Source organism: Fusobacterium necrogenes, from assembly GCF_900450765.1.
In the GTDB taxonomy this organism is placed as follows: domain Bacteria; phylum Fusobacteriota; class Fusobacteriia; order Fusobacteriales; family Fusobacteriaceae; genus Fusobacterium_A; species Fusobacterium_A necrogenes.
The window spans coordinates 980,415-1,211,100 of the sequence record NZ_UGGU01000003.1 but is presented as its reverse complement, the minus strand read 5'-3'; the positions used below and the strand labels follow the sequence as shown (position 1 = coordinate 1,211,100).

187 protein-coding genes, 3 tRNA genes, 1 other RNA gene, 3 pseudogenes and 1 riboswitch (2 of these 195 only partly in view) are annotated in these 230,686 nt (G+C 29.5%); of the genes and pseudogenes, 113 read left to right on the top strand and 81 right to left on the bottom strand.

What is annotated here, in order from left to right:
• The 3 genes in view from DYA59_RS05850 to DYA59_RS05840 are tightly spaced (at most 15 nt apart) and all read left to right on the top strand, a layout consistent with a single transcriptional unit that may run on beyond the window.
• Positions 1 to 62, top strand: the 3' end of a protein-coding gene (locus DYA59_RS05850; RefSeq protein WP_115270295.1) for an efflux RND transporter periplasmic adaptor subunit. The gene continues 1,000 nt to the left of window position 1, outside the view; 62 of the gene's 1,062 nt are visible here — the last part of the coding sequence; its start codon lies beyond the left edge, outside the window; it ends in the stop codon at positions 60 to 62.
• A gap of 1 nt (position 63) precedes the next feature.
• Positions 64 to 3,099: an efflux RND transporter permease subunit gene (locus DYA59_RS05845; protein WP_115270293.1), complete on the top strand. Its 3,036-nt coding sequence runs from the start codon at positions 64 to 66 to the stop codon at positions 3,097 to 3,099.
• Between the two features lie 15 nt (positions 3,100 to 3,114).
• On the top strand, positions 3,115 to 3,936 hold the full coding sequence (locus tag DYA59_RS05840) for a MerR family transcriptional regulator (protein WP_115270291.1): 822 nt from the start codon (positions 3,115 to 3,117) through the stop codon (positions 3,934 to 3,936).
• A gap of 3 nt (positions 3,937 to 3,939) precedes the next feature.
• On the opposite strand, the gene rpoN is transcribed toward DYA59_RS05840, so the two are convergent.
• The gene (gene rpoN, locus DYA59_RS05835) at positions 3,940 to 5,190 is read right to left on the bottom strand and encodes an RNA polymerase factor sigma-54 (RefSeq protein ID WP_115270289.1); all 1,251 of its coding nucleotides are present in this window, start codon (positions 5,188 to 5,190) and stop codon (positions 3,940 to 3,942) included.
• Between the two features lie 80 nt (positions 5,191 to 5,270).
• Entirely contained in the window at positions 5,271 to 6,047 is a 777-nt protein-coding gene (gene pssA / locus DYA59_RS05830) for a CDP-diacylglycerol--serine O-phosphatidyltransferase (RefSeq protein ID WP_115270287.1), read from the bottom strand.
• Positions 6,048 to 6,203: 156 nt separating this feature from the next.
• Here pssA and DYA59_RS05825 point away from each other — a divergent pair, with 156 nt between their 5' ends.
• From DYA59_RS05825 to DYA59_RS05765, 13 genes are all read left to right on the top strand, one after another.
• Positions 6,204 to 6,977 carry a YlmH family RNA-binding protein gene (locus DYA59_RS05825; RefSeq protein ID WP_115270285.1) on the top strand — a complete coding sequence of 258 codons (774 nt, stop codon included), beginning with the start codon at positions 6,204 to 6,206 and terminating at the stop codon, positions 6,975 to 6,977.
• A 19-nt stretch (positions 6,978 to 6,996) separates the two neighbouring features.
• Positions 6,997 to 8,691: a hypothetical protein gene (locus DYA59_RS05820; protein ID WP_115270283.1), complete on the top strand. Its 1,695-nt coding sequence runs from the start codon at positions 6,997 to 6,999 to the stop codon at positions 8,689 to 8,691.
• 55 nt (positions 8,692 to 8,746) lie between these two features.
• An RNA gene (ffs, locus tag DYA59_RS05815) (signal recognition particle sRNA small type) lies at positions 8,747 to 8,845 on the top strand.
• 35 nt (positions 8,846 to 8,880) lie between these two features.
• Entirely contained in the window at positions 8,881 to 10,107 is a 1,227-nt protein-coding gene (locus tag DYA59_RS05810) for a GNAT family N-acetyltransferase (protein WP_115270281.1), read from the top strand.
• 93 nt (positions 10,108 to 10,200) lie between these two features.
• Positions 10,201 to 12,381, top strand: a complete 2,181-nt coding sequence (locus DYA59_RS05805) for an ATP-dependent helicase (protein WP_115270279.1) — start codon at positions 10,201 to 10,203, stop codon at positions 12,379 to 12,381.
• A gap of 269 nt (positions 12,382 to 12,650) precedes the next feature.
• Positions 12,651 to 13,475 (top strand): UDP-3-O-acyl-N-acetylglucosamine deacetylase, encoded by an 825-nt coding sequence (lpxC, locus tag DYA59_RS05800; protein WP_115270277.1) that lies wholly within the window; start codon positions 12,651 to 12,653, stop codon positions 13,473 to 13,475.
• 34 nt (positions 13,476 to 13,509) lie between these two features.
• Positions 13,510 to 13,935: a 3-hydroxyacyl-ACP dehydratase FabZ gene (fabZ, locus tag DYA59_RS05795; RefSeq protein WP_115270275.1), complete on the top strand. Its 426-nt coding sequence runs from the start codon at positions 13,510 to 13,512 to the stop codon at positions 13,933 to 13,935.
• 16 nt (positions 13,936 to 13,951) lie between these two features.
• A complete protein-coding gene (gene lpxA / locus DYA59_RS05790; protein ID WP_115270273.1) occupies positions 13,952 to 14,725 on the top strand; it encodes an acyl-ACP--UDP-N-acetylglucosamine O-acyltransferase in 774 nt (257 codons plus the stop codon).
• Complete coding sequence (locus tag DYA59_RS05785; protein WP_115270271.1) at positions 14,725 to 15,528, top strand: LpxI family protein; 804 nt, start codon at positions 14,725 to 14,727, stop codon at positions 15,526 to 15,528. The genes lpxA and DYA59_RS05785 overlap by 1 nt, the downstream gene beginning before the upstream one ends.
• Positions 15,529 to 15,540: 12 nt before the next feature.
• Positions 15,541 to 16,614: a lipid-A-disaccharide synthase gene (gene lpxB, locus DYA59_RS05780; RefSeq protein WP_115270269.1), complete on the top strand. Its 1,074-nt coding sequence runs from the start codon at positions 15,541 to 15,543 to the stop codon at positions 16,612 to 16,614.
• Complete coding sequence (locus DYA59_RS05775) at positions 16,611 to 18,386, top strand: ABC transporter ATP-binding protein (RefSeq protein ID WP_115270267.1); 1,776 nt, start codon at positions 16,611 to 16,613, stop codon at positions 18,384 to 18,386. The genes lpxB and DYA59_RS05775 overlap by 4 nt, the downstream gene beginning before the upstream one ends.
• A gap of 8 nt (positions 18,387 to 18,394) precedes the next feature.
• The gene (rph, locus tag DYA59_RS05770) at positions 18,395 to 19,162 is read left to right on the top strand and encodes a ribonuclease PH (protein ID WP_115270265.1); all 768 of its coding nucleotides are present in this window, start codon (positions 18,395 to 18,397) and stop codon (positions 19,160 to 19,162) included.
• Between the two features lie 9 nt (positions 19,163 to 19,171).
• Entirely contained in the window at positions 19,172 to 19,762 is a 591-nt protein-coding gene (locus DYA59_RS05765; protein ID WP_115270263.1) for an XTP/dITP diphosphatase, read from the top strand.
• 82 nt (positions 19,763 to 19,844) lie between these two features.
• On the opposite strand, the gene DYA59_RS05760 is transcribed toward DYA59_RS05765, so the two are convergent.
• A complete protein-coding gene (locus tag DYA59_RS05760; protein WP_115270261.1) occupies positions 19,845 to 21,827 on the bottom strand; it encodes a glycogen debranching protein in 1,983 nt (660 codons plus the stop codon).
• Positions 21,828 to 21,973: 146 nt separating this feature from the next.
• On the opposite strand from DYA59_RS05760, the gene DYA59_RS05755 reads away from it, so the two are divergent.
• The 23 genes and pseudogenes from DYA59_RS05755 (at position 21,974) to DYA59_RS05650 (ending at position 48,013) form a co-directional block, all read left to right on the top strand.
• On the top strand, positions 21,974 to 22,423 hold the full coding sequence (locus tag DYA59_RS05755; protein WP_115270259.1) for a CAP domain-containing protein: 450 nt from the start codon (positions 21,974 to 21,976) through the stop codon (positions 22,421 to 22,423).
• Positions 22,424 to 22,509: 86 nt separating this feature from the next.
• Positions 22,510 to 22,830: an HU family DNA-binding protein gene (locus DYA59_RS05750; RefSeq protein ID WP_115270257.1), complete on the top strand. Its 321-nt coding sequence runs from the start codon at positions 22,510 to 22,512 to the stop codon at positions 22,828 to 22,830.
• Between the two features lie 143 nt (positions 22,831 to 22,973).
• Positions 22,974 to 24,521, top strand: a complete 1,548-nt coding sequence (locus tag DYA59_RS05745) for a putative glycoside hydrolase (protein WP_115270255.1) — start codon at positions 22,974 to 22,976, stop codon at positions 24,519 to 24,521.
• A 123-nt stretch (positions 24,522 to 24,644) separates the two neighbouring features.
• Complete coding sequence (gene truB, locus DYA59_RS05740; protein WP_115270253.1) at positions 24,645 to 25,502, top strand: tRNA pseudouridine(55) synthase TruB; 858 nt, start codon at positions 24,645 to 24,647, stop codon at positions 25,500 to 25,502.
• Positions 25,503 to 25,522: 20 nt separating this feature from the next.
• Positions 25,523 to 27,340: a translational GTPase TypA gene (typA, locus tag DYA59_RS05735; protein ID WP_115270251.1), complete on the top strand. Its 1,818-nt coding sequence runs from the start codon at positions 25,523 to 25,525 to the stop codon at positions 27,338 to 27,340.
• Positions 27,318 to 28,190, top strand: a complete 873-nt coding sequence (locus DYA59_RS05730; RefSeq protein WP_115270249.1) for an ankyrin repeat domain-containing protein — start codon at positions 27,318 to 27,320, stop codon at positions 28,188 to 28,190. The genes typA and DYA59_RS05730 overlap by 23 nt, the downstream gene beginning before the upstream one ends.
• A 62-nt stretch (positions 28,191 to 28,252) precedes the next feature.
• Positions 28,253 to 28,606, top strand: a complete 354-nt coding sequence (locus DYA59_RS05725; protein ID WP_115270247.1) for a hypothetical protein — start codon at positions 28,253 to 28,255, stop codon at positions 28,604 to 28,606.
• Positions 28,607 to 28,652: 46 nt separating this feature from the next.
• Positions 28,653 to 28,856: a hypothetical protein gene (locus DYA59_RS05720; protein ID WP_115270245.1), complete on the top strand. Its 204-nt coding sequence runs from the start codon at positions 28,653 to 28,655 to the stop codon at positions 28,854 to 28,856.
• A 179-nt stretch (positions 28,857 to 29,035) separates the two neighbouring features.
• The gene (locus DYA59_RS05715; RefSeq protein ID WP_115270243.1) at positions 29,036 to 29,839 is read left to right on the top strand and encodes a TrmB family transcriptional regulator; all 804 of its coding nucleotides are present in this window, start codon (positions 29,036 to 29,038) and stop codon (positions 29,837 to 29,839) included.
• Positions 29,832 to 31,346, top strand: a complete 1,515-nt coding sequence (gene malQ / locus DYA59_RS05710; RefSeq protein ID WP_115270241.1) for a 4-alpha-glucanotransferase — start codon at positions 29,832 to 29,834, stop codon at positions 31,344 to 31,346. The genes DYA59_RS05715 and malQ overlap by 8 nt, the downstream gene beginning before the upstream one ends.
• Before the next feature lie 22 nt (positions 31,347 to 31,368).
• Positions 31,369 to 33,750, top strand: a complete 2,382-nt coding sequence (locus DYA59_RS05705; RefSeq protein ID WP_115270239.1) for a glycogen/starch/alpha-glucan phosphorylase — start codon at positions 31,369 to 31,371, stop codon at positions 33,748 to 33,750.
• Positions 33,751 to 33,772: 22 nt separating this feature from the next.
• Positions 33,773 to 35,665 carry a 1,4-alpha-glucan branching protein GlgB gene (gene glgB / locus DYA59_RS05700; RefSeq protein WP_115270237.1) on the top strand — a complete coding sequence of 631 codons (1,893 nt, stop codon included), beginning with the start codon at positions 33,773 to 33,775 and terminating at the stop codon, positions 35,663 to 35,665.
• Between the two features lie 47 nt (positions 35,666 to 35,712).
• Positions 35,713 to 36,870 (top strand): glucose-1-phosphate adenylyltransferase, encoded by a 1,158-nt coding sequence (locus DYA59_RS05695; protein WP_115270235.1) that lies wholly within the window; start codon positions 35,713 to 35,715, stop codon positions 36,868 to 36,870.
• Positions 36,871 to 36,889: 19 nt separating this feature from the next.
• Positions 36,890 to 38,053 (top strand): glucose-1-phosphate adenylyltransferase subunit GlgD, encoded by a 1,164-nt coding sequence (gene glgD / locus DYA59_RS05690; protein WP_115270233.1) that lies wholly within the window; start codon positions 36,890 to 36,892, stop codon positions 38,051 to 38,053.
• Positions 38,054 to 38,067: 14 nt separating this feature from the next.
• Positions 38,068 to 39,447: a glycogen synthase gene (locus DYA59_RS05685; protein ID WP_115270231.1), complete on the top strand. Its 1,380-nt coding sequence runs from the start codon at positions 38,068 to 38,070 to the stop codon at positions 39,445 to 39,447.
• Between the two features lie 102 nt (positions 39,448 to 39,549).
• Entirely contained in the window at positions 39,550 to 40,425 is an 876-nt protein-coding gene (locus DYA59_RS05680) for a mechanosensitive ion channel family protein (RefSeq protein ID WP_115270229.1), read from the top strand.
• 9 nt (positions 40,426 to 40,434) lie between these two features.
• Positions 40,435 to 40,902, top strand: a complete 468-nt coding sequence (locus tag DYA59_RS05675; protein ID WP_115270227.1) for a thermonuclease family protein — start codon at positions 40,435 to 40,437, stop codon at positions 40,900 to 40,902.
• Positions 40,903 to 40,919: 17 nt separating this feature from the next.
• Positions 40,920 to 42,410, top strand: a complete 1,491-nt coding sequence (locus tag DYA59_RS05670; protein ID WP_115270225.1) for a carboxypeptidase M32 — start codon at positions 40,920 to 40,922, stop codon at positions 42,408 to 42,410.
• An 11-nt stretch (positions 42,411 to 42,421) separates the two neighbouring features.
• Complete coding sequence (locus tag DYA59_RS05665; protein WP_115270223.1) at positions 42,422 to 44,236, top strand: DUF2207 domain-containing protein; 1,815 nt, start codon at positions 42,422 to 42,424, stop codon at positions 44,234 to 44,236.
• Between the two features lie 23 nt (positions 44,237 to 44,259).
• The gene (locus tag DYA59_RS05660; RefSeq protein ID WP_115270221.1) at positions 44,260 to 44,811 is read left to right on the top strand and encodes a LemA family protein; all 552 of its coding nucleotides are present in this window, start codon (positions 44,260 to 44,262) and stop codon (positions 44,809 to 44,811) included.
• A gap of 195 nt (positions 44,812 to 45,006) precedes the next feature.
• Positions 45,007 to 46,470, top strand: a pseudogene (locus DYA59_RS09545) ([FeFe] hydrogenase, group A); the annotation flags it as partial.
• Positions 46,453 to 47,043 (top strand): rubrerythrin, encoded by a 591-nt coding sequence (gene rbr, locus DYA59_RS09540; RefSeq protein ID WP_342767467.1) that lies wholly within the window; start codon positions 46,453 to 46,455, stop codon positions 47,041 to 47,043. The pseudogene DYA59_RS09545 and the gene rbr, both read left to right, overlap by 18 nt.
• Positions 47,044 to 47,191: 148 nt before the next feature.
• Positions 47,192 to 48,013, top strand: coding sequence for a PDDEXK-like family protein (locus DYA59_RS05650; RefSeq protein ID WP_115270217.1), 822 nt, complete (start codon positions 47,192 to 47,194; stop codon positions 48,011 to 48,013).
• Between the two features lie 65 nt (positions 48,014 to 48,078).
• Here DYA59_RS05650 and DYA59_RS05645 read toward each other — a convergent pair whose 3' ends face one another.
• The 6 genes from DYA59_RS05645 to rpsT form a co-directional block, all read right to left on the bottom strand.
• The gene (locus DYA59_RS05645; protein ID WP_115270215.1) at positions 48,079 to 48,837 is read right to left on the bottom strand and encodes a YdcF family protein; all 759 of its coding nucleotides are present in this window, start codon (positions 48,835 to 48,837) and stop codon (positions 48,079 to 48,081) included.
• Positions 48,838 to 48,971: 134 nt separating this feature from the next.
• Entirely contained in the window at positions 48,972 to 50,006 is a 1,035-nt protein-coding gene (locus DYA59_RS05640; RefSeq protein WP_005884628.1) for a ribonucleotide-diphosphate reductase subunit beta, read from the bottom strand.
• Positions 49,999 to 52,245 (bottom strand): ribonucleoside-diphosphate reductase subunit alpha, encoded by a 2,247-nt coding sequence (locus DYA59_RS05635; RefSeq protein WP_115270213.1) that lies wholly within the window; start codon positions 52,243 to 52,245, stop codon positions 49,999 to 50,001. Before DYA59_RS05635 ends, DYA59_RS05640 begins: the two co-directional genes overlap by 8 nt.
• Positions 52,245 to 52,448: a glutaredoxin domain-containing protein gene (locus DYA59_RS05630; RefSeq protein WP_115270211.1), complete on the bottom strand. Its 204-nt coding sequence runs from the start codon at positions 52,446 to 52,448 to the stop codon at positions 52,245 to 52,247. Before DYA59_RS05630 ends, DYA59_RS05635 begins: the two co-directional genes overlap by 1 nt.
• A gap of 132 nt (positions 52,449 to 52,580) precedes the next feature.
• Positions 52,581 to 53,084, bottom strand: a complete 504-nt coding sequence (locus DYA59_RS05625) for a KdsC family phosphatase (RefSeq protein WP_115270209.1) — start codon at positions 53,082 to 53,084, stop codon at positions 52,581 to 52,583.
• Between the two features lie 64 nt (positions 53,085 to 53,148).
• Positions 53,149 to 53,409: a 30S ribosomal protein S20 gene (rpsT, locus tag DYA59_RS05620; protein ID WP_005884634.1), complete on the bottom strand. Its 261-nt coding sequence runs from the start codon at positions 53,407 to 53,409 to the stop codon at positions 53,149 to 53,151.
• 292 nt (positions 53,410 to 53,701) lie between these two features.
• Between rpsT and DYA59_RS05615 the strand changes: the two genes are divergently transcribed.
• From DYA59_RS05615 to DYA59_RS05595, 5 genes are read left to right on the top strand one after another with little or no spacing between them, the layout of a single operon-like run.
• The gene (locus DYA59_RS05615; protein ID WP_115270207.1) at positions 53,702 to 56,173 is read left to right on the top strand and encodes an ATP-dependent DNA helicase; all 2,472 of its coding nucleotides are present in this window, start codon (positions 53,702 to 53,704) and stop codon (positions 56,171 to 56,173) included.
• On the top strand, positions 56,173 to 58,245 hold the full coding sequence (locus DYA59_RS05610) for an HD family phosphohydrolase (protein WP_115270200.1): 2,073 nt from the start codon (positions 56,173 to 56,175) through the stop codon (positions 58,243 to 58,245). The genes DYA59_RS05615 and DYA59_RS05610 overlap by 1 nt, the downstream gene beginning before the upstream one ends.
• Positions 58,246 to 58,266: 21 nt before the next feature.
• Complete coding sequence (gene ybeY / locus DYA59_RS05605; protein ID WP_115270198.1) at positions 58,267 to 58,734, top strand: rRNA maturation RNase YbeY; 468 nt, start codon at positions 58,267 to 58,269, stop codon at positions 58,732 to 58,734.
• The gene (locus DYA59_RS05600) at positions 58,734 to 59,459 is read left to right on the top strand and encodes a diacylglycerol kinase (protein WP_115270196.1); all 726 of its coding nucleotides are present in this window, start codon (positions 58,734 to 58,736) and stop codon (positions 59,457 to 59,459) included. The genes ybeY and DYA59_RS05600 overlap by 1 nt, the downstream gene beginning before the upstream one ends.
• 13 nt (positions 59,460 to 59,472) lie before the next feature.
• A complete protein-coding gene (locus DYA59_RS05595; protein WP_115270194.1) occupies positions 59,473 to 60,993 on the top strand; it encodes a lipase family protein in 1,521 nt (506 codons plus the stop codon).
• A gap of 116 nt (positions 60,994 to 61,109) precedes the next feature.
• Here DYA59_RS05595 and DYA59_RS05590 read toward each other — a convergent pair whose 3' ends face one another.
• The 9 genes from DYA59_RS05590 to DYA59_RS05550 all read right to left on the bottom strand — a co-directional run bounded on the left by DYA59_RS05590 (position 61,110) and on the right by DYA59_RS05550 (position 68,056).
• Positions 61,110 to 62,444 carry an alanine/glycine:cation symporter family protein gene (locus DYA59_RS05590; RefSeq protein WP_115270192.1) on the bottom strand — a complete coding sequence of 445 codons (1,335 nt, stop codon included), beginning with the start codon at positions 62,442 to 62,444 and terminating at the stop codon, positions 61,110 to 61,112.
• A gap of 138 nt (positions 62,445 to 62,582) precedes the next feature.
• Positions 62,583 to 63,584, bottom strand: a complete 1,002-nt coding sequence (locus DYA59_RS05585; RefSeq protein ID WP_115270190.1) for a 7-cyano-7-deazaguanine synthase — start codon at positions 63,582 to 63,584, stop codon at positions 62,583 to 62,585.
• 2 nt (positions 63,585 to 63,586) lie between these two features.
• Positions 63,587 to 64,105: a cell division protein SepF gene (gene sepF, locus DYA59_RS05580; protein ID WP_115270188.1), complete on the bottom strand. Its 519-nt coding sequence runs from the start codon at positions 64,103 to 64,105 to the stop codon at positions 63,587 to 63,589.
• A gap of 15 nt (positions 64,106 to 64,120) precedes the next feature.
• Positions 64,121 to 64,798: a YggS family pyridoxal phosphate-dependent enzyme gene (locus DYA59_RS05575; RefSeq protein ID WP_115270186.1), complete on the bottom strand. Its 678-nt coding sequence runs from the start codon at positions 64,796 to 64,798 to the stop codon at positions 64,121 to 64,123.
• A 15-nt stretch (positions 64,799 to 64,813) separates the two neighbouring features.
• Positions 64,814 to 65,890 (bottom strand): radical SAM family heme chaperone HemW, encoded by a 1,077-nt coding sequence (gene hemW / locus DYA59_RS05570; protein WP_115270183.1) that lies wholly within the window; start codon positions 65,888 to 65,890, stop codon positions 64,814 to 64,816.
• A gap of 20 nt (positions 65,891 to 65,910) precedes the next feature.
• Positions 65,911 to 67,641: a phospho-sugar mutase gene (locus DYA59_RS05565; protein ID WP_115270181.1), complete on the bottom strand. Its 1,731-nt coding sequence runs from the start codon at positions 67,639 to 67,641 to the stop codon at positions 65,911 to 65,913.
• Positions 67,642 to 67,818: 177 nt separating this feature from the next.
• Positions 67,819 to 67,895 (bottom strand) — tRNA-Met (locus tag DYA59_RS05560).
• 1 nt (position 67,896) lies between these two features.
• Positions 67,897 to 67,973: transfer RNA gene (locus DYA59_RS05555), tRNA-Ala, on the bottom strand.
• A 7-nt stretch (positions 67,974 to 67,980) separates the two neighbouring features.
• Positions 67,981 to 68,056 (bottom strand) — tRNA-Gly (locus DYA59_RS05550).
• A gap of 162 nt (positions 68,057 to 68,218) precedes the next feature.
• Between DYA59_RS05550 and mltG the strand changes: the two genes are divergently transcribed.
• The 5 genes from mltG (at position 68,219) to rpsO (ending at position 74,791) form a co-directional block, all read left to right on the top strand.
• Positions 68,219 to 69,181 (top strand): endolytic transglycosylase MltG, encoded by a 963-nt coding sequence (gene mltG, locus DYA59_RS05545; protein WP_115270179.1) that lies wholly within the window; start codon positions 68,219 to 68,221, stop codon positions 69,179 to 69,181.
• A gap of 3 nt (positions 69,182 to 69,184) precedes the next feature.
• Entirely contained in the window at positions 69,185 to 70,843 is a 1,659-nt protein-coding gene (locus DYA59_RS05540; protein WP_115270177.1) for a B12-binding domain-containing radical SAM protein, read from the top strand.
• 128 nt (positions 70,844 to 70,971) lie between these two features.
• Complete coding sequence (gene tilS, locus DYA59_RS05535; protein ID WP_115270175.1) at positions 70,972 to 72,297, top strand: tRNA lysidine(34) synthetase TilS; 1,326 nt, start codon at positions 70,972 to 70,974, stop codon at positions 72,295 to 72,297.
• 1 nt (position 72,298) lies between these two features.
• Positions 72,299 to 74,416, top strand: a complete 2,118-nt coding sequence (ftsH, locus tag DYA59_RS05530) for an ATP-dependent zinc metalloprotease FtsH (RefSeq protein ID WP_115270173.1) — start codon at positions 72,299 to 72,301, stop codon at positions 74,414 to 74,416.
• A 117-nt stretch (positions 74,417 to 74,533) separates the two neighbouring features.
• Positions 74,534 to 74,791, top strand: a complete 258-nt coding sequence (gene rpsO, locus DYA59_RS05525; RefSeq protein WP_115271500.1) for a 30S ribosomal protein S15 — start codon at positions 74,534 to 74,536, stop codon at positions 74,789 to 74,791.
• A gap of 45 nt (positions 74,792 to 74,836) precedes the next feature.
• On the opposite strand, the gene DYA59_RS05520 is transcribed toward rpsO, so the two are convergent.
• Positions 74,837 to 76,273 carry a helix-turn-helix domain-containing protein gene (locus tag DYA59_RS05520; RefSeq protein ID WP_115270171.1) on the bottom strand — a complete coding sequence of 479 codons (1,437 nt, stop codon included), beginning with the start codon at positions 76,271 to 76,273 and terminating at the stop codon, positions 74,837 to 74,839.
• Between the two features lie 208 nt (positions 76,274 to 76,481).
• On the bottom strand, positions 76,482 to 76,895 hold the full coding sequence (locus tag DYA59_RS05515) for a single-stranded DNA-binding protein (RefSeq protein WP_115270169.1): 414 nt from the start codon (positions 76,893 to 76,895) through the stop codon (positions 76,482 to 76,484).
• A gap of 157 nt (positions 76,896 to 77,052) precedes the next feature.
• On the opposite strand from DYA59_RS05515, the gene polA reads away from it, so the two are divergent.
• The 8 genes from polA (at position 77,053) to DYA59_RS05475 (ending at position 87,665) form a co-directional block, all read left to right on the top strand.
• On the top strand, positions 77,053 to 79,770 hold the full coding sequence (gene polA / locus DYA59_RS05510; RefSeq protein WP_115270167.1) for a DNA polymerase I: 2,718 nt from the start codon (positions 77,053 to 77,055) through the stop codon (positions 79,768 to 79,770).
• An 8-nt stretch (positions 79,771 to 79,778) separates the two neighbouring features.
• Positions 79,779 to 80,681, top strand: a complete 903-nt coding sequence (gene whiA / locus DYA59_RS05505; RefSeq protein ID WP_115270165.1) for a DNA-binding protein WhiA — start codon at positions 79,779 to 79,781, stop codon at positions 80,679 to 80,681.
• 2 nt (positions 80,682 to 80,683) lie between these two features.
• Entirely contained in the window at positions 80,684 to 81,640 is a 957-nt protein-coding gene (locus DYA59_RS05500) for a bifunctional riboflavin kinase/FAD synthetase (protein ID WP_115270163.1), read from the top strand.
• Positions 81,615 to 82,286, top strand: a complete 672-nt coding sequence (locus DYA59_RS05495; protein ID WP_115270162.1) for a segregation and condensation protein A — start codon at positions 81,615 to 81,617, stop codon at positions 82,284 to 82,286. The genes DYA59_RS05500 and DYA59_RS05495 overlap by 26 nt, the downstream gene beginning before the upstream one ends.
• Before the next feature lie 15 nt (positions 82,287 to 82,301).
• Positions 82,302 to 83,762 carry a murein biosynthesis integral membrane protein MurJ gene (gene murJ, locus DYA59_RS05490; protein ID WP_115270161.1) on the top strand — a complete coding sequence of 487 codons (1,461 nt, stop codon included), beginning with the start codon at positions 82,302 to 82,304 and terminating at the stop codon, positions 83,760 to 83,762.
• Positions 83,762 to 85,285, top strand: coding sequence for an Eco57I restriction-modification methylase domain-containing protein (locus DYA59_RS05485; RefSeq protein WP_115270159.1), 1,524 nt, complete (start codon positions 83,762 to 83,764; stop codon positions 85,283 to 85,285). The genes murJ and DYA59_RS05485 overlap by 1 nt, the downstream gene beginning before the upstream one ends.
• A gap of 10 nt (positions 85,286 to 85,295) precedes the next feature.
• Positions 85,296 to 86,363 (top strand): magnesium/cobalt transporter CorA, encoded by a 1,068-nt coding sequence (gene corA / locus DYA59_RS05480; RefSeq protein WP_115270157.1) that lies wholly within the window; start codon positions 85,296 to 85,298, stop codon positions 86,361 to 86,363.
• A 615-nt stretch (positions 86,364 to 86,978) separates the two neighbouring features.
• The gene (locus tag DYA59_RS05475) at positions 86,979 to 87,665 is read left to right on the top strand and encodes an outer membrane beta-barrel protein (RefSeq protein WP_115270155.1); all 687 of its coding nucleotides are present in this window, start codon (positions 86,979 to 86,981) and stop codon (positions 87,663 to 87,665) included.
• Between the two features lie 127 nt (positions 87,666 to 87,792).
• On the opposite strand, the gene fabG is transcribed toward DYA59_RS05475, so the two are convergent.
• The 7 genes from fabG to DYA59_RS05440 form a co-directional block, all read right to left on the bottom strand.
• Positions 87,793 to 88,518 (bottom strand): 3-oxoacyl-[acyl-carrier-protein] reductase, encoded by a 726-nt coding sequence (fabG, locus tag DYA59_RS05470; RefSeq protein ID WP_115270153.1) that lies wholly within the window; start codon positions 88,516 to 88,518, stop codon positions 87,793 to 87,795.
• A gap of 110 nt (positions 88,519 to 88,628) precedes the next feature.
• Positions 88,629 to 89,042 (bottom strand): EamA family transporter, encoded by a 414-nt coding sequence (locus tag DYA59_RS05465; RefSeq protein WP_115270151.1) that lies wholly within the window; start codon positions 89,040 to 89,042, stop codon positions 88,629 to 88,631.
• Positions 89,043 to 89,174: 132 nt separating this feature from the next.
• Entirely contained in the window at positions 89,175 to 90,101 is a 927-nt protein-coding gene (locus DYA59_RS05460) for a siderophore ABC transporter substrate-binding protein (protein ID WP_115270149.1), read from the bottom strand.
• A 9-nt stretch (positions 90,102 to 90,110) separates the two neighbouring features.
• Positions 90,111 to 90,866 carry an iron ABC transporter ATP-binding protein gene (locus DYA59_RS05455; RefSeq protein WP_115270147.1) on the bottom strand — a complete coding sequence of 252 codons (756 nt, stop codon included), beginning with the start codon at positions 90,864 to 90,866 and terminating at the stop codon, positions 90,111 to 90,113.
• Positions 90,863 to 91,750, bottom strand: a complete 888-nt coding sequence (locus DYA59_RS05450; protein ID WP_172606956.1) for an iron chelate uptake ABC transporter family permease subunit — start codon at positions 91,748 to 91,750, stop codon at positions 90,863 to 90,865. Before DYA59_RS05450 ends, DYA59_RS05455 begins: the two co-directional genes overlap by 4 nt.
• 70 nt (positions 91,751 to 91,820) lie before the next feature.
• Positions 91,821 to 92,774 carry an ABC transporter permease gene (locus tag DYA59_RS05445; RefSeq protein ID WP_115270143.1) on the bottom strand — a complete coding sequence of 318 codons (954 nt, stop codon included), beginning with the start codon at positions 92,772 to 92,774 and terminating at the stop codon, positions 91,821 to 91,823.
• Between the two features lie 28 nt (positions 92,775 to 92,802).
• A complete protein-coding gene (locus tag DYA59_RS05440) occupies positions 92,803 to 94,821 on the bottom strand; it encodes a TonB-dependent receptor (RefSeq protein ID WP_115270141.1) in 2,019 nt (672 codons plus the stop codon).
• Positions 94,822 to 95,020: 199 nt separating this feature from the next.
• Between DYA59_RS05440 and DYA59_RS05435 the strand changes: the two genes are divergently transcribed.
• The 3 genes from DYA59_RS05435 to DYA59_RS05425 all read left to right on the top strand — a co-directional run bounded on the left by DYA59_RS05435 (position 95,021) and on the right by DYA59_RS05425 (position 98,224).
• On the top strand, positions 95,021 to 96,934 hold the full coding sequence (locus tag DYA59_RS05435; protein ID WP_115270139.1) for an alpha/beta hydrolase-fold protein: 1,914 nt from the start codon (positions 95,021 to 95,023) through the stop codon (positions 96,932 to 96,934).
• Between the two features lie 70 nt (positions 96,935 to 97,004).
• Positions 97,005 to 97,655, top strand: a complete 651-nt coding sequence (locus tag DYA59_RS05430) for a toxin-antitoxin system YwqK family antitoxin (RefSeq protein ID WP_115270137.1) — start codon at positions 97,005 to 97,007, stop codon at positions 97,653 to 97,655.
• 80 nt (positions 97,656 to 97,735) lie between these two features.
• Positions 97,736 to 98,224, top strand: a complete 489-nt coding sequence (locus tag DYA59_RS05425; RefSeq protein ID WP_115270135.1) for a GlcG/HbpS family heme-binding protein — start codon at positions 97,736 to 97,738, stop codon at positions 98,222 to 98,224.
• Positions 98,225 to 98,282: 58 nt separating this feature from the next.
• Here DYA59_RS05425 and DYA59_RS05420 read toward each other — a convergent pair whose 3' ends face one another.
• From DYA59_RS05420 to DYA59_RS05365, 12 genes are all read right to left on the bottom strand, one after another.
• Positions 98,283 to 99,263: a Gfo/Idh/MocA family protein gene (locus tag DYA59_RS05420; RefSeq protein ID WP_115270132.1), complete on the bottom strand. Its 981-nt coding sequence runs from the start codon at positions 99,261 to 99,263 to the stop codon at positions 98,283 to 98,285.
• A 481-nt stretch (positions 99,264 to 99,744) separates the two neighbouring features.
• Positions 99,745 to 100,632 (bottom strand): lysophospholipid acyltransferase family protein, encoded by an 888-nt coding sequence (locus DYA59_RS05415; protein WP_115270130.1) that lies wholly within the window; start codon positions 100,630 to 100,632, stop codon positions 99,745 to 99,747.
• A 108-nt stretch (positions 100,633 to 100,740) separates the two neighbouring features.
• A protein-coding gene (gene prfB, locus DYA59_RS05410) for a peptide chain release factor 2 (protein ID WP_177865526.1) occupies positions 100,741 to 101,842 on the bottom strand; the annotation gives its coding sequence in 2 pieces (ribosomal slippage) (positions 100,741 to 101,769 and positions 101,771 to 101,842; 1,101 coding nt in all).
• 9 nt (positions 101,843 to 101,851) lie between these two features.
• The gene (locus DYA59_RS05405; protein WP_115270128.1) at positions 101,852 to 102,307 is read right to left on the bottom strand and encodes an NADH-quinone oxidoreductase subunit NuoE family protein; all 456 of its coding nucleotides are present in this window, start codon (positions 102,305 to 102,307) and stop codon (positions 101,852 to 101,854) included.
• Positions 102,297 to 102,677, bottom strand: a complete 381-nt coding sequence (gene acpS / locus DYA59_RS05400; RefSeq protein ID WP_115270126.1) for a holo-ACP synthase — start codon at positions 102,675 to 102,677, stop codon at positions 102,297 to 102,299. The genes DYA59_RS05405 and acpS overlap by 11 nt, the downstream gene beginning before the upstream one ends.
• A 2-nt stretch (positions 102,678 to 102,679) precedes the next feature.
• Complete coding sequence (locus tag DYA59_RS05395; protein ID WP_115270124.1) at positions 102,680 to 103,504, bottom strand: putative RNA methyltransferase; 825 nt, start codon at positions 103,502 to 103,504, stop codon at positions 102,680 to 102,682.
• A gap of 9 nt (positions 103,505 to 103,513) precedes the next feature.
• Positions 103,514 to 104,272: a TatD family hydrolase gene (locus DYA59_RS05390; protein WP_115270122.1), complete on the bottom strand. Its 759-nt coding sequence runs from the start codon at positions 104,270 to 104,272 to the stop codon at positions 103,514 to 103,516.
• A 1-nt stretch (position 104,273) separates the two neighbouring features.
• Positions 104,274 to 104,897 carry a type A chloramphenicol O-acetyltransferase gene (gene catA, locus DYA59_RS05385; protein WP_115270120.1) on the bottom strand — a complete coding sequence of 208 codons (624 nt, stop codon included), beginning with the start codon at positions 104,895 to 104,897 and terminating at the stop codon, positions 104,274 to 104,276.
• Positions 104,898 to 104,929: 32 nt separating this feature from the next.
• Entirely contained in the window at positions 104,930 to 105,814 is an 885-nt protein-coding gene (hslO, locus tag DYA59_RS05380; protein ID WP_115270118.1) for an Hsp33 family molecular chaperone HslO, read from the bottom strand.
• A gap of 18 nt (positions 105,815 to 105,832) precedes the next feature.
• Positions 105,833 to 106,354, bottom strand: coding sequence for a ComEA family DNA-binding protein (locus tag DYA59_RS05375; RefSeq protein WP_115270116.1), 522 nt, complete (start codon positions 106,352 to 106,354; stop codon positions 105,833 to 105,835).
• A 10-nt stretch (positions 106,355 to 106,364) separates the two neighbouring features.
• On the bottom strand, positions 106,365 to 107,768 hold the full coding sequence (locus DYA59_RS05370) for a coproporphyrinogen III oxidase (RefSeq protein WP_115270114.1): 1,404 nt from the start codon (positions 107,766 to 107,768) through the stop codon (positions 106,365 to 106,367).
• Between the two features lie 11 nt (positions 107,769 to 107,779).
• Positions 107,780 to 108,799 carry a type IV pilus twitching motility protein PilT gene (locus tag DYA59_RS05365; RefSeq protein ID WP_115270112.1) on the bottom strand — a complete coding sequence of 340 codons (1,020 nt, stop codon included), beginning with the start codon at positions 108,797 to 108,799 and terminating at the stop codon, positions 107,780 to 107,782.
• A 129-nt stretch (positions 108,800 to 108,928) separates the two neighbouring features.
• Here DYA59_RS05365 and DYA59_RS05360 point away from each other — a divergent pair, with 129 nt between their 5' ends.
• Entirely contained in the window at positions 108,929 to 109,738 is an 810-nt protein-coding gene (locus DYA59_RS05360) for a Cof-type HAD-IIB family hydrolase (protein WP_115270110.1), read from the top strand.
• A gap of 368 nt (positions 109,739 to 110,106) precedes the next feature.
• Here the strand turns inward: DYA59_RS05360 and DYA59_RS05355 are convergent, their stop codons facing one another.
• The 8 genes from DYA59_RS05355 to DYA59_RS05320 form a co-directional block, all read right to left on the bottom strand.
• Entirely contained in the window at positions 110,107 to 110,946 is an 840-nt protein-coding gene (locus tag DYA59_RS05355) for a sulfite exporter TauE/SafE family protein (RefSeq protein ID WP_115270108.1), read from the bottom strand.
• A gap of 85 nt (positions 110,947 to 111,031) precedes the next feature.
• A complete protein-coding gene (locus DYA59_RS05350; protein ID WP_115270106.1) occupies positions 111,032 to 111,337 on the bottom strand; it encodes a cell division protein SepF in 306 nt (101 codons plus the stop codon).
• Between the two features lie 23 nt (positions 111,338 to 111,360).
• Positions 111,361 to 112,269 (bottom strand): CsgG/HfaB family protein, encoded by a 909-nt coding sequence (locus DYA59_RS05345; RefSeq protein WP_115270104.1) that lies wholly within the window; start codon positions 112,267 to 112,269, stop codon positions 111,361 to 111,363.
• A gap of 8 nt (positions 112,270 to 112,277) precedes the next feature.
• Positions 112,278 to 113,222: a DHH family phosphoesterase gene (locus tag DYA59_RS05340; protein ID WP_115270102.1), complete on the bottom strand. Its 945-nt coding sequence runs from the start codon at positions 113,220 to 113,222 to the stop codon at positions 112,278 to 112,280.
• Positions 113,219 to 115,177 carry an HPr(Ser) kinase/phosphatase gene (hprK, locus tag DYA59_RS05335; protein ID WP_115270100.1) on the bottom strand — a complete coding sequence of 653 codons (1,959 nt, stop codon included), beginning with the start codon at positions 115,175 to 115,177 and terminating at the stop codon, positions 113,219 to 113,221. Before hprK ends, DYA59_RS05340 begins: the two co-directional genes overlap by 4 nt.
• Positions 115,174 to 115,449 carry a hypothetical protein gene (locus tag DYA59_RS05330; protein WP_115270098.1) on the bottom strand — a complete coding sequence of 92 codons (276 nt, stop codon included), beginning with the start codon at positions 115,447 to 115,449 and terminating at the stop codon, positions 115,174 to 115,176. The genes hprK and DYA59_RS05330 overlap by 4 nt, the downstream gene beginning before the upstream one ends.
• Entirely contained in the window at positions 115,442 to 116,677 is a 1,236-nt protein-coding gene (locus DYA59_RS05325) for a bifunctional folylpolyglutamate synthase/dihydrofolate synthase (RefSeq protein WP_115270096.1), read from the bottom strand. Before DYA59_RS05325 ends, DYA59_RS05330 begins: the two co-directional genes overlap by 8 nt.
• A gap of 9 nt (positions 116,678 to 116,686) precedes the next feature.
• Positions 116,687 to 117,382: a 5'-methylthioadenosine/adenosylhomocysteine nucleosidase gene (locus DYA59_RS05320; protein WP_115270094.1), complete on the bottom strand. Its 696-nt coding sequence runs from the start codon at positions 117,380 to 117,382 to the stop codon at positions 116,687 to 116,689.
• A gap of 353 nt (positions 117,383 to 117,735) precedes the next feature.
• Between DYA59_RS05320 and gltX the strand changes: the two genes are divergently transcribed.
• Complete coding sequence (gene gltX / locus DYA59_RS05315; protein ID WP_115270092.1) at positions 117,736 to 119,250, top strand: glutamate--tRNA ligase; 1,515 nt, start codon at positions 117,736 to 117,738, stop codon at positions 119,248 to 119,250.
• Between the two features lie 372 nt (positions 119,251 to 119,622).
• On the opposite strand, the gene DYA59_RS05310 is transcribed toward gltX, so the two are convergent.
• Positions 119,623 to 120,759 (bottom strand): cyclically-permuted mutarotase family protein, encoded by a 1,137-nt coding sequence (locus DYA59_RS05310; RefSeq protein WP_115270090.1) that lies wholly within the window; start codon positions 120,757 to 120,759, stop codon positions 119,623 to 119,625.
• A gap of 259 nt (positions 120,760 to 121,018) precedes the next feature.
• On the opposite strand from DYA59_RS05310, the gene DYA59_RS05305 reads away from it, so the two are divergent.
• From DYA59_RS05305 to DYA59_RS05295, 3 genes are all read left to right on the top strand, one after another.
• Positions 121,019 to 121,861 (top strand): hypothetical protein, encoded by an 843-nt coding sequence (locus DYA59_RS05305; protein ID WP_115270088.1) that lies wholly within the window; start codon positions 121,019 to 121,021, stop codon positions 121,859 to 121,861.
• Positions 121,862 to 122,184: 323 nt separating this feature from the next.
• On the top strand, positions 122,185 to 123,255 hold the full coding sequence (fomA, locus tag DYA59_RS05300; RefSeq protein ID WP_115271498.1) for a major outer membrane protein FomA: 1,071 nt from the start codon (positions 122,185 to 122,187) through the stop codon (positions 123,253 to 123,255).
• A 523-nt stretch (positions 123,256 to 123,778) separates the two neighbouring features.
• Positions 123,779 to 145,279, top strand: a complete 21,501-nt coding sequence (locus DYA59_RS05295; RefSeq protein ID WP_115270086.1) for a hemagglutinin repeat-containing protein — start codon at positions 123,779 to 123,781, stop codon at positions 145,277 to 145,279.
• Positions 145,280 to 145,377: 98 nt separating this feature from the next.
• Here the strand turns inward: DYA59_RS05295 and dtd are convergent, their stop codons facing one another.
• Positions 145,378 to 145,830 carry a D-aminoacyl-tRNA deacylase gene (gene dtd, locus DYA59_RS05290; protein WP_115270084.1) on the bottom strand — a complete coding sequence of 151 codons (453 nt, stop codon included), beginning with the start codon at positions 145,828 to 145,830 and terminating at the stop codon, positions 145,378 to 145,380.
• A gap of 138 nt (positions 145,831 to 145,968) precedes the next feature.
• On the opposite strand from dtd, the gene DYA59_RS05285 reads away from it, so the two are divergent.
• A complete protein-coding gene (locus tag DYA59_RS05285) occupies positions 145,969 to 147,483 on the top strand; it encodes a nicotinate phosphoribosyltransferase (protein WP_115270081.1) in 1,515 nt (504 codons plus the stop codon).
• 175 nt (positions 147,484 to 147,658) lie between these two features.
• Here DYA59_RS05285 and mgsA read toward each other — a convergent pair whose 3' ends face one another.
• Positions 147,659 to 148,030, bottom strand: a complete 372-nt coding sequence (gene mgsA / locus DYA59_RS05280; RefSeq protein ID WP_115270079.1) for a methylglyoxal synthase — start codon at positions 148,028 to 148,030, stop codon at positions 147,659 to 147,661.
• Between the two features lie 84 nt (positions 148,031 to 148,114).
• Here mgsA and DYA59_RS05275 point away from each other — a divergent pair, with 84 nt between their 5' ends.
• From DYA59_RS05275 to DYA59_RS05155, 24 genes are all read left to right on the top strand, one after another.
• Positions 148,115 to 149,017, top strand: a complete 903-nt coding sequence (locus DYA59_RS05275; RefSeq protein ID WP_115270077.1) for a phosphatidylserine decarboxylase — start codon at positions 148,115 to 148,117, stop codon at positions 149,015 to 149,017.
• Positions 149,018 to 149,020: 3 nt separating this feature from the next.
• Entirely contained in the window at positions 149,021 to 149,413 is a 393-nt protein-coding gene (locus tag DYA59_RS05270; RefSeq protein ID WP_115270075.1) for a NusG domain II-containing protein, read from the top strand.
• Between the two features lie 11 nt (positions 149,414 to 149,424).
• Positions 149,425 to 150,513 (top strand): AI-2E family transporter, encoded by a 1,089-nt coding sequence (locus DYA59_RS05265; protein ID WP_115270073.1) that lies wholly within the window; start codon positions 149,425 to 149,427, stop codon positions 150,511 to 150,513.
• A complete protein-coding gene (locus tag DYA59_RS05260; protein WP_115270071.1) occupies positions 150,513 to 151,667 on the top strand; it encodes a THUMP domain-containing class I SAM-dependent RNA methyltransferase in 1,155 nt (384 codons plus the stop codon). The genes DYA59_RS05265 and DYA59_RS05260 overlap by 1 nt, the downstream gene beginning before the upstream one ends.
• Positions 151,648 to 152,310 (top strand): hypothetical protein, encoded by a 663-nt coding sequence (locus tag DYA59_RS05255; protein WP_115270070.1) that lies wholly within the window; start codon positions 151,648 to 151,650, stop codon positions 152,308 to 152,310. The genes DYA59_RS05260 and DYA59_RS05255 overlap by 20 nt, the downstream gene beginning before the upstream one ends.
• 144 nt (positions 152,311 to 152,454) lie before the next feature.
• Positions 152,455 to 152,979, top strand: coding sequence for a peptidylprolyl isomerase (locus tag DYA59_RS05250; RefSeq protein ID WP_115271496.1), 525 nt, complete (start codon positions 152,455 to 152,457; stop codon positions 152,977 to 152,979).
• Between the two features lie 202 nt (positions 152,980 to 153,181).
• Positions 153,182 to 154,138 carry a tRNA dihydrouridine synthase DusB gene (gene dusB / locus DYA59_RS05240; protein WP_115270066.1) on the top strand — a complete coding sequence of 319 codons (957 nt, stop codon included), beginning with the start codon at positions 153,182 to 153,184 and terminating at the stop codon, positions 154,136 to 154,138.
• A complete protein-coding gene (mutS, locus tag DYA59_RS05235; RefSeq protein ID WP_115270064.1) occupies positions 154,138 to 156,759 on the top strand; it encodes a DNA mismatch repair protein MutS in 2,622 nt (873 codons plus the stop codon). Before dusB ends, mutS begins: the two co-directional genes overlap by 1 nt.
• A 3-nt stretch (positions 156,760 to 156,762) precedes the next feature.
• A complete protein-coding gene (locus DYA59_RS05230; protein ID WP_115270062.1) occupies positions 156,763 to 159,447 on the top strand; it encodes an LPS export ABC transporter periplasmic protein LptC in 2,685 nt (894 codons plus the stop codon).
• A 9-nt stretch (positions 159,448 to 159,456) separates the two neighbouring features.
• Complete coding sequence (gene lptB, locus DYA59_RS05225) at positions 159,457 to 160,182, top strand: LPS export ABC transporter ATP-binding protein (protein WP_115270060.1); 726 nt, start codon at positions 159,457 to 159,459, stop codon at positions 160,180 to 160,182.
• Between the two features lie 227 nt (positions 160,183 to 160,409).
• Positions 160,410 to 163,010 carry an alanine--tRNA ligase gene (gene alaS / locus DYA59_RS05220; RefSeq protein WP_115270058.1) on the top strand — a complete coding sequence of 867 codons (2,601 nt, stop codon included), beginning with the start codon at positions 160,410 to 160,412 and terminating at the stop codon, positions 163,008 to 163,010.
• A 9-nt stretch (positions 163,011 to 163,019) separates the two neighbouring features.
• The gene (gene ruvX, locus DYA59_RS05215) at positions 163,020 to 163,439 is read left to right on the top strand and encodes a Holliday junction resolvase RuvX (RefSeq protein WP_115270056.1); all 420 of its coding nucleotides are present in this window, start codon (positions 163,020 to 163,022) and stop codon (positions 163,437 to 163,439) included.
• 14 nt (positions 163,440 to 163,453) lie between these two features.
• Positions 163,454 to 164,686 (top strand): protein translocase subunit SecD, encoded by a 1,233-nt coding sequence (gene secD / locus DYA59_RS05210; protein WP_115270054.1) that lies wholly within the window; start codon positions 163,454 to 163,456, stop codon positions 164,684 to 164,686.
• Positions 164,677 to 165,627: a protein translocase subunit SecF gene (secF, locus tag DYA59_RS05205; protein ID WP_115270052.1), complete on the top strand. Its 951-nt coding sequence runs from the start codon at positions 164,677 to 164,679 to the stop codon at positions 165,625 to 165,627. Before secD ends, secF begins: the two co-directional genes overlap by 10 nt.
• Before the next feature lie 278 nt (positions 165,628 to 165,905).
• Positions 165,906 to 167,003 (top strand): alanine racemase, encoded by a 1,098-nt coding sequence (gene alr / locus DYA59_RS05200; RefSeq protein WP_115270050.1) that lies wholly within the window; start codon positions 165,906 to 165,908, stop codon positions 167,001 to 167,003.
• Between the two features lie 9 nt (positions 167,004 to 167,012).
• Entirely contained in the window at positions 167,013 to 168,194 is a 1,182-nt protein-coding gene (locus DYA59_RS05195) for a class I SAM-dependent rRNA methyltransferase (protein ID WP_115270048.1), read from the top strand.
• Between the two features lie 12 nt (positions 168,195 to 168,206).
• Positions 168,207 to 168,740 (top strand): CvpA family protein, encoded by a 534-nt coding sequence (locus DYA59_RS05190; protein WP_115270046.1) that lies wholly within the window; start codon positions 168,207 to 168,209, stop codon positions 168,738 to 168,740.
• Positions 168,741 to 168,749: 9 nt separating this feature from the next.
• Positions 168,750 to 169,826, top strand: coding sequence for an LptF/LptG family permease (locus DYA59_RS05185; protein ID WP_115270044.1), 1,077 nt, complete (start codon positions 168,750 to 168,752; stop codon positions 169,824 to 169,826).
• Complete coding sequence (locus DYA59_RS05180) at positions 169,826 to 170,908, top strand: LptF/LptG family permease (protein WP_115270042.1); 1,083 nt, start codon at positions 169,826 to 169,828, stop codon at positions 170,906 to 170,908. Before DYA59_RS05185 ends, DYA59_RS05180 begins: the two co-directional genes overlap by 1 nt.
• Before the next feature lie 22 nt (positions 170,909 to 170,930).
• The gene (locus tag DYA59_RS05175; RefSeq protein ID WP_115270040.1) at positions 170,931 to 172,154 is read left to right on the top strand and encodes a M16 family metallopeptidase; all 1,224 of its coding nucleotides are present in this window, start codon (positions 170,931 to 170,933) and stop codon (positions 172,152 to 172,154) included.
• Positions 172,155 to 172,166: 12 nt separating this feature from the next.
• The gene (gene dut, locus DYA59_RS05170) at positions 172,167 to 172,607 is read left to right on the top strand and encodes a dUTP diphosphatase (RefSeq protein WP_115270038.1); all 441 of its coding nucleotides are present in this window, start codon (positions 172,167 to 172,169) and stop codon (positions 172,605 to 172,607) included.
• Between the two features lie 10 nt (positions 172,608 to 172,617).
• The gene (gene rodA, locus DYA59_RS05165) at positions 172,618 to 173,724 is read left to right on the top strand and encodes a rod shape-determining protein RodA (protein WP_115270037.1); all 1,107 of its coding nucleotides are present in this window, start codon (positions 172,618 to 172,620) and stop codon (positions 173,722 to 173,724) included.
• A gap of 7 nt (positions 173,725 to 173,731) precedes the next feature.
• Positions 173,732 to 174,601 carry an RluA family pseudouridine synthase gene (locus DYA59_RS05160; RefSeq protein ID WP_115270035.1) on the top strand — a complete coding sequence of 290 codons (870 nt, stop codon included), beginning with the start codon at positions 173,732 to 173,734 and terminating at the stop codon, positions 174,599 to 174,601.
• Positions 174,602 to 174,619: 18 nt separating this feature from the next.
• A complete protein-coding gene (locus DYA59_RS05155; RefSeq protein ID WP_115270033.1) occupies positions 174,620 to 175,921 on the top strand; it encodes an NCS2 family permease in 1,302 nt (433 codons plus the stop codon).
• A 471-nt stretch (positions 175,922 to 176,392) separates the two neighbouring features.
• Here DYA59_RS05155 and DYA59_RS05150 read toward each other — a convergent pair.
• The 7 genes and pseudogenes from DYA59_RS05150 to DYA59_RS05120 form a co-directional block, all read right to left on the bottom strand.
• A pseudogene (locus DYA59_RS05150) lies at positions 176,393 to 177,418 on the bottom strand (asparaginase); the annotation flags it as partial.
• Between the two features lie 139 nt (positions 177,419 to 177,557).
• Entirely contained in the window at positions 177,558 to 178,397 is an 840-nt protein-coding gene (locus DYA59_RS05145; RefSeq protein ID WP_115270029.1) for a 3-hydroxybutyryl-CoA dehydrogenase, read from the bottom strand.
• A 47-nt stretch (positions 178,398 to 178,444) separates the two neighbouring features.
• Positions 178,445 to 179,221, bottom strand: coding sequence for an enoyl-CoA hydratase-related protein (locus DYA59_RS05140; RefSeq protein ID WP_115270027.1), 777 nt, complete (start codon positions 179,219 to 179,221; stop codon positions 178,445 to 178,447).
• Between the two features lie 97 nt (positions 179,222 to 179,318).
• The gene (locus DYA59_RS05135) at positions 179,319 to 180,503 is read right to left on the bottom strand and encodes an acetyl-CoA C-acetyltransferase (protein WP_115271494.1); all 1,185 of its coding nucleotides are present in this window, start codon (positions 180,501 to 180,503) and stop codon (positions 179,319 to 179,321) included.
• A 386-nt stretch (positions 180,504 to 180,889) separates the two neighbouring features.
• The gene (locus DYA59_RS05130; protein WP_115270025.1) at positions 180,890 to 182,848 is read right to left on the bottom strand and encodes a beta-galactosidase; all 1,959 of its coding nucleotides are present in this window, start codon (positions 182,846 to 182,848) and stop codon (positions 180,890 to 180,892) included.
• Positions 182,849 to 182,866: 18 nt separating this feature from the next.
• On the bottom strand, positions 182,867 to 184,219 hold the full coding sequence (gene melB, locus DYA59_RS05125; protein ID WP_115270023.1) for a melibiose:sodium transporter MelB: 1,353 nt from the start codon (positions 184,217 to 184,219) through the stop codon (positions 182,867 to 182,869).
• A gap of 19 nt (positions 184,220 to 184,238) precedes the next feature.
• Positions 184,239 to 186,434: an alpha-galactosidase gene (locus DYA59_RS05120; RefSeq protein WP_115270021.1), complete on the bottom strand. Its 2,196-nt coding sequence runs from the start codon at positions 186,432 to 186,434 to the stop codon at positions 184,239 to 184,241.
• A 296-nt stretch (positions 186,435 to 186,730) separates the two neighbouring features.
• Here DYA59_RS05120 and htpG point away from each other — a divergent pair, with 296 nt between their 5' ends.
• The 3 genes from htpG to DYA59_RS05105 are packed head-to-tail and all read left to right on the top strand — an operon-like array spanning position 186,731 to position 190,607.
• Positions 186,731 to 188,554, top strand: a complete 1,824-nt coding sequence (gene htpG, locus DYA59_RS05115) for a molecular chaperone HtpG (RefSeq protein ID WP_115270019.1) — start codon at positions 186,731 to 186,733, stop codon at positions 188,552 to 188,554.
• Positions 188,555 to 188,613: 59 nt separating this feature from the next.
• Positions 188,614 to 190,014 carry a thiol-activated cytolysin family protein gene (locus tag DYA59_RS05110; protein ID WP_115270017.1) on the top strand — a complete coding sequence of 467 codons (1,401 nt, stop codon included), beginning with the start codon at positions 188,614 to 188,616 and terminating at the stop codon, positions 190,012 to 190,014.
• A gap of 8 nt (positions 190,015 to 190,022) precedes the next feature.
• Entirely contained in the window at positions 190,023 to 190,607 is a 585-nt protein-coding gene (locus tag DYA59_RS05105) for a hypothetical protein (protein ID WP_115270015.1), read from the top strand.
• Positions 190,608 to 190,704: 97 nt separating this feature from the next.
• Here DYA59_RS05105 and DYA59_RS05100 read toward each other — a convergent pair whose 3' ends face one another.
• The 13 genes from DYA59_RS05100 to pnp form a co-directional block, all read right to left on the bottom strand.
• On the bottom strand, positions 190,705 to 191,793 hold the full coding sequence (locus tag DYA59_RS05100) for a linear amide C-N hydrolase (RefSeq protein ID WP_115270014.1): 1,089 nt from the start codon (positions 191,791 to 191,793) through the stop codon (positions 190,705 to 190,707).
• A gap of 44 nt (positions 191,794 to 191,837) precedes the next feature.
• Positions 191,838 to 192,353 carry a response regulator gene (locus DYA59_RS05095; protein WP_115270012.1) on the bottom strand — a complete coding sequence of 172 codons (516 nt, stop codon included), beginning with the start codon at positions 192,351 to 192,353 and terminating at the stop codon, positions 191,838 to 191,840.
• A 75-nt stretch (positions 192,354 to 192,428) separates the two neighbouring features.
• The gene (gene dnaN / locus DYA59_RS05090; protein WP_115270010.1) at positions 192,429 to 193,559 is read right to left on the bottom strand and encodes a DNA polymerase III subunit beta; all 1,131 of its coding nucleotides are present in this window, start codon (positions 193,557 to 193,559) and stop codon (positions 192,429 to 192,431) included.
• A 26-nt stretch (positions 193,560 to 193,585) separates the two neighbouring features.
• The gene (locus DYA59_RS05085) at positions 193,586 to 194,407 is read right to left on the bottom strand and encodes a sigma-70 family RNA polymerase sigma factor (protein ID WP_115270008.1); all 822 of its coding nucleotides are present in this window, start codon (positions 194,405 to 194,407) and stop codon (positions 193,586 to 193,588) included.
• Positions 194,408 to 194,438: 31 nt separating this feature from the next.
• The gene (locus DYA59_RS05080) at positions 194,439 to 195,440 is read right to left on the bottom strand and encodes an NAD(P)H-dependent glycerol-3-phosphate dehydrogenase (protein ID WP_115270006.1); all 1,002 of its coding nucleotides are present in this window, start codon (positions 195,438 to 195,440) and stop codon (positions 194,439 to 194,441) included.
• Between the two features lie 10 nt (positions 195,441 to 195,450).
• Positions 195,451 to 196,053, bottom strand: coding sequence for a glycerol-3-phosphate 1-O-acyltransferase PlsY (gene plsY / locus DYA59_RS05075; protein WP_115270004.1), 603 nt, complete (start codon positions 196,051 to 196,053; stop codon positions 195,451 to 195,453).
• A gap of 9 nt (positions 196,054 to 196,062) precedes the next feature.
• Positions 196,063 to 197,415 carry a 23S rRNA (uracil(1939)-C(5))-methyltransferase RlmD gene (gene rlmD / locus DYA59_RS05070; protein ID WP_115270002.1) on the bottom strand — a complete coding sequence of 451 codons (1,353 nt, stop codon included), beginning with the start codon at positions 197,413 to 197,415 and terminating at the stop codon, positions 196,063 to 196,065.
• Positions 197,415 to 197,675 (bottom strand): hypothetical protein, encoded by a 261-nt coding sequence (locus DYA59_RS05065; protein WP_115270000.1) that lies wholly within the window; start codon positions 197,673 to 197,675, stop codon positions 197,415 to 197,417. The genes rlmD and DYA59_RS05065 overlap by 1 nt, the downstream gene beginning before the upstream one ends.
• Before the next feature lie 2 nt (positions 197,676 to 197,677).
• A complete protein-coding gene (gene rsmH, locus DYA59_RS05060) occupies positions 197,678 to 198,619 on the bottom strand; it encodes a 16S rRNA (cytosine(1402)-N(4))-methyltransferase RsmH (protein WP_115269998.1) in 942 nt (313 codons plus the stop codon).
• A 52-nt stretch (positions 198,620 to 198,671) separates the two neighbouring features.
• Complete coding sequence (locus DYA59_RS05055; RefSeq protein WP_115269996.1) at positions 198,672 to 198,929, bottom strand: YggT family protein; 258 nt, start codon at positions 198,927 to 198,929, stop codon at positions 198,672 to 198,674.
• A gap of 15 nt (positions 198,930 to 198,944) precedes the next feature.
• The gene (gene pgsA / locus DYA59_RS05050; RefSeq protein WP_115269994.1) at positions 198,945 to 199,478 is read right to left on the bottom strand and encodes a CDP-diacylglycerol--glycerol-3-phosphate 3-phosphatidyltransferase; all 534 of its coding nucleotides are present in this window, start codon (positions 199,476 to 199,478) and stop codon (positions 198,945 to 198,947) included.
• 24 nt (positions 199,479 to 199,502) lie between these two features.
• Entirely contained in the window at positions 199,503 to 200,840 is a 1,338-nt protein-coding gene (gene rimO / locus DYA59_RS05045; RefSeq protein ID WP_115269992.1) for a 30S ribosomal protein S12 methylthiotransferase RimO, read from the bottom strand.
• 212 nt (positions 200,841 to 201,052) lie between these two features.
• The gene (gene pnp, locus DYA59_RS05040) at positions 201,053 to 203,152 is read right to left on the bottom strand and encodes a polyribonucleotide nucleotidyltransferase (protein WP_115269990.1); all 2,100 of its coding nucleotides are present in this window, start codon (positions 203,150 to 203,152) and stop codon (positions 201,053 to 201,055) included.
• 224 nt (positions 203,153 to 203,376) lie between these two features.
• Between pnp and DYA59_RS05035 the strand changes: the two genes are divergently transcribed.
• Positions 203,377 to 205,677, top strand: a complete 2,301-nt coding sequence (locus tag DYA59_RS05035; RefSeq protein WP_115269988.1) for a patatin-like phospholipase family protein — start codon at positions 203,377 to 203,379, stop codon at positions 205,675 to 205,677.
• 81 nt (positions 205,678 to 205,758) lie between these two features.
• Here the strand turns inward: DYA59_RS05035 and DYA59_RS09680 are convergent.
• The 3 genes and pseudogenes from DYA59_RS09680 to DYA59_RS05030 form a co-directional block, all read right to left on the bottom strand.
• Positions 205,759 to 205,830: pseudogene (locus DYA59_RS09680) on the bottom strand (IS3 family transposase); the annotation flags it as partial.
• 89 nt (positions 205,831 to 205,919) lie between these two features.
• Positions 205,920 to 206,102, bottom strand: coding sequence for a hypothetical protein (locus DYA59_RS09675; RefSeq protein WP_407918895.1), 183 nt, complete (start codon positions 206,100 to 206,102; stop codon positions 205,920 to 205,922).
• Between the two features lie 232 nt (positions 206,103 to 206,334).
• Entirely contained in the window at positions 206,335 to 207,957 is a 1,623-nt protein-coding gene (locus DYA59_RS05030; protein ID WP_115269986.1) for an ABC-F family ATP-binding cassette domain-containing protein, read from the bottom strand.
• Between the two features lie 154 nt (positions 207,958 to 208,111).
• On the opposite strand from DYA59_RS05030, the gene DYA59_RS05025 reads away from it, so the two are divergent.
• From DYA59_RS05025 to rnmV, 12 genes are all read left to right on the top strand, one after another.
• A complete protein-coding gene (locus DYA59_RS05025) occupies positions 208,112 to 209,071 on the top strand; it encodes an NADH:flavin oxidoreductase (protein ID WP_115269984.1) in 960 nt (319 codons plus the stop codon).
• Complete coding sequence (gene earP, locus DYA59_RS05020; RefSeq protein ID WP_115269982.1) at positions 209,052 to 210,215, top strand: elongation factor P maturation arginine rhamnosyltransferase EarP; 1,164 nt, start codon at positions 209,052 to 209,054, stop codon at positions 210,213 to 210,215. Before DYA59_RS05025 ends, earP begins: the two co-directional genes overlap by 20 nt.
• A gap of 12 nt (positions 210,216 to 210,227) precedes the next feature.
• Positions 210,228 to 210,791: an elongation factor P gene (gene efp / locus DYA59_RS05015; RefSeq protein WP_115269980.1), complete on the top strand. Its 564-nt coding sequence runs from the start codon at positions 210,228 to 210,230 to the stop codon at positions 210,789 to 210,791.
• Positions 210,792 to 210,999: 208 nt separating this feature from the next.
• The gene (locus tag DYA59_RS05010) at positions 211,000 to 212,358 is read left to right on the top strand and encodes an MATE family efflux transporter (RefSeq protein WP_115269978.1); all 1,359 of its coding nucleotides are present in this window, start codon (positions 211,000 to 211,002) and stop codon (positions 212,356 to 212,358) included.
• 93 nt (positions 212,359 to 212,451) lie between these two features.
• On the top strand, positions 212,452 to 213,498 hold the full coding sequence (gene dinB, locus DYA59_RS05005; protein ID WP_115269976.1) for a DNA polymerase IV: 1,047 nt from the start codon (positions 212,452 to 212,454) through the stop codon (positions 213,496 to 213,498).
• A gap of 35 nt (positions 213,499 to 213,533) precedes the next feature.
• Positions 213,534 to 213,812: a hypothetical protein gene (locus tag DYA59_RS05000; RefSeq protein WP_115269974.1), complete on the top strand. Its 279-nt coding sequence runs from the start codon at positions 213,534 to 213,536 to the stop codon at positions 213,810 to 213,812.
• A 24-nt stretch (positions 213,813 to 213,836) separates the two neighbouring features.
• A complete protein-coding gene (locus tag DYA59_RS04995) occupies positions 213,837 to 214,712 on the top strand; it encodes a DUF2156 domain-containing protein (RefSeq protein WP_115269972.1) in 876 nt (291 codons plus the stop codon).
• 15 nt (positions 214,713 to 214,727) lie between these two features.
• Entirely contained in the window at positions 214,728 to 215,408 is a 681-nt protein-coding gene (locus DYA59_RS04990) for a PdaC/SigV domain-containing protein (protein WP_115269970.1), read from the top strand.
• A 78-nt stretch (positions 215,409 to 215,486) separates the two neighbouring features.
• On the top strand, positions 215,487 to 215,693 hold the full coding sequence (locus DYA59_RS04985) for a DUF896 domain-containing protein (RefSeq protein WP_147368825.1): 207 nt from the start codon (positions 215,487 to 215,489) through the stop codon (positions 215,691 to 215,693).
• An 18-nt stretch (positions 215,694 to 215,711) separates the two neighbouring features.
• Positions 215,712 to 217,103, top strand: a complete 1,392-nt coding sequence (gene asnS, locus DYA59_RS04980; protein WP_115269968.1) for an asparagine--tRNA ligase — start codon at positions 215,712 to 215,714, stop codon at positions 217,101 to 217,103.
• Between the two features lie 13 nt (positions 217,104 to 217,116).
• A complete protein-coding gene (locus DYA59_RS04975; protein WP_115269966.1) occupies positions 217,117 to 218,145 on the top strand; it encodes an alpha/beta hydrolase in 1,029 nt (342 codons plus the stop codon).
• Positions 218,142 to 218,690, top strand: coding sequence for a ribonuclease M5 (gene rnmV / locus DYA59_RS04970; protein WP_115269964.1), 549 nt, complete (start codon positions 218,142 to 218,144; stop codon positions 218,688 to 218,690). The genes DYA59_RS04975 and rnmV overlap by 4 nt, the downstream gene beginning before the upstream one ends.
• A 6-nt stretch (positions 218,691 to 218,696) precedes the next feature.
• Here rnmV and DYA59_RS04965 read toward each other — a convergent pair whose 3' ends face one another.
• Genes DYA59_RS04965 through DYA59_RS09490 form a run of 3 tightly spaced genes read right to left on the bottom strand, consistent with a single transcriptional unit; the run spans position 218,697 to position 220,124 of the window.
• On the bottom strand, positions 218,697 to 219,656 hold the full coding sequence (locus tag DYA59_RS04965; RefSeq protein ID WP_115269962.1) for a dipeptidase: 960 nt from the start codon (positions 219,654 to 219,656) through the stop codon (positions 218,697 to 218,699).
• Between the two features lie 28 nt (positions 219,657 to 219,684).
• Positions 219,685 to 219,969 carry a hypothetical protein gene (locus tag DYA59_RS04960; RefSeq protein WP_115269960.1) on the bottom strand — a complete coding sequence of 95 codons (285 nt, stop codon included), beginning with the start codon at positions 219,967 to 219,969 and terminating at the stop codon, positions 219,685 to 219,687.
• Positions 219,970 to 219,977: 8 nt separating this feature from the next.
• The gene (locus tag DYA59_RS09490; RefSeq protein WP_172606954.1) at positions 219,978 to 220,124 is read right to left on the bottom strand and encodes a hypothetical protein; all 147 of its coding nucleotides are present in this window, start codon (positions 220,122 to 220,124) and stop codon (positions 219,978 to 219,980) included.
• 171 nt (positions 220,125 to 220,295) lie between these two features.
• Here DYA59_RS09490 and DYA59_RS04955 point away from each other — a divergent pair, with 171 nt between their 5' ends.
• Genes DYA59_RS04955 through DYA59_RS04940 form a run of 4 tightly spaced genes read left to right on the top strand, consistent with a single transcriptional unit; the run spans position 220,296 to position 222,770 of the window.
• On the top strand, positions 220,296 to 220,655 hold the full coding sequence (locus DYA59_RS04955) for a zinc-ribbon domain-containing protein (RefSeq protein WP_115269958.1): 360 nt from the start codon (positions 220,296 to 220,298) through the stop codon (positions 220,653 to 220,655).
• A gap of 19 nt (positions 220,656 to 220,674) precedes the next feature.
• A complete protein-coding gene (locus DYA59_RS04950) occupies positions 220,675 to 221,295 on the top strand; it encodes a LysE family translocator (protein WP_115269956.1) in 621 nt (206 codons plus the stop codon).
• 19 nt (positions 221,296 to 221,314) lie between these two features.
• Positions 221,315 to 222,388: a tRNA 2-thiouridine(34) synthase MnmA gene (gene mnmA, locus DYA59_RS04945; RefSeq protein WP_115269954.1), complete on the top strand. Its 1,074-nt coding sequence runs from the start codon at positions 221,315 to 221,317 to the stop codon at positions 222,386 to 222,388.
• A 34-nt stretch (positions 222,389 to 222,422) separates the two neighbouring features.
• Positions 222,423 to 222,770, top strand: coding sequence for a hypothetical protein (locus tag DYA59_RS04940; protein WP_115269952.1), 348 nt, complete (start codon positions 222,423 to 222,425; stop codon positions 222,768 to 222,770).
• 219 nt (positions 222,771 to 222,989) lie between these two features.
• Here DYA59_RS04940 and DYA59_RS09485 read toward each other — a convergent pair whose 3' ends face one another.
• Positions 222,990 to 223,136 (bottom strand): hypothetical protein, encoded by a 147-nt coding sequence (locus DYA59_RS09485; RefSeq protein WP_172606953.1) that lies wholly within the window; start codon positions 223,134 to 223,136, stop codon positions 222,990 to 222,992.
• Between the two features lie 159 nt (positions 223,137 to 223,295).
• Positions 223,296 to 224,468, bottom strand: coding sequence for a cation:proton antiporter (locus DYA59_RS04935; protein WP_115269950.1), 1,173 nt, complete (start codon positions 224,466 to 224,468; stop codon positions 223,296 to 223,298).
• A gap of 47 nt (positions 224,469 to 224,515) precedes the next feature.
• Positions 224,516 to 224,588: riboswitch (Fluoride riboswitch) on the bottom strand.
• A gap of 586 nt (positions 224,589 to 225,174) precedes the next feature.
• Between DYA59_RS04935 and DYA59_RS04930 the strand changes: the two genes are divergently transcribed.
• The 3 genes from DYA59_RS04930 (at position 225,175) to DYA59_RS04920 (ending at position 228,823) form a co-directional block, all read left to right on the top strand.
• Complete coding sequence (locus DYA59_RS04930) at positions 225,175 to 226,236, top strand: branched-chain amino acid aminotransferase (RefSeq protein ID WP_115269948.1); 1,062 nt, start codon at positions 225,175 to 225,177, stop codon at positions 226,234 to 226,236.
• A gap of 18 nt (positions 226,237 to 226,254) precedes the next feature.
• On the top strand, positions 226,255 to 226,776 hold the full coding sequence (locus DYA59_RS04925; protein ID WP_115269946.1) for a hypothetical protein: 522 nt from the start codon (positions 226,255 to 226,257) through the stop codon (positions 226,774 to 226,776).
• Between the two features lie 328 nt (positions 226,777 to 227,104).
• The gene (locus DYA59_RS04920; protein WP_115269944.1) at positions 227,105 to 228,823 is read left to right on the top strand and encodes a carbon starvation CstA family protein; all 1,719 of its coding nucleotides are present in this window, start codon (positions 227,105 to 227,107) and stop codon (positions 228,821 to 228,823) included.
• Positions 228,824 to 228,906: 83 nt separating this feature from the next.
• Here DYA59_RS04920 and DYA59_RS04915 read toward each other — a convergent pair whose 3' ends face one another.
• The 3 genes in view from DYA59_RS04915 to DYA59_RS04905 are tightly spaced (at most 32 nt apart) and all read right to left on the bottom strand, a layout consistent with a single transcriptional unit that may run on beyond the window.
• Positions 228,907 to 229,788 carry an SPFH domain-containing protein gene (locus DYA59_RS04915; RefSeq protein WP_115269942.1) on the bottom strand — a complete coding sequence of 294 codons (882 nt, stop codon included), beginning with the start codon at positions 229,786 to 229,788 and terminating at the stop codon, positions 228,907 to 228,909.
• Between the two features lie 32 nt (positions 229,789 to 229,820).
• Positions 229,821 to 230,246 (bottom strand): NfeD family protein, encoded by a 426-nt coding sequence (locus tag DYA59_RS04910; RefSeq protein ID WP_115269940.1) that lies wholly within the window; start codon positions 230,244 to 230,246, stop codon positions 229,821 to 229,823.
• A 22-nt stretch (positions 230,247 to 230,268) separates the two neighbouring features.
• Positions 230,269 to 230,686, bottom strand: partial view of an MATE family efflux transporter gene (locus DYA59_RS04905; RefSeq protein ID WP_115269938.1) — the end only. Its footprint extends 920 nt past the window's final position; the window shows 418 of its 1,338 coding nt (coding positions 921-1,338); its start codon lies beyond the right edge, outside the window; it ends in the stop codon at positions 230,269 to 230,271.

Genomic DNA, 230,686 nt, shown 5'->3' with positions numbered 1-230,686 from the left:
ATAGAGTGGTAGTAGAGGGACAATATCTATTAAATAATAATGATAAGGTAAAGGAGAATTAGTATGAAATCGATACCAGAATTTTCAATAAGAAAGCCAGCTACTACAATAATGTTCCTAATCTCTATGATATTTTTTGGTTATCTAGGACTAAAAAAGATGCCAGTGGAGATGATGCCAAATATAAATAGACCTACTGTAAGAATAAGAGTAAAGTGGGATGGGGCAACTCCATCTGATATGGATAAGATGATAACTAGAAAAATAGAAGAGGTACTACCTAATGTTGAGGGAATAACAGAGTACAGCTCTGAATCAACAGCTGAAACCTCAATGATATATGTAAAATTTAAATATGGTACTGATGTAGAAACAAAAATAACTTTGATACAAAATGAGATAAATCAAATAAGAAAAAAATTCCCAGAGGATATGGACGAACCAACAATAAGAAAAAGTTCATCCTCTGATGTTCCAGCTATTACTTTTTCTATGGCCGGTGGTGATTTAGTAGAGATGAGAAGTTATGTGGAAAGCACTCTTAAACCTATGCTAGAGAGAATAGAGGGAGTATCAGAGATAGAGGTATTTGGAGGAAGAGAGCAAGAGGTAGCAGTAGTAGTAGATCCAGATAAATTAGAAAACTACAATCTAGGTATTATGGATGTATATAACAAGATGGCTAGTGCCAGTGTAAATATTCCAGGAGGGATACTTAGAGAGGGAGAGAAAGAGTACTTAATCAAAGTAGAAGCTGAGATAGAGAGAGCTGATGAGATTAAAGAGATAGTACTTTTGAATAGAGATGGTCATATTTTAAAATTAAAGGATATAGCAGATATAAAAATCTCCCCTAAAGATAGAAGTTCTGTAAGTAGAAAAAATGGAAAAGAAAATATAGTTGTAATAGTTTCTAAAACAGATGAAGGAAATGCAGTTGGAATAGTAAAAAATGTAAAAAAAGTAATGGAGCAAGCTAAGGGCTCATTTCCTATCAATACAGTTATGAACTATGAGTTTGATTCATCTATAACTATAATGAACTCTATAAAAAATGTTCAGTCTAGTGGAATAATGGGACTTTTACTAGCTTCTGGAATACTTTTTGTATTTTTAAAAAGTATATCAGCTACACTTATTATAGCTACTGCAATTCCAATATCTGTAATATTTACATTTTTCCTATTAAATGCTCAAGGGATAACTTTAAATCTGATGTCTTTAATGGGATTATCTCTAGGAATAGGAATGCTAGTAGATAACTCGGTTGTTGTTGTAGATAATATATTTAGACATATATCAGAGTTAGGGAAAAATAGAGTAGCAGCAGCTAGAGATGGAGCAGAGGAGATGGCTTTACCTGTACTTGCTTCTACACTGACTACTGTTGCAGCTTTTCTACCTTTAGTATTCCAAGAGGGGCTTGCTAAAGAGCAGTTCAATAATCTGTGTTATGCTATCTCATACTCATTGTTAGCTTCTTTAGTGATATCACTTACCTTTGTACCTATGATATCTAGTAAGATAATGAATGAGAATAAAAATCTTAATTCAGAGGGAAAATTTTTAAAATCTTTAAGAAAATGGTATGTGGTACTACTTAAGTGGGCAGTGAGAAGAAGAGGAATAGTTGTGGTAATAATGACAGTACTTTTCTTAGGTTCGTTATATGTAGGAAGTAAATTAGGAGGAAGATTTATTCCTACTGTGGACGAGGGAAGATTTGCTGTAGTGGCAAAGCTACCATCTGGAGCTGATGTAAATAAAGGAGATAGAATAGCTAAGATTTTAGAGGAGAGAGTTAAGAGTTTTGACTTTGTAAAAGATTTTACTGTTTCTGGAAGTGGAGCTAGAGCTATTTTAAATATTAATGGAGGATTGAAAACTACTAGGGATAAATCTATGAGTGATATCTTAAGAGAGCTGAGAAAAGTCTATGTAGATATACCAGATGTGGAGATAACTGTAACTCCAGGATATAAATTTGGAGTGAGGGGAATATATGACTTAGAGTTCGAGCTATATTCAGATAATGAAATACAACTTCAATCTATAATTTCAGAATTAAAAGATAGAGTATCTAAAATAGATGGAATAAAAGATGTAACTACCTCTTTTGAAGGTGGAAAACCAGAGGGAAAATTCTATATAGATAGAGAGAAAGCAGAGTACTATGGGTTGAAAATAAGTGATATAGCTCGTATGATACAGGTACAGATACAAGGTGGAGTTCCAATAAAAATAAATAGTGATAATGATGAGATAGATGTAACATTAAAACTTCAACAAATATACAGAGAGTCTACTCAATATATTTTAGATTCTAGAATAACTTTACCTAACGGAAAAAATATAAAGATTTCAGATGTAGCTACTTTTAAAATAGAAGAAGGACCATCTAAATTGGAGAAAAAAGATAAGAGAAAGAAAATAGTATTATATGCTAATCTTGATGATAACCTAGATTTAAAAACAGCACAAAATATGATAGTGGAAACTTTAGAAGAGATGGGAAAACCAGACAGTGTAACCTATGGATATGGTGGTAAGAGTGCTGATATGGCAGAGATGAGTGAACAATTAATCTATACTTTCGGAATAGCAATATTCCTGATCTATTTTATTTTAGTATGGCAATTTGAGTCATTTATTATGCCATTTATAATAATACTTTCTATTCCACTTTCTACTACAGGAGCTTTCTATGCTCTCTATGGAGCTGGGCTAAGTATAGATGCTATGGTATCAGTAGGATTTGTAATGCTAGCTGGTATAGTTGTAAATAATGCTATTGTGTTGATAGATTTTATCAATCTTAGAAGAGAGGCAGGAGATAGTAAAAATAAAGCTATAATAACTTCTGGAAGAACAAGACTTCGTCCAATACTTATGACAACACTTACTACTGTACTTGGAATGCTACCACTTATGTTTAGTAATGGAGAGGGTTCAGAGATGTATAAGGGAATGTCATTTGTAGTGGTATTTGGACTTTCTACTGCAACATTACTAACATTAGTAGTAATACCTGTATTTTATTATTTAATAGATGATTTTACAAGTTTTATAAAAAAATTAAAAATTCAAAACAAAAGCTGATAAGAAAGGGGTAGTATGGAAGATTATTTGACAATAGGGGAGGTTTCTAAGATAACTAAATTGGCAATTTCAACTTTGAGATACTACGATAATGAAGGGATAATATCTCCAAGCTATAAAGACGAAAAAACCAATTATAGATATTATAGATTTTTTCAGATTCCTATTATTAAGATGATAGTTCATCTAAAAAAGTTAGGATTTAGTAATGCTAAAATAAAAAGTTATTTAGAAAATGTTAGCTATTCTCATACTTTAAATTTGATAGATAAAATGATAGAACAAACTCAATTGGAAATAGTAAGACTTCAAAATTTAGAAAAAGAGCTGAAGGAAAATGCTATTCAAATGAAATATCTCATAGATTTAGAAAATAATATAGATAAATTTTTTATTAAGGAAGAAGAAATACGAGGGATATATTCAGATATTGATAAAAATATGAAAGGTGAAGGTATATCTAAAGCTTTTAAAGAAATAAATAAATATTTAATCTCTATAGAAGAGATGTTTATTCCTGCTGGAATGTTTGCTTTTACAGTAAAAAAAGTAGAATTAAAGAAAAAAAGTTATTTCTATGATAGATTAATATTTTTGAAAGATTATGAAGGATATGATAAAAGATGTCATTATTTAAAGCAGAAGTATGTCTGCATAGTATGTCAAACTAAATTTGTGGATATAGGAAAAAATATTGAAAAAACTATAAAGTGGATAGAAAATAATAATCTTAAGATAGTAGGGGATACAATTATTCATATATTGTCTGGACCAGCATTTGAAAAAAATCCATTGGATGTTATGTATATCATAAAGGTTCCAATAGTTAAAAAATAGGTGTTATTTAACACCTATTTTTCTTTCTCTAGTAGATTTGAATCCTAATTCAACTCTATATTTTGTTACTGTTCTTCTTGCTGTAGAATACCCTTTTTCTCTTAATAGAGAAGTTATTTTTTCATCAGATAGAGGAGATTTTTTATCTTCAGAATTAATAAAATCTTCTAAAAGTTTTTTTATTTTTATAGAATTACTATCTACTATAAAAAGGGATTTTATAGAGATAATTCCTTGAGGAGTATCTAAATATTTATCTTTTATGGCTCTTGAAATAGTTGATTCATGTAAATTAAGACTATTGGCAATATCTTTTAAAACAAGAGAATGAAGGAAATTTTTCCCTTTAAAGAAAAAATCCTTTTGTTTAACGATAAGTAGTTCTAGTATATTACTGAGAGTTTGATATCTTTTCTCTAAACATTTCATTATAGTAATAGCAGTGGTAATAGAATTTTTATTAGCAAAAGAGCTATTAAAATAGGAATTATTTATATTTATTTTAGGAATAAGATCTTCATTTATCTTGAAAGTTAGTTTGCCATTTTTAATCTCTATTTTAGCTTCTGGAACTATGTAGTTATTATTGGTATTAACAGTATATCCTCTAGTAGGGATAGGAGAAAGGGTTTTTATTAAATCCAAATAGTTTAAAATATCTTCCTTAGTGATATTTAATTTAGCCTCTATTAGGGAAAAGTTTTGATTAGCTATATCTTCGAGATAATTATCAATAAGCAAGAATAAAATTTTATCAGTGATATTTTTACTTGTGAGTTGTATTTTTAAGCAATCTTTTAAATTTTCAGCTCCAATTCCTATAGGATCTAGAGTATAGATAATTTCAAAGGCTTCTTTAAGTTGTTGACTATTTATATTTAAAAGATTTTTTATTTCTGATTTTGATGTGGCAAGATAACCTCTAGAATCAAGGTTGTTGATAATAAATAGACAGATATTTTTAATTTTAGATGGAATTTTTAAATAACAAAGTTGTTCTTCTAAGTAATCTAAAAGTGTTTCTTCATAACTCACAAAATCTAAAGGAGAAAACTGATCTTTAGATAACGAAACATTAAAGTTTTTATATTTATAATTATTATATGTTATTTCAATAGCTGGATTAGTTACAGCTTCTTTTTCTAGATATTCTTTTAATTGAGACGAAGGCATTTGTAAAATGTTCATAGAAATTTTCATCTCTTTAGTTAATATTAGTTTTGTTTCCTGTTTAATCTTTAAAGAAAAATCCAAATAAACTCCCCCTCATATTTTAGTTAAAAATAGGCTATTACAAATTTTGTAATAGCCTAAGTACTTATTTCTATATATTATTATTTCTTCTCTTTTTCTTCCTCTTCACTTTCCTCTTCAATAACATCAACTAACTCTTTATCGTTGTCATCATTAGAGTTATCAAAGATTTTTGTAGCGAAGTTCATAAGATTTATAATTACATAGAAGAATGAAACTACAAATAAACTATATTTTAATGTTACAATAATTACTAAAATAAATAAACCAGCAAACTTCTTAGGAATAAATGAGAAAGCTTTATCAGGAGTTTTAAATTTTATTGTACTAACCATTAATATAGCAGCTATAATTGTTATAGCCATAAAGATATCTAAATGAAAGAAATTTATATCAAAATTTCTTTGTAAGTAATAACATATTAAGTAATAAGAACATACCATAGCAGCAGCATTAGGAATAGGCATGCCACTGAAGTCTCCTTTTTCATTAGAAGCTATCGTAATAATATTAAATTTAACAAGTCTCATTACACCACAAAGAGCATATATAAATGAAACTGGAACTATAAAAGCACTAGCAGAAGCGTATTGTATAAGGATAGAATATACTAAAATACTTGGAGCTAATCCAAAAGATATAGCGTCACAAAATGAATCGAATTCCTTACCAAATTCACTAAAAGCATCTAATTTTCTTGCTGTTTTTCCATCTAGTCCATCACAAACCATAGCCAGTATTATAAACCAAATAGCTTGAATAAAGTTTCCTTTAATTGATGCTGTAATACTAAGATATCCTAAAAACATATTAGCAGCTGTAATTGCATTGGGCGCAATATACTTTCTTTTTACCATTTTAATTTCATCTCCTTAATAACTATTGTTGTTAAATTTTAACATAAAAATCTAAATTTTTCAATATATCAAAAGGAATAAGTAAAAAATAGTTTGCTATTTTGAAAAAAATTGTATAAAATCAATTTATGTTATAAATGAGAGGAGAGAAATAATTTGGATAGAAAAAAATTTCAAAATATGTTTCCAGGTATTGATGAATTTTTATTAGGAGCTATTTGTGATGATATAGAGTTATGTGAAGAAATAGAGTATCCCGTATATAGTAAATATTTTTATCCACCTCTGGTATGTAAAAAGCTTTCTCAGTTGAATATAGGAAGTATAGAATTTTCTTTGTGTGGGATCAATGAAGATTGTGAAAAAAATATGATAGCTATAAAACCAAAAAGCTTTCCTCATGATGAACTATATTTTCCGGTGAAATATTTTAAGATAATTAACAAATCAAAATTTAAAGAGTTAGAGCATAAACACTACCTTGGTACAATAATGTCTCTCGGAATAAAAAGGGAATTGATGGGAGATTTGATAGTGGAAGATGGTTTTTGTTATGGAATAGTTAGTGATGAAATTTTTGATTTTTTAGTTGAGAATTTAAAAGAGATAGGTAAAAATCCTGTAATAGTAGAAGAAATTAATAAAAGTGAAGTTCCTGGTTTGAAGTTTAAAGAGCTAATAGAGAGTATAAGTTCTGTAAGATTAGATAATATTGTTTCTGTAATGACCAATAGTTCACGGACTAAAGGACAAGAATTGATAGAAGCAGGAGATGTATGTATAAATTATGTAGTAGATAAGGAGAAAAATAATAATTTAAAAGAGGGAGATATAGTCACTATAAGAAAAAAAGGAAAATTTGTATTTAAAAAGATATTAGGTGAGAATAAAAAAGGGAAAATTAGGATACTAATAAAAAAGTTTATCTAGAATAAGACGAGGTGATATTATGAAAAGAAAGATAGGGATAGTAATTGGAGTAATTGTAATTTTATTAGGAGGACTATATTTTTCAAAAAATTATATAATAAAAAAATTTTTAGAAAGTAAATTAACAGAAGTAAATAAAGGAAAGGTAGATATAAAGAGAGTAAGATTTTTTCCACTTAGTAAAAAGATAGTTATAGAAAATATAGATATTACAAGTAGAAAAGATGGAAAGAAAAATTTTGCTTCTATAGGAAAATTTGAAGCAGATTACGATATTTATTTTAAAGAAAAAAAATTTTTAGTAAGTAGAGCTAACTTTAGTGGGATAGAGTTTATGACGCAGAGGTCTAGTGATGGAAGCTTAGGATATCAGTTGGAAGAGAAAAATAATGTAGTAGTTGATAAATCTGGAATAGAAGAAAAAAAAGATAGTCAAGTACAAGATTTAGAAGAGCTTATAAGGGCTAGAGCCAAGGTAAATAAAACTACTCTTCAAAATACGTTAAAACTTCAATATGAGGATATAGAGGAAAAAGTGAGGGAGAAAAGAGAATATTGGAATAATAAAATAGAGAAATTAGAAACAACTCCAGAATACATGATACTCAAGCAAAATTATGAAAAAATATCTCAAGAAAAAAATCCACTAAAGATAATTAGAATGGAAAATGAAATAAAAAATATGGTAACAGCTTTTAAAACTCTAAGTAAAGAATTTTTAAAAAATAGAAATGCTATGGAAGAGGATTTTAAAACGATTATAAATGTTAATGAGATGAATAAAAAGCTTGAAACTACTGTAAATGAATTAGTAGGAAGAGGCGAGTTTGTGATAAATGATTTAGATTCCATTATTAATTATTACTTAAATGAAATTTATGGAGATGAGATAAAGGATATAGTAGTAAAATATAGAAATGTCATGAGGGAGATAGAGTTAAGAAAGGATGAAGATGTAAAACTTCAAGATATATGGGAAGTATTTATTGAAGAGGTTACAGTGAGCTCTAAAGTCTACGGAATAGAGTTGAAAGGTGAAGTAAAGAATATCTCAAGTAGGCTTTCAAAAAATAAGACAAATATTGAAATTTACTTAACAGCTGATTCAGATACAAGTCATGGAGAAATTTATGGATATGTTGATTTAAATAAAATCCAAGGAAAGATAAATACAAAAATATCTAATTTCAATTTTAAGGATTTAAAAGAGATGGAGATCTTACATAGATATGTAGAAGCTGGAGAAGCATCTTTAGAAAAAGAGATAGTTCTTAGTAGAGATAATATAGATATTATTGGAAATGTAGAGATACAGGATATGTCCTTAAATAGTGATGAGATAACAGGAAAATTAAATATTGCTAGTCCACTGTTAAAAGCTATGATAAAGCCGTTATTAAAGGATTTAAAAAGTGGAAATATAGGCTATAGCTATAACTCTTTAGATGGGAAATTAGTGATAAAAAGTGATTTATCTCAGGAGATAATGAATATATTAAATGATAAGGATGGAAGCGTAAAGAAAAAAATAATAAAAGATATGATAAAAGAGGGAAAAGAAGAGATTGAAGATTATAACAATACTTTAAATAATGGAAATCAAAATAGTTTAAAAGAATTAGAAGGAAAATTAAATGAAAAATTAAAATATTTAGATAAAGTACAAGAAGCTTTAGATAAATTTAATATAGGTGGAGTATTAAGAAATATTTAGAAAAAATCATTGACGTAATTTAAAATTGTTGATATAATGAGTTGTCATGGAAATCAAAGAGGAATCTTGTGGCATAATAGTATCGAACCGTGTCAGATCCGGAAGGAAGCAGCACTAAGGTATTTATTGTGGGTATAGGAATTGCTTCTCTGATTTTCATGGCTTTTTTTATAAGTAAGGGGGATTTTTGTGTATAAGATATATGATCTAAAAGAGTTGAAAAAGAATGTGAATGATATTAAAGAAATAGATAGTGAATTTATTGAAAAACTGGATGGAAGCTACTTTGTAATCCAGTTGCATGAAAAATTTATTGGATATATTTTAGTTGAAGAAGATGGAAAAAACTATAATATAAAGAGAATTTTTGTAAGAGCTGGAATGAGATATAAATCTTATGGAATGAAGCTTATAAAGTTTTTGATTAATCATGGGATCAGTGAGAAAAAAGAAAAAATAATATGCAGTGATTTAACAAAAAAAGATTTTTTTAAAAAGAGTGGATTTAAAGAAAATGGAGATATTTTGGAACTTGATAATATTCAGAGAGAAATCTTAAGAATGAAAGAGGGAAAAAAAGTAGTAATTTCTTCAATATTTCAAAATATTTTTCTTGCAGTTATAAAAATTCTAGGGGGAATATATGGAAATTCTAGAGCCTTAGTATCAGATGGAATAAACTCTCTTTCAGATGTTGGAAGTTCAATTGCGATCCTTTTAGGGATATATTTTAGTAATAAACCTGCAGATGAAGAGCACCCTTATGGTCATGAAAAAATAGAAAGTATAATAGGAAATATGTTAGGAGTATTTTTACTTCTCACTGCTTTTGAATTGGGCAAAGGAAGTATAGAATTTTTAATAAAGGGAGAAGATTTATTTATTCCAAGTTACGTAACAATTATTTGGGCATTTATTTCTATGATAGTAAAGTTTTTTATGTATAGGTATAAGCTAAAGGTTGGAAAAGCAACAGATAACAGTGCTTTAATAGCTGATGCTAAAGACAGTAAAAGTGATGTTTATTCATCTGCTGGAGTTATTTTTGGAATCTGTATGTCTATATGGATATCTCCAATATTTGATGTTATTGTAAGTTTAATAGTAGCTATCTTAATTTTTAAGGAAGGAATATCTATTATATTTGAAACATCTAATTTAATTCTTGATAAACAAGATAAAGAGTTTATAAAGGAAATAGAGAGATATTTAAATGAAAATGAAAGTATAGAAAATGTACATGATATATTTATGAGAAAATCAGGAGATAAAATATTTTTATCTATGCATATAAGAGTTCCAAAGGAGATGTCAGTATATGAAGCTCATAATATAATAGATAGTATAAGAGATGGGATAGTTTTAGACTTTGAAAATGTAAAGGATGTAATGATACATGTTGATTATTTACATTAGAATAATTACTTTAAAATTTTTTCAAATTTATTAAAATAGACATGATAACGGTTGTTATGGTATAATTGATAATTGAAAAGGAGTGGAAAATTAATGAGCGTATTAGATAAATTAAATGATAAGCAGAGGGAGGCTGCTGCTAAGATAGAGGGAGCTCTTCTTATATTAGCAGGTGCAGGTTCTGGAAAGACTAGAACTATTACCTATAGGATAGCTCATATGATAGATGAGATAGGGATATCTCCTTATAAAATCCTAGCTGTAACATTTACTAATAAGGCAGCTAAGGAGATGAAGGAGAGAGTGGAATCTCTAGTAGGAGAGGACGCTAAAAGAGTTATGATATCTACATTCCACTCATTTGGACTTAGACTGCTAAGAGTGTATGGAGATAGATTAGGATACAATGCTAACTTTACTATCTATGATACAGATGACCAAAAGAGAGTAGCTAAAAATATAATGAAAGATTTAGTAGTAAAGGATAAAAGTTTAAAAGAGGGATTGGTAGCCTCTATTATCTCAAAATTAAAAGAGAATGGAATATCCCCTAATGAGTATGAGACAACTGAAAAGTATAATGACAATGGAAAGATAGTAGCAGAGGTATATAGAAGATATAACTCTGTACTTAAAAATAATAATGCAATGGACTTTTCAGATATCTTAGTAAATACAGATAGGTTATTAGATATTCCAGATGTACTAGATAAGGTACAGGAGAAATTTAGATATGTAATGGTAGATGAGTACCAAGATACAAATAATATTCAGTATAAGATAGTGAATAAGATAGCTAAAAAATATGGGAATATCTGTGTAGTAGGTGATGAAAACCAAAGTATTTATGGATTTAGAGGAGCAAATATCCAAAATATCCTAGATTTTGAAAAGGATTATCCAAATACAACAGTGGTAAAGTTAGAAGAGAACTATCGTTCTACCTCTGTAATACTAGATGCTGCGAACTCTGTAATCAGAAACAACTTAAGTGCTAGAGATAAAAAGCTATGGACTAAGAAGACAGTGGGAGAAAAAATCACTGTGGAAGGTTGTTATGATGGAAGAGAGGAAGCTGGATTTGTAGTTGGAGAGATAATCAAAGGAAAAGCTAAGGGAGCTAAGTACAAAGATTTTACAATCCTGTATAGAACCAATGCTCAATCGAGAATGTTTGAGGAAAAACTACTTCGTGAAAATATCCCTTATAAGATTTTTGGTGGAATGCAATTCTATCAAAGAGCAGAGATAAAAGATATTGTAGCTTATCTAGCAGTAATTAATAATACTACTGATAACTTAAACCTAGTAAGAATCTTAAATGTACCAAAAAGAAAGATAGGAGATAAGACAGTAGAGAAGATAGAAGATTTTGCTAAAGAACAAAACCTTTCACTATTCAGTGCATTGGGAAGAGCTAACGAGATAGCTGGACTAAGTGCTAACCTAAAGATAACTCTTTTAGATTTTTACAATATGATGAGAGAGTTTATTGAGTTAAGTGAAGGGATAAATGTTTCTGAGCTATTTGATACAATAGTGAGAGAAATAAAATATAATGATTATCTAATAGCTAACTATGAGGACTATGAAGCTAGAAAAGAGAATATAGAGGAGTTGAAAAATTCAATAGTAGAATTGGAGAAGGTAGTAGAAAATCTTACTTTGAGAGAGTACCTTGAAAATATTTCACTAGTCAGTGCAACAGATAACCTTGAAGATGAAAAAGATTATGTAAAACTTATGACTATACACAACTCTAAAGGACTTGAGTTTCCTACTGTATTTGTAGTTGGAGTAGAGGAAGGACTGTTCCCTGGAAGTAGAGCAGACTTTGATAGCAATGAGCTAGAGGAAGAAAGAAGACTTTGCTATGTGGCTATCACTAGAGCAGAGGATAAACTCTATATGACATATGCTAAGAGTAGAATGATGTATGGAAATGAGGACTGGAGTAGAGAGCCATCAAGATTTTTAGATGAGATACCTAAGGAGCTAATAGAGAGAGCAACTCCAGTAGTTACTGAGTATGTACCTAAAACTGAGAAAGGAAACTTTATTACAGAGAGAGCTTTCAAAAAGATGATAACTATTGAGGATTTAAACAAAACAGCTAAAAACTTCCCATATTCTATAGGAGAGAAGGTTATGCATAAAAAATTTGGTCTAGGAGTAGTTAAATCTGTAAATGACAAAAAGGTTGAGATAAACTTTGTAGATGGAAAAAGAGAGATTGCTATGGCAGTAGCTGAAAAATTCTTAACTAAGTGTTAAAACACTTCGTTAGAAAGAAAACCAATTATTATATTAAATTGATTAGAAATTATGAATAACTCTCGTTCAAAGAATAAAGAGTAGCTAGAGCTGTACTCACTAAAAACGCAAAACTCACTTCGTTCAAACAGTTGCGTTTTTTAGTGTTCGTTCTCGCTAAGCTACTCTAATTATTCTTTTCAATCTCCGTTATTCTATAATTTCAATTAGAATATTTAGATTTTTTATTGGTTTTCTTTCATGAATTTCAATACAAAAGGGAGGGAGCAATGAAAAGAAAAACAATAGCTAAAGAGATAGAGTATATCGGTATTGGACTCCACAAAGGAGAGAATATAAAGATGAGATTACTTCCAAGTGAAAATGGAATAATCTTTAAAAGAGTGGATTTAGAAGAGGGAAAAAATGAGATAACTTTAGATATAGCTAATACCTTTGATTTAACTCGTGGAACAAATCTACAAAATGAATATGGAGCAAAGGTACATACAATAGAGCATTTTCTATCAGCTCTTTATGCATTGGATATTACAGACTTAGTGGTGGAATTAGATGGAAATGAGCTACCTATCTGTGATGGAAGTGCAAAAGTATTTATAGAGATATTTGAAGAGGTTGGACTAAAGGAGTTAGACTCAGAAGTAGAGCCATTAGTAGTAAAAGAGCCTATCTATTTAACAGTTGAAGATAAAAATGTAATAGCTTTGCCATATGATGGATATAAGCTAACTTATGCTATTAGATTTGAGCACACATTTTTAAAATCTCAATTGGCAGAGTTTGAAGTAAATTTAGAAAACTACAAAAAAGAGATAGCACCAGCTAGAACTTTTGGTTTTGATTATGAGATAGAGTATCTAAAGAAAAATAATCTAGCACTAGGTGGAACACTAGATAATGCTATTGTTATAAAAAAAGATGGGGTATTAAATCCAAGTGGACTTAGATTTGAAGATGAGTTTGTAAGACATAAGATGTTGGATATTATTGGAGATTTAAAAATACTGAATAGACCAATAAGAGCACATATCATAGCTATAAAAGCTGGACACGCTTTAGATATAGAGTTTGCAAAATTACTAAAAAACATGTAAAATATAAATAAGATAACTAGAGGAGGAAAAAAATATGTTAAATACTTTAGAAATAATGGAAAGAATACCACATAGATATCCATTCCTATTAGTGGATAGAATCATTGATGTAAACAAAGAGGAGCAAAAAATAAAAGGACTTAAAAATGTAACTATCAATGAGGAGTTCTTCAATGGACACTTTCCAGGACACCCTATTATGCCAGGAGTACTAATAGTAGAGGGAATGGCTCAATGTTTAGGAGTACTTGTAATGGAAGGAATAGAGGGAAAAGTTCCTTACTTCGTAGGTGTGGAGAGTGCAAAATTTAAATCTCCAATTAGACCTGGAGATCAAATTATTTATGAAGTAGAAGTAGAAAAAATCAAAAGAAACTTCGTAAAAGCTCACGGAAAAGCTTTAGTAGATGGAAATATTGCTTGTGAAGCAAGCTTTACTTTTTGTATAGCAGATAAATAATAGACGGGAGGCAATTATGATAGATATTCATAATACTGCTATAATTGAAGAGGGTGCCATAATAGAAGATGGAGTACAGATAGGACCATATTGTATAATCGGTAAAGATGTAAAAATTGGTAAAAATACTACAATTCAATCTCATGTTGTAATAGAAGGAATAACAGAGATAGGAGAAAATAATACTATCTATTCTTTTGTTTCTATAGGAAAAGCATCTCAAGACTTAAAATATAAAGGAGAACCTACTAAAACTATAATTGGAAACAACAATACTATCAGAGAGTTTGTAACTATTCATAGAGGAACAGATGATAGATGGGAAACTAGAATAGGAAATGGAAATCTTATTATGGCATATGTCCATGTGGCACATGATGTTATTATAGGAGATGGTTGTATATTCTCTAACAATGCTACACTAGCAGGGCATGTGGTAGTAGATAGCTACGCAATAGTAGGAGGACTTACACCAATACACCAATTTTGTAGAATAGGTTCTTACTCTATGACAGGGGGAGCTAGTGCTGTAAACCAAGATATATGTCCATTTATATTAGCAGAAGGTAACAAAGCTATACCTAGAGGGTTAAATAGTGTAGGACTTAGAAGAAGAGGATTTACAGATGAGGAAATAAGTAGACTTAAAAAAGCTTATAAGATAGTGTTCAGAAGTGGACTTCCTCTAAAAGATGCTCTTGCTCAAATAGAGGCAGAGATAGAACAAGATAGAAATATAACATACTTTGTAAATTTTATAAAAAATAGTAATAGAGGTATAGCTAAATAATGAAAAAAATTGGAATAATAGTTGGCAATGGGAAATTACCTATCTATTTTCTTAAAGAGGCTGAAAAACAGAATATTGATGTTTTTCCCCTAGGGCTATTTGATACCATAGATGATAGAATAAAGGCTCATAAAAATTTTGTGTCTTTTAATATTGGAGAAGTGGGAAGTATTGTAAAGTACTTCCTACTAAATGATATTGATGAGATAGTTATGTTGGGGAAAGTTGAAAAAGATATAATATTTAAAGATATAAAATTAGATAGATTTGGAGAGGAACTTCTGAAGAGATTGCCAGATAGAAAAGATGAAACTCTCCTTTTTGCAGTTATAGGATTTTTTAGATTAAATGGAATAAAGGTGTTACCTCAAAATCATCTTTTGGAAAACTTTATGTTTAGAGATGAGTGTTATACTAAGATAGTACCTAGTGATGAGGATAGAAAAACCATAAAGATAGGAATAGAGGCAGCTAAGGCTCTAAGTGAAGTGGATGCTGGACAGACTGTGGTGTGTAAAGATTCATCAGTAGTGGCATTAGAGGGGATAGAGGGAACAGATAAGACAATAAAAAGAGCTGGAGAGCTAGCTGGTAGTGGGTGTATTATTGTGAAGATGTCAAGACCTCAACAGGATATGAGGGTAGATATACCAGCTGTAGGAATAGAGACAATAAAAAGGGCTATAGAGATAGGAGCTAGAGGAATTGTTGGAGAAGCAGGGAGAATGCTTTTTTTAAATAGAGATGAGGCTATAAGATTAGCAGAGGAAAACTCTCTATTTATCCTCGGAATAAAAGTTTGATAGGAGATAGTTATGAAATTTTTTGTATCAACTGGGGAAGTTTCTGGGGACTTACATCTTTCATATTTAGTGAAAGCTATCAAGAAAAAATATAGAGATGTAGAGTTTTATGGAGTTGCAGGTAGACATAGTAGAAATGTTGGAGTAGAGGTTATCCAAGATATAGATGAGCTTGCAATAATGGGATTTACTGAGGTGTTGAAAAAATATAGCTTTTTGAAGAGAAAAGCTAATGAGTATATAGATTTTATAAAAAAAGAGAATATAAAAAAGGTTATCCTAGTAGATTATGGAGGATTTAACCTAAAATTTTTGGAGCTATTAAAGCAGGAGATAGAGGATATAGAGGTGTACTACTATATTCCACCAAAGCTTTGGATATGGGGAGAAAAGAGAATAAAAAAACTTATAAAAGCTGACCATATTATGGTAATCTTTCCTTGGGAGGTAGATTTCTATAAAAAGCACGGGGTAGATGCTATATATTATGGAAATCCTTTTGTAGATAAATACATAGTGGAAAAAAGAAGTGAGGAGTATATCCTTCTTTTACCAGGAAGTAGAAAGCAGGAGATAAAGACTCTTTTACCTACTATGTTGGAGATAGTAAAAAGAGACGAGAGTAGAAAATTTTTACTAAAGCTTTCAAGTAGAGAGCATCTAAAATGGATAGATGAGGATTTGACAAAATATCCAAATCTTACCCTTGAATTTGAGAAAAAACTTTCAGAGTGTGTAAAAAAATCTAAGATGGCTATAGCTGCCTCTGGAACTGTAACTTTGGAGCTTGCTCTTATGGGACTACCTACAATAGTGGTGTATAAGACAGGATTTATTAACGCATTTATAGCTAGACATATTTTAAAAATTGCCTTTGTTTCTCTACCAAATCTTGCTTTAGGTAGAGAGGTATTTCCAGAGCTTTTACAAGAGAGATGTACTGTAGAAGAGATAGAAAAGTATTTAAAAAAAATAGAAGATAATAAAGAAAAAATACAAGAAGACATAAAAGAGGTAAGAGAAAAACTTTCAGGAAGAAGTGTAATAGAAAATTATACAAATTTTCTGGTGAAGGGAGAAAGATGAGACTAAATTTATTTCAAAATAAATCGTTAAATACATTCTTAAGATACAGTTTTAAATATAAATGGGCAATGGTAGCTGTAATACTCATGTCTATATTGACTTCATCAATGGGAGCTGTACCAGCATGGCTTAGTAAATATCTAATAGATGATGTATTAGTAAAAAAAGATCCTAAGATGATGGTAATTGTAATATCTGCAATTTTTGTATCGACAGTTATAAAAGTAGTATCAGCTTATTATGCTAGTATTTCATCAAATTATGTAACTGAAACTATTAAAAGAGATATAAAAATAGATGTTTTTAATCATTTACAGAAGCTTCCTATTTCTTACTTTAGAAAAAATAAATTAGGAGATATAATGGCAAGATTAACTGGAGATTCTTCTACATTAGGAAGAATAGGATTTATACTTTTTGATATGCTAAAGGAGTTTATAACAGTTGTAGCTTTAGTATTTAGAATGTTCCAAGTAGATTGGATATTAGCTTTAGTATCACTTACAGTTATGCCGTTTATAATTAGTACTGTAAAAAAATATACTAAGAAAATTAGAAAATCTGGAAGAATTAGACAAGATACATCGGGAGCTGTTGCAGCTTTCATTCAAGAAAGCTTATCTGGAATATTTGTAATCAAAGCTTTCAATAACAGTGATATGATTATTGATAGATTTAAAGAGATAAGTATGGATGAGTTTCAAAAATCATATAAGAGTACTAAGATAAAGGCAAAAGTATCTCCAATCAACGAAGTTATAACAACTTTTATGGTTGTTTTGGTAGCTGCTTATGGGGGATATCAAATAGTTATTACTAAAACTATGTCTCCAGGAGATTTAATATCTTTTGTTACAGCTATGGGACTTATGAGTCAGCCATTAAAAAGGTTAATATCTAAAAATAATGATGTACAAGAAGCTATACCGTCAGCTGATAGAGTAATAGAAATATTGGATATACCTATTGAAACAGACTACTATGGAGAAGAGATAGAGTTAAAAGGAAAAATACAAGATATAAAGTTTGAAAATGTATTTTTTGCTTATGATGATGCCAAAAGTAATGCACTAAAAAATATAAATTTAGAGATAAAAGCTGGAGATGTTATAGCTTTTGTAGGTAAGAGTGGAAGCGGAAAAACTACTATGGTAAATTTACTCCCTAGATTTTTTGAAACTACTGCAGGAAGATTACTTATTAATGGACAGGATATAAAAAATATCTCTTTGAAAAAATATAGAGATTTAATAGGGATAGTTCCTCAAGAGAGTTTTCTATTCTCTGGGACAATATCTGAAAATATTTCCTTTGGTAAGGAAAATGTGTCTCAAGAAGAGATAATAAAAGCAGCTAAGATGGCAAATGCCTATGAATTTATAATGGATTTACCTGAAGGATTTGAAACCGAAGTAGGAGAGAGAGGAGTGATGCTATCTGGAGGACAAAAGCAAAGAATAGCAATAGCTAGAGCCCTAATTCAAAATCCTGAGATACTTATACTAGATGAGGCAACATCTGCTCTAGACACTGAATCAGAAAGACTTGTACAGGATGCCTTAGATAGACTTATGGTAAATAGAACGACATTTGTAATAGCTCATAGACTTTCTACTATTATCAATGCTGATAAGATAGTGGTAATGGAAAATGGTAGAATAAAAGAGGTGGGAAGACACCAAGATTTATTAGATAAAAATGGAATTTATAAACATTTTTATGATATACAATTTGGAAAAGAAGTAAAACAAAGAGATGAAATGAAAATATAGGAGATAGTATGAATAAAATAAAAGAGATGATGATTGAAGTCGATATGAAAAACAAAAAACTTAGAGAAGATGGAAGAGATTTAGATGAATTAAGAGTATTAAAGGCTACTAAGGATTTTAATCTATATGCTGAAGGCTCTGTACTTATGGAATGTGGGAATACAAAGGTAATATGTACAGCTACTGTAAGTGATAAAGTACCACCATTTTTAAAAAATCAAGGTAAAGGTTGGCTTACAGCTGAGTACTCTATGATACCTAGAGCTACTGGAGAGAGAAATCAAAGAGAGTCAGCTAAGGGAAAGTTAACAGGTAGAACTATGGAAATACAAAGACTTATAGGGAGAGCTCTTAGAACTGCTATAAATTTAGAAAAATTAGGAGAAAGAACCGTAACTATCGACTGTGATGTAATACAAGCTGATGGAGGGACAAGAACTACTTCTATTACCGGAGGATATATAGCTCTAGCTCTTGCTATGAAAAAACTTGTAACAGAGGGAGTGTTAACAGAAAATCCTATCATCTCTAATGTGGCAGCTATTAGTGTGGGTATTGTAAATGGAACACCTATGTTAGATCTTAAGTATACAGAAGATTCGATAGCAGAGGTAGATATGAATATTGTTATGAATGGAGAAGGAAAATTTGTAGAGTTACAAGGTACTGGAGAAGAGGCTACCTATACTAGAAAAGATTTAAATGAGATGTTAGATTTAGCTGAAAAAGGATTAAAGAAGATAATGGAGTTACAAAACAGAATAATAGAAAAATAGGAGAGAAATATGAAAATATTTTTAGCTACTGGAAATAAACATAAAATAGATGAGATAAAAGCAATATTTGCCAACGTAAAAGATGTGGAGATACTATCTATAAAAGATGGTATAGATATACCTGAGGTAGTAGAAGATGGGGATACTTTTGAGGCAAATTCTGCAAAAAAAGCTTTGGAGATAGCAAAGTTTACAGGGATGATAACTATTGCTGATGATTCTGGACTTTGTGTAGATGCACTAGGGGGAGCACCTGGAGTGTACTCAGCTAGATATTCTGGCGAGAATGCTACTGATGAATCAAATAATGCTAAGCTTATGGAAGTAATGAAAGATGAAAAAAATAGAAAGTGTCACTTTGTAAGTGTAATAACTCTTGGGAAACCTGACGGAAGAGCTTACTCTTTTAGAGGGGAGATAGAGGGAGAGTTACTATATGAACCAAAGGGAAAAGATGGTTTTGGATATGACCCTTACTTCTATGTAACTGAGTATGGAAAATCTTTAGCTGAGATACCAAAGATAAAAAATAAGATTAGTCATAGAGCTAATGCTTTGAAAAAATTAGCAAAAGAGTTAAGTAAAATACTTGTAGATTAAAAAAAGAAAAAGAAAGTTTTTATTTAGTAAAAATTATAAACTTTCTTTTTTCTTTTTTACTTAAGTCATAATTTAAAATTTTCTAAAAATCATCTAATTTTAATTTGCTTATTAAAATTACAGAACTTCTTGACTTAACAGAATAAAATCTATCTTTTATAGATATAGTAGAGTTTGAAAAATTTTCTATATCTTTCTTTGATGTATCGACTAACACATGCCAACTTTTGTTTTTATCAAGGGGAGGAAGTTCAAATACTAAATCTCCATAATAAGAGTTCAAAGCTATATAAAATTTTGTATTTGTATCTATATCTTGAAGTTCAAAAGCTATACTTAGTGAATGATAAGAAAAATCTGGAGAGTTTAATTTTATTCCATGTAATACAACATCGCTAGTTTTGCAATCATCACATTCCCAATAAGTATTTTTGTTAAAAATAGAGTAACTTTTACGAAGTTTAATCATATTTTTAACAAAATTATATATATCTTTAAATTTCTCTAGTCTTTCCCAATCAAACCAAGTAGTTTTGTTATCCTGACAGTAGGCATTATTATTTCCATATTGTGTTCTACCACATTCATCTCCCATTAAAAACATGGGAGTTCCTTGAGAGATCATAAGAATAAGAAAAAAGTTTTTAATTTGTCTTTTTCTTAAATTTAAAATTTCTATATTTTTAGTTTCTCCTTCTTCTCCCCAATTATATGAATTATTATAATTTTCACCATCTTTATTATTTTCACCATTGTTTAGATTGTGCTTTGTATTATAGCTAACTAAATCATATAAGGTAAAACCATCATGACAACTAATAAAATTAATACTATTATGTGGAGAACGATTACTTCTTTTAAAAATATCAGGACTTCCTAAAATTCTTTTAACAAGTTCAGATATTTGTCCAAAATCTCCTTTGATAAATTTTCTGACAACATCTCTGTATTTTCCATTCCATTCACTCCAAGTAGAAGGCATATCTCCTACATAATATCCACCTAGATCCCAGCTTTCAGAAATGAGCTTAGAGTGAGAAAGAATAGGATCTTGAGCTATTTCATGAAGTATAGAATGTCCACCCCATTGTCCATTTACATCTCTTCCAAGTATAGGTGCTAAATCGAATCTAAAACCATCTACACCTATTTCAAGATACCAGTATTTTAAAGAGTTAAGGATTATATCTTTACTCATAACGCTATTACAATTGAAGGTATTACCACAACCGGAGTAATTAGTATAATTCTCTTTGTTTTTTTCCATGATATAAAACTCATTTTTATTCATGGCTTTAAAATTATATAAAAAACCACCAATTCCTCCCTCAGCAGTATGATTATAAACTACATCTAATATAACTTCTATTTTATTTTTATGTAGCTCTTTTATAAGTTCTTTTAATTCGATAATTTCATCAGAATTATATAGCTCTTTATTGCTTGAGAATTTTTTTGTAGGAGCAAAAAAACTGATAGGATTATATCCCCAGATATTTTCTAAAATTTCATTATGTGAATTATATCTACCAGTATATTCATCCCATTCATACACAGGTAAAAATTCTACAGTTGTCACTCCTAGGTCTTTCAAATAAGGAATTTTTTCTATAAAACCTTTGTACATTCCAGGAAATTTAACAAGAGAATTAGGGTTTTGAGTAAAAAATTTTATATGAACTTCATATATTATGGTTTCATTCATTGGAATATGAAGATGTCTTTCGTTAAATGGAGCTCTTTTTACGACAATAGATTTTTTCATTTTACATTCTTTGTGGTTTGTATAAGAGAGTGCATATGGGTCCAAAAGTTCAGGAGAATCATCTATTTTCCATGAATAGATTAGGCCTTCCTTAGCCTCTTTTAGAAAAATATGCCAAATATCTCCAGTTTTATTAAACTTTTCATCTAATTTTAGGGAAAATATTGGTTCTATACTATGCATAAAATTATATACATTTAAAGTAACATTTTTCTTATTTTTACAGTATATACCAAAATTAACACCTGTTTCAAGTACTGTAGCTCCTAATATGGGCAATCCAAAATCAACACTATACATAAGTTCTCCTTTATTTAAGTACTATTTATATCTACATTACATAATAGATTATATAATGTAGAAAACTAAAAGTCAAACGAAGAAAAAACATATAAAATTTGGCAAAAAAGTGGTATAATATTAATAAAAATTGAGAGGTGTATATAATGAAAAAAATTTTAATAGCAGGGATATTATTTTTTGTGACTATTTTATCTATAAATGCAGTGAGTTATCAGGAGATAATTTTAAAAAAAGTTAATATTGCAAGAAGAGAAAAAGGATTAAAGCCACTTAAAATAAATGAAGAGTTAAATAAAATAGCAATAGTAAAAGCTAAAGATATGGCTAAAGACGAGAAGCTTTCTCATAATAGTAAAAAATTTGGAATGACATTTAATTTGATAAAAAAAGAGGGAATAAGATATAGTGCTGCTGCTGAAAATATAGCTAGATGGCACGATACTCCAGAGTTCGTAGCAAAAAGATGGCTAAATTCAAAGGGACATAGAAAAAATATATTAAATCCAGATTATGATGAGACAGGAATAGGACTCGCTAAAGACAAGAATGGAAAAAATTATTGGGTACAGCTTTTTATTAAAAAGAAAAAATAAAAATATTGAGAAAACTATTGTTTTTCTTAGAAAAAAATGCTATTTTAATAGTAAGGTAATAAATAAAGGATTGGGAGTGATTTCAAATGACAAAAAAGGAATTTGTAGAGTTATTCGCCTCTAAAGCAAATTTAAAAACAAAAGTAGAGGCTCAAAAACTAACAAAAATATTTTTAGAAACACTTGAAGAAGTCTTTATAAAAGAAGAAAATGTAACTTTTATAGGATTTGGAAAATTTGAAACTATAGAGAGAGCAGAGAGAACTTATATCAATCCACAAACTAAAAAACCTATGAAAGTAGGTGTTAGAAAAGTTGCTAAGTTTAAGCCAGCAAAAAATTTATTGGAAAAAATGAATCCAATTGTTGAAGCGAGATCAAGTAAAAGAAAGAAAAAAACAAAATAAAAAAAGCAAATAGAATATAAATATAAAAAGGTGTTAAAAGCTTAAACTTTTAACACCTTTTTATATTAAGAAAAAATTCAAGCTAGATATTTTAGAAAAAATATTATAAAATATCTAAGTATATTATAGATAATGGAGGGATTATGAAAGAGAATAAGATTATAGTAGGTATTATAGGAGTAATATCGCTATATATAGTTACAATTACAACTACTGCTGGAGTGACAAAGGAAATTGGGAAAAAAGTAGTAGTTATAGAAAAAAAAGAGGAGAAGAATATTTTAAAAGAGAATGAACAAAAGGAGCAGATTTTACCATTAAAAGAAGTAAAAATACCGGAAAAAAAAGTTGAAAAAATATATGCTTATACAATAAATTATAAAACCCCTATATATTTAGAGCCAGATGGTAAAGATCAAAAAGATAGTTTGAAAAAAGCTATTAGGGTAGAGATTCTAGAAGATAAGGTAGTAGAGATTCCAAAGGAGGTAAAAGTAAAAAAAGATGACGGAAGTTATGAGGTAAAAACTACTATTGAAAAAAGCTTTTGGAAAAAAGTAAGATATGGAAAAAATAATGAAATAAGAGAAGGATGGCTTAGAACGGGAAGTTTAACTGAAGATATCCATAAAGTTATCCCAGAAAATTTGAAGAATATAGATTTTACTCCGATTCCTAAAAAAGAATATGCCAATAATCCTAGAGTTGATGTCAAGGGAATATATTTAACTGTAAATACAGCTGCATCAATGAAAAGAATGGATGAATTAATAGCACTTGCTAAAAGAACAGGAATAAATGCTTTTGTAATAGATGTAAAAGAAGATTTTGGAAAAATGCTATTTAAAACAGAGGCAGAGTTAAAGTATATAGGAAAAAATGATAAAAAATATCCTATAAATGATATACAATCTTTTATGAAAAAATTAAAAGATAATAACATATATACAATAGCTAGAATAGTATCGTTTAAAGATCCTACTTATGCAGCAAAACATCCAGATAAAGCTATTATAAAAAAAGCTACTGGGAAACCTTTTACAAATAGTGATGGAGTAATATGGGTGTCTCCTCATGATAGATATTTGTGGGAATATAACATAGCTGTAGCAAAGGAAGCTGCTCAAGCTGGATTTAATGAAATACAATTTGATTATGTGAGATTTCCAGCTTCAAATGGTGGAAAGCTTGATAAAGAATTAGATTATAGAGATACTACAGGGGAATCAAAACCAGAAACTATACAAAAATATTTAAGATATGCTAAAAAAGAATTAGAACCACTTGAGGTTTATGTATCAGCAGATATTTATGGACAAGTACCAAGTTCAAATGATGATATGGGACTTGGACAACATTGGGAAGTGATAAGTAATGAAGTAGATATAATTTCACCTATGGCATATCCTAGTCATTATGGAAGAGGGGTATATGGGATATCTGTTCCTGATGCTGAGCCATATAAAACTATTTATTATACAATTTTAGATGGAATAAATAGAAATTATAATATAGAATATCCATCACAGATTAGACCTTGGTTACAAGCTTTTACAGCTAAATGGGTAAAAGGACATATCCTTTATGGAAAAGAAGAAATAGAAGCACAGATAAAAGCTCTTAATGATTTAGGAATAAAGCAATATATGTTGTGGAATCCAAGTAATAGATATGGTATAGTTGAGAAATAAAGAGTAGTTTCAAAAATTAATTTTTTTCAATAAAATAGCTCTTAGTTTTCTATAAAAAACTATTTCCAAAATTAGTTTTATATGGTACAATACAAAATAGTTCTGAATATAGGAGTTGAGATTTTGGAAGGAATAATCAATATAAATAAGCCTAGTGGAATTACATCTTTTGATGTGATAAGAGCATTGAGAAAAATATTAAAAGAAAAAAGGATAGGGCATACAGGAACTCTAGATCCGTTAGCTGAAGGAGTCTTAGTAATTTGTTTAGGAAGAGCTACTAAACTTGTTCAAGATATAGAGGGATATTCTAAGATATATACCGCAGGATTTCAGTTAGGATATAGAACTGATACTTATGATATAGAGGGAAAAATCATAGAGGAGTCAGAGAAGAAAAATGCTACTAGAGATGAATTGGATGGAGTTTTAAAAAAGTTTACAGGGAATATAAAACAAATACCTCCTATGTATTCAGCACTTAAAATAGATGGACAAAAGCTCTATAATTTAGCAAGAAAAGGTATAGAAATAGAAAGAAAGGCTAGGGATATATATATTGATTTCATTGAAGTTTTAGAGTTTGATGGAATAAGGGGAAGAATTAGATGTAATGTTTCTAAAGGAACATATATTCGATCTCTAATAGATGATATAGGGAAAGAGTTAGGAAGTTTAGCTATAATGAGTTCATTAATTAGAGAAAAAGTTGGGAATTCTAGTATAAGTGAAGCTTTTACTCTTGAAGAGATAGAAAGATTATATAGTAAAGGAAATGTTAGTTTCCTTCAAAGTGTAGAAAATTTTTTTGATTATCCTAAATTAGAAATTGAAGAAGAAAGAAATCTAACTCTATTTTTAAATGGAAATACCATCAGATATAAAAGTTCAGATGGTAGATATAGAGCTTATTATAAAAATAAATTTTTAGGTTTAGCAAACGTAAATAATAATTTATTAAAAGGGTATAAATATTTTTAGCCCTGAAGAAAGGAAGAGTAATGAAAATAAAAAACATAGCAATTATTGCCCATGTTGACCACGGTAAAACAACATTAGTGGATTGTCTTTTAAGACAAGGAGGAGCTTTTGCTTCTCATGAATTAGAAAAAGTCGAAGAAAGAGTAATGGACTCTAATGACATTGAAAGAGAGAGAGGAATAACTATATTCTCTAAAAATGCATCTGTTAGATACAAAGATTATAAAATTAATATTGTAGATACTCCAGGACATGCTGACTTTGGAGGTGAAGTACAAAGAATTATGAAAATGGTTGACTCTGTTGTACTTTTAGTAGATGCTTTTGAAGGACCAATGCCCCAAACTAAATACGTTTTGAAGAAAGCTTTAGAACAAGGTCATAGACCAATAGTAGTTGTAAATAAAGTAGATAAATCAAATGCAAGGCCAGAAGATGTATTATATATGGTTTATGAGTTATTTATTGAGTTAAATGCAAATGATCTACAACTTGAATTCCCAGTTGTATATGCTTCAGGAAAAGGTGGATTTGCTAAGAGAAGTCTAGAAGAGGAAAGCAATGATATGACTCCACTATTTGAAGCTATTCTTGAGCATGTTGAGGATCCAGAAGGAGACGCCAACAAACCTATGCAATTCTTAATAACAAGTATTGCATATGATAACTATGTTGGTAAATTAGCTGTTGGGAGAATTCATAACGGTATAGTTAAAAGAAACCAAGAAGTTATGCTTATAAAGAGAGATGGAAAAATGATAAAAGGAAAGATCTCTGTACTTTATGGATATGAAGGATTAAAAAGAGTAGAGATTCAAGAGGCATATGCTGGAGATATAGTATGTATAGCAGGAATAGAAGATATAGATATTGGAGAAACATTAGCAGATGTAAATGAACCAATAGCTCTTCCACTGATAGATATTGATGAACCAACACTAGCTATGACGTTTATGGTAAATGATTCTCCATTTGCAGGAAAAGAGGGAAAATTTGTAACATCTAGACATATCTGGGAAAGACTTCAAAAAGAGTTACAAACAAACGTAAGTATGAAGGTAGAAGCAACAGATACTCCAGATGCCTTTGTTGTAAAAGGAAGAGGAGAACTTCAACTTTCTATATTACTTGAAAATATGAGAAGAGAAGGATTTGAAATTCAAGTTTCAAAACCAAGAGTTCTTATGAAAGAGGAAGATGGAAAGAAATTTGAACCAATTGAAATGGCTTTAATAGATGTTGACGATAGTTATACAGGTGTAGTTATTGAAAAAATGGGTATTAGAAAGGGAGAAATGGTATCTATGATACCAGGTACTGATGGATATACTCGCTTAGAGTTTAAGGTTCCAGCAAGAGGACTTATAGGATTTAGAAATGAATTCTTAACAGATACTAAAGGAACGGGAATATTAAACCACTCATTCTATGATTATGAACCTCATAAAGGTGAAATTCCAACAAGAAGTAGAGGGGTTTTAATTGCAACAGAGCCAGGAGTAACTGTAGCTTATGCACTAAATAATATCCAAGATAGAGGAACATTGTTTTTAGATCCAGGAATACCTGTGTATGAAGGAATGATAGTTGGAGAACACAGTAGAGAAAATGACCTAGTAGTAAATGTGTGTAAGACTAAAAAACTTACAAATATGAGAGCTGCAGGAAGTGATGATGCTGTAAAATTAGCTCCACCTAGAAGATTTACTCTAGAGCAAGCACTCGATTATATAGCAGATGATGAGCTTGTTGAAGTAACTCCTGAGAATATCAGATTAAGAAAGAAATATCTGAAAGAGGGAGAGAGAAGAAAATATGAAAAGAAAAATGAGGAATAGAATTTTAACAAGCATATGTTATTTAATTTTTATTATACTATTAGGAGGATGTAGTTTTTTTCAAAAAAAAGATAGTATTCCTAGCGTTGAAGAGGTATATAATAGTATTTTATTAGATGATAAATATAGGCTAAATAGGTATTTGATGGGAGGGTTTCCACTTGATTATCAAGATTCAAATGGTAAGAGTTTGCTTATAACTGCTTTAGAGAATAATAGTTTGAATTCGATAACTTTACTTTTAAATAGAAATATTGATTTAGATAAGGTTGATAATTCAATGACAGCTCCAATTTTTTATGTAAGAAGTTTAGAAGCGTTGAAGTTATTGTGTGAGAACAATGTTGATTTAAATGTAGTTGATAATCAAAAAGATCCTCTCTTTATAAATTTTGTAAAGAATAAACCACTTTTATATTCTGAGTATCTTACTACTCAAAAAATAAATTTTCAAATGCAGGATAAAAATGGCTGGAATAGTTTATTTTGGAGTGGAGTAAGTGGAAATTCAAATTTAATAAGAAAGATGATTCAGGAAAAAGTAAATTTTTTAGAAATTGATAATAAAGGAAATTATCCTATATATTATGTTTATGATCAAGATATACTATTAGAAATGTTATCAATAAAAGGTTATGATTTTAAAAAGAAAAATTTAAATAATGAATTGATAATGGGAGAAGTTTATTTAAGAGCTGTGGCAAATGGATATATAGATGTTGTAAAAAAACTATTAGAAATGGGAGTTAATCCTTATTATACTTCTTATGGTGAAAATGCAATTAAGATAGCAAAAGATAATGAAAATGTAAAAATGATAAAATTTTTAAATGATAATGATATAAAATAGTTATTTTTCTAAAACTCAAAAAAAGTGTACAATTTATAATAATAAAGTATAGGAGGTGGGAAATGAGAACAAAAAAGTTTTTATTGTTACTGGTTTTTATATTATCACTAGTTTTAAATAATTTTTTTAATTTCTATAGTAAACCACCTTTATTTGAGTATAAGAATAGTCAAAATATAATTATTTTAGCAGATATTAATTCTAACTCTCAAGAAATACTACCAATTCAATTTACAATAGATGATAGTAATAAATGTGTACTAGATTATTCAAAGAATTTTATTTTTGCACTTATTATAGCTATTGTAGCGGGTGCAAGTTTGTACTTAAAAAAGAAAAAATTTTTTCGATACAGGAAGGAAAGAGGTTTAACAGGAATAATATTTTGGGATAGAAAAAGGGTTTTACGGAATTAAAAAATCCATTAATTATAAAATAAATATAATTAATGGAGGAAATATTATGTTAACATTGAAAGAGAGATTAGAATTAGATGAGTTAGAGAAAATAAATAAGAAATTTAATGTGAAGGAAAATAGAGAGTTAGAAGATAAGTATGAATATGATAATAGAGCAGGAATGATTTTATTATTAGTTTCTTATTGTGGAATAGGAATTTTTATTCTCTATAAAGTAGCAGAATTATTACTAAAAAAATTAGGTTAAGATTATTAATACACTTTAGTTTTATAAAAAATTAAAGTGTATTTTTATTTTTTGAATAATATTAATAAAAAATGTATGTAATTTATATATTTTTACTTGAAAATAAACGAAGAAAATAGTATAATTGAACTAGAGGAATAGTAGTTCGAAATAAAACTACTAAGGTGGGGGCAATAAAATTGAGAAATATAGTGAATAGACTAATAGAAGTAGGTTTTTCAAAAACAGAGGCTATGATATATATGACTCTTTTAAAGCTTGGGAAAGCAAATGGATATAAATTAGCAAAGGAGTTAGATTTATCAAAATCGACAATTTATCAAACTTTAGATAGTATGTATAAAGTAGGATACATTTTATTGATACCAAACGGAAGTAAGGAATATGAAGCCAAAAATCCAGAGTTACTTTTTGAAGAAATAGAGAAACGATTTATTAATAATTCTTTAAGTTTAAAAAGAGATTTAAAAAAGATGACAAATTATTTAAAAGAAGAATATTTTTATAAAATTGAAGGAGAAGATAGTATTAAAGCCACGCTTATTAATGTAATAGATAGTGCTAAGAAAGAGATATATATAAATACTGATTTCAATTTGATAGAGTTGAGAGAAAATTTGAAAAAAGCTATAGATAGAGGCGTTAGAGTAATTGCTTTTTGTTTTAATAAATTGGATAATATGGGCCTTCGAATGGAAATATATCATAAAAGTAATAAAGTAGAAAATTTTAAAAAACCAAGTAGAATAATGTTGGTAGTTGATTTAAATAAAAGTTTCGTTGTTACTAAAGTGGGAGATAAAACTAGCGGTATATACACGGATAACCAAGTATTTATAAATATAATTTCTGAGCATATTCATAGTGATATATATATGGCAAAATTAGCAAAAATATATGAGGAGATTTTTAATGAAAATATCAAGATAGATACTCTTCATGAAAAAAGAAACTTCATAGGAGATGGAGGAAAAGATGTTTAAAAGAAGTAGTGGAATATTAATGCCTATATTTTCATTGCCTAGTGAGTATGGAATAGGAGATTTTGGTAGAAAAGCATATGAGTTTATAGATTTTCTAAACGAAACAGGACAAAAGTTATGGCAAATACTTCCTTTGGGACCAACAGGCTATGGAGATTCACCTTATCAATCTTATTCAGCTTTTGCTGGTAATTATATCTTTATTGATATGGAGCAATTCGTAAAGATAGGTTATATAGAACAGACAAAATTATTACAATTAAAAAATATGAATCAACTAGATACCCTCAATTATGAACAGATAAAAGAAGAAAAAGAAAAAATTTTAGAAGAAATATTTGAAGTTTTTTCTAATGATTTAGAGAATAATATTGTATTAAAAACTGAATATGAAAAATTTAAGGAAGAAAATAATTTTTGGTTAGAAGATTATTCATTGTATATGGTTTTAAAAAAAAAATTTGCTGATTTAGAATGGCAAAAGTGGGGGAAAATTTATAAAAATAAGATAAAGCATAAATTTGAAAAAGACATTGTAGATAAAAAAAGGGTTGAATATCACAAATTTGTACAATATATATTCTACAGGCAATGGAAAGATTTAAAAAAATATGCTAATGATAAAGGAATAAAAATTTTAGGAGATATTCCTATATTTGTAGCTACTGATAGTTCTGATACTTGGAGTCATCCAGAGATATTTCAATTTACAAAATCAAAAGTTCCTAAAAATGTAGCTGGATGTCCACCAGATTATTTTAGTAAAACTGGGCAATTATGGGGGAATATACTTTATAATTGGAAAAAATTAAAAAAGCAAAAATATAAATGGTGGATAGATAGAATTGAGTTTTCACTAAAAATTTATGATATATTGAGAATAGATCATTTTAGAGGTTTTGAATCATATTGGAGTATAAGATATGGGGATAAAACTGCTATTAAAGGACATTGGGAGAAAGGACCTGGAATGGATTTTTTTAGAACGATTGAAAAAAAACTTGGGAAATTGCCTATAATAGCTGAGGATTTAGGACTTTTGACCCCACAAGTTAAGAAACTTTTAAAAAGAACAGATTATCCTGGTATGAAAATATTGGAATTTGCTTTTGATGGAAATGAAAAAAATGAGTATTTACCACATAATTATGAAGAAAACTCTGTATCTTATATAGGAACACATGATAATGATACAGTTGTAGGTTGGTATGAGAGTTTAGATTTTATTGCTAAAAGTAGATGTGATGAATATTTAAAGGATTGGTTACTAAAATTAGAAAGAAATTATTGGAGTCCGATAGAATGGAGATGTATAGAGACTCTTTGGAGTTCAGCATCTCAAATAGTAATAATACAGATGCAAGACTTATTGGGGCTTGGAAGTTTTGCAAGAATGAACATCCCATCTACAGTAGGTGTTAACTGGAAGTGGAGAATGAAAGAAAAAGATTTAACATTTGAAGTCAAAAAGAAATTAAAGGAAGTAACTATAATATTCAATAGATAAAAAATATAATGAGGTAAGAAAAATGAAAGTAGAAAAAGAGGTATTAAGAAAACAGATTGAAAAAAATTTAAAAGTAAGTTTTGGGAAAGAACTTAAAGAGGCTAAAGAGTTTGAAATATATAGAGCTTTAGGACAAGCTGTAATGGAAAATATTGCAGATAACTGGTATAATACGGGAAAGCTTTATGAAAAGCAAAAGCAAGCTTTTTATCTATCTGCAGAGTTTTTAATGGGAAGAGCATTAGGAAACAATTTAATCAATTTAGGAATGTTAAGTGAAGTAAAAGAATTGTTTGATGAATTAGGAATAGATTATAATAAGGTAGAGGATGCAGAAGAAGATTCAGCATTAGGAAATGGTGGTTTAGGAAGACTTGCAGCATGTTTTCTAGATTCGTTAGCAACACTTAATCTACCAGGAAAAGGATATGGTATAAGGTATAGAAATGGAATATTTAATCAGGAGTTTAGAGATGGATATCAAATAGAAAAGCCAGAAACTTGGTTGAAATATGGAGATGTGTGGTCTGTAATGAGACCTGATGATGAAGTAATAGTTACATTTGGAGATGGAAATGTAAGAGCTGTTCCTTATGATATGCCCATTATAGGTTATGGAACTAATAATATAAATACTTTAAGATTATGGGAAGCACATTCTATACTGGATTTAGATTTAGAAAAATTTAATCAACAAGATTATTTGCATGCTACACAGCAAAAAACTTTATCTGAGGATATCTCAAGAGTGCTATATCCAAATGATTCAACTGATGAAGGTAAAAAACTGAGATTAAAACAACAATATTTCTTCGTATCAGCATCATTACAAGATATAGTGAAAAGATATAAAAAAGTTCATGGAAATGATTTTGATAAATTTGCAGAGTTTACAGCTATTCAATTAAATGATACACACCCAGTTATAGCTATTCCAGAATTGATGAGAATATTTATAGATATTGAAGGAATATCTTGGGAAAAAGCTTGGAGTATAGTAGAAAAAACTTTTGCTTATACTAACCATACAATATTAGCAGAAGCTCTTGAAAAATGGTGGGTAGGACTATATGAGCAAGTTGTACCTAGAGTTTATCAAATAACTCAAGGAATAGATAACCAATTAAGAGAGTTATTAGAGCAAAAATTCCCTGGAGATAAAGTTAGACAAGATAGGATGAGAATAATAAATGGGAATATGATTCATATGGCTTGGCTTGCTATCTATGGAAGTCATAAAGTGAATGGAGTTGCAGCTTTACATACAGAGATACTAAAAAATAAAGAATTAAAAGATTGGTATGAACTATATCCAGAAAGATTTTTAAATAAAACAAATGGAATAACTCAAAGAAGGTGGTTACTACAATCAAATCCACAATTAGCTAATTTGATTACTGAATTAATTGGAGATACTTGGATAACTGATTTAAGTGAATTGAAGAAATTAGAGGCTTATTTAGACGATGAAAAGGTTTTAAAAAAAATTTTAGATGTAAAACATGAAAAGAAAGTAGAACTTGCAGAATTTTTAAAGAGAACACAAGGAGTAGAGATAAATCCAGATTCTATATTTGATATACAAATAAAAAGATTACATGAATATAAAAGACAATTATTAAATATTTTCCAGATAATAGGATTATATCATAAATTAAAAATGAACCCTAATATGAATTTTACACCAGTTACTTATATATTTGGAGCTAAGGCTGCCCCAGGATATTTTGTAGCTAAGGGGATAATCAGACTTATAAATGAAGTAGCTCAGATGATAAATAAAGATTCAGATATAAATTCAAAATTAAAGGTAGTATTTGTAGAGAATTATAGAGTTTCTGTAGCAGAAAAATTATTTCCGGCAGCAGATATTTCTGAACAAATTTCAACTGCTGGAAAAGAGGCTTCGGGAACAGGAAATATGAAGTTTATGCTAAATGGGGCATTAACTATAGGGACTATGGATGGAGCAAATGTTGAAATTGTAGAGGAAGCTGGAAAAGAAAATAATTATATTTTTGGATTAACAGTAAAAGAGGTAGAGGAGATGAGAATAAGTGGATATGATCCACATGTACCATATAATACAGTAGAAGGTCTTAAGAAAGTTGTAGATTCTTTAGTAGATGGAACTTTTAGTGATCTAGGGAATGGAGTTTATGGAACTATTCATAGATTGCTAATGGAAAATGCTCCTTGGCAACAAGCGGATCAATATTTTGTGTTAGAAGATTATAATGATTATAAAAAAACTCAGCAAAAGATAAATAAAGAGTATACTTTTAGAATAGATTGGGCTAGAAAGCAATTAAAAAATATAGCTAATGCAGGAAAATTTTCATCTGATAGAACTATAAAAGAGTATGCTGAGGAGATTTGGAATATTACTCCAATAAAATTATAATAAAACATAGGAGGGGGTAAGATTGGAAAAAGAATTAGACAGATACCTTTTTCATAAAGGAGAACATAGAGAAGCATATAGATATATGGGAGCACATTTTGAAGATGACGGTGTCATCTTCAGAGTATGGGCTCCTAATGCTAGAGCCATTTCAGTAGTTGGAGATTTTAATGGCTGGAATGGAGATAATCATTTTATGAATAAGATAAACCCAGAGGGAATTTGGGAATTAAAAATACCTGGATTAAAAAAGATGGATTTATATAAATTTAGAGTGGAACAAGCAGATGGCAATGTAGTTTTTAAAGCTGATCCTTATGCTTTTTATTCTGAATTAAGACCAAATACAGCATCAGTACTTTACGATATACCAAAGTTTAAATGGACTGATACTAAATGGATGAATAAAAGAATAACAGGGCTTAATAAGCCTATGAATATCTATGAAGTGCATTTAGGTTCATGGAAGAAGAAAGAAAACGGAGCTTTTTTAAATTATAGAGAGATAGCAGAAGAGTTATGTGAATATGTAAAGGATATGAACTATACTCATATAGAAGTAATGCCAATAAATGAGTACCCATTAGATGCTTCTTGGGGGTATCAAGGTACAGGATATTATTCTGTAACTAGTAGATATGGTTTACCAGAAGATTTTATGTACTTTGTTAACTATATGCATAGACATAATATAGGGGTAATCTTAGATTGGGTGCCAGGACATTTTTGTAAAGATGCTCATGGATTGTATAGATTTGATGGAACAGCTACTTATGAGTATGCCGATGAGAGAATTGGTGAAAATAGAGAATGGGGAACTTGTAATTTTGATTTAACTAGATATGAAGTTCAAAGCTTTTTAATATCTAACGTAAATTTTTGGTTTAAAGAGTTTCATATAGATGGCGTAAGAATAGATGCTGTAGCAAATATGTTATATCTTCCTAATGTAGATGGACTTACAAATCGTTATGGTGGAAAAGAAAATTTAGGAGCTGTAGATTTTTTCAAAAAATTTAACAGTGCTATACATGATGATTTTCCTAATTGTATAGTTATGGCTGAAGATTCAACAGCTTGGCCAAATGTAACAAAACATGCAGTTGATGGAGGACTTGGATTTGATAATAAATGGAATATGGGTTGGATGAATGATACTTTAAAATATTTTGAAGAGGACCCGTTATATAGGAAAGATCATCATGGAAAACTTACATTTTCATTTATGTATGCTTTTTCAGAAAACTATGTTTTACCATTATCACATGATGAAGTAGTACATGGAAAAAAATCTATTGTAAATAAGATGCCAGGTTTTTTTGGAGCACAGTTAGCTAATGTAAGAGTTCTATATTCTTATCAAATGCTACACCCAGGGAAAAAACTTAATTTTATGGGGAATGACTTTGCACATGGACTTGAATGGAGATTTTATGAACAGTTGGAATGGCAACTTTTAGAAAGAGAAGAAAATAAAAAACTACAAAATTATTGTAGGATATTAAATAAATTATATCTAAAAGAGGAAGCTCTTTGGGAAGATAGTTGGGATACATTTGAATGGATAGAACATGAAAACCATAATGGAAATATGATATCATTTTTACGAAAAACTAGAGATGGAAAAGAGAAGATAATTGGTGTATTCAATTTTTCTGGTGAAAATAAAGTAGCGTATAAAGTAGGAGTTCCAGAAAGTAAAACATATAGAGTTATACTCAACAGTGATGATGAGAAATATGGAGGAAGTAGTTTTAGTAAAAGAAAGAGGTATAAAACGATGGCTGAGAATTGGAATGGAAGACCACAGCACCTTGAGCTTGATATAGCTAGTAATTCTGTTATTTTTTTGAAAGCTGAGGAGAGAAAAGTGAAGGAGGGGAATAAAGAAGAAAAGAAGAGTAAAAAAGAATAGTTGATAACAAAAAGAAAAGGTATAAGGAAAAATATTGGGAGGATAGTATGAAGAAAAAATATATAATAGCTATGTTACTAGCTGGAGGGCAAGGGAGTCGTCTAAAAAAACTTACAGAAAAAATAGCGAAACCAGCTGTATCTTTTGGAGGAAAATATAGAATAATTGATTTTACATTGAGCAATTGTTTAAATTCTGGAATAGATACAGTAGGAGTACTTACTCAATATGAACCACATGTATTAAATGAACATATTGGAAATGGTTCACCTTGGGATTTGGATAGAATGAATGGTGGGGTTACAGTATTGCAACCTCATACTAAAAAAAATGATGAAGGTGGATGGTACAAAGGGACTGCAAATGCTATCTATCAAAATATATCATTTGTCGATAAATATAATCCTGAGCATGTGTTAATACTATCTGGAGACCATATCTATAAAATGGACTATGACAAGATGTTAAAATTCCATGTAGAAAAAAATGCAGATGCTACTATAGGAGTGTTTAACGTTCCTTTAAAAGATGCACCAAGTTTTGGGATAATGAATACTAACGAGGATTTTTCAATCTATGAATTTGAAGAAAAACCAAAAGAACCAAAAAGTACTTTAGCTTCTATGGGGATATATATCTTTAAATGGAGTGTGTTAAAAAAATATCTAATAGAAGATGAAAAAGACCCTAATTCAAGTAATGACTTTGGTAAAAATATTATTCCAAATCTATTAAAAGATAATATGAAGTTATTTGCTTATCCATTTGAAGGATATTGGAAAGATGTTGGAACAATTGAAAGTTTCTGGGAAGCTCATATGGATTTGTTAAAGGTAGATAATGAGTTAAATTTATTTGATAAAAATTGGAAAATAAATACACGTCAAGGAGTATATCCTCCTCTTTATATAAGTGATGATGGAAAGGTTATTAATTCTTTAATTGAAAAAGGATGTGAAATAGAGGGAGAAGTTAAAAATTCAGTTATTTTTCCAGGTGTAAAAATAGGAAAAAATAGTAAAATTTTTAATTCTGTAATAATGCCTGATGCAATAATAGAAGAGAATGTGATAATTAATAAATCTATTTTAGCTGAAAATGTATTAGTAGAAAAAAATACAGTAATAGGTGATAATGAAGAAATTGTAGTAATAGGAAAAGGTGAAATAGTAAGGAGTACAGCTATAAAAAATACTGAAAAATAAGCTCATAAGGGGAGGAAATATGCTTAATAATTATATGGCTATAATATTTTTAGATGAAACATTAGATAATATAAGAGCACTTACTAAAATGAGACCACTTGCTTCGGTACCGGTAGGTGGAACTTATAGAATAATTGATTTTTCTCTTTCAAATTTAGTAAATGCAGGGATAAGAAATGTAGGAATTTTTGCTGGAAATGAAGATTTAAATTCACTTACTGACCACATAGGAAGGGGAGCAGAGTGGGACTTAGCTAGAAAAAAAGATGGAATTTTTATATTTAAGCAGATGGCAGATTCAGCCTATAGTACTAAAATAAAGAGAGTTAAAAAAAATATGGAGTATTTTTTCCGTAGTAAGCAAGAAAATGTAGTAGTATTAAGCTCTCATATGGTGTGTAATTTAGATGTAAAAGATGTAGTAAGACAGCATGAAGCTAGTGGAAAAGATATAACTCTAGTATATAAAAATGTTCACAATGCAAATGAAAGATTTGATAATTGTGATAGTGTAAGAGTAGGAAAAAATAAGGAAATTTTAGGAATTGGACAAAATCTTTTCTTTAAAAAAGATGAAAATATTTCATTAGAAGCTTTCGTAATGAGTAAAGAGCTTTTAATTAAAATGATTTGTGATGGAATCCAAGAGGGAGTTTATTATACAGTTAGAGACTTAGTAACTAGAAATATGGGAAGAGTTAGTATAAATGGATATGAGTTTAAAGGATATTTAGCTTGTATAAACTCTACTAAAGAATATTTTGATTTTAATATGGATTTATTGAAAAAAGAGGTTCGAGAAGACCTTTTTAATCCTGAAAGAAGTATTTATACAAAGACTAAAGATACACCGCCATCATTATTTAAAGAGGGTGCAGAAGTTAATAATAGTCTTGTGGCAAATGGTTGTATCTTAGGCGGAATAGTTAAAAACTCCATACTAGCGAGAGGTGCGATAGTAGAAGTTGGAGCAGTTGTTGAGGATTGTATTTTATTACAAGACTCTGTTGTAAAATCTGGAGCTGTGTTAAAAAATATAATTGTAGATAAGAATAATGTGATAAAATCAAATGAAAAATTAAGTGCTTCGAGAAATTATCCATTAGTACTGGAAAAAAGTATAAAATGGGATGATAAGCACTATAAGAATTTACTAGCTTACTTGGAGGGCGCTAATAAATAATAAGGAGGAAAGATATGAAGGTACTTTTTGCTACTGGAGAAGCTTGGCCATTTATAAAAACAGGTGGACTAGGAGATGTAGCATACTCACTACCAAAGGCTCTAAAAGAAAAAGGGATAGATGCTAGAGTTATACTACCAAAGTATGGACAAATTCCTGAAAAGTATAGATATAATATGAAGCATTTAGGACATAAAAAAATTTGGGCATCACACTATGATGCTTATGTAGGAATAGAGAGTTATGAACTTGAAGGAATTACTTACTATTTTGTAGATAATATGCAATACTTTACAAGAACCAAAGTATATGGAGAGCTAGATGATTGTGAAAGATTTACTTTTTTCGCTAAGGCAGTAGTAGAGACTTTTGATATTACAGGATTTACTCCAGATATTATCCATTGTAATGATTGGCATACAGCTCTTACTCCAATATATCTATTAGAAAGAGGACTCACTAATATAAAAACAGTCTTCACTATCCATAACTTAAGATTCCAAGGATTTTTCCCTAATCAAGAGATTGAGGAAACACTAGAGATAGATAGAAATAAATATTACCAAGAAGATGGACTTAAATATTATGATATGATATCTTTCTTAAAAGGTGGAGTAGTTTACTCTGACTATATAACAACAGTTAGTGAAACTTATGCTCAAGAGATAAAAACTCCAGAGTATGGAGAGGGAATAGATGGACTATTTAGAAAATTTGATTACAAACTAGCTGGAATAGTAAATGGAATAGATGGAAATGTATTTAAGTTAAGTAACAAATCTAAAAAAGAGATGAAAGCTAAACTACAAAAAGAGTTAGGATTAGAAGTGGACCCAGATGTGCCATTAGTAGCAATAGTATCAAGACTTGATAGACAAAAAGGTATTGATATGTTAACTCAAACTTTTGATAGAATGATGAATTTAGGAATTCAATTTGTTTTACTTGGAAGTGGAGAAGCTCATTATGAAAACTTCTTTAGATGGAAAGAGAGTCAATATTCTAAAAAAGTTTGTGCTTATATAGGATTTAACCAATCACTATCAATAGATGTATATGAAGGTGCTGATATATTTCTAATGCCATCACTATTTGAGCCTTGTGGACTTTCTCAAATGATAGCTATGAGATATGGGACAATACCTCTAGTTAGAGAAACAGGAGGATTAAAAGATACTGTTACTCCATACAATGAAGTTACTGGTGAAGGAGATGGATTTGGTTTTCAAGAGCCTAATGGAGAGGTATTATTAAAGATGCTTTCTTATGCTATATCTATCTATAAAGATAAAAAGCAATGGGATAATATTATAAAACATGCTAAGGCTAGAGATAATAGTTGGGATATCTCAGCTGATAAGTATATAGAGGTTTATAAAAAGATTACTAAATAAAATTAAAAAAAATGTTGGTAAGAGAGTAAAATCTTTTATCGGCATTTTTTATTTTCTTTCTTTAAATGTGCTATAATATAAAGAAAAAGCGAGAGGAGAGCTATGAATAAATTTATAAATGAGGTATTTTCAAAATTAGCAGATAAAAAAATCTTAGTTAATTTTACTGTAGAATTAATATTTTTTATTTTAAAATTGGCATTTTGTATCTTTATATATTATGTAGCTATAAAGGTATTAAAAAAAATGACACCACTATTTAATCTAAAAAAGAAAGAGGATTTAGTAGTAGATAAATCTTTAAAGAGTTTTATCAAATCAATACTAAATGTAGGTATACATGCTATTTTAATAACCATATGTTTACTTATAATGGGGGTAAAGGAGAGTAGTTTACTTGCTTTCTTTGGAACTTTAGGAATAGGTGTAGGTTTAGCACTAAAGGATAACCTTTCTAACTTTGCAGGAGGGATAATCATTCTATTATTTAAAACTTATAAAGTAGGAGATGAGGTAAATATAAGTGATGAGATGGGATATATAGATGATATAGATATATTTTCGACAACAATAAAGACTCATAACAACGATTTGGTAATGATACCTAATGGAATGATAATCTCTAATAAAGTAATAAACTATACTAAGACACCAATTAGAAGATTAAAATTTATAATAGGTATAGCTTATGATGCTGATATAGATGTAGCTAGAAAAGCATTAGAGGATTTATTGAGAGAAAATCCTTTGGTACTAAAGGAGCCAGCAGTATATTCCCATGTAGATTCATATGGAGATAGTTCAATAAATATAGCTTTAAAAGGTTGGACATCAAATGAGAATTATTGGACAGTATATAAAGAGACAATGAATGGAATAAAGAAAGCTTTAGATAATGTAAATGTAGAGATTCCATTTCCACAAATGGATATTAGTATAAAAAATCCTAAGATGGATATTAATTTGAATAAGGATTAGGAGAGAAAAATGAAGAAAATTTTTACAATAATATTGAGCTTAATTCTTTCAATATTTTCCTATGCTTTAGATGTCTTTGTAGAAAAGGTATCTGATGGAGATAGCTTTGTAGCAAAATATAATGGAAAAAAAATAAGAGTTAGAATGTATGGTGTAGATGCTCCAGAACTTAAGCAAAAGCATGGTAAAGAGTCGAAGGAGTATCTTGAAAATCTGATTCTTGGGAAAAAAGTAGAATTAAAAGTATTATATGAAGATAAGTATAAAAGAAAGATAGCGAGGGTTTACTATAAGAATAAAGAGATAAACTTAGAGATGCTAAGAAGTGGAAATGTATGGTTTTATGAGTATCATGCTAAAAAGGAAAAAGAGTATAGAAGAGCTTATGAGGAAGCTAGAAAAGAGAAAAAAGGAATTTGGAAAGATATAAATCCAGAAAATCCAAGGGATTTTAGATTGAGGAATAAAAGAAGATAGATTGAAGGAGCAGAGATATGGAGAAAAAGTTACAGGAATTTAGAGAAAAGATAAAAGAGAAGAAAATGATAGAGGGAGCATTAGAGGTATTACAATGGGATTTAGAGACTACTACTCCCAAAAAAGGAAAGGATTATATAGCTGAGATAGTAGGATATTTGAGTATGAAAGAGTATAATCTAACAACTTCACAGGAGTTTGAAGATTGTGTAGAGTACTTAGGAAATAATATTGAAAAATTAAATGAGGTGGAGAGAAAAGAGATAGAGGAGTTAAAAGAGGATATTGAGAAGATGAAAAAGATACCTCCTCAAGAGTACCAAGAATATTCAGAATTAGTAGCTAGAACTCAAGGTGTTTGGGAAGAGGCAAAGGCAGAAAATAATTACAATAAATATAAAGGAAATTTAGCTAAGATTTTTGAATATACTATAAAATTTGCTAATTATCATAGAAAAGATGAAAAAAATCTCTATGACGTAATTTTACAAGATTATGAGAAAGGAATGACAAGTGAAAAATTAGATGAATTTTTCTCATTATTAAAAGGGGAGATAGTACCACTTCTTAAAAAAATAAAAGAAGTAGGAAATCCAGAGAAAAAACTTCTTCAAAAAATAGAAATAGAGAAACAGAAAAAATTTAATAGATTTATAGGAGAGTATTTGGGATTTGATTTTGATAGAGGAGTAGGAGCAGAGAGTGAACATCCATTTACTATGAATATTACCAAAAATGATGTAAGGCTTACTACTAAATATATAGAGGATAATCCTATGTCAGCGGTATTTAGTACAATACATGAGACAGGACATGGAATATATGAACAACAGATAGGAGATAACTTGCAGGGAACTATCTTAGGAAGTGGTGGTTCTATGGGAATACATGAATCTCAATCAAGATTTTATGAGAATATTATAGGTAGAGATTTACATTTTTGGAAGGGACTTTGTGAAAAAGCAAAAGAGGAGTTTACTTTCTTAAAAGATATATCCCTTGAAGATTTTTATAGAGAGATAAATTTAGTTGAACCATCACTTATTAGAGTTGATGCAGATGAGTTAACTTATTCACTACACATTATGGTAAGATATGAGATAGAAAAAGGTATAATAGATGGAAGTATAGATGTAGAGGATTTACCAAAAGTTTGGAAGGAGAAGATGGAGGAGTACTTAGGAGTAGTACCATCTACAGATAGTGAAGGAGTTATGCAAGATGTACATTGGTCAGCTGGACTTGTAGGATATTTTCCATCTTATGCTTTGGGTAGTGCTTACTCAGCTCAAATATATAATACTATGAAAAAAGAGCTAAATGTAGATGAGATTTTAGAGAGTGGAGAGATGTATAAGATAAGAGAATGGTTAGGAGAAAAAATTCATAAATATGGAAAATTAAAAGAGACTCCAGAGATAATAAAAGAGGTAACAGGAGAGGATTTAAATCCTAAATACTATATAGAGTATTTAAGAGATAAATACAGCAAAATATATAATATTTAGTGAGGTGGGATATGGTTAAGAAAATTTTAGTGTTATCATTACTACTCTTTACTACTATATTTGGTCGTACAGCTTATGAGATAGAAAGCTTGGATATAGTGGCTAATATTGAAAGAGATGGAAGTCTTGAAGTAGAGGAAAGAGTTATCTATGATATAGGGGAAATAAATGGAATTTTATACAATATAGATGCTTTGGGATATGGAAAATTCACTGATTTACAAATATTTTATGAAGATGATGGGGAGTTTAAGCAAGCTAGAAATAATACAGCTCCAAGTGAAGGAAATTTTACTGTAAGTGTAGATGATGGGTTGTATAAGATAAAGCTTTGTGCACCTAGTCAAAATGAGAGAAAAGAGTTTATCTTTAGATATAACTTGACAAGAGGAGTTACTGTATATAGAGATATTGCTCAACTCAATAGAAAAATGGTAGGAAAAGAGTGGCAAAACTCAATAGGAAATATAAGTGTAACTGTAAATCTTCCTGAAAATGTAAAAAAAGATGATATATATGCCTTTGGACATGGACCTCTCACTGGAAATATAGAGATATTAGATGGAAAAAGTGTAAGATATACATTAAATGATTATCGTCCAGGGGAGTTTTTAGAGGTAAATCTACTTTTTCCTAAAAATATTTTAACAAGTTTTAATCCACTTCTTATGAAAAATAAAAGTGCTTTAAAAGAGATATTGGATATGGAAGGAAAATTGGCTAAAGAGGCTAATGATGCTAGAAAAAGAGCTATTATAGGTTTTTATCTAGGGAGAGTAGTTTTAGTTCTAGCTGTGGCTTGGTGGCTATTCTTAGTAGTATTTATCTATCTAAAAAATAGCAAGAGATATAAAGTAGAAAATGAGTATGGAGAGTATTTTAGAGAGTTACCAGATGATTATTCTCCATCAATAGCAGGAACTTTGGTATCTAGAAATCTATATCCAAGTGGTAGAGAGCTTTTTGCTATGTTATTGGACTTGGTAAGAAAGGGACATTTAAAACTAGAAGAGGGAGAAAAAACAACTACATTGATATTACAAGAGAGTGGTAAACCCCTAAGTGAAGAGGAAAAGTTTATATTGAATTGGTATATTAGAGAACTAGGAGATGGAGAGAAAATAGTTTTAGAAAGTGTAGAAGCCTTAATAAAAGGAAGAGGTGGAGCAAAGGAGTTCAATAGAAACTATGAGAGATGGAGAACTATTGTCTACTCAGATATGCTAGAGAAAAATCTAAAGATGGATAAGAGAGATAAATTTTCTACATCTTTAGGAATATTTACAGGGATAGCTTATTTTATAGGTGGAGGAATGTTAGTAGTATATTTTCAAAGTGAACTTTTTATATTAATGATTTTATTAGGATTTATATTACTGCCATATACTTTTTCTAGAAAAAGAGCTAGTTTAGAAAAAGAGAAAGCTATTTCAAGATGGGAAGCTTTTAAAAAGTTTTTAGTAGATTACAGTAACTTAGAAGAGGCAAAGTTAGCTTCTATTGAGTTATGGGAGCACTATTTTGTCTATGCTGTTGCCCTTGGAGTAGCTGAAAAAGTAGCAAAAGGATATAGTAAGATTATGTCTAAAAAAGGAGAAGAATCTACTATTATAGGTGGAAGAGGTTATAGAAATAATTCTCTTATGAATATGTATCTATATAGTCATGCCTTTAGAAGTATGGAAAGAAATACAAGTTTTGTAGCTCAAAGAGCTATGGAAAGTGTAGCTAAGTCTTCTCGTTCTTCAGCAAGAGGAAGTGGGGGAGGATTTAGTGGAGGCTCATCTGGTGGCGGTGGAGGCCGTAGTGGTGGAGGAGCTTTCTAAAAATTGTAGTTAGGAGGAAAAAAATGATAGTATTATTAGTAATTTTGGGATTAGTTATTTTATTAGTTTTAATAGGAATAGGATATCAAAATAAATTTGTAAAATTACAAGAGAGAGTAAAAAATTCTTGGAGTCAAATAGATGTACAACTTCAAAAAAGATTTGATTTGATACCTAATCTTGTAGAGGTTGTAAAGGGATATGCAACTCATGAAAAGGAAACTTTAGAAAGAGTAGTAGCTGCTAGAACTCATTATACTACTGCTGGAACAGTTGATGAAAAAATAAAAGCAAGTGGAGAGTTAGGAAGTGTATTGAGTAGACTTATGATGGTATCAGAAAGTTATCCAGAGTTGAAAGCTAATACAAATTTTTTAGATTTACAAAATCAATTAAAAGATATAGAAAATAAAATAGGGTTTGCTCGTCAATTTTATAATGACACTGTAACTGCTTATAATCAGGCTATCAGAATGATACCTGGAAATATTTTTGCAGGAATGTTTAATTTTAAAGAGGAGCCATTATTTAAGGTAGAAAGTGAAGTTAGAGAGGCATCAAAGGTAAAATTTTAGAGGAATAATATTATACTATAATAGTAATTTATCTCATATAAAATTTGTTAAATAAATTCACTTTTTTTATTAATAAAAAATATAAAATTTTTTAATAAAAAACTTGCAAAAATAAGATTAAAGGTATATAATTGTATTAATTACAAAGTTGTTATAAATTAAGTAAAGGATATTTTTAGAAAAAAAGGAGAAAATATGAAACATTTATCTGAGAACATAAGGGTTCCAATAGAATTGGATAATCCTTCTATTATGAGAAATGAGTCTCTATGTATTAAGTGTGGTCAATGTAAAGAGATATGTGAAAAATATATTGGAGTACATAATACATATAAGTTAGTAGATACAAATAATATTGCTGTATGTATAAACTGTGGTCAATGTGCTAATGTTTGTCCAACGTCTAGTATAACAGAGAAATATGAATATCAAGATGTAAAGAAAGCTATTTTAGATTCAGATAAAATTGTAATATTCTCTACATCTCCATCTGTAAGAGTAGCTTTAGGAGAGGAATTTGGAGAAGAAGATGGAAAATTTTTAGAAGGAAAGATGGTATCTTTGCTTAGAAAATTAGGAGGAAATTATATATTAGATACTAATTTTGGGGCTGATTTAACAATATTAGAAGAGGCTTCAGAATTGATAGAAAGAGTTACAAAAAAAACTGCTCCTCTGCCACAATTTACAAGCTGTTGCCCAGCGTGGGTAAAGTATCTAGAAACATACTTACCAGATATGAGAAGTAATTTGTCTTCAGCTAAAAGTCCAATAGGCATGCAAGGGCCAACGATAAAAACTTATTTTGCTAAGATGACAAATCTTGATCCAAAAAGAATAGTAAATGTTGCTGTAACTCCATGTACAGCAAAAAAGTTTGAGATTCGTAGAGAAGAAATGAATGCGGCTGGAAGATATTTGGATATACCAGATATGAGAGATATGGATTATGTTATAACCACAAGAGAGTTAGCTAAATGGGCAAAGGAAGAAGGAATTGATTTTTCTTCATTAGAAGATAGCAAGTATGATTCTTTTATGGGAGAAGCTTCTGGAGCTGGAGTGATATTTGGAAATACTGGTGGAGTTATGGAGGCAGCTCTAAGAACAGCTTATAAATATATAACTGGTGAAGATGCCCCAGAGGTACTATTAAATTTTGAACCTGTACGTGGAATGAAAGATGTTAAAACAGCTAGTTTAAAAGTTAAAGACTTAGAATTAAAAGTAGCTGTAATCTATGGAACAAAATCAGCAAAAGAGTTTATAGAAAGAATAAAAAAAGAAAATAATGAATATCATTTTATAGAAGTAATGACTTGTCCTGGTGGATGTATAGGTGGAGGAGGTCAACCTAAGGGAACATTAGAAAAGGGAGATGCTCTTCGTGAAAAGAGAATAGAAGGTTTGTATTCAAGAGATAGAGAGTTAGAAAAAAGAAGAAGTGATGAAAATGAAGAGTTAATGGAACTTTATGAGAAATTTTATGGAGAGCCATTAAGTGAATTGGCAAAAACTATGTTACATACAGATTATATAGATAGAAGAAAGGATTTAGGAGGTAATAATATGAAAAAATATCGTTGTACAGTATGTGGATATGTTCATGAAGGAGAATTGACAGAGGATTTTAAATGTCCTATTTGTAAGCAGCCAGCTTCTGTATTTGAAGAGGTAAAAGAAGGAAAAAAATCTGAAAATAAATATGCTGGAACAAAAACTGAAAAAAATCTAATGGAAGCTTTTGCTGGAGAAAGCCAAGCTAGAAATAAATATACTTACTTTGCTGAAATAGCTAAAAGAGAAGGATATGAGCAATTAGCAGAAATTTTCTTATCAACAGCTAGAAATGAACAAGAGCATGCAAGACTTTGGTTTGATGCTTTAGGACATATTGGAAATACAGCTGAGAATTTATTATCTGCCGCAGAAGGAGAAAACTATGAGTGGACAGATATGTATGATAGATTTGCTAAGGATGCTGATGAGGAAGGATTCCATGAATTGGCAGAAAAATTCCGTCAAGTAGCTGCTATAGAAAAAACTCATGAAGAGCGTTATCTGGCTCTATTAAAGAATGTAGAGATGCAAAAAGTATTTGAAAAAGGTGTACAAGTAATGTGGGAATGCCGTATTTGTGGACACTTAGTAGTAGGACCTAAGGCTCCAGAAGTTTGTCCAGTATGTAATTACTCACAAAGCTATTTTGAAATTAGAAAAGAAAACTACTAATATTTGAATTTAAAAAGAGAAAATTACTTTAATCTATTAAGAGAAAAGAGATTTTCTCTTTTTCTATTATTAGAAACTTGAAAAAAATAATCTGATTATTATATAATAAAAATAAAGAAATTTATTATAAAATAATAAGGAAGAAAATATGTGGAATTATAGAATATTTTTTGAAAATTTAAATTTGATAAATAAAAAATACAAGTTATTAAATTCAAATCAAGAAGATTTTAATATATTTTCTATTTTAAGAAATGAATATGATGAAGTGAATCTTCATTCAAGATTTTTAGTGGAATTATTAAAAAATAAAAATTATGGGAAGAAAATTCTTGAATTATTTTTAGAAAAATTAGGAGTAGAGGGAATTAAAGTCAAAAAATATCAAGTTTTTTCAGAGTATTCAGTTAAACAAAATGGAAGAATAGATATTTTATTCAAATTATATTCAGATGAAAAGAGAAAAATAATTATAATTGAAAATAAAATATATGCTGGAGACCAATATGAACAATTAAAAAGATACTATGATTCTATGAGATTAGAAGGGTATCAAGATGATGAAATAGAATTAGTTTATCTAACTCTTTATGGAGAAGAACCAAGTGAATATAGTATAAAAGGATTATCAAAAGAAAAAATTGATGAAATAAAAATAATTTCATATAAAGATGATATTATAAATTGGATTGAAAATTCTATTAAAGAAACTGCAGAAGTTCCAATAATAAGAGAAACACTTGTTCAATATAGAAGCTTATTATTAAAATTAACAGGTAAAGAGGAGAGAAATTTGAGTGAAGAATTGAAAGAGATGATTTTATCAAATAAGGAGTATTTAGATATTTTATATAAACTACCAGATGTATTAGATAATATAAAAGTAGAATTACAATTAAAATTTTGGGAGAAATTAGAGGAGAGATTGAATAATTCTTTAGAAAAGAAAGGAAAAAATTTACTGAAATGAGCATTGCGTAAGCACCAGCGATTGGAAGTAAACTTTTTTCCTTTTATATTTAAATAATTTAATTTTTAATATCTAATTTTATAATAAACATTTCCAATAGTTTCCCAAAGCCAAAGTTGAAATTTTAGAAGATTATAATATTTTGGCATGTAGTAGAAAAAATTCTCTTTTTCTTTAGAAGCTAAAAAATTACAAGGAGCAGGAATAATTTCTACTCCATCTAAATTTTTTTTAAAGATAAACATACTTCTTTTCATATGAAAAGCTGAAGTAATTAGAATAATATTTTTTATCCCGTTCTTTTCCAATTCTTGCTTTATAAAAAGAGCATTTTCATTTGTATTTTTACTATTTTCTTCAACAATAATATCTTCAGAATTAACTCCTAATGAGATTAATTCTCTAGCATAGACAGAGCTTTCACTCTCTTGATTTTGTAGTGGACTTCCACCAGAGATATAGATTTTTTTAGGATATTTTTTATAATATTCAGCAGTCTTCATAATTCTTACAGCTGGCATAATACCAGGAATATTTCCCTCTCCAGTAGTAGTGATTATTCCACCACCAAGTAAAACATAGACTTCTCCTTTTTCAAGATTCTCTTCTGAAATAACAGAATAACTATTTTCAAGATCATAAAGTTTTTTATCAATAAACACTTCACTAGATGCAAAATATAAAAATATACTAATGAGAATTAGAACTAATCCTGATTTTTTTCTTTTTTTAAAGAGATTTCCTATACCTATAAACAGTAAGATAATAATTATAGGAAGAGGAGAGAGTAGAGAAAGTGATATAAATTTTTCGATTAAAAACATAGAGTCAACTCCTTCTATTTAGAAAAAAAGCTACCATAAAAGGTAGCTATTAATTTTTAGGTATTATTGGAAAAATTCCAAAGTAATGCCCTAATTATATATTAAATTTTTTAAAAAGTCAAGAAAGGTAATAACTAGAATTCATCCCAACCTTCAACTGAAGAGCTCATATTATAACTTGTAACAGTTCCTTCAAAGAAGTTAGCTTTTACATTCCCCTCTCCTTCTGTATCAGCAAATCTCTCTAAATGTTTATAAGGATTTTTTTCATATCCTTCATATAGAGGTTGTAATCCTATACTTTTTAATCTTTCATTAGCAAGCCACTTAGTGTAACTTTCAGTAGTTTTTTCAGTAATTCCTAAAATATTTCCACCGATTATATGATTAGTCCAAGATATCTCCTGTTCAACAGCTTTTTCAAACATCTCATAAATAATATTTTCATCAAAGAAATTAGGATTTTCATTTTGTACCTCTTTTATCATCTGTTGAAAGATAACAACGTGAGATAACTCATCTCTATTGATAAGTCTGATTATATCAGAAGTTCCCATCATTCTATTTCTACTAGCTAAAAGGTAGAAAAAATTAAATCCATTGTAAAAGTAGATAGATTCTAATAGATAGTCAGCTACTATTACTCTAGCAAAATTTTTGTCATCTGGATTATCTAAAAAGTTTTGATAAATTTCAGCTATATATCTGTTTCTTTCAAATAAAATCTTATCCTCTCTCCACTTATCATAAATATAGTTTCTAGTTTCCTTAGGGAGAATAGACTCTATAATATATTGATAAGATTGTGAGTGTATAGCCTCTTGGAAAGTTTGTATAGATAGTATAAGATTTATCTCTGGAGCTGTAATGTAGTCAGAGATATTAGGAATATTATTTGTTTGGATACTATCTAAGAAGATTAGAAAAGATAGTATTCCATCATAAGCTTCCTTTTCATAATTAGTAAGATTGTTGTAATCAACTCTATCTTGAGTTAAATCGATTTTTTCTGGTATCCAGAAATTTCCCATCATAGTTCTATAAAGGTGGTTAGCCCAACCATATTTTACATTGTTAAGATTAAAAATATTTGTACTATTTCCTTTGATAATCTTTCGCTCATTAAGTGAGTCGATACCTGATGGATTAAAAAGTTTTTTTCTATCCACTACAACTTTCACACTCCTCTTTATCCTTAGCTATATTTGTATTTTTCTGAATAGTTCTAATATAGTAAACAGATTTACATCCCTCTTTCCAAGCTGTAAGAAATGTATCATATATATCCTTTGCACGAATATTTTTATTCAAATCAAATAGAAGCTCCATAGAAACTCCTTGAGTAACCCATTTACCAATTCTACTCATCATCTTTACATAGGTTTGAGCATCTACATTTTTAAATTCTGGATAGAACCAAGCTCTATCTTTTAAATATTTTACAACTCTAGGGACAGCTCCCTTTTGATTTTTTTCTATAAAAAATCTAGAGAAGGTTGGATTTACAGAAGCAGTAGCTCCCATAAGTAATGATGTAGAAGTATTAGGAGCAACAGCAGAAAGCTCTCCATTACGAAGCCCATACTCTTTAACTAAATCAAATACCTCGCTCCACTTATCAGCAAATTGAGAGTTTTTTTCATACCAAACTCTATCTTTTTGAAAGAATATTCCTCTATCCCACATAGAGTTTTTAAAGTATGGGTAAGCTCCTCTTTCTTTAGCAAGTAAGGCAGAAGCTTTAATTGTATAAAGAGCAATCTCTTCATATAGTCTATCTATCTCATCTAAAGACTCTTCATATATCATAAACTCTTTAGCCATAAAATCAGCAAGTCCCATAGTTCCTACTCCTATAGTTCTATAATTAGAATTATGTCTATCAGATTCAAGAATAGGAGTTTCAGTTAAATCTATGGTATTATCTAGTATTCTTACTGCTATGCCAGTGATATCTTCTAGCTCATCTCTTTCTATTTCAGCTAGATTCATAGATACAAGGTTACAAGTATGTACCATACCTAAATCTACTTTTCTAACTCCACTACCATTATTTTCCTCTTCAGTATAGTTTTTACTAGGAGCAAAGTTAGAAAAACTCTCCATACAAAGATTTCCATTTCCTATCATCCCAATATGATTATTATGATTCATTCCATTAGCACTATCTTTAAAGAAAATATATGGCATACCTGTTTCAATCTGTACTTTCATTATCTCTTTAAATAGCTCTCTAGCTCTGATTCTTTTCTTTAGAGTAAGAGTTTCATCATTTTCTATCTGTAGATATATCTTTTCAAACTCTACACCATAGAGTTCACAAAGCTCGAGATTATACTTCATTCTAATCTCATATGGGTCAACTAAAGTCCACATCTCATCTTTTTCTACTCTTTTCATAAAGATATCAGATACCACTACTTGAGGATAGATATCATAAGCTTTTGTTCTTTGGTCTCCATTTTCTGTCTGTAACTCTAAAAACTTTTCAATGTCTAAGTGCCAAGTATCAAGTGCTACTGTAACAGCTCCAGCACGCCTTCCCTGTTGGTTTACAGCTACAGCTGTGTCATTTATTATTCTTATCCAAGGAACAACTCCCCCACTGGCATTATAATATCCATTTACCATAGAGTTTTTAGCTCTGATACGAGAGATATTTACTCCGACTCCTCCACCATTTTTGCTAATCTTTGCTATTGTATCTATGTTATAGAAGATAGACTCTATATTATCATCAATAGCTGTAATAAAACAAGATGAAAGATTACCTTTAGGAATTCTTAAATTAGCAAGAATAGGTGTAGCTAAAGAGATTTTTTTAAGAGAGAGGGCATCGTAGAATTTTTTTGCTATCTCTACTCTATTTTTTTCATTTATAGCTAAAAGCATAGCTATACACATAAAAACCTCTTGAGGTAATTCATAGGTATTTCCAAGATATTTTATAAGATATCTATTCACCAACATATTAGCACCAGCATAGTCATACATCATATCTCTATCAGGAACAATATATTTTCCTAACTCTTCAATATCTTTATCACTATAATCTCCAAGTCTAGAGTCATATATTTTTTTATCGACTAGTTCTCTTACTGTTTGTAAAAACTTTCCATAAGAGAAACCTCTTTTATGAAAAACTTCTCTCTCTGTTTCCATCATAAGAAGTCTTCCAGCTACATATGTCCAATCTGATTCTTCAAAACTTACCATAGCAACAGCTTGCGTTATAAGAGATTCTTGAATCTTTTTTGTAGTTATTCCTTCTTGATAAATAGCATCAATATAACTTTCTAATTCTACCATATTCACATCTAAATTTTCACAAGCTTTAATTAATTTTTCTCTTATTTTTTTTATGTCTAATTCCTCTTTTACTCCAGCTCTATTTACTATCCACTTCATTATAAAACCTCTAAAAACTGCTCCATAGAGTAAGCCTTACCATCTTTTTCAATGACAGGAGCAGACATTATTCTTGATCGACTAGCTATTATCATAAGAGTTTTTAAATCTTCCACATATTCATAATCAACTTTTTTTTCGTCTAAAATATTTTTTAATACTTTACATTTACTACAATCACTTTTAGCATATACTTTAATCATAATACTCTCCTTCTAACACAATATATATTAAAAAAAAATAACAATTTACTACATATAGTATTATGACATAAAAAATAGAAATTTTCAAGTGATTTATACTAAAAAAATCTAGTAAAAAATTAGATAGAATTTTTAATTTTCATTAATATATCTTTTTAAAACTTCATCCCACATATTATTTTCTTTCATCAATTTTTCAAAAATTTCTCTAACTGCACCTTTTCCACCATTTTTATTAGCGACATATGTTACTCTTTCTACGACTTCAGGTGCAGCATCTTTAGGACAGGCAGAAAATCCAACTTTATTTATTATTCCTAAGTCATTAATATCATCTCCAATGTATGCTACTTCATTTGGTAAAAGTGAATATTTATTAAGAAGCTTATTTAATTCTTTAACTTTATTACTAATTCCTTGAGCTAGTTCTTGGATACCTAACTCTTCTTTTCTTCTTTTTACAATTTTAGAAGTCTTACCAGTGATAATAGCAACTATCCCTCCTAATTTTATCCATTGAGCTATTGCAAATCCATCTTTTACATCAAAAGCTTTGAGACAGTTATCTTTATCATCCATATATAATCTACCATCAGTTAAAGTTCCATCTACATCTAATACTATTAATTTTATCATAATTTTCCTCCTTAAGTCTTTGTAAGAAAAAAGGGTATCCTTTCGGATACCCTTGAAGTACAAATTAAAGTGCGTTTACTTTAGCTGCTAATCTAGCTTTCTTTCTAGATGCTGTATTTTTCTTGATGATTCCTTTAGTAACTGCTTTGTCTAACTCTTTGTAAGCTACTGATAAAGCTGCGTTAGCTGCCTCTACTTCTTTAACCTCTACAGCTGCTAAAACTTTTTTAACCATAGTTTTAACTCTAGATTTTACTGCTTGATTTCTCTCTCTGTTTCTTTCTGCTATTAATACTCTCTTTTTAGCTGATCTTGAATGTGCCAAATTAAAAACCTCCTAAGTTTTAAAAAAGAATTTTTTTATTTTTTCCATAAGATGATAACATAATTTAAACAAAATGTCAATTATAAAAATGACAGAAGTTTTTTTTAATTTGTTTAAGTTAAGCTACAAAAGAGACACCTTTTCTTGTACAATGGACCAGTATTATTATAGCATATTTCTCAGAAAAAATAAAGTATTTTTTTGAAATCAATCTTTAGTTCGAACTTGCTATTTTTTAAAAAAAGATGTATTATATAATATCGAAAATTATAATTTTTATGAAAGGATAACTATGGATATAAAAGAGAAAATCTCTTTAGAAGCTAGACAAGTTATGTATGATGAGATAAAAAAAGCTCAAGGAAATGAAATTTTTTTTAGAGGAATTCCAGATAAAAATGGAGTAGTTACACAGGTACAGGTTCTAGCTAGGGGAAATGAGTATTCAGTTCCAGCTATTTTAAAAATTATGAGAAAAGGAGAGGTAATAATACACAATCATCCTTCAGGATTTTTATATCCATCAGATGCTGATGTTGAGATAGCTTCTATTTATTCAAATAAGATGGATGGAGCTTCATATATAGTCAATAATGATTTAAATGATATATATGTGATAGTAGAACTTTTTAAAGATGAAAATATAAAAATTGATACAGGGTCATATTTTGAAAAAACAGGACTGCTTTCCCAGGTATTTAAAGGTTATGAATATAGAAATGAGCAATTAGATATGGCACTTCATATAGAAAAAGGATTGAATGAGGAAACTTCTGTTATAGTAGAAGCAGGGACAGGAACAGGAAAAACATTAGCTTATCTTATTCCAAGTATTGAGTGGGCAATAAAAAATAAAAAAAGAGTTGTAATCTCTACTAATACTATAAATTTACAGGAGCAACTTTTAAATAAAGATATTCCAATAGCAAAAAGAGTTATACAGGGAGATTTTAAATATATTCTTGTAAAAGGTAGAGGAAACTATCTCTGTAATAGAAAATATCACAATGTAGTTATGGGAGATAAATCTCTTTTAGAAGATTTTACTACTTCTCAAAAAAATCAGTTTGCTGAGATTATAAAATGGGGTAATCAAACAGAAACTGGAGATAAGGCTGAACTTACATTTGAAGCTGATAATACTATATGGGAGTTATTTCAAAGTGAAACAGATATGTGTTCTGGAAATAAGTGTCCATATAAAAATGAGTGTTTCTTTTTAAAGTCAAGAGATGAGAAAAAGAAAGCTGATATTTTAATAACAAATCATCATATGTATTTCTCAGATTTGGCTATTAGAAAAGAGATAGGATTTAATACAGAATACTCTATTCTACCAGAATATGGATTAGTTGTTTTTGATGAGGCTCACAACATAGAAAAGGTAGCTAGGGATTATTTTTCTTATGAAGCTTCTAAATATAGCTTTACCAAAACTATGAACCAGATTTTTATAACAGAGGGGAAGAAAAAAAATACAGGAGCTTTAGACTTTGTTTTAAAACATATAAAGAGTGAAGAATTAGATAATCATGGAATTTTAGAAAGAGAGATAGAGGAGATAAAACTTAAACATAAATCTCTTTATATAGCAGGAAGAGAGTATTTCAACCATATTATTGAAGTATTTTCTAAGGGGGAGATGGGAACATTTACTTTCCGTGCTAGAAAAGAGGAGATGGAAAACTCTCCATTTTTAAATACTCTAAATGATTTTAAGGATAAATTTTTAAGTGAGTATAATTCCTACAATAGAAAAGTAAGAGAGCTAATAAAAGAGTTAAAAGATGAAGAGGATAGGCTAGGTCATATCAATGATTTTTCAAAATATATTGATAGACTAGATGGATTTATAAATAATTTTAGATTTATACACGATTTTTCAGATGAGGAGTTTATCTATTGGATAGAGGTAAATAGCAGAAAAAGTAATTCAAAACTAGTAGCAACACCTCTAAAAATAGATGGAGAGTTACAAAAGAATCTTTATCTAAATTTAAATCAGATAATTTTTACTTCAGCTACAATAGCAATAGGAAATGATTTTACATATTTTAAAGAGTCAATTGGTTTAGATAAAAATACTTTAGACAAAGTAATACACTCTCCATTTGATTATGATAATCAGATGAAAGTATATATACCAAATGATATTCCAAATCCATCAGATAAAAATTTTATAGATGAGATTTCAGAATATTTAAAAACTCAGCTGATAGTATCAAGAGGAAAAACCTTTGTGCTTTTTACATCTTATCAAACATTAAATTATGTATACTATATGATAAGAGATGAGTTAGAAGCTAATGGGATAGAGTTATTTATTCACGGAATGGCTCCTCGTAGTCAACTTGTAAATATGTATATCAATGGAAAAAATCCTGTATTATTTGGAACAGACTCTTTCTGGGAAGGAGTAGATATTAAGGGACATCAATTAAGTAATGTAATTTTAATAAAGCTACCTTTCAAAGTTCCTAGTGACCCAGTTACAGAGGCAATAATTGAGCATATAACTGCTCAAGGGAAAAACTCTTTTACTGAATATCAAATTCCAGAGGCAGTTATCAAATTTAAGCAGGGAATAGGAAGACTCATTAGAAGTAAGACAGATTCAGGAACAATAACTATATTAGACAATAGAGTCATTATGAAGAAATATGGAAAATATTTTGTAGACTCCATACCTACTAAAAATATAAAAATTTTAAGTAGGAGTGAGATATTAGAGGATATCTCTAAGAGCACGAAAGGAGGAGAATAATGAAAACAATAAATCTCTTTGGCTTAAAACTTCAGTTTGAGATAAAAAGAAATAAGTATAGTGATGAAAATATTTACTCAAGTGATTATTCATTGAGAGAAAAGTTAATTTATATGATTTTGATCATGTTTATTATAGCTTTTTCTTCTAAGATATCTCTTATTTCAAATCAAAATAATTATAAAATAGGGGATATTGTAAGGGCTGATATTTATGCCCCTAATACTATTATTTTTAAAGATGATAGTGCAAAAGAGAAAATAATTGAAGATATGATAAGAGAATCCGGGAAAGAGTATATATTTTCATCAGATGCAGAAAAGTTATATTTAGATTACTTTGATGAATTTTTCAGCAATATATATTTGAAAAAAAATAGCAATATAGAAGATATAGAGTATGGAAAAATTGAGAGAAATACTAATAAAAAAATTTCAACTGTACTTGTTAATAATATACTGGTTTTGGAGTTGTATGAAATAGAAAATTTAGAAAAAAAGATAAGATCTTTTTTAGAAAAAGCATATAAAGAAGGGATTGTTAAAGAGAAAAATGAAATTTTTTATCCAGAAGATATAAGAAGAGAATATGAAAATTTAACCTTATTAGAAAAAAATATTGCTGACATATTTACTACACCAAATTTTATATATGATGAAGTAAAAACTAAAAAAAATATTCAAGAGAAAGTTTCTCAAATAAAAGATCAATATGTAGAGATAAAAGCTGGAACATTATTAGCTAAAACTGGAGAGATTTTAAACGAGAGAAGAATAAAGATTTTAGAAGCAAGTGGAGTTTATTCATATAAGAAAAGTTTTGCTCTCATCTTTGCTAATATAATATATTTAGGAATTATTTCTTCACTTTTTTATGGCTTATTTTTTAATAATTATAGAAAAGTAATTTTAAATAAGAATTATTATAGATCTTCTCTTTTAATTTTAGTAGGAACACTTGTAGCTTTTAGAGTATTTAACAATGATTTAATGTATCTTTTACCCGCAGATACCGCTTTTTTCTTATTAATACTCTTAGTTGGAAAAAATTATGCAACCTCACTATTTTCATTTATGTTATTTTTTTTGATGCCAATATTAAATTTTGATTTAAAATTTTTTACTATGTATTTTATAGCTATTTCTTTTGCTGCTAACATAGTATCTAAAATAAATACTCGTTCTGGTATCATAGCTGCTGGAGTACAGTTATCAATTTTAAAAGTAGGAATATACTTATTATTTTCATATTTTTCAGAGATAGAAAGATTTACAACTGCTATAACATCTGGTTCTATTTTACTGTCAGGACTTATTTCTGGAATGTTAACAATAGCATTTTTACCATATTTTGAAAGAACTTTTAATATTTTAACAATATTTAGATTATTAGAGTTAGGAGATTTATCTCATCCTTTGTTAAAGAAGATATCAGTTGAAGCTCCAGGAACTTTTCAACACTCTGTAATGGTAGCAACTCTTTCAGAAAATGCTGCTGCTGCAATAGGAGCGAATGCAGTATTTTGTAGAGTAGCTTCATATTATCATGATTTAGGAAAGACTAAACGACCAAAATTTTATATAGAAAATCAGCAGAATGGAGAAAATCCACATAATAGAATATCTCCATTTATGAGTACATTAATAATTACATCTCATACTAAGGATGGAGCGGAGATGGCAAAAGACTATCAAATTCCTAAAGAAATAAGGGATATAATGTATGAGCATCAAGGAACGAGTTTTTTAGCCTATTTCTATAATGCAGCTAAAAAATTAGATCCAAATGTTGAGAAAGAGGAATTTAGATATAGTGGGCCTAAACCTAAGACAAAAGAGTCTGCTATAATAATGTTAGCGGATTCTATTGAAGCAGCTATAAGGTCATTAGATGAAAAAAATCCAATAACTATGGAGAATATGATAAGAAAGATTATCAATGGTAAAATAGAAGATAATCAGCTATCAGAAGCTAATCTAACATTTAAAGAGATAGAAATAATAATTAGAGTTTTTATAAAAACATTAGTGAGTATACATCATGTAAGGATAAAATATCCGGGCCAAAAATAAAATTTAGATAAAGGAGAAAAGATGGAAGTAGTATTAGAGATGTCTTTGGAGATAGAAGGTTTTGATAATTTAGTAAATGAAGAGGAGATAAGAGGATATATCCAAAAAGTGTTAGAAAAAGAGTATGAGAGTAAAGGAATGGTATATATATCTCTTCTATTAACAGGTAATGAAGAGATTCAAATAATAAATAGGGAATATAGAGATAAGAATGAACCTACTGATGTGATATCTTTTGCTTATCATGAAACAGAAGATTTTGATATAGGTCCATATGATACTTTAGGTGACATTGTTATTTCTTTAGAAAAAGTAGAAGAACAAGCAAAAGAATACAATCATTCTAGTAAAAGAGAGTTTTTTTATGTATTAACTCATGGAATTTTACATCTATTGGGATATGATCATATTGATGAAAATAGTAAAAAAGAAATGAGAGCTAAAGAAGAAGAATTATTAGGTAATTCTGGCTTTACTAGAGAGATGTGATGATAATGGAAGAGAGAAATAAATGGAAAAATATTGGAATTACTGAGAAATTTAACGTAGCTTTTGAAGGAATATTTGAAACCATTCGAACAGAAAGACACATGAAATTTCATTGTTTTTGCACAATTATAGTATTTATTTTTTCTCTTTTTTTGGATATAGGGAAATATGATGCTATAGCTATAATTATCAGTGTTGCATTAATATGGTTAGCTGAACTTTTTAATACAGCTATTGAGAGTTGTGTAGATATGGTTACAGAAAAATATCATCCACTAGCAAAAAGAGCAAAAGATATAGCAGCTGGTGCAGTATTAATAACAGCTATTAACGCACTTTTTGTAGGGTATATAGTCTTTGAAAAGAGAATAATATTGAATATGAAAGAAGCTTTTTCTTTTTTGAAGGCCTCATATCAACATACTGTTTTATCTATTTTTGTATTAATAGTAGTTGTTGTTATATGTATAAAAGCTATAACTGGAAAAGGAACAGCTTTGAGGGGAGGATTTCCTAGTGGACATAGTGCATTAGCTACTTCTATATTAACTTTAGTAACTGCTCTTACAGATAATCCTAAAATATTTTTTCTAACTTTTATTTTAACTGTACTTGTTATTCATTCTAGAATTGAAGGAAAGATACATACATTTTTCGAAACTTTAATAGGTGCTTTTTTAGGTTGGGCAATTACTTATTTAATTTTGATTTTAGTGGCAATATGATAGGGAGGCGAAGATGACAACAGTTAGGGAATATATACTTTTAAGTGTTTTATCATATTATAACTTTACTAAAAGTCAGTGTGGAAAAACACTCAAAGAGGTATTTGAGAGTTTTGAAAATAACCCTTCTATAACTGAGACATTCTCTATTTTTTTGTCTAAGAATAGAAAGATATTTTATGAATACTATAAAAAAATTTTGAAAAGTTGGAAAATTTACTATGTAGATAATAGAACGGCTTCTTCAGGAAAGGAAGCTTCAGGTTTTTATTCAGTAGTTTTTGAAAAAGATGAGACTTATGTTGTAGCTTATAGAGGAAGTGAAAAATTTCCTTTAGAAGATGCTTATAAAGATTTCATAGAAACAGATTTAGCTATTGGACTTGGAAAGATCCCACAACAATTTTATGAAGGGGTTGAAGTTTATCAAAAGCTAATAAAAATAGATAAAATTCCACATAGGAGTATAACTTTAACTGGTCACTCATTAGGAGGAGGAATAGCACAATATGTAGCTCTTTCTATTGATAGAAAGTATAATGTAATTCCATATACATATACTTGGAATGCAATAGGAATAAATAGAGAAGGAATTGTTTCAGTATTAGACTATATAAATTTGGATAAAATACTAAAGGAGAGAACAGATTTAAAAAAAGAGGAAAGAGAAATATTTTCCTTATTTAATCAATCATATTTAGAGTTTTTAGCTAAAGAATTGAAAAGAGTAAAGGCAATAAAAGATACACAAACAATTTTAGTAGAGAAAGATGAAATTATATTTTTCGATATAGATGAAGGATTTATAAAAAGATTGTTGAAAACTACAAATTTAGAAAAATGTATGATGAAATTACCTCTCGAAAGAAGAAAAAGTCTTATATTAAAACAAAATTTCTTTGATAGGATATTTCAATTAGAAAATATGGGAGAGTTATTAGAAAAAGCAGAAAATTTTATAAAGAGAGTGAATGATAATGTGGTTTATAAAGAATATATATTTAATTTTGGACACTCACAAGATTTGACATTTTCTTTATTTAGGCATTTGGGAGTTTCATATTTAGTTGATGAGAATTTTAATAAACGAGTTATTTTAAAAAATTCTTTTTTTAATAATTTTAAAATTTTTACTAAATCTATACAGAACCACCATTTTGAAAATGTTTTTTTACCCTTTATTGCAACTGAAGGAGAACGTGAAGGAAATTTTACTTTAAGATTGAATTTAGATTTTGTTGCTAGTTCTATAAGAAAATTATTTACTATGGAGTATTGTTTAGAAAAGAGATTGTTAGCTAACTATTATTCATTGATAAGTGTAGATGAGAATAATTTTAAAGAACTACAAAATGATATTTTAAATGGATTAAGTAGTAGTGGAGTTAATCTTTTGTATAAAAAACAAATAGTAACTAGAATAAGAAATATGGGGAGAGTAGAGTTTAGTAGACTATGGGAAAAAGTAAAGATTAAGTTACCAAGTCCATATAGAAATTTGGATATTTATGATATTTTTATCTTTAATAATTAAAAATTATATGATTTTTAAATTTTTTTAGTTAATTTAATATTTAAATAACTAGAGAGGTTAATAAAAAATAATGGAACTATTACAAAATTTTTATTGTAATAGTTCCTTTTTTTAAATTAATTATTTTTAAAATATTTAACTTCGTAATCTTTTAAACTCTCAAGAGCTTTTGAAACTAGAGGAAATACTCCAATCATATTTACTATTGTCATAAGTCCTAATCCTAAATCAGCTAAACTCCATACTAAGAAGTTTTGTCTAACTCCTCCCCAGTATAACATAATCAGTGTAAATATTTTAAAAGCTTCTTGCGGCCATTCTTTTTCACAGAGAAAATATAAATTAGGTTTTGCATAGAAACTAATACCTAAAATTGTACTAAATGAGAAAAGGAATAAAATTACCGCTGTAAAAACAACTCCCCACTCTCCTACATGGTATCTAAAAGCTTCTTGTAATAAAGTCATTCCACCTAATCCCTCTTGTACGTGTCCATTAGATAATAAAATAACAAAAGCTGTAGCACTACAAATTACAACTGTATCTACTAATACTCCTAGAGCTTGAATTAATCCTTGTTTGGCTGGATGTTCCACTTCTGCTGCTGCTGCTGCACATGGAGCAGAACCAGACCCTGCTTCATTAGAGAAAAGTCCTCTCTTTACTCCTTCCATAACAACACTACCAAATGTTCCTCCTAAAAATTGTTTAACTCCAAATGCATGTTCAAATATATCTACCATAGTTGTACCCATAAGTCCTATATTTTTTACAATTATATAAAAAACAACTATTAAATATAAAGCTGCCATAAAAGGAACCATCTTATCTAAAACTTTTACTATTTTATTTCTATTTCCAAAAAGTACTCCAGCAGACAACACTACTAAAATCAAAGAAGTCATATTTGTGTTAATTCCAAAAGCTGTATTAAAAGATTCTGTAACAGAGTTTGAAATTACTTGGAAAACTCCTCCCCAGCAAATAAGAGCAAAAATTACAAACAGTACTCCTAACCACTTTTGATTAAGTCCTTTTGTTAAAAAATATGGTGCTCCTCCTCTATATCCTCCTTTTGGATCTTTTTCTCTATATAGTATAGCTATAGTTGACTCGATAAAAGCTGTTGCTGAATTAAGTAAAGCCACTACCCACATCCAAAATACAGAACCAGGTCCCCCTACTGATACAGCTGCTACTACTCCAGCAAGATTTCCTACTCCTACTCTCGACGCTGTACTTATACAGAAAGCTTGGAATGAAGAAACATCATCTTTTCCCACCTTAGATTTTTCAGTTAAAAGTTGGCACATATGAGCAAATAATCTAAATTGTACTCCCCTTGTTCTAATAGTAAAAATAATTCCACTTACCACTAAAAGTATTACTAATAAATTTTTGTTCCACATAATTCCATTGATTATGTTTACTAAGTTTTCAAACCAATTCATAAAATTTTTCTCCTTACTAAATATTATTATAATAAAAAAACGACTAAAATAAATAATCTTAGAATTGTCCTATAAAAAGAATAACTCCAAATTAAATTAATTCAGTCGCCTTACTTTATATATTTTACTACAATTCTACTATCCTACTATTTGATATTTTTTCATAAACTCTTCTACTTTTTCTACATCTACTACTGGTACTTTAGAGATCTGTCCATTAATTCTTACCTCTATCTCCTCTTTACCTTTACATTTAGAATATCTTGAAAATAGCTCTTTTACTAAGTTTATATCCTCATCATTAAACTCTCCAAAACCTAACATATGTGGTCCTGGAACCCTATGTCCACACAGATAAAAACTTCCTAACTCTTTATAGCTAGCTATTCTCTCATTTCCCTCTTGGTCTCTTCCTACAAATAAATATTTTCCTTTTTCTAATCTATAAAATCTACTTTTCTTTATTAGATGGAAAAGAAAAGAGTATTCCTCTTCAAGATAACCATCTTTTTCCAATATAGATAGTCTATCAGAAAAAGCTGGATCTGTCAATAGACAACCTCCACCTGGACTAGGATATTCCACTAAACCATATTTTTTCATTAATTCCATTTGGATATGTCTACTTCTCCCTTGAATATCTAAAAGTTTTTCTCTATCTATCCATCCTTCCAACTCTGGTTTACTTGGTGGTAATAATCTAGCAGATAGAGGTCTTACTATTAATTCATCCATCCCAGAAAGTTTTTTTACTTTTTCTAACGCAGCTGAGTTTTGAGACATAGGTCTTTGCCCCAGCACTTCTCCAGAAATTACAAAGTCTGCATCATATTTTTCTAATAGCTCTCCTGCAACCTTAAACATAAGAGAGTGACAATCTATACATGGATTCATATTTTTTCCTCTACCATATATTGGATTTTTTACAACCTCTGTATGTTTTTTTTCAAAATGTACATATTCTATTTTCACTCCTAATTGCTCTGCCATTTTCTCAGCTTTTTCATTTTTTCCACCAAAAAAATGGGATACAAAATTTAAAGGAATTACTTCCACGCCTTGATCTTTCATAAGTTTTATAGCTAAAGCGCTATCTAATCCACCAGAAAATAGTGCTAGTGCTTTTTTTCTTTTTTTCACAATTACCTCTCTTCTCCAAATCCTTTAAAGATTTTAGGAATTATTATTTTTTTGTCTTCATAGTATACTTTCATACTTTTTGGAACAACTGTATAAACTTTTTTGCTTATCATAAGATAAGTTGCTTCCTTTACAGTCATAGCTCCAGATATAAAGTTCATAAGTCTTACTGCTGTTAATTCATCTAAATATTCCAAATTAAGAGTAACCATTTTATCGGCTCTTATATAATCTACTATTTTTTTGCAGTCAGAGTAAGTTTTGGGATCTAAGAATATAGTTTGATAGTTACTTCCACCCAATTCAGCTTCTAATGACGAAATTTGTTTTTTAGAATTTTGTTTATTTGAATTTTGTATCTGTGAATTAGCTGGAATAGAATCTTGTTCTTTTCTTTCTTCCATTATTTCGATATCAGTGATTCCAGTATCTTCAAAATCTATATCGGTATCTGTCCCAGCTCCATCTGGATTATCTAATCCAAATAATACTTTTATCTTATCTATTGGGTTTTTATTCATTTTTATTCCTCCTAATTATTTATATATTTTTCTTCCTACTCTTATAATAGTAGCTCCCTCTTCTAATGCTATCTTATAATCATTTGTCATTCCCATTGAAAGCTCTGTAAGTTTCCCATTGAAAGTCTTTTCATTTAACTCATCTTTAATCTCTCTAAGCCTTCTAAATACACCTCTAACAAGAGCCTCATCATCTACAAAAGGAGCCATAGTCATAAGGCCTATTATATTTATATTTTTTAATTCTAAAAGTTGAGGTAATTCTTTGTATAACTCTTCTAATTCATACCCCTCTTTACTCTCTTCTCCAGCAATATTTATTTCTAAAAGTACATCTATCACTCTATTATTTTGTAGTGCTTTCTTATCTATTTCTTGAGCAAGAGATAGTTTATTTACAGAGTGTATAAGCTTTACAAAAGGAGCTATATATTTTACCTTATTTTTTTGAAGATTACCTATAAAATGCCACTCTATATCTTTTCTTCCCTCAGAAAAATATTTTTCATACTTCTCTTTGATAACTTGGGCTTTGTTCTCTCCAAAAACTTTTACTCCACAATCTAATATACTATTCATAACTTCAGCATCTACATATTTTGTTACAGCTGTAAACTTTACTTTTTCAGGATAAATAGAGTAATCTTTTATATCTTTTTGAATCTCTTCAATATTATTTTTTATGTTACTCATTCTTCTCAACTCCATTTAAATAAACTTATCTAAAACATCATTAGCAAGCATTATTCCTTTTCTAGTTAAAATATAAGCTTCTCCACTCCTTTTTAGAAAACCTTGCTCTTCTAATGAGATACATTTTTCTAAATATTTTCCACTAGGAATCACACCTTTATTGAGCAATCTAAAACCTAACATATACTTATATTCCTCTTTAGTTTCAGCAGTTACTATCTCCTCTTCTAATATAGGTAATATTCCTCTTTCTATATTATCATAATATTTAGAAAATTGCACCTGATTTTTATATCTTTTTACTCCAATATAACCAGAAGCCCCCAATCCAATACCTAAATACTCTCTATTTTCCCAATATTTTGAATTATGTCTTGCCTCTTTGCTAGGTAAACAAAAGTTAGATATCTCATAGTGAATATATCCAGCTTCAGTAGCTCTATCTATTATATATTCAAACATCTGAGCTTCTAAATCATTATCAGTTTCTCTATATACTCCCTCTTCTAATTTTTTAAAAAAAGCTGTCCCCTCTTCCCAAATAAGTGAGTATATAGAAAAATGTTCAGGTCTTAACTCTAACAATCTTTCTAAATCCTGTTTTACTTTTTCTATGCTTTGATTAGGGAGTGAAAACATTAAATCTAAGCTAATATTATCAAAACCAGCCTCTCTAGCTTGATAATAAGTTTCAATACCTTCATTGGAGTTATGCATTCTTCCCAAAACTTGTAACATTTTTTCATCAAATGTCTGCATTCCTATGCTCACTCTATTTATTCCAGCTTTTTTAAAGCCTTTTAACTTTTCTAAATTTACAGTTTTAGGATTTACTTCTAAAGTAATCTCTGCCCCAGCTTTTATATTTAATTTTTTTATTATCCTCTCTACATCTTTACAATTTAAAAGGGAGGGAGTTCCCCCTCCAAAATAAACTGTATCATACTCATATTTAGGATATAAGTCTATCTCTTTTAAAATGTAATCTACATATTTTTTTCTCTCTTCTTCATTAGACTTAAAAGATAAAAAATCACAGTAGTTACACTTATTCATGCAGAAAGGAATATGTATATATATTCCATCTACCATTTTTCCTCCTGTATTACCTCTTATAGAGCATCTACATATTTTAAAAACTCAGCTTTTACATATGCTAGCTTTTCATCTGCTTCCTTATCTCCAGAAGCTACTACACATAGATAGTATTTGATTTTTGGTTCTGTTCCTGATGGTCTAACAGTAATATAAGTTTTATCTTCTAATACAAATTGGATAACATCAGATTTTGGTAAATCTATTTTTCTAGTTTCCCCTGTTACACAATCTTTTTCTACTTGTAATTTATAATCTCTACACACTACTACTTTTTCACCACAGATTACTGTATGCTCTTTCTCTCTCATATTTTTCATTATTTTTCCAATCTCTTCCAATCCAGATTTTCCTGTCTTAGTTATAGAAACTGTCTCTTCCTTATACCAACCATATTTTTCATATAGTTTATTTAACTCTTTATAAAGAGTAGAACCTATACTGTCATAGTAACATGCCATCTCTGTAATTAACAGTGAAGATACTACAGCATCCTTATCTCTTACATGTGTTCCTACTAGGTATCCAATAGACTCTTCAAATCCAAATAGATATGTACCATCTAACTCTTTATTTTCAAACTGTCTAATCTTTTCTCCTATATATTTAAATCCTGTTAAAGTTCTATATAATTTTACATTCTTATCTTTAGCTATTACATCTAGCATAGGAGTAGAAACTATTGTAGATATTACTGCTCCATTAGCTGGAAGATTTTTATTCATCTCTAATAGATAGTTCATCAATAAGATTCCCAATTGGTTTCCATTAGGATAGTACCAATTTTCATTGTCATCTTTTATAGCTATACCTGTTCTATCAGCATCTGGGTCATTAGCTAAACAGATATTTGCTCCTATTTTATCAGCTAACTCTGTACTTAATTTAAATACTGATTTATCTTCAGGGTTAGCATATGAACAAGTTGGGAACATTCCATCTGGCATCTCTTGCTCAGGCACTGTGTATACAGACTCATATCCCATCTCTTTTAAAACTCTTTGAACAGCTACTCTTCCTGTTCCATGTAGTGGAGAATAAACTATTTTAAAATCTTTTTTATTTGGTAAATCTGTATTTATAGCTTGTTTTTCTACCTCTTCTATAAATCTATCATCTACTGCTTTTCCTATATATTCTAATAGTCCTTTAGCTTTTGCTTCCTCTTCACTTATCATTTTTATATCATTGAAAATATCTACTGAGTTTACAGCATTTACTACTCCACTAGCTTGTGGTTCAACTATTTGAGCCCCATCTTCCCAATATACTTTATATCCATTGTACTCTTGGGGATTGTGAGAAGCTGTTACCATTACCCCTGCTTGAGCTTTTAACTCTCTAGTTGCAAATGATAACTCTGGTGTTGATCTTAGAGATTCAAATAGATATGCCTTTATTCCATTTCCTGCAAGTACAAGAGCTGTATTTAAAGCGTATTCAGTAGAACCTATTCTACAATCATAAGCTATTGCTACTCCTCTTTTTGCTCCCTCTTCTCCAGTTGTTGCTAGAATATAGTTAGCTAGTCCTTGAGTAGCTTTTCTGATATTGTAGTTATTGATTCTATTTCTTCCTACTCCTCTTACCCCTCTCATTCCAGCAGTTCCAAAACTTAAATCTGTATAAAATCTATTTTCAATCTCTTTATCATCATCTCTTATTTCTAAAAGTTCTTTTCTATCTTTTTCAGTTATATTTTTTGATTCTAACCACATTTTGTAATAATCTAAATAATTTTTTCCCATAATTTTTCCTCCGTTCTCTATTATAAGCTAATTATATTATACTCTATTTTTTTTAATATTTTAACTAAAAATTATTTTTCTATTTTTTATAAGTATGTTAGAAAGATAAAGTAATGAAAAATTAAAGGGATAAAAAAAAACACTCCTTCATCCGAAAAAGTGTTATTGATAAAGTTATGGTGCCTAGAAATGGATTCGAACCATCGACCGTACGGGTATGAACCGTATGCTCTAGCCAACTGAGCTATCTAGGCATGGTGGAGATAAGCGGGATCGAACCGCTGACCTACGCAGTGCAAGTGCGTCGCTCTCCCAAACTGAGCTATATCCCCAAAAAAATGGAGCGGGAAACGAGGGTCGAACTCGCGACATTCAGCTTGGAAGGCTGACGCTCTACCAACTGAGCTATTCCCGCATTGCTCATTACAAAAATTATGTTATCATAATAATAAAAATATGTCAAGAAAAAATTAAAAAAATTATTGTATAAAAGAATAGTTTTAAATTTCCTATTTTAACAGTATAGAAACTATGATATAATAGTAAAGGAACAAAATAATTCAAAGTAGGAGAAAAAATGAAAAAAAATTATTATATCATACTATGCATATTAGTTTTACTGATATTAGCAGTTAGTGGACACGTTTTTTATCAAATAAATGGAAAAAAGGAGTATAATGTATCACTTACAATAGAAAAAGATCAAGCTCTTAGGAAATCATTGATATCACTTCCAAATTCAAAAAATTTTATTTTTAAGCTATATTTGAAGTTTAGAGATGGAGGAAAAGGGATAAAAGCAGGACAATATCACATTGAAGGAAAATATTCTTTAAAAGAGATAATAGACATACTAGAATCAGGAAAAGGAAGGATAGTAAAAGTTACAATTCCAGAAGGTTTTAGTATAAAGCAGATAGTTGAACATTTAGAAAAAATGGGCCATATAAATAATTATGAATTTTATGAAGAGTTGAATAAAGCAGCACAGAGTTTTCCTTATCCAACACCAAATGGAAATTTTGAAGGATATCTTTATCCAGAAACATATTTTTTACCAGAAAAATACAATGAAAAAATGTTGGTAGAAACCATGTTAAAAGAGTTTTTAAAAAAATTTCCAAGTGAAAAATATCCCAATAAAGATGAATTTTATCAAAAGTTAATAATGGCTTCAATATTAGAAAGAGAAGCTATGTTAAAGAGTGAAAAACCAATAATGGCTTCTGTTTTTTATAATAGAATGAAAAAGGGAATGACATTATCATCTGATGCTACAGTAAATTTTGTATTTGATTATAAAAAAAGAAGAATATATTATAAAGATTTAGATGTAGAATCGCCATATAATACATATAAGTATAAAGGATTACCACCTGCACCTATATGTAATCCAGCTATAGATTCAATCTTAGCAGCTTATAATCCAGCTGAAACCGATTACCTTTTTTTTGTTGCTAGAGGTGATGGAGGACATTTTTTTAGTAAAACATATAAAGAACATTTGAATTTTCAAAAAAATAATAAAATTAGGGAGTAAATAATGGGAAAAATCGTTTTAACTGCTATAAATAGTCAATATGTACATTTAAATGTAGCAGTTAGATATTTAAAGAAATTTGTTGAAAAAAATAGCGATGTGAGATTAGATATTTATGAAACAAATATAAATAATCAATTAATAAATATAATTAAAGATTTGTTTGAATTACAACCAAGTGTGATAATATTTTCGACCTATATATGGAATAAGGAATATGTTTTTAGTTTAACCAAAGAGTTGAAAAAGATACTTCCAAATTTGAAAATAGCTTTGGGCGGACCAGAGGTATCTTATGAATGGGAAAAAATTATGAAAGAAAATGAAGAGATAGACTATATTTTTATTGGAGAAGGAGAGAAAGTTTTACTTAATTTTTTGACTCAAGAAATTTCACAAGTAAAAGGTGTAGTATATAGAGAAAATTTAGAAATAAAATATAATGGAGCAGAACCACTTATAGAAAATTTAGATATAATTCCATTTCCATATGATGATGAAGAATTACAAGATAAGACTAAGATATTTTACTATGAATCTTCAAGAGGATGTCCATTTAATTGTTCATATTGTATGTCTTCAATAGATAAAAGTGTAAGATACTATTCTATTGATAGGATAAAGAAAGATTTAAAAAAATTTATCGACTCACCTATAAGACTTTTAAAGTTTGTAGATCGAACTTTTAATTTAAGTAGAGAAAAATATATGGCTATTTGGAAATTTTTATTAGAAAATTATAGAGAGGGAATTACCTTTCATTTTGAGATAAATGCTAATATATTCAATAATGAAACATTAATTTTTTTAGAAACTGTGCCAAAAGGATATTTTCAATTTGAAATAGGAGTTCAGACAATAGATGTTCAAGCTATGAAAAGTATAAGAAGAGTAAATGATTTAAAAAAATTAGAGTACAATGTTAGAAAAATAACTAAAAATATTCATTTACATTTAGATTTAATTGTAGGACTTCCATATGAAACCTATGAAAAATTTAAATACTCTTTTGATTATGTATATAATATGAAACCTGAAATGATACAGCTTGGATTTTTAAAGCTTTTAAAAGGAACAAAGATGTATGAAGAGAGAGAAAAATATAATTATAAATATTTTTCTAAGCCGCCATATGAAGTTTTTTCAAATGAATTTATAAGTTTTGCTGAGATAGTGAAATTAAAAAATTTAGAAAAAGTTTTAGATTTTTATTACAATTCTGAAAAATTTTCAGAAAGTGTACAATGGATAATTGAAAGTCATTATAAAAGTGCTTTTTCTTTTTATGAAGAAATTGCTGACTACTTTGACAAAAGGGGGTATTTAAAGGTAAGTCATAAAGAAAGTACACTTTTTACTTTTTTATATGAATTTTATATAGAGAAGAACTTTAAAGATAGAGATATATTTATAGAATATTTAAAATATGATTATTTGATGTTAGGGAAAACAGGATTTTATCCAGAGTGGTTTAAAAGTGAAAAAGATGGAAAGTTATATGATGAAATTATTAGAAAAGGAAATTATAAAAGTATTAGAGATGGACATAAGAATAGTGAATTAGAAAAATTTAATTATAATATTTTTACAAAAAAATTTGAAAACATTTATATATTTTTTGATTATAGAACTAAACTTACAAAAATAGTAGAAAAGCACTGAGAATAAAGAGGAAATAAACTAAAATAATTTTTAGTTTTCTTTTTAAATTAAAATTCTTTATTAAATATATAAAATTCTTTGGAAAAATAATTTGATATATGTTATAATTCTATGAAAAGAGTGATTTTATGAGAGTGTTTGAGAGAATAGTAATTAAGAATGAGAAGGAAGCTTTAATAGAGAGTAGAGATAGGGTTGTTGTAGGGTTTTCAGGTGGACCAGATTCTGTTTTCTTAGTAGAGATGCTTCTTAAGTTGAAAGAGAAAATTAATTTTAATATTGTATTGGTGCATATTAATCATCTTTTAAGAGGAGAAGAGGCCCAAAGAGATGAAGATTTTTCAATAAACTATGGGAAATCAAAAAAGTTGGAAGTTTTTACTAAAAAAATAGATGTGATTAGTTTAGCAAAAAAAAGTGGTATATCTTTAGAGGAAGCTGGTCGTGAAGCAAGATATAGCTTCTATGCTAAAATTATGCAAAAAACTAAAAGTAATAAAATTGTTTTAGCTCATAATAAAGATGATCAAATAGAGACATTTATATTCAGACTTTCAAGAGGAACAGGACTTTGTGGATTAGAGGGAATTTTATCTAAAAGAGATGTGTATATTCGTCCTATTTCTGAAATATATAAGAGTGAAATTATAGAATATTTAAATAAAAATAAAATAGCTTATTGCATAGATAGTACAAATTTAAAAAATGATTTTACAAGAAATAGTATAAGGCTTGATTTAATACCATTTATAGAACAAAGATATAACCCTAAATTCAAGGATAAAATTTTTTCATTAATAGAGGAGATTAGGGAGATAAATTTTTTTATAGAAGAAGAAATAAAAAGATTTCAACAAAGTGATATTCTGAAAGTTTCTGAAATTTTAAGATTTCCAAAAAATATTAGAGGAAGAATTCTTAGTAAGTTTCTTTATAAGCATGGACTAGATGTAAATAGGAAAAAAATATCTTTGATAGAGAATATTTTAGAAAAAGGTGGAAGTCAAGAGGTTACCCTTAGTAGTGAATATATTTTAAAAAAGGAGTATGATATACTAAAAGTAGAAAAGAAATATCTCATAAAAGAAAGTATTAGAGAAATTTGTATGGTAATTCCAAATAGAGTGGAGTATGGAAACTATATCATAGAAGCTGAGTATACAGATAGAATTGAGCAAAATAGAGATTGCTTTTATACAAATCTTAAAGTAGGAGATACTCTCATAATAAGAGGAAGAAAAGAGGGAGATAAGATCAATCCAATAGGTATGAAGGGGGAAAAAAAATTAAAAGATATATTTATAAATGAAAAAATAGCTAAAAGAGACAGAAATTTTATCCCACTTGTAGTCCATAAAGGAAATATTGTATGGATAGCTGGGATTAGAGGAAATGAAAAGTATAGTAGTACAGCTAAAATTTGCGTTAAACTGAGTGTAAGGAGGATAAAGTAAATTGAACGATAAAAATTTATTTGAAGAAAATGAAAATCAAAAAATAGAAGAGAAAGAAAAAGAACTTCAGCAAGAAAGTAAAGAACCACTTGATCAAAAGAAAGAAGAATTAAAAGTTGAGGATGAAAGAAAAAAAGAGTTTGAAGATGAAGTAAAAGAAAGAAAAGAAGAGCTAAGAAATAAATTAAAAGAGGGAATGGCTCAAAATAGTGATAAGAATAGTAAGAATAAAGATGAAGAGAATAAATTAAAGCAATTAGGAGGAAAGTTTAATTTTAAAGGTTTTATAATGCTACTATTTATAGTAACATTAGTAATGTCTCTTCCAGCTATGTTATCTGATACTAGAAAGACTCCTAATAATGAAATTTCATATTCAGAATTTCTACAATCTGTAAAAGATGGAAAAATAAAAAAAGTAGATGAAAAAGAGGGGTATGTTTATGGATATACTTCTAATGAAAAAGAAGTATACAGTGCTAGGATGATAACTGATAGATTGGGTGGAGATGAGAAACTAATTGGAGTTATAGAGGCTAATGGAGCAACTATAAAATCTGTTCCACCTCAACAGATGCCGTTACTTCTAAATATTTTAATATCATGGTTCCCAATGTTATTATTAATTGGTGTATGGATATTCATGATGAATAAGATGGGAAAAGGTAATGGTGGTGGCCCACAAATATTCAACGTAGGAAAATCTAAAGCCAAGGAAAATGGAGAAGATGTTTCAAAAGTCACCTTTGCAGATGTAGCTGGAATTACAGAGGCAAAGGTAGAATTAGAAGAGGTTGTAAAATTCTTGAGAGAACCAGAGAAATTTAAGAATATAGGAGCGAGAATTCCTAAAGGTGTATTATTATTAGGAGCACCAGGAACTGGTAAAACTTTACTTGCAAAAGCAGTGGCTGGAGAAGCAAAAGTTCCTTTCTTTAGTATGTCTGGTTCTGAATTTGTAGAGATGTTTGTAGGGGTAGGAGCCTCAAGAGTTAGAGACTTATTTAATAAAGCTAGAAAAAATGCTCCTTGTATAATATTTATAGACGAAATAGATGCTGTTGGTAGAAAAAGAGGATCTGGACAAGGTGGAGGAAATGATGAAAGAGAGCAAACTCTTAATCAACTTCTTGTTGAGATGGATGGATTTGGAACTGATGAAACTATTATAGTTTTAGCAGCTACGAACAGGCCTGAAATTTTAGATAGAGCTCTTATGAGACCTGGAAGATTTGATAGACAAGTATTTGTAGATAGCCCAGATATTGACGGAAGAGAAGCTATCTTAAAAGTACATGTAAGAGGTAAAAAACTTTCTAAAGATGTTGATCTCAGAACAATAGCAAAGAAAACTCCAGGATTTGTAGGGGCAGATTTAGCTAATTTATTAAATGAGGCAGCTATACTAGCGGCAAGAGATAATAGAGAAGAGATTACTATGGAAGATTTAGAAGAAGCTTCTGAAAAAGTAAGTATAGGGCCAGAAAGAAAATCTAAAAAAGTTATTGAAAAAGAAAGAAAAATAACAGCTTATCATGAAGCTGGACATGCCGTGATGCATTATGCACTCCCTAATACAGATCCAGTTCATAAAATTTCTATTGTTCCTAGAGGAATGGCTGGTGGTTATACTATGGCATTACCTGAAGAAGATAGAAGTTATAAATCTAAGAGTGAATTTTTAGATGAAATGAGAATACTTTATGGAGGGAGAGCAGCAGAGCAAATAGTTTTTGGAGATATTACAACTGGAGCAAGTAATGATATTGAAAGAGCTACAGCAATTGCACATGCTATTGTAACTAGGTTTGGTATGAATGAAAAATTTGGACCGATATTATTGGATAATACTAAAGAAGGAGATTATTTTCAACAGAAGTATTACAGTGATGTAACTGGTAAAGAAGTAGATGAAGAGATATTAAAAATTGTTCAAACAATGTATAAAGAAACAATAGATACTTTAACAAAATATTATGATAGATTAGATGCGGTAGCAAAAGCTTTGTTAGAAAGAGAGCATTTAAATAGAGAAGAATTTGAGGCTATAATGAAGGGGGAGACTATTCCAACTAAAAAAGATCTAATAGAGCCTAATACAGAAAAAATTTCTGAATAAACTTTACAAAATTTATAATTTATGTTATAATAACGAAGAAATTTAGGCTCAGTTTTACGGTTAGCCTCGTATTACTTAGCTTAGATAATATATAATTAGGAGGAAATTAAAATGGCTATGAGAAGTAAAGCAGAAATAATTAAAGAATTTGGAAAGTTTGAAGGAGATACTGGTTCTACAGAAGTTCAAATCGCTTTGTTAACTGAAAAAATTAATCATCTAACTGAGCACTTAAGAACTCATAAGAAAGATTTCCATTCAAGATTAGGATTATTAAAAATGGTAGGACAAAGAAAAAGATTATTAGCTTACCTAACTAAGAAAGATCTAGAAGGATATAGAAGTTTAATTGCTAAATTAGGAATTAGAAAATAATTTTAATAATATAAAAGGAACCTTTTTAAGGTTCCTTTTATATTATTAAAATAGTTTAGAGACATTAATTGAATTTTTTAAAATTTCAAATCCATTAATAAAATAAACTTTTTTTCTATATATTGTATTTTTTTCTTCTGGAAGATCAATGAATACAAAAATATCATATTTACTATAAGTTTCAATAGGGAAAGCTTTAAAATTAAAATAAGAAAGAATCTGAATTTTTTTTACTTGTTCAAGGTGACATAGTTTCTCTTTTAACTTATTTCCTTTCCACATTGTGATACTCTGGTCTATAATTAAAATATTTTTTTTCTTAGCTTCCATAATAAGATTATTTAAGTAGTAATACAGAAAGATAATATTTTTTCTGCTAAAAGTTATTTTATATTTATTAAAAATAGAAATTAATCTTTGAGAAATTTTTTCATTTAATAGATTCTCTTCCTTTTTATCAAATTTTGTATAATTAGGGATAAAAAGAGTATTTTCATAGTATATATCACTTATAAAGAAACCAAGAAGTTCTGTTGCTAAAGAAGTTTTTTCCAAGGCAAAACTTGAGTAAATTTCAGCAATAATATCATTTGTCTTTATAGGAAGAGGAATAGAATATACATTATTTATACAATGAGATAAATATATAGCAATCGAATCAAAATTATTGTTGAGTAATACTTTTTCATCTGTTTCTAGAATATCACTTAATGTATTTTTTAATCCAATTGAAAATGAGTCTATATTTTTGTAGATTTTAATTTCTTCATTGTAATTTAAATGGATATATATCAATAAACTAATAAGAATAAAATAATGATAGTTACCGAGTTTTATATCAAAGTGTTGATGAATTTTATCTGTTATTCTAAAAATATTAGTTTCTATGTTTACATCTATATATTTTCTATAATAGCTATAAATAACTGGATTAATAATTTTTTTTAAAGGAGAGGAAAAGTAATTTTCTATATATAATTTTGAAAAGAAAAGAATAGAAAATTTTTGTAAATTTTGTAGATCTCCTTTAAGAAATACTCCCTTCCATTGTATACTAACAAGGGTGAGTCCAAATTTTTCAACTAGCTCTTTAATACTTTCTATATCAGAGTTGAGGGTTATTCTTGAAACATTTAATTCTTTTGAAATAGATGTAAGATTGATAGATTTTTCTAATATAAGCTTTAAAATTAAGTATACAATTCTTTCTTTTTTTTCTAAAAGTTCTATTGAAATATTATTTGAATTTAAGTTCAAATTAAAGTTTACACTATTATTTTCAAAATAATAGTAACCAGATTTTTTTAGAAGATTACCCATTTTTTGTTCAAAAACAAACTCTTCAATTTTTGCTAAAACTGTACGAATATTCACTTGAGAAACTTCAAAACAATTACATATTTCATCAATATTAGCTTTATTGTTATGAAGTATAAAATTAATTACATCAACATCAAGTGATTTTAATGTAGTTTTTTTCAAGATGATACCCCCAAAACTAAATATGTAACGATATATGCTAAAATATAGGTATATTGTATAACAAAAATAAGAAAAAGTAAATACTAAAATAAAATAATCTTATATAAAGTTTTTTGAAATAAAAAAATAAAAAAATAAAAAATAAAGAAGAAAAAATTTACTATATTATATAGTAAAAATTTCTTCTTTAATTTACTTTATTATATATTTAGAATGGAAATTCATCGTCATCTTCATAAGGTATTTCTTCTATCTCTTTAGGGGTAGCTTTTGAAAGTGGTGGAGTGTATTCTGGTTCATAACTAGAAGAATCAGAAGTTCCTTTAGACTCTAAAAACTCAATAGCTTCTACAAGCACATCATAAGATGTTCTTTTTTCTCCATTCATTTCAAATTTGTTCATTTGAAGTCTTCCATTTACTCCAACTTTTCTTCCTTTTCTAAGATATTCTCCAATAAGTTCAGCAGTTTTTCCAAAAGCTACACAATTGATAAAATCTGTCTCCCCCTTAGAAAATGGTCTATCTACAGCTAAAGAAAATCTTGAATACGCTTTTCCACTTTGTCCAAATTTTAATTCTGGGTCTCTTGTTAGTCTACCAACTAAAACAACAACATTCATATTTTTCCCTCCCATTAAATTCTAGCTCTGACTAATTATAGCATATTTTTTTATTAAGTCCAAGATTTTTTATTTGAGAGGAAATAAAAAAGTATAAACAAAAGTCCAGTATTTATGATATAATAATACAGTAAAATGTATGAAATGGGAGGCAATAATGAGAAAAAAAAGAGCTGTGCTTTTAGATGTAAGTGCGATGATGTATAGAGCATATTTTGCCAATATGAATTTTAGAACAAAAACGGAACCAACTGGAGCTGTATATGGATTTGTAAATACTTTGATGAGTATAATAAAAGAGTTTTCTCCAGATTATATCGGAGCAGCTTTTGATGTGAGAAGATCTTCTTTAAAAAGAAGTGAAATTTATAAGGACTATAAAGCTCAAAGGGAATCAGCACCTGAAGATCTAATATTGCAGATTCCCAGAATAGAAGAGTTGCTAGATTGTTATCAAATAAAAAGATATAAAATGGACGGTTATGAAGCAGATGATATTTTAGGTACACTTGCTAAAAAGCTTTCAACTCAAGATGTAGAAGTTTATGTTATTACTGGAGATAAAGATTTGGCTCAGATATTAGATGAAAATATTAATATAGCTTTACTTGGAAAGGGAGAAGGTGGAGATAGATTTAAAATAATAAGAACAGATGAAGATGTTGTAGAGTATCTAGGTGTTCCTTCTAAAAAAATTCCAGATTTATTTGGTTTAATTGGAGATTCAAGTGATGGGATTCCAGGGGTTAGAAAAATAGGACCTAAAAAAGCTATTCCTATGTTAGAAAAATATGAGACATTAGAGGGAATTTATGAAAATATAGATAGTCTTACAGAGATTGCTGGAGTAGGAAAATCTCTTGTAAATAATTTAGTAGAGGATAGAGATATCGCTTTTATGAGTAGAAAGTTAGCTATTATATGCCAAGATGTTCCATTAGAGTTTAATTTAGAAAATTTAAATTATAATATTGATAATATAAAACTTTTAGAACTTTTTAAAGTTTTAGAGTTTAAAGCTTTAATTAAAAAGATGGGACTTGAAAATGGAGATGAGAAAACACAGAAGATAGAGAAGCCAAAAAGAGTTTCCAAAGAGAGAATTTTTAAAGTAATAGAAGGAAAAGCAGATATAAAAGATATGGTAAAAAATCTCAAGAAAGTTGATTTGGTAAGTTGTTACTATACTGAATATGGGATTGCTTTTAGTTCTTTTGATAAGGATTACTATTTTCCTTTTGAGAAAAAATGTGAAAGTAAGATAGGAACTAATATTTCCTTGTTTGATCCAATTTCAGTAGTAGAAGATTGTGAACTAAATTGTAAAGAGATACAGGAGTTTTTTGATAATTGCGATGGGGAGATTATCACTTATAATTTAAAAAATATTTTAAATAGAGGAATTAGTGTAAAAAATTGTAAATTAGATATGATGATAGCTTATCATCTTATAAGTTCACAAACTAAAGAAAAAGTAGAATTACCCATTGAACATTTGACTGAGCTAGAGTTAGATAACTATACTGATAAATTTGGAAAAGAGAAACCAGAAAATATTTCTGCCAAAGAGTACGGAAAATATCTATGTCAAAGAACAATGGGACTTTTAGAGTGTTATGATATCTTAAAAGAGGAACTAAAGGATAGAAACTTGATTAAGGTATTAAATGAGATAGAGATGCCACTTATAGAGATACTATCTTCTATGGAGATAAAGGGAATAAAAATAGACCCAGAGTATTTTTCTAACTATGAAAAAGAGTTGGGAGATTTAATAGAAAAGTTACAGGAAAAAATTTATGAAGAGGCTGGAGAGGAGTTCAATATAAACTCTCCTAAGCAATTAGCAGAGATACTTTTTTTTAAGTTGAATTTACCACCTGTGAAAAAGACAAAGACAGGATTATCTACTGATGAAGAGGTATTAGAAAAGTTAAAAGCTGATGGAGCAAAGATTGCTAAAGCTATATTAGAATATAGAAAATTAGCAAAACTAAAAAATACCTATGTAGATGCTATACCAAAATTGAGAGATGAAAAAGATAGAGTTCATACTACATTTAATCAAATAGGGACTACAACAGGTAGACTATCTTCATCTGACCCTAACTTACAGAATATCCCTGTAAAAACTGATGAAGGAATAAAAATAAGACAAGGTTTTATTGCTGAAAAAAACTTTGTACTTATGGGAATAGATTATTCTCAAATAGAGTTAAGAGTATTGGCACAACTTTCTGGGGATGAAAATTTAAGAGAGGCCTATCAAAACAGTATGGACTTACACAGTCTTACAGCTAGGAAGATATTTGAATTGACAGATGAAGAAGAGGTGAGTAGAGAGCAAAGAATTATAGCTAAAACAATAAACTTTAGTATAATCTATGGGAAAACAGCTTTTGGTCTAGCGAAAGAACTTGGAATATCACAAAAAGAAGCCAGTGAATATATAGATAGATATTTTAATCAATATCCTAAAGTTAGAGAGTTTGAAAAAGAGATAGTAGAATTTACAGAAAAATATGGTTATACAGAAACTTTTTTTGGAAGAAGAAGACTTATAGAGGGAATCAACTCTAGGAATAAAAATATAAAAAGTCAAGCTGAGAGAATGGCAGTAAATAGTGTAATTCAAGGAACAGCTGCTGAAATTATAAAAAAAGTTATGATAGAGATTTATAGATATATAAAAGATAGAGATGGAATATCTTTACTATTGCAGGTACATGATGAGCTTATTTTTGAAATAGAAAAAGAAAAATTAGAGATATATAGAGAAGATATTGAAAAAATAATGAGAGAAAGCGTAAAGTTTGATAGTGTGCCTTTGGAGATAAATACTAATATAGGAGTGAATTGGGCTGAAACAAAATAGGAGGAGAAATGTCTTATACCTATAATGTAAAAGAAGAAATATTCAATAATGAGATGGTAACTAGTATAGAGAAAAAAGCTGAAATTTCAGCTATTCTTCTCAGTAAGAATGCTTTTTCTGAAAATAAGATAGAGTTAAGATTAGAGAATCTAACTCTAGCAAAAAGGGTATATAAATTTATGAAAGATATAACAGACCTAAAAATAGAAATAAAATATTCTATTTCAAAAAGATTAGGAGAACATAATGTATATATAATACTTATCCCAAAACAAAAAGGATACATAGAGTTTTTGCAAGGCACTAGAAAGCTTGATGTCAATCTGATTTTGTCTAGTGAAGATATATTAAAGGGATTTGTACGTGGAATTTTTTTATCTTGTGGGTATATAAAGGATCCTAAAAAAGAGTATGCCTTAGACTTTTTTATGGATAATGAAGAAGCAGCAGATAAGTTATATAGTTTGCTATTATCTAAAGATAAAAAGGTTTTTAAGACAATGAAAAGAAATAAGCCATTAGTTTACCTTAGAAATTCTGAAAATATTATGGATATAATGGTTATGATAGGTTCTATTCAATCTTTTTTTAAGTATGAAGAAACGATTATGATAAAAGAGTTGAAGAATAAAACTATCAGAGAGATGAACTGGGAAGTAGCTAATGAAACTAAGACCTTAAATACGGGAAATAATCAGATTAAAATGATAAAACATATAGAAAAAGAGATGGGATTAAATTCTCTAAGTCCTGTTTTAGAAGAGATAGCTCATGTGAGATTAAATAATCCTGAGAGTACCCTTCAAGAGATAGCAGAGATGGTAGGAATATCAAAATCTGGTGTAAGAAATAGATTTAGAAGAATAGAGGAGATTTATAATAATCTAAGAAAAAAAGAGACTGAGGAATAGGTATGAAAATAATTGAAAATGTACTTAAGTTAGAAGAAAGTTTAAAAAATAGTTATGTAGCTATAGGGACATTTGATGGGGTACACTATGGGCATCAAAAATTAATAAAAGAAGCTATAGAAAAAGCAAAATTAAATAATGGAAAATCTGTAGTGTTTACTTTTTCGAGTCATCCTATGGAACTTATAGATGCCTTAAGAGCACCCAAACTCATAAATACTATAGAGGAAAAAATATATCTTTTAGAACAAATGGGAGTAGACTGCGTAATTTTACAGTCTTTTACTACAGAGTTTGCTAATTTAACAGCAGATGAGTTTACTGATATTTTAAAAGAAAAAGTTGGAAGCAAAGAAATTTTTATTGGCTTTAATTTTTCATTTGGTGAAGGAGGAAAAGCTAAGGCAAAGGATTTGGTAAAATTAGGAGAGAAAAGAGGAGTGATTGTTCACGAGATGCCAGCTGTACATATGAATGGAAATTTAATAAGCTCAACTTTTTTAAGAAAGAGAATTTTGCATACAGATATTTTGGAGATAAATAGATATTTAGGCCATAGATTTTTAATAATGGGAGAGGTAGTACATGGAAGAAAGATAGCAAGGGAATTAGGATTTCCAACTGCTAATATAAAAATAGCAACAAGATTATATCCCAAAAATGGAATTTATGGTGCTAGAGTGAGGATAGAAGGAGAAGATTTTTATCGTGATGGTGTGGTTAATATTGGTGTTAATCCAACATTAAAGCCTGGAGAAAAAAGTGTAGAGGTAAATATTTTAAACTTTGATGAATTTATTTATGGAAAGGTCATTTCTGTGGAACTGGAACAGTATTTAAGGGAGGAAAAAAAATTCTCATCAATTGAGGAATTAAAAAAAGTAATAGGTAATGATGTAAAAGTTTGGACTAAAGTTGTAAAAGAGAGAAAATATGGATATAGTATTAAAGATAGATAACTTTGAAGGACCTCTTGATTTACTTTTACATCTCATAGATAAAAAAAAATTGAAGATTTCAGAGATAAAGATTTCACAGATAATAGATGAATATTTAGGGATATTAAAAGAAGCTCAAGAGGAAAATTTATATATAAAAGTAGAGTTTTTACTCATAGCTTCAGAACTTTTAGAGATAAAAGCTTCGACCCTCCTATCTATAAATGATGAAGAAAATAAAGAAAAAGAGTTAAAAAGGAGATTAGAGGATTACAAGATATTCAAAGAGATAGCTTTAAAAATAAGTGAAATGGAAAATGAATATAATATCTCTTACACTAGAGGTGAGAGTAGAAAAATTATTAAGAAGACACCTAAAGAGTACGATATTTCAAAATTGCAAGCTAGTGATTTATACTCAGTTTATAAGAGGTATTTAGATAAAAACGAAAATGAATATTTAGAGCTAGAGTTAGAAAAAAAATATACTCTAAAGGATGAAATGGATAGATTATATCTAAAGCTCTACTCTCATAATAGAACTTTTGATTCTATATTTGGAGAGGCTGAAAGTAGAATGCATTTAATTTATATTTTTTTAGCTATACTTGAATTGTATAAGGAAGGAGTTATTTTAATTGATGGGGAAATGGTAAAAAGAAAATAAAAATAAGGAGTTAATATGCTAAAAAATGGACTTCTAGTTATGATAATTACAATGATAAGTAGAGTATTAGGGCTTGTTAGAGCGGGGATAATAGCTTACTATTTTGGAGCATCTGCTATGACAGATGCTTTTTTCAGTGCTTTTAAAATAAGTAATTTTTTTCGACAATTATTAGGGGAAGGAGCTTTAGGGAGTTCCTTTATTCCACTATATAATGAAAGAGTTGAATTAGAAGGAGAGGAAAATAGTAAGCAATTTATGTATTCTATTTTGAACTTACTTTTTATATTTAGTACTATAATAACTATCTTAATGATAATTTTTTCACATGGAATAATATCTTTAATAGTGAGTGGATTTCCAAATGAAACTAAATTAATAGCTTCAAAGCTTTTAAGTATAATGTCTATTTACTTTATTTTTATAAGTCTCTCTGGAATGATATGCGCTATTTTGAATAATTTTAAACAATTTGTTGTACCAGCATCTACTTCAATCTTTTTTAATTTAGCTATAATATTAGCTTCTATATATTTTGGTAAAAGTTATGGGATAGAAGCATTAGCTTATGGAGTTGTAGTTGGAGGTTTATTTCAATTTTTAGTAGTATTGCCAGCTTTTTTCAAGATAGTAAGATCATATTCTTTTAGAATAGATTGGAAGGATCCATATCTAAAAAAAATATTTATAATGATATGTCCAATGTTGATAGGAATAGTAGCAAGACAGGTAAATACTATTGTAGACCAGATGTTTGCCTCATATTTAGTGGAAGGTGGAGTATCTGCTTTAGAAAATGCTACAAGGCTTTATCTATTACCGGTAGGAGTTTTTGGAGTATCTATATCAACAGTTATATTTCCAGGACTTTCAAAAGCTATGTCAAAAAATAATTTTAGAGCAGCTAGTGATAATATTGTAAAAGGATTGAATATTTTATTATTTTTAATACTTCCATCAATGGCAGTTCTTACTTTTTATGCTCCAGAGGTTATAAAGCTTACACTTTCTTATGGAAAATTTGATGAAGAAGCTGTAAGAGTTACTTCACAGGCACTTTTATATTACTCAATAGGGCTTTATTTTTATACTGCTATATATCTTATGACTAGGGCCTTTTATAGTGTTAAAGATAGTAAATATCCAGTAAAATTTTCAATAGTTTCAATTATATTAAATATAATTTTAAATTTTTTATTAATAGATAGCATGGAGTATAAAGGTTTAGCTCTATCTACTTCAATAGCCTCTGGTGTTAATTTTTTACTTTTATTGGTAGTATTTAGAAAAAAATATATAAATTTTAGCTTAAAGAAAAGTTATATATTTTTTGGAAAGACAGTTATAGCTACTATTTTTGCTCTATTAGCAAGTTATAAGATTGATGATACAATTTTAAAACTCTTAATTTTTTCTATTGTATATATACTATTTTGGACTAGAAGTTTATTAAAGAATAAAATGGAAGTGTTTTAATGGAGAAAAGGTATAATTATAAGGTATATACTCCAAATAAGATAGCTGAGATGATCACTATTAAAGCATTAACTAATTATTTTAGAGGAGATATAACAGAAAAGAAACTTTTAGATGTAAGAGTCTGTGATCTGTCATGTGGGAGTGGAAATCTTTTACTTCCCTTTTTAGAATATTTGATATTACTTACAAAAGATATTATGGGTAGATATTATTATAACCCAGAATGGATAAAAGGTTGTGATATAGATGAGGGAGCTATAAAAATTATAAAAAGAAAGGGAGAAGAATTACTAAAAAAATACTCTTTACAGGGAAAAATTGCTATAGAGAAAATAGATGGACTGATGTTAGAGGGGAGAAAATATAATATAATTTTAGGAAATCCACCGTATCTCGGAGAAAAAAATAATAAAGAGTTATTTCAGAAAATAAAAAATACAGATTTTGGTATGAAATATTATGAAGCAAAGATGGATTATTTATATTTTTTTGTTGAGAAGGCTATAGAATTATTAGAAGATAGAGGAATTCTTGTATATTTGACAACTAACTATTGGCTTAAAGCTGATAGTGCTAAAAAATTACGAAAAGCTTTAAAAGAAAATGGAGAGTTTCTCGAGATAGTTTTTTATAATAGTTCTCTTTTTAGTAAGGCTAAGGGACAGCATAATATAATTTTTAGTTGGGAAAAAACAAAGAAATTAGATAAGAATTTAAAAATAGAGTTACCTGAGAAAATTTTTAATTTAAAAAATAGTGAGCTCTATGATGAGAATTTAAAAATAGTCTTGGCAGATAGAGAAAGTAGAGAGTATAATAGAAAAGTAAAAATGATTTCTAATTATACATTGGGAGACTTAGTAAATATAAATCAAGGGATAGTTTCGGGATATGATAAAGCTTTTATATTTAACGAGTATCAAGAAAAATTTAAAGATTATTTAAAACCTTTTTATAAAAATAAAGATATAGGAAAATATACTAACAAAAAAAATAACTTTTGGATTTTATATCTTGATAGAGAAAGCGAACTTAATGAGGATCTAAAAGAACATCTGGTGGAGTATTATGAAAAATTAAATAATAGAAGAGAAGTAGGAACAGGAAGAATAAAATGGTGGCAACTTCAATGGTCAAGAGATAAGGAAATATTTTCTAAACCTAAGATATTAGTTCGTCAAAGATGTAAAACTAACCAGTTTTCATATGATGAAGGAGAGTTTTATGGAAGTGCTGATATTTATTTTATAACTGTTAAAAATAATGATGTAGATATTTTTTATATTTTAGGTTATATGAACTCTACTTCTTTTTTACAATGGTTTAAGTATAATGGAAAGATAAAGGGGAAAAATTATGAATTTTATTCTACACCGCTTAAAGATACACCGATATATTATCCAGATGATAAAAATGAAATTCGATGTATAGGTAATCTTGTAAAAAAACAAATAAAAAGTTATGATAAAAAGGTACAGGAAGAGATAGATAGATATTTTGAAAAAATTTTTAATAAGTGAGGTGAATTAGATGAATGATTCATCAAATAGAATAAAAAAAATTGGACTGCCACCTGGGAGTATAATATACACAGGAGAAAATCCAGAGCACAAGATACATATAGATATCCTTGCCTATAATGATAGTACTATAAAAAGAGAGCTTTTTGATGAAAATAGTGATTTAGAAGAGATAAAAAAAGAGTTTAAAGGAATAACGTGGATAAATGTAGATGGAATACATAATATATCATTAGTGAAAAGGATAGGAAAAATTTTTAATCTAGATAGTTTACTTATGGAAGATTTAGTAAATAGTACACAACGTGCTAAGGTAGAGGAAAGAGGAGAATATCTTTTTATAGTGATGAAGATGTTAAAACTCAATTTAATCTCTAAAGATATTAGTTATGAGCAAGTTTCATTTATAGTAGGAGAGGATTATTTGCTTACATTTCATGAAACACCTGGGGATATTTTTGATTCTATTAAAGCTAGAATAGAAGCACCAAATTCAAGAATGAGAAAGAAAAGCGTAGGGTATCTTACATATGCAATATTAGATAATATAGTTGATAATTATTTTATGATATTAGATGAAGTTGAAATGGAAATAGATAGACTTGAATCAAAAGTAATAAATAATTCTGAAAGAGAGGATTTGCAGGCTATAATTAATTTGAAGCAAAAGGTAACTACATTAAAAAGAACAATAGGACCAATTAGAGAATTGATTAGTAGGCTTCAAACTAATAGTGTAGCAGAATATTTAAATGATGATATAAAGATATATTTAACTGATTTATCTGATCATGGTATAATAGTACATGATACGCTAGATATTTTAAATGGTAGAGTGACAGAGTTAATACAGTTATATCATTCAACTATCAGTAATGGAATGAATGAGATTATGCAAATATTAGCTATAATTTCTACAATATTTATGCCACTTAGTTTTTTAGCGAGCTTATATGGTATGAATTTTGAATATATGCCAGAACTTCAAAGTAAGTATGGCTATTTTATAATCTTGGCAATCATGTTTATTCTAGTTTTAGGGATGCTTGGATATTTTAAAAAGAAAAAATGGATATAAATGAGTATGAAGGAAATATATGGAAAAATTAGTTTTATTTTTTCTATCTTTTCTATTTATCCCTTGTGGTAGAAATAAAAAAGTATAGATATTGCAAAAGAAGATAAAAAAGTTATAGTAGCGCAAGCTACAAAATCTAAAATTTTAAATCCACTATTAGTGAATCAAGGAGATTCTATAAAGGTGACAAAGTAGATATTAATATTCTTTTAGCCATTAATGACAATGGAAATTTAATTTCAGAGATAGCTGGAAAATGGAGGTTTGAAACATCAGCATCCATTTTATTTACAGTAAAAAAGGAATAAAATTTCATAATGGAGTAAAATTAAGTGTGAATGGTGTTGTTTTTCACTAGAAAGAATGAGAGAAAAAATAGGGACAAGTATACTTTAAAAAGAGGAGAGGTAGATATAGACCCATATGACCTGATATAGTATTATATTCGTTATATTATTCTAGGACTAAAGGAAGTGCAAGTAATATTAATTCAGATTATTCCCCTAAAATTTATCAATTATTTTTTATTTTAATTTTATTTTAATCTTTCTAATATATCATATTAAAATATATATTATGAGTTGATAATTATTTTTAGAAAGGAGAGTTTAAATTATGAAAAAAGTAACATTATTTTTATTGTTAGGAGCTTTAAGTTCTGGTGCGTTAGCAAATGGATACTTTAATATTAGAGCAGGAGCTGATCTATATACGAAGGTAGATTCAGTCGGAATATATTCGAGCAATAGTACAGAAGATTTTGGTTATGAGTTTGGAGTGGAATATCTAAGACCAATTACTGAAAAATTAGATTTAGGATTTGGAATAGCTTATCAAAAACATGCAGATATTTCAGGTAAAGGGACAGAATATAGTCAATGGAATGGAGTAATTAAAAGTGAATATTTTAAAGGATATGAAGATTTTTCAGGATATGATAGTGTTCCTTTATATATAACAGGAAGATACATACTTACTAAAAATTATCCATTTACTCCTTACATAAAAGCTAGTGTAGGTTATTCATTTAATATTAATGGAGATAATATTAGATATATAGATAAAGTTGAAAATGAAAATGAACAAACTGACGTAGATTTAGGAGGGCAAGTATTTCAAAGTTATTCACTTGCTAAAAGTGTAAAAGATGGGTTATACTATTCAGTAGGTTTAGGGGTAGAATATAAGTCATTTACTTTAGAAACACTTTATCAAGTAAATACAGGAAAGATAAATGTTCAAAATCAAGAGTATAATGTTAGTTACGATAGAGTATCCTTAGTATTAGGTTATAAATTTTAATTTTTAGAATAAATTTTAGGGGACTCACAAGTAATAATTTTTTCTTTCATTATTTAAAATATAGTAGTTATATATGTAAAAAGAGGTGTTGTAATAAAAATTTTACAACACCTTCTTTTAATTTTAATTATAAAGTTAATCCACCGGTTACCTCTATAACCTGTCCAGTGATATAAGAAGATTCATCACTTGCTAGAAATAATGCTGCGTTAGCAATATCATCAACTGTTCCTAATCTTCCTAATGGCGTTCTTTCTAACATCTTTGCTACTAATTCTTCAGATAGTGCATCTGTCATAGCACTTGAAATAAATCCAGGAGCTATACAGTTAGCTCTTACTTGAGCTCCTTTTCTAGCTAACTCTCTAGCCCAAGTTTTACTCATAGAAATTACTCCACCTTTTGTAGCTGCATAGTTAGTTTGACAAGCATTTCCATAAACTCCAACTACTGATGAAAGAGTAATTATAGAACCAGCTTTATTTTTTGTCATAACAGGAGCTACTGCTTGAGTCATATTAAAAACACCTTTTAAATTAACATCAATAACTGCATCCCATTGATCTTCTGACATTCTTACTAAAAAATTATCTTTAGTTATTCCAGCATTGTTTACTAGAATATCAATTTTTCCGTACTCAGTAGCTATATTTTTTACAAATGTTTTTATAGCTTCTCTGTCAGTAACATTTAAAATTTCATGTTTTACATTTTTTTGAGTGTATTCAGCTGGCCCCATATCACAAGATATAACCATTAAAGCTCCTTCACTAGCAAATTTCTCAACTATTGCTCTTCCAATTCCTCTAGCACTTCCTGTAACTAGTGCAACTTTATCTTTTAATCTATCCACACTAAGTCCTCCTTATTTCTAGTATGATTTTATCTTACATATGTAATTTTTAATTATATTTTTTATTATATCATATTTTTTTCATTTTTAGCAAATTCTTTAAAAATTTTTTATAAAATCATTATAAATGTTCCTATAGTTATAAAAATAGCTCCTAATATAACTTTTAAAGTTGCTACTTCTTTTAAAAAAATAAAAGCAAACAAAATAGTTATAACAATGCTAAATTTATCAACTGGAACTACTTTAGATACCTCTCCTATTTGAAGAGCCTTGTAATAGCAAAGCCATGATGCACCTGTTGCTAGACCAGATAAAACTAAAAATAGCCATTCTTTTCCTGTAATGCTTTCTATTTGATTTCCTGTTTTAGTAAAGAGTACCATTCCCCATGCCATAAAAAGGACTACACTAGTTCTTATAGCTGTAGCTAGATTTGAGCTTATCTCACCCATACCTATTTTAGCCAATATAGACGTCAGTGCAGCAAAAATTGCCGATAAAACTGCATAAAAAAACCACATTTCCTATTTCTCTCCTTTAAAATACTTAATTTCTATACAATATTATATCAGTTTTATTTATAAAATGTAATATTTTTATAAAATATATTTTTTAAGATTTTAAAGAAATGTTATAAAATACTATTATATTGCTTAATTGATTGATTTTTCTACCTCATCTAACATTATCTCAGTAGATTTTAATCCACCACTAGCTGTATACCATACCATTGAGTTTAAGAATACTATATTTCCATTTTGAGCTGCCTTTGTAGATTTCACTATTGGATTATCAAAAGCCTTATTAGCTAGAAGATTATCTCCTACAACTGCTGCCTTATCTACTATATAGATATAATCTGGATTTTTCTCCAATAGATATTCAAAAGTTACCTTGTTTCCGTGAGTACTAGCTACTACCTCTCCAGTTGTTTTAAATCCTAGATAGTCATAGAATATTGAAAATCTTGACTTCTCTCCATATGCTGCTATTCTACCATTATTAGATAGTAATACCATAGCATTATATCCCTTTTCCTCTACCTTAGCTTTTATAGATTTAACTCTGCTCTCTATCTCTACATATTTTTCATTTAACATTTGAGAGTTATCAAATACCTTTGTTAAAATATCTATATTAGTTTTTAATCCCTTCATATAGTCAGCAGATGAAGTCTCCACAAAAATTGTTGGGGCTATCTTTGATAGAGATGAGTAGAAATCTCTCTGTCTTCCTGCTATAATTATCAAGTCTGGCTTAGCCTCGTAGATTTTCTCTAAATTTGGCTCTTTTAGACTTCCTAGATTTGCATATTTATCACTACTATATTTTGATAGATGCTCAGGTACCATATCTCTTGGTAACCCTATCACATTAGCTCCCAAAGTATCTAATATATCCAAGATTCCATAGTCAAACACCACTACTCTTTTAGGATTTTTAGGAACTTCTACACTTCCTAAAGAGTGTTCTATAACCACTTTTTCTACCTCTGCTCCCTGATTTTCAGAGCTCTTTATATACATAAATCCAATAAAAGCTATAAATACAACTATTATTCCTGCAATTATCTTTTTCACTGTTCCTCCTTAAAAATATACACAGATACTCTTATTATTTATTTTTGTAATATCAAATTCCATCTCATAGAGATTTTCTAGCTTATCTTTCACTACGATATTTTCACAGCTATCCATATGCTCTAGCCTACCATTTTTCATAGCTAGAATATAGTCTGAATAAACTGATGTAAAGTTTATATCGTGCATAACTATTATTATTGTCTTATTTAAATCCTTTACCATCTTTTCAAATGTTCTCATCATCTGAACAGCATTTTTCATATCCAGATTGTTCAGTGGCTCATCTAGTAAGATATACTTAGTATTTTGAGCAATAACCATAGCTATGTAGGCTCTCTGTCTTTGCCCTCCACTTAGCTCATCTAGGTATTTATCCTTAAACTCCTCTAAGTTCATATACTCAATAGCCTCATCAATATATCTTATATCCTCCACAGTAAGCTTCCCTTGTGAGTGGGGAAATCTTCCAAAGGAAACTAGCTCATATACTGTAAGCCTGATATTTGTGTTGTTCTCCTGCTTTAGTATTGCCAAAGTCTTAGATAGCTCCTGCTTATTCCACTCCTTTATAGATTTTCCATCTATAAATACCTCTCCCTCATCTGGGGTAGATAGTCTACTCATCATAGATAGAAGAGTACTCTTTCCAGCTCCATTAGGTCCTATTATACAAGTTATCTTTCCATCTGGAAACTCTGTTGTTACATCTTTTACCACATATTTTGAACGATACTTTTTACTTAAACCTTTTATCTCAATCATGCTATTTTTCTCTCCTTCAATAGTATATTTAAAAGATATATTCCACCTACAAAATTGATTATTGTACCAATAGAGATAGAGTTATTGAAAACTTTTTCCACTAGCAGTTGTCCAAATATTAAAAATATAATATTGAGGACTATACCTGCTATTGACAGATAGATATGTTTGTAAGTAGAAAAAAGCTCCTTGGCTATATTTACAGTAAGTAGTCCTAAAAAAGTGATAGGTCCTACTAGGGCAGTAGATATTGAAACTAAAATTGAGATTACCACAAGATACTTTTTCAAAATTCTATTGTAATCTAATCCCAAGTTTATAGCTTGGTCGTGTCCAAGACTCAATACATCTAGTTGGTTGTGTTCTCCTATTATAAAATATATCACTGCTCCTAAAATTATATAGGCAATTATTAAAAGATATATATTAATTGTATTGTAACTAGCAAAAAGACCAGATTGCAGTATCAAAAACTCATTGGGGTCCATAATAACCTGCATAGAGTTAGAAAGACTATCTAAAAAAGTCCCTGTTACCATACCTATCAAAACCATATAGAGTATCTTCCCCTTAGAATTTCCACTGAAAAGCTTTTGCAGACTACTAGTAATAAAAACCATAGCTACAATAGTTAGAAAAAATTTAACTATATCATCTGATAAAATTGGTATAAATTTGTGGAAGATAAAAAATATAGCTGTCTGTAAAAACACATACATAGCATCTAATCCCATCACACTAGGAGTCAAAATTCTACTGTTGGTAATAGTCTGAAATATCAGTGTAGATACAGAGATACAGATTCCACTTAGAATTATCCCAAAAAGTTTTGGAATACGTAGCCCTATAAGAAATCTAAAATTACTAAAATTTACTCCCAACATTAGAAATACCCCAATAAAAATAAGCATCACTAAAAAGAGTATTGAAAGTTTATGCTCAATATGTTTATGTTTAGTATTCAAGTTTTAACCTCCTTAAAATAAGTATTAAGAAAATTCCACTTCCTATGACACCAGATACTAAACCTATTTGTATCTCATATGGATAGATTATAACTCTTCCTAAAATATCACAAAGAAGTAAAAATGCACTTCCTGAGATTCCACTTAGATAGATATTTTTAGAAAGATTATCTCCATTGAACATAGAAACAATATTTGGAATGATTAATCCTAAAAATGGGATAGCTCCTATTGTTATGATTATTAGAGATGAAATAATACAAACAAGCCCAAGCCCAATATTTACAACTTGCTTATAGTTCAGCCCCAAGTTTGTAGCAAACTCCTCTCCTAACCCTGAGATTGTAAATTTTTTAGAGTATAGGAAGGCTACTATTACCAATGGGATAGTGAGATAAAGTAACTCATAATTTCCCTTTATTACTCCTGAAAAATCTCCAAATAACCAAGCACTAAGATTTTGTATCATATCTCCCTTATAAGCAAAAAACATAGTCAGTGAGCTTACTATCCCACTTATCATAATTCCTATCAGTGGTACTAATACATTATCTTTAGATTTTATCTTTCTGATAATTCCTAAAAATAGAAAAGTCCCTCCCATAGCAAAGATAGAAGCTATTATCATCTTTAAAATAAGGCTCTCATAAGGAAAGAATATCATCGCCACTAATATTCCTAGCTTTGAAGCCTCTGATGTTCCTGCAGTAGTAGGGGATACAAACTTATTCATAGTGAGCTGTTGCATAATAAGTCCACAAATACTCATTCCAAATCCTGCTACTATTATACTGATTGTCCTTGGAATTCTACTAAATATAAATATATTATAGCTATGACTTCCTTGAACAAAGATTTCATTTATCTCTGTGGAAGCTACCCCTAACAATGTAGAAATCATTGCTAGGAGTAGAAGAGCCACAGTTACAACTATATTGTACATAAAACTCTCCTTAAATCTTTTATATTAATTAAAATGTCATCTTAAATCCCATATAGTAACTTCTCTCTTCCCCTGGGTTAGCTGTAAGCCCTCCATTGTTTTGAGATTCATAGTACTCTTTATTAAATAGGTTGTTTATTCCAGCTTTTACTGTAAGTGATTCAGTTACTCTATATCTCACTCCTACATCTGTTAGGCTACGAGATGAGTTCATTATCCCTTGCCCCTCTTTACTTCCCATATAAGTGTAAGATACAGTAGTATCAAACTTAGGAGTAAATTTGTAATTTGCACTTACATTTGCCTTAAATCTTGGTATCTCCTCTAATCTCTCTCCATCTTGATTTTCAGCTTCCATATATACAAATCCAGAAGTTAGAGTTAAGTCTCCAATGTAGTTTTCCATTGTAAACTCTAAACCATTTCTAGTAGTTTCAGCTTCATTTCTAAAATATTTAGAGTTATCTCCATCTATCTTATATCCAGTTATCTCATCTTCCTTTTCCAATCTAAATATTGACGCTGAGATAAAAGTATTGTGTAATATATAGTCTTTCATTCCTAACTCATAAGTAGTAGAAGTTTCTGGTTTTAATACAGAGTTATTCTCTGTTTTTTGTCCAGGAGTAGGAGTCATATACCCCTTTTCAAATCTTACAAATACACTTCCTGTATCTCTATACTTGTAGTTTAAAGTTGTTTCATATGAGTTGTTAGTTAGGTCATAATCATTTCTAGTAAGAGTTGTAGTACCTTTGCTAGTATCATCTCTATTGATATTAAATTCTGCCCATTCATATCTATATCCAGCTATAAACTCTAGGTTTTCAGTTAGATTATATTTGTTTAAAATATATGGCGACACTATATCTTTTTGATAGTCGTAGATAGATGTAACCCCTTTATCTGATACTCCCTTTCCTGTAAATTTACTAGATATAGCATCTAATCCTACTATTACAGTTCCTCTCTCATATTTTTGAGTGGCTTTTAATAGTACCCCTGTTGTTTCCTCTCTAAAATCCTCACTACTAGATGTAGAGTTTAAAGTGTAAGTTCCTAAAGGTTTTTTATTTGAATCCTTATCTTCACTTAGAGAGTAACCGCTAGTATTGCTTCTGTTGTACATATTAGTGTTGTAAGCTGTAACTCCTAAAGTGAAATCTTTATTTGGAGTGTACTCATACTTTCCTGTTACATTTTCCTTTGTGATATTTCTATCTGTAGAAGTAACTCCCTTAGCCTTTCTATTTTGCTCTAAAGTTTCTAATCCATAATCAGATAAGTTTTTTCCATTTGTTAATTTTATATCTCTTTGTAGAGCATTTCCAGATGTAGTTTCATTCTCTACATATCTTGAGGCAGATATTCCAAACTTATGTTTTTCAGAAAGTTTATATTGAATATTTCCATCAATATAGTCACTAGTTCCCTTCTCTCCCTCTCTGAACTCTTCATTATTTTGTCCAGCATAGTTCATTCCAAAAGAGATTTTATCATTTAATTGATAGTTCCCCCCTGTTGAAAACTTTTTGTTATTGAAAGAGTCAATATCACTCTCTACATAACCACCTGTATATCCTCCAGATTTTGTTATGATATTAACTACTCCTCCAGAAACTCCATTTCCATATAAAACTGCTCCACCACCTGGAGATATCTCTATTCTCTCTACATTACTCATAGGGATAGTTTCTAGCCCTAGCCCCTTTCTAGTAGGATTAAATGGATTTATTGCCACACCATCTACTAGAATCTTGACATTGTTCATAGCTGAATCTCCACTACCTCTCATATCGATTACAGCTCCATTCCTTGAATTAACTATATTTATCATAGGATTGTCATCAAGGGCTTCTATTACATTTTTATAATTTTTCTCCTCAATCTTCTCCTTTGTTATAACACTGATATTAGTTGGCTCATCTAGTAGAGTAGTTTCAAATCCCATAGATGTAACAACTGTTTCTCCTAAGTGTATACTTTCCTCTCCTCTGGCAACTGCTCCAACACAAATTAAAAATGACAGTATTGCTAATTTTTTCATCAATATTTTCTCCTTTTTTCATATACTTTTCACATAGAATTCATTATATACAAAAAAAATATCTATGTCAATATATTTTGATTTTAAAAATTATTATTTACAAATTAAAATTATTTATTATCTAATAATATTGACTTTAAATATTAATTATAATATAATATAAAAGTTTAAAATATATTATGAAATTTTAAGGAGAAATATGTTAACAAAAGTAATTATTGCTGCATTATTTTTTACACTTAATCTTATTACATTTTCTAAAATGACTGAATACCAAGATTTTTCCAGTGAGCGTTCAACCTGGTTTTTTAAAATTAGCAAAGAAGGGAAGAATACAATCTTTTCTGATTTCTATCCACCCTTTGACCCCAGTGTAAAAGTTGAAAATTTCTCTCCTATTATGGAGTACAACTTAGATTCAAACTATTATTTTAATGATCAAAATAATCTTATGATTGAACTAGAGGATTTAAAGAAAATATACGCTCCCTACTTCTCGTACTCATTAGAAAAAGATAGATTGAATATAGAGTTTGTGAGATACGACAAGGAGATAATCGGCAACTTAGGAAAGAGAAATACTAAATTAGAATACAATAAAAGAGTTTGGAATCTATCATTGGATATTAAAAAGAGTGTAGGAGAGATAGAGTATTCCCAATGTGAAAAGTTTATTGGAGGAAGAAATAAGAAGTTTATTGAACCTACTAAAATTTTAGTAAGAAAGAGATCTGTTATTACTCTCGCTAATGAGGATTTTCAAAAATCTGGAGATAAGCTCTATATATCAGCCTCTAAAATTATGAAATACTTTGATATAAAAACTATTATTCAAGAAGGGTATCTAGCTTTACAGTTTGATAATATTCCTAGAGTTACTACCCAAACCTCTATCCCTCCATCTGCTAAAAATACTTGGCTTCCTGGGGGAGTAGAGAGGACAGATGAAAACTACACTTGGGCTGACTATATGAATGATATTATTGAAGGGAGAAGAAAATCTGGTTGGTTTTGGAAAGGGATATATATCAGTGAAAAGGACAGCTTTAAGGACAATGATGGAAAAAGTATTGACTTAGATATCAATAGGATAGTTCCTCTAGCTATCTATATACCTAGTAATTACTCTCCTAAAGATAGTAGATTGGTTTTTATCTTACACGGAGGGACAGGAAATGAGAATGCCTCTGCATATAGATTAGCTCAAAGGGATATCTACTTGGAAAAATATGCTGAAAAATATAACTATATACTTGCCTTCCCTAATGGTTGGACACAAAATCCACTGTGGATGCATAGACAAGCTATGGTATCCTTTGAGAAATCCTATGATTTGGTTATGGAAAATTTCCCTGTAAGTGAGGATAGAGTCTTTTTGATGGGTAACTCTTTAGGGGGAAGGGGAACTCTTGATGTGGCTATGAGAAAACCTGATATGTTTCAAGCTATTGTGTCTACTGCTCCAGCTTGGGGGGTAAAAACTCATAGTCAATGGGTACAGAATAAGTACTCAGTAAAGGATATAGAGAGTGTTCCTACCCTCATTGGTGTGGGTACTGCTGATTCTACTTTTTCCTTTAGAGTGGAGGTTGGAAACAAGGTGGATAAAGGTTGGATTACTAGGGATATTGAGCCATATCTAAAAAATGCCACATATATAACTGTTGAAGAGGGAAACCATACATATAATTGGGGAAGTATCTTAGATATTATCTTTGATTTCTTTGAAAGCAATCTTGAAAATGAAGATAAGCCTACTTCTAAAATCTCCTCTGTTACTCTTAGTGGAAAAAAGATAAATGGAACAACTATGATTGAGCTAGGGGATTTTGAAAAAACCTTTGGAGATAAATTTAAGGTGTATAAAGTCTACTCCTATGATAAGAAGATAGAGAATGCCGTAGAATACTACACTATTATCTCTAAAAATCAGACTCTAAATTTTAAAGTGGGAGATAGAAAATATAGAAAAAATATAGAGCGTTATAAAGAGGATATTGGTAAAAGAGATAAGGATATTGAATATCTTGAAAATGCACCAATGTTTTCACAACCACCTATTGAAATTGATGGAAAAATATATCTTCCATTTGAGGAATTATTTCAGTATTAAAATAAAATAAGTTGAAGATATTAGATTTTTGTTGTAAAATATTGGTAGAATGGTTATTTAGGAGGCTAGAATGAAATCTTTAATTATAATTTTTACTTTGCTCCTAGTTGGTTGTAGTAATATAAATAAAAATCACAATATCTCATACTATAGTAATGGAAATATAAAAAGTGATGTTGTGAATAAAAATGGTATAAAAAACGGACCTATTTTTAATTATTTTGAAGATGGAAGTTTAGCGGTAGAGGGATATTTTAAAAATGATATGAGAGATAAAAAGTGGTATTTTTATGATAAAACTACTAAAAAACTTTCAGCTGTTGAGAATTATAAAAATGGAAAATTAGAAGGAGAACAATCGTATTATTATCCAAGTGGAAAATTGAGATTACAGGGAAAATATAAAGATAATATACGTGTTGGTTTTTGGCAGCTATATGATGAAGCTGGAAACTTAACTATGCAAAATATATTTTTGGATGGAGAGGCTTTAGTAAGTGTAGCTATTTTTCAAAAAAATGGGAAATTATCTTCTTCTGGTTTGACTAAAGATGGAGTTCGTGAAGGGGTTTGGCAATATTACGATAAAGATGGAAAGCTTCTTTATGATGTAGAGTATAACTCTGGTATTCGTGATGGAGAATGGAGAGCTTATGATGAAGTTGGAAATATAATAGCTATAGGTTATTATAATCAAGGAAAAATTTTAGGATTGGATTAATTGAGTTTTGTTTGGTTAATAAAAGGCCTAAATTGATTATTAAAAAGTATTTAAAATTAAGATGTAAAGGAGTAATAATTATGAAAACGATAATTCTTTTTATTTTGTTATCTTTATCTTTTACAGCACTTGCTGACACAAAGATAAAAACTCAAGAGGTTCTTACAGGAGAGCAAGTTATAGCAATGTTACAGAGCGGATTTGAAGATGCTAATTCTAAAAACTTTAATGTTACTATAACAATAGTTGATAAATCAGGGCAAACTTTAGGAGTAATAAGAAGTGAAGATGCTGGAGTACACACCATTTCTGCTAGTTATAAAAAAGCTTATACAGCTGCTTCACAAAAAAGACCAACACTTGAGATTTTAAATGGAATAAAATCTGGAAATATTCCAGAAGATATAAGATATCTAGATAAAAATTTTAGTGCTATGGAAGGAGGGCTTCCTATAAAGATAAATAATACTGTAGTTGGAGGAATAGGAGTTGGAGGAGCCCATAGTAGTGAAGATACTAAGATTGCTTTAAAAGCTCTTGAAACTTTTGAAAAACTCATAAAGAAATAAAAATTATATTGCTAGAAAAGAAACTCTGTAAATTATTTTACAAAGTTTCTTTTTTAATTTATAAACTTTCACAAGGAAATTTCATTCCCCATTGTTTACGAATACTATCCATCACATTCATCACTTTTAAAGTTATCTCATGTGGCATCTCTTCACACTCTAACTTACCATTTTTTATAGCTTCATAAGATGCTATTACCTCATACTCATATCCACTTACCTGTTTTGGTATCTCATAAGTTTTTACTAATCTATGTTCCTTATCAAATTGCTCTATTTTTTCAGGATTATTTATATTTGTAATAGCTAAATACCCCTCTTCTCCATAGATATATCCCATTCTATCTGTGGCTGTAAGCATTGTAGCATGTAGTGTTGCCATCTTTCCACCTTCCCAGAAAAGAGTAATACTATCTGTAAAATCTATTCCCTCTGGAGAAAATACAGCATGAGCTTGAATATCCTTTACCTCATCTCCAAATACCATCATAGAAAAGTTAATTGGATAAACTCCTAAATCTAATAATGCTCCACCAGCTAGCTCTGGCTTTCTCATTCTCTCTACATTTTTTATAGGATAACCTAGATTAGCTTGAATAGTATGCACCTCTCCTAACTCTCCAGATTTTATAATTCCATTTATTATCTCTCTTGATGGCATATATCTTGTCCAGATTGCCTCTGTTATAAATATATTTTTCTCCTTAGCTAATCTAAATAACTCTCTAGCTTGCTCTTCATTCACTGTAAAAGCTTTTTCACATAGAATATTTTTCCCATTCTCTATACATAATTTTCCATGTTGATAGTGATGAGAGTGTGGAGTTGCTATATATACTAAGTCTATCTTTTTATCTTTTACCAACTCTTCATAGCTTCCATAAGCTTTTTTTATACTATACTTCTTTGCAAATTCCTCTGCCCTTTTTATATTTCTTGCCCCTACTGCATATAGTTCTATATCCTCATGAGCCATTCCTTTTATTGTTTGTGCCATGATACCACCTATGTATCCAGCTCCTAATATTGCTACCTTCATCTTATCCCTCCATTTATCAAATTTTCTCCTATATATTTTACCATATTTTTTTACAAATAAAAATAGAGCTACTACCTAGATTATGTAGTAACTCTACTTTCTAGTACAAGCTTTCTATTTTCAATAGAACTAATTACCTTTTCCCATCAAAAATCTAACCTAACTTGATTATCTCTTTTACTCTGCATCTATCTAGCTCTATGTAATATTTATTATCATCTATCTAATGATATTTTATCCCTTAATCTCACTACACTTAAATTTTAGCACAGTACTTTTTTACTTTTTAACTCCATATTCTATCTTACTAAAATTTTAGTAAGATAGATTTCTTATTATCTTTACTTTCCACACCTTCTATAATTTTACTACTATTTTCTCATTGATACCAACTAATATAAATAAGTATTAGCTCTTTAAATAAAAAAAGGTGTCAATGATTTCTCATCAACACCAAGATTTTTTATGATAAAATTAAATTCTATTTTCTTTTCTTATATAATTTGCTGTATAGACTCCATCTGTCATGAAACCACATCCATTGTTCAGGATATTTTCTTATCACTTCTTCCATCTCTGTAATAAGACGTTGTGTATTATTTATCACATCTTCTTTGAAATTTTCAGTTTTAATGAGAGTAAAGTCTCTTACAACAGAAACACAACTGTTATCAGGTCTGAAGTAATTATAACCCCAAATTAAAGGTATATCAAATTTTAAAGCTAAAGATACAGCACCAGTAGGAGCTTTTGCTTCCATTCCAAAAAAATTTATCATAGCACCTTTATCTCTATGATCACTAAAAAGAGCAAAAATCTCTTTGTTATTTAGACGTTTGATTAGCTCTTTACTTGTAGATTTGTTCTTAGAGAAAACAGTAAGATTTAGATCGTTTTTTCTACTTTCATTTATAAATTTATTGAGATATGGATTTCTTTGTTCTTTTGCAACAGTAACAACACTATAACCTTCGGCAGCTTTAATAATGGCCTCCATATTTCCCATATGCATTAGAGCTGCAATTACTCCCTTATTTTGACTGTAAGCTTTATCTAGGATCTCCCTATTTTCTATAGTAACTTTATTAGGATCTTTTAAATATTGATTGAACCAAAGTGTACAAAGAAAAGCTTTTATCATTATTTTGAAAGATTCTATAGCTATTTGCTCAATCTCTTTTATATTTTTTTCAGGAAAAGCCATTTTAAGGTTAGTAGTAGCAATAAGTCTTCTTTTTTTTACAAGTTTATACATGGCAATTCCCAAAAAATCTCCAAATTTGAATCTAAGTTTTTCTGGCAGTAAAAGTATTAACTTATAGAAGAACATAATAATAATAAACTGTAATTTGTAAGAAAAATTTTTCATTATTAACTCCCCGAATAAAATTTAATATTATTATAACATGGAAAATAAAAAAATAATATTCATGATTTTAAAATAAAATTTTTTTAATATTAGTTTTTAATACTAATCTTATCTATTTTTATTCCATCTTAAATATCCATTAATAAAAATATCAATATCTCCATCCATCACAGCTTTAATATTTCCAGAATCACAATTTGTTCTGTGATCTTTTACTAATGTATAAGGTTGAAATACATATGAACGTATTTGATTTCCCCACCCTATATCACTTTGCTCTCCTTGCAGTTTTTTAAGTTTTTCCTCTTTCTTTTTCATCTCTAATTCTATTAGCTTAGATTTTAAAAGTTTCATAGCAGTTTCTCTATTACTTAGTTGAGATCTTTCTCTTTGACAAGTTACTACTATTCCTGTTGGAAAATGTGTAATTCTAACAGCTGAGTCAGTCATATTTACGTGTTGTCCACCTGCTCCACTAGCTCTATATGTATCTATTCTAATATCTGATGGATCGATATTTACTTCAATACTATCATCTACTTCTGGTACTACCTCAACAGAAGCAAAAGAAGTGTGTCTTTTCTTATTAGCATCAAAAGGAGATATTCTTACAAGTCTATGTACTCCTTTTTCACTCTTTAGATATCCAAAGGCATTTATTCCTTCTACCATAAAAGTTATCGATTTTATACCCACACTATCTCCAGGCATAAAATCCATCTCACTAATTTTATACTTTTTATCACTACACCATCTTGAATACATTCTATATAGCATATCAGCCCAGTCACAAGCCTCTGTACCACCAGCTCCAGAATGTATAGTAACTATTGCATTATTTGAATCATAATCTCCATCTAATAGAAGTCTAGTATCAAAATGCTCTACATCTTTTCCTAAGATAAGATGTTTCTCTTCTAGTTCCTCTTGGAAATCAGTTTCTCCATGTTCTACAAACTCTATTAGTACCTCTTCATTTTCAAGCTCTGCCACTAAGTTTTTAAACTCAGTTACTAGTTCTTTTTCTGCGTTCATCTCTTTTATTATAGCTGAACTTGTTCTCTTATCGTTCCAGAAGTTATCTTCCATAGTTTTTTTCTCAAGTTCTGCTATTTTATTTTCTCTTTTTGCTAAGTCAAAGAGACCCCCTAATATTTTCTATCTTTTTTTTGTATTCAAAAAATTCTCTTTTTATATCTAGTATATCCAAAATACCCTCCTATAATCCTAATATTTTCTTTATATTTTTTAAATTGACCAAACTGTATATCTCTCCATCTATGGAGATATTTGGTGCTTTTTTACATCTCCCAAGACATCTTTTTGTTAAAAGTATGATTTTTCTATTTTTAGAAATTCCATTACTATCTACTTCTAACATTTCCATAAGTTCTTTATATATCTTATGTCCATTCATCTGTCCACAAATCATTCCAGTACAGATAATAACTTCTTTTAAATCACTTACTTTGTTTCGAAATTTAGGGTAAAAATTTATAGTATTTTCAATACTAATTTCTAAAATCCCTGTTTTATTCGCTATAAATTTTTGTACCTCTTTTGGGATAGAGTCAAGTTTTTCTACTACAAAATTAAGTATTTTTACATCATCTTTTTTATCTGGAAGATTTTCAATAAACTCTTCTAACTCTTTATAAAACTCCTTACTTATCATTTTTCTCCTTTTCTAAAATTAATGCTACAGCTGTAGCATATTCTTTTGAGTGAGAAATAGAAAGTTCTATTTTTTTATTTTTCATCTTTTCCTTCAATTCATTTTTAAAAACTACTAATGGTTTTCCAAATTTGTCATTTAGTATCTCTATATCTATAAGATTAAATCCTCTTACTCCTGTTCCCATAGCTTTTGATATAGCTTCTTTAGCTGAAAATCTTCCAGCATAGCTAGCTACTTTAACAGCTCCTTTTTTTTCTAAAAGTTCTATTTCATTTTCAGTATAAACTCTTTTTTTAAAGCTTTCATTTTTTATAGCTTTTTCTATTCTAGCTATTTCGACAATATCATTTCCTATTCCTCGTATCATTTTTATTCCTTTTCAAATATATCTATATTTACATCAATAGTAATCTCTAAACTATCTAAAGAAAATAATTTCTCTATTCCATCTTTTGGACTTTTCCATTTATATGGTGTCATATCAAAAAGATTTCTTATACTCTCATTTTCAGCAATAAAAGATTTTCCTGTACAGTTGATAGTTTTACAATGTTTAAATATTTTTAAATCTTTAACTGGAGAGTAGAACTCAGTTCTCACATTTTCATAGACCACCTCTTTTAATTCTATTAGATGTTTTTCTCCAGTAGAAACTACTATCAACTTTCCACTATTTTTTAAAACTCTCATCTTCTCTTCTGGAACAATTTTAGCAAACATACATATTACAAAGTCCATGCTCTCATTAGCTAATGGAATATTCATAGCACTAGCCACTAACCAATCTATATTTTTATATGTTTTAGCTGCACTTATAATAGCTTCCTTAGAGATATCTATCCCTATTATATTACTCTCTACTCCTAGATTTTCTAAAAATTTTTTAATGTTCCCTGTATAATATCCTTCACCACAACCAATATCTAAAATATTCACACTTTTTTTATCTCCTAGATTTTCAAGGATAAGAGAGTTTACTCTATCAGATATTATTTTATAGTAATCCTTTTCTAAAAATCTCTTTCTACTAAGTATCATCTCCTTATCATCCCCAGGAGTCTTGCTGTGTTTCTGATTAGAAAGTAATAAATTTAGATAACCTTGTTTTCCCATATCAAAAGAATGATTATTTTTACATCCATAAGTTTTTTCATTTCTAATTAAATCTTTTTTACAAACAGGACAAATTATCATTTTTTCCCCTTATACCATTTTATAAGCTTTTTTAGTATTTTCATTAGTAGCTTTAGCTACCTCTTCTACAGAAATTCCCTTTATCTGTGCAATTTTTTCAGCTACATATTGAACATACATAGGCTCATTTCTCTTTCCTCTATGAGGAGTAGGAGCCATATATGGACAATCAGTTTCTAATATCAATTTATCTAGTGAAATATTTTCTACAACTTTAACTAAAGTTTTAGCATTTTTAAAAGTAAGTACTCCACCTATTCCAAGATAATATCTATCTATTACCTCTTTAGCAGATTCTACCGAACCGGGATAACAGTGGAATATTCCTCCCACATCTGGAAACTCTTTTAAAATAGTTAAAGTATCTTCCATAGCATCTCTAGAGTGTATTACAACAGGTTTTCCTACACGTCTAGCTAATTCCATCTGTCTTCTAAAAAACTTTTGTTGTACCTCTTTAGGTTGAGTCATCCAGTGATAATCTAGTCCTATCTCTCCTATTGCTAGAACTTTTTTATCACGAGCCAACTCTTCTAACTCTTTTTCTACCTCATCAGAATACCCCTCTATATCAATAGGATGTACTCCAACTACTGCATAGATAAAATCATGTTCATTAGCATATTTTACACTTCTTCTACTACTCTCTATATCATATCCAATATTTACAGCAAACTCTAAATTCTTTTTTATTCTCTCTAAAACCTCTGCTCTATCCTCATCAAATTGTTCATTGTCTAAGTGAGCATGTGAATCTATCAACTTCATACTACTCTCCTAATGATTTTCTTAAACTATCTAAAAATCTACAAAGATGAAATCCATCACAAACAGAATGATGTACCTGTATAGCTATTGGCATTAAATATTTTTCTCCATCTCTATAATATTTTCCAAGAGTAAAAATTGGAAGTAAATATCCATACCCTTTTTGTAGATTGAGATTAAATCCTTCAAAACTTTCCCAAGGTATCATTGAAATAGGAAAACTATTTATAGGAGTATTTGGTTTCCCTTCCATCTCCAAATTTTTCCCATACTTTTCAATATCCTCTCTATAATTTTTACAAAACATCTCATAATCTTCAGAGTATTCAGTCCAAATATTTGAAAAAGTTTCACTCTCTTTATGAAAAACTGTATAGCAAGGCAACATCTCATCAAAATATCCCACTCTTCCTTCGCTATCTAATGCGATTCTAAACTCTTCGTACCTATTTACTATTTTTGTTATATGGTAAAGCATTGTTGGATATATCTTTTTTTGCTCTGTCACTATCTTAGTAACATCTAATTTAGTTGTCATACTATAAGTACAAGGAATATCATCTAAATAATGTTTATAGTGAGATTTTCTCTTCCAATTCTCTACATCTATATAGTTAAATTTCATCCTTTTTCTCTCCAATAAATAATATTAAATAATTATTTTAAAATTTCAGCAAAATCTTCCTCTTTAAATTTATATTTTTTTCCACAGAAGTGGCACTCTGCTTCTAACTCTTTCTCTTTGCTAAATATATCCTTTAATTGTTCTTTTCCTAAAGTTATAAGTCCTCTATAAAATTTATCACTTGAGCAATTACAGCTATATTTTACATCTTTTTCTTCTAATATTTCATATGGTTCTACTAATTTTTCATAAGTTTCATCGCTCATATCCTCATATAAAAGCTTTGCTATTCTCTTTATATCCATTCCACCAGCCATAAGTTCTGTCATAGGTCTAATAGCTTCTATTTTTTGCTCTAAAGCTGTTATAAACTCATCTTCTACTCCTGGAAGAAGTTGTATCATATATCCACCAGCATATTCTACTGTATTTTCATCTTTTAACTTTACTCCCAATGCTATTACAGTTGGAGTTTGCTCAGAGTTATAAAAATAATAAGCTAAATCTTGAGCTATCTCTCCAGAATTCATCTCTGATAATCCTACATATGGTTCTTTTAATCCCATATCTTTGATCACTTTAAGGATACCTTTTCCAACTAATCCTCCTACATCTGATTTCCCATTATCTTTTAAAGGTACATCAGCACTTGGATTTGATAGATACCCTTTTACTCCATTAGTATCAGCAGTTACTACCATATTATTTAACAATCCATTTGTATCTGTTCTAAGAGTTAGTACATCATTTCCTTTTAGTGTACTTCCCATTATTACTCCAGCTGTAAGCAATCTTCCAAAGGCGTCAATAGCTGTTGGGCTACATTTATGAATATCTTGTGCTTTTTGAACTATATCTGTTGTATCTACAACAAAAAATCTAGCATTTTTGCTGACTCCTCGTATTAGTTTTCCCATTTTTGTATCACTCTCTTTCTAAAATTTATCATATCTAACAATTGATTTATATTTTCTATAATTTTTTTCACTTAATACTTTCATTAAGTCTAAATTACTATTAATTCTAGAATTTTTATTTAGATATTTTCTAATATTTTTTATCTCTTTTTTATCAAAGCCATAGTATCCTAAAAGTACATCATTAGCTTCATTTATATATAGAGGTTTTTTTTCTATCTTGCTCTTTATCATAAGTTTTTTTCTTAGTTTATCAAAGGTAGCTTGTCCTATTCCTTTTATTCTTTTTAATTCATTGAGATTTTTAAATCCCCCTGTCTGTTCTCTATACTCTACAATGAGTCCTGCTAACCTTGTTGTTACTCCAAAGTTAGACATCTCCTCTTTAGAGGCAGTATTTATATCTAAGTACTTACTATTTTCGTCTAAAACATTATCACTCATTATTATATCAAAACTCTCATTATTTTCAAAAGAATTTCCACAAGCTATTCCAAAATTTAAAAAAATGGCAAATAAAATATTTAAAAATTTTTTCATAGAGCTCCCCTTATTTTTTTAACTTTAAAAATAAATTTTTTTTAGCTTCCATTCTTTCACGCATCTCTTTAATATATAAAGCGGGATCTTTAGGATTAACATATCTTTCGATATAATCTCTATACTCATTTTCAGGTATTACAATTTTAGTGATAGCTCCACCACCTAATCCCATAGTAGGTTGATTTTCCTCTATCATCTCTATGTTAAAAACTGATTCACAACCAAGTTTTGAATAGCCAATATTTTCTCCCCACTCCATAATATTTTTTTGTCTATATAAATAATAAGGATGGATATTTTTTTTCTTTACAAGTTTTTTTATAGCAGCTGTAATGAGTTTTCCGTTCAACTCCACTCTTTCTTGATTCTCCTTAAATAAATTAGAAGCTCTCTTAAAAGCTAGAGTGTGTATAGTTAAGTTTTCTATATCAAACTTTTCTAACTCATTTAATGTAGCTAGTACATCTTCTGTAGTTTCATCAGGAAGTCCTACAATAATATCCATATTTACAATAAATCCCAATTTTTTAGCTTTTATAAAATATTTTTCAAAATTCTCTCTATCAAACTTTCTATTTACCTTTCTAAGAGTTTCTTCTTTAAAGGTTTGAGGATTTAAACTTATTCTATCTACACCATATTTTTTTGCTATTTCTAATTTTTTATCAGTTAGAGTATCTTCTCTACCAGCCTCAAATGTAAATTCTCTTACATCACTCATATCTATATACTCAACTACAGAGTTCAAGATATTTTCTAAATCTTTTTCAGTAAGTATACTTGGTGTCCCTCCTCCAATATATATGGAAGAGACTTTAAAATTTTCATTTTTTAAAAATTCTCCAGTAATTTTTATCTCTTCTAATAGAGTCTTTACGAAATCTTTATAGTATTTTCCTACTCCGCCTCCTATTTCATATGAAGCAAAAGAGCAATATTTACACTTTGTTGGACAAAAGGGGATTCCTATGTAAAGGTTGATATGCTTTCTGTCTAAGAATTCTAACTCTTTTTTTACTACTTTGATAAGCAAATCTACCTTTTCCTTGCTTACTAATAGAAATTCCTGCATGATCTTATATATATCATTGTATGAATAACCTAGAGATAAAAATCTTCTTACAACCTTAGTCGGCCTTACTCCCATAAGACCTCCCCAGGAATAGTTTTTATTATAAAATTTCAGTAGCAATATTTTAACCATTGTTATCTCTTGATCCTCAAATTTTCCATTTTGATTTGGATAGCTAAAAGATTCAAGTTTTTCATCTATCTGCAATTTAATTACTATATTTTCAGCTTTATTTTCTACTATGATATTCAAATTTTTATCTAAAGCTTCTGGTACCATAACTCTTGCAAACTCTTCTATGCTTCTATGATTTATTTGAAAATTTGAATTTATTATCACATTCTCCTCCATTATTTTAAATTATCTCTATATTCCTGTTCTGAAATTATTCCCTTAGAATATAGCTCTTCCAAATAGTTTCTCATTAAAACCATTCCTATTTTTTTGTTACTTTCTATTACACTATCTATTTGATTAAGTTTGTTACTTAGAATTAGATTTGAAACTGCAGGTATAGATATGAGAACTTCATAAGCTCCTCTTCTTTTTCCATCTTTTGTAGTCAAGAGCTTTTGACTTATTACTCCTTTTAGTGTAGAAGCTAGCTGAACTCTTATTTCATTTTGTTCTTCAGCTGGGAAAACATCAGTTATTCTGCATATACTTTCACTTGCACTATTGGTATGCAAAGTAGCAAGGACCAAATGTCCTGTTTCACTTGCTGTAAGAGCAGCTGAGATACTCTCTCTATCTCTTAGTTCTCCTACCATTATTACATCTGGATCTTGTCTTAGTACACTTTTTAATCCTTGAGCAAAAGAATGGGTATCTTTTCCTATTTCTCTTTGCCTTATAAGTGATTTCTTACTTTTAAAAAGATATTCAATAGGATCCTCCAATGTTATAATATTGAGAGTTTTAGTGTTATTTAATTCTTCTATCATAGAAGCTAAGGTTGTACTTTTACCACTCCCACTAGGACCTGTTATTAGTATGAGTCCTTTTTTATATTTAATTAATTGTTTTAATACTTCAGGTAGGCCTAATTCTTCCATTGTTTTACTCATATCTTCTATAAGTCTAATAGATACTGCTATATTTGTCCTTTCCCAGTGGAAATTTCCCCTGTATCTAAAGCCCTTCGTATCTTCAAAACTACAATCTAATTCTCTTTCTTGATAAAAGATATTTCTTTCTCTTTCAGTTAGGATTAAATCTACTATAAGAGATAAAAATCTTTTACATACAATTTCATTTCCTATTTTAAGAAGTTTTCCATTTACTCTAAAGGTCGGTAATTCCCCATATACTAAGTGTATATCTGATGCTCTTTGTTCCCTAGCTGTTGCTAAAAGTTCTTCAAATAACATATTACCCCTCCACTTTATTTAGTTAGTTTTGTAGACTTTACTCTATATTATACCATTTATTCTTCGTTCTTCAAATAGAAAAAAAATTATTAATATGATATAATTGAAAGAAAAATTTGAGGTGATATTTTGTCTTATAAAATTATTTTTACAGATTTAGATGATACTCTTTTAAATTCTGAGAAAAAAATATCTCATATAGACAAAGAGGCTATATTAAAGGCTCAAGAAGTAGGAGTGAAATTTGTATTAGCTTCTGGCAGACCTACTTTTGCAATGTATGATTTGGCTAAAGAGTTAGAGCTTGAAAAGTATGAAAGCTTTATTTTGTCATTTAATGGGTCGATAATCACAGAGTGTAGAAATGGAAAAAATATTTTTGAAGCTAGTCTTACAAAAGATGATCTACACCTAATTTATGATTTTGCAAAAGAAAATAATTGTCACATTCTTACATATTTAGATAATGAGATTGTTTCTGAAACTGAAAGTGAGTATATAGATGTAGAGGTAAACTTAACAAAGATGCCACATAAAGTTGTTAAAAGTTTTAAAGAAACTGTTGATAGACCAGCTGTAAAATGTATGCTTCTAGAAGAACCGAGTTATTTAAAAGAGGTAAAGAAAAGATTAAAAGAAAAGTATGGAGATAAATATAGTATAGCTATTTCTAAACCTTTTTTCTTGGAGATTACAAAGCTTGGAGTGGATAAAGGAGTTGCACTAAAGAACTTAGTAGAAACTCTTGGTATGAAAATAGAAGAGAGTATAGCTGTGGGGGATTCATATAATGACTTACCTATGTTAAAAGCTGCTGGACTAGCTGCTTGTGTTGAAAATGCCAATGAGGATATCAAAAAAGTTTGCTCTTTCATATCTAAATCCAATGATGAGGGTGGAATGGCTTATTTAATTGAAAAACTGATTTTTGATAAATAAAAATTTATCTTATTAAAATAACTTAAGAATTTACAACAGTCCCTTTTATTTTTTTACCAATTCACTAATTTAAAGAGTGTAACTTATGGATTTGCGAAAATATACTTACTTAAATTTAATAATGAACTTATAGTTGCATAATCAATATTTCAATTTTTATAAAAGTTAGCTGAAAAAATAAAAGAGGAAAACTTCAAGAGTTGTGGAAATTACGGAAAGAAATTAGATTAACTTAGCGAAATTGGATACTAAAAAACGCAACTGTTTGAACGAAGTGAGTTTTGCGTTTTTAATCCAACAAGCTCTAGTTAATCAATTTCTTGTAGTCTGAAGCAACTCTTAGTTTTCCTCACTATTTAGATAAATTTTTATTTTACCCAAAGAATAGTTAAGAAAAACTCTTTTATCAATCCACCCACATCTATTCCAAAGATAGATTCAGCTATCATTTTTACTAAGACTATTGAAGTTACAATTAAAAACATTGGTTTTATAAATTTAGTTCCCTTTGTAACAGCTGTCTTAGCTCCCAATGTAGCTCCAAATATCATAATTATTCCTATTGGAACGGAATAAAAAAAATTTACCTTTCCAAGAAAAATGAACAAAAACATACTAGCTAAATTACTTGTAAGATTTAAAATTTTAGCATTTCCACTAGCATTAGTAAAATCTAACTTAAAAATTTTAATAAGAGCAAAAATTAGGAATGATCCAGTACCAGGACCAAAAAAACCGTCATAAAATCCCATCACAGCTCCCATAGTTCGGCCAGCGTTTATATTGCTATCATTGAGTCCAATAAAATCGTTTTCTTCTCCCATTTTTTTATTTATCATTGTGTAAATAAGAACGACTAATAATAATACTATTGCTATTGGATAGAGATATTTAGAATCTATTAAAACGACAGTTTTTACTCCTAATAAGGCACCAATGAAAGAGAACGGAATTATTTTTTTTGACAACTCCCAGTTTACTTTTCCAGAGGTTGCAAATTTTAAGGAGCTAGCTATTGTTCCTATACTAGAAGAGATTTTATTAGTTCCTAGAGCAACATGGGCTGGAATTCCAGAAGCTAGATAAGCAGGAACAGTAATAAGACCTCCTCCACCTGCTACTGCATCTATAAAAGCAGCTATAAAACAGGCTATTCCTAAAAATATAAAAGTTCCTAAATCAACATTACTTAAAAATTCTTGTAACATATTTCCTCCAAATAAGTTTATTTATCTTTCTCTAACGAAAAGTGAGGCCATTGCAAGTTTTTACTTACAACAGCCCATTGCCTTACTATTTTTTATATATAGGAATAATCTCTTCCACTTCATCATAACTCTCTTGTATCATTTTATATTCAAATAGATGACTTTTATTTTTAGGAATTGTACAGAAAATGCTTTCACCTGGATTTACTATTTCCCCTTCTTTTATGTATACAGCTCCTGAGATATAATCTAAAATTCTTTGAGATTCTTTAGCATCGAGCTCCATAAGATTTATATGAACTATCTTATCTTTTTTTATATATTCTATACATTTTTTACATTCTTCATATTTTTTAGGTTTTACAAATACAATATCAAAATCTTTTTCCATATTCTTCTCCTTTATATTTTATATTATTTCATTTTTACTATAGCTGGTAATGAAAAATCTCCGCCATTATATATTAGTGATGCAGCATCATTTCCTATGTATGAATCAACTGTAGCTGTTCCTACAAGACTTTCTTCATAACCTAAAACTTCCCCTCTATACTCAATTGCTTTTCCTTGCTTGTAAACATTTACTTGAGTCCCTAACTGAAGATTATTGTTCAAACCAGAGTTAATAATTATCTTATTCCTATCTTTTTGAATTACAGCAGCAGTCCAAGGTATAGAATCAAGTTTTTTCACTATTTTTTCAACTCCTTGAATTACGGCAGCTCTAAAAGCCTCTTTTTCTAAACTTCCATAAGAACCATATGTTCCAGCTCCTAATACAGTTTCAAATTTTACACTAGCACTTCCCTCTCCAGTTTCTGTCCAAACTTTTCCATTTAGTACATCTATAACCTTTAGTTCAATAACAGCTTCAGCTCTTTGCTCTTTGCTTTTAGAAAATAATGACTTACTTCCAGTAGTGTTTAAGTCATATTTAGTTACACTACCTACAACAACAAAATCAGTATCTAAAAACTTTTGTTTAGATAGTATTGATTTTTCTCCAAGTGAGTTAGAAAAAGCTAGTTCTTCCATCACAGAATCTAAATCTTCCCTTTCTAATACATTAAATCTTCCAGAGTTAGAAAATTCTGAAATAAGTATGTCTTTAGTTATACTATCAGTTCTTTGAGTCCCAAATCTAGAATAATTTTTTACTTTACCAATTATAACTCTTCTTTTTGGAGCTAAACTACCCTTATAGGTATTATACTCTCTTAGACTAGAGATATTATCCTCTTTTTTTATTGTACTTCTTATCTCAGTGTTACTACATCCTACCAGCAGTAAAGCTGTAAAAAAAATTCCAATATATTTTTTCATACTATCACCTACAATTTTTTTAATATTATATCTACTATCTCATCAGCTGAGAGCTCAGTTGTGAAGCCAGCTGCTTTACGATGTCCACCACCATTAAAAAGTGAAGCTATTGCATTTACATCTATATTGTGTTTACTTCTTAGACTTCCTTTTATTACTCCAAGTTTATCTTCTCTCAAAAAAAGTGAAACTTCAGCATCTTTAAAAGATATTAACTTTTCTACAATCCCCTCTGTATCCTCTTTTCTACCATTGTATTTATCTAGCTCAGCCCTAGACATGAAATAGTAAACCAATTTTTTATCTGGTTCATATTTCATATCAAACATAGCCTTTCCTAGTAATTTCACAGCTGCCATAGTTCTTGTGTTAAAGAATTCTCTGACAATCTTTGAATTATCAACCCCTAAAGCTTTTAACTCTGTAGCCATTTCAAAGGTTTTAGCTGTAACATTATTGTGAGAAAAATTTCCAGTATCATTTATAAGCCCTGTGTATAAAGCTTCTGCCATATTTACATCCAACTCTATATCACAAAATTTCAAAAATTTATACACTAACTCACTAGTAGAAGATATTTCTTCCACATGGTTTAAATCTCCGTATGATGGATTACTTATATGATGATCTATATTTATTACAAATCTATTTTCTAGTAGTTTTTGGGCTTTTCCAAGTCTTTCATTAGTAGCAGAGTCTACACATATTGCTAGATCAAAATCATACTTTTCATCTGGATTATATATCTCTGCAATGTTGCTCTCTTTTAAAAAAGATACATTATCTGGGTATTTATCTTGTAAAATAAATCTTACTTTTTTTCCTAATTTTTTAAGCCCTAATGTAAGTGCTAATCCAGAGCCAATAGCATCACCATCTGGGCTTACATGAGAGGTTATAACTATATTCTCTCTATTTAATATTTCCTCTTTTATCTGTGAAAAAGTATTCAAATTTCCTCCTCTATTCTTAAAACTTTTCTTTCTTCTTTAGTCATTCTTTTAATTCCTTCTTTATAAAGTTTTTCTGGATCATGTCCTAATCTACTAGCCATAAGATTCATAACAGCTATCTCAACCATTGCAGCAGCATTTCTTCCAGATGATATATAAAGAGTCATCTTAGAAATTTTATTTCCAAGTATCTCTGTATTACTATTTTGATAATCTACAGCTGTAAGGTAATCATTTTCACTCTCTTGTTCTTTTAATTCTATTACTGTATCTAATTTTTTACTTATTCTTACAGCTCCTAGACCATATAAAGTTTTTATATCGATTATTCCCAAACCTCTTATTTCCATAAAATATGGTAAATTAGCTGCAGTTCCAAGTATATCACCAGCAGTGTCCTTTACAAATTTAACTAAGTCATCAGCTACAAGTCTATGACCTCTATGGATTAGTTCCAAAGCTGTTTCACTTTTTCCAACTCCACTTTTACCTGTAAGTAGGACACCAAAACCATAAAGCTCAAGAAAGACTCCATGTACTGAAATGCTAGGAGTAAAGTATGTCTCTAGATAGCCATTGAAGTTAGCTATTACTTGTGAAGCTTTTTTAGATGAAGTTTTACAAAGTATCATACCTCTTTCTTTTACTAACTTATAAAAATAATCTGGAATATCTACATCAGCTGTTAGGACTAAAACTGGTAATTTAAATTGAAGATAATTTTTTAAATTTTTTATTCTAGTTTCCTCTGATAATGTGCTTAAGTATTTAAATTCAGCTCTAGAAAAGATCTGGACTCCGTTATAAGCTACATCTTCATAATTATCTACATATCCAGCTAAGGCAAGAGATGGTCTGTGTATACTAGTTGTTTCTATTAGAGTGTCATCTAGCTTGTCTTCTCCTAGTAAAACTTTTAGATTGAACTTATTTTTTAATTGTCTAACTGTAAGTACTTTTCCATTATTCATACTCTTATCTCCTTGCTTTTTTCCATTAGCTGTTATAAGCTTTTGGGATTCCTTCATGAAATACTCAGCAGAGTTTACTCCCATCATCTTTAATCTATAATTCAAAGCAGCGGTTTCAATGATAATTGCTAGATTTCTTCCCTTTCTTACAGGAATAGTAAGCTTAGGAATTTTCCCACCTAAAAATTCTTCATAGACCTCATCTAAACCTAATCTATCATAAAACTTTTTCTCGTTCCATTCTTCTAAAACGATTAAAAAATCTACTCTTTTCATTTTTCTTGTAGCTTTTATTCCAAATAAAGTAGTTACATCTATTTTACTTCCATCTTTTTTGTTATCTAGAAAAAAGTGGCTATCTATTATGTTTTTATCTATTCTATTATAACCTTCTAAATCATTTTCAGCTATTCTTTTTATCACAAGATGGTTATCAGTAATCAATCTATGACCTCTTTCTAAAAGTTCAATAGTAACACCTAATTTAGCATCTTCATATCCAGTTATGAGAACACCTATTCCCATAACCTCTAAAAAAACATAGCCATCTATCATCTTTTCCTCACCTAATCTTTTAGAAAGGAAAAATTTTGCTTCTCTTATGGTAGCTGAAGTTCTCATATGACTTTTTAATAGAGTTTTATTATTTTTTTTTGCACTTTCAACCATTTCTGGGAATATTATACTCTCATTAGTAGCTATGAGAGCTGGAAAATTATGGCGAAAATATTTATCAAATATTTTTTTTCTTTTTTCCTTAGAGAAAGTTGAAAGAAATCTAGCTTCTTTTCTACCATATATATGTATGTAATTATTTAATTCCTCATCAACTTCAAAGAAACCTATTAGTTCATAACCTATTTGATAGATACTAGGTATCTTAATTTGATAATTTAAGTTGCCCTCATTTATTAGATCTAAATTAAGATACTCTTTAAGATCTTGAATAGTTACTGTTTTACTAGTTTCATCTAAGCCATTCATTTTTCTTCTCCTCCTTCCTCAAGGAGTTTTTTCTCTTTTGCTTCTCTTAATTTTAATTTTTCAAACTCTTTTTTATACTCTGTATCTTTATAAAAATCCTCTTTTCTAAGTAAAAAAGATCTTTTTATTTCATCTGTTTTTTCCTTTTTTATTCCATCTCTTATTTTTTTTTGGTAGGAATACTTCAAATATAAATCATATTCGTAGTAAGTAAATATACTTAATGCGACAAGGTAAAATAAATATTTTATAACATCAGTTTTTTTAATCATCTATTTCCTCTTTAAATTTACTTAAGGTATAAAAAGAACCACAAACTATAATAACTTTTTTATTATAACTCTTAGCTAGAATATAGGCTTTTTTTATGTTATTTTCTACAACACAACCTCTTTTATCATCTAAGTATTTTATAATTTCCTCACCTTTAGTTCCTCTTGGATTATCTTCTAATGAAGTAAATATAATGTTATCAGCTACATCTCTTAGAAGAGCTAGCATAGATTTTATATCTTTATCCTTAAGAATAGAAGTTATTACAACTATCTCATCATTTTTGTATCCTTGTTTTAGAGTTTTACAAAGCTCACTCATTCCAGCTTCGTTATGAGCCCCATCTAATATTGTCATAGGGCTTTGAGAGTATCTTTCGAATCTACATTGCCATATGACGTTTTGACAGGCTTTTTTTATGAATTTTTTATCTATCCCTAATTGTAGAGCAACCTCATAGGCTGTCAAAAAATTTTTAAATTGGTAATCTCCAAAAAGTGAGAAATGATAAATTTCATTTTCAATTCTAATTTCTGTTATAAATTTTTTAAAATCTAGTTTTAGTGAAGCAGCTTTATATTTATCCAAAACATTTATGATTTTAGCATTCTCTTCAGATATAGCTTTTAAAAACTCTAAATTATTATCAGCTATAATGACTTTTTTACACTCTTTAATAATGCCAGCTTTTTCTTTAGCTATCTTATAGATACTATCTCCTAGGTATTCAGTATGATCTAAGCTCACATTAGTAATTACACAGATCTCAGCTGGAGATATATTAGTAGCATCAAATCTTCCACCCATACCTGTTTCTAATATTACATATTCTAATCCTAAATCAGCAAAATATTTAAACATCATAGCTGTTGTTACTTCAAAAAATGTTGGTTTAATTTCAGTTTTAGCTATAATATTTTTAACGAGTTGATAGTATCTAACTATTTCTTCATCACTTATATCTTTTGCATTGGCTCTTATTCTTTCATTGAATTTTAAAATATGTGGAGATGTATATTTTCCTACTTTATATCCAGCTTCTAGTAAAATACTCTCTAATGTAGTAGATGTTGAGCCCTTACCATTTGTTCCAGCTATATGTATGACTTTATAACTTTTTTGAGGTTGCCCTAGCTCTTTACATAGAGTTTTTATATTTTCAAGTCCTAGTTTTATACCGTGCATAGAGTAAGAGTACAACTCATCTAATAGTTTATCTATTTCCATCATACTCTCCTATATTTTTTCTAAAATTTTCTCTATTATAGTTTTGGAATTTTTTGCTGCTAATTTAACGAACTCTGGATAATCTACTTTAGCATCATCATCTGCTTTATCTGATATAGCTCTTATTATTAAAAAAGGTAATTCAAAAAGATAACATACATGTGCTACTGCTGCTCCTTCCATTTCAGTACAGTAGGCATTAAATGTTTCTTTTAACCATTTTATTTTTTCAGGAGAGGCCACAAATTGATCTCCACTTACTATTCTTCCTATCCAAACTTTTTCAGCTCCAAAAACTTCAGTAGCTACTTCAACAGCTATTCTTTTAAGAGCTTCATCAGCTTTAAATTGATACTCTGACATTCTTGGAATTTTTCCTAATTCATAACCAAAAGCTGTACAGTCAAAATCATGTTCTACTAAATCACTTCCTATAACTATATCACCTATATTTATTTTTGGATTTACTCCACCTGCTACTCCAGTAAAAAAAAGTTTATCTACATTAAAATGAGTTTTCATAAGTGTAGCACAGATAGCTGCGTTTACTTTTCCTATTCCACTCTCTACAAGAACGACTTTTTTATCTTTTAGTTCCCCTTTAAAAAAAATAAGATCTCCTAATTTTTCCTCTACTATACTTGTCATTATAGTTTTTAACTCTATAACTTCTTCATTCATAGCTCCAATTATTCCTATCAACATAAAATTATTTCACCTCTAATTAAAATTTATCTACTTATCTTATTGAAAAATTATATCATATACTTTCCTACTAAGCAATTTTAAATAGAGTTTTATCTAATTATGTATGTAAAGTAATGAAAAGTATGAAGAAGCTCTCAGAAGTATTATACCATAAAGCAATAGATTCTGTTAAAAAATTATAAAGATTGTGTAATTTAAAAAAGATTTTTAATAATATAAAATGGAAGTGCACTAATTCTTGATAAATTGTTTTATAATGTTTTTAAAAAATTGAAATAATTCTTTAAAAAAAATAAAAATTGTGTTAAAATTTAGAGAAAACTATTTATTTTTATATAGGAGAGGTAATCATGGAAAAAAAAGTAAGAACTAGAATAGCTCCGTCACCTACAGGAGATCCTCATGTAGGAACTGCTTATATAGCACTATTCAATTTAGCATTTGCAAATTCTAATGGAGGAGATTTTATCTTAAGAATAGAGGATACTGACCAAAATAGATATACTGAAGGATCAGAACAGATGATATTTGATGCACTTCATTGGTTAGGATTAGATTATGCAGAAGGTCCAGATGTAGGTGGAGAGTATGGGCCATATAGACAATCAGAGAGATTTCATCTATATGGAGATTATGCTAAAAAACTTGTAGAACAAGGAGGGGCTTATTATTGTTTTTGTACTCAAGATAGGCTTGATAAATTAAGAGAGAGACAAAAGGCTATGGGAAAGGCTCCAGGATATGATGGACACTGTCGTTCATTGACTTCAGAGGAGATTCAAGCTAAATTAGATGCAGGAGAGCCATATGTAATAAGACTTAAGATGCCTTATGAAGGAGATACTATTATCCATGATAGATTAAGAGGGGATATTGTATTTGAAAATAATAAAATAGATGACCAAGTTTTATTAAAAGCTGATGGCTTTCCTACTTATCACTTAGCAAACGTTGTAGATGATCACTTGATGGGAATAACTCATGTCATAAGAGCTGAAGAGTGGATAGCATCTACACCAAAACATATTCAATTATATAAAGCTTTTGGGTGGGAACAACCTGAATTCATTCACATGCCATTACTTAGAAATGCTGATAGAACAAAAATTTCTAAAAGAAAAAATCCTGTTTCTTTAAACTGGTATAAAGAAGAGGGATATTTAAAAGAGGGAATTATAAATTTTTTAGGTCTTATGGGATACTCATTTGGAGAGAATAAAGAGATATTCTCATTACAAGAGTTTATTGATAATTTTAATATAGATAAAGTTTCTCTTGGTGGCCCTGTATTTGACCTTGTGAAGCTTGGTTGGGTAAATAATCAACATATGAGAATGAAAGATATAGACGAGTTGACAAAATTAGCAATACCTTTTTTCAAAGAGTTAGGTTATGTGAAAGATGAGGTATCAGAAAAAGAATACAAGGCTCTTGTTAAAATAGTAGAAATTTTAAGAGAATCTGCTCAAACATTAAAAGAGATAGCTAAGGAGTCTACAGTTTATTTTGAGGATACATTTGAGCTTCCAGTAGTAACTGAAGATATGAATAAAAAAGAAAGAAAAAGTGTAGAAAAGCTTAATGAGTCTATACTTGATCCTGTTGGAAAAGAGTCAATCAAATTATTTATAAAAAAACTTGAGGCTTGGGAAAAAGATGAGTTTACTATAGAAGAAGCTAAAGATATCCTACATTCAACTTTAGAAGAAATAGGAGAAGGACCTGCTAAAGTTTATATGCCACTTAGAGCTGTAATTACAGGACAGGCTAGAGGTGCTGATTTATACAATGTTTTATTCATAATTGGAAAAACAAGAACATTAAATAGAATGAAGACTATGATAAAAAAATATAATGTGTTATAAAATAAAGATGCTGTTGAAAAATCCTAATTTCAACAGCTATTTTTATGTTTTAAAAAAATAAAAAAAATTTAAACTTTTTTGAAACTAATAAAGTCTAAATAATATAAAAATAATAATTTTTTCATAAATTTTCCTTATGAAATATATCTTCTCCAGCTATATAAGCTCAGGAGAAGAGTGCTAATAATATTAACATAAAATTTCTCCCCCCCTAGAGATAGAGTCTATTACTTAGTTATTGATTCTATCTCTATTTTTATTAGAAAGTATTAAAAAATCAATAAATTATAAAAGGAAGAGGTTGTTATAAACTTACTATAACAATCCCTTCCTTATATTATTAAAGAAATTTTTAAAATAAAATTTAATAAATTATTTAGCTATAATTGTTCCAGTGAATATTTTATTAGTTCTAACTCCAGGTTTAATTTCACCATTTATAGAAAATACTTTGTTTCCAAGAAGAACAAGACCTTCTCCACAAGGAGCATCAAATGGAACTTCGCCAATAGATTTCCAAGTGTTAGTCTCAGCATTATATATTAATACCTTTTTGTTCCAACCAAACTCATAAGGATCAGCTCCGAAATAACTAGCTTTATAGCTAGCTAATTCTTCTCCCATTAAATTTCCCAAATAGTAATTAGCATCATTCCAAAGTTCTTTATTAAATCCACCAATTACCATCATTTCATTTTCATTTAGTTTAACAGAGTTAGCACCTAAAACAGATACTTCCTTACCATCTATAATAATAGGAGCAACCTCTGTCCAAGTGTCAGTCTCAAAATTGTATCTATATCCATCTACAAAAGCCTTAGAATTTCCTCCACCAAATACATAAAGCTCTCCATTTAGTAATTGAGAAACAGATTGAGTTCTAGTTTCTCCAGGAACTGGAGCCAATTCTTTTACCTCTTTAGTTGTTAAGTCATAAGAGTAAAATTTATTAGAAGCCTGTCCAGCTTGTTTTCCAGTATGTATATACAATTTGCCATCTTTTTCAACAGCTCCACCATTTTGGAATGTAAAAGGTAAATCTCCTATTTTTTGAGCATCAAGTTTTCCATCTTTCATTGTTAAAAACCAAATATCATTATCATTTTCAGCAGTAGCAGCTCCACCTATATAGTATATTCCATCATCAGTAGTTACAGATGCTCCATATCCTATTTCATGTGGGAAGTTATTATGTTCTACAACTGTAAGTTCACCATTTTTTTCACTTAATACATAGATATCAGAATATAGAAACTTTGGTCCTCCTTCAAGAACAGATTTTACTGGAAAGTTTGCTCCTCCACCGACAATAATATATTTTCCACCAATAGAACCATAAAGAACTCCTGCAGTTCCAATATTTTTTTCATATCCTTTTTGAGCAGGTAATTCTCCTGATACTTCCCAAGTAATTTTTTTATCTACATTAGGGTTATTAACAATACTCGCAGATGAGCATCCTGCTAAAATCAAAGATGATAAAATAGCAGCAAATAAAACTTTTTTCATAATAGTATCCTCCAGATAAAATTGAAATTATGTACTCGTGAACACAAAATAATTTAATATTATCATATAACATTTAATTTCATAAGTCAACAATATTTTTGAAAAAAGTACAATTATAAAAAAATAAAAAATGATAAAAACAAAAAAGTACTTGATTTTTTAAAAAAAATAGTTTATGATGGACTTGTGAAGAAAAGATGATGGGAGACATAAAATCTTCATAAAAGATATTTCAGAGGAAATTTGGGAGGATAAAATTATGAAAAAAATAGCATTATTACTAGCAGCAATGGGAATTGTTTCAATAGGGGCTGCAGCAGAAGGACTAAAAGTAACAAATTTTGGTCAAACAATTGAGATAGAAAATACTTCAGGAAAAACTCAAGGAGATATCGGAGATACTTGGTTATTTAATAATTTAGGTATGACTTATGGAGATTGGACTTTTACTATAATTGGTGGAAAAATGTGGACACTTGACTCAAAGGATGGAGTACAAAATACAAATTCAAGATTAGAGATGTCAGCAGTAAAAAATTATGATAGCTATTATTTAGGAGCTAAAACAAGATTTCAACAAGATTATGATAGATATCATTTATTAGTTGGATGGAATTATGGAAATGTCTATGGTGATTATGATGTTTGGTATGAATCTTTACAAGGAAGAGGAACAGATGCCTTCAGATATGAAATATTCCCAATTGGAGTAAAATTTGGAGATTACAAAATTGCTTGGTATGTTGAAGGAATAGAAACTACTGGAACTTTAAAAAATGATCAAGTAGAAAATTATATATCTAATCAATTGAGATTCTACGCTCCAATATATACAGGAGAAAAAATTTCTTTTACTACTGAATATAGACTATCATTAAATGAAGATATTGATTATAAAACAAGAACTCCACATAAAGAGTTTAAAGATTTTAGAAGACATAGATTATATTTGAGAAGTAATTATGCTGTAAGTGAAAGTTTATCACTTTTCCTTAATTATGGATATCAAGTATCACACTATGAAGCTGTAGGTGGAGAAGCTGATACTAAATCAGAAAAATATTGGGGAGATGTTGAGCTTGGATGGAGCTATAAGTTTTAATTAAAAGTTTAGTATAGGAGTTGCCTAAATAATTTTAGGTTGACTCCTATTTTGATTTCAAAACGAGAAATAAAATTATAGTATTGAATAAAATTTTTAAAAAAAGTAAAAAATAAAATAAAATCTGAAAAAATACTTTGAAATCAGGAAATTGAAGGCTTTCTTGCTGGTATGGTTAAAAAAAATAAGTGCCTGATGAGTAACAAAATAAAAAAAGTATTTACAAATGGAAGAAAATAAGGTATAGTTATATCAGTGGGAAAATGCCAGTTATATTTTTATATATCTGGTTTGAGAAAATTTATGAAAAAGGAGAGGTAATTATGAAAAAATTAGCACTTTTATTAGGTTCTTTATTAGTTGTAACTGCAGCTGCTTCAGCTAAAGAAGTTGTGCCAGCTCCAGTAGTTGTAGAGGAGGCTCCAGTTCAAATAGTAGAGAAAGAAGTAATTGTATACAGAGATAAGGAAGAAGGATTCAGACCTAACGGGTCAATAGATTTACAATACAGATACTATGACAAAACTGAAGACAAAAATAATTATTGGAACAAAAATGATAAGTCTTCAAGAACTCAATTAACAACAAAAATTAATATGAGTGAAAATCAAGCTTTTGAAGCAAGAATTAGAGATTATAACTCTTTAGATGATAAAAATCTTGTAGATGGAACTGAAACAAGATTAAGATATTGGTACAATCATGGACCAGTAGGAGGAACTAAAATTAACTTAAATTCAAGAGTACATTATCAAAATACTCCTGGAAGTCAAGATGTAGAGTATTCAGCTAGATTTGATTTTGCTGATTATTTATTCAATAATGATTATGTAAAAACTAATATATTTGAAATAGCTCCAAAAGTTGGATATGTATGGGCTGATACAAATAATTCAGATTATGCTAATCTTGTAGGATTAGATGTAGCATCAATCTTCACATTACCAGCAGGATTCTCAGCTGAGTTTAACTTATATTTAACTCAAAACTTCTATGGAAAGAGAGCTGAAAAATTAGATAACTTAAATCCTACTAGAAGTCACAAAGATAACTTTGATGCATATGTAGAGTTCTATTTATATAATACTACTAACCTTTATACAAATGGAAACTTTGGAATTGATTTCGTATTTGAAGGTGGAGTAGATGGATACAAATGGTCTCAACAAAAAATCTTAACTCAAGGAAATGGAATAGATCCAGTAAGCAGCAGCAGCACATATTCACTATATGCTTATCCAGCTATAAGAGCTAGCTATAAAGCAACAGAATTTGTAAATGTTTACGCTTTAGCTGGTGCTGAATATAGAAACTATATGATAACTGGTTCTAACTCTGCTCAAGATTGGAGATGGCAACCAACTGCTACTGTAGGATTCACAACTACATTCTAATTTTATCCTAGTTAGAAATATTTAATAAGTTTAAGTACCTGTTTTATACAGGTACTTTTTTTATTTTTACAATTTGTAGTTAGGAAGTATAAATTTATTGTTAGAATATATTTATTCAAACTTGATATAAATATTAGGTTAGAAGAAATAAAATTACAGGAATATTTTAGGACTAGAATTATAATTTCGACAATATTTTTCATAATTTTTATAAAAAAATAAAAATTACATCATAAAGTTTAATTTAAGAATATAGGCATTATTCCTAATATATATATTGTTTTTGAGAGATAGAAATAAAATTTTTTAAAAAAAATCTGAAATAGGAAAAAAAATACATTAAAATAGTATATAATGAATCTATACCAAATATACTTAATAATGTATTCTTCCTCCGCATAAGGTGATTGCTCGTTCGTAGAAAAAGAAGAGTGATCGCCTTATCTTTGTAATATTATATAAGAAAATAGTAATGGAATAAATTTTTTATAATAAATTTAGTAAATAAAAAAAGGTGGTGTAGATGAGAGAGTTTAATTTATCAGAAAAGATATTAAAACGTTATCTTAAGAGAAAAAGAAGCGTTAGTGTTGCACTAATTGTAACTTTCCTTATAACTGGAGGTCTTGGGTTAATGGAAGAATTAGCATTAGCTAGAGACCTGAGAGTTAGAACTAAAGAAGCCAACATTATTAAACCGGATAATGGAGGCCCTTCGCTTAACACTTCTGCTAATAAGACAGATGTTGTTAATATTGTAAATCCTGATGCTAGTGGAATTTCTCATAACAAATTTACTGATCTGAGCGTAGGAGCAGGAAATGGTATTATTTTTAATAATAGTACTGAACATGGAACTTCACAAATAGGTGGATATGTTACTAAAAACCCTAATTTAACTAGTAATGCAAAAACTATTTTAAATGAAGTAACTGGAAATAATATTTCAAATATTAATGGTTCAGTAGAGATTTTTGGTAAGAAAGCTGATTTCATACTTGCTAATGAAAATGGAATAAATGTTAATGGAGCTACTTTTATTAATACTAATGGAGTAACATTAACTACAGGTGCCATATCAAAAGACAATAGCGGCATCAATTTTGATGTGCAAAAAGGAAATATTCTTTTAAATGGAGTTGGAACTAGTGGTAGCTACTTTAATGTTTTAGCAAAAACTATCCAAATATATAATGAAATATCTCCTATAGAAGGAGAAGCAAGACCTGATATAACATTAATAGCAGGACAAAATAAAATAGGTTTTGACTCTAATGATCTTTCAAAACCATACGTTAAATCTTCAACTGAAAGTAAAGAAGACAAGTATGGTATATATGCAACAGAGTTAGGAGCAATGTATGGAAGAAATATCAGACTTATTAGTACTGGACAAGGACTTGGAGTAAAACATGACGGTGTTGTATTTAGTGAAGAGGATATATTGATTGAAGCTGATGGGAAAATATCAATAGCTACATTGAATGCTAAGAAAAATATAAAACTCAAAGGAAAAGATCTAGAAACAAAAGGTGGAATCATAAAAGTTGCTGGAAAAGATCAAATTAATTCTATTTCAGCAGGGAATGATATTACTTTTGAATTAGAAGGAAATGGAACTATAAGATCAGCTGTTCAATCTACTGGAGGAAATATAGTTATTTCTGCTAAAGGATTAACTCTACAAGATAAGACTTCTGCTAGATTGATAAGTAAAAATTCTATAACTTTAAAGCTTTCAGAGAAGTTAGATGTACAAGGAGTACTAATTCCTACAGTATCAGGAGTTGATTCTAATAAGTTAGTAATAGTATCAAATAGTGATGGATCACTTCAAGTAAAAGATATTGAAAGTGGAAGGGTTTATTCTTCAGAAGAGATTACATGGGTAAGTACAGGAATAATAGGTAAAGATGTAAAAATATTTACTAAAGAATTAGTAAATAAAGGAATTATTTCTGCAGATGGGAAATTAACTATTACTGCTGAAAGCTTATTAAATGAAAAGAATGCTTTATTAAAAGGAAGCGATCTTGAGTTAATAGCTAATTCTTCTTTTGTTAACAAAGGAGAGATTAGAGAAAATAAAAAAGAGCTAAATGAAGTAGTAGATCCTAATGGAAAATTAAAAATTGAAGTTTTAAAAGGAAAATTTGAAAACTATGGAAATATATCAGCAAAAGATATAACTATCACTGCTCAAGAACTTATAAATGCTTTAAATGGAAAAGTTATTGCTAGTGATGGAAATATTATTTTAACTACTACTGTTGGAGAACTAGTTAATAATGGAGAGATATTAGCTACAAAAGATCTTAAGTTAATAAGCGCAAATAATCTAACAAATACAGGAAAACTAGGTGCAGACTCTATATTAATTCAAGCTGTACAAGGTAAATTTTTAAATGCAGGACATATAACAGCTGTAAAAGATTTAGTTATAAATGTTAAAGAGCTTTTCAATGCTGGAAGCTCAGAAGAGATAGAGAAATATTTAGGAGCTCTATATCAATATTCTGAGGTGGAATTAACAAAAGTAGAAAATTCTATATCAGAGTTAAATAAGAAAATAGCAGCTGAAAAAGATCCAGCGCAACTTGCAGAATTAAAAGCTACTTTAAGTGGATTAGAAGAGGTTAAAAATAAATTAAATAATTTAAAAGATATCTTATCTAAAACAGGAATGCTTGGGGTATTATCTGGAGATAATGTTAAAATAACTACAAAAGAATCTTTTAAAAATAAAGGAGTTGTTACTTCACAAAAAGATCTTACTCTAGAAACTGGTAGCGTTATTAATTCAGGGGTATTACAAGCTGGAGATAATCTTTTAATTGAAGCTCTTGGAAAAATAGTGAATACTCAAAGAATAACTGCTGGGAAGAAAATTATAATCAGTGGTGATAGTTTTGTTTCTAATGGAAATGAAGAAAGAATAAAAGAGTATTTAGAGTTATTACAAAATCTAAATTCAGAAAATTTAAGTGCAGAAGAATTAGCAGAACTAAAAGCTAAGATAGCAGCTTTTTCTGATTTAGGTGTGATAGAAGGAGAAACTTTAGCAATAACAACTAAAACAACTTTAGAAAATAATGGAATAGTAATAACTAAAGGTGATGTAAGTTTAAAATCAGAAGATTCAATAAAAAATAATGGAGTAATGTCAGTAGGAAAGAACTTAGATGTTAAGGGTAAGAGTTTTAGTTCAAAAGATTTAACAATTAAGGAGAACTTAAGCGCAAATATATCTGGAGATTTTAATTCATACAATTTAAGTGTTGGAGGTAATGTAGATGTTACTTCATCTAAGTTAGAAAACTCTGGTAAATTAGAAACTGGAGGAGGCTTAAATCTGACAGGAGACTTCTCAAATAAATCAGGAGCTACAGCATCTGTAGGAAAATCCTTAAATATAAATGGAGGAGTTAATAATAGTGGAGAACTATTAGTTGGAGAAACAATTAAGATAAATAGTGAAAATAGAAATAATGGAGAGAGTTTTGCAAATTCAGGAAATATTAATGCTTCTGGAGAGATAGAAATTGGTGGTAGTTCATTTGATAATACAGGAAAGATAGCTACTGGTTCTAAATTAGATATAAATGTATCTGGAGATATAGATAATAGTGGAAATATTGAAGCTAAAAATGATATTTCTCTTGCTGGTAAAAACTTAAATAATAAAAATGGAGATCTTGTAACAGAAGGAAATCTAACAGCTAATATTTCGGAAAAAGTAACTAATGGTAATATGAGTGTTGGAAATGATATAAATATTACAAGTAATGGATTCCACAACTCTGGAAGTACAGTAGCTGGTGGAAATATTTCTCTCAATACTAAGACTGGTGATTTTGGAAATAGTGGAAAACTTCATGCTGCTGGTAAGATCGATTTAGATTCTAGAAGTGCTGCTAACAGTGGAGAAATTATTGGTAATGGAGTAGATATAAGTACTAAAGGAAGTTTCTTTAATACTGGGTCACTTCAATCAAAAGGAAGTATAGTTATAAACAATACTGGAGATGTCATCTTAACAAGTGGAGAGGTAAAAGCTTCTGGTGATATTTCTATTACAGGAAATAATTCTGATATAAAATTAAATGGAAAAGTACTAAGTGAAGGTAAGATAGATGTTAAGAGTAAAACTGGAGATATTGAAACAGGAAAAGTTCAAGCTTTAGGAGATATATCTATCTCTACTGAAAAAGATATTATCAATAAAGGTATGATAGTAAGTAATAGCAACATTAATTTAAGCGCTGATGGTATAGTTAACGAAGAAGGAAATACTATCTGGGCTGGAAAAGATGCTGTACTTAATGCTATGAGAGAGATATACAATAGTTTAAATGCTAATATTGTTAGCCAAAATGATATGAAATTAAGTGCTAAGTCTATTACAAATGATGCTGGAACTATTGCTGCTGGTGGTAATTTAGATATAAAAGCTGATAACTTAACAAATAAAAGTAGAGTTGATGTTAAATATGAAATTGTAGATACTGAAAGTTCTAAACAAACAGTTAGATGGGATGATACTTTTAACTACCATCTTGATTCTACAGAGATTTGGATACCAGTTATTGAAAATAAAAGTGTAGTTACTGATAAAGCAACTATAGAAGCAGAAGGAAACTTAAATATCTCTGGATTCTCTTCGGATAAAGCTAAGGTTAATAACTATTCTGGAACTATATTAGCTGGAAAAGATATGACAATCAAGGGAGATATTCTCAATGAAACTGCATACCAAAATTTAAATGTAGTTGATCTATTGAAACTTATACAAGTTAGACTTTCTTGGCAAACTAAGCTTTATATAACTAATGCTCACGGAAACTCTGGAGTATCTTTTGAAGGAAGTCTATATGATGCACTGACTAAAGGATATTTTGGAAGAGGTAGAGAAGCTTATTATAAGGCATTAGCTTTAGTAGATAATCCTTTACTTGACAAAGTACTTTCAAGTGTTCTTGGTAGCGACTGGAAAGGTAAAGATAAACCTATTTCTCAAGATAAATGGAATTTTGACGGTAGCTTCAAATATTATGCAGCTAATGGAAATGCGCAAATAATAGCAGGTGGAAACTTTACTCACACTAATGGAAGTTTAGTAAATAATGGTGGAGAAAGTGGAGGAAATAAAAATGTAAATGTCAATATTGGAGATAACTCTATAGAAGGAGTTGGCTCTAATCTAGATGTTGATATTTCAGATATTAATAGTATTAAAGAGATTGGAGGAGTAAAATATCCTCATGATGTAGAATTAGCAACTGGAAGTATAACTATAGATGGAGTGACTATAACTGCAGAAACAGGAAACTTAGCAGGGGCAATAGCTGTATCAGGAACTGTAAACCCTATAATCTTTATAGATATACCAAAAGGTGAGAATGGTATATTTAAACCTGTAGAGGGAGAGCCACAACCTGGAAAACCTATTTATGAAACTAATATTGATTTTATTGACCCAGATAAATTCTTTGGTTCAGATTATTTCTTTGAACAATTAGGATATGATAAAAATAAAACATCTGCTGTTTTAGGAGATGCATATTATGATTATTTATTACTTAAGGACATAATTCAAAAAGGACTTGGTTACACTGGAAATGTTAGTGCTGAAGATATCCAAGCTCTTATTGATAACGCAGCAGAAATATCTGCCACACTTGGATTAGAACTTGGAAAAGCTCTAACTCAAGACCAAATTAACAACTTAGAACATGACATAGTATGGTATGTTGAAGTAGAAGTTAATGGACAAAAAGTATTAGCTCCACAACTATACTTAGGTAAGAATAGCAGAATAAATATAGCGCAAAACCAAGGTAATGGTGGAACTTCAACAATAAAGGTAGGAGGCGACTTAGTAAGTGACAACACGTCATTTGATAATACTAATGGTAATATTGATGCTGGGGGCAATATTATTATCAAATCTTCTGGAGATATTAATAACAATAGCTCTGGCGGAATGGGGGGTGGAATTAGCTCAGATAAAAACATTGCCGTAGATGCTGCTGGTGACGTTAATATGATAGGTGGTAGCCTCAAAGGAGATAATGTAATTGTTAGTGGAGATAATGTAAATATTGAATCTACACTAGGTGTTGATGAGAAAGGAAATCAAATTATCTCTGATAAAGCAGGTATAGAAGCTGATAATGGAATTCAAATAGATGCGAAAAATGATGTAAATATTAAAGGAGGTTCTTTAACTGCTTCTGGAGAAGAAATTAAACCTGAAGAGGAAGGTGGGGCACCTGGATTTGAAGAGCCTGCACCTGAACAGCCTGAAGTAGTAAAAGATGTTGATTACTATAAAGAATTATTTAAAAAAGAGTCAGCTGATATAATTGAAGGAGATGCTGGTAGCATAAATATTAATGCTGGTGGAGATGTAAATATTAAAGATATTCATACTGTGTCTTCTGAATTTAAGCATGAATATGACAATGGAGGCTTTGCTCAATCTTCATCAACTTCTGCTACTTCTAATGGATCTAATCTTCAAGGATCTAATATTAATATAAATGGAGAAAATGTAAATATTGTAGGTAGCGATTTATCAACTAACGATACAAAAGAGGATGCTAATAAAGATGCGCTTCCAGGATCTATAAATATTAATGCAAAAAATGATGTTAATATAGAGGATTCAAAAGATCTTATTCATCAAGATCAATATCAGAAAAATTTAGGAACTGTAAATGGATTACTAACTCAAGAGTCTTCGCGTAAAGAATTAGAGGCTTCATTATCTCATGGATCAAGTATCAAAACTTCAGGAGATTTAAATGTTTCAGCAGGAAATGACGTAACTCTAAAAGGTAGTGATGTTACTGTTGGAGGAAATGCTAACATAGATGCTGAAAATGATTTAAATATACTTGATGGTAGAAATGAAGTTAAAGAGGAATCTAATGAATCTAGATACCAAGTTTTTGGTGGAGGAAGAACTGATGTTAAGAAGTCATCTTCTACATCTGTTGGAAGTAATATATCAGTAGGTGGAGATTTAAATGCCAATGCTGGAAATAATATAAAAGTAGTTGGAGGAAATATTTCTGCAAATGGGGATACTAATCTATCTGCTGGTAATGATATTTCAATAGAAGCTGGTAAAAATGAATACCATGAAGAGAAAAAAGAGCTTAATATAGGACTATATGTTGAAGGAAGTGCTGGAATTGGTGGAGTTGGAGTCACTGGAAGTGCAAGCACAGCAGATATGTCAACAAGTAGTGAGATAAGTACTGAATGGGGTGGAGAGAGTGCCGCTGGTGAAAACTTAGACGGATCTAATGAAAAAACTCCAACAACTTCAGGTAGACCTCATATGGACCAAATTGTAAGTGGTGAATTTGGTGTTAAATTAGAAAGCAAAAATACTACTATAGATGAAACTACTTGGACAGAAAGCCAAATCTCAGGAGATAATATAAATATTAGCGCAGGAAATAAAGTTGATATAGGTGGAGGAGATTATAAGGCAACTGGTGATATAAGCATAAGCGGTAAACAGGTAGACTCTACTAAGTATACTGATGAAAGAACTGAAAACTCTTCAGGATTCTCAATAGCTGTAAAAAATACTGCAGGGGTTAATAGTGCTATTGTAGATACAATTAATAAAGGTGTTCAAATGGATAGTGCTATTAAGAGTGGAAATGCCAATGATGGTATTCTTGCAGCTCAAGGTGTAGGTGCTGTTACAAATGTAATCTTTAACGATGCGATAGGTGTAACTAATAAACAATCTATAAATGTTTCTATCGAGGATAGTACAAGTAAAACTACTAGTGAAAATGTAAGCTCTGTAGATGCTGGTGGAAGTGTAACAATTAAAGCTACTGAAGGAGATATTAATCTAAATGGTGTAGATGTAAAAGCTGAAGATAATATCAATTTAGATGCTAAAAAAGATATAAATATAACTGCAGCGAAGAAAACATCAACTGAAAATGGATTTAAAGTAGATTTAGAAGCTCAATTAGAAGAATCAGCAGGAGTAAGTGCACTTTGGGGAGCTAATACTGACATAGGAGTTGGAGGAAGTGCAAATCTAGATATTACAAAGAAAAATTCTACTGATTATGAAAATTCAACTATTAGCGCTGGAGGAAATATAAGTATCAAGTCTGGCGGAGATACCAATATTGATGGTGGAAATGTAGAAGCTAAGAAAGATGTAAATCTAGATATAGGTGGAAACTTAAATATAATAAGTAAAAAATCATCGCATGATAACCACGAAATAAATGCAAATGCAGGAGCTAATGTTTCTATAGGAGCCGCATCTAATACTATAGGAAAAGGAGAAGTAGGATTAAGCGGTGGAGGAGGAGATATCTGGAGTAGTGGAGAAACAGTATCTCAATCTGGAATAAAAGCAGGAGGAAACCTAAATGCTGATATAGAAGGAGACTTGAATATAGAAGGAGGAATCCTAGGATCAGAAACAGGAGCAGGAAAAGTAGATGTAGGTGGAAATATCAACATAAAAGATATAACAACAAAAGAGCAAGCAGGAGGAGCGCATATAACTGGTTCTGGAGGATTTACAGGAGACTTTGGAGCAGACGGAACTATAGGAGATATAAAAGATAAAGAGGTAGTAAGTAAAGGAGTTATAGGAGTAGATAACATCACAGCAGGTGGAGATGTAAATATAAATGGAGAAGTAGGAAGTGTAGAAGATATCTATAAGGATATGGAAAATACACAAATAGTAACAAAAGATATCTACCAAAAAGGAGGAGATATTAGCTTATCAGGATCAACAAGTAACATAAAAGATGTAAAAGATAAGGTAGATAGTATCTCAAGTAAGTTTGGAGGAACATCAAAGACATCAGGAATAAATAAAGGAAACGATTCGGATGGAATAAATGTGGGAGGAAAATCAGTAGGAGATAGTGATAGAAATAGCATTATCAAAGGAGGAGACGATAAATATTCAGTATTGGATAAAGATAATGCATTTGACTTGCCACAAAGAGAAGATACTGGAACAGGAGATGTAGTATTAAAAGATACAGCAGGAGAAACTATTATTACTCCTGAAAGTTATACACCATTAGGAGCTGAGCCACCTTCTAGTAAAAAAGATACCTCTGATAATTCTGATGATAAAGAAGATTTATACCATGCAGAGTATGTGGAAACTACTGGATCTGATAAAAAAGTATCATTTGATGATAATGTAAAGGTTAACGAATATGATCCAAGTGAGCCTGGAATAGGAGATGCAACAGTAGATAAGCCGATAAATGATAAGGATATAAATGACAATGAAGATTTATATTATGCAGAATATGTAGAAACTACTGATCCTAAAGTGTCATTTGATGATAAAGTAAAAGTTAACGAATATGATCCAAGTGAACCTGGAATAGGCGATGTAACAGTAGATAAACCAATAAATGATAAGAATATAAATGACAATGAAGATTTATATCAAATAGAACAGGTATATAACAGTGATTCTGATTCTTCAGATGATGATTTATATCAAGCAGAACAAGTTTATAATAGTGATTCTGATTCAGATGGTGATACATCTAGTATAGATGAGAAATCTCCTGAAGAGCAATTAAAGGATTTAGAAGACATCAAGGATCTTATAACTTCTAAAGATGAATTAACTCAAGAGGACAGAGATGATTTAAAACAATTAGATGATGAGATTAGAGAGTTACAAGAAAAAATTCAAAATGATAAGATTGATTCAGATGATGATTCGTCTTCAATAAGCAGTGATGATTCTATTATAAGTGAAAGTGGAAGTGAAGCAAGTCTTGAAAGTAATGCTTCTACTGAAAATAGTTTAGAAGAGCTTTCTGAGAGATTGGCTGATTTCTCTGATCGTTTGGGAAAAGATGCTGAAGAAGCTAATAAGAGAATAGAAGAGTTACAAGAAAAAATTCAAAACGAACTTGATAAGAGTGCAGAAGAGCAAAGAATCAACACTGAAATTGAAAATAGTATAAAAGAAGATATTAAAAACTTCTTAGAAAAACATTTCCCTGAAGAGAGTGAAAAGTTAATCAAAGATAGTAGCAGTGAAAGTGGAGATGACTCTGGATCTGAGAGCAGTCTAAGTGATGAAATTAAAGATTTCTTAGAAAAACATTTCCCTGAAGAGAGTAAGACTTTGATTGATAAATATGCTGACTTAGATGATGATAATGCGTTTGACTTCCCACAAAGAGAAGATACTGATTCAGGAGATGTAACTCTAGAGGATACAGCAAATGAGGAAAAAATTGTAGCAGAGTATTATACACCATTAGGAGCTGAGCCACCATCATCTGTAGGTAAAAAAGATGATAATTCTTTAACAATTAAACAAGTAACTTCTGAGATACATAATGATAAATATAGAGATCAATATGCTAAGTTAGAAAAAATAGAACAAAGTTTACAAAAAGAAAGAGAAAAATTAGCAGAATTACTTGAAAAACAAAAGGAATTAACTGATAAGAAGTTAACTGATAAAGATAAGAAAGAACTCGAAAAGATAGAAAAAGAGCTTAGAAAAACTCTAGATAAAATTAGCTCTCTAACAAAGGAACAACAAAAGACACTTGATAAAATTGATGAGATTAGAAGAACTGATATAACTGAGGATGATATTGTTTATGAGGAAATTCCTGGAGCTGTATTCAAAAAAGATTTAGGAGAAACAGAGAGTAATAAGATAAAAGTCAATGATGATTACTCACAAGTTAAAGATTTGATTCCAAATGGAAGTGATCAAGATGAACATATCTACGCTGAAATAGATAAGGATGCAGGATTTGCTGATACTGATAAAAATATAAATGAAGAAAAAAGTGTAGATGAGCAATTAAAAGACTTAAGTGATATTAGAGATGTAATCTTGAATAAAGGAGAATTGACTTCAGAGGATAAAGAAGATCTAAAGCAACTTGAAAAAGAGATAGAGGAATTAAAAGATAAGGGAGCTAAAGATGAAGAAGCTATTTATGAAGAGATAGGAGAGAAAACTTCTAATGCTGAAGAAGGATGGAAGGATAATCCTATATATGAATCTTTAGATAATTATCTGACTAAAACTGTAGATGGTGATGATGTAAGTGATGCTGGAACGATTTATGAAGAGGTAGAAGATGTAAAGGATGTAAAAAAAGCCTCAACTGAATCTAAATTAAGTCTAAAAGATAAAGTGTTAGTAGGTGTTGCTCCTGGAAAAGCTGTAAATGATGCAAGTAAAAAGTTTAGTAGTGCAAAAGATAAATTCGATAAGGCAAAAACTAATGAGGCTAAAGAAAAAGCTTTAGATGCTATGAATAAAGCAATTGATCATATGAGAGATTTAGAAAGTCATATTTTAGATAAAAATAAAGGAAAACCTTCTAAAGAATTAGATAGATTGCAAGATTCTATACATGAAGCTAATAAAGATTATAGAGAGGCTGTTTTAAAAAATATTGGAGTGGATTTAACACCACAACCATCAGCAAAACCAGTAGAGCCACCACCATATAAGAATCCACCTTCTTATGAAGAGGCTATAAAAAGCTTAAATAAAGGAAATGGAATAGAAAATGGTGATTTAAATTTAAAGAATAATGATAAATATAAAGTTTTAAATGATGATAATGCATTTGATTTTCCAAAAAGAGAAGATAATGGAGCAGGAGATGTAGTATTAAAAGATACAGCTGGAGAGAGTGTAATTGTTGCTGAACATTATACACCATTAGGAGCTGAGCCACCATCAAATGATGGAACAAGACCAAAAGATCCACCACCATATAAAGCACCACCACCTTACCCAGGAAATCAAAAAATAGAGAAGCAAGTGCCACCGTATAAAGCACCACCTGCTTATCAAGAAAAAAATATGAAAAATAATAATAACTCTGAAAATATTGTAAAACTTGAAAAGCAAATAGAGAGTTTACATAAAGATATCGAGAGAGTTCAAAAAATTGAAGCGATTACTGGAGGAGACCTTGGAACAGGAACAGTTTTAGATGATTTGAAACACAAATTAGAAAAAGCAGAAAAAGAGCTTGCAGATGTTCAAGATAAAGTATTAGAAGGTTTATCTGAAAATGATAAGAAAGTCTATAAGGATCTTAGTAAAGAGTTAGGAAACTTAACTAAGAGGCAAGAAGAGTTAACAAATAAACAACCTCTTTCAGCTGAAGCTGTAGCAGAATTAAATAAAATAGAACAAGAGCTAAAAGATGTTTTAGATAAATTAAACTCTATTTCAGGAAAAAATTCTGGAATTTCTCAAGGAGATAAGTATGGAGCACTTTCAGGGGATAATGCATTTGATTTACCACAAAGAGAAGATAATGCTTCAGGAGATGTAACTCTTAAAGATACAGCAAATGAAGAGAAAATTGTGGCAGAACATTATATTCCATTAGGAGCTGAACCACCTCATTTAGGAAGTGATAAAAAGGCATCAACAAATCAACCTATTGTAAGTAAGAATTCTAAAAATGATAATGCTCTTTCGATTAAAAATGTAGTTAGAGAAATACATAACGATAAATATAGAGATCAATATGCTAAGTTAGAAAAAACAGAGCAAAAATTACAAAAAGAAAGAGAGAAGTTAACAGAATTACTTGAGAAGCAAGCTGAGTTAACTAATAAAAAGTTAACTAGCAAAGATAAAAAAGAATTAAATAAGTTAGAGAAAGATCTTAAAAAGACTCTAGATAAAATTAATTCTTTAACAGGTGAACAACAAAAGATAGTAGATAAAATTGATGAGATTAGAAGAACTGATATAACTGAGGATGATATTGTTTATGAACAAATTCCTGGAGCTGTTTTCAAGAAAGACTTAGGAGAAGTAGAGAATAACAAGATAAAAATAAATGATGACTATTCACAAGTTAAGGATTCTATTGAAAATGAAAATGATCAAGAAGAACATATTTATGCAGAGGTAGATGTAAACGCAGGTCCTGCTTATACTGATAGAAATTCAGGAGAAGAAAAGAGTATAGAAGAACAATTAAAGGATTTAAATGATATTAAAGACATAATTTTGAGTAAAGGAAACTTAACTCCAGAGGATAGAGAAGATCTTAAACAGTTAGAAAAAGAAATAAATCAGTTGAAAGGTGAGAATGGTGATGACGACACCGATCCAACACCAGAACCACCATCAAGACCACCACAACCACCAAAATATAAGAACCCACCTTCTTATGAGGAAGCTATTAAAGCCTTAAATAAGAATAGTTCTGGAAATATATCAAAGAATTCTCAAGATGTTAATTTAAAAGGCATTTTATCGAAAGATTCTGTAAATTCAGAACAAGCTTCTAACAAGAAAGTTACTTTTAATGGTGAAGTTGAAGTAAAAACATTTGATAAAGAAAATGCGAGTGATAAACTTTCAGATAGTTATAAAGAGTCTTTAAGTACAGTAAATAGAGAAGATAAAACTTCAGATAAACATATTTATGAAACTATAGGTGGAGATACTGAAGGTGTTAAGACAATTTATGAAACTATAGGTGAGGATGTTGGAAATGTTAAAACAATCTACGAAACTATAGGAGAAAAAAATTCTAATGTTGATGAAGGATGGCAAGATAATCCTATATATGAATCTTTAGATGAACATATCTATGAAACGATTGATAGTGATAATGAAACAACTTATGAAAAAACAAAAGAGCCAAATAAAGTAGAGGCTGAATCTGGACTAAGCATAAAAGATAAAGTTTTATTAGGGATTAATCCTAAAAAAGTAATAAAAGATGCAGATAAAAGTTTTGATAAAGCAAAAGATAAGTTTGATAATGCTAAAACTTCTGAAGAGAGAGAAAAAGCTTTAGATGCTATGGACAAAGCTATTGATCATATGAGAGATATTGAAAAGAGTATCTTGGATAAAAATATAAATAGTGGAAAACTTAATGAAGAGTTAGAAGCAATACAATTCTTTATACATGAAGCTAATAAAGATTATAGAGAGGCTACTTTAAAACATATTACAGGTAGAGATGATTTTGATCCAAGACCAGATTTACCACCAAGACCACAACCACCAAAATATAAGAACCCACCTTCTTATGAGGAAGCAATAAAGAGTTTGAATAAAGGAGCTGGAACAGGAAAAGGTGATGTAAATTTATCAAATAAATATGAAGTATTAGATAAGGATAATGCTTTTGACTTTCCTAAGGATAGTGGTGAAAGAGTTAGTATAAAAGATATAGCTAATGAACCAGAAATTAAGCCTGAAAAATATATTCCTTTAGGAGCGGAGCCTCAAGGGAATGCTGAAAAAACTCTAGATTCTCTTGGAAAACAATTGGATGTATTACAAAAAGTTCAATCTCAAATAACTTCAAAAGGACAGTTAGGTGAAAATGATAAAAAACTTTTAGGTTCAGTTGAAAAGCAAGCTCAAGACATAATTAAGAAGATAGATGAAACTCTTACTAAGAATCCACCAAAATATAAAAACCCACCATCTTATGATGAAACAATGAAAAAAATAAAATCCACTGATAAATATAATGTTTTAAGTGGGGATAATGCTTTTGATTTTCCAAATGATGATGGAGGAAGTGTAACTTTAAAGGACACAGCCAATGAACCTGAAATTATTCCAGAAAAATATGAAAATTTAAACACTAAAAATCCTAATCAAAAAAGTATTGATGATATGAGTAATGAGGAATATATTGATAGTGTTAGAAAAGATATTGAAAGAGTTCAAAAGATAGTTGAGATTACTGGTGGAGATGAAGCTACCGAAGCTGCTCTTAGAGAATTAAATCAAAAATTGGATAATGCCCTTGCAGAAATTGGTCAGTCTGATGATTCAATGTTAAAAGGATTAAGTGAAAAAGATCAACTTAGATATAAAAATTTAGCTTCAGATTTAGCTCATTTACAATCACAGCAAGTAAGTTTGATGAAAAAAGCTAATCTAAATCCAAGTGATAATATCAAGTTAGATAAGATTCAAGATGAGATGGAAAATATTAAAGAAATTTTAAACGGGCTAGAGAAAAAAGGAAATAAAGTAAAGCCTGTTGTACCACCAAAGCCATCAAAATCAAAGATAGATAGTGTTTTAGGAAAAAATACAGTTGGAGATGTAATTATAAAACCACCTGTGCCACCAAAACCGTCAAATTTAAAAAATGATAATGTTTCAGGAAAAGTGATAGAAGGAAACATAGTTGTTAAACCACCTATACCAGCAAAGCCATCAAAGTTAAAGATAGATAGTGTTTTAGGAAAAAATACAGGAAATGGTGATATTGATATCTCTGTAGAAAGACAACATCCACTATTCTCAACTAGATATGATCACTTAGATTCTATTAATTCTTCTATAAAGAAAAATGAAGAGAAACTAGAAAATTTATTTAAGAAACAAGCAGAGTTAGCTAGTAAAAATTTATCTGCTAAAAATAATAAAGATTTAGATAAAATAGAGAAAGAACTTGCAAAAGTAAGTGGAGAAATGAATACTCTTTTACAAGAGAAAGTTAAAACAGAAGATGAAATAAATAAGATAAGAGATATCTATTCAAAAGAGTTAGGGACAGAAAAGAAAAAGGATGTATTGACTATAAAAGATACAGATAAATCAGAGAACAAGCTAACTAATGGTGGAGAAGGAGCTAATAAAACTTCTAATGAAAATACGTTAGCAAGAACAGAATCTACAACTTCAACAGATAGTAACTTCAGTACAAATTCTGGTCTATGGAAAGATAAAAATAGTAAATCTTTAGAAGACTTATTAAGTATTCAAGATAAAATAAGTACGGATAAAGAGGAAGCAAAATCAGAAAAAGTAGAGAAAAGTGAAGATAAGAAAAGTAAGAATCCATTCAAGAATCTTTTCTCAAAGAAAACTGATGGTTCTAGTAAAAAGAATGATAAGAATTCAAATAAGAATGCTATAAAAAATCCATTTGCATCAAAACCAAAAGCTGATAGAGAAGGATATAAAAAAGTTGGAGATACTTATGTAAAGAGTGAGCAGGAAGCAAAAAGACAACTTGACTTAGCTCTTGATAATCCAAATATACCAAAAGAACATCTTCAAGACTTTGCTAAGAGAACTTTCTTAAATAAAGGTATAGCTGGACCTGAAGAAGGAAAGAAAAATATTGTAACTGAGAGAATTACAAACTCAGGAGAGCAAGATCAAGAAAGACTTAAGACTCTTTATGATAGAATAGGTAATGATTTTGAAGGAACAAGAAAAGAGATGAATAGAGAGGTTGCTGATCAGTTAGCAAATAATGATAAGCTTGCTAGTCTAATCTTAGGTGAAGTTTTTGCAGATCCTGAAAAAGCTCAAGAATTACTAGATATATATGAAATTAGCCCTCAAGAAGCATTAGATGATGTTTTGGCTGGAAAATATATGGAAGGACTTCAAATAGATCAAGATTTTGTAAAGGACGTTGCAAAAATTATTGATGAAACTAGAGGAGAAATTTTTGAGAAGTTTACGGGAGAAAAATACAAAGCCCCTAACCTTGTTTTCGGAAATAATTTACCTGGTACAACTGGAATTTTTTCAAATGGAGAAATGAAAATAGATTTACGTCAGCAAAATGGAATAAAAGATGTGATAAATATACTTCTTCACGAAGGAACTCATAATGAGCAAAGCTTGATAAAAGAAGGAAATTCTGACAGAGTTGAAGATAGTGTAAGAGATTTATATGCTATGAATTCTGATGGTGGATATATAATACCTGCAGATCCAGATGGTTATAAAAATCAACCTGTTGAATCAGAAGCTTTTGATGCAATGAAAGGTGAAGAGATAGTAAAACATCTTTTAGATACTGCAGTAAATACATTAAAAGGTGAAATATATGTAGTTCCAGATAAAGACTTTGATGATATTAGTATCAGTCAATATTTTGATGACTCATCATCAATTAGTTCAGAAGGTTCAAATGTAAGTCAAGAAAAAGACTTGAATTATTATACTCAAAAGATAGATGATATGTTAAAACAACAAGAAGATATTATTTTCTCACCAGATATAGACAAGGAGAAAAGTGAAGCTTTCAAAGAAGAGTATGCTGCTCTTAGAGAAGAGATTGGAAATATTCTTGGAAACAATCAAGATATAATGCTTACTTCTAAAGAAAAAGAAAAACTAGAAGATATGTTGGAAAAGATAGAGCGTATTGATGATAGAATTGCTCAATCACAAAGTGGGCCATTAGAGCATAGAATTGATATCGGAAATGGTGTAACTGTTCTTACTAGAAGTAACAAAGATATCTTAGATAGTTTGAAAATTGTAGCTGACAATGCTGATAAGCTTCCAGCTGAACATTTAGAATCATATTTAAAAGATTTTTATAATGGAACTAATGAGCAAGCTTTAGCTACTAAGGTTAAAGAAAACATTGGTAATGGAGAGCAGATATTTGTTTCTAAAGGAGAAGTAGAACATGATAAAGCATCTTTAGAGGCTTTGAAAAAAATTGAGGCAGCTCTTGAAAAAAAAAAGGGAAGTCAAGTAGCTTTGAAAGAAGATAATGATGGAACTAAAAAAAGTAAAAAGAAGGCAAATGAAACTCCAGAAGTGAGAGAAAAAGATAGAAATAACAGAGATGTTATTACTAGATCTTCTAAGGATGTTAAGGATAATCTAAAAAAAGTAGCAGAGATGTCTAAAAAATTACCACCTGAACACTTAACTGATTACTTAGGAAGAGTTGTTTTGAACTCTGATCAAAAAGAGATTAATAGAAACAACAAAGATGGAGAGAGTATTGTAAAAAATCCTAAATTAGATTTAGATTCTGAAGCAGCTAAAAATCTAGGAGATATATATGCAAGCATATATGATAAAAGTGATAAGACACTAAATTCTCAACTAGACAAGGAACTTGTAGATAAGCTTAAATCTAATTCAGAAATTAATGACTTACTTACTAACAATGAAGTTACTAAAGAGAATCTAGAGAAGTTAGCTAAAACAGTTGCTAGTTTAAAGAAAGAGATTTATGAAAATTCAACTGGAAGAGAATATAGCAGTGTACAAGTAAGAATAGAGAAGAGTACAGGGGACATTAATGGAAAATTACAAGGGAATGTACTGACACTTTATTTAAGAGATGGAGCTAATATGGTTGACTATCTTGGTACAGCAGTACATGAGTTAAAGCACAATGATCAAAATAATATAAGAAAAGATAGCAATGAAAGTGGACCTCTACCTTATCTATATGGTATAAATACAAGTAAAGATGGATATATTGAACCTAATGTAGATGTAAATGCTTATAAAGATCAACCTGTTGAAGCTGAAGCTTTCCAAATACAAAAAGAAGTTCTCGCAGTATTTAAGGATGGATTTGTTGATCCAACTCTTATTCCAAAGAAAGCATTAAGTACAAAAGATAAGTTAAATCTAAAATTAAATCCTGATAAATTAGTATCTGATGCTACTAAAGGATCTGGAAAATTAAGAGAAGATTTGAAAAACTCTTTTGGTGAAGGTGCAATACAAGCTGGAATAGGAAAAGTTAGAGGTGATATAGAAAATCTTGAATCTCTTAAAAAAGTTTTCCTTGAAAAAAACCAAGATGGAAAATATAATCAACAAATAAAGGATTTACAAAAAGAGATCAATGATAACTATACAGCTATTCTAATAGCTAAAAAGGATCTAACTTCTGAGCAAAATAAATTAGCTGAAGCAGCTGGTGGAGAGAGTTCAATTGATGAAAAACTCTATGTAGATTCGTATGAAGATATAGATAAACTTGTAGATAGATCTTTGAATAAAAAATTAGAAGAATACAAAGATAGACTTGTTAAAGAGTTAGGGCTTGATTCAGAAACTGTTAATAAAGTCTTCAAAGAACATGAAAAGGAAATGAATGATTATGCCAAAAGATATCTAAAAAAATCTTTAAGCACTGACTTTACTGGAATTATATCACATCAAGAGATAGAACAAAGTTTAGATAAAGCTTTTAATGACGAGCTAAAAAGGGTAACTGGTAAAGAACAGGATATTAGAGGAGAATTTGTAAGAAAAACAACCGAAAATGGAGTTATATATGAAAGAACTCCAAAGGGAATAAACAAGCAGCTAGATATATTAGCTAAAAATAAAAATATTCCAGCTGACCATTTACAAGATTACTTATCGAATCTATTTACTCATAAGGGACCTAAGGAGGCTTTCAAAAAGACTAAATCTGGAGAAGTAGTAGTAGATACTACTGATGTTCATATATTTGGAGAGCAAGGAACAAAAAATTTAAAGAGCTTGTATGATAGAATACCTAATGATTTTGAAGCTACAAGGAAGGAAATGGATTCACAATTAGTTTCAGTTTTAGGGAAAAATGAGCATTTAAATAATATAGTAGGTCAAGCTTTAGAGAAAAAAATGGATGCTATGAAGAAAATTTATGAGAAAAATCCTGAAGGGTTGGTAGAGAGTCTTTATAATATCAATATAAAAGGTATAGGTAAAGAAGATGTTGAATCTATAGTAAGAAGTGTTGAAGAAGGAAGAAGAGAGATATTTGAATCTACTACTGGTATTCCATATACTGAAAGTGAAATAAAGATTTCATCTGATGTAAAAGCTAAAGGACAAGATGCATTAGCTGCTCATAATTCTAATGATGGTTCAATAGAGATATCTATTGACAAAATAACAACTTTAGGGGTTCTACTTGATGCTATAATGCATGAAACTTTACACCATGAGCAAACTCTGATATCTAATAATAAAGATAAGGTTCCTGAGAGTGTAAGAGATTACTATGCGACACAGTTAGCAGGATATATTACTCCATATAATGATACTCAAGATGCTATTAGACACTACTATGAGCAGACTATAGAGAGAGAAGCTTTTGAAGTAATGAATGCTAAAGAAGTTTTAAAAGAGATAGCTAGAAATATATTAGGAGAAAAATCTGAAGTTGATAAATTAATCAATAAAGAGCTAAAAAATGCACTTACTGAGTATAAGGATGTATTAAAAAATATGTATCCTAATATGAAAGAAGAAATAGATATTGCTTTTAAAGAGAATTCTAAGGAGATAAGTGATGGTGCCAGGAGCTACTTGGAAGATGTCTTAAAAGAAAAAAATAGTTTACCCTCTAAAGAGGAATTAAAAGAGTTACTAGATGATGCTTTTGTAGCAGAGCTTGAAAAATGGAAATTGAAGGAACAAGAAGAAGAGTTTGTAAGAGTTGACGAAGGAGATCGTACACTGTTTTTAAGAACGCCAGAAGGTGTGAAAAAACAACTAGGATTAGTAGCAAAAGATAAAAATAACATACCTTCTGAGCATGTTCAAGAATTTTTGGCGAATACTTTCTTAGATAAAGGAAATAAGGAGAGTATCAAAAAAGATGATGGAAATGCTGTAATCACTAATTCATCTGAAGTAGAATTAGATCGTGAGGCTAAGAAAAATTTATCTTCTCTATATTCAAAGTTAGATAATAACTTTAAAGATACTAGAAATAATATGAATAAAGAACTCATAAATGATTTAGGGAAGAATAAAAAACTACAGGATTTTATTCTTCAAGGTGGAAAAGTTGATGTAGATTTCTTAAAATTAGCTTATGAACGTCAACCGGAAGCTGTAATTAATAGTATTTATGATATGAATATAGCTGGAACTTCTGATGAGATGATTCAAAATATATACTCAGCTATCCAAGAAGGAAGAAAGGAAGTTTTTGAAAAAGCTTTAGATGTAGAATATAGACCTTCAGATATTGTTTTTACAACAAGTTCAGATGATAGTGCAGAGATTGCTTCATATAATCCTAAAACAGAAAATGTAGAATTTTATAGAGATAGAGCAGATAGTTTTGGAGTAGCTTTAGATTATTTACTTCATGAATCACAACATCATGAACAGAAAATTATTGCTAATGCTAAGGGAACTAATAAAATTCCAGAAGGCTTAGGAGAGAAATATAAAATTAATATGAAAGGTTATATTACTCCAGATAGTGAAAGTGATATGTTTGGATGGGAAATGTATAAGGCTCAGCCGACTGAAGCAGAAGCTTTTGATGTAATGAAAGCTAAAGATGTTATTAATTCTCTAGTTCAAAATATCATCTCTGGAACTAATAATGCTAATCAAAAAAATCAGAACTCTAATGAACAGAAATTTGTAAAAGGAGATAAAGAAGATATAGGAGCAGAAGGAAAACTTTATGGGCTTGCTTTAGGTAAGCCTAAAAGACCTGAAGAGGGAAATCCTAGTCAAAGTAATATAAATATTGAAACAAAAACTGAAAATTTAAAGCTTGGTGAAATTCCATTAATATTTGGAGAAAGTAGTAATTATCTTTCAGCATCCTTAGCACAAGGAGGTAATTCTGGAGCTAATAAATCTGCTAATAGTTACTTAGCTGTTTTCAATGGAGATGATGGAGTTAAAAGGCTTGAAGAACTTGCACAAAAATTTATGGAAAGAACTTTGACAGAAGAGGATTTAGAAGATTATTCTAACTATAAAGTTTATGGTAGTTCAATTGATATTTTCCATGCTCAAGATACTGATGAGAATAGAGTTTCAAGTTCTAGTAATATGGATTTATTAAAAGAGTTATTAGGGACTCAATTAGGAGCACAAGGATTACAAAAGATGTACCAAGGTATGAAAGAATTACAAGTTAATCCTGATAATCAGATTTCTAAAGAGAAATATAAAGAGGGAATGAAAGAATTCTTTGATGCTAAAATGATAGTAACTTTAAACAAAACACTAGATGGAGGAGCACAAGCTTATATAGATATGAGTTCATTCTTTACTACAGATCAAGATATAGATTTAGAAAAAGTAGCAGAGAAAATTTATGATGAGGACTCGGATATGTATGACTCTAGTGAAGCTGTTATGTTAAGATATATCTTAGAAAAACATTCTGGTAATCCAAATGTAAAATATATGTTAGAAGGACAGTTAATTGATATCTCAGAGGGATTAAAAAATAAAATCTCTAAAAAATAAAAAGGTTTTAACTTTTTAAAATTAATTAGAGGAGAGTATTACAAATAAAATTGTAATTCTCTCCTCTTTTTATACTTAAAGTAATTGTATTCTTTTTACTATTTTGGCATGTTAATAGTATCAATTATAAGAGTAACAGGGCCGTCATTTAAAATTTCAACCTTCATGTCAGCACCAAAAATTCCAGCCTCTGTTTTAATCCCATAACTTTTACATTTTTCTAAAAATTTTTCATATAGTGGTTTAGCTATTTCAGGTCTAGCTGCATCAACAAATCCAGGACGACGCCCTTTTATACAATCTCCATAGAGTGTAAATTGTGATATAATAAGTAATTCTCCACCTATTTCTTCTAATCCTAAATTCATTTTTCCATTTTCATCTTCAAAAACTCTTAGATCTTTGATTTTTTTAGATAACCAATTAATTTCCTTATCTCCATCAGTATGAGTTATACCGAGCAAAACCATAAATCCTTGATTTATTTTTCCTACAATTTTACCATCTACACTCACACTAGAATATTTAACTCTTTGTATAACAGCTCTCATATTTCACCTCTAAAAAAATATTTCTGCTTTACATGATAACATTATTTTTTTGAAAAAAAAAGATGTTTTATAGTAAAAAAAGAAAAATAATGATATAATGATATGACGTACTATGATAAAATATAAGGAGAGAGTGGTATGAAAAAATCAAGGGTACTAACAGACTTTGCAAGAGTTATAAATTCAGATAGATATCAATATACAGAGAGTGATATTTTTTTAATGGAGCATATGGAAAATAAAATAGCTGTATTTGATGTATATTTTAGAAAAACAGAAGATGGTGGTTTTGCTGTAGTAGCTGGAGTACAAGAAGTAATAAATCTCATAGAGATATTAAATAGTACCTCGGAAGAGGAAAAAAGAATGTATTTTTCTGAGATATTAGAGGAAGAACATTTAGTAGATTATCTATCTAAAATGAAGTTTACTGGAGATATTTTATCGATGAGAGATGGCGAAATAGCATATCCAAACGAACCAATATTAACAGTAAAAGCCCCACTTATACAGGCTAAAATATTAGAAACACCAATTTTAAATATAATTAATATGCAAATGGCAATAGCAACAAAAGCTTCAAGAGTAACAAGAGCTGCCGACCCAATAGCTGTATCTTCTTTTGGAAGTAGAAGAGCTCATGGATTTGATAGTGCTGTGGCAGGTAATAAGGCAGCAGTAATAGGAGGATGTTTAAATCATTCTAATTTAGTTACTGAGTATAAATATGGAATACCTAGTGTCGGAACCATGGCACATTCATACATACAAACCTTTGGTGTAGGAAGTCAAGCTGAGAAAAAGGCTTTTGAAACTTTTATAAATCATAGAAAAAATAGAGAGAAGAATAGTTTAATTCTTTTAATAGATACATATAATACTTTAAAAATGGGTATAAAAAATGCTATAGAAGCTTTTAAAAACTGTGGAATAGATGATTCTTATGAAGGAATGTATGGAGTTAGAATAGACTCTGGAGATTTGGCATATCTTTCAAAAAAATGTAGGACCATGTTAGATGAGGCTGGCTTAAAAAAAGCTAAGATAATTTTGACAAACTCATTGAATGAAGAGCTTATTCGTTCATTGAGAGAGCAAGGAGTTTGTGCTGATTTATATGGTGTTGGAGATGAAATAGCTGTGAGCAAATCTAATCCATGCTTTGGAGGAGTGTATAAGATAGTAGAAATAGATAATGAGCCAGTTATAAAACTTTCAGAAGATGTGGTGAAAATATCTAATCCGGGATTTAAAGAGGTATATAGAGTTTATGATAGATACGGATTTGCTTATGCTGATTTGATAACTCTTATGAAAGGGGATAAGGATAAAGCGTTACTAATTAACGGAGAAACACTCACAATAAGAGATGAGAAATATGAGTTTAAATCAAGTGAGCTAAAAGAGGGCGAATACACAGTAAAAAGACTTACTAGGGAATACGTAGTAGATGGAGAGATTATTATGTCGGAGTATGAAAAATTGTTTGATATAATGGCTTCTCAAAGATATTATTTAGAGAGTTTAAAAAAAATATCTGAAGAGAGAAAAAGATTAGAAAATCCACATAAATATAAGGTGGACTTATCATCTGATTTGATAGAATTGAAGTATAATCTTATTAAAGGAATAAAAGCTGAAATAGAAAAATAGGCTTGATTAAGATATATCAAGGACTTTGGGGGTTATGAGAGGAAGTTGAATTAACTAAGCTATTTAAGTACTAGTATCAGAGCTAAAACTTTTATTTATTTTATCTATACGAGCTTTAGTTAATCAACTTCTTTAGATATAAAATAATTTTTAGTTTTTTAATAAATAACTATGATTATTTTAATTTTAATGCTGTAACTAATAGCTCGGCTGTAGATTGATTAGTTGCAATAGGAATTTTATGTACATCAGCAAGTCTTATAAGAGCTGAGATATCTGGCTCGTGAGGTTGTGCAGTAAGTGGATCTCTAAAGAAGAATACTGCTTCCATCTCATTCATAGCTATATCTGCTCCGATCTGTTGATCACCACCTATTGGACCAGATTGATATCTATGGACATTTAATCCAGTTGCTTCAATAATTCTTTTTCCAGTTGTACCAGTTGCAACTAATGGGTAGTTTTTAAAAAACTCAACATGTTTTTTAGCAAACTCAACTAGATCATCTTTCATGTTGTCATGGGCTATAAGAGCTATTTTTTTCATAATTCTATCCTCCTTGATAATAAGCTAAGATAATTATACAATGAAATTAAAAAAATCTCAAAACTTTTTAAGGAAGTGGAAAAAATGGAGTTTAGTAAAATAAAATATATTGAAAGAAAAACTGGTGAGATTAAGGTAGAGAAAGTTCCAGGAGAAAAGTATCTAAAATTTTTATACTACAATCCTTTAGGAAAATTACCTCTAAATTTGCTAGTGAGAAAAAAATTTCTTACAGAATATTATGGAAAACAGATGAATAAGCCAGAATCTGTAAAAAAAATTCCTAGTTTTATTAAAGAAGCAGATATAAACATAAGTGAAGCTAAAAAAAAGATAGAGGAGTTTACGTCTTTTAATGATTTTTTTTATAGGGAGCTAAAAGATGGAGCGAGGGTTATAGATTTTGACGAAAATCATCTTATCTCACCTGCAGATGGTAAAATATTAGTATTTGAAAATTTAGACATGGAAAAAGAACTCTATATAAAGGGAGATAAGTTTACCCTAGATGAGTTTTTTGCAAATAGAGCTTTAGCAGAAAAATATAGAGATGGGGTTTTTATGATAATCAGACTTGCCCCTATTGACTATCATAGATTTCATTTTCCAGCAGATGGAAAAATAAGTGAGAGTAAATTAGTAGACGGATTGTATTATTCTGTTTCAACTCATGCTATAAAGAAAAACTTTAGAATTTTATGTGAAAATAAGAGGGAATTTTCTATTTTAAAAACAGAAAAGTTTGGAGATATAGCAATGTTTGAAGTAGGGGCTACTATGGTAGGTGGAATAAAACAAAGTTATATTCCTAATACTGATGTAAAAAAAGGAGAGGAAAAGGGTTATTTTTATTTTGGTGGATCTACCTGTGTTTTAGTATTTGAAAAGGGAAAAGTAGATATAGATAGGGATTTAGTAGAAAATACTAAAAAAGGAATAGAAACAAAAGTTTATATGGGAGAGAAAATAGGAGTAACTCGGGATTAAAATATGAGAAAAAGAAGATATTTTAAGCTGGGGGATTTAGTAATATATCTATTTTTTATATTATTTTTTTATAATTTGGGAGTAAAGGTGCTAGAGTTTGGAAATGAAAAGCCATCAAAAGTGGAGATCTATGTAGATGGTACACTTAAATATGTTTATCCACTTCAAAAAGAGGAGAGGGATATATTTGTAGACACTGTATTAGGTGGAGTAAATGTGAAATTAAAAGATAATATGGTGAGGGTAACAACTTCAAATTCTCCTAGGAAGTTAAATGTAAAAAGAGGTTGGATAAGTTCACCTGGAGAGGTTATTATAGGGATACCAGATAGATTGCTCATAAAAATAGTAGGGGATAAAAAAGGTGATGATGAATTGGATTATATCATAAGATAGAGGTGAATATAATGAGACGGACAAAAGGGCTAAAACTTTTTGGGATAGGATTAATTTTGATAATCATTCAAAGTTTTTTGCAACAGCATGATACATTTAGAGAGATATATAGTAAATATGTGGGATATCTTGTACCTGTAATCTATGCTTTTTTTATAACAGTTTTTTTAGAGCCAATAGTTTCTTCAATTGAAAAGAGATTTAAGATAAAAAGGTTATACTCTGTCATATTAACTATAATTTTTGTAAGTTTATTTGTGTTATTAGCAATAGCTGTAATAGTTCCTCAGATAGGAAAAAGTATTGAAGAACTCTACAATAAGCTTCCATATATGCAACAGCAGGCTGAAAAATATGTGGAGCTGAGTATAAAATTTTTAAAAGAAAATGATATACTTTTGATGGGAGAGACTGAAATTCATGAGAGTATTAATAAACTTATCAAAGATAATATGAAATATATACAGGATTTTGGAATATCTGCATTGTGGAATATTGTTTGGTGGAGCATAGCTTTTACAAAATTTTTTATTGGATTTTTCTTGGCTTTTTTAATTTTAATAGATAAGGAGTATTTCATCAGATTTTTGAAAAATATTTTTACTATAGGTTTTGGTCAGAAGAAAAGTAGTGAGATAATGATATTTTTGGAAGATTCAAGAAAGGTACTTATGAACTATGTCTGGGGGAGAATAATTGTTTCTTCAGCAGTTGGAGTGATAACGTTTGGAGTGATGTTTATCAGTGGGACTCCGTACGCTTTTTTGAGTGGAGTAATGATAGGAATAGGAAATATGATACCCTATATAGGATCAATAATAGCTGGAACCTTAGCTGTATTTTTAGTGGCTTTAGCTGAACCTTTCAAATTGATATTTTTAGCTTTGGCAATAATTATAGCTCAAACTGTTGATGGTTGGGTAATAGGACCTAAAATAGTTAGTGAAACTGTGGGAATGGGAACATTTTGGATAGTGGTTTCTGTTCTTATAGGGGGAAGCTTATTTGGACCTGTTGGAATGTTTTTTGGTGTTCCAGTATTTGGTATGATAAAATTGATATATATAAAACTTTTAAATAAAAGAGGAGATAGTAATTGATGACGGATAAGTTAACATTGATAGCATCTGCCACTATGGGAGTAGAGAGTATAGTAAGAGATGAGTGTGTGGCGTTAGGTTTTGAAAATGTCAAGGCTTTCAATGGAAGAGTTGAATTTGAAGGAACACTTAGGGATATAGCCAAGGCAAATATACACCTGAGGTGTGCTGATAGAGTTTTTATAAAAATGGGAGAGTTTAGAGCTCTTACTTTTGATGAGTTATTTAATAACATAAAAAGGCTTCCGTGGGGAGATCTCATTGAAGAAAATGGAGAGTTTCCAGTAAGTTGGGTAAGTTCAGTAAAGTCTAAACTTTTTTCTAAATCAGATATACAAAAAATTACTAAAAAAGCTATTGTAGAGAAGATGAAAGAGAGATATGGGAAGAGTTATTTCTATGAAGATGGAGCAAAGTTTGCTATAAAGATTCAAGCTCATAATGATATTTTTTTAGTAATGGTAGATACAAGTGGAGAAGGATTACATAAAAGAGGATATAGAGCTATAAAAAACGAAGCTCCTATAAAAGAGACAATGGCTGCTGCTTTAGTCCTACTTTCAAAATGGAAGGGTGGAGAGCTACCATTAGTTGATCCTATGTGTGGAACTGGAACCTTACTCATAGAAGCAGCTATGATAGCTAGAAATATAGCTCCAGGAGCAAATAGAAACTTTGTTTCTGAAGCTTGGAAGCTCATTCCTGAAAATGATTGGATAGATGTTAGAGATGAGGCTTTTTCAATGGAAGATTATGAAAAAGAGGTAAAAATTTTTGGCTCTGATATAGATGCTGATACAGTTGAGATAGCTAAAAAAAATATAGTAAAAGCTGGAGTAGAATCTGATATACAACTTAAGTGTCAAAACTTCTTAGATATTGAAAGAGATGAGGAGTATGGAGCCTTACTTACAAATCCACCATATGGGGATAGACTTCTAGATGATGAGTCAGTAGAGAGATTGTATGGATTACTAGGAGATATTTGTAGAATGAGGTTACCTAAGTGGTCATACTACATAATCACATCTTATGAAGGTTTTGAAAAAGCTTTTGGAAAGAGAGCTACAAAGAACAGAAAATTGTATAATGGTGGGATAGAATGTCACTATTATCAGTATTACGGAGAGAAAAATGCAAAGAAAAGAGTGTAATGAGATTTTAAAATTTTCTACTGAGGTGATACTTCAAGTTTTTATAAAGATAAATAAAAGAGTAGAGGAGCTAAAAAATAATGATGAGCTATCAGCTTTAGAAATTTTAGAAAATGAAGTGATTCCTAAGTATGAAAAGCTGTATAAGGCTTTGAAGATAGAGTTTGGAGAAAATGAAGATATAGATAGTGAAAAATTTATAAGTATAAAAAAATATATCTATGATATAATGAAAGAGAACAATTTCACAGAGGAGTTTATTAAAACTCAAATGAAATTGAGAGAAGAGTTCCAAGGTGAATCTGGGGCTGAGGTTGTAAAAAAATTATATGAGTATGAGAAAAAGCAAATGGAAAATACTAAGTATAATCTTTTAGAGAAGGTGAATAAAGTCTTAGATAAAGAAGATGAACTTAGTATGGAGTTGAAAAATGCTATCCAAGAAGAGGAGCAGATAGAGTGTATCTATAAACTTCAACCTGTGAGAGAGGAATATAGAGCCTTAGAAGAAAAAATACTAAGAGTTCAAAAAAATATAGATGTATTGAAGAAAAAAATAGATTCTGAATGGGCATATGAGATATATGGAACAGTATCTAAAGATGAGATGTTAAATACATATAATCAAACTATGAAAAAATAAAAAAATATGATAGAATAAGGAGGCAATATGAAAAACTGGAAAATACTTATCCTTTTAGTGATAATAGTTGGAGGATTTTATTATTTCACTCAAAAGGGAGCTGAAAAGACACTAAACATTAAGGAGGAAAAACAAGTGGAGAATATAGTATTAAATGCTAAAATAAAGACAGCTAAGGGAGATATTAACTTAAAATTATTCCCAGAGGTTGCTCCTATTACAGTTACTAACTTTGTACATCTAGCAAAAAGAGGGTATTATAATGGATTAAAATTCCACAGAGTGATAGCTGATTTTATGATTCAAGGAGGAGATCCAACAGGAACAGGTGCTGGAGGACCTGGATACCAATTTGGAGATGAGTTCAAAGAGGGAGTAGTATTTGATAAAAAAGGATTATTGGCAATGGCTAATGCTGGACCAAATACAAATGGATCACAGTTTTTTATTACTCATGTACCTACTGAGTGGTTAAATTATAAACATACTATTTTTGGAGAAGTTGTATCTGAAGCTGATCAGAAGGTAGTAGATAGCATAGCTCAAGGAGATGTAATGGAAACTGTTGAAATCTCTGGAGATGTAGATACTTTCTTAAAATCTCAAGCTGAAATGGTAAAAAATATAGATGAAATTTTAGCTCAAACTATGCCAGAATTAGGAAAATAATTGAATATAAAAGGAAGGAATTTTATCAAATATTTTAAGTGGGAAGATTCCTTCTTTTTTTATTGCAAAAATACATGTTAAAACTTTGAAAGAATGATAATCTCTCAAGTTTTTTATTTCAATGTTATATTGAAAAAATACTATAAATATGGTAAAATTTTTAGATTGAGATATCTTTTCGATTAAAGATGGAGGAAAAAATATGATAAAAATATACATAGCTCCAATAGCTGGAGTTACTGATTATACATATAGAGGAATATTAAAAGAATTTAATCCAGATATGCTATTTACAGAGATGGTAAGTATTAATGCCATGGAGTGTGCTGCAGAGAAAACTTTAAGAGTCATATTAAGACTTAGAGAAGGAGATTCTGTTCAACTATTTGGAAAAGATATACCTAAAATGGTAGAGAGTGCTAAAGCCATTGAAAAAATGGGAGTAAAACATATAGATATTAATTCTGGTTGTCCTGTAAAAAAGATCACAAGTAATGGGTATGGGTCAGCATTAATGGCAAATCCAGATCATATAAGAGCTATATTATCGGAGCTGAGAAGTGCCCTTAATGATGATACTGGATTATCTATCAAGATAAGAGCTGGATATAAGGAGTTTAAAAACCCAGTAGAGATAGCAAAAATAGCAGAAGAAGTTGGATGTAAACATATTACTGTTCATGGAAGAACTAGAGAACAGATGTATACTGGTAAAGCTGATTGGGATATAATTAAGGCAGTTAAGGAAAGTGTAGGTATTCCTGTAATAGGAAATGGAGATATATTTACAGCTGAGGATGCTAAGGAAAGAATAGAGCATTCAGGAGTTGATGGAGTGATGTTAGCTAGGGGAATATTTGGTAATCCTTGGTTAATAAGAGATATTAGAGAATATTTAGAATATGGAAGAGTTTTACACCCTATAACTTCATTAGATAGAATAAATATGGCAATAGAACATACTAAAAGAACTCAGTTTGATCATCCAGAAAGACCTTTTATATTTGAACTTAGAAAACATATTTGTTGGTATTTAAAAGGGATAAGAAATTCAAATCCAATTAAAGATAAGATAAATCACACTGATAAGTACGAAGAGGTTTTAGACTTATTGAATATATTAAAAGCTGAAATAGAAAAAGAGGGAGTTGAAGAGTAATGGCAGAAACGCCGCTTATGAGTCAATATAGAGAGATAAAATCCCAATATACAGATAGTATATTATTATTTAGACTTGGTGATTTTTATGAAATGTTTTTTGATGATGCTGTTACAGCTTCAAAGGAGTTAGGACTTACTCTAACAAGTAGAAACAGAGAAAAAGATTTAGATATACCATTAGCTGGTGTACCCTACCATTCAGTGGCTTCATACATAGCTAAACTTGTGGCTAAAGGGTATAAAGTAGCTATATGTGATCAAGTAGAAGATCCAAAGTCAGCCAAGGGAATAGTAAAAAGAGAAGTTACTCGAATAATCACACCTGGAACAGTTATAGATACTGATTTTTTAGATGAAAAAAGTAATAACTATCTGATGGGTATAAAAATAACAGATGAGTATGTGGCATTGGCCTATATTGATATTACTACTGGTGAGTTTAAAGCTAGCGAAATATATGGAAAAGAGAGTTTTTTTAAGTTATTAGGGGAGATAAATAAAGTTGCACCTAAGGAGATACTTTTAGATGAAGCATCTTATGATAGATATATAGAGGAATTTAAAAAACATAATTCACTGAGTGAGATAAAGTTTACTAAGACTGTAGAAAGGAAAAAAGCCGATTCATATCTAAAGGATTATTTTAAAGTAATATCTTTAGAAAGCTATGGTTTGAAGGATAAAAAAGGAGCGATAAAAGCTTCAGCCATGGTATTAGAATATGTAGTAGAACTACAAAAAGGGAAGGAGCTACCTATTACAAGTTTGAGCTATATCAATAGTGAAAAAGTGATGGAACTAAATATTACAACGCAGAGGAATTTAGATATAGTGGATAATTATAGGGAAAGAAATAGTGCTGGAACTCTTTTGTGGGTATTAGATGAATGTATGACATCTATGGGAAGTAGATTATTAAAAAAATTTTTAAAAAACCCACTTCTAGATGTAGAAAAGATAAAAAAAAGACAAGAAGATGTAGGTTATTTTATAGAGAATGTACTTTTGAGAGAAGAGATTAGAGAAAAATTAAAAGATATCTATGATATTGAAAGAATATTAGGAAAACTTATTTTAGAAACAGAAAATGGTAGAGATCTAATAGCATTGAAAAAATCTATAAAAAACTCTCTAGAGATATATAAGCTTTTAAAAGGAAATTCTCTTTTTGAGATAGATATAAAAGTTCTTGTAGAGATCTATAATATTATAGAAAAAGCCATAGTAGATGAGCCACCTTTTTCAATAAGAGAGGGAGGAGTAATAAGATCAGGTTATAATGCAGACCTTGATGAGTTACATGGAATATCTAAAGACGGAAAAGATTATATTTTAGAGATAGAGAATAGAGAAAGAGAAAGAACAGGAATAAAGGGGCTTAAGATAAAATATAATAAGGTGTTTGGATACTTCATTGAGGTAACTAAGGTAAACTCAGCCTTAGTACCAGAAGATTATATCAGAAAGCAGACTCTGGCTAATGCAGAGAGATATATAGTTGCTGATCTAAAGGAATATGAGGAAAAAGTATTAAATGCTAAGGAAAGAATAGAGACTTTAGAGTACCATCTATTTAAGGAGTTGACAGCAGAAATAAAAAAATATAGAGAGGACCTACAAAATTTAGCTTACAAGGTAGCTTATTTAGATGTGATTACAGATTTTTCACATATAGCTATAAAAAATTCCTATGTGCGGCCAGATGTAGATGATGGAGGAGATATAGAGATAATAGCTGGAAGGCATCCAGTCATAGAAAAATTAATACCAGTTGGAGAATTTGTAAAAAATAATATAGTTTTTGATGATAAAAGAGAGATAATAATTCTTACGGGACCTAATATGTCTGGTAAATCTACATATATGAAACAAACAGCTCTTATAATAATAATGGCACATATAGGGTCATATGTTCCAGCTAACTATGCAAAGATTGGACTTGTAGATAAGATATTTACTAGGGTTGGTGCTAGTGATGATTTGCTTACTGGACAGTCTACCTTTATGTTGGAGATGAGTGAAGTAGCTAATATAGTTAATAGTGCTACTAAAAAGTCTTTCATTATTTTAGATGAAATAGGAAGAGGAACTTCTACTTTTGATGGTATCTCAATAGCTACAGCTATTACAGAATATATTCATGAGAAAATTGGAGCCAAGACAATATTTGCTACACATTATCATGAGCTTACTCAGCTTGAAGATAAACTTGAAAAATCTGAAAATTTTAGAATAGAAGTAAAGGAAGATGAAAATGAGATAATTTTCTTAAGAGAAATAGTAAAAGGTGGAGCAGATAAATCTTATGGAATAGAAGTTGCAAGACTTGCAGGTTTGCCAAAAGAGATACTAGAAAGATCAAAAGCTATTTTAAAAAGATTAGAGGAAAGAAAAGAAATAGTTGAAAAAAATCTTGGTGGGGAGCAATTACTTTTATTTGGAAATATCGCTTCACAAAATAAAGAATGTTCAAAAAAAGAGACTCCTAAAATAGGAGAGTTAACTAAAGAACAAAAGATAGTAATGCGAGTATTAGATGAAATAGAACCTGAAAAATTAACACCATTGGAGGCATTATTAAAGCTTAATGAGTTGAAAAAAATATTAAATGGGAGTTAAAATATGGATAAAAAAAAGATAATATATGGAATCATAGCTATTATAGTTGTGATATTAGGATATTTTAATTACTTTGGAGAAGAAAAAGATTTAAGTGAGTTAGAGCAAGTAATAGAGACAACTAATGTAACTTATAAAAATGAAGATTATATTGTAGAAGCTGAGTTACAAAAAGATTATGTAAAAGAAAATGAAACAGGATTTGAAAAGGCTAAGGCAAAAGTAAATGATATGTTAATCTCTGGGGATAATGTATTTATTGATAAATTAAGAAATTTAGCTTTGAAAAATAATATCTTAGGAATAAGTCCAAATGGTTGGAGCTTTAAGGCTGAAACTGCTGATTACAATAAGCTTAAAGATGAGATAAAATCTACTACTGGTGTAACTGCTACAAATGAGAAAAGAGGTATAAAAATATCTGGGAAAAATTTTATAACTGATTCTAAGATGAGTTATATAGAACTTACTGAGGATGTGACATTAGAAAATGAAAGTGTAGCTATAAAAGGAGATAAAGGTGAATACAGTGATTTGACAAAGATTGTTGTACTTTCTGATAATATTACTCTTGAAGGTAGGGGAGATAATCTAGGGCTAGTAGATGGAAATTTTAAGACTTTGAAATATAATTCAGAAAGTAGAATATTAGAGGCTTGGGAACCATTTGACATTCTGTATAAGGGGATAAAGTTATCAGCAGAATCTCTATATTTTAAAGAGGATACAGAGGCATTAAAAATTTCTAAAAATGTTGTAATAGAAACTAATGGATTTAAGATTTATGTAGATAGATTAGATAAGAAAGATAATAGTGAAATAATAAAAATTGCTGGAAAAATAAAAGGTAGTGATGGGGTTTACTCTTTTGAAGGAGATAAGGGAGAGTACAATACTGAAAGTAAAATCTTAACTATCTTAGGAAATATAAAGGGAAATTCAACTAAGGGAGAGAAGTTATTTGGAGATAGATTGGTCTACAATACAGAGAGTAAACTCATGACTTTTTATGCAGAAAAAAATGTGAAGTATTCTTCAGAAGATGGAGAGTTAGTAGCAAAAATTTTTAGTTATAACACTGAAACTAAAGAGATGAATACAGATGGAGCCTATACTTTTATCGGACCTAAGTATGAGAGTAAAGGAAAAAATCTCTATTATAATGAGAGAACAAAAGATATAAAAATAACAGATGGGTATCTTTTAGATAAGAATAAAAATCAAAAACTTAGTGGAAAAAATATAGCTCATAATTTGATAACACAAGATAGTTCTATAGTTGGAAAGGCACTCATGGAAGATGAAAAATATTCCCTTTCGAGTGAGAGTATTATCTATACAGGAATAGATAAAAATGCTAAAATAAATGGTGAATATATTGTCAAATCTCAAGATAGTGGAATGAAACTTTATGGAAAAGATGCTATTTATAATCAAGGAAATGGTGAATTCTTAAGTGCTGGCAATGTAAAATTACAAAATGGAAACTATATGGCTAATGGAACAGATCTTACTTATAATACAAAAACTGGATTAGGAAAATTGGGAAGTAGTATAGAGATAGTAAATCCTAAAGACAACATAAGAATAACTGGGGATACTTTCTCTTTCAAAAATGGAGAGTATTTAGAGATAGCTGGAAATCTTCATATGGAAGGGGAAAATGTCATTGTAGATTCAGAGGTAGCTAAATATGACTTAAGGGATAAAAATATCTACATTCCAGAAAAAATAGATTTTAAGACGAAAGATGGAAAAACTTATGGTATAATGAGTAATGGAGTTTACTATCCAAAGGGTTCAAAATTTGTTGGAGATAATTTCAATGGTAAGAGTAATACAGCAACTCTTACAAGTAAGAAGATGACGTATTTTTCTCAAGAGGAGAAAGCGTTATTTAAAGGTAAGGTATTGATGAAAGATACAGATTTTGTATTCAAGGGAGAGAGTGTTGAATACTATCCAAAAACTGAAGTGATAAAATCATTAGAGAAATATGTTGTTGATTATAGAGATTTTGTATTTAAAGGCGATAATGGAGTCTTTAATAATAAAACTGGAATTCTAGATGGAAATAGATCTGATATCACTAGTATAAATGGAGATAGATTTATTTCAGATAAGGTTCATGGAGATTTAAATGAGATGATAATTGATTTTACTGGAAATGTAAATGGACATGTAAATGATGAGGGAGTTATCACAACATTTAGTGGGGAATTTTCAAGAGTTTATTTTAAAAATGTTGGAAAGTATGAAATACTAAGAAGTGAGATAAGAGATAATGCTGTATTTATTCAAGATAATAAAAAATTAGAATCTGACTATATAGAGGTAGATTCTAATAGAAACTTACTTTTTTCTAATGAGAATACAAAATTTACTCTAGTAGATGAGATAAATGGACAGATAACTATAGAATCGGCAGTGGCAGAGATAGATATAAAAAGAGATCTAGCTATATTGATAGGAAATGTTCATATTAAAAATAATAATCCTGAATATGGTTTGAGTGAGGTAACAGCAGATAGAGGGATAATCAAGCAAAAAGTTGGAACAGTAGAGTTAATAGGAAAGGTAAAAATAGAGAATAATGAGTCAATAGTACAGGCAGACAGAGGAATTTATAATATGAATACTAAGAAAATAAAAGCTTCTGGAAATGTTTATGTAGACTATAAGAAATAAGGAGAGAATATGATAAATTTATCAGCTCAAAATTTATGTAAAAGTTATAAAAAAAGAAAAGTTGTGGATAGTGTTAGTCTTGATGTAAAAAAAGGTGAGATAGTAGGACTTTTAGGACCAAATGGAGCTGGAAAAACAACAACTTTCTACATGATAATGGGGATAGTAAGACCTGAGAGTGGAAAGGTGTTTTGTGATAATGTGGAGGTTACAGATTATCCAATGTACAAAAGAGCTAATATGGGTATTGGTTATCTTGCTCAAGAACCATCAATTTTTAGAAATTTAACAGTTGAAGAAAATATAGCTGCTGTACTTGAGATGAAAGGAATAAATAAAGCAGAACAAAAAGAAACAATCAATAAACTTCTTGAGGAGTTTAAGCTTACTCATGTTCAAAAATCTTTAGGATTTTCTCTTTCTGGTGGTGAGAGAAGAAGAGTGGAGATAGCAAGAACAATAGCTAATAATCCTAGTTTTATCTTATTAGATGAGCCTTTTGCTGGAGTTGACCCAATAGCAGTAGAGGATATACAACAGATAATAAGATATTTAAAAAATAGAGGTTTAGGAATACTAATTACTGACCACAGTGTAAGAGAGACGCTTAGAATTACTGAGAAAGCCTATATAATGGCTCAAGGAAAAGTACTTATAAGTGGAACTCCTGAAGAGATAGCGGAGAATGAAACTGCTAGAAAAATCTATCTAGGAGAAAAGTTCAAATTGGACTAGATCATTAAATTTTAAAAATTGTTCCAAGTTCAAGAAAGTTGATTAATTAGGCTTATCTCACTAAAAACACAAAACTCGTTTCACTCAAACAGTTGTGTTTTTAAGCGTTCGATTTCGCTGTATTAATCTAACTTTCTCTCACTACTTCCACAATTTTTGAAAATTAATCATAATAAGATAACAAAGGAAAAAATTTAATTTAAAAATAGAAACAAACTGGAGGAAATATGCTAACAGGAAATCAAATCAGAAAAGAGTTCATAGAATTCTTTAAAAAGAAAAATCACAAACATTTTGAAAGTGCATCTCTAATTCCAGATGATCCAACACTTTTATTAACAGTTGCAGGAATGGTACCATTTAAACCTTATTTTTTAGGTCAAAAGGAAGCTCCATATCCAAGAGTAACTACTTATCAAAAATCAATCAGAACTAATGATTTAGAAAATGTTGGAAGAACAGCTAGGCACCATACTTTTTTTGAAATGTTAGGAAACTTCTCATTTGGAGATTATTTCAAAGAGGAAGCAATAGTTTGGTCTTGGGAATTTGTAACAGAAGTATTAGGACTAGACAAGGACAAATTATGGGTATCTGTATTTACAACAGATGACGAAGCTGAAAAAATTTGGATAGAGAAATGTAACTTTCCTAAGGAGAGAATAGTAAGACTAGGAGAGGATGAAAACTGGTGGGCAGCTGGACCAACAGGTTCTTGTGGACCTTGTTCAGAAATCCACGTAGATTTAGGACCAGCTTATGGAGGAGATGAGAACTCTAAGCTTGGAGATGAGGGAACAGACAACCGTTTCATAGAGATTTGGAACCTAGTATTTACAGAGTGGAACAGAATGGAAGATGGATCATTAGAACCACTACCTAAGAAAAATATAGATACTGGAGCTGGACTAGAAAGAGTTACAGCTATGGTACAAGGAAAATCTAATAACTTTGAAACAGACTTATTATTCCCACTAGTAGAAGAGGCTGGAAGATTAACTGATACTAAATATGGAGAAGATAAAGAAAAAGATTTCTCTTTAAAAGTTATAACTGACCACTCAAGAGCAGTTACTTTCTTAATAAATGATGGAGTAATTCCATCTAATGAAGGAAGAGGATATGTATTAAGAAGAATCTTAAGAAGAGCTGTAAGACACGGAAGATTATTAGGAGAATCAGAGTTATTCCTATATAAGATGGTAGATAAAGTTGTAGAGATGATGAATGAAGCTTATCCAGATTTAAATGATAACTTAGAGCACATCAAAAAAGTAGTTAAGATAGAGGAAGAAAAATTCTCTCGTACTCTTGACCAAGGAATACAACTTGTAAACCAAGAGATAGAAAAAGTAAAATCAGAAGGTGGAAAGAAACTTTCTGGAGATATAACTTTCAGATTATATGACACTTATGGATTCCCATATGAGTTAACTGAAGAGATATGTGAAGAGAAAGGTGTAGAGGTTTCAAGAGAAGAGTTTGAAGCTAAGATGGAAGAGCAAAAAGAGAAAGCTAGAGCATCTAGAGAAGTTGTAATGGAAAAAGGGCAAGATAGCTTTATCGAAGAGTTCTATGATAAATATGGAGCTACTAATTTTGTAGGATATGAAACTTTAAAAGAGACAGCTAAATTATTAAGTATCAGAGAGGGAAAAGATGGAAAAACTCTTATGATATTTGATACAACTCCTTTCTATGGAGAGTCTGGAGGACAAATTGCTGATACAGGAGTTATCTCTGGAAATGGATTTGAAGGAAAAGTAGTAGATGTTCAAAAACAAAAAGGAATATTTACTCATACAGTTGAAGTAATAAAAGGAGAAGCTAAAGAGGGAGAGGAGTATCTATTAGAAGTAGATGAGATGAATAGACTTGCTACTGCTAAAAACCATACAGCTACTCACTTATTACACAAGGCTTTAAGAGAGGTACTTGGAACTCACGTACAACAAGCTGGTTCATTAGTAAATGGACAAAGATTAAGATTTGATTTCAACCACTATGAAGCTATGACTTCTGAAGAGATTGAAAAAGTAGAGAATTTAGTAAATGAAAAAATAGCTGAATCTCTATGTGTAACAGTAAGAAATATGAGTATGGACGAAGCTAAAAAAGAGGGAGCTATGGCTCTATTTGGAGATAAATATGGGGATATAGTAAGAGTTGTAAAAGTAGATGATTTCTCTATTGAGCTTTGTGGAGGAACTCATATCGATAATATAGCTAAGATAGGATTATTCAAAATAGAGTCTGAAAGTGGAATAGCTGCTGGAGTAAGAAGAATAGAGGCAGTTACAGGACTTGGAGCTTATGAATTAGTTAAGAAAATGGAGAGAACACTTAAAGAGATAGCTAAGACAGTAAAATCTGATGAGGCTAATGTAGTTGAAAGAGTTGAAAAGATGACTGAAACTTTAAGAGAGAACTCTAAAGAGATAGAGACATTAAAAGCTAAGATAACTAACTATGAAGCTGGTTCATTAAATGATGCTGCTGAAGAGATAAATGGAGTAAAAGTTGTAATAAAAACTTTCAAAGATAAAACAGCTGAAGAGTTAAGACAAATGGTAGACTCTTTAAAAGATAAACTAGGAAGTTGTGTAGTTGTACTTGCTTCTGGAGAGGATAAAGCTGTATTTGCTGTAGGAGTAACTAAGGACTTAATAGGAAAAGTTAAAGCTGGAAACTTAGTAAAAGAAGCTGCTCAAATAGCTGGAGGAAATGGAGGAGGAAGACCTGACTTTGCTCAAGCTGGAGGAAAAGATGCTTCTAAGATAGAGGAAGCTGTAGCTAAAGTTAAAGAAACTCTAAAAACTTTATTATAAGGGGTAAAAATGTTTAAAAAATATGTTGCCTTAGATGTTGGTGATGTGAGAATAGGTGTGGCTAAATCTGATATAATGGGGATATTAGCCACTCCCCTTGAAGTTATTGACAGAAGAAAAGTAAAGGCAGTAAAAAGAATAGAGGAGATACTTATTCAGGAGAATACAAAATCTCTTGTAATAGGGATACCAAAAAGCTTAGATGGAACAGAAAAAAGACAAGCTGAAAAAGTTAGAGAATTTATAGAAAAGCTCAATAAGAGTATTGAGGGATTAGAAATCTTTGAAGTAGATGAAAGACTTACTACTGTTTCTGCTGACAGACTTTTGAATGAGACTAATAAAAAAGGTGCATTAGAAAAGAGAAAAGTAGTAGATAAGGTAGCAGCTGCTATAATACTTCAAGCTTTCTTAGACAGAAAAAAATAGAGTTGGAGGGGAAAATGAGTTCAAAATTAATGATGAGATTGCTCCTTATAATAATGGTAGTCTGTGGAGCTATGTGGTTAAGTTTTGCTAAACCTACTAAATTAGGACTTGATTTAAAAGGTGGAGTATATGTGGTATTAGAAGCGATACCAGAAGAGGGAGTTACTATTGATTCAGAAGCGATGGATAGACTTATAGAGGTACTAGATAGAAGAATAAATGGTCTAGGGGTTGCTGAGTCTGTAGTACAAAAAGCTGGAGATAATAGGGTAATTATTGAATTACCAGGGATAAGTAATACAGAAGATGCTATTAAAATGATAGGAAAAACAGCACTTTTGGAGTTTAAGATTATGAATCAAGATGGAACCTTAGGAGAGACTCTACTTACAGGAGGAGCACTTAAAAAGGCTGATGTTTCATATGATAACTTAGGTAGACCTCAAATTCAGTTTGAGATGAATCAAGAGGGAGCTGTAAAATTTGCTGAAATAACTAGAAATAATATAGGAAAGCAATTAGCTATAACTCTAGATGGAGCTGTACAAACAGCACCTATGATAAATTCTGAAATTCCAAGTGGAAGTGGAGTAATTACAGGAAATTATACTGTTGAAGAGGCTAAGGCTACTGCTACTCTTTTGAATGCTGGAGCACTTCCAGTGAAGGCTGAAATAGCTGAAACAAGAACAGTAGGAGCATCTCTAGGTGATGAATCAATAGCACAAAGTAAAAATGCAGCTATGTTTGCTATGGCTTTAATAGGTATATTTATGATAGTATTTTATAGATTACCTGGAATAGTTGCAGATATAGCTTTATTGATATTTGGACTTATAACTTTTGGAAGTTTGAATTTTATAGATGCGACACTTACTTTACCAGGTATAGCTGGTCTTATTCTTTCAGCTGGTATGGCTGTTGACGCCAATGTAATTATCTTTGAAAGAATAAAAGAAGAGTTAAGATTAGGAAATAGTATTACAAATAGTATTGGTGTAGGATTTAATAAGGGGTTTGTAGCTATATTTGACTCAAATGTCACTACTCTCATAATTACAACAATTCTATTTACATTTGGAACAGGACCAGTAAAAGGTTTTGCTGTAACTCTAACAATAGGTACGTTGGCATCTATGTTTACAGCTATTACAATAACAAAAATATTGTTATTAGTATTTGTAAAAGTATTTAAATTTGAAAGATCAGAGTTATTTGGAGTGAAGGGGGGAGAGATATGCAAGTAGGAATAATAAGAAATACTAAAAAGTTTTTAGGACTTTCTGTTGTATTGGTTATAATTTCCCTTGGAGTACTTTTAACTAGAGGTTTAAATTATGGAATAGATTTTTCTGGAGGAAGTCTTACACAGGTAAAATTTGAAAAAGTTGTTTCTCTAACTGAAATAAATAGTGTACTAGATGGAGTGGCAAAAAATATTCCTCAGCTTAGTGGAAACAGCAGAAAAGTGCAAGTATCTGAGGGAAACACTGTCATTATAAGAACTCAAGAGTTAACTGAAGCACAAAAAGAGGCTTTATTAGATAGTTTGAATACAGTAGGAAAATATGATATAGATAAGGTGGAAAAAGTTGGAGCTAGTATAGGAAAAGAGCTAAAAACTTCAGCTATATACTCACTGCTAATTGGTTCTGTCTTAATAGTAGCTTACATAACTTTCAGATTTGAATTTATATTTTCATTAGGGGCTATAATAGCTTTGATACATGATTTAATTATAGCAATAGGGGTAATATCACTTTTAGGTTATGAGATAGATACTCCATTTATAGCAGCTGTATTAACTATATTAGGATATTCTATTAATGATACGATAGTTGTATTTGATAGAATTAGAGAGAATATAAAGCGTAAAACAAAACAAAAACTTACTTTTGAAGAGCTTTTAGATAAGAGTATAAATCAAGTTATGATAAGATCAATAAATACATCAGTTACAACACTTTTTGCTATAATAGCAATATTAATTTTTGGTGGAGATTCACTTAGAACTTTTATAGTGACACTTTTAGTGGGAATATTAGCTGGAACATATAGTTCCGTATTTATAGCAACTCCAATAGTTTATCTATTAGATAAAAAGAAAAGAGATGGAGGAAATTCTGGAATAGAGAAAAAACTTCAAAAGGAAGAAACTAAAGAAGCAAAAGAAAAAATACTAGTTTAAAGAATATTTTTAGCTACTCAGCTATTTTTAAAAGAAAATTAAGAATTGTTCCATATTCCAAGAAGTTGATTAACTACGAGTTCATCTCACTAAAAATGCAAGGGTTAAGTCTTCGACTTATTGCATTTTTTAGCGTTCGATTTCGCTGAGTTAATCTAACTTCTCTTCATAAATTACACAATTCTTTGAGTTTTCTTTGAGTTATTAGCTGAGTAGTTACAATATTTTTCAAATAAATTTATAGTGAAAGTGAGATTATTGCAGAGAGAGGGAACAAAATGAGAGCATGGTTAGAAATAGAGATGGATAATTTAATTTTTAACATAAATAAAATAAGAGAAAAAGTAAATAATAGGGAGATAATGGCAGTAGTCAAAGCTAATAGCTATGGATTTGGAGCAAAGGAAACTGTGAGATATCTATCAGAGCATGGAGTAAAAGCTTTTGCTGTGGCTTGTTTAGATGAGGCAATGGATCTAAAAGAAGCTGGAATAGAAAATGAAATATTAATTTTAGGAATACTATTTCCTGAAGAGATAGAAGTTGCTAATGAAAATAATATTCAAATAACAGTTGGAAATTGGAAGCAATTAGAATATATAAAGAAAAATACTTTAAAAGTAGGTATACATATAAAGATAGATACAGGTATGGGAAGATTAGGATTTTTACCAGAAGAGGGAGAGAGAGTAATAGATTACTGTCTTGAAAATGCTATAAATATAATGGGTATCTATTCACATCTTTCTGATGCAGATGGATTTAATAAAGAATCAGATGATTATACAGAAACTCAAATTAAAAAATTTCAAATTTTTGAAAAGTATAAAGACAGAGTAAAATATCTTCATATTTTAAATAGTGGAGGTATTTTAAGGTTCAATGAGAAAATTAGTGGAAATATTGTAAGAGCTGGAATATGTATGTATGGTATGATAGCTAATTATAGAGTAGAGGATTTAAAGAGAGTATTTTGTGTAAAAACAAAGATTTTATCAATAAGAACAGTAGAAGATGATTCTTTTATCTCATATGGAAGAAAATATGTACTTCATAAAGGGGAAACATTTGCTACTATTGGAATGGGATATGCAGATGGAATAAAGAAAGAGTTTTCAAATAAAAGCTATGTTATTATTGAAGAGGAAAAATGTCCAATAATTGGAGAGATATGTATGGATATGTGTATGGTAAAAATACCAGAGTCCATAAAGAATAAAATATCTCTTGGTACAGAGGTAATTGTAGTGAGAGATGATATCATAGAGGAGATAAATATAGAACATAAGTGTTCTTGGGATATACTTACAGGGATAGGTAGAAGAGTATATAGAGTATATAAGGAGAATGGAAAACCATATTTAGTAACAAGATAAGGAGCGAAAATGGCAAAAATAATTTTGCAAAAGGGAAAAGAGAAGAAAATTCAAAACTTTTATCCTAATGTATTTAAAGATGAAGTAAAAAATATAATAGGAAAGATAGAAAATGGAGATGTAGTAGATGTTTGTGCTGAGGATATGACATTTGTAGGAAGAGGATATGTAACTGACTCTACATCTGCTTATGTGAGAGTACTTACTACAAAAGATGAAAAGATAGATAAAGATTTTATCTTAAATAAAATAAGAAGTGCCTATAAAAAGAGAGAACACTTATATAATGAAACAAACTGTATAAGAGCATTTTTCTCAGAGGGAGATGGGATTCCAGGACTTATAATAGATAAATTTGACAAATATGTAGCAGTACAATTTAGAAATTCTGGAGTAGAAAGATTTAGACAAGAGATAATAAATGCTATTAAAAAAGTTATGAAACCAAAGGGAATCTATGAAAGAAGTGACGTAGAAAATAGAACTCATGAGGGAGTAGAGCAAAAGACAGGAATTATCTTTGGTGAAATTCCAGAAAGAGTTATTATGGAGGATAATGGACTTAAGTATGGAATAGATATTATAGATGGACAAAAAACAGGATTTTTCTTAGATCAAAGAGATTCTAGAAAATTTATTAGAAAGTATTTAAATAAAGATACTAGATTCTTAGATGTATTTTCTAGTAGTGGTGGATTTTCTATGGCTGCTTTAAAAGAGAATTGCAAAAAGGTTGTAGCTATAGATAAGGAACCTCATGCTCTTGAACTATGTAGAGAAAATTATGAATTAAATGGGTTTGAAGGAAATTATACAACTATGGAAGGAGATGCTTTTTTACTTCTTAAGACACTTGTAGGAAGAGAAGAAAAGTATGATGTAATTACATTAGATCCACCATCTTTAATTAAGAGAAAGGCTGATATCCACAAAGGAAGAGATTTTTTCTTTGATCTATGTGATGATAGCTTTAAACTTTTAGAAGATGGAGGAATATTGGGAGTAATTACTTGTGCTTATCATATCTCCCTTCAAGATTTAATAGAAGTTACAAGAATGGCAGCCTCTAAAAATGGAAAACTTTTACAAGTGATAGGAATAAATTATCAGCCAGAAGACCATCCATGGATATTACATGTTCCAGAAACTTTATATTTAAAAGCACTATGGGTGAGAATAATTAATAGTTAGAAGGTGTGAATTATGTATTTAGATATTATTATATTAGTAGTATTGATTTTAGCGATCTTAGATGGATTAAAAAATGGATTTTTTGTAGAATTTTTATCAGTATTTGGTTTAGTTATCAATTTTATAGCAGCTAGATATTTTACTCCAATATTGATAAAATTTTTAAATCTTAAGTCAAATGATATTAATTATTTTATAGTCTATATAGTTATATTTTGGGCTGTTTATATTGTAATAGGACTACTATTACATTTCTTAAAAAATATTATGGAAACTTTGACAAAAGGGTTTATATTGAGAATTTTAGGTGGTTTAATAGGAGTTGCAAAAGGAGCAGTATTAGCCTTAGTGGTAGTTTTTATATTCAATTTTACAAGTGATTTATTTCCAGAGATAAAAAAATATGGGAATAACAGTAGAGCAGTAGAAACATTGTTAAAAGTAGCACCACTTATAGAGGAGTATATTCCGAAAGTATTTAAAGAGAGAATAGAAGCTGTAAAAAATGAGAAATTGATAGATAAGTATATAAATAAGATTTTTTAGGAGAGGTATATGAAATTAATAGATAAGTATATTTTAAATGAGATAAAGATTCCTATTCTCTTTGGAGTATCTCTATTTACCTTCATATTTTTGATAGATATTATAGTAGCTATGATGGAAAATATTATCGTAAAGGGAATATCCATAATAGATGTAATAAGAATTTTGTCATTCTATCTTCCGCCTATACTTTCACAAACTATACCAATGGGAATGTTTCTAGGGATAATGTTAACTTTTTCAAAGTTTACTAGAACAAGTGAGGCTACTGCTATGAGTGCTATTGGTATGTCATTAAAGGATATTGTGAAACCTATATTTGTAGCAGCTTGTTGTGTTACTCTTTTTATATTTTTCTTACAAGAGAGTATTATTCCAAGGTCAGTTGCAAAGTTACAGTTTTTAACTGCTAAAATAGCTTATGAAAATCCTATATTTCAACTTAAAGAGAAGACTTTTATAGATGAAGTAGACGAGTATAATCTATATATTGATAAGATGGTAGGAAAGGATAAAAAAGCAAAAGGAGTTTTGATATTTCAAAAGGTGGAAGATAAACCATTTCCAACTGTAATAGTTGGAGAGGAAGCCTATTGGAAAGATTCAGCTATGGTACTTACAAATTCAAAATTTTATAATTTTAATGATGAAGGGAAAGAAGTTTTAAGAGGGAAGTTTGATGAGAAAAAAATACCATTAGCTGCATATTTTAGCGAGATTGAGATAAGGGTAAAGGATATTGAAGCTATGGGAATAGGGACATTATTAAAAGAGATGAAGAATAAAACAGCTGCTGAGAAGTTGTCTTATAAGGTTGAGATAAATAAAAAGCTAGCAGTACCACTTTCTACAATGATGTTATCGTTGTTGGGAGTATTTCTTTCAATAGGACATCATAGAAGTGGTAAGGGAGCTAATTTTGCCTTGAGTTTGATAGTAATATTTTCTTATATCACCTGTTTAAATGTTGGAATGGTAATGGCGACTAAAGGTGTTATACCAGCATTTGTAGGAGTTTGGCTACCTAATTTGATACTTTTTCTATTGACATTCTATATGTATAAGAAAAAGATAGAGGTGATATAATGAAAATTATTGATAGATATATCAGTAAAAATTTTATAAAATCTTTTATGTTAAGTCTTGTAGCTTTTATGGGAATATTTATAGTAAGTCAACTTTTCAAAGTAGTAAAATACCTAAGTGATGGAAGATTTACTCCAGGAGATGCTGTTTACTACATAGTTACACTTCTTCCTAGAACCTTTATAGATGTAGCACCATTAGCAGTATTATTAGGAAGTATGATGACTATAAGTACTATGGCTTCAAATTTAGAGATTATTTCTCTAAAAACTTCTGGAATAAAATTTAGAAGGATAGTATTATTTCCTATTATAATATCAGCTATAATATCTGGAGTGGTGTTTTTTGTAAATGATACTCTTTATCCAATTTCTTTGAAAATAAATAGAGATTTGAGAAGTGGGGAGGTACAAAAAAGAGTTGCTCCTATAGAAAAAAGAAATGCTTTTTTAAGAGGGGAGGATTCTAACTATATATATCTTATGCAAAAGGTAAATAGAGAGACAGGATTTGCTGAAAATATAGAGATAGTAGATTTAAATAAAAGTTTTGATAAAATAGAGAGAATAATAACAGCTCCAGAGGGAAGATATAATTTTAGCAAAAAAGTATGGATGCTAAAAGATGTAAATATCTACTATGGAGATGATAATAAAAAGCCAGAAACAAAGGAATTTTTTTCAGATAGCAAATATGGAGATAGTCCTGAGCATTTTATAACTCTTACTGTTGAGCCAAGAACTCTTACTATAAAAGATTTGAAAAAGACTATTAGAGAGATGAAGAGTATTGGTGGAGATACTAGAGAGCTTTTGGTGGAGTTAGGAAATAGATACTCCTTCCCATTTGCAAGTTTCGTAATATCATTTTTAGGGCTTGCATTGGGAGGAAGATATGTGAGAGGAACTTCAGCTGTAAGTCTAGGTATTTGTGTTTTATTAGGTTATGGTTATTATGTAGTACAAGCTTCTTTTGAAGCTTTGAGTATCAATGGATTTTTAAATCCATTTTTGGGAGGTTGGCTTCCCAATATAATGTTTTTAGCAGTTGGAATTTATCTGTTGAATAAGGCTGAATATTAGTAGTAAAGAATGGAGAGGATTAATGAGTATAGAGATAAGAAAGCTTAGTAATGGAATACCTGTACTTATGGATAATATAGATAGTATAAATACTATAAGTCTGGGTATATTTGTAAAAACAGGATCAAGAGATGAGTATCCTGAGGAGAATGGAGTATCTCACTATATAGAGCATATGATGTTTAAAGGAACAACTAACAGAACTGCTAAAGATATTTCTGAAGAGGTAGATAATGAGGGTGGAATGATAAATGCCTATACAAGTAGAGATACAACTTGCTATTACATTCAAATGTTATCTAACAAGATAGAAAAGGGAGTAGAGATACTTTCAGATATGTTTGCCAACTCTACTTTTACAGAGGAAAATCTTGAAAAAGAGAGAAATGTAATAATAGAAGAGATAAGAATGTATGAGGATATTCCAGAGGAAACTATCCACGATGAGAATATAAAATTTGCTGTAACAGGAACTCAATCAAATAGTGTATTAGGAACAATAGAGAGTTTAAATGGAATAGATAGAGATAGATTTGTAAAATATTTTAAAGATCAATATAGAGCTTCTAATTTAGTTATTTCAGTAGCTGGGAAGATGGATTGTGATAAGTTATTTGAGATGCTAGAAAAAGGATTTGGAAAGTTAGAAGATTATCCTGTAGAGAGAAATATAGATAACAATTACACTATTAACAGTGGAGAAAATAAAATAGTTAGAGATACTAACCAAGTTCATCTATGTTTTAATACTAAAGGGGTAAGCCTTGTAGATGAGATGAAATATCCAGCAGCTATTATCTCTAGTGTATTAGGTGGAAATATGAGTTCAAGACTTTTCCAAAAGATTAGAGAGGAGAGAGGACTAGCTTATTCTGTTTATACATACTCAAGTGCTTTCTTAGAGGGAGGGATTTTTACTGTTTATGCAGGAACCACTCATGAAAGTTATCGTGATGTAATAGATATAATAAGAGCTGAATTTGAAGATATAAGAAAGAATGGAATAACAGCTTACGAGCTTCAAAAATCTAAAAATCAATTCTTAAGTATGCTTACATTTAGCTTAGAGGGAAGCAAAGGAAGAATGAATAGAATGGCAAATTCTTATCTATTATATGGAGAGGTAATAGATATAGATAAGATAATCAATTCCATAGAGAAAATAACTTTAGATGATATTAAAGAAACAGCTAAGGTTATTTTTGATGAAAAATATTATTCATGGACAATTTTAGGGAATATATAAGGAGAAATAGAGATGGAAAAAGTAAAAGTACAAGTTTTAATATCTGAGGGAGTTACTCTTCCAAAATATGAAACATCTGGTTCAGCTGGAATGGATGTTAGAGCAAATATTTCTGAGCCAATAGTTTTAGGATCATTAGAGAGAGTATTAGTTCCAACAGGGATAAAAATGGCAATACCAGAGGGATATGAGGTACAGGTAAGACCAAGAAGTGGACTTGCACTAAAACACGGTATCAGTATGGCTAATACACCTGGAACAATAGATAGTGATTATAGAGGAGAGATTGGAGTTATTCTTATTAATCTTAGTAAAGAGGAATATGTAATAGAGCCTCAAGAAAGAATAGGACAGCTTGTATTAAATAAAGTGGCACAGATGGATTTTGAAGTTGTAGAAAGTTTAGATGAAACTGAAAGAGGTGCTGGAGGATTTGGGCACACTGGAAAATAAGAGGTAGTAGATGAAGAGTAGTAGAGATATAAAGCTTTTTTTTAAAAGATTAAAAAAAATGAATAACTTCCTTGTTTTAAATGCAATAATAATAGTGGCAATAAGTATATCTACTATATATAGTGCAACTATTACAAGGACTTCATCATTTTATATAAAAGAGAGTATTTGGGCTGTAATAGGAGTATTTAGTTATTTATTTGTCACTATGATAGACTACAGAAAATATTTAAAGTACTATAAAGTTTTGTATCTTTTAAATATAGTGATTTTGTGCTCTGTTTTTTTGTTAGGAGTGAGTAGATTAGGAGCTCAAAGATGGATAGACTTAGGTCCTGTGAGTATACAGCCATCAGAGATTGGAAAGGTTTTGTTAGTGATAACTTTATCAGCATTTTTATCTACATACTTTAAAGATAGAGTTGTAGGGATAAAAAGTGTAATAATTGCTGGAGCACATATGGCTCCAGTTTTATTACTTATTTTAAAGCAACCTGATTTGGGAACAACACTGATAATACTTATGACTTTTAGTGTAATTATATTTATGTGTGGTTTGGATTGGAAAACCATAATAATTTTTGGAATAAGTGGAATGGCCTTTGTTCCATTTGCTTATTTTTTCCTATTGAAAGATTATCAAAGACAAAGAGTTCTTACTTTTTTAAATCCAGAAGCAGATCTATTAGGGAGTGGTTGGAATGTAACACAGTCTATGATAGCTATAGGGTCAGGAAAGCTTTACGGAAAAGGATTTTTAAATAGCAGTCAAAGTAAGCTTAAATTTCTACCAGAAGCTCATACAGACTTTATAGTTTCAGTTTTTTTAGAAGAAAGAGGTTTTATAGGAGGAGCTTTACTTTTTTTGCTATATATTATTTTAATTATGCAAATAATATATGTGGCTGAAACAACTAGTGATAGATTTGGAAAACTTGTATGTTATGGTATAGCCGCTATTTTCTTTTTTCATTTTGTGATAAATGTAGGAATGACTATGGGAATTATGCCAGTTACAGGGAAACCATTGCTACTTATGAGTTATGGAGGAACTTCACTACTTATTAGTTTTATAATGTTGGGTATAGTCCAAAGTGTGAGAATATATAGAGACTAGGAGAGATATGGAATATATAATAGATAGGGAGTATGAAGATGTAAGGTTAGATAAATTTTTAAGAAAAAATTTACCTAATATGTCACTCAGTGAAATTTTTAAATGTATAAGAGTAGGGAAAATAAAGGTAAATGGAAAAAAAGCTAAGGAGAGTTATCGGCTTCAAAGATATGATATAGTAAAGTTATTTTTTACAGTAGAAAATAAAGAGGACAAAAGGGAAAATAAGATTGAAACAGAAGAATTAAAGGAGATAAAAAAGCTTATTATATACGAAGATGAAAATCTTTTAATTTTGAATAAAAAAGCTGGTATGGTAATGCATAAGGGAAGTGCACATAAATATGGTGTTTCTGAAATATTAAAGGAGTACTTAAAAAATCCTAATTTTAATTTTATCAATAGGATTGATAAAGCTACTTCAGGGATAGTTGTAGGAGCTAAAACTCTTGTAGTAACTAGAGAGTTATCTGAAGATATAAGAGAGAGAAAAATAGAGAAGAAATATTATATTCTAGTTGAAGGAAGGATAAAAAAAGCAGAGTTTCAAATAAAAAGTTACTTGAAAAGGTTAGATGATAGGGTTGTAGAGTTAGAAAAATATGAAGAGGGAGCTAAAGAGAGTTTAAGTTTTTTTAAAGTTATAGAATATGGAAAAGATTGTACATTACTAGAGGGTAAATTAGAAAGTGGAAGGACACATCAGTTGAGAGTACAGCTAGCCTCAATGGGAAATCCAATAGTAGGAGATACTAAATATGGAAAAAGCAAAGATAGGATGATGTATCTGTTTTCTCACTATCTAAAAATAGATAGGTATGGAGTAGAAATAGATTTGCCAATTCCAAAAGAATATATTCAAAGATTATCTAAATAAATTTATATAGGAGGAAAAATGGAGAACACAGGAATTTTAGAGAAATTGTACAAGATTTCTGAGAGGGGAAGTACAGTAAAACAGGAAGTTATAGGAGGATTAACTACGTTTTTAGCTATGTCTTATATTATATTTGTTAATCCTTCAATTTTAGGAATGACAGGAATGGACAAGGGAGCTTTAATTACAGTTACTTGTTTGACATCAGCACTAGCAACTATTATTTCTGGAGTTTGGGCAAATGCACCATTTGCTTTAGCACCAGGTATGGGATTGAATGCTTTCTTTACATTTACACTTGTATTAGGAAGAGGCCTATCTTGGGAAACTTCATTAGGTATTGTATTTATGTCAGGAATATTTTTCTTTATACTATCTTTAGGTGGAATTAGAGAGAAAATAGCTTATGCTATTCCTATGCCATTAAAAATAGCAGTAGGTGGAGGAATAGGACTTTTTATTACATTTATAGGATTAATTAATATAGGGTTAGTTGCAGCTAATCCTGCTACAATAGTAGGACTAGGAGAGATGAAACTTACTACAATTTTAGGAATAATAGGACTTATTGTAGCAATTGCTTTAGAAATAAAACAAGTTAAAGGAGGTATGCTAATAGGAATAGTTATTACTACAATTTTAGGATTTGTAACAGGAAATATAGCTCTTCCAGAAAAAGTGGTATCACTTCCACCAAGTATAGCTCCAATAGCAGGAAAATTAGATATAGTTGGAGCATTTAAACTATCACTAATAGGACCTATATTTTCATTTATGTTTGTTGACCTATTTGACACCTTAGGAACATTAATCTCTTGCTCAAGACAGGCAGGAATCATTGATAAAGATGGAAAAATTCAAGGCTTTGGAAGAATGCTTTACACAGATGTTTTTTCAACAATAATAGGGTCAGTTTTAGGTACAAGTACAGTAACAACTTATGTTGAGTCAGCTGCTGGGGTAGCGGTAGGAGCTAAGACAGGATTAGCTTCAGTAGTGACAGGATTACTATTTTTATTTGCATTATTATTTTCTCCATTGGTAGCTGTAGTGCCAGGATATGCAACAGCTTCAGCTTTAATTATAGTAGGAGTATATATGTTTAAGCATATAAAAGATTTAGATTTTGGAGATTTAAAAACTTTATTTCCTTGTTTCATAATAATTGTAATGATGCCGCTTACATATAGTATCAGTACAGGATTGAGCTTAGGATTTTTAAGCTATATTCTCATTCATTTGATTACTGGAGATTTTAAAAAGTTAAATATGACGCTATTATTTATAGGAGCACTTTGTTTGGTGAATTTAGTGGTATAAAAGTTATATAAAGAGATTATTTAATAGAAAAGGGGCTGTTGCAAATTGCAATAGCCCTTTTATATATAAATTTATAAATTATCTTAGATATTCAGAAAAAATTGAAAATTTAACAGACTCTATTGAAATTTTCATATTACTATTAATCTTAATTTTTAGTATATTATTTTTATCTATTATAGATTTTATAGTGTGGTTAAAAATAGCATGAAAATTTTTCTTTTCATTTGGTAAGTTAGCATGTATTATATTATTAATTTTCAGCTGTTCAGTAGAAATAGAATTTTCTCCCTCAATACTAATGGATATATAAAGAGGTTCCTCTCTTTTTTCTCTATTTCTTATATTTTTAATTCTTACAACTGCCTCTATAAGATCTTCCTTTTTTAAAGTTGGAGGAATATCTAGATTATATTCGAAATTAGCGGAGTGTAGATCTTTAAAATCTGTAGTTAGGAAATTATATTGACTAATTGTTTGTTCACCACACATATCTATTTGCATAAGTTTTTTGATCTTATCAGTGGAAAGTCTTTTTCCTAAGAGATACATGAGTTTTGTAACAGCTGCTTCAGGGGTTAAGTCTGCTCCACTAATTACACCAACATCAGTCAGCTTAGCACTTGCTTCATAGAGTCCCATCTTTACAAAACCTCTAGTACACTGAGTGATATCAACTATTATTATACCTTTTGAAGCTATATATTTGAGTACATCTAAAAATTCTTGATTAGTAGGAGCATTTCCATTTCCAAATGTCTTTAAAATAACTCCTTTTATAGAATTTGCTTCAAAAATACTTTTTAGATAACTTGGATTTAGACCAGGAAAAAGTTCTAGAATAATTACTTCACTATCTATTGTAATATCAGCATAAAATTTATCTTTCTTAGTTGGAAGAATTCTATCTTTTATCACTCTAATATCAGCTCCAACTTCAGCAATTGCTGGATAGTTAGGAGAGGAAAAACCAAAATAGTTGGTAGCATCAATCTTTCTAGAACGATTACCTCTAAGTAGGCTGTCTCTAAAAAATATACATACCTCTGGAATAAGTTTTACTCCATATAATTCATTTCCAGCAATATGTATGGCTGTGATAAGGTTTTGGAGTGCATCACTTCTAGGAAATTGTAAAGGAACTTGAGATCCTGTAAGTATCACTGGTTTATTTAAATTTTTTAGCATAAATGAGAGAGCAGAGGCTGTAAAAGCCATAGTATCAGTTCCATGTAAAATAACAAAGCCTCTATATTTATCATAATTTTTTGAAATGAATCTAGCTATATCTTTCCAAATTTCAGGAGACATATCGGATGAATCTATCAGTGGAGTAAATTGGTAGTAATTGGTAGAATATTTTTCAAGAATAGGGTGTTCTTTAGTTATCTCATTCCAGTCATTAGCAGGTCTAAGAGGACTATTAGGATCATTTTTATCACTGTGTACCATTCCAATAGTTCCACCTGTATTTATTATCATAACTTTATCAAGCATTTCTTCCTCCAGGATTTTATCATTTAAATTTACTTTTTTATGATATATTATTATGATTATATTTTCAATTTAAATAATGAAAAGAGGCTGTTGTAATTTAAAAATTTACAACAGCCTCTTCATATATCATAGTTAAATATTATTTGTTGTAATTAAAGAATCCTTCACCAGTTTTTCTTCCAAGTTTTCCTCCTCTAACCATTTTTCTTAATAATGGATGAGGTCTATATTTGGAATCTCCAAATTCATTATAAAGAACTTCCATAATAGCTAGACAAACATCTAATCCTATTAAATCTCCTAGAGCAAGAGGTCCCATTGGATGATTAGCTCCAAGTTTCATAGCATTATCTATTCCTTCTGCTGAAGCAACTCCATCAGCTAAAATTCCAGCAGCTTCGTTTATCATAGGAATTAATACTCTGTTAACAACAAATCCTGCTGCTTCTTCTACTTGTACAGGTACTTTTCCAATCTCTTCAGATATTTTTTTAATTTTTTCTACCATTTCAACTGGAGTATTTAATCCTGCAATTACTTCTACAAGTTTCATTACAGGTACTGGATTAAAGAAATGCATTCCTATTACAGGTCTTTTTAAGCCTGCTCCAATTTCAGTTATTGATAAAGAAGAAGTATTAGTTGCAAACATTGCCTCTGGTTTACAAATTTCATCTAATTCTTTAAAAGTTTGTTGTTTAACAGCCATATTTTCTAAAGCAGCTTCAACTACTAAATCACAATCTTTACAAATTTCTTTTGTTCCAGTTGTTATTTTGGCTAATATAGCATCAGCAGTAGCTTGCTCCATTTTTCCTTTAGCTACCATTTTTTCAAATCCCTTAGCTATCTTAGCTTTTCCATTAGCTGCAAATTCTTGATTTATATCACAAAGAAATACTTCATATCCTTCTGTTTGTGCAAATGTTTGTGCTATACCAGAACCCATAGTTCCTGCACCAATTACTCCTATCTTCATTAATTACCTCCTAAATTTACTATATAATATCAATTTTTAGAATTTTATTATCTATTTTTGAATCCTTCTACTTTTCTTTTTTCTAAAAATGCTTTCATTCCTTCTCTTTGATCTTCAGACTCAAAACAACTTCCAAAAAGTTTTTCTTCTAGTATGATTGCTTGATCCATGTCTAAATCCAACCCTTCATTTATAGCTTTTTTACAAGCTCTAACTGCTATTGGGGCGTTTTTAGCTATTTTAGTTGCTAATTTCTTAGCAGCTGGTAATAACTCTTCTAAAGGATATACAGCATTAACTAATCCTAATCTATATGCCTCATCAGCTTTTATGTTTACAGCTCCATATATTATTTCTTTAGCTTTTCCAATTGGAATTAAACGAGCTAGTCTTTGAGTTCCACCAAATCCTGGAGTAATTCCTAAACCTACTTCAGGTTGCCCAAATGTTGCTGTATCAGAACAAAGTCTAATATCACAGCTCATAGCAATTTCACAACCTCCACCTAGAGCAAATCCATTTACAGCGGCAATAACTGGGATAGGAAAAGTTTCAATTTTTCTAAACACATCATTTCCTATCTTTCCAAAAGCTTCTCCTTCAGCTTTTGTGAGAGTGCTCATCTCTCCTATATCAGCACCAGCAACAAATGATTTATCTCCAGCTCCTGTAAGTACTAAAGCTCTTGTATTTTCTAAATCCACTCCATTTAGAGTAGCATCTAACTCTTTTAATACCTCACTATTTAAAGCATTTAAAGCTTTTGGACGATTTATAGTTATTACTCCTATAAAACCTTCTTGTTCGTATGTAATAAAATTCATTTAAAACCCTCCTTGGAATATAAATTGAATTATATTAAGAGCAGATTTAGCTGCTCTTAATAATATTATAGATTAAGATAAGTGAGTTGTTTTAAAATTAGTCCTCTCTTTTAACGATAGCAGAACATCCCATTCCCCCACCGATACATAAAGTTGCTAATCCAGTTTTTGCATTACGTTTTTGCATTTCATGTAATAGAGTTACTAAAATACGGCATCCTGAAGCTCCTACTGGATGTCCAAGAGCGATAGCCCCTCCATTTACATTTAATTTAGATAAATCAAATCCTAAGTCTTTTCCAACTGCGATTGATTGAGCTGCAAAAGCTTCATTTGCTTCTATTAAATCAAAGTCTTTGATTTCCATTCCAGTTCTTGCAAGAACTCTTCTTGTAGACTCAACTGGTCCAATTCCCATGATAGATGGCTCTACTCCTCCTAGTGCTCCATCTACCCAAGTAGCCATTGGTTTTACTCCTAATTCTTTAGCTTTTTCTTCAGACATAACAATAATAGCAGCAGCACCATCGTTGATACTTGAAGCATTTCCAGCTGTAACCATTCCATCTTTTTTGAAAGCTGGTTTTAATTTAGCTATTCCTTCAGCAGTAGTGCCAGGTCTAGGCCCTTCATCAGTATCTACTATGATATCTCCTTTTTTACCTTTAATTACTACTGGTACTATTTCATCTTTAAATTTTCCTTCTTCTTGTGCTTTTACAGCCTTTTGTTGGCTATCAGCAGCAAATTTATCCAATTCTTCACGAGTTAATCCCCATTGATCACAGATATTTTCTGCTGTAATTCCCATGTGGTAACCATTGAATGCATCCCATAAAGCATCATTTACCATTGAGTCTACTAATTCTGCATTTCCTAAACGATATCCATAACGTCCTTTTCTTAATAAGTATGGAGCTGAAGACATATTTTCAGTTCCACCTGCTACTACGATATCAGCTTGCCCTGATTGAATCATTGCAGCAGCCATGTTAACTGTATGTAATCCTGAACCACAAACTACGTTTAAAGTAACTGCTGGAGTTTTTATTGATAATCCTGCTTTTATTGAAGCTTGACGTGCAATATTTTGACCTAATCCAGCTTGGATAACGCATCCAAATAACACTTGATCAACTTTTTCAGCAGGAATTCCCGCTCTGTTTAAAGCTTCTTTAATAACTATTGAACCAAGCTCAGCAGCTGGAACATTACTTAAAGCTCCTCCCATTGCTCCGATTGCTGTACGACACGCACCTGCTAAAACTACTTTTTTTGCCATAACCTTATCCTCCATTTGATTTATTCTAAATAAAGGCATTAATACCCTCATCCATTCTTTCACATAAGTAGATATTATCACATTGTTATTTTATTTGCAATAGATTATTTTATTTTTTTTATTTATGCTTTCTTATTTTCAAAAATATGCTAAAATTTTGACTTTTATATATTTTTTTAGAAAAATATATATTTTTATTTCTGGTTATTATGCTTTATATTTGTATACTATTTTAATAATTAAAACATTATTTTAGAATGATTTTTTGTGTTAAAAAAATAGAACTTCTATGTTATGTTGGTAATTTTTTAATCAATTAAACATCGATATATCCAAGTTTTATTATCTAAAAAAAATTTGATTTTTACTGAATAAAGCATTAAAAATTAACGACTAGAATGTTTTAAAACTTTACATTCAAAAGGTGCAAGCTCAAACTCTTTTACCTTAACTGAATAATCATTATGATTTATATAGATTTTTACTCTATTTTCTAGATTTCCTCTTTCAACTACTTCTACACCTTCAGGAGTAATTTCTTCTACTATATCTGCTCCTTCAAGAACTTTTTCCATAATCTTAGTCATAAGTTTATCTTCTAATCCACAACCTATATAGTAAACCTCTCCAGCCCCAACTTTATTTTTTGTCACAGCTGAAAACTCGTTATAGAATTTATCATCATATTTCATTAAAGTTTGTGCAGTAGTAGGTACAAGCATATCTCTAAATATTCCAGCTCTTCCCTCTACACCTTCAAACTCTTCTATACCTTTTAATGGTAGCTCATCATACTCTTGTAAGCTTTCTGTTTCCTCTATATATACCCCAGTTAAATCAGTATATCTTACAGGTAACATCTCATTTAATGTCAAGTTATTATCTATATCTTTTATAGCATTACGGTAAGTAAATACAACTTTACCACCATTATTTACAAACTCTTTTATCTTAGCTACAAACTCTTCTTTCCAAATTATCATAAATGGAAGGATTACTACTTCATATTTAAAAATATCCATTGTATGAGGAATGATGTCTATCATTATATTTTTTTCATAGAAAACTTTATGTATTCTCTTCATCTCACTATGACAATCTAATAGTATACTTTGTTTTTGTATTCTAAAAGATGCTAATGAATCATAGTCATATATCATAGCTACTTTACTGTTTATTGGAGTTTCTAAAGATTTTTCATTTTCCTTAGCTACTCTAAAGAAGTCTTGAACCTCATAAAATTTTCTTCTCTTTTGGTTGTCAGCATCTATTACACCATAACAAAATTGTTCTGCTCCTTTAGTAGCTCCACGATATCTGAAGTAAATAAATGTTTCAGCACCTCTAGCTACTCCTTGATATGACCACATCTTAGCTTGATTAGGTCTTGGAAGATATCCAGTTATATCATGTCCTTGAGCCCCCATTATCCCCTCTGTTATCCAGAAATTTTGTCTTTTCAACCCTCTCATATAATCCAAACCAAAAGCTATTTCACAAGGTGGAATAGGGTTCTTTTGTCCTCCCCATACTGGATAGTTATTGTAAGCTACTACATCTAATTTTTCTGCTAACTTAGAGTAGTCCACATGCTTATCTAATCCTCCACCCGGAAAATCGTGAATAATTACTGCCTCTGGAATTATATTTCTGATTATCTCAACCTGCATATCAGAATATCTTACAATACTCTCACTTCTAAATCTTTCCCAATCTAATCTTAAAGCTGGATTATGAGTAGTAATTGTAGCGGCTGGTACAGGTATCTCTTCAAAAGAGTTATACTCTTGAGACCAGAAAGTTGTTCCATAAGTTTCATTTAATTTATTGATATCTCCATTAAATTTTTTAGAAAGAAATTTTTGGAATTCTCTTTCACAACATTTACAGAAACACTCATCGCTTCCTTCATGTCCAAACTCATTATCAAGTTGCCAAGCCACTATATTTTTTTCATCTTTATAGTGTTCTACAAGTGTTGTTACAATTTTTTTAGAATACTCTACATATTTTTCACTGTTATAACAGCTTGTATGACGTCCACCAAATCTTCTTTTTTGACCATTTTCAAATTCTGATAATACTTCAGGATATTTTTTAGCAATCCAAGCTGGAATTGTAGCTGTTGGTGTTCCAAAAATTACTTTTAACCCTTTCTCACTAGCTTTTTTTATAACCATATCGAAGAAGGAAAAATCAAATTTTCCCTCTTCCTTTTCCATAATATGCCAAGCAAACTCTCCTATCCTGATTATATTACTCCCAAGCTCTATTATATTGTCTAAGTCCTTATCTATCATTGATATATCCCATTGTTCAGGATAATAATCTACTCCTAACCACATATTATACTCTCCTTCTTACTAAGCATTAGCTCTTTTTTCAGTTAATTTCTCTATAATCTCATCATAATATTCATCATTTAATTTATAATATTTTTTATATATTACATATCCCATAGCTGATAATAACATAGGGAAAATTATCATTAAACTTCTTATTCCCATTATAGCAGAAACTGTTTGTTGTACATTAGCTACATATCCCACTAAAGACAATCCTATTCCTATTAACCAACCACTTACAGCTGAAGCAGATTTAACAAGTAGTGTTTGGACAGAGAAAATTACACTTTCATTTCTACTTCCAAATTTAAACTCTCCATAATCTACAACGTCGGCTAACATAACTGTTGAAATACCTAAAGAAAGTCCAGAACCTAATTTAGCAACTATACCACAAGCAGCAACTAGAGTTGCACTTTCTGGAGCAATATATCCAGCTAAACATAATAATCCAAAACCTATAACTGGTAAGCTACAAGCTAAGAAAAATACTTTCTTTCTTCCTATTTTAGTTGATAACATTGGAAAAGCCATTAGTGCTGCTATTTCAGCTATTCCAGAAAAGCCTGTAAATACAGAGAATAATGCTTCTCTTCCTACCACATATTTGAAATAGTAGATAGCTACCCCTCCAGAGATTTGAGCAACTAAGTTATACATTAAAACTGTTCCTATTAAAGCTACTAATTGATCATTTTTGAAAATCAATCTAAATGTATCTTTTAAATTTACCTTTGGAGCTTTTTGGTCACTTACTATTTGTTCCTTTACATTTATAACCGTTAAAGTTGAAGCAAATATGAAGAAAATTGCTATTCCAACTGCTAGTAGAGAAAATCCTCTTCCCTCATTTCCATTTCCAAGTAATCCTATAACTGGTAGTCCAAAACTTCCTATACTTAACCATGCTAAACTAGCAAATATTCTAGGTACAACAGCTATCTTCTCTCTCTCTTTTTTGTCACTAGATAGAGCTGGTATCATAGACCAGAAAGGAATATCCATTACTGTATAAGTCATTCCCCATAAAATATAAGCAACAGAGATATAAGCATATAACATTTTTCCTTCTAATCCATTTGGTTTAAAAAACATAGCTATTAATACAACAGCATTTAAAATAGTTCCTATAAGTATCCAAGGTCTAAATTTTCCCCATCTACTTCTTGTGTTATCAACTATCATTCCCATCATAGGGTCATTGATTGCATCCCATAATCTTGCTACTAAAAATAGTGTACCAACAAAAGCAGGCACCATTCCTACTACGTCAGTTAAATAATACATTAAAAAAATATATATTATAGCACAAGCATAATCTTTTCCTAATGCTCCTATTCCATATGAAAGTTTCATTTTAAAATCTACCATTTTTAATCCCCCTTATAATTTATTTTATCTCTTTTAATTTAAATATTTTGCTTTGAAAATCTTGTGTTTCTGAATCTTTAGAAAAATATCTATCAGGTTGCGGGAAAACTATTCCTACATTCATAAGTTCATCTCCATAAGCTTCAAATTCATCATTGACCAAATATTTTTTCTCTGAATTTAACCCTTTTAAGATAACTTTTTTATTATAACCAGGATTTGGTTCAGCTAAAATTTGGAAATATCCAACTAAAGCTTCAGATTTATCTTTGTTGACTACTATCCAAGATGTTGTATTTCCTTCAAATGGACTCTCTATTCTATAAAAATCTCCAAATTGAATTAACTTTCTATTTTCTTTATAGAAATCTAGATATTTAATTACTTTTTTATCCATCTCTTCATCAAAAATAAGTGGATTTAACTCATAACCAAAGTTTCCAAAATAAGCTACATGATTTCTAATATCTAAACTTGTTTTTCTAGCGGTTTGATGGTTAGGAATATCTGAAACATGAGCCCCCATAGTGAGTAATGGATATCCCATTGAAGTCCCATGTTGAACTTTTAATCTAACTATTGCATCAGTATCATCACTTGTCCATACTTGTGGCATATAATATAACATACCAGCGTCAAATCTTCCACCACCAGAAGCACAAGACTCAAATAGTACATGTGGATATTTTGTAGTTATTTTTTCTAATATTCTATATAGTCCTAAAATATATTTATGAGGTAAATCTCTATAAGTTATCTCTGTCATATTTCTATTCATATCCCATTTAACATAAGATATTGGAGCTTCAGCAAATCTCTCATCAAGTACAGAAATTATATAATCTTGTACATCTTCTTTCGATAGATCTAAGATATATTGATTTCTTCCTAGAGATAGTTTTCTTCCCTTTACTCCTAATATCCAATCAAAGTGTTTCTTATAAAGTTCACTCTCTTTACTTATCATCTCTGGTTCAAACCAAAGTCCAAACTTCATTCCTTCAGCTTCTACTTTTTCAGCCAACCCTTTTATACCATTAGGTAATTTTTCTAAGTTAGGGAACCAATCTCCTAAAGAACTTTTATCATCATTTCTCTTTCCAAACCAACCATCGTCTAATACAAAAAGTTCAAATCCAAGTTTTTTAGCTTTTCTTACCATATTTAGAAGTTTTTCTTCATTGAAATCAAAATATGTTGCTTCCCAGTTATTTATAAGAATTGGTCTCTCCTTCTCTTTCCACTCTCCTCTCATAAGTCTCTCTCTATATAGTGAATGGAAATTTTGGCTTAAGCTATTAAGTCCTGTACTTGTAAAAGAGATTATAGCTTCTGGTGTTTGAAAGCTTTCTCCTCCATTCAAACTCCAAGAGAAATCAAAAGGATTTATTCCCATAGTCACTCTTGTAGCATCAAAATGGTCTACCTCTACATGTGCTAAAAAGTTTCCAGAATAAACTAATGAAAACCCAATAGCCTCTCCCATATCCTCATCTGTATTAGGTCTTTTTAAAATAATAAAAGGATTTTGATGAGCACTACTTGCTCCCCTTGTACTATCTATATATTGACTTCCTACCTCTAATTTTCTAGTTTTAAGATGTCTTTCTCTCGCCCAAGCTCCTGAAAAGTGTAACATCTCATAGTTATAATCTGGTAAGTCCAATGATAAACTCATTGCTCTATTTAATTTTAGATTTTGTTTTCCATAATTTTCAAATCTAGCATTTCTAGTTAAAATATCTCTTTCGTTGAAAATAGTGTAGGTAAGATATAAGCTACACTCTAAAATTTCATCCTCTAAAGTAATCTCTAAAGTTTCAGCTTCCTCTTCTGATAACACATAAGTAGCTGGTAATCCTTGTAATTTTTCTTTCCCCTTATAAATTCTATATCCTTTATATACAAAATTACTTACCCTACTTCCATTTTCATCCTCTATCTCGAAAGCTGGCTTTCTAAAATCTGTTGTTCCATATGATGGGTACTCCTGTTTGAAATACTCTAATGAAAATCCTGGATCCTCTTCATAATGAGCTATTATTCCAATTCCAACTTCAGGTTTATAGAAAAAATGTGAAAAATCTTCTCTATGTCTTATTTTTTTTCCAAAATAAAGTTGCCCTAATTGTCCATTTTGCATAACATTAAAAACATAACTAAAATTTTTCCCTTGTAAATGAAACTCTTTTTTATTTTTATTTATTCTTATCATATTTCATCCTTTCTAAAAATAACTAACTAGTAAAAAAAATATTTTTTTCTCGTTAAAATTGTTCAAGTATAAGATTTTTTATCTGTTTTTCAACATAATAATAGCATATTACCAAGAAATTTTTCAATATGCTTGAAGTGTTTTTTAGTAAAAATTTTACTGATTTCATATTTTAAATTAGTATTTTGTTTCTGATATCACTTAAGTTTAAAAATTTTGTTGACAACTTTTGTTGATTGTGGTATATATTATTTATTAGCCAGTAATTTATTAGAGTGCTAAGGAGGTAATTAAAAATGAGAAAAGAAGCAAAGGTATTTCAAGCAGAAACTAAGGAATTATTAAATTTAATGATACACTCTATTTATACAAATAGAGAGATTTTTCTAAGAGAGCTAATATCAAATGCTAGTGATGCTATTGATAAGATAAAATTTGAAGCTCTCACAGATAGCGAAATTTTAAAAGAGGATAAAGAATTTAAAATAGTTATCTCTGTAGATAAGAATAAAAAAGAGATAACAATTACAGATAATGGAATAGGAATGACTTATGATGAAGTAGCTGAAAATATAGGAACTATTGCAAAATCTGGTTCGAAAGCTTTTAAAGAAAAATTAGAGAATACTTCAAAAGATGATATAGATATCATTGGACAATTTGGAGTAGGATTCTATTCTGGATTTATGGTAGCTGATAAGATGACTCTTATTACAAAATCTCCAAAATCTGATATGGGAGTAAAGTGGACATCTACTGGAAATGGTTCTTATGAGATAGAAGAGTTTGAAAAGAAAGAGAGAGGAACTTCTATCACTCTTACTATAAAAGATGGAGAGGAGTTTATGACTTTCTTAGAAGATTGGAAAATAAGAGATTTAGTTAAAAAATACTCTGACTATGTAAGATACCCTATTATTTTCAATGATGAAACAATTAACTCTACAAAACCAATTTGGAAAACAGATAAATCTCAACTTAAAGATGAAAATTATAATGAGTTCTATAAATCTACTTTCCACGATTGGGAAGATCCTATGTTCCACTTTCATCTAAAAGTACAAGGTAATATTGAATATACCGCTTTATTATATATTCCTAAAAAAGCTCCAATGGATTTTTACTCAAAAGATTATAAAAAAGGATTACAACTTTATACAAAAAATGTCTTTATAATGGATAAATGTGATGAGCTAATTCCAGAATATTTTAGTTTTGTAAAAGGACTTGTAGATTGTGATGACTTATCACTAAATATTTCAAGAGAGATTTTACAACAAAATAGTGAGCTTACTACTATTTCTAAAAATCTTGAGAAAAAAATCATATCAGAGCTTGAATATGTATTAAAAAATGATAGAGAAAAATATATTGAGTTTTGGGAAGCTTTTGGTAGAAATATAAAATTTGGTATCCACGATATGTTTGGAATGAATAAAGACAAACTTCAAAACTTATTAATATTTAGAAGTTCTCTAGATGATAAGTATGTTACATTGAAAGAGTATGTAGAGCGTATGGGAGAAGAGAAAAAAGAGATTCTTTATGTAGTAGGAGAGGATTTAGCCACTGTAAAATCTCTACCTAAGATGGAAGCTCTAAAAGAAAAAGGAATAGAAGTCTTAATCTTAACTGATAAGATTGATGAATTTGCTTTAAAAACTATGAATGAGTTTGAAGGAAAAACTTTTAAATCAATAAGTGATTCTGATTTTAAATTAGAAGAAAATAAGGAAAAAGAGGAAGAGATTAAAAGATTATCTGAAGATAATAAATCTATGCTAGATAAGATAAAAGAGAGCTTAACGGGGAAAATAGTAGATGTTGAGTTAAGTAATAACTTAGGTAATGGTGCTTCTGCTCTACTTGCTAAGGGAGAAATCTCTCTTGAGATGGAAAAAGTATTATCTCAAATTCCTGGAAATGAAAATATAAAAGCTGAAAAGATTTTAGCATTAAATCCAGAACACCCTTTATTTGTAAAACTTCAAGAGTGTAAAGATACTCCTAAATTTGATGATTTATTAGATGTTCTTTATACAGAGGCTCTTATGTTAGAAGGATTCCAAATAGAAAATCCTGTAGAGTTTATTAAAAAATTAAATAATTTATTGAAATAGAAAATATTTATAAATTATAGAGATAAATTTGAAAGTATATTCGATATAGGAGGTATAATATGACAATTGATGAAGGAATAAGAGGTCTTAATTACGATTCAAAAAAGGTACTAGCTTATGATGGAGAGACTATTAGTCAATTTTTACCTAAGGAGAGTAGTCTTTCTACAGATAAGTTTATAGTTACAACAAGAGCTAAAAGAAACATTACAGACAAACTTTTTGATATTTCTGTAGTAACAAGTACTTTAGATAGAATTTATTTAGGAGCTATATTTTTAGCAAATCAGAGATTAATGGAAAATTTGCCAACAGAGGTTAGTTGTGAAAAAAAATCTCTTTCTTTTAGAGTCAATAACTTGAGCGGCTTAGATAGTAATGAGGCAAGTGCAACTATTGAAAATCCAACTTTAAGTACTGTGATGGGAAAGATTAATGATATAGCACAATTGTGGTTAGATAAATATAGCGCTACAAATAAACATTCGACGATTTTAGATTATAAAGAAAGTATGCTTTATTCAGAAGCTCAGATGATGGCAGAGTTTGGATTAGAAGCAAAAAATTTGATCAATAAGTTAAATATAAATTATGAAAATGTAGGAAAAAAACAGATTTATCTATGTAGACTTAAACAAATTTATTATTCAGCTAGTATGAATGCTGTTATTCAACCTTCAAATCTTATAGCTGATAGTATTACTTGGGAAGATTTTCAAGCAAAAGGAGTCAATAATGATAATCCACCAGTATATGTTTCAAATATAGATTTTGGAAGAGTTGTATATATAAAATTTGAGACTACAGAAAATAGTGATAAAGTAAAAGAAGCTTTCTCGGCGGCAGTAAGAGGAGTTGATATAAGTCAGAACTTAGATTATACAAATATCTTAAAGAATTCATCATTTAATCTAATAGTAGTTGGTGGAACAATAGACGAAAGTAAGGGGGTTGGATTACAAGCTTTAGATGATATGAGAGCAGTTTTAAATTCAGGGCTTACATTTTCGAAGAGTAATCCTAGTTTTCCAATCTCATATACAACTACTTTTCTAAAAAATAACGAATTGGCTATTACAAGTACAAAAACTGAGTATGTAGAGGTGAAAACAGAGGTTTTTAATAGTGGAGAACTTGTATTAGAGCATTATGGGGCATATATAGCTAGATTTTTTGTTGACTGGGAAGAGCTAAATTATGATAGTAAAGGAAATGAAATAGTAACTAAAAACTCTTGGAGTGATAATGGATATAATAAAACAGCTCCATTTAAGACTATTATACCTTTACCTGCTAATAGTAGAAATATAAACATCAAGGCAGAAGGAGCAACAGGACTTATATGGGAGCCATGGAGAACTTCTGTAAATAAGAGAAATTTGCCATTAGTAGAAAGAAGAAATGTCACTATTAGAGGAACAACGTTATCACAAAATGGAACAGTAACGCCTGATAGGTAGTGATGAATATGTTGGCCATTATTGATATAAGAGATAAGAATAGTTATAGAAGTGGAATAAAAAAGTTAAGAGGATGGTTAAAAAAGGGAGAAACTAGCAATGAAGAAATTGTAGTGATTGACGGGAATATTCCAAATAAGAAGCTTACTTTATATTTTGATAATTTAGCTGGTACATATACTCTAAGAAGTATGAGTGTGAATAGTGGAGTAAAACAAGATATTTCTTATAGTTATGTGGTATCAAATAAAACTCTTTATGGTGCATTTAATGATATTGTAAATAAAGGATTAAATTTTTCAGATTTTAATGCTTGCAAATCTGTATTAATAAATGTGATATTTGATTCAGCTAGATTTGAATATTTTTTTGATTATGTAGAAAAGCATATCAGATTTCAAGATATAGGAAGTATCCCTATTGAATTTTATAATTTTAGTTTTAGAGACTATGCTCATATAAGGGAGTTTAGTCATAAAAAATTATATGAGGGACTTACACTTTTAGATGCAGAACGTTATTATTTTAGCAATAAATTTACAGGGAATAAAAATGATGCTTTAAGAGCTATAAAATTTTTTAAAAGTCTATAATTTAATAAAATAACTAGAGCAAGTTGGGTAGTGATTACCAAACTTGCTCTTTATTTATGACTATTTGGATATTTTGTAAAAGTTATAGATTTTATAATTAAAATATAAGTTCTTTAATATTTTCCTCAGGTTTTTCATCTAAAGGTATAGTTGTATAATCTATTTTAGAGAAATTTATTTTTTTCAAATCTATTTTTCTGATTTGGCTGTTATACATAGTTTTATAATAAAATTCTTTATCGTTTAAACTGCTGATGGCTGTCCATTGAGTTGCACTTGGGAGATCTTTTGGAATATAAGTCTTATGTTCAGCTGGATATTCTACTCCTATTGGTAGATCAAAATTATTTAATATATGAATAGCTTCATTAATAGCTTCTTTTGAAGTATTAGCTGGCTTCATAGTATTGAGGAAATAAAAAGCTCTTACAAATCTTGATGGAGGAGTGATATCTCCAGGCAAGCCTATAGCTCCAGTTCCAGCTCCAAATGAGAAAAATTCTTGTCCATTTATATTAAAATTTTTAGCATTTCCAGCATAAAGATTAATATAGTTATTAAGATTTTTCATGTGCCACTCATAGTCAGGAGAGTTAGTTAAAACACCTATCTTATTCTCATGAATTTTTATCTCACCATTGTTTATAATTTCAATAACAATATTTCCGCCTTTTGTATCAGCTACCCTCCAATGAGCTGTAGGAAGAGGATTACCATCTTTATCATAACCAATGTTTACAATTTTTATTTTCTTTAAACCTTCTTTTACTTCATCAACAGTTGAGAAATTTGATAGTATCCAACTTACAAGTTGCATATCTACAATGGATTTTTTTGAATTTTTTTTATCAAATTTAGCTAAACTTCCATAATGAGGAAAGTAAAATAAACCAGCATTAAGACCAGCTTCATTTATCCCTTCTCCTATAAACATATCGGTGATAAGACTAGCTCCCACATAACCATATTTTCCTTTCCACTTATATCCTTCAAATTTTCCATCTGGAGTAAGAGATTGATATTCTTTTTCTCTTGGAGAGATAACTAATTTACTGTTGAGATTACTTTCTCCATATTCAATAGTTCTAGCTTGTATTGTTTTGTTATCCAAAGTTTTTATGGTGATACCTGTACAAGCTAGCGCTAAACTACAAAAGGTAAAAAATAGTATAAATATTAGTCTCATAAAGGGCCTCCTAAGCTTTTAATTTAAATATAGCGTATATGAATTTATATAGTTAATTTTTTTAAAGTCTCTTCAGTAAATTTCTTTATTTCAGCTGTTTTACCTTCGAGTGCTAAGTTTAAAATATTATTGAAATCTTTATTCAAATTTTCTAATATTTTTTTATGATTTTCTTTCATTTCATAAAATTCTATTACATTTTCAATTCTTTTTTTTAGAAAATATGGAACAAAAGGTTTTTCTAAAATATCTTTCACGCCTAATTCATAAGCTTCATACATAATTTTTTCAGAATTTTTAGCTGTAATGATAAAAATTGGTACTTCATCAGCTATTTTTTTATATTTTATAGCTCGTAATACCTCTATACCACTTACTCTTGGCATAACTAAATCCAATAGAATTGCAATTGTTTTATGAGAATTTTCTTTTATATATTCTAATGCTTCATCTCCATCTGATGCTTCAACTATTTTATATTTTTTTTTAAAAATATTACTTAATATTGCTCTATTCATTTCTAAATCATCTACAATTAGTAATGTATCTCTTCTAATCATTTTTCCTCCCCAATCAATAAATATTATCAAAATATTTATTTAAATCCAAAATTTTTTATAATATTAGATTTTTATTTATTCCTTTAGAGCAAGTGGCATTAAAATGTATAAATAATCCTCTACATCATTTTCTTTTATCTTTACAGAACTATTTGAGGCTACGAATTCTAATGTGATATCCTTAGATTTATTCAGATTTTGGATAAAATCAGATAAAAATTTTGTATTTAGGGCTATTTTCATATTTTCTCCTTCATAGTTGACTACTAACTCCTCATTTATCTTGGCTACTTCATTTACTCCATGAACTTGCATTTCTTTTCCATTGAAATAGAAAGTAGCACCGTATTTTGTCTCATTATTATTTCTTACAAATATAGTTATTCTTTTTAAAATTTTCATAAATATTTCAGCATTTATAGTCAATTTTTTATTGTAATTGTTATTTAGTAAGATCCCTTTGTAATTAGGAAAAGCCATGTCTATTATTCTACTTACTATAAGAACATCTGGAGTTTTAAAGAAAATTTGTCTATTGATAAAATAAAAGGTTATTTCTGTGCTTTCTATACTTCTTAGTAACTTAGTTAGAGCTTCTACTGTATTTAATGGAATACTTACTTCTATTTTACTTTTTATCCTTTCTAATTCTTTTTCTAAATAGACTAACCTATATGTATCTGTCGTGATGAACTTTAATCTGTTATCTTCACTTTCCAGTCTGATACAATTTATGGAAAGATTATCACTAGATGGGGAAGCGGCATATTTTATTTTTTCAAATATCTCTGCTAATTCTATGCTATTAATTTTAAATTCCTCTATTTTTTCAGAAAAATTTTCATTTACTAGAATTTTAGGAAAATCCTCAGCATTCATCAAAGAAAATTCTGAAGATGAATCGGAACTTTCTATCAATAAATTTCCATCTATTTCAGAAAAAATTACGGTATCATCTTTTAATTCTTTTAAATACTCTTCTATTAACTGATACTGAAATACAAGTTTTCCAGCTTCTATTATCTCCTTACACTGCATTTCAGTAGTAATAGTTGTTTCTAGATTAGTTCCGCAAAAGAAAAGATTATCACCTCTTGTTTCTATATAAGCACAAGAGATAATAGGTTTTATTTTATTCTCATTAATCGTTTTTTCTATTATTCTCAATCTCTTTAAAAATTCTATTCTTTGTATTCTTATTTTCAATTTCTTTCCTCCTTAGCTAAGAAGTTTTAAAAAAACTTATGCTTATTTTTTTCGCAGTATACTTTTAATTTGTGTAGTGTTTTCTTTTCAATCTGTCTAACTCTTTCACGTGTTATATTAAAGGTTTGTCCTATCTCTTCAAGAGTGTGTATTTCTTCACCATCAAGTCCAAATCTTAGCTTTAGTATCTGTTTTTCTCTATCGGCTAGAACTTTTACTATCTGTCTAACTTCAGACCTCTGGATTTCTTCGATTATACTATCTTCAAGAGTATTATCTTCCCCATCAGCTATGACATCCTCTAACTGAATGTCATCTCCTATACTCATACTCAGAGACATAGGATCTTGAAAAGCTACCATGATTTCTTCTATTTTTTCTTTTTCTATTTCTAACTCTTCAGATATTTCATCAACAGTAGGATATACACCATATTCTCTAACTCTTTTTAAAACATATCTATTAACTTTACTCAATAGATCATATTTATATGAAGGTATTCTTATACCTCGTCCTTTACAAATGATAGCCTTTGTTATAGATTGTTTTATCCACCATACAGCATAGGTAGAAAATCTAAATCCTTTATTCATATCAAATTTTTCTATGGCATAGATTAATCCAAAATTACCTTCACTGATCAAGTCTATAAGACTAAGGCCTCTATTTACATAATTTTTAGCCACGTTCACTACAAGTCTTAAATTAGAAACAATCAACTTATTCTTAGCTTCATTATCCCCAGCTTTTGCTTTTTTCAATAACTCAATCTCTTCGTCTTTTTTTAATATTTCATAATTTCTTATATCTTCTAGATAATATGAAATAAGGTCCTTATCTAAAGTCATTTCGCATCCCCACTTTTTATTTTAATATTAATTAATAAAATTCTTCTTTCAGTTCTCTTTTCATGAGCTCCTCTACCATTTCACGAGCATCTGCATTATTATAAATAATATTATATGTAGCTTCTACTATTGGCATAGATATATTCAAACTTTGAGCTTGTTCATATACAGCTTTTACAGTTGGAACTCCTTCAGCTACCATTGTCATACTTTTTAAAATCTCATGAATAGTTTGTCCTCTTCCTAGGCACTCTCCGACATACCTATTTCTACTATGCTTACTAGCACAAGTCACTATTAGATCTCCTATCCCACTAAGTCCAGAAAAAGTTCTCTCATCAGCTCCTAATGCTTTTCCAAATCTTGTCATTTCAGCTATGCCCCTAGTTATTAAAGCAGCTTTTGTATTGTCTCCAAAACCTATACCATCTGCAATTCCAGCACCTATTGCGAGACAATTTTTAACAGCTGCTCCAATCTCAACACCTATTATATCTTCATTTAAATATACTCTAAAATCTTTTGTGTTGAATAATTCCTGTATTTCGGCTGCTTTATCTTTTTTGCCAGCTGCTACTATTGTAGTAGGAAGGCCAATAGATACTTCTTCAGCGTGTGTTGGTCCAGATAGTATCACTATATTTTTGTGATACTTTCCTATTATCTCATCTTTTATTACTTCTGATAATCTCATACCAGTAGATACTTCTATTCCTTTAGCTGTATTGACTAATATCATCTCTTCGGTAATTTGAGGAGAAAATTGTCTTATTACAGTTCTTAATACTTGAGATGGAACTGAAAAAATTACATATCTAACATCCTTTAGTAGATCCTTACTTTCAGAAGTTATATTTAAGTTATTGGGTAGTTTGACACCAGGAAGATATCTCGTGTTTTCCCTTGAATTTTGAATATTTTCAGCTTGTTGTTTATTATATTCCCAAAGTGTCACATCATATCCTTTTCCAGCAAGGACAAGTCCTAAAGCAGTTCCCCAGCTTCCTGATCCTATTATTACAACTTTTTTCATATACTTCCTCCTATTTTAGCTTAAATTTGTTTTCTGTTCCTTTTAGAAGTCTTTTAATATTACTTTTATGCTTGTATACAACAAATAATCCTATAATAATCGTCATTAATACTAAAGGTAGCTTATTTAAATTATTTTGTGTAGGATAAAAATATGTGAGTAATGGTAACATAATAGCTGATATAATTGATCCTAAAGATATATATTTAGTTATTGTCACAACAGCTATAAATATAATTATGAGTGTAAAAGTTACTTGAGGAATTAAAAATAAAAATACTCCTAAACTTGTTGCTACACCTTTACCACCATTAAAATTTAAAAAAAATGAGAATGTATGTCCTATTATAGCTATCATACCTATAATTAGAAGAAAATTTCCTGTTATTCCAAATTTACTGGCTATAAAAGGAGGTAAAAATCCTTTTATAGCATCAGCTATGAGAACTATTATACCATATTTAACTCCTAAAACTCTATAGGCATTTGTAGCTCCAGAATTTTTACTACCATGTTCTCTTATATCAATACCTTTACAATATTTTCCTATCCATACTCCGTTAGGTAGTGCACCAAATATATATCCTATTACAATAAAAATTACTAGTTTCATATCTCTCTCCTATTTGTAAAATCTTCCAACTACCTCAATATGAGAAGTTCCTGGAAACATGTCTACAGGCTGAACTTCATCTATTTTATATCCTAATCTACTTAGAATCTCAGCATCTCTTGCAAAAGTAGATGGGTTACACGATATATATACTATTTCTTTTATACCATTTTTTGCTATTTTTATCAAACTTTTTTCTTCGACTCCTTTTCTAGGTGGATCAAATATCACAGAATCTATTCTTTTTTTAGAATTTAGAAGTTCCATAATTTTATTTTCTACACTTCCATTTATAAACTCTATATTTTTTATTCTGTTCTCTTGGGCTGTTTTTATTCCATCTAATGTAGCAGCTTCTACTAACTCTATTGCATATACCTTTTTTGCTTTTTTAGAAAGAATCATAGCAATAGTACCTGTTCCAGAGTAAGCATCTACTATATATTTATTTTCTATATTAAAAAAATAATCTATGGCTATTTTATATAATTTTTTTGTCTGTGTTAAATTTATTTGAAAAAAAGATCTAGGGGATATATTAAAGTTAATTCCACTTATTTCCTCTTTTAGATTTTTTTCTCCCCAAATAAAGATGTTTTTCTCTCCTAGAGCAAAATTAGTTCTTTTATTATTTAATGAAACATATATAGATTTTATTGAAGTTATTTTATTTTTTAGCTCCATTAAAATATCCTTATATCTTTTTTCTACTTTAGTTGCATTAATAATAAGAACTACCATCGCTTCTCCTTTGGAATTTGTTCTTACCATTATATGTCTAAGTATCCCACTATGTTCTTTCTCATCATATACAGGAACTTTCTCTCTGTTAAGGATTTTCTTTAACTCTCTTATAATTTCATTTCCTAATCTTGAGTTTAAAATATTTTCTTCCACTTGGAACACATCATGAGATTTTCTTTTAAAAAATCCTGTGATTATTTCTCCTTTATATTTTGAAAAAGGTTCTATTATCTTATTACGATAATGATATGGATCTTCACTTCCTATTACATCTTTAACTAGAATATCTAATTTCCCTATTTTTTTCATTACATCTTCAACCATAGCTTTTTTATACTTTAGTTGAGCTTCATACTTTAACATTCCAAAGTCACAACCTTGAAAATCTTCAAAGGAAATTTTAGTAATATCCTCTACTCTCTCTTCTCCAGCAGAGATTATCTCCTCTATAAGTCCTCTAGCATAAGTTTTCTTTACAGATATAATTTTTATTTTTAAAGTATCTCCAGGAACAGACATAGGGACAAAGATAGCAAAATCATTATAATATCCCAAACCTTCTCCACCATTAACTATTTTTTCTATCTTTATTTCTATTATTTTTCCTTTTTTTAACATTATTTTTCCTCTATCTTAAAAAATTCTATATCTTGAGAAATTGACATCTTTTTCTTTTCTCTCATTTCATTTCCAATTTTTTCTAAATCCATGATAGAGTCATACTCTATCTCTTTTTTAGAAAGTTCTTTTAATAGTTCATCATAGATTTTTCTATCTTCTTTTAGACTTAAATCTATTTTTGAAACTTTTATAAGTAAGGCTCCATGTAATATCCAGATAGATATTATACTTATCAGAAGTATGCTTAAATTTTTCAATTTTATCCTATCCTTTCAACCACTCTAAGTTTTGATGAATGAGCTCTATTATTAAATTCTATCTCCTTTCCAGCAGGTACTATTGGTTTTTTTGTGATCAATTTTATTTTAGCTTTCCAACCACATACACATATAGGAAGTCCCGGAGGACATTTACAGGAGGTAGCTAGGTCTTTGAATTTTTTTTTAACTAATCTATCTTCAAGTGAATGAAAAGTTATTATTCCTAGTCTTCCTCCTATTTTTAATGAATCTACAGCTTTATCTATTGCTTTTTCTAAAACTTCTAATTCTCTATTTACCTCTATTCTTATAGCTTGAAAAGTTTTTTTAGCTGGATGTTTTTGAGCTCTTTCAAGATAAGCTCTTTTTATTATTGTTACTAATTCTCCTGTTGTTTCTATCTTTTTTCCTATTCTAGATTCACAGATAAATCTTGCTATTTTTCTAGCATTTCTCTCTTCTCCATACTCAAAAATTATTTTTGCTAATTTTTCTTCTGGATATTCATTAACTACCTCATAAGCTGATAAAGGATTACTTCTATTCATTCTCATATCAAGTCTTGTGTCATATCTATATGAAAATCCTCTCTCTGGGTCATCTAATTGAGTGGATGATACACCTATATCCATAAGTATTCCATCTACTTTATCATATCCAGCCATGTAAAGTACCATATCTAGGTTCTCAAAATTATTTTTAAAAACTTGCCATTTCTTTCTATATTTTTCTAATCGTTTTTTTGCAAAGTCTATAGCTTGTTGATCTTGGTCTATAGAGATAAGATGCCCTTTCTCAGAAAGTTCTTTCAGTATCCCTTCCGAATGTCCACCACCACCGAGGGTACAATCTAAATATACGCCATTTTTATCTATTACTAAATTATCTATACACTCTCTATATAAGACAGGTATATGATATTCGCTCACGATATCTTCCATCTCACACTCCTAATCTTATTTTACAAAAAGAGAGAAGCTAAAGCTTCCCTACTTAAAATATCAGCATAAAAATTAATTTTCTTAAAATTATAAAAAAGAAATATGCTATAATTGGAGAAATATCCATTCTCATATTTCCCATAGGTATAAGCACTCTAAAAGGTCTTAATATTGGCTCTGTTGTATTATATACCAAATCTGTAAATCCATTTCTTGACATAGGTGCTAGCCAAGATAGTATAACTCTTATGAGTATAAGAGTATTTATAACTGTAATTAATAAGTCTACTATTCTTGCTATTAAAATCATAATTGATACCTCTTTCTACTTTGAATTTAAAAAATAATGCTTTGCCTTAGATGTGTACTCCCAACCTGACCAAAGAGTTAGAACTACTGGGATTAACATCATATAAAAATTGTAAATATTTCTTCCAAATAACATCATTATAAGAATGACAATCATTTGACTAGTTGTTTTATATTTTCCCAATTTTCCAGCTGGAATAACTTCACCTTTAGCAGCAGCTAGCATTCTTATACCACTTATTAAAAATTCTCTAGCTATTACAACAATAGACATCCAAGAAGGAATATAACCTAGATCTACAAAAATAACTAAAGCTGAAATTACAAGGACTTTATCAGCTAAAGGATCCATTATTTTTCCAAAGTCTGTAATTAAATTATGTTTTCTTGCTAAATACCCATCGAAAAAATCTGTGAGTGAGGCAATCACAAATATCATGAAGGCTATTATTCTATATGTGAATCCTCCAATATCCGAAAATTGAAGAAAATATATAAAGGGTACGGCAAGTATAAGTCTTAAAAATGTTAATTTATTAGGCAAATTCATTTTTATGCTCTCCTTTGATTAAAACTATTTTTCATTCTCTACTATTGGACCAACAAAGTCATATTCAAAATTTTGTTCAAATTTTACCTTTACTATTTCACCAGGTTTTGCTGTTCCATCTGTTGTGAGAACTTTTCCATCTATTTCTAGAGCCTGTCCTCTTGTTCTTCCTTCTAGTAAATATTCGCTTTCACTAGATATTCCATCTATCATTACTTCTATCTCTTGCCCTAGAAGTCTTTTATTTTTTCTCTCAGCTATTTCACTTTGTAAATTTACAAGTTCTGAATATCTTTTTTCCTTTACCTCCTCAGGAATTTGATTTGGTAAGTTATAAGCCACTGTATCCTCTTCTCTCGAATACTTGAATACCCCTACATAATCAAATTTAAATTCTTTTACATAGTCCATTAACTCTTGAAAATTTTCTTCAGTTTCTCCTGGGAATCCAACTATAAGAGTTGTTCTTATGGTAGCTTCTGGAATAGCTTTTCTTATTCTAGTTAAAACATCTTTTACCTGTTTTCCACTTTTTGCTCTTGCCATATTTCTCAAAATATTATCAGAAACATGTTGAATAGGTACATCAAAATATTTACAAATTTTTTCTTCTGATTTCATAACCTCTATAAGTTCATCTGTTACATATTCTGGATGCATATAATAAGTTCTAAGCCATTTTAGTCCCTCTATCTTACATAGCTCTTTCATTAGAGAAGCTAGTTTTTTATCTCCATATAAATCTATTCCATACTCTGTTGTTTCTTGTGCTAATAGGTTTATCTCTCTTACCCCTGAATCTACTAGTTTTTTAGCTTCTTTTACAATATCTTCTATTGTTCTACTCCTTAGTTTTCCTCTCATTTGTGGGATTATACAATAAGTACAAGCTTTATTACATCCTTCTGAGATTTTTAAATAAGCAGTATGTGAGGCTGTTGTTAGAAGTCTATCTGTATTAGCATTTGCCAAAAATGTCATACTTCTTGTTTCAACAACTTTCTTATTTTCTAAAATTTCGTCTACTACTTTTTCTATTTTATCTATATCTCCGGTTCCAATTACTGCGTCTACTTCTGGAAGTTCTTTTAAAATTTCTTCTGAATATTTTTGTGCTAAACATCCTGCAACAACTAATTTTTTTAAATTTCCTGTCTCTTTAAATTCACTAATTTCTAAGATAGTCTCTATTGATTCCTCTTTAGCATCTCCAATAAATCCACAAGTATTTACTATTACTATATCAGCTTCTGATATTTCACTTGTAAGTTCCATTCCTTTTCTTTTTGATAAAATTCCTAAATAGTGTTCACTATCTACTAAATTTTTACTACAACCTAAGCTAATTAAAGCTAATTTCATCCTCTGCTTTTCTCCTTACTAACTATTTTAGTTTTAAAAGAAAAATTAAAGAATAACGAAGATTGAAAAGAATATTAGAGTAACTTAGCTAAAGCGAACACTAAAAAATACAACTGTTTGAGGCATAGCCGAGTTTTGTATTTTTAGTGAGGTAAGCTTTAGTTACTCTTTATTCTTTGAACGAAAGTTATTCTTAATTTTTCTTCCAGTTATTATACTCTTTTTTTACTTAAACTAATTTTTCCATTATCAGTAGAGATAACTTTTACATCGAATATATCTCCTACTTTTAATACATCTTCTACCTTCTCTACTCTCTCTTGAGAGATTTCAGAAATATGTAAAAGTCCCTCTTTACCTGGTAATATTTCCATAAATGCTCCAAATTTTTGAATACTTACAACTTTACCAGAGTAAACTTCTCCTACTTCTATATCTTTTACAAACGAGTTAACAAGTCTTATAGTTTCATTTAAAGCTACCTCGTCTTTGCAGAAGATAGAAACCTTTCCATCATCATCTATATCTATAGTAGCTCCTGTCTGATCTATTATTCCCTTAATATTTTTTCCGCCAGGCCCTATTAATACAGCTATTTTATCAGTAGATATATTCATTTGATAAATTCTTGGAACATTTGATTTGATAGGTGTTGGTGTGGGAATAGTATTATTCATTAACTCTAAGATTTCATTTCTAGCATCCAAGGCTTGTTTTAATGCTATTCTCATTATCTCTTCTGTAATTCCAGTAATTTTTATATCCATTTGAAGTGCAGTAATTCCATTTTTAGTTCCTGCTACTTTAAAGTCCATATCTCCTAAATGATCTTCAAGGCCCATAATATCTGTTAATACAGTGAACTCATCTCCCTCTTTAATAAGTCCCATTGCTATTCCTGCTACATGCTCTTTTATAGGTACTCCTGCTGCCATAAGTGATAGAGAACCACCACATATAGATGCTTGAGATGATGAACCATTAGATTCTGTAATCTCTGATACAACTCTTATTGTATATGGGAACTCCTCTTCAGATGGTATTACATATTTTAATGCTCTTTCAGCTAATGAACCATGTCCTAACTCTCTTCTTCCTGGACTTCCCATTCTTCCAGTTTCTCCAACTGAATATGGTGGGAAGTTATAGTGTAAATAGAATTTTTTATAATACTCTTTTTCTAAATCGTCAACTAATTGTTCATCCTCTTTTGTTCCTAAAGTAGTTACTACAACAGCTTGAGTCTCTCCTCTTGTAAACATAGCTGAACCATGAGGTATTGGTAAGCAGTTTACCTCTGCAAATAGAGGTCTAATTTCAGTAGTTTTTCTTCCGTCTACTCTATGTTTGTGGTAAAGGATAGCATCTCTTACTAATTTTTTCATTAAATCATGATAGTATCCTTTGAATTCTATTAAGACATCTTCAGGAATCTCTACTTCCTCTCCCTCTCCATAGTTCTCTACTTTGAAAGTTTCTAATAACTCTTCTTCTAATGAATCTACTGCTTCCTCTCTATTTTTCTTACCTAATGTAAGTACAGCAGCTTGAAGTCTTTCCATTCCTCTTTCATCTATAAAGTTTTTAACTAGTGGCATAACCTCTGGTTTTACAAACTCTATTTTCTCTTTTCCAATTTCTTTAGCAAAAGCTTCTTGGAAATCACAAATCTTTTTGATATTTTCATGAGCAAACATTATAGCTTTAAGCATAGTTTCCTCATCTAATTCATTAGCTCCAGCCTCAACCATGTTGATAGCTTCTCTTGTTCCAGCAACAGAAAGTTCTAATTCACTTGTTTCTAGCTCTTCTGGAGTAGGGTTTAATATAAACTCTCCATCTTTATATCCTATTACAACTCCAGCTACTGGGCCTAAAAATGGTAAGTCTGATAACATTAAAGCCATTGATGAACCAATTATTCCTAAATAATCTGGTGTATTTTTCTCATCAAAAGAAAACACAGTATTTACTATATGTACATCGTAGTTAAATCCATCTGGAAACATTGGTCTTATAGGTCTATCTATAAGTCTTGCTGTAAGTGTTGCATTGGTCGATGGTTTTCCCTCTCTTTTATTAAATCCTCCAGGAAATTTTCCTGCTGCGTAAAATTTTTCTATATAGTCAACTGTAAGTGGGAAAAAATCATTTTCCTTTCTTGGCTCCTTACTTCTATTTACTGTACTTAGTAAAACAGTATCTCCATATTGAACCATTACAGCTCCACATGACTGTCTTGCTATTTTTCCAGTAGAAAATGTAAGTGTTCTACCAGCTAATTCCATTTGAACTTTTCTTTCGTCAAACATAATTCCTCCTAATATTAAATTTTAGGATTAGGAAGTAAATAATAAGGAGCAAAGAAACAAATTTATATTTCCTTACCTCTTACTACTTAATCTTCCCAATCTTATTTTTTAAATTATTATATCATTTTTAACATTAAAAATCAAATTTTACCTAAGTCTTTTATTTTTTTTAAAAAATTGTTATAATAGAATAAGTTGGAATTTTTTAGTTATAAGGAGGAGGAATGAAAAAAACTACTTCTATATACTTTTTACTTTTATTGCTCTTTTTCATATCAATAGAGAGCTTTGGTAAGAGTATGAATATAACCTCAAAAGAGGATGTTGAAATAAAAAAACTTCAAGAGCAGATAAAGGTTCTAGAGAATAGAATTATACAACTAGAAGAGATTAAGAAAAATAAACTTACTAAAAATAAAAAGGATTTGAAAATAGGACTTGCTCTCAGTGGAGGTGGAGCTAAGGGGCTTGCTCATATAGGAGTTTTAAAAGTTTTAGAGGAGTTAGGAATAAGGCCTGATTACATTTCAGGAACAAGTATGGGGGCTGTAATTGCTGCTCTTTATTCTACTGGATATTCACTTGAGGAGATTGAAGCTATTTTAACTAAAAGTGATTGGGATAGTTTTATTAACGGAACGTTTCTAGACCATAAAATTCCACTTGAAAAGAAGGTTATCAATAAAAAATATGCCTTATCTGTTAGGTATGATAATAAATTTAACTTTTCACTACCTAAGGGATTTGGAAATAATCAGTTACTTTATTTTGAATTAAAGAAGCTTCTAAGTAGTGTTGGAGATATTAAAAATTTTGATAACTTACCTATTCCTCTTAGAATAATTACTACTGATTTAAATACTGGAGATGCGGTAGCTATGAGTAGTGGGGATTTAGCAAAAGTGGTTACTGCTAGTGTAGCTATTCCAACTGTATTTGATCCCGTAGAGATAGATGGACGGCTTTATGTGGATGGTCTTGTTTCAAGAAATTTCCCAGTTATTGATGTAATTAATATGGGAGCTGATATAGTTATTGGAAGCGATGTAGGAAATGAGGTAAAGGATAAGAAAGATTATAATATAATAAGCGTGCTAAATCAGCTTGTAGCTATACAGAGTGCATCTTCTACTAATGAACAAAAAGAGTTGACTTCGATTTTGATATCCCCAGATGTTTTGATGTACTCAGCAACGGATTTAGATAAAGGGAATTTATTTATTAAAAAAGGTGAGGAAGCTGCTAGAAAGCAGATTGAATATTTGAAAGATTTAGGTAATACTAGTGTTGTTGAAAAAAAGGTTTTTGAAAGACCTGATACATTGATAATAAGAAATATCAAGTATAAAAATGAAATATCTGAAAAAAATAAATTAATTGTAAATAGCACACTTGATAAGATTTTAAATAGAGAAATAACTTTAGATGAGTTAGAGAGTTATATGTTAAAAGTTTATGGAAATGATATTATAAGTCGTATTTACTATGAGCTAGAAGGAGATACTTTAGTAGTAGATGTGAACATAACTCCTAATAATTCTTTTGGTGTAGGTGTAAATTATCTTACAGGTTATGGCACTACATTTGATGTTGGAACTACTCTTACAAATTTTGGTAAGATAGGAAATAACACTCTTGTTGATTTACAAATAGGAGATTATCTAGGAATTAATTTAAAAAATTTTGCATACTATGGTTATTCAAATAAAATAGGAATTTTTGCAAATATAGGATATAATGAAAATCCATTTTTTATATATGATGGAAATGAAAAAATCTCTGACTCATTAATTAAAAGCGTAGATTTTGAAGCAGGAATACTTACTCAGTATAATAATCAATTAACGGCCTCTTATGGGCTTAAAACTTCTTATAATGAGCTTGAACAGAAGACAGGTTCTTTTAATTCTGAAGATATTGAGTATTCTAAAAATTATAACGGAGCTTTTGCTAGAGCTATATTTGATACACTTGATTCTAATGAATTTCCTAGCTCTGGAGTTAAGTTAAACTTTGAATATAGCTGGGAGGGAAGTTTTGATAAATCAGGATCAAATTTCTATGGGCCATTGTATACATTTGATGGATATCTTCCTTTAGGAAAGAAATTTGTTTTTAACTATGGACTTTATGGAGGGGTCATATCTGGAGATGAGGTTACATCAATAGATAAGTTCATAAGACTTGGTGGAACTAAAAATAATTTACAAAATAGAGATTTTGCTTTTTATGGTTATAACTATCAAAGAAAACTTGTAGACGAGTTTTTAATAGGAAAGCTTGCAATAATTTATAAATTAGACTCTAATCTTTATTTAAGTACGCGTTGGAATATTGGGACATATAGTGATTTGCTTTCTGAAAATTATTCTAATGGAAGAAAAATTTGGAAGGATTATTCGCAAGGATTTGGAATTGCTCTTACATATGATAGTATTTTAGGTCCACTTGAATTTTCAGTTTCACGAGCTAATGAAAAAGGAGATATTTTATCGCAAATAAGTATTGGATATATTTTTGAGTAGTTCATATCTATAAATAAAAGTCTTTTTGATAAAAAAGAGCAGCCTATATTGTAGTGAACACTCTTTTTTAGACACTATTATTTAATTATTGATTAATAAGGATTGACTTTTGTATTCTGCAGGTGTTAATCCTTTTAATTTTATTTTTATTCTTTATCTAAATTATTTTTTCTTGACAGACTTTGAATTATATTTTTTCTTCATAATCTTTTAATATAAAAACTATGTTGATATTGTCAAGTTTAATCACTATGAAATGTTAATTTTTCTATCTTTTTATTACTACTAAATACTTTATCTAACATATCTATTATTTGATTTGAATTAGAAGATGACGATATATTATACGAAACTATATACTTCCTACAAGTATCTAATATTAGAGATAAGTATATTTTAGTTCCTCTTAAATTAAATTCTGTTATATCTGTAAACTATTTTTTATTTGCTTTATTTGCTTCAAATTCTTTTCTAAATATGGTTGTCAGTGATTTTTCAAATAGTTCCTTGATAAGATGAACATTTTCTTCTGTTAATTTAGCCATAAAAAACTACACCCTCCATCTTAGATATTTAAGAAAGAGGGGTTACTACATATCTGCTCTTTTTTATTTTTTTAACTGCGATTAAAATAGAACTAAAATTAAAAAGTGTTATTTATTCAGCATAAAGTTCATCAAGTTTGGCTTGAATTTTTTCATCTTCTAAATACTCGTCATAAGTCATAGTTTTATCTAAAATTCCATTAGGAGTGATTTCAATAATTCTGTTAGCTATTGTTTGAATAAACTCATGGTCATGAGCTCCAAATAAAATTGTTCCTTTGAAGTTGATTAAAGCTTTGTTTAATGATGTAATTGACTCAAGATCTAAGTGGTCATTAGGATTGTCAAACATAAGTACATTAGCATTAGTAAGCATCATCCTAGCTATCATACATCTTACTTTTTCTCCTCCAGATAAAACTGAACAACTTTTTAATGTTTCCTCACCAGTAAATAACATTCTACCTAAGAATCCTCTTACAAAAGCTTCGTGTTGGTCAGGAGAATATGGTCTTAACCAATCGATTAGATTTAAATCTTTATTTTCAAAAAATTTAGTATTATCCTTTGGCATATATGCTTGGCTAGTAGTAACTCCCCAAGTGTAGCTTCCAGAATCTGGTTCCATTTCTCCACTTAATATATTTAATAAAGTAGTTTTAACAATATCATTTTTAGCTAAGAATACAACTTTATCTCCAGTATAGATAGTGAATGAAATGTTATCTAATACCTTTACTCCATCTACTGTTTTAGTTAGGTTTTCAACTTTAAGCATGTTATTTCCAGCTTCTCTCTCTTGCTTAAATTCAACAAATGGATATTTTCTATTAGAGATTTGCATATCTTCAAGTTGTAATTTATCAAGTAATTTTTTTCTTGAAGTAGCTTGCTTAGATTTAGATGCATTAGCACTGAATCTAGCAATAAACTCTTGTAATTCTTGTCTTTTTTGCTCAAGCTTTTTATTTTTAGCAGAGATAAGTTTTGTCATAAGTTGGTTTGACTCATACCAGAAGTCATAGTTTCCAACATACATTTTAATTTTTCCATAATCTATATCTGTGATATGTGTACATACTTTATTTAAGAAGTGTCTATCGTGAGATACAACTATTACAGTAGTATCATCTAAATCCATTAAGAAATTTTCAAGCCAAGTTATAGCTTTAATATCAAGTCCGTTTGTAGGCTCATCTAATAGTAGTACATCAGGATGTCCAAATAGAGCTTGAGCAAGTAATACCTTAACTTTTTCTGGCTCTCCTAACTCTTTCATATATTTATGATGTAAATCAGTACCAATTCCTAATCCCATAAGTAGAGTTTCAGCTTCTGTTTCAGCTTCCCAACCATTGAGTTCAGCAAACTCTCCTTCTAACTCTCCAGCTCTAATACCATCTTCATCAGTGAACTCTTCTTTAGCATATATAGCATTTTTTTCAACAATGATATCCCATAATTTTTTATGTCCCATTAAAACCACATCTAAAACTTTATCCTCTTCATGTGCAAAGTGGTTTTGGTTCAGAACTGCCATTCTTTTATTTTTATCAAAAATTACCTCTCCCTCAGTAGGCTCTAATACTCCTGAAAGGATTTTTACAAATGTAGACTTACCAGCACCATTAGCTCCTATAAGTCCATAACAGTTTCCAGATGTAAACTTGATATTTACATCTTCGAAAAGTTTTCTACCAGAAAATCTCATGCCTAGATTACTAGTTGCTATCATTTAAATAATTCCTCCTTATTTACTCTTAAAAAATTTCATAATATTATATCATTTATTTTATAGGTTTACAATACTATTAAAAAATATATTGAGTTTTTTTAAGTTTTAGCATATAATATAACCTGAATGCTTAAAATAATTTAAGGAGAAAAAAATGCCGTCTATATTTGATAAATTTAAAATAAAAAATATAGAATTAAGAAATAGAATAGTTCTTCCACCACTTGTAAGATTTTCTATTATAGGCTTAGATGGTTATGTTACAGATGAGTTAGTAGATTGGTATGAAGAGGTTCTTTGTGGTGGAGTGGGATTCGTGATAGTTGAAGCTACAGCTGTAAGTGAGGATGGTAAGCTTAGAGAAAATCAGCTTGGAATATGGAATGACTCTTTTATCTTTGGACTTAAAAGAATAGCAGACAAATGCCATGAATATAATGTTCCTGTACTTATACAGATACATCATGCAGGGTTTAAAGAAAAAATAAAAGATATAGATAAATTTATCCTTGATGAGATTTTAGAAAAATTTAAATTAGCTTTTAAAAGAGCAAAACTTGCAGGTTTTGATGGAGTAGAGATACATGGAGCCCATACCTATCTTATCTCTCAGCTTAATTCAAGACTATGGAATACTAGAGATGATGAGTATGGAGGAAGCTTTGAAAGAAGAATGTATTTTTCAAAAAGATTAATTGAAGAAACAAGAGAGTTATTTAATGATGATTTTATATTGGGATATAGAATGGGAGGAAATGAACCAGAGCTTTCTGATGGGATAGAGATAGCTAAGTATTTAGAGGTTTTAGGTGTAGATTTAATCCATGTTTCTTCTGGAGTTCCAGACCCTAAATATACAAGAAAAGAAAAAATTGATGTACCTAAAGATTTTCCACTTGATTGGGTAATTTATATGGGAACAGAGATAAAAAAACATGTAAATATTCCTGTTATTGGAGTGAGAAATATAAAAAAGGAGAAACAAGCAAGCTGGCTTGTAGAAAATAATCTTCTTGACCTTGTAGCTGTTGGAAGAGCTATGATAGCTCGTCCAAATTGGGTAAATGTAGCTAGAAAGGAGTATATTGCTAGAAATGGAATTAAAAACTCTTGATATATTTTGTGAGATTATAGATAACTATGGAGATATTGGAGTAGTTTATCGTATTGCTAAGGAATTAGATAAAGTTTTTCCCAATTCAAAAATAAGAGTGTTTCTTAATAGAATAGAAGAATTTAAGAAAATAAACTTTCAAGTGAAAGATATTCCGTACCAAATAATAGATGGAATAGAGTATATAACTTTTGATTATGTACAGAAAAAAGCAAAAGAGCTTTCTACATCTCAAGTTATTATAGAGGCTTTTGGTTGTAAGATACCAGAGGAATATATGGAGATAGCTTATGAAAATTCAGAATTATTAATTAATTTAGAATATCTCTCAGCAGAGGATTGGATAGAGGATTTTCATTTACAAAGTTCTCCATTAGGAAAAGGGAAATTAAAAAAAGTTTTCTTTATGCCTGGATTTACAGAAAAATCTGGAGGAATAATAATTGACTCTAATTATCTAGAGAAAATAGAAAAGATTAGAAAAAATAGAGCCTTTTATACTAAAAAATATCTTGGTAATATTGAGAATAAAGATAAAAAAATAGTAGGGACTCTTTTTTCTTATGAGAAAAATTTTGCAACACTCTTTGAAGAGTTAAGAAGTTTAGATAAAGAAGTGGTTATTCTAGCTATGGGAGAAAAGACACAGAAAAGTCTAAAAAATTTTTTTAAAGAAAATTTAATAGAGGACTTTAGAAATTCTTTAAAATATGATAAAATAGAGATAAAATTTATGGAGTTTCTGAATCAAGAGGAATATGAAGAGTTAATTAATATAGTTGATTTTAATTTTGTAAGAGGAGAAGATTCTTTTATTAGAGCTATTTTGACAGGAAAACCTTATGTATGGCATATTTATTGTCAAGAAGATTATATTCATATGAAAAAGATTAATGCTTTTTTAAATAAATATAAAAGAATAGTAAAAAAATTTTCAGACGAGGATTATTTGATAAATATTGAGAAGTTTTTTAAAGATTATAATTTTAGAAAGGAAAATAACATGGAGCTTGGAAATGAAAGTTATCTTTATTTTTTTGAGAACCTTGCTAAGATAGAGTACTATAATACTATCTTTAGAGATTTTCTTATACAAAAATGTAATCTTATAAATAAATTAAAAGATTTTATAGAAAAATATTGAGGAGGTTTACAAATGAAAATAGCTCAAGAGTTAAGGGCAGGAAGCACAATCAAGATTGGAAATGATCCATTTGTAATTTTAAAATCTGAGTACAACAAATCAGGAAGAAACGCCGCTGTTGTAAAATTTAAAATGAAAAATCTAATATCAGGAAATATTTCTGATGCTGTTTATAAAGCAGATGACAAAATGGATGATATCAGACTTGATAAAGTAAAAGCAGTTTATTCTTATCATGATGGAGCATTCTATGTTTTTTCTAACCCAGAAACTTGGGATCAAATCGAACTTAAAGAAGAAGATTTAGGAGATGCTTTATACTACTTAGAAGAAGAAATGGAATTAGAAGTAGTTTACTATGAATCTACTCCAGTTGCAGTAGAGTTACCTACTTTCGTAGAGAGAGAGATAGTTTATACTGAGCCAGGATTAAGAGGAGATACTACTGGTAAGGTATTAAAACCAGCTAAAATCAACACAGGATTTGAAATTCAAGTTCCTCTATTCGTAGAGCAAGGAGAATGGATAAAAATCGATACTAGAACTAACGAATACGTAGAAAGAATTAAAAAGTAGTTAGTAGATAAAAAAGGGAAAATTTTACGATGAATTAATATTGCATTAGGCAGTAGTAATTTGATGTAAAACTTTTCCCTTTTCGCCATATTGAACTCTTTATTTCAAAATACTATTTCAATAAAAATTTTAATAATATTTTTGTAATTATTAAAATCTACTATAAAAGTTAATAAAAAAGTATAAAATAATACAAGGAGCTGAGTTTATGGGATTATCTACTAATATTGAGAAACGTCGTGAAATGATTTTGAATGGGAATATTCTTAATACATTATTATTTCTCTCTTTTCCTACTCTTATGATGGGAGTTGTTCAATCTCTTATTCCACTATCTGATGGATTATTTTTAAATCGTACTTCAGGATATTTAGTAGCTGCTGCTATTGGATTTGGGCAACCAATAATTAATATAATAAATGCTCTTTCTCAAGGATTAGGTGTAGCATCTATGGCTATTGTAGGCCAAATAAATGGAAGTGGAGACTTAGAGAAAACAAAAAAAATTTGCACTCAGATAATGGTTTTTTCATTTATATTAGGATTAGTAGTAGCACCCACTTCAATACTGTTTGCTTCTATAGTTTCAAAAACTATAAGTGTAGAGATAGCATATGATACATTCCTTTATTTGAGCTTATATTCAATTGTTATACCTATGTTATTTATGGCAGCTATTTTTAATGCTATCAAAAATGCAACAGGGCAACCTGAAGCAACACTTATTAGGATGATAATTTTATTAGTATTGAAAATTGTTTTTAATACTCTTTTTTTAGCTATACTTCATTGGGGTGTTATAGGGGCAGTATTAGCTTCACTTTGTTCATATATAATTATAGCTATTTGGATGTACTATGATTTATTTGTGAAAAAAAGTTTAACTAAACTAGAGTTGAAAGGATTTTCATTTGATTTTCTTCTTTTAAAAAGACTGATTAAGCTTGCTTTTCCTACTATGTTGACTTATTCTTTAATAAATTTTGGTTTTTTTCTTATTAATATGGAGGTTGAAAAGTATGGGGCTTATGTTTTGACTGCACAGACAATAGCTAGTAATATCAATGCTATGTGTTTTAATCTTCCGGCTTCAATAGGAACTACTGTGACTACTATGGTAAGTATAAATATAGGTGCAAAAAAATCAAAAAATGCTAAAAAATCATTTATGTATGGGTGTAAGGTTAGTATTGTAATATCTTTGATTATAATAGCATTATTTTTACCAAGTAGTAACTATTTGGTAAGATTATTCCAGGACAATGAGGCGATAGTTAGTATAGCTGATCATTCTTTAAAAATTTATACCTTTTCAATAGTAGGATTTGGCGTATTCATGGTATCTCAAGGAGCATTTGTAGGTTTAGGTAGAACAAAATTTCCGCTTATTATGGGAATTTTAAGAGTATGGTTAATAAGATATATTTTTATAATTATGACTAAGAAGTGGTTAGGTGTAGATTCTGTTTTCTGGGGAAATTTAGTTTCTAATTATGTGGCGGGAACAATATTTTTTTATATAGTTACTAAGATACAGTGGAGATCTGCTTTAGGGAGAGAAGTATAAATATTTTATGAAATTTAGCTCGTTTAAATTATAAAGAGAGGAATTCATATATTTTAATTGTACTATATATTGAAAATATAAAAAGGAGAGTAAGTGAAGAGAATAATCATGCATTATGATATGGATTGTTTTTATGCCTCCATTGAGATAAGGGATAACCCCAAATATAAAAATCTACCTTTGGTAGTAGGTGGTGGAGTGGTGACAACAGCAAGTTACAAAGCTAGAAAATATGGCATACATTCAGCAATGAATGTATTTGAAGCAAAGAAGCTTTGTCCTCATCTTTTGGTTGTTCCAGTAGATAAAGATAAGTATATAAAAGTTTCTCAAAAAATTCAAAGTTTAGTATTGAAAATAACAGAAAAAGTTGAATTTATTGCATTAGATGAAGGATATGTAGATATAACTGAAGTTATAAAAAAATTTCCTAGTTTGAAAAGCTTTGCTGAGAAATTTAAAGAAAGAATAAAATATCATACTGGTCTTACTTGCTCAGTTGGGATAGGGATCAATAAGTTGAGTGCTAAAATAGCAAGTGGAATAAATAAACCAGGTGGAGATTACATATTTAGTTCACAACAAGAATTTATGGAGTATTTAAGAGATAAAGATGTAAAAATTATTCAAGGAGTTGGAAATAAGTTTAAAGAACTTTTAAATAAGGATAAAATACATAAAGTAGAAGATCTATATAAATATACTTTGATGGAGTTGATTGGAAAATATGGAAAGTCTAGAGGTGAGTTACTATATCTTTCCTGTCGTGGAATAGACCATGAGGAGATAGATTATCAAAGAGCAATTCATTCAATAGGAAATGAAAATACGTATAGATATTCTTTAGATTCTGAAGGAAATATTAAAAAGGAACTAGAACAGATTTTTGACTATTCCTATAATAGACTGATAAAAGAGGGGTTAATAGCTAAAACGGTAATTTTAAAAATAAAATTTTCAAATGGCGAGCTTATAACACGCTCAAAAAGCTTTACAATTCCAACTGATAGTAGACAAATCCTTTTTGAAAGTCTAGAGGACCTTTATGATGGAGTTGAAAAGGAATTTGGAGTCAGATTACTTGGAATTTCATTTGGAAATTTGACAAAAAAATCTATTAGGCAATTGAGTTTTTTTTAGATATAATATATTAAAAAGATTAGGAGGTAATATCTATGTTACTTTTTAAATTGATATTATTTATAGGTGTATTTTTAGCAATAATTTATGGAGTTGAGTTATGTATGCCACCTTTTGGACAATTATACTATACTAATCCATTGGAGATTTTAGTTTCATTGTCACAGACTTTGAGCTATAAATTAAAGATTTCAAAAAATATATCTATGGTTGTAACAATATTAATTGTAGGGATATTACCACTTTTTATTACAATTATGACAGGAAGAATTACAAATAAAAAAAAGAAAAAATTTAAATATAGGTTTAAGTAAAAAGACTTCGGAGGAGAAACAGAAATGGAATGGAAAAATCTTGAGATTCAAGACAAGAAAATTATAGATGAATATACCAAAAAGAGATTTAATACTTGTGACTATAATTTTACAAATCAAATATTATGGAGTATAGGAGAAAAAACACAGTATAAAATAAAAGATGGAGTACTTATTATAAAAGGAATATATGAGAATGAAGAATATTATTACATGCCTATTCCTAAAGATGAAAGTAGCATAAATTTATCTGAATGGAAAATGGTGATTAAAAAAATTATAGAAAGTGGGAAAAAAATTATTTTAGTTCCTGAATATTGGAAAAATCTTTTAGAGAAGGAGTTTATCTTAGAGGAAAGAAGAGAAAGCTTTGATTATATATATAATTCTCAAGATTTAAGAACTTTAAAAGGAAGAAAATATTCTAAGAAAAAAAATAGAATAAATAACTTTAATAAATTGTATAATTATGTATATGAAAGAATAGGAAAGAATAATATAGCTGAAGTTATAGAGTTTCAAGAGAATTGGTGCCAAACTAGAGGCTGTTATTCTATTCCAATATTAAATAATGAAAATTTAGGAATCATGAATATTTTACATAATTATGATAATTTGGATTTGATAGGAGCTTTTATAAGAGTAGATGGGAATATTATAGCTTATACTATTGGAGAGAAATTAGATGATGAGTATGCAGTAATACACATTGAAAAAGGGCTAAGTAATTATGTTGGAAGTTATCAAGCAATTAATTATTTATTTGTTCAAATGGAGTTTTCTAATTGCAAATACATTAACCGTGAAGATGACTTTGGAGATGAAGGTTTAAGAGAGGCAAAAGAGTCTTATCATCCAGCTTTTTTATTAAAGAAATATGAAATAGTAGGGGTAAGGTAATCTAAGGGGGTACGTATGAAAAAAATTATATATTTTTTAGTCTTAGTTCTTGCTTTAGCTTTAATAGGATATAGTCAGATTAGGCCAGTAGATAAGTCTATATCTATTGTATCAGCTGATTATAAAGAAGAGGGCGAATTTTATAAATATGATATAAAAATTCCTCAAATAAAGGATGAAAAAAGTGAAGATTTTACATATTTTAATCTCACTATGCAAGAGAATATGAGATATATTATAGAAAATCTTTCTAATAAAGAAAATGATGGAGGTATAGAAGAGGCATACATATCTTTTGAAAATCATAAAAATAGTTTTGGAATACTTTCTATATCTGTTTTAACTAATGTTTATAAGGGTGGTGCCCATTCTATGAATAATGTAGAAAGTTATAATATGAGTTTAAAAGAGAGAAGTATTTTAAGTTTGGATAAAATTTTTACAGATGATGCTATTGAATATTTTAATATGATGATAAATGATAAAATAAAGAATAAAGAGAGAGTGTTAAATACAAAAGGAAAAGAGGTAATTTTCTTTGATAATGCTGAAGCAGATATAAATAATGCAGTAGTTTATTTTGAAGGAGATAATGTTGTGTTTATATTTTTAGAGTATGACTTGTCTCCGTATTCTAGTGGAATGCCTGTATTTAAGTTTAATAAAAGAGAGATAAAAAAATATTTAAATGTATAGTTTGATGGAAAATGTTTGCTTTATTGTTTAGAAAAATGATATAATATTCTGAATATATTAAAAAATAGGAGTAGTAAAATGGAGATGAAAAATATTATAGCCAAAGTTAATTATTTCTCAAAGCTTGCTAGAGAAAGAGAGTTAACAGAGGCAGAAAAAGAAGAGAGAGAAAAGTATAGGCACTTATATTTAGAAAAGTTTAAAGCTCAAGTTAGAGGACATCTTGACAAGATAAAAATTGTAGATGTAGAAACCAAAAATGATAATAAATTCAAGATAATATAATTTACGGGGGCATATATAATGGAAAAAAATACAGTAAAATCTCTATATAGAGAGACAGAAAAATATCTAGACCAAGAAGTTATAATAAATGGTTGGGTAAAAAAGATAAGAGACCAAAAGAACTTTGGATTTATTGAAGTAAATGATGGTTCTTTTTTCAAAGGAGTACAGGTTGTATTTGATACAAGACTTAGTAACTTTGAAGAAGTCTCTCGTCTATCTATAATATCTTCGATAGAGGTAAAAGGAAAATTAGTGAAATCACAAGGAGCTGGACAAGCTTTTGAAATAATGGCTGAAGAGATAAATGTATTCCAAAAAGCTGACTTAGAATATCCTTTACAAAATAAAAGACACACTTTTGAATACTTAAGAACAAAAGCTCACTTAAGACCAAGAACAAATACTTTCTCAGCAGTATTTAGAGTAAGGTCAGTAGTAGCTTATGCTATACATAAATTCTTCCAAGAGAATGGATTTGTTTATGTACATACTCCAATCATAACAGGTTCTGACTGTGAGGGAGCAGGAGAGATGTTTAGAGTAACTACTCTAGATTTAAACAGCCTGCCTAAAAAAGAAGATGGAACAGTAGATAATTCTAAAGACTTCTTTGGAAAAGAAACTAACTTAACAGTAAGTGGACAATTAAGTGGAGAAACTTTCTGTTCAGCATTTAGAAATATATATACATTTGGACCTACATTTAGAGCAGAAAACTCTAATACAGCTAGACACGCTTCTGAGTTCTGGATGATAGAGCCAGAAATTGCTTTTGCTGATTTAGAGGCAAATATGGAACTAGCTGAATCAATGGTTAAATATATAATCAAATTTGTAATGGACGAGTGTCCAGAAGAGATGGAGTTCTTCAATAACTTCATTGAAAAAGGATTATTTGACAAATTAAATAACGTATTAAATAGTGACTTTGGAAGATTAACATATACAGAAGCAATAGATATATTACTAAAATCTGGTAAGAAATTTGATTATCCAGTTGAATGGGGAATCGACTTACAAAGTGAGCATGAGAGATATTTAGCTGAAGAGTATTTCAAAAAGCCAGTATTCTTAACTGATTATCCTAAAGATATCAAAGCTTTTTATATGAAACTTAATCCAGATGGAAAAACTGTAAGAGCTATGGATCTATTAGCACCAGGAATTGGAGAGATAATAGGAGGTTCTCAAAGAGAAGATAGTTTAGAGATACTAGAAAATAGAATAACTGAATTAGGAATGAAACCAGAGGATTATGAATTCTATCTAGATTTAAGAAGATTTGGAAGCTTCCCACACTCTGGATATGGACTAGGATTTGAAAGAATTATAATGTATATAACAGGAATGACTAATATCCGTGACGTAATTCCTTTCCCTAGAACACCTAATAATGCTGAATTTTAATTAAGAGGGGTATATGATAAAAGTTTTTATAATCTTATTAAGTTTGGGGTTAATATTTTATATAGTTACTTATTCATACTCATTTAAAGTTTTAAAGAAAGTACAAAAAGTTCTTCAATTTAAAGAGATAACTTTTATAGAGAATAAAGATTTTGATTATGATGAGGTAGTTAAAGATTTAGAAAAAGATTTATTTGTTGAGAGAAGAGTTACAACTTCAAAAGAATATATAAATGAAGAATTGGAATATGTAGTTATAAGGAATAAAGGTGAGGTAAGTGATAGCTTACCTTGTCTTATCTTACTTCATGGACTCAGGGATTGTCCAGATGATTGGTTAGAAAGAGGGAGAATAAGAGAAAATTATCTTATATTGCTAAAATCTGGAAAAATACAAAAAATGAATATAGTACTTATTAATTCTGGTTGCGATGGTATGGGGTGGTATACTAATTTTTATAGGGATAAATCACACCAGTATGAGAGATATATCATAAAGGAGATAGTATCAGGTTTAAAAAAAGAGTTTCCTAAATCTAATTTTGGAATTGCAGGATTTTCAATGGGAGGTTATGGAGCTTTTAAATTAGGACTTAGACATTTGGAAATTTTTAAAGTGATAGGAAGTTTTTCTGGAGCTACTAGTATTGTTAGAATGAGTGTCAATAGAAGAGTCATTAGATTTTTTAGTTTTCTTTATATTCCAAAGAGATTATTTAATAATGAGGATAAACTTCATTTTTTAAGAGTTTTTGGTTCTTGGGGATATAAGATATTAAAAGAAGACCCATATACAATGATAAAAAGATTAGATAGATCTAAGTATGAGAATAGATATTTTTATACAAGTGTTGGAGAAAAGGATATAGAGCCTTATCTAATGCTACAGCAATGGATAGACACCGTAGGAAGAATGAAGAAGCATAATTATAATTTTGTAGGGTATCTTTGTAAGGATGAAACACATACTTGGGAGTATGTAGCAAGAGATTTAAAAAACTTTTTAATATATTTTAATGAAAAGATAAGGAATGTAGAATGAAAAAGATGATAAAAGAGATAATAGTAGTGGAAGGTAGAGATGATATAGCAGCTGTAAAATCTGCTGTAGATGCTGAAGTGATACAAGTAAATGGATTTGCTGTAAGAAAAAAAGAGAATATTGAAAGAATAAGAGTAGCTCAAAAAAACAGAGGAGTAATAATTTTAACTGATCCTGATTATGCTGGAAATGAGATAAGAAAATATATACATAAATTTTTTCCTGATGCAAAGGACGCTTACATAAGAAGAAGTGAAGGAACAAAAGATGGAGATATAGGTGTAGAAAATGCTTCGCCAGAATCTATTATAAAAGCTTTGGAAAAGGCAAAATGTACAGTAGAAAAGGAGTTACAAAGTAGTTTTACTATGACTTATCTTATGGAGTGTGGATTAGTTGGTGGAATAGAAGCAAGTGAAAGAAGAGAAAAGGTTGGAGGAAAATTAGGTATAGGATATTCTAATGGTAAACAATTTCTTTCTAAATTAAATAGATATGGAATAACAAAAGAGGAGTTTGAGAAAGCTCTCAACTCCATAAAATAAAGAGTTTTATAATATCATTTCAGTTATTCTCATAAAGTTTTCAAAAGCTATTTTTCTTATATCATTTTCATTATAGCCTCTTTTATATAGTTCTTCTAATACAGATACAGCTTTTGAGGCATTTTCTAATCCTATTGGATTAATATCTTCATCTTTTTTATCAATATATAGATATTCACAAAAGTCAAAACCAAGAGCTGCATGTTTTATCCCTACTAATGATATAATATGCTCTATATGATCTACGTATCTTTCTAGATTTTGTTTATATCTATCTCGTGCTAAAAACTTTTTATAAGCATTGATACCTATAACTCCATCTCTTTTAGCTATTGCTTTTATCTGTTCATCAGTCAGGTTTCTTTTATGATCACAAAGAGCTTTAACATTAGAATGAGAAGCTATAATTGGTTTAGTAGTATTATCATAGATATCCCAAAAAGTTTTATCATTAGCATGTGATACATCTATAATCATCCCTAATTTTTCCATCTTTTTTACTGCTTCTTTTCCAATAGAGGTGAGCCCTCTTTCTTTATCTCCATCTACTCCAGTAGCTAAATGATTTTCTTCATTCCAGGTAAGAGAAGCGTGTCTAAAACCTAACTCATAAAAAGTATCTATCCAATCAAGATTTTTTCCGATAGCCTTTAATCCCTCTATTCCCATAATTATATCAAATTTTCCTTCAACTATACCTCTATTAAAATCACCTTTTTCTCTTATTATATTAAATATATCCTGATTTTCCCTTATTTCATGGATAGTTGAATTGATTAAATGAAACATTTCTTTTTCATCATCTTGTCCTTCGATTTGTTCAAGATATGCGATAAATATTCCCCCCATTATATTTCCGGTTTTTAATCTATCCAAATGATATTTTTTAAAAATATTCTCTTCACCTAGTTTTCTTTTTTTAGCTACATCATACCAGATATCAGCATGTCCATCAAAAATCTTCATATTATCCCCCTATGTTGTTCTTTAAATTTTAGAAGAAAATTATTTCTACTTCAGCTTCGTACCAAGGTCCCTGCTCATCTTCTCCCTCGGTTACAAAGAACTCGATTTGCACATCTTCTAGAGTTAAACCTATAGAATGGAGTTCTTCATCTTGAAAAAATTCTATTTTTTTGAATTTTGTATTTTCTAATTTTTGAGCTATATCTTCTCTAGTTTTGACTAATTCTACTAAATCTTCCTCTAATGTATAACCCCTTTTTTCAAACTCTTTTGATATAGATCCTATCTTTTTTAATAACTTTTCAGATAACATTTTTCCTCCTATTTTAATTTAAAAAATGTTTTTATTTTATTTAGTTTTTTTAATATTGTTAGTATTAATTTTATTTTTTTTATTTCTAGTGAAATTTTTTCTATAGCTTTTTCCATCTGTTTTTCTATTTCAGTCTCTGTTAATTGTTTTTTCAAATTTACTCCTTTCAAAAGTACAGGGTTACATAATTATTATATAATATATTTAATAGGTTGAAAACAGAATTTTAAAAAATTTAATTTTTCTTTTAATGAGATTAAGAATATGATATAATTTATTAGGGAAATGTATACTAAATTATTTTACTGTATTAGCAAGGAGAGAAAATGTTTTTTATAGGAGTTTTTGGTATAGGGAATAAAAATAAAAGTTTATGTAATGTTTCATTTAAATGTACAGCTTGTATCAATGAAAAATTTTCTCTTGTAGAATTGAGTCAAAGCTTTGATATTTTTTTTATACCGATTTTTAAATTTTCCAAAGAGTATATCATTATTTGTAGACAATGTAAAAGTGTTTATAAGATAAAAAAGGAGTCTATTTCAAAAGTTTTAGAAAAAAAGATGGTAGAATATGAGGATATTGAAAAAATAGTTTTAGAAACTGAAGTATGTCCATACTGTGGTACTAATGTGGCTAGTAATTTCTCTTTCTGTCCTAAGTGTGGGAAATCTTTAAAGGACTAGAATTATAGGAGGTATTTCAATGTTTTTAATTACATTAAAGGGAGTAATTACAGGGCTTATTTTATCTCTTCCTTTTGGGCCAGTAGGAATATATTGTATGGAAAAAACTATGATAGAAGGACATAAAAGAGGCTATGTTTCGGCTTTAGGAATGGTAACAGTAGATATTATTTATGCACTTACTGCACTCTTATTTATGAGTTATGTAGAAGATTTAATAATGAGATATGAATCTTTATTGCAAATTTTAGTAGCTATATTTTTAATTTTTGTTGGTTGGAAAAAATTGGAAAAAAGAGTAAAAATAAAGAAAATAGAATGTACTCCGACAGGAATAGTAAAAGACTATTTTACAACTTTTTTTATTGCATTAGCTAATTTATCTGGAATATTTACAATACTAGTTATTTTTACTACTTTAAAAGTTTACTCCGAAGAAACTTTTTTAGTGGCTCCATTTATAGCTTTGGGAATATTTTTAGGTGGTTCTATTGAATGGTTTACGACGACATATGTAATAGCCAATTTTACAAAGGTGTTGGATGAGAGAAAATTGATTAAAATTTCACAGTTGTCTGGAGGAATTATTTTTTTGTTTGGAGTGCTAATACTAGCTAAAAATACTTTAAAAATTTTATAAATAAGGAGTTAAAATTGAAATGGAAAATAGAGAATTTGATAAGTACATAACTTATGATGAAAAAAATAAAAATATAAAGATTGCTGTGGCTATGAGTGGAGGAGTAGACTCCTCTACTGTAGCTTATATTTTAAAAAAGCAAGGATATGATTTAATAGGGATAACTATGAGAACTTGTCATCCAGAAGATTCGGACGCTAAAAAAGTTTGTGAAGATTTAGGAATTCCTCATTATGTATTAGATGCTAGGAAAGAGTTTAAAGCTACAGTCATAGATTATTTTTTAAATGAATATTTACAAGGAAAGACTCCTAATCCATGTATGGTATGTAATAAATATATAAAATTTGGTATGCTTATGGATTTTGCACGTTCTAAGGGAGCAAATTTTATGGCAACTGGTCATTATACGCAATTAAAAGATGGAGTACTTTCTATGGGAGATGATCCAAATAAAGATCAAGTATACTTTCTTTCTCAAATTGATAAAGAGAATTTAAAGTATATAAAATTTCCTATAGGTGAATTAGAAAAACCAAAGGTAAGAAAATTAGCAGAACAATTAGGTGTGAGAGTATATGCTAAAAAAGATTCTCAAGAGATCTGTTTTGTTGAGGATGGGAAATTAAAAGAATTCTTAGTTACTCATACGAATGGAAAGGCTGGAAAAAATGGAAATATAGTAACTATTGATGGAAAAATATTAGGGAAACATAATGGTTTATCATTTTATACTATTGGACAAAGAAAAGGGCTGGGAATATCTCAAGAAAAACCTTTATATGTGATAGCTTTAGATAGTAAAAATAATAATGTAATAGTAGGAGAAAATGAGCTATTATTTAAAGATGAACTTATGGCTGAAAAGATAAATCTTATCTCTCTAGAAGAATTAAAGGATTTAGATGGTTTGATTTGCTGGGCTAAAACACGTTCTAGGGATAAGCTTCATAAATGCCAATTAGAGCTTTTAGAAAATGGAAATATTAAAGTTAGTTTTTTAGAAGATAAGGTAAGAGCTGTAACACCAGGTCAAGGAGTAGTATTTTATGATATAGAAAAAAAAGTCTTAGGAAGTGCCTTTATTCTTTAGATAGTATAGTTAAGCTTTAGAGGAGGGAGCAGAGATGAAAAAAATATTGATAACTTTTGTTCTTTTACTTGCTACTATTCTTACTTATAGTAATGAAAATAGTGTGGATGATAAGATAAAAAAATATGCTGAGTACAAGAAATTAGTGACTGAAAATAGAGAGAAGCAAATTAAAAAAAATCTTCCTTCACCTCAGGAGATAGATATTTATTATACTCAGGAAAAATTAAGATTAGAGAAAGAGAGACTTGAGTATGAAAAAAAGTTAGCTTATGATAGATTAGAAGCTGAAAGAAGAAGGGAGAATTTAATTAATGCTGCTATCATAGGTGGTATAGGTTATGGAACATATAGAGTAGGAAGACACCATCATTGGTGGTAAACTCTTATATGTTAAAGAGAAGATTAAAAAAGGCTGTTGTAATAACTAGAATCAAAATCTTAGAGAACTAAGATAAAGGAGAGGATATTACAGTGGTCTCTTTTATTTTTAAATTAACAAATATTATTATTTCTAAAATAATTCTAGCAGTTTTGTATACTATTAATTACTTAAATTTATATCTATCACTAGGGTAATTAACTATTATTTTTATAGGAGTTATTCTCCAGGATAAACAATTCTCATCTCATTTCTGGTTTTGATTTTATCTTTTAAAAGATTATATACAACACTATCTTTTATTCTAGATACAACTCCAGTAACTATAGTTTCTGTAACAGGATAAGTTTTATTCAGCTTTTGCATAAATAGTAATTTTGATACAACATCTAAATTTTTTCTTTGAAAATTTCTCTTTATTTAGTGCTACATAGTTAATCTTATTACTACTTTCTGTTTTTTGCCTTAACTTATTAATTTCAATAAAGATAACAATATTTTCAGCAGCAACAATAGAAAAGCTCTTTAAGAGAGGAGTTTTTTATAACTTGAATCAATAGCAAAAGCCCCTAAAGGTGCTGTAATTAAAATAGAAAGAATAGCGATTGTAAGAACTATATCTCCACAAGCCAATCCCATTGTTAAAGGAATAGATCCAATAGCAGCTTGTACAGTTGCTTTAGGTGAATAAGCAATCATAGTAAATAGACGTTCTTTATAGTTTAAATTTGTACCTAAAAGTGATAAAAAAACTCCTAATATACGAAAAATGATGACTCCAAAAATTAAAAAGATACTTGTTAAACTAGAGCTAAGTGCATAGGATATATTTACATTAGCACCTACTAAAACAAATAACATGAGTTCGCTTGCAATCCAAAGTTTTGAAAATTTAGATGAAAGTCTTGTAGCTACTTCTTTTTTGAACTTTTGAATTACTATTCCCATTGTCATTATAGCTAAAAGAGCAGAAAAAGTAAATATTCCAGTATTTACTTTTTCTAATGTAACTAAAAGAAAGGAGATACTTAAAATAATAATTACTTTTATACTATCACGGAGATGTATTTTTTTGAAAAATAGAGCTAGTAGTTTACCTATAATAGCTCCTACTATAAAACCAGAGATTATAGAACTAGGAATTTTTATAAAATCTGTTATAAGTATACTTTTACCAGTTGCTAATTTACTAAAAGCTGTAAAGAGGACAATTACAAATATATCGTCGACTGAAGCACCAGCCATAATCAGTTGAGGAACCTTTTTCTTTTTATCATAACCTTCTTCGATGAGTCTTAGCATTTTTGGAACGATTATAGCTGGAGAAACAGCAGCTATGACGGTTCCAAGTACAGCAGAGTCTAGAAGTGACAATCCTAAAAGTTTAGGAGCTAATATAAGCATACCAATAATTTCAAAAGTAGCTGGAATAAAACACATAAGAAAAGCTGGGCGACCTACTTTTTTTAAATCTTCAATATCTAAATTAAGTCCAGCTCTAGTCAAAATTATAATAAGAGCAATTTGTCTTAAGTCTTCGGAAATATTAAGTATACTTGGATCTAGTAAATTTAGAACATATGGACCCAAGATAATACCAGTGAGTAACATTCCAAGGAGTGCTGGAAGTTTTAATTTTGTAAAAATACCTCCTAATAGCATTCCACACAAAAAGATAAGAGCTAAACTAAATAACATAAAAATCTCCTTTCAAATATGTAAAAATAAAAAAGCTGATACTTCTACCTAAAGTAGAAGTCATCAGCTAATAAGCAGTTTAGGTTTATACCAAGGGAGAACTTCATTCCCATTAATTTATTTTAGCATATTAAAAATTAAAAAGCAAGTAAAAGCAGAAAAATTTTTTAAATTAAAGAGATTAGACGTATGGTAAATAGACTTATACATATTTTATCTAAAAAATTATTAAGTCTCAAAATTTTAAATTTACTAATGATAGCCATTCTTTTCTTAAAGATATGTTATTATTTTAGTATATATGATAATAGCTGTAAAAACTAAAACTTAATTTTTAATATTTGATAATTTTTTTTATTTTTAAAAAAAGCTTGATTTTTTTCAAGAATGAGTATATACTTATTTTAAACATATAAGATAAAAGGAGGTCGCAAAGATGTTATTTATAATACTTAGCATAATATTTGTCATATATATAATACTCAAGATGAAAAAACTGAATAGGAAAATTTTTATGTTAGGTAATATTTCTAGTATCTTTTCGTACCTATTTTTTAAAGAATATAGATTTATTTAATTAGTTTTGGTTTATATTTTTAATGGGGAAAATAATATAATTAAGATTTTAGAAAAATTTAACAGCCTAACTGGGCTGTTTTTTTATTACTAAAATTTTAGTAAGAAAGAGATTTTAGGAGGAGATTTTATGCAAGTAACATTTGAGGAAACAAAAACTTTAAAGGAGAAACCAAGTGACAATGAGTTAGGATTTGGAAAATACTTTACTGACTATATGTTTGTAATGGATTATACTGATGAGAAAGGGTGGTACAATTTTAAAATTACTCCCTTTGCTCCAATAGCTCTAAATCCAGCAACTATGGTACTACACTATGCTCAAGAGACATTTGAGGGGCTTAAAGCATACAGGACAAGAGAGGGAAAAATTCTTCTATTCAGACCAGAGATGAATGCTAGAAGAATGATAAAATCAAATGAAAGACTATGTATGGCAACTATTCCAGAGGATTTATTTGTAGATGCTATCAAAACTCTAGTCAACCACGAAAAGGAGTGGGTACCTCACTTAGAGGGAACATCTCTATACATTCGTCCATTTATGTTTGCTACAGAGGTAGCAGTAGGGGTACACCCAGCAAGCTCATACAAGTTTGTTGTAATTCTATCCCCTGTTGGAAACTACTACCCAGAGGGAGTAAACCCTGTAAAAATCTATGTAGAAGATGAGTATGTAAGAGCTACTAAGGGGGGAACAGGATTTACAAAATGTGGTGGAAACTATGCAGCTAGTATTATAGCTCAAGAGAAAGCTAGAAAGCTAGGTTATACACAGGTACTTTGGCTAGATGGAGTAGAAAGAAAATATGTAGAGGAAGTAGGAACTATGAATGCTATGTTTATCGTAGACAACGAGGTTTATACAGCTCCTATTGATGGAACTGTACTTCCAGGAATTACTAGAGATTCTTGTCTTACTCTTCTAAAAGCTTGGGGATACAAGGTACACGAAGAGCATTTCTCTATTGATTTCTTGATGAAAGCAGCTAGAGAGGGAAGAGTTCAAGAGGCTTTTGGAACAGGAACAGCAGCTGTTATCTCTCCTATTGGAGAGCTTTTCTACAAAGGGGACAAACAGATTATAAATGATTTTAAAACTGGAGCTATAACACAAAAACTTTATGATACTCTTACAGGTATCCAGTATGGAAAAGTGGAAGATAGCTTTGGTTGGACACAGGAAGTGTAGATTTTAAGGGGAGATTTTATGGAAAACTTAGGATATTTAGATAGGATTTTAGCTGAATATGAGAGGAGTTTTGATATTTATAGGGAGTATGAGATTGGGGATAAAAAGATTGATGCCTATGGATATTTTAACTCATACAGTGAGAAGTACCTGCTAGTTAAAGAGGTACAACTCTGGGAAACAAAAGCCTTTGAACATATATTTTTTATTGAAAAAGAGAATGTAGATAGCTCTACACTTGAAGATTTGCTCTCTCTTATTCCTAGCTATATAGAGCCTAATCTTGTAAGAAAGGGGAATAAATATCCTGAGAAAAATCATATGTATAGCTTTATTACTCTAGTTATTCTAGCAGAGAATATATCTGATTTGGAAACTATCAAAAGGGTAAAAAAATATAAGTTTGAGAAAAGTTATCTTTTCTCTTTTAGAGGCTATTCCCAAGCTAGAGTAATCTTAGTAGATACAAAAAATAAAAATATATATAGTAACAAATCTGGGAAGACTTTAGAAAAATTATATAAACATCTTATCAAATAATAATTATAACTATTTTGATTTCAACTGACTAAAGAAAACTCAAAGAATTGTGTAATTTATTAGAGCCTAAATAGCTTAAGAATTACGGAGATTGAAAAGAATATTAGAGTAAGTCAGAGAAAACGAATGCTAAAAAACATAACTGTTTGAGGCGTAGCCGAGTTTTATGTTTTTAACGAGTTGAACTTTACTTACTCTTTATTCTTTGAACGAGAGTAATTCTTAAAGCTATTTCTCATTAAACTTCTTGGAATATGGAGCAATTCTTAGTTTTCTTTTTAAAAGGATAGTTATAAAAATTTTAATAAAACATCAGGGAGGATTTTTTATGAAAGGAATTACACTTTTAGTTATCACAATTTTATGCTTTTTAGTGGCTTATATCACTTATGGTTCGTGGCTTGCAAAGCAGTGGGATATCGACCCTAAGAGAAAGACACCAGCTCACGATTTTGAAGATGGAGTAGACTATATTCCAGCTAAGGCACCTGTACTTTTAGGACACCACTTTGCTTCAATAGCTGGGGCTGGACCTATCAACGGACCTATTCAAGCTGCTGTATTTGGTTGGGTTCCTGTACTTTTATGGATTATTCTTGGAGGTATTTTCTTTGGAGCTGTACAAGATTTCTCAGCTATCGTTGTTTCTATCAGACACAAAGGAAAATCTCTAGGAGAGGTTATTGAGGAGAATATCGGACACAGATGTAAAATGTTATTTACAATTTTCTCTTGGCTAGTTCTACTTTTAGTAGTGGCAGCTTTCTCTGATATTGTAGCTTCTACTTTCCAAGGATACTCTATCAATCCAGATGGAACAAAGGTCTTCTACTCAGCTAATGGTTCTGTTGCCACAGCTTCTATGCTATTTATTCCACTATCTATTGCCTTTGGATTTTTAGTTTATAGAAAGAATGCACCTCTAGCTGTATCTTCAGTGGTTGGAGTTTTACTATTAGCTCTTTGTATTGCTGTAGGATTAAAATACCCTATCTATCTAAGTAAAACTTTCTGGTTAGGAGTGGTTTTTGTATATATCTTTATCGCTTCTGTTACTCCAGTTTGGATTTTATTACAACCTAGAGATTACTTAAATAGTTTCTTACTATACTTTATGATTATTGCAGCAGTAGTAGGAATTTTAGGAACTAACCCTACTATCAACCTACCAGCTTTTACAGGTTGGACAAATAGCTTCAATGGACAAGTGATGTTCCCATACCTATTTATCACAGTAGCTTGTGGAGCTATCTCTGGATTTCATAGCTTAATCGCCTCTGGAACTACATCAAAACAGTTAAACAATGAGGGAGATGCTAAGTTAATTGGATATGGTTCTATGCTTATTGAGTGTATATTGGCTGTAATCGCCCTTATAGCAGTAGGAGCTCTTTTCTCTAATGGAAAGATGCCTCAAGGAACTCCAGCTGTGGTTTTTGCCTCTGCTATCTCTGGATTTTTCAGCAAATTAGGAATGGGACAGGCAGCAGTAAATACTACATTTACAGTTATCTCTCTAGCTATCTCTGCCTTTGCTTTGACATCTTTAGATACAGCTACAAGATTGGGAAGATTCCTATTCCAAGAGCTATTTACTAGCAATAAAGCTAAAGAGAATAGTAAGGTACAAGGTTACTTAGGAAATATGTATGTGGGAACTTTCATCACAGTGGGACTTGGAGCAGTACTTTGCTTAGGTGGATACCAAAATATCTGGCCTTTATTTGGAGCGTGTAACCAATTAGTTGCTGTACCTTGCTTCTTAGGTGTGTCTGTATGGCTAGCTAAAAAAGGAAAGAAAAACTTTATGCTTTTAATCCCAATGTTCTTTATGCTTGCAGCTACTATGAGTTCATTACTTATCTCATTTAAAACTAACTTAGCTCTTCTTTTAAATGGAAAGGGTAGCTTAGCAGTTCAAGGACTTCAAGTGGTAGTTTCATTACCTATCTTTGTCCTAGCTCTTATCCTAGTAGTAGAGGGAATGAAAGTTTTATGGGAGCATAGAAAGAAAAAAATGGGAGTCATTAAATCTGTAAATAATTAATTAATAAGAGTAAAAAAATGAAGCTTTATGATTAGAAAATCGTAATAGCTTCATTTTTATGATTATTTTATTATTTAATTAATCTATTTTTTGCTACTTTCATGGAAAACTTCACTTAAGGTAACTATGTTTTGTAATTCACTAGGAATTATTATTTTAGTAGCATTACCATTAGCAACTTTAGCAAAAGTTTCCATACCTTTTAGAGTAAGTACAGATTTATCTGCTCCAGCTTCTTTTAGTAATCTAATTGCTTCAGCTTCGGCATTTTGTATTTTAAGTATTGCTTCTGCCTTACCTTCTGCTTCTCTAATTGCAGCTTCTTTTTTAGCTTCAGCTCTTAAAATTGCTGCCTCTTTTTCTCCTTCTGCTACTAAAATAGAAGATTTTTTTTGTCCCTCTGCTCTCAGAATAGCTTCCCTTCTCTCTCTTTCAGCTTTCATTTGCTTTTCCATGGCATCTTGTATTTCAGCAGGTGGAATAATATTTTTTAACTCCACTCTATTAATTTTTATTCCCCACGGATCTGTTGCTTCGTCTAATATAGCTCTCATTTTTGTATTAATAGTATCTCTAGAGGTAAGAGTGTGGTCTAGCTCCATTTCTCCTATTATATTTCTAAGAGTTGTAGCTGTTAGATTTTCTATAGCACTAAGAGGTTTTTCTACTCCATAAGTATAGAGTTTTGGATCTGTAATTTGAAAATATATTACAGAGTCAATCTGCATAGTAACATTATCTTTTGTAATAACTGGTTGTGGCGGAAAATCTAAAACTTGCTCTTTTAGTGAAACTTTTCTAACAATTCTATCTATAAATGGAATTAAAATATTTAGTCCAACGTCCCAAGTAGTTAGATAAGCTCCTAATCTTTCAATTACAAAAGCTTGTGATTGTGAAACGATTCTTACATGTGTAGCTAATAATATAATTATAATCAAAATTAATAAAAATATAAAAAACATTAGATCCCTCCTAATTTATTTAGATTAAATTTTTAAATATCTAAAATTTCATCTTCTAATTTAATTAAAAGCAGTTTATTTCCCTTTATTTCTTTTACTTGAGCTATTTCATCTATTTCTAATTTGTTTTTACAAATAGATTCCCAAATTTTTCCATCTAGTTTAACTATGTATATTCTTTCATTACCTCGTATTAAAATATTATCAACTTTGACGTTAGCTTTTCTGATTCTATCTACTTCTTTTCTCTTACTTTTAAGATAAACTATAGTTGTCTTTCTAATAAGTAAAAGTGAAATACCAGATATTACTATAAAAATAAAAAATTGATAATCAATGGGAAGATATGTAAAAAACATAGTTACAAAAGCTCCAATAGCAAACCAAATAGATAATAATCCAAAGCTAATACCTTCTATTATCAAAAATACTACTCCTATAAAAAACCAAGTCCACATGTTTCTCTCCTTCCATAATTTTTTATATTTTTACAGTTCTCTCTTTAAAAATAGGATTTTTTATGATCATCACTATTAAAGGAATCACCATTAATATCCAAACAATTGGTTCAGAAACTATTATTCCCATATATCCTATACTAGGTGTGAGGAAAAAAGCTACAGCTACTTTTCCAACTAACTCTATAAAACTGGAGAAAATTGGAGTTATTAAATCTCCTATTCCTTGCATAGCATTTCTCAATATGCATATAATAGCTGGGACAAAATAAAATATCGTATTTATTTTTAAATATTTTTCTGCTATATTAATTATTTCAGAAATTCTAGTTCCTGTAACTAGATATACTAACTGTGGAGAGATTGTGTAACTTAGTATCAAAATAAAAGCACACCAAACCCAAGTTATATAAAGAGCTTGCCATATTCCTATTTTTATT

What these genes read in the sequence shown, in the direction of transcription:
- DYA59_RS05845 (WP_115270293.1), top strand. Translation starts at nt 64, where the DNA reads ATGAAATCGATACCAGAATTTTCAATAAGAAAGCCAGCTACTACAATA.
- DYA59_RS05840 (WP_115270291.1), top strand. Translation starts at nt 3,115, where the DNA reads ATGGAAGATTATTTGACAATAGGGGAGGTTTCTAAGATAACTAAATTG.
- pssA (WP_115270287.1), bottom strand. Translation starts at nt 6,047, where the DNA reads ATGGTAAAAAGAAAGTATATTGCGCCCAATGCAATTACAGCTGCTAAT.
- DYA59_RS05820 (WP_115270283.1), top strand. Translation starts at nt 6,997, where the DNA reads ATGAAAAGAAAGATAGGGATAGTAATTGGAGTAATTGTAATTTTATTA.
- DYA59_RS05805 (WP_115270279.1), top strand. Translation starts at nt 10,201, where the DNA reads ATGAGCGTATTAGATAAATTAAATGATAAGCAGAGGGAGGCTGCTGCT.
- lpxC (WP_115270277.1), top strand. Translation starts at nt 12,651, where the DNA reads ATGAAAAGAAAAACAATAGCTAAAGAGATAGAGTATATCGGTATTGGA.
- fabZ (WP_115270275.1), top strand. Translation starts at nt 13,510, where the DNA reads ATGTTAAATACTTTAGAAATAATGGAAAGAATACCACATAGATATCCA.
- lpxA (WP_115270273.1), top strand. Translation starts at nt 13,952, where the DNA reads ATGATAGATATTCATAATACTGCTATAATTGAAGAGGGTGCCATAATA.
- DYA59_RS05785 (WP_115270271.1), top strand. Translation starts at nt 14,725, where the DNA reads ATGAAAAAAATTGGAATAATAGTTGGCAATGGGAAATTACCTATCTAT.
- lpxB (WP_115270269.1), top strand. Translation starts at nt 15,541, where the DNA reads ATGAAATTTTTTGTATCAACTGGGGAAGTTTCTGGGGACTTACATCTT.
- DYA59_RS05775 (WP_115270267.1), top strand. Translation starts at nt 16,611, where the DNA reads ATGAGACTAAATTTATTTCAAAATAAATCGTTAAATACATTCTTAAGA.
- rph (WP_115270265.1), top strand. Translation starts at nt 18,395, where the DNA reads ATGAATAAAATAAAAGAGATGATGATTGAAGTCGATATGAAAAACAAA.
- DYA59_RS05765 (WP_115270263.1), top strand. Translation starts at nt 19,172, where the DNA reads ATGAAAATATTTTTAGCTACTGGAAATAAACATAAAATAGATGAGATA.
- DYA59_RS05760 (WP_115270261.1), bottom strand. Translation starts at nt 21,827, where the DNA reads ATGTATAGTGTTGATTTTGGATTGCCCATATTAGGAGCTACAGTACTT.
- DYA59_RS05755 (WP_115270259.1), top strand. Translation starts at nt 21,974, where the DNA reads ATGAAAAAAATTTTAATAGCAGGGATATTATTTTTTGTGACTATTTTA.
- DYA59_RS05750 (WP_115270257.1), top strand. Translation starts at nt 22,510, where the DNA reads ATGACAAAAAAGGAATTTGTAGAGTTATTCGCCTCTAAAGCAAATTTA.
- DYA59_RS05745 (WP_115270255.1), top strand. Translation starts at nt 22,974, where the DNA reads ATGAAAGAGAATAAGATTATAGTAGGTATTATAGGAGTAATATCGCTA.
- typA (WP_115270251.1), top strand. Translation starts at nt 25,523, where the DNA reads ATGAAAATAAAAAACATAGCAATTATTGCCCATGTTGACCACGGTAAA.
- DYA59_RS05730 (WP_115270249.1), top strand. Translation starts at nt 27,318, where the DNA reads ATGAAAAGAAAAATGAGGAATAGAATTTTAACAAGCATATGTTATTTA.
- DYA59_RS05725 (WP_115270247.1), top strand. Translation starts at nt 28,253, where the DNA reads ATGAGAACAAAAAAGTTTTTATTGTTACTGGTTTTTATATTATCACTA.
- DYA59_RS05720 (WP_115270245.1), top strand. Translation starts at nt 28,653, where the DNA reads ATGTTAACATTGAAAGAGAGATTAGAATTAGATGAGTTAGAGAAAATA.
- malQ (WP_115270241.1), top strand. Translation starts at nt 29,832, where the DNA reads ATGTTTAAAAGAAGTAGTGGAATATTAATGCCTATATTTTCATTGCCT.
- DYA59_RS05705 (WP_115270239.1), top strand. Translation starts at nt 31,369, where the DNA reads ATGAAAGTAGAAAAAGAGGTATTAAGAAAACAGATTGAAAAAAATTTA.
- DYA59_RS05695 (WP_115270235.1), top strand. Translation starts at nt 35,713, where the DNA reads ATGAAGAAAAAATATATAATAGCTATGTTACTAGCTGGAGGGCAAGGG.
- glgD (WP_115270233.1), top strand. Translation starts at nt 36,890, where the DNA reads ATGCTTAATAATTATATGGCTATAATATTTTTAGATGAAACATTAGAT.
- DYA59_RS05685 (WP_115270231.1), top strand. Translation starts at nt 38,068, where the DNA reads ATGAAGGTACTTTTTGCTACTGGAGAAGCTTGGCCATTTATAAAAACA.
- DYA59_RS05680 (WP_115270229.1), top strand. Translation starts at nt 39,550, where the DNA reads ATGAATAAATTTATAAATGAGGTATTTTCAAAATTAGCAGATAAAAAA.
- DYA59_RS05675 (WP_115270227.1), top strand. Translation starts at nt 40,435, where the DNA reads ATGAAGAAAATTTTTACAATAATATTGAGCTTAATTCTTTCAATATTT.
- DYA59_RS05670 (WP_115270225.1), top strand. Translation starts at nt 40,920, where the DNA reads ATGGAGAAAAAGTTACAGGAATTTAGAGAAAAGATAAAAGAGAAGAAA.
- DYA59_RS05665 (WP_115270223.1), top strand. Translation starts at nt 42,422, where the DNA reads ATGGTTAAGAAAATTTTAGTGTTATCATTACTACTCTTTACTACTATA.
- DYA59_RS05660 (WP_115270221.1), top strand. Translation starts at nt 44,260, where the DNA reads ATGATAGTATTATTAGTAATTTTGGGATTAGTTATTTTATTAGTTTTA.
- DYA59_RS05650 (WP_115270217.1), top strand. Translation starts at nt 47,192, where the DNA reads ATGTGGAATTATAGAATATTTTTTGAAAATTTAAATTTGATAAATAAA.
- DYA59_RS05645 (WP_115270215.1), bottom strand. Translation starts at nt 48,837, where the DNA reads ATGTTTTTAATCGAAAAATTTATATCACTTTCTCTACTCTCTCCTCTT.
- DYA59_RS05635 (WP_115270213.1), bottom strand. Translation starts at nt 52,245, where the DNA reads ATGAAGTGGATAGTAAATAGAGCTGGAGTAAAAGAGGAATTAGACATA.
- DYA59_RS05630 (WP_115270211.1), bottom strand. Translation starts at nt 52,448, where the DNA reads ATGATTAAAGTATATGCTAAAAGTGATTGTAGTAAATGTAAAGTATTA.
- DYA59_RS05625 (WP_115270209.1), bottom strand. Translation starts at nt 53,084, where the DNA reads ATGATAAAATTAATAGTATTAGATGTAGATGGAACTTTAACTGATGGT.
- DYA59_RS05615 (WP_115270207.1), top strand. Translation starts at nt 53,702, where the DNA reads ATGGATATAAAAGAGAAAATCTCTTTAGAAGCTAGACAAGTTATGTAT.
- DYA59_RS05610 (WP_115270200.1), top strand. Translation starts at nt 56,173, where the DNA reads ATGAAAACAATAAATCTCTTTGGCTTAAAACTTCAGTTTGAGATAAAA.
- ybeY (WP_115270198.1), top strand. Translation starts at nt 58,267, where the DNA reads ATGGAAGTAGTATTAGAGATGTCTTTGGAGATAGAAGGTTTTGATAAT.
- DYA59_RS05600 (WP_115270196.1), top strand. Translation starts at nt 58,734, where the DNA reads ATGATAATGGAAGAGAGAAATAAATGGAAAAATATTGGAATTACTGAG.
- DYA59_RS05595 (WP_115270194.1), top strand. Translation starts at nt 59,473, where the DNA reads ATGACAACAGTTAGGGAATATATACTTTTAAGTGTTTTATCATATTAT.
- DYA59_RS05590 (WP_115270192.1), bottom strand. Translation starts at nt 62,444, where the DNA reads ATGAATTGGTTTGAAAACTTAGTAAACATAATCAATGGAATTATGTGG.
- sepF (WP_115270188.1), bottom strand. Translation starts at nt 64,105, where the DNA reads ATGAATAAAAACCCAATAGATAAGATAAAAGTATTATTTGGATTAGAT.
- DYA59_RS05575 (WP_115270186.1), bottom strand. Translation starts at nt 64,798, where the DNA reads ATGAGTAACATAAAAAATAATATTGAAGAGATTCAAAAAGATATAAAA.
- hemW (WP_115270183.1), bottom strand. Translation starts at nt 65,890, where the DNA reads ATGGTAGATGGAATATATATACATATTCCTTTCTGCATGAATAAGTGT.
- DYA59_RS05565 (WP_115270181.1), bottom strand. Translation starts at nt 67,641, where the DNA reads ATGGGAAAAAATTATTTAGATTATTACAAAATGTGGTTAGAATCAAAA.
- mltG (WP_115270179.1), top strand. Translation starts at nt 68,219, where the DNA reads ATGAAAAAAAATTATTATATCATACTATGCATATTAGTTTTACTGATA.
- DYA59_RS05540 (WP_115270177.1), top strand. Translation starts at nt 69,185, where the DNA reads ATGGGAAAAATCGTTTTAACTGCTATAAATAGTCAATATGTACATTTA.
- tilS (WP_115270175.1), top strand. Translation starts at nt 70,972, where the DNA reads ATGAGAGTGTTTGAGAGAATAGTAATTAAGAATGAGAAGGAAGCTTTA.
- rpsO (WP_115271500.1), top strand. Translation starts at nt 74,534, where the DNA reads ATGAGAAGTAAAGCAGAAATAATTAAAGAATTTGGAAAGTTTGAAGGA.
- DYA59_RS05515 (WP_115270169.1), bottom strand. Translation starts at nt 76,895, where the DNA reads ATGAATGTTGTTGTTTTAGTTGGTAGACTAACAAGAGACCCAGAATTA.
- polA (WP_115270167.1), top strand. Translation starts at nt 77,053, where the DNA reads ATGAGAAAAAAAAGAGCTGTGCTTTTAGATGTAAGTGCGATGATGTAT.
- whiA (WP_115270165.1), top strand. Translation starts at nt 79,779, where the DNA reads ATGTCTTATACCTATAATGTAAAAGAAGAAATATTCAATAATGAGATG.
- DYA59_RS05500 (WP_115270163.1), top strand. Translation starts at nt 80,684, where the DNA reads ATGAAAATAATTGAAAATGTACTTAAGTTAGAAGAAAGTTTAAAAAAT.
- DYA59_RS05495 (WP_115270162.1), top strand. Translation starts at nt 81,615, where the DNA reads ATGGATATAGTATTAAAGATAGATAACTTTGAAGGACCTCTTGATTTA.
- murJ (WP_115270161.1), top strand. Translation starts at nt 82,302, where the DNA reads ATGCTAAAAAATGGACTTCTAGTTATGATAATTACAATGATAAGTAGA.
- DYA59_RS05485 (WP_115270159.1), top strand. Translation starts at nt 83,762, where the DNA reads ATGGAGAAAAGGTATAATTATAAGGTATATACTCCAAATAAGATAGCT.
- corA (WP_115270157.1), top strand. Translation starts at nt 85,296, where the DNA reads ATGAATGATTCATCAAATAGAATAAAAAAAATTGGACTGCCACCTGGG.
- DYA59_RS05475 (WP_115270155.1), top strand. Translation starts at nt 86,979, where the DNA reads ATGAAAAAAGTAACATTATTTTTATTGTTAGGAGCTTTAAGTTCTGGT.
- DYA59_RS05465 (WP_115270151.1), bottom strand. Translation starts at nt 89,042, where the DNA reads ATGTGGTTTTTTTATGCAGTTTTATCGGCAATTTTTGCTGCACTGACG.
- DYA59_RS05455 (WP_115270147.1), bottom strand. Translation starts at nt 90,866, where the DNA reads ATGATTGAGATAAAAGGTTTAAGTAAAAAGTATCGTTCAAAATATGTG.
- DYA59_RS05450 (WP_172606956.1), bottom strand. Translation starts at nt 91,750, where the DNA reads ATGTTGGGAGTAAATTTTAGTAATTTTAGATTTCTTATAGGGCTACGT.
- DYA59_RS05445 (WP_115270143.1), bottom strand. Translation starts at nt 92,774, where the DNA reads ATGTACAATATAGTTGTAACTGTGGCTCTTCTACTCCTAGCAATGATT.
- DYA59_RS05440 (WP_115270141.1), bottom strand. Translation starts at nt 94,821, where the DNA reads ATGAAAAAATTAGCAATACTGTCATTTTTAATTTGTGTTGGAGCAGTT.
- DYA59_RS05435 (WP_115270139.1), top strand. Translation starts at nt 95,021, where the DNA reads ATGTTAACAAAAGTAATTATTGCTGCATTATTTTTTACACTTAATCTT.
- DYA59_RS05430 (WP_115270137.1), top strand. Translation starts at nt 97,005, where the DNA reads ATGAAATCTTTAATTATAATTTTTACTTTGCTCCTAGTTGGTTGTAGT.
- DYA59_RS05425 (WP_115270135.1), top strand. Translation starts at nt 97,736, where the DNA reads ATGAAAACGATAATTCTTTTTATTTTGTTATCTTTATCTTTTACAGCA.
- DYA59_RS05420 (WP_115270132.1), bottom strand. Translation starts at nt 99,263, where the DNA reads ATGAAGGTAGCAATATTAGGAGCTGGATACATAGGTGGTATCATGGCA.
- DYA59_RS05415 (WP_115270130.1), bottom strand. Translation starts at nt 100,632, where the DNA reads ATGAAAAATTTTTCTTACAAATTACAGTTTATTATTATTATGTTCTTC.
- DYA59_RS05405 (WP_115270128.1), bottom strand. Translation starts at nt 102,307, where the DNA reads ATGATAAGTAAGGAGTTTTATAAAGAGTTAGAAGAGTTTATTGAAAAT.
- acpS (WP_115270126.1), bottom strand. Translation starts at nt 102,677, where the DNA reads ATGATACGAGGAATAGGAAATGATATTGTCGAAATAGCTAGAATAGAA.
- DYA59_RS05395 (WP_115270124.1), bottom strand. Translation starts at nt 103,504, where the DNA reads ATGATAATTTGTCCTGTTTGTAAAAAAGATTTAATTAGAAATGAAAAA.
- DYA59_RS05390 (WP_115270122.1), bottom strand. Translation starts at nt 104,272, where the DNA reads ATGAAGTTGATAGATTCACATGCTCACTTAGACAATGAACAATTTGAT.
- catA (WP_115270120.1), bottom strand. Translation starts at nt 104,897, where the DNA reads ATGAAATTTAACTATATAGATGTAGAGAATTGGAAGAGAAAATCTCAC.
- hslO (WP_115270118.1), bottom strand. Translation starts at nt 105,814, where the DNA reads ATGGGAAAACTAATACGAGGAGTCAGCAAAAATGCTAGATTTTTTGTT.
- DYA59_RS05375 (WP_115270116.1), bottom strand. Translation starts at nt 106,354, where the DNA reads ATGAAAAAATTTTTAAATATTTTATTTGCCATTTTTTTAAATTTTGGA.
- DYA59_RS05365 (WP_115270112.1), bottom strand. Translation starts at nt 108,799, where the DNA reads ATGTTATTTGAAGAACTTTTAGCAACAGCTAGGGAACAAAGAGCATCA.
- DYA59_RS05355 (WP_115270108.1), bottom strand. Translation starts at nt 110,946, where the DNA reads ATGTTACAAGAATTTTTAAGTAATGTTGATTTAGGAACTTTTATATTT.
- DYA59_RS05350 (WP_115270106.1), bottom strand. Translation starts at nt 111,337, where the DNA reads ATGGAAAAAGATTTTGATATTGTATTTGTAAAACCTAAAAAATATGAA.
- DYA59_RS05345 (WP_115270104.1), bottom strand. Translation starts at nt 112,269, where the DNA reads ATGAAAAAATATATTGGAATTTTTTTTACAGCTTTACTGCTGGTAGGA.
- hprK (WP_115270100.1), bottom strand. Translation starts at nt 115,177, where the DNA reads ATGAATGGCTTAGATGAAACTAGTAAAACAGTAACTATTCAAGATCTT.
- DYA59_RS05330 (WP_115270098.1), bottom strand. Translation starts at nt 115,449, where the DNA reads ATGATTAAAAAAACTGATGTTATAAAATATTTATTTTACCTTGTCGCA.
- DYA59_RS05325 (WP_115270096.1), bottom strand. Translation starts at nt 116,677, where the DNA reads ATGGAAATAGATAAACTATTAGATGAGTTGTACTCTTACTCTATGCAC.
- DYA59_RS05320 (WP_115270094.1), bottom strand. Translation starts at nt 117,382, where the DNA reads ATGTTGATAGGAATAATTGGAGCTATGAATGAAGAAGTTATAGAGTTA.
- gltX (WP_115270092.1), top strand. Translation starts at nt 117,736, where the DNA reads ATGGAAAAAAAAGTAAGAACTAGAATAGCTCCGTCACCTACAGGAGAT.
- DYA59_RS05310 (WP_115270090.1), bottom strand. Translation starts at nt 120,759, where the DNA reads ATGAAAAAAGTTTTATTTGCTGCTATTTTATCATCTTTGATTTTAGCA.
- DYA59_RS05305 (WP_115270088.1), top strand. Translation starts at nt 121,019, where the DNA reads ATGAAAAAAATAGCATTATTACTAGCAGCAATGGGAATTGTTTCAATA.
- fomA (WP_115271498.1), top strand. Translation starts at nt 122,185, where the DNA reads ATGAAAAAATTAGCACTTTTATTAGGTTCTTTATTAGTTGTAACTGCA.
- DYA59_RS05295 (WP_115270086.1), top strand. Translation starts at nt 123,779, where the DNA reads ATGAGAGAGTTTAATTTATCAGAAAAGATATTAAAACGTTATCTTAAG.
- dtd (WP_115270084.1), bottom strand. Translation starts at nt 145,830, where the DNA reads ATGAGAGCTGTTATACAAAGAGTTAAATATTCTAGTGTGAGTGTAGAT.
- DYA59_RS05285 (WP_115270081.1), top strand. Translation starts at nt 145,969, where the DNA reads ATGAAAAAATCAAGGGTACTAACAGACTTTGCAAGAGTTATAAATTCA.
- mgsA (WP_115270079.1), bottom strand. Translation starts at nt 148,030, where the DNA reads ATGAAAAAAATAGCTCTTATAGCCCATGACAACATGAAAGATGATCTA.
- DYA59_RS05275 (WP_115270077.1), top strand. Translation starts at nt 148,115, where the DNA reads ATGGAGTTTAGTAAAATAAAATATATTGAAAGAAAAACTGGTGAGATT.
- DYA59_RS05270 (WP_115270075.1), top strand. Translation starts at nt 149,021, where the DNA reads ATGAGAAAAAGAAGATATTTTAAGCTGGGGGATTTAGTAATATATCTA.
- DYA59_RS05265 (WP_115270073.1), top strand. Translation starts at nt 149,425, where the DNA reads ATGAGACGGACAAAAGGGCTAAAACTTTTTGGGATAGGATTAATTTTG.
- DYA59_RS05260 (WP_115270071.1), top strand. Translation starts at nt 150,513, where the DNA reads ATGACGGATAAGTTAACATTGATAGCATCTGCCACTATGGGAGTAGAG.
- DYA59_RS05255 (WP_115270070.1), top strand. Translation starts at nt 151,648, where the DNA reads ATGCAAAGAAAAGAGTGTAATGAGATTTTAAAATTTTCTACTGAGGTG.
- dusB (WP_115270066.1), top strand. Translation starts at nt 153,182, where the DNA reads ATGATAAAAATATACATAGCTCCAATAGCTGGAGTTACTGATTATACA.
- mutS (WP_115270064.1), top strand. Translation starts at nt 154,138, where the DNA reads ATGGCAGAAACGCCGCTTATGAGTCAATATAGAGAGATAAAATCCCAA.
- DYA59_RS05230 (WP_115270062.1), top strand. Translation starts at nt 156,763, where the DNA reads ATGGATAAAAAAAAGATAATATATGGAATCATAGCTATTATAGTTGTG.
- lptB (WP_115270060.1), top strand. Translation starts at nt 159,457, where the DNA reads ATGATAAATTTATCAGCTCAAAATTTATGTAAAAGTTATAAAAAAAGA.
- alaS (WP_115270058.1), top strand. Translation starts at nt 160,410, where the DNA reads ATGCTAACAGGAAATCAAATCAGAAAAGAGTTCATAGAATTCTTTAAA.
- ruvX (WP_115270056.1), top strand. Translation starts at nt 163,020, where the DNA reads ATGTTTAAAAAATATGTTGCCTTAGATGTTGGTGATGTGAGAATAGGT.
- secD (WP_115270054.1), top strand. Translation starts at nt 163,454, where the DNA reads ATGAGTTCAAAATTAATGATGAGATTGCTCCTTATAATAATGGTAGTC.
- secF (WP_115270052.1), top strand. Translation starts at nt 164,677, where the DNA reads ATGCAAGTAGGAATAATAAGAAATACTAAAAAGTTTTTAGGACTTTCT.
- alr (WP_115270050.1), top strand. Translation starts at nt 165,906, where the DNA reads ATGAGAGCATGGTTAGAAATAGAGATGGATAATTTAATTTTTAACATA.
- DYA59_RS05195 (WP_115270048.1), top strand. Translation starts at nt 167,013, where the DNA reads ATGGCAAAAATAATTTTGCAAAAGGGAAAAGAGAAGAAAATTCAAAAC.
- DYA59_RS05190 (WP_115270046.1), top strand. Translation starts at nt 168,207, where the DNA reads ATGTATTTAGATATTATTATATTAGTAGTATTGATTTTAGCGATCTTA.
- DYA59_RS05185 (WP_115270044.1), top strand. Translation starts at nt 168,750, where the DNA reads ATGAAATTAATAGATAAGTATATTTTAAATGAGATAAAGATTCCTATT.
- DYA59_RS05180 (WP_115270042.1), top strand. Translation starts at nt 169,826, where the DNA reads ATGAAAATTATTGATAGATATATCAGTAAAAATTTTATAAAATCTTTT.
- DYA59_RS05175 (WP_115270040.1), top strand. Translation starts at nt 170,931, where the DNA reads ATGAGTATAGAGATAAGAAAGCTTAGTAATGGAATACCTGTACTTATG.
- dut (WP_115270038.1), top strand. Translation starts at nt 172,167, where the DNA reads ATGGAAAAAGTAAAAGTACAAGTTTTAATATCTGAGGGAGTTACTCTT.
- rodA (WP_115270037.1), top strand. Translation starts at nt 172,618, where the DNA reads ATGAAGAGTAGTAGAGATATAAAGCTTTTTTTTAAAAGATTAAAAAAA.
- DYA59_RS05160 (WP_115270035.1), top strand. Translation starts at nt 173,732, where the DNA reads ATGGAATATATAATAGATAGGGAGTATGAAGATGTAAGGTTAGATAAA.
- DYA59_RS05155 (WP_115270033.1), top strand. Translation starts at nt 174,620, where the DNA reads ATGGAGAACACAGGAATTTTAGAGAAATTGTACAAGATTTCTGAGAGG.
- DYA59_RS05145 (WP_115270029.1), bottom strand. Translation starts at nt 178,397, where the DNA reads ATGAAGATAGGAGTAATTGGTGCAGGAACTATGGGTTCTGGTATAGCA.
- DYA59_RS05140 (WP_115270027.1), bottom strand. Translation starts at nt 179,221, where the DNA reads ATGAATTTTATTACATACGAACAAGAAGGTTTTATAGGAGTAATAACT.
- DYA59_RS05135 (WP_115271494.1), bottom strand. Translation starts at nt 180,503, where the DNA reads ATGGCAAAAAAAGTAGTTTTAGCAGGTGCGTGTCGTACAGCAATCGGA.
- DYA59_RS05130 (WP_115270025.1), bottom strand. Translation starts at nt 182,848, where the DNA reads ATGTGGTTAGGAGTAGATTATTATCCTGAACAATGGGATATATCAATG.
- melB (WP_115270023.1), bottom strand. Translation starts at nt 184,219, where the DNA reads ATGGTAGATTTTAAAATGAAACTTTCATATGGAATAGGAGCATTAGGA.
- DYA59_RS05120 (WP_115270021.1), bottom strand. Translation starts at nt 186,434, where the DNA reads ATGATAAGAATAAATAAAAATAAAAAAGAGTTTCATTTACAAGGGAAA.
- htpG (WP_115270019.1), top strand. Translation starts at nt 186,731, where the DNA reads ATGAGAAAAGAAGCAAAGGTATTTCAAGCAGAAACTAAGGAATTATTA.
- DYA59_RS05110 (WP_115270017.1), top strand. Translation starts at nt 188,614, where the DNA reads ATGACAATTGATGAAGGAATAAGAGGTCTTAATTACGATTCAAAAAAG.
- DYA59_RS05105 (WP_115270015.1), top strand. Translation starts at nt 190,023, where the DNA reads ATGTTGGCCATTATTGATATAAGAGATAAGAATAGTTATAGAAGTGGA.
- DYA59_RS05100 (WP_115270014.1), bottom strand. Translation starts at nt 191,793, where the DNA reads ATGAGACTAATATTTATACTATTTTTTACCTTTTGTAGTTTAGCGCTA.
- DYA59_RS05095 (WP_115270012.1), bottom strand. Translation starts at nt 192,353, where the DNA reads ATGATTAGAAGAGATACATTACTAATTGTAGATGATTTAGAAATGAAT.
- DYA59_RS05085 (WP_115270008.1), bottom strand. Translation starts at nt 194,407, where the DNA reads ATGACTTTAGATAAGGACCTTATTTCATATTATCTAGAAGATATAAGA.
- DYA59_RS05080 (WP_115270006.1), bottom strand. Translation starts at nt 195,440, where the DNA reads ATGAAAAAAGTTGTAATAATAGGATCAGGAAGCTGGGGAACTGCTTTA.
- plsY (WP_115270004.1), bottom strand. Translation starts at nt 196,053, where the DNA reads ATGAAACTAGTAATTTTTATTGTAATAGGATATATATTTGGTGCACTA.
- rlmD (WP_115270002.1), bottom strand. Translation starts at nt 197,415, where the DNA reads ATGTTAAAAAAAGGAAAAATAATAGAAATAAAGATAGAAAAAATAGTT.
- rsmH (WP_115269998.1), bottom strand. Translation starts at nt 198,619, where the DNA reads ATGGAAGATATCGTGAGCGAATATCATATACCTGTCTTATATAGAGAG.
- DYA59_RS05055 (WP_115269996.1), bottom strand. Translation starts at nt 198,929, where the DNA reads ATGATTTTAATAGCAAGAATAGTAGACTTATTAATTACAGTTATAAAT.
- pgsA (WP_115269994.1), bottom strand. Translation starts at nt 199,478, where the DNA reads ATGAATTTGCCTAATAAATTAACATTTTTAAGACTTATACTTGCCGTA.
- rimO (WP_115269992.1), bottom strand. Translation starts at nt 200,840, where the DNA reads ATGAAATTAGCTTTAATTAGCTTAGGTTGTAGTAAAAATTTAGTAGAT.
- pnp (WP_115269990.1), bottom strand. Translation starts at nt 203,152, where the DNA reads ATGTTTGACGAAAGAAAAGTTCAAATGGAATTAGCTGGTAGAACACTT.
- DYA59_RS05035 (WP_115269988.1), top strand. Translation starts at nt 203,377, where the DNA reads ATGAAAAAAACTACTTCTATATACTTTTTACTTTTATTGCTCTTTTTC.
- DYA59_RS05030 (WP_115269986.1), bottom strand. Translation starts at nt 207,957, where the DNA reads ATGATAGCAACTAGTAATCTAGGCATGAGATTTTCTGGTAGAAAACTT.
- DYA59_RS05025 (WP_115269984.1), top strand. Translation starts at nt 208,112, where the DNA reads ATGCCGTCTATATTTGATAAATTTAAAATAAAAAATATAGAATTAAGA.
- earP (WP_115269982.1), top strand. Translation starts at nt 209,052, where the DNA reads ATGGAATTAAAAACTCTTGATATATTTTGTGAGATTATAGATAACTAT.
- efp (WP_115269980.1), top strand. Translation starts at nt 210,228, where the DNA reads ATGAAAATAGCTCAAGAGTTAAGGGCAGGAAGCACAATCAAGATTGGA.
- DYA59_RS05010 (WP_115269978.1), top strand. Translation starts at nt 211,000, where the DNA reads ATGGGATTATCTACTAATATTGAGAAACGTCGTGAAATGATTTTGAAT.
- DYA59_RS05000 (WP_115269974.1), top strand. Translation starts at nt 213,534, where the DNA reads ATGTTACTTTTTAAATTGATATTATTTATAGGTGTATTTTTAGCAATA.
- DYA59_RS04995 (WP_115269972.1), top strand. Translation starts at nt 213,837, where the DNA reads ATGGAATGGAAAAATCTTGAGATTCAAGACAAGAAAATTATAGATGAA.
- DYA59_RS04990 (WP_115269970.1), top strand. Translation starts at nt 214,728, where the DNA reads ATGAAAAAAATTATATATTTTTTAGTCTTAGTTCTTGCTTTAGCTTTA.
- DYA59_RS04985 (WP_147368825.1), top strand. Translation starts at nt 215,487, where the DNA reads ATGGAGATGAAAAATATTATAGCCAAAGTTAATTATTTCTCAAAGCTT.
- asnS (WP_115269968.1), top strand. Translation starts at nt 215,712, where the DNA reads ATGGAAAAAAATACAGTAAAATCTCTATATAGAGAGACAGAAAAATAT.
- DYA59_RS04975 (WP_115269966.1), top strand. Translation starts at nt 217,117, where the DNA reads ATGATAAAAGTTTTTATAATCTTATTAAGTTTGGGGTTAATATTTTAT.
- rnmV (WP_115269964.1), top strand. Translation starts at nt 218,142, where the DNA reads ATGAAAAAGATGATAAAAGAGATAATAGTAGTGGAAGGTAGAGATGAT.
- DYA59_RS04965 (WP_115269962.1), bottom strand. Translation starts at nt 219,656, where the DNA reads ATGAAGATTTTTGATGGACATGCTGATATCTGGTATGATGTAGCTAAA.
- DYA59_RS04960 (WP_115269960.1), bottom strand. Translation starts at nt 219,969, where the DNA reads ATGTTATCTGAAAAGTTATTAAAAAAGATAGGATCTATATCAAAAGAG.
- DYA59_RS04955 (WP_115269958.1), top strand. Translation starts at nt 220,296, where the DNA reads ATGTTTTTTATAGGAGTTTTTGGTATAGGGAATAAAAATAAAAGTTTA.
- DYA59_RS04950 (WP_115269956.1), top strand. Translation starts at nt 220,675, where the DNA reads ATGTTTTTAATTACATTAAAGGGAGTAATTACAGGGCTTATTTTATCT.
- mnmA (WP_115269954.1), top strand. Translation starts at nt 221,315, where the DNA reads ATGGAAAATAGAGAATTTGATAAGTACATAACTTATGATGAAAAAAAT.
- DYA59_RS04940 (WP_115269952.1), top strand. Translation starts at nt 222,423, where the DNA reads ATGAAAAAAATATTGATAACTTTTGTTCTTTTACTTGCTACTATTCTT.
- DYA59_RS09485 (WP_172606953.1), bottom strand. Translation starts at nt 223,136, where the DNA reads ATGCAAAAGCTGAATAAAACTTATCCTGTTACAGAAACTATAGTTACT.
- DYA59_RS04935 (WP_115269950.1), bottom strand. Translation starts at nt 224,468, where the DNA reads ATGTTATTTAGTTTAGCTCTTATCTTTTTGTGTGGAATGCTATTAGGA.
- DYA59_RS04930 (WP_115269948.1), top strand. Translation starts at nt 225,175, where the DNA reads ATGCAAGTAACATTTGAGGAAACAAAAACTTTAAAGGAGAAACCAAGT.
- DYA59_RS04925 (WP_115269946.1), top strand. Translation starts at nt 226,255, where the DNA reads ATGGAAAACTTAGGATATTTAGATAGGATTTTAGCTGAATATGAGAGG.
- DYA59_RS04920 (WP_115269944.1), top strand. Translation starts at nt 227,105, where the DNA reads ATGAAAGGAATTACACTTTTAGTTATCACAATTTTATGCTTTTTAGTG.
- DYA59_RS04915 (WP_115269942.1), bottom strand. Translation starts at nt 229,788, where the DNA reads ATGTTTTTTATATTTTTATTAATTTTGATTATAATTATATTATTAGCT.
- DYA59_RS04910 (WP_115269940.1), bottom strand. Translation starts at nt 230,246, where the DNA reads ATGTGGACTTGGTTTTTTATAGGAGTAGTATTTTTGATAATAGAAGGT.